The organism is Klebsiella sp. WP3-W18-ESBL-02 (assembly GCF_014168815.1).
In the GTDB taxonomy this organism is placed as follows: Bacteria; Pseudomonadota; Gammaproteobacteria; order Enterobacterales; family Enterobacteriaceae; genus Kluyvera; species Kluyvera ascorbata_B.
This window is the reverse complement of sequence record NZ_AP021972.1, coordinates 2,010,392-2,238,054: the sequence shown is the minus strand read 5'-3', so window position 1 is coordinate 2,238,054 and position 227,663 is coordinate 2,010,392. Positions and strand designations below refer to the sequence as shown.

Sequence of the window (227,663 nt, the reverse complement as noted above, 5' to 3'; positions counted from 1 at the left end):
AACTGGATGGAGGCGACCAGCAGGCCCCCAGCGCTTTCCGCTTCATCCGGAACGGTGGTGGCAAGCCAGGTCGACCAGCCCACCGGGACCAGGCCAAACGCAAACCCCCACAGCGTCACCAGCAGGCCATCCAGCAGCGCCAGATGCCCGAAGGCCACCATCAGCAGCGCCAGCACCCCCATTGCAAACGGCACCAGCGCAAGCGTCAGGCGCAGGTTACGCGCCAGCAGGTGCCCGGCAATCGAGGTGCCAATCACGTTCGCCACGCCAAAACCGAGCAAGATCAGCGAAATGGTTTCTACGCTCACCCGGCCAACCGTTTCGAGGAACGGGCGCAGATAGGTGAAGAAAGCAAAATGGCCGCTGAAAATAAAGATGGTCGCCAGCAGCCCGCCGATCATCCCCGGTCGGCGCAGCACGGTAAACAGCGTGCCGAGGCTACCGCCGCTTTCCGGGCGCATGGACGGCAACACCCACAGCTGCCACAGCAGCGCCAGCACGCCGGGCACTACGCTGAGGATAAAGACATTACGCCAGCCAATCAGACTGCCGAGGTAGCTGCCGAGCGGAGCCGCTACGACGGTGGCAATCGACACGCCGGCGAAGATAATCGACAGCGCTTTCGGCACGTCGCTGGACGGGACCAGACGCAGGGTTGTGGCGGTCGACATCGCCCAGAAGCCGCCTATCGCTACCCCCAGCAGCAGCCGTCCGGCCAGCAGCACGTGCAGCGAAGGGGCAAACGCCACCAGCAGACTGGAGATAATTTGTAGCAACGTGAAGAACATCAGTACCCAGCGGCGATCGATACTTTTTGTGGCACTGGTAATCAGCAGCCCGGTCACCAGCGCGACCAGCGCGGTAGCGGTCACCGTTTGCCCGGCAATGCCTTCACTTACGCCGAGGCCCGCCGCCATTGGCGTGAGCAGGCTCGCCGGTAAAAACTCCGCGGTAATCAAACCAAATACCCCCAGGGCGAGTGACCACACGGCACGCCAGGCGGGTTTTGCGGGGGCCAGGGTCCCGCTTTCTGCGACGCACGAATTCATCGGTTAATCTCCCGTTATAAAAATGTGATGGCTGTCGCAAAGCATAGAAAGTTCCGCCGGGACGATCTATGATGGATAATCTTCATTTTTTGATAATTCGTCCGGAGTTGCGACAATGTCACTGAATACCCCTGATATGATTAGCGAACTGCTGCGCGGCATGCGTCTCTCCGGCGTCAACTATCGTCGTTTTGAGGCCAGCGCGCCGTTTGGCGTCTCTTTCGGCGACGTTGCCGGCAAAGCCCAGTTCCATTTTGTCAGTCGGGGGCCCGCGATTCTGCAAATGCAGAGCGGTTCACGCTTTACCTTAAACAGCGGCGATGCGGTGTTTATTCCCAACGGCGAAGGCCATGCCCTGCTTTCTGACGATGCCGCCACCGTTACGCCCATCACCGATTACCCCAGTGAGCCGATCTGCAGCCAGGTCCACGATATCCACTGTCCGCATTGCCCTGAGGGTGAGAATGTCGTCATTTTTACCGGGTGTATGAATTTCGAACTCGGCGGCATGCAGCCGCTGGTGAAAGCCATGCCGGAAGTGATGATGGTCAGCAGCCTGATGTCTTCCCGGCCGGAAATACAGGCGCTGTTGTCCGCGATGGAGCGGGAATCGTTGAGTCGCCAGGTTGGGTTTGCCGGGATACTCGCCCGGCTAGCCGACGTCGTGGCCGCATTGATTGTGCGTGGGTGGGTCGAAGCCGGGTGCGGTAAAGCCAGCGGCTGGGTGCAGGTGCTGCGCGATCCGCGCCTGAGTCGGGCTATCTATGCCATGCATCAACGGCCCGGCCTCAACTGGAGCGTAGCCGATCTGGCGAAAGAGGCAGGCACTTCGCGTTCGGTATTCGCCGAGCGCTTTCTGTCCGCCACCGGCACGACGCCGGCAAAGTACCTTGGCGAACTGCGAATGCGACTGGCCGTTCAGTATATTGGCCAGGAACAGCAGGCGATCGAAACCGTCGCCCTGAAGCTCGGCTACGGCTCGGTGGCCGCGTTCAGCCGGGCATTTAAACGGGTGGTCGGCCATTCGCCGGGCGCGCTGCGCGAAGCTGAGCACGCGCCGCCGCAATAGCCATTATAAAGAGCGCTTACAGATACTGAATAACCACTTCTTGTAACTGCGGGTCACCCGGCAGCGTGCGATGGCTAACGGTACCGACGCTGCGCATCAACGGTGTATCTGCCGAGGCGGTCAGCGCCACCTGCTGCACCCGATGTTCGCCGCTGCGATAACAAGCGATCTCCAGCCCCTCGCGTGCGGCCGTCACGCCGCAGCCGCCTTCAACAATCTGGCCGACAAAGTGAATTCTTCCCGACGATGCGCCCTTTTCCGCCTGCGCGATCCCCGCAAACGTCAGGCCTGCCAGCGCCAGGCAAAGCATACGTGCTGTTTTCATCTTCTAACCCCACATCCTGTGAGAAATCTTCGATATCGCGCGGTCACTCACGTCGATACCGCCGTCACCGCTTCCCCTCACCGTCCGCGGCGTTCAGGGGAATGATGTTCTCGACTATATCGCTGATAAATAGCGTCCGATATCCGTCATTCCTCGTATTCACCGCTCTATAGCGCACGCTTTCAGCCTTTATTTTCAGATTATCCTTAGCTCCAGAATAAGCGTATCCGCACTATTACGGCTTGCCTACCCGACGCATTATGTTAGTGTTAAATAATTGTTATAAATATCAGAAGGACGTATTCGTCAGACCTCTCTTTATTTCCGTTGTCGTGCTCGCGGAAATAATCTGCCGCCTCTGGCTTAACACACCAAAATAACAAGGTCACTATGATGCAAACACCCACGTTGCGCGCGCTGACGCTGGCCGCGCTGTTCACCTCACCGACGCTTTTTGCCGCCAGCCTTCCGGGTACCGGCATCACCGTTCACCCCGTGCAAAGCACCCTACCGGAAGAAACGTTTCAGACTGCGCTTATCAACCGCGCGCTGAAGCAGCTTGGCTATGACGTTGCCCCGACGGAAGAAGTGGAATATAACGTCGCCTATACGGCAGTTGCCGCCGGAGATGCCACTTATATGGCCGTTAGCTGGCTGCCGATGCAGCAGAATATGTATGACGCCCGCGGCGGTGATGCCACGTTCTACCGTCAAGGCACGTATATCAGCAATGCTGCCCAGGGATATTTAATTGACAAAAAAACTGCCGATAAATACCACATTAGCGATATTTCCCAGCTCAAGGACCCGCAGCTGGCGAAATTATTTGATGCGGACGGTGACGGTAAAGCAGATTTAGCCGGCTGTAATCCAGGATGGGTGTGCGGTTCCGTGATTGATACGCAAATAAAGGCCTATGGTCTGAGCAATACGGTGACCCAGAATCAGGGAAACTACTCCGCGATTATTGCCGATACCCTTACGCGCTATAAAGCCGGTAAACCCGTACTGTATTATACCTGGACGCCCTATTGGGTAAGCGATGAGCTGAAGCCCGGGACCGACGTAGTGTGGTTAACCGTTCCGCACTCCGCCAACCCGGGGCAATTCAAAGAACAAAATACCGCATTAGCCAACGGCAAGAATTATGGCTTCGCGGTTAACAATGAATACATCGTTGCCAACAAAGCGTGGGCGGCCAAAAACCCGGCGGCGGCAAAACTGTTCGCCGTCGCGAAGCTGCCGCTGGCCGACGTCAACGCGCAAAATCAGCGGATGCACCAGGGCGAATCTAGCGCGGCCGATATTCAGCGCCACGTCGACGGCTGGATTCACGCCCATCAGGCCACCTACGACGGCTGGATCGCGCAGGCTCTCGCCGCGCAGTAGCGAGCAAGCAACGTCCCGGCGCGCGCAGCCCGCGCGCCGTCCTCGTTTACTCCATCACGCGCGCGCGTTTACCGCGCTGTTCTTCATCGCGCTGCGTGGCGGCCACCAGCACGAAGTCGAAGCTGACCTCGGTGTGCGGCACAGGAATATCGCGCGCCTGCGCCAGCAGGCCGTCGGTGATTTTCAGCGGATCGGCGATCAGCTCTTCGCGCGTGGCAAAGGCAAAATCATCCCACAGGTAGGCGTCGCCGTTGAGGTTAATCTGCGTGGTCAGGTGCTTGTATCCCGGCGCGGAAACAAAGAAGTGCACGTGCGCCGGGCGATTCCCATGACGGCCCAACTGGTTGAGCAGCTTCTGCGTTGGGCCATCCGGCGGGCAGCCGTAGCCGCACGGTACGATGCTGCGAACGGCATAGCGCCCCTCGGCGTCGGTTTCAACCCGCCGACGCAGGTGATATTCACTTTGTGATTGATCGAAGAACGAATAGCCGCCGAGCGTATTGGCGTGCCAGATGTCCACGATCGCCCCCGCCACCGGCTGGCCGTCGTGACGGGTCACCCGCCCGTGCAGCCACATCGGCTCCCCCGCCTCGCTGCCGTCGTCCATTCGCGCAAATCCTTTGCTGAGCGGCGCGCCGGCCACGTACAGCGGCCCTTCAATCGTGCGCGGCGTGCCCACATAAAGACCCTCGGCCGCCTCTTTTTCGTCCGCGCGCATATCGAGGTAATGCTCCAGTCCCAACCCGGCGGCCAGCAGCGCGGCCTCTTTACGCTCGCCCAGCGCGTTGAGATAGTTCACCGCCAGCCAGAACTCTTCATCACTGATATCAAATTTCTTAATGGTCTGGCACAGGTCGCTCAGTACCTGATGCATAATGGCTTTAAAACGGTCGTTGCCGAGTTCGGCATTCAGGCCGCTGCTGATCGCCAGCAGAGACTCCAGTTCGCTCTGTTTTGCAGGATTAACGGACATTGCGTGTTCCTCTTTTTTTGTAGGGTAAGGTGTGTTGTTAGTGAATTGACGAGGGATGACGGCACAGCGGCTGCACGCCGATCGTCATAAACGGATACAGCGGTAGCGCCGTTAACAGATCGTGCAGTTCCTGGTTATCCGCCACGTCAAAAATGCTGACGTTGGCGTACAGCCCGGCGACCCGCCAGATATGCAGCCACTTCCCCTCACGCTGCAGGCGCTGGGAGTATGCCTTTTCTTGCGCTTTGATCTCATCGACCTGCTCAGCGGGTAGCGACGGCGGAATATTGACGGTCATTTCAACTTTAAACAGCATGCGAATATCCTTTAATGTCGGGCGTAATAACGCAGTTTTTCTTCATCAATCTCGACGCCCAGGCCAGGCCCTTGCGGCAGGGTGACCTGCCCGTCGCTGAACGACAGCGGCTGCGTCACGACGTCGTCTTTCAGCAGCAGCGGGCCAAACATCTCGGTCCCCCACTGCAGGTTGACGGTCGACCAGGCGTGTAGCGACGCAACCGTGCCGAGCGTGCCTTCCAGCATGGTGCCGCCGTACAGCGCCACACCGGCGGCCTGCGCGATGTGCGCAAGCTTAAGCGCCTGCGCCGGGCCGCCGGCTTTGGCGATTTTTAAGGCGTAGGCACCGGTGAAGCCGCCGCTGGCCAACGCATAGCCATCGTGACCGGTCGCGACCGCCTCATCGGCAAGGACAGGCAGCGTAAAGCGCTGGCTCAGGGCAATCAGTCCGGCGCGGTCCCATAGCGGAATCGGCTGCTCGACCAGATCGATACCGCCGTCCTGAAGCTGACGCATTCCGTTAACGGCGGTAGTAAAATCCCACGCCTGATTGACGTCCACGCGAACGCTTACCGCATCGCCCAACGCCGCCTTAATCGCCAGCGCATGGGCGATATCGGTTTTCAGCGATCGGGCACCAATTTTCAGTTTGAAGGTATCGTGCCGCCCTTCCGCCAGCAGGCGTTTGCCCTCTTCGATATCTTTACCGGTATCGCCGCTGGCCAGCGTCCACAGCACCGGAAGACGTTCGCACAGCGCGCCGCCGAGCAGCGCACTCACCGGCAGACCCAGCAGCTTCCCTTGCGCATCAAGAAACGCCGTTTCCAGTGCCGATTTGGCGAACGTATTGCCCTTTACGCTGGCGTTCATCTTCTCGGCCAGCGACGCCACGCCGCTAAACCGCTGCCCGCAGAGCAGCGGCGCCAGGTAAGTTTCCATCGCCGAGCGAATAGCCTCCGGGCTTTCCGCACCGTAGCTCAGGCCGCCAATGGTGGTGGCTTCGCCCCAGCCGACTACGCCCTCAGCGCACTGCATCCGCACCAGGGTTAGCGTCTGGCAGCCCATCGTCGCCATCGACAGCTTGTGCGGGCGAACGGTGGGAATGTCCACCAGCCAGCAGGTCAGTGATTCAATCGTTAACATCCGTGACTCCAGCATGAACAGGTTGTGATTTCGCCGCAGGCAGGCCGATCAGCGCCACCCACGCCAACAGCGCATAGCCCACCAGCAGCAGAGAGACCGGCCACGACGCATCGAAGGCCATCAGCAGCGCGACCGCCAGCATCGGGCCCAGCCCGCCTGAAAAGATCGACCCCACCTCATGGCCCAGCGCCAGTCCGGAATAGCGCACGCGCACCGGAAAAAGATCGCTCATGATGCACGGCTGGGTGCCAATCATCGCGCCGTGACAGACCGGCAGACCGAGGAACATGGCCAGCATAATTGCCGGGTAGCTGCCGGTGGAAAGCAGCCAGAAGAAGGGGAACGCCATCACCAGCAGACCGATAACACCGATGTAATAAACCGGCTTCAGGCCAATGCGATCCGATAGCGCGCCCCAGAATAAAATCGAGAAGAACTCTACCAGCATCGCCAGCGTCACGGCGCTGATGATCTCACCGGTGCCGATGCCGATGTGTTTGGCGTACACCACTGAAAAGGTAAAGAAAATATAGGAGGCTCCGTTTTCCGGCAGCCGCAGCGCAATGGCCTGCAGCAGCGCTTTAGGGTGCTCGCGCACGATAACCAGCAGCGGGATTTTTTCATGCCCATCTTCCGGTTTTGCCTGCACAAAAGCCCGGCTCTCACGGATGTTCTTGCGGATATAGATCCCCACCAGGAAGATGACGATGCTGAGTACAAACGGCACGCGCCAGCCCCAGCGCATAAAATCACTCTCCGGAAGCTGCTGCACCAGATAGAAGGCAAAGGCCGACAGCACGAAGCCGCCAGAGACGCCCATCTGGCTCCACGCGGTGTAAAAGCCACGGCGCGAGGCGGGCGCGTTCTCGCTCAGCATCAGCACTCCGCCGCCCCATTCGCCGCCGGAGGCCACACCCTGTAAGAAACGCAGAATAATCAGTGCCAGCGGCGCCCAGATCCCCACCTGCGCGTAGGTCGGCAGCAGGCCAATCACAAAGGTGGTAGCCCCCATCAGCGTCAGGGTCATAATCAGGGTCATTTTGCGACTATAGCGATCGCCAATGTGACCAAAGACGATGCCGCCCAGCGGACGCGCCAGAAAGCCTACCGCAAACCCGGAAAACGCCAGCAACGTGCCCTGTAGCGGATCGCCGCCGACCGGGAAAAAGAGCGGGCCGAACACCAGCGCTGCCGCGGTTCCATAGAGAAAGAAGTCATACCATTCCAGCGCGTTGCCCAATACGGATGCCATCACCAGTTTGCGCATTTGCTGGGCATCGCGCCGCGCATCAGCGGTCGTGAGCGCAGTTGCAGAAACGACATTACTCATCCGGCGTTCCCCCTCTTGACGTTATGCCTCGTGTCCGACCGCGTGATAGCGACGGTTAAAATAGACCAGCCCGCGCGGCTGCTCGCTGCAGCGAATCGCCTGGACCCGACAGTAAAAGACCGAATGGCTGCCGACTTCATGGCAGTCATCAATCAGGCAGTCGAAGCTGGCGACCGCCGAACGGAGCACCGGTGCGCCGCTGGCTAACACCTGCCAGCTGTCATGGCAGAAACGCTCCTCGGAACGCAGGCTGGCGTTGGCAAAAATGCCGGACAGCGTCTGGTGTTCGCTGGAGAGCACGTTGACGCACAGCGCGCCGTTGCGCTTAAAGTGCGCGTGAGCAAACGAGTGACGATTCATACAGACCAGCAAAGTCGGCGGCTGGTCGGTGACGCTGCACACAGCAGAGGCGGTAAAGCCAAACTTGCCCGCCGGGCCATCGGTGGTAATCACCGATACCGCGCTGCCGAGCTGCGCCATGGCGTTACGAAATTCGATTTGCAGAGACATAGCGAGATCCTCAAAGATCGATAATCAGACGGGCGCTTTTAGCGCGGGAACAGCACAGTAAAATCTGGTCGCCGTCGGCCTTTTCGTCGTCGGTCAGATAGTGGTCACGGTGGTCCGGTTCGCCTTCCAGCACGTCCGTCAGGCAGCTGCCGCAAATCCCCTGCTTACAGGAAACGCACACCTTCAGCCCCGCCAACGCCAGCGCCTCGACGATGGTTTGATGGCTCGCCACCTGCACGGTCATACCGCTGGCGGCGGCCACGACCTCAAACGGCTGGCCGCCGCTGTTGACCTCAGCGCTGAAGCACTCCTGATGAACCCGATCCGGTGCATAGCCCAGCGCCGCCGCCCGTTCGCTCACGGCATCCATCAGCCGCGCGGGGCCGCAGACGTAAACGTGCGTCCCCTCAGGCACGTCGCACAAAACCGCATCGAGGTGAATTCGCTGCTCGTCGCTGAAATGCATGTGAACCTGCGGCGCATAGGCCGCTGCCTCCAGATGTGCGGCAAACGCCGCCTCTGCGCGCGATTTGGCGCAGTAGTGCAGGCTGAATGAGCGCCCGGCGGCACGTAACTCCTCCGCCATTGCCAGCATCGGCGTAATACCGATACCGCCACCAATCAACAGGCTATGTGTGGCCTGCGCATCCAGGGCGAACAGATTACGCGGCTCGCTCACCCGGATGTCATCCCCTTCGCGCAAGGCGTGCGCCGCCAGCGACCCACCCTGCGATTGGCGGTCTTTCAATATGCCAAGCTGGTAGCAATTGCGCTGCTGCGGATCGCCGCACAGCGAATAGGGGCGCACCAGTTCGTCACTCAAATGCACATCGATATGCGCCCCGGCACTGAACGCCGGTAACGTCCGGCCATCCGGGTGAGCCAGCGTCAAGAGCACAACCTCGCCGTGCAGCTCACGGTGAACAATCTGTAATGTCAGCATGACGTTCCCCCTTAACGCATAAACAGCCCGCCGTTAATGTCCCAGGTTGCCCCGGTGACAAACGACGCCTGTTGGTCTGCCAATAGCGCAACCGCGCGGGCGACAAACTCCGCCTCGCCGAGCGCACCGACCGGGATCATTTGCAGCAGCCCTGCCAGCTTTTCTTCCGGTACCAGCGCGTGAACTGCCGGTGAATCAATCGGCCCTGGCGCGATGGCGTTAACGGTGACGCCAGATTTGGCCAGCTCACGGGCGAAAATTTTGGTCAGCGTCAGGATGCCGCCTTTCGACGCCGCGTAGTGCGCCCCGGAAGCGGTGCCGCCGTTCTGCCCGGCCAGCGACGCCAGGTTGATAATCCGGCCATAGCCACGACGGGCAAAGTAGCGCCCCATCGTCTGACAGCCGACGAAAGTCCCGCGCAGGTTGGTGGTCATCACCCGGTCAAATTCGTCTACCGTGATGTCCATGACCGGGGTTGCCAGCGTCAGTGCAGCATTGTTCACCAGCACCTGAAGGCTGCCGAACCGCGCCTCGGTAGCGCTCAGCGCACGAGTAAAATCATCCGGTCGACAAATATCCAACCCCATCGCCAGCACACGGTCGCTGTCGAGCGTTTCTGCCGCCGCCTGCGCACGGGCCGCGTCGACGTCAGTCAATACCACCTGGAACCCCTGCTCCAGCAGGTGGCCAGCAATCACATTGCCCAGACCGGCGGCTGCGCCGGTGACTAATACGGTTTGCATCATGGACGGTTCCTCACAGGATGTAGCCGATGCTGTGCAGCACATCGTCGCTGTTGACCAGGCGAATCACCTTCTGCTGAATGCGCCATCCCTGCGCCTGCGGCACCAGATGCCAGGTGATATCGGCCGCATAGTGGCGGCTGTGCCCTTTACGGTGCTCCCACAGCGACTGCGCGCCGCGTACCACCACCTGATGTTCTCCCGCCTCCAGCAGACGGAAACGCGATAGCGTGCGCAGCGTGCGCGCACGTGGGGTCGTTGAAATCGACTCGCCGCTGTACAAGCGCTTCACTCGCCGGGCGCGCATATCATGGTCATCGCAGGCGTAATTGAGCGTGTTTTTAAAATCAGTCTCCTGCGGATCGATCGGCACCACGTAAAGGCCTTCCGGTAGCCAGAGATCCAGCCAGCCGTCGAATTCCCCCTGATCGAGAAGATCGCCTTCCAGATTGATCAGTGCGATGGCGTTAAACAGTACGGACTCCTCGGTTGTCATCTACGCGTTCTCCGTCATTAATTTTTTCCACTGCTGATAGGCCGCACGCATGCCGGTTTCGGCGCTGACGTCGCTACGCAGGCCGTCGTCAGTGCGGTACTCACCGGCCAGGCCACGGTTCAGCATGATCCACAGATCGTCACCGGCGGTGGCCCCGCGCTGCACGCGCTCCCAGGCCTCAGAGTCATCCGGTGTGCCGAAGCCCATCGGCCCCTGGAAGTGCTCGTGCAGGCGCAGCCGCGCCTGGTTGGCCATTTCCGGTCCACCGTCCATGGTGATCACCGCGTGGTGAATTTCGGTTTCGTTCACCGATACCGGCTGCAGGACGCGGAAAAAGGCCATTGAACAGGCAATGTTAGGGAAAATATTGAGGTTGAAACCGGAGCCACCGACCGCGCGTACGATGCGCCTGACCTGCGTCTCGTCATATTCAGCTCGCAGCGCATCGGCTAACTCAACAAAGCGCTCCGGAATCGGCGCATCCAGATTGGCCTCCAGATCCACCAGCTCCGGGATCATCACCATCACGCTGTGGCCGTTACCGAGATCTTCGACGTAGCCGCTGCCATCAACAAAGTTGAGCATCTCTTCGGTCTGCTTATCGACCGAGCTTAAAAATGAGCGATGAACCACCGGGAAGTGATAGCCGTCGGTGGTATTTTCCAGCTGAATTTTCCAGTTACCGGGAAAGCGGAAACGGTGCGCGGGGCCGGTTTTGATCGGGAAGCCCGCGCCCTGCTTCATAAACAGGTCCATCCACTTTTTCGCCGCGCCGAGGAAATCGTCCAGCGGTTCGATATGCTCGTTAAAAGTGGCGAAAATCATGCCGGCATACTGTTCGGTGCGCAGCGAAACCAGCCCTAGCGCGCCTTTTTCTAGCTGGTCGGCATAGCTTTCCGGATGCGGTACGCCGCGCAGGCTGCCATCGAGCGCGTAGCCCCAACCGTGGTAGGGGCAAACGAAGCTGTTCGTTTTACCGCTGCGATGCTCGCAGACGGTGGCCGCACGATGGCGGCAGCGGTTAAGCAACGTGTGCACGTTGCCTTTGCGGTCGCGAACCACGATCACCGGCTGCGTGCCGATTTCAGTGGTCTTAAAGCTGCCCGTCTCCGGGATTTCGCTGGCATGCGCGACCCAGACCCAGGTTTTGCTGAAAATGCGGTCCAGCTCCAGGCCGAACAGCGTTTCCGAGTTATACAGCGAGGTATGCACGCGGTCATGCTGGACCAGCGCGGCAATCTGTTCACGACTCGGCGCGGCGGGTGCGGCGGCATCGATATTTTTTACCTTAATGAGGTGGTCACACTGCATGTCCATTCTCCTGCACGTCTGCGACGGTCTGATGTTGATCCGGCACGGGGAGTAAATCTTCGGCGTGCCAGTGCGTTACGGGGCGGCTAAACAGGTTGCGGGTGGTAAAATGACGCATCACCATCTCCCCCGCCTCGCGCCGAAAGGTGACGTTCAGCTCGGCGGCGTTAAGGTGCGCCCCGCCGGCGTTAAAGGCTGAGGTCTGCAGCATCAGCCAGCGGCCGTGCAAATCGCCGCTGGCCGTGATGCTGAGCGCCTCGGAGCACAGGAAATGTGCATTCATGGCGAAATGTGCTGGCTGACGGACATAGCCCGCCATCATGCCGACGATGGCTTCGCGCCCCTGATGACGCCCCAGGCGGGCGGCGTAAGGTTCGCCAACGCCTTCCCAGCAGGCGTCAACGCTGAACAGTGCGCCAATAGCGTGAACGGTGTCGGCATCATCCAGCCGATCGCAAAGATGCATATACTGGCTAATGCACACCCGCGCGGCCTGCTGATCTTCGAGCTGCTGTAGGCGCAGCGCATCCTGAGAAGTCATCACGCGCTCCGTTAACCCTGAATGATCAGTTCGCGCCCGACGCGGGCTTCAATTTTGCAGTACTTCCACAGCTTGCTGCCGCTGTCGCCCACCGGCGTCGTGCGGAACAAATTGCAGACCGCAGCGACGTTCTCCAGCGCCTGCGCATCGGCCAGCACATAGGTTGTCCACGGGGCGGTCGTTGACGGGCCAACCATCAGTTGGTCGTCATCCATATTGCCGATAACCGAAATTCCCGGCGTCTCTTCCATCCCTTTCATCATCACGCCGAAGGCGGCCCATACCTGCTTGGCTTCTGCCGCGCTGGCGTCAAAGAAGTTCTGGTTTACGCCGATACAAAACAGCACGCGTAATTTGTTGGATTGGCTCATTTGTTGCTCCTTAATTAACAATCACAGGTAACCCGGCAGCGGTTTACCGCCGAAAAAGACCGTGCCCGCATTGAGATACGAGAGGTCGCCCATAAAGGCATGTTGGGTAATCACCATCGTGTCGCGGACGTAGCGCTGTAGCGGGCTGGTCATGGCGACCCCGCCCATTCCGTTGAGTGCCAGCGCCTGGCGCGCCACGTCGGCCGCAACGCGCGTCACGTGGGTGGAAGAAAGCCGTAGCGCGTTGACCTGTTCGCAGCTGGGATCGTCCCCGGCGAGCAGGCGTTGCCAGACATCATCAATGGCGTCATAAAACCAGGCGCGAGCAGCGCGCAGATCGGCTTCACAGCGGGCAATCTGCATCTGCGCCTGCGGGCGGTCGGCCAGACGCGGCGCACCGGTCACCGACTGCTGGCGATGGGCGATGGCATAAATTTCATTAAGCGCGGCGCGGGCCACGCCGAGCGACACAACGGAGAGCACCTGCGTCGCCAGCGACAGCACCGGGTAGCGGTACAGCGGCCCTTCCAGATTCAGCGTGCCGCCGCGAATAAAGGTCCACGCGTCCGGAACAAACGCGTCGTCAACCAGCAGGTCGTGACTGCCGGTTCCGGCGAGGCCGACGGTATCCCACACCGGGTCTATCTGGACGCTGGCGCGCGGCAGCACCGCCATGCGCGGCAGAGGCTGTTCGCCGTCCGGCAGAATCCCCACTCCCAGCACCGACGCCCCCATACTGCCGCTGGCAAAACTCCAGCGTCCGCTGACCCGGTAACCGCCGTCGGCCTGACGCGCTTTCTGCGTCGGAAAAATGCCGCCCGCGAAGACCACGTCCGGGCCATCGCGATAGAGTTCCTGCAACGTTTCCACCGGCAGTGCGCCAAGGTAGAACGGGCTCATACCGAAACTGGCTACCCAGCCCGCCGAGCCGTCGGCGGTGGCTATCTGTTCAATCAATTCACAAAACTGCGCGGGCGTGCATTCGTCGCCGCCGTAGATTTTCGGCACCAGCGCCCGGTAAACGCCCACCTGTTTGAAGCGGGCAATGATGTCGTCAGAAATATGACGTTGATGCTCAAAATCGGCGCTGCGGGAAGCAACTTCGCTCAGCAGCGGGGCCAGCGTTTCATGGACGTGGACGGCAGACATAGCGTTCTCCGGATAGTAGTCGCGGCCGTTCGCAGGACGAACGCAGCCGCAATGAGTCGAACTCACTGAGTCATCAGGGATAGCAAAACAGGGTAGTGATTAGTGACGTCGTCGGGCCATCAGCCACTCGGCGGCCTGTACCAGCAGCCCCTCGTCGCCTTTACGAGCGACCAGCTGTAGGGCGATTGGACGGTCGCGCAACGCGCCCATAGGCAGCGTCAACGCCGGGTGACCGCTGAGATTAAACGGACGAACTAAGCGGGTAAGATTCACCACGCTCAGCGGATCGTGGGCTTCGGCAAGCGTGGGCGGCAGTTCTGGCAGCGTCGCCAGCGCCAGCAGCGGCGTTTCGGCCAACCGCGCATCCACTTCCGCGCGAAAGCGCTGGCGGACAGTTTCCGCATCCTGCAACGCCTGTGCGCTGACCGATTCCCCCGCGCGGATCCGGCTGGCAACATCGGCAGAAACCTGACCGCTTGCCAGCAGCGGGCCGAGCGCGCGCCAGTTCTCGTGGTTAATCAGGGTCAGCCCGGCGCGATGAGCATCGTCGAGCAGCGTCAGTTCGGCGCTGCGCGGGTGGACCGCCAGCCGGCAAAGACCGGCAAGCAGTTCGCCGTCAATGTCCGGCTGCGCGGCGGCGATAAAGGCGATGTCGGGTAACGCGGTCAGCGGCGCGCCAACGGTGACGTTAAGACGATTCAGCGCCTGGCGCAGCACGTCCGCTTCACGGGCAAAAAGGCCCACGCAGTCCAGCGAGCTCTCGGCGGGCATCCCCCCCTGACGGCTCAACACGCCGTAACCGGGCTTCAGCCCGAGCACCCCGCAGCAGGCGGCGGGCATCCGTACCGATCCGCCGGTGTCGGTACCGAGGGCAAAATCCACCTCACCGGCGGCGACAACCGCCGCCGAGCCGCTGGACGAACCGCCGGGAATCAGCGCGGGGAAATGGGGATTCAGCGGCGTACCGCCCCAGGGGTTAATGCCGGTCACGCCGAACGCCAGCTCGTGTAGCGCGGTTTTTCCATCTAACACGCAGCCGCTGCGCAACAGCATGTCCACCACTCTGGCGTGCTGCCGGGCGACGGGCGCGTGGGCCAACGCCGGGCAACCGGCCTGGGTGCGGTGCCCCGCAACGTCCAGCGTATCTTTCACGGCAAAGCGCAGATCGCCTTTACCGAGGGTAAAACGTTCGACAAAACCCTTGCTCTCACAAACTGGCTGCATCATTGACACCTTGACCAGAAAAAATGAATCATATTCAGGCACGCCGTCATTGCGGTTTTTTTATCCTGATAAGCGTGTTTTCACTATGGAACATTTAGATGAATATTCAAGTAATATTTCACGTTATTTTTACTATGAAATAACAATGCATTAACCTTTTAATAATAAGGGTTACTTATGCAGTTTGATGAAATATAAAGCAATATTGGGCATTAGGGCGGGCGCTGCCGTCACGAAGCGATCGCGACGGCAGTGTGTAAATATTGTTTATTTACAGTTGGTTATAGATATTTTCTACGCAAGTCACAGTTTTGCGATCGCGAGGAGGAAGGGTCAGAGTTCGTTAAGATTATCCAGCACTTTCGCCAGTGACTGGTTCATTTTCTCCACCTGTCCAGGGCTCATGCCCTTAAAACCTTTATCGAATATTTTACCCACCAGCGGCATAGCTTCCGCCACTTTCTGCTGACCGGCTTCGGTTAGCATCACCATCGTTACCCGCGCATCGCTGGGGCTGCTGGCGGTAACCACCAGGCCGTCATCGCGCAGGCGGCCGACAATTTTGGTCACCGTGGGCATTTTAGCCAGCGCGTATTCGGCGATTTGCGAGATGCTCGCCTGGCCGTACTGGTGCGTGATCATCAGCACACGAAAGCGCGAGACGTCCAGCGCAACCTTCTTCAGGGCCAGTTCCACGGTTTGGGTGTAACGGGCGTACACGTTAACAATCCAGTAGAACGGAAACTCTTCACGATGAAACGCGGCGCCCGTCGCGCCCTCGCCCGCTGTTTTTTTTAGATTACTCATGCGTTTCCTTACCCCAACATGTCGCAGATTTTTCGATTATACCCTGTGTCTTTCCGCCCGTCCCAGCGCGGTTGCGCCGTGGGCCTCCCCTTGATGAATATTGACGCGACAGAGATCGCATTATGATTCACAAATGCCACACACATAACAATTACGTATCATTTATCACACACAAAATTGACACTTCCGGCGCGCGTTCTCTATACGTTAGCCAGCCTGTACGACCCATAATCATAATCACAATGTGGAGCTTTTCATGAACGATAGCCCTTCTCTGGAACCGACACCGTCTTCTGCGTCATCGCCGTTCAACGCGCGGCAGCAGGCGGTTATCAATAAGTTGTTCCGCCGCCTGATCGTGTTTTTGTTCGTGCTGTTTGTCTTTTCCTATCTCGACCGTATTAACATCGGTTTTGCCGGGCTGACCATGGGCAAAGACCTGGGGTTAACCAGCACAATGTTCGGGCTGGCCACCACGCTGTTTTATGTGATGTACGTGGTATGCGGAATCCCGAGTAACGTCATGCTGACGATCGTCGGCGCGCGCCGCTGGATAGCCATCCTGATGATTATCTGGGGGATTGCCTCCACCGCCACGCTGTTCGCGACCGGGCCTAACAGCCTGTACGCGCTACGAATGCTGGTGGGGATCGCCGAAGCCGGGTTTTTGCCCGGCCTGCTGTATTACCTGACCTATTGGTTCCCTGCCCATTATCGTGCCCGCGCCAATGCGCTGTTTATGATTGCCATGCCGGTCACCATGGCACTCGGTTCGCTGGCGTCCGGGTACATTCTCAATATGGACGGCCTGCTCAATCTGAAAGGCTGGCAGTGGTTGTTTCTGCTTGAGGGCTTCCCGTCCGTTCTGCTTGGTCTGGTGGTCTGGTTCTGGCTTGACGACAGCCCGGCGAAGGCGAAATGGCTGACCGACGACGATAAGGCCTGCCTGCACGAGATGCTTGAAGCCGACCGGCTTAACGCGCTGCAAACCCAAAGCGCCATCCAGGCGGCCTCTGTCGGGCAAAAAAGTGTGCTGCGCGAGCTGCTAACGCCAACCATTATTCTCTACACGCTGGCCTACTTCTGCCTGACCAATACACTCAGCGCCCTCAGCGTCTGGACGCCGCTGATTCTGCGCAGCTTTAACGCAGAGAGCAGCAACGTCACCATCGGCCTGCTGAGCGCCATTCCTCAGGTCTGCACCATTGTCGGCATGATCTGGTGGAGCAAACGTTCCGATCGCCGCAACGAACGGAAGCTGCATACGCTGCTGCCGTATCTGTTTGCTGCGGCCGGCTGGGTGCTTACCGCCACCAGCGTCCATCCGTACTGGCAGTTTACCGGGATCGTCATGGCCTCGATGGGAGCCTTTGCGGCAATGGTTATCTTCTGGACGACGCCGGACCGCGCGCTGTCGCTGCGCGCCAGGGCACTCGGCATCGCAGTGATTAACGGCACCGGCATGACCGGCGCTGCGCTGGGGCCGCTGCTGATGGGCATAATGAAAGACGTGACCGGCAGCTTTAATGCCGGAATCTACATGGTTGCCGCCTTCCTGGTACTGGGCGCCGTCATTGTCGCCTTTATCCCGATGAAGGCGGCCCCACGCCAGACGGCGGGCGTCGGCGTAACCGCAGCATAAAAAGTAGGCCGGATAAGGCGTTTACGCCGCCATCCGGCAAAAGCGCGCAGGCTGCCGGATGGCGCTGCGCTTATCCGGCCTACAACGTTCACGATCAGAAGGCGTAGCTTGCGCCCACCTGCACCGTACGATCGCGGCCAATCCAGCAGTTAGTGCTGTCATAGCAGGTCAGCGTTTCTTTGTTGGTGAGGTTCTGCGCGCTGGCTTTCAGCATCAGGCCTGCCAGGCTGCTGTCCACCGCAGACATATCGTATGACAGCGACATATCGTACTGCGTTGTTCCGCCCAATTTACCGGCCTTGTTATCCGGAGAGATTTCCATCGGCCCGGTATAACGCGCCCCTGCGCCGATCGTCAGCCCACGAACCAGGCTCTGGTCGAAGGTATAGTCCCCCCACAGGTTGAAGGCATTTTCCGGCACCTGCGTCGGACGTTTGCCTGGGTAGGTCTCATCCTCGGTGTTGATGGCGTGGGTGTAAGCGTAGTTGGCGATCAGGTTAATATTGTCGGATGGACGACTGATAACCGACAGTTCGGCCCCTTTGGATTCAATTTCTCCGGTCTGGCGGTACACCCAGCTCGGGTCTGCGCTCAGTACATTTTTCTGCCGGATGTTAAACACCGACGCGGTAAAGGTTGTGGCATAGTCTGCCAGCAGGTATTTCACGCCGCCCTCCACCTGCTTGCTGGTGGTCGGTTTCACCTGTTCAGCCGTCAGACCGTTGGCCGGTGATACCGGTTTGAAGCCCTCTGAGTAGCTGATAAAGGGCGACAGCCCGTTGTCAAACGCATACAGCATCCCCAGACGCTTGGTGACCCGATCCTGGGAGATCCACGCTTTCCCATCGTTATTCAGATAGTCGGTAGTCGCAGACTGGTAGTCGTCATAGCGCAGGCTGGCGAGAATATTCAGACCGCCCCAGGCCATCTGATCCTGCAGGTAGTAGCCCTTTTGGTTGTACGAAAGGCGATTTTTCTGCGCGGTATAAAGCCCCAGCGCCGATTCATTCACCTGACCAAAATCCGGGGTACGCATATCGATACCCGGAGTGGTCGATGCATAGCGATAGTGATAATGCGAATTCAGCTTCTGATAATCAAATCCGGCCAGCAGGTGGTGCTGCCAGTCGCCAAGCGTCAGCGTCCGCGTCACCTGGTTATCGATATTGAAGCTGTGCAGATCTTCGTCCGTGGTATAGGCAAAGCGGTTCAGCTCATAAACCGGATTCCCGGTATTCCCGGTGGAATAGACGCTCTGCTGATGACTGTCGATATCAAAGTAACGCGCCTTCTGCGCGATTCCCCAGCCGCTATCAAACTGGTGTTCAAAGCTGTAGCCCACCATCCACTGGCGCTGTTTGAAGCCGTTCCAATCGTCGCCGGCAAAATCGCGTTTATTGGCGTAGCTGGAGCGTAAATAGGACAGCGGCATCGGGTTAGATGGCGTCAGGCTCGGCGTATTTTGCGCCAGCGCATCCAGCGTCAGGCGGGTTTTATCGCTCGGTTGCCAGGTCACGCTGGGGGCCAGCAGATAATCTTCATAGCGAGTGGTGTGCGCCTGGTCGTCACCCTCGGTCGCTTTGCCCAGCAGGCGATAGCTCCAGTCGCTGTCAGCAAGACGGCCGGTCGAGTCCAGATAACCCTCTTTAAGGTTGCGAGTACCGGTATTGAAACCCACTTCCGTGCGCGGCGTGGTCTGCGGCTTTTTCCCCTGTATGTTCACCAGCCCGCCTGGCGAACCGCTGCCGTAAAGCACAGAGGATGGCCCTTTAAGGATGTCGACGCTGTCAACCAACAGCGGGTCAATCCGTGCTTTGGTATTCCCCGTGACGTTATAGGGCAACTGGAGTCCGTTATAGAATTCGTTATCGACGTTGAAGCCGCGAATCTTGTATTCGCTCATATAGGTCGTGCTGCCGCGTGACTCGGTCGCGACGCCGGGAGCATAACGCAAAATCTCATTCAGCGAAGTGGCGTGGCGCAGGCTTATTTCATGCTGGCTGAGGGTGTTGATCACCTGCGGCGTTTTACTTTCCGCAACCGCCGATTTGGTGGCGCTGTTGGTCCAGCCAGGCAGGTCGCTCCCCTCGCCGGAAGCGGTGACCACCATCGTGGTTTCATTTTTATCAGCATAGGCCTGCGGCGCAAGGGCGAGCGCGATCATTCCAGAAAGCGCGCAGAGACGAAAAACGGCGTGATTCATTATCGTTATGTCCAAACAAAACAAATAACGATAATTATTATCATCCGCATTTGATATTCAACACTAAAATAAGAAGGGATTTATACCCAATAAACCTCAAGATGCAGGTTTGAGCACCTGAAAATGATCGTTAATTCGGGACGTCAGAAAACCCGCTATCCCCGGTAACGTATGGCTGAAAAATTCAGATATTGCATCCCTGAACTCCCTGCTGTTGCTGAAGTAGCGGTTATTCCGGGCATGTTCGTTCATTAACTTCCACATTCGTTCTATCGGATTCAGGTTCGGGCTGTACGGCGGGAGGTAATGAAGTTTTATATTTACCACCTCCGCCCAGTCTTTCACTAACTGTGAACGGTGATAACCAGCACCATCCAGAATAACATGAACTTTCTGCTGATAATCTGGATAAATTTTACGTATCTCATTGAAAAAACGAGATACGTTGTATTCATTAACCGTTTTATATTCGCAGATTAGCGGATGTTCCGGGGCCTTCAGATTCAGCGCCCCCATGATATTCAGCCGTGTACGACTACCTGTTGTTTTTACCGCTTTTCTCTGGCCTTTACGTATCCAGCCATAACCTATTTTGGTGGCCTGAGTCGGATGGACAGCATCAATAAAAAGAACCGGTTCATCACCTGCGGTGGCTTTGAGTTCCTCATAATATTCAATGAATTGCTTTTGTTTCTCTTCACTGAATTTATGCGGGACGCCTGACGGTTTTTTATAGGTGAAGCCGTTCCGGTGCAGCCACTTATTCATTCCCGGAATGCTGAAAACGATGTTCCATGTCCGCGCGACAAACGCGACAATATCACGGGTATGGTAAAATAAATTGTCGGATAAGTGGCTGATTAAAAAAGCCGTTTGTTCAGCGCTGAGTTTGCTGTCTGAGCCGCCATTTTCGGGCTTCAGCTTGCCTTTGTTCAGAAACTCGCTGATATGGTGGTCAACAGTAGTCTGATGCAGGCGTAAAGCCTGAGCGATCATGGCCGAACTCCAGCCCTCGGAGGCCAGAAGAATGGCTTTAATGCGATCGCAAACGCGCTTATCACGACTGGAGTCATGAAGACGCTCAAGTTCAGCTTTTTGTTGGTCAGTGATAAAGATTTTCATGGGGACAGCATGATCTCCTGTTGCTGAAAAATCAAGCGTCTTCAATGATCACGGGTATAGAAATGTGATTTGGATTGGATTTTTACGCCAGCAAGAAACGGCCCCTTGCGGGGCCGTCGGGGACATTATTCGCGGCGAATCAGGCGGAATACCGCCAGCACAACGATGGCGCCAACCACGGCAACCAGGAAGCTGTGCAGGTTAAAGCCAGTCACGCTACCACCGATACCGAATGTGGTCGCCAACCAGCCGCCCACAACCGCACCAACGATCCCAAGGATACAGGTGAGGATAAAGCCACCCCCATCACGCCCCGGCATAATCAGTTTGGCAATAACACCGGCAATCAGACCAAAAATAATCCAGGTAATAATACCCATTTTCCCACCTCTCCTGTTTCCATTAACAGCCATAAAAGCGCCGACATTCTGCGCCGCTAATGTTTCAAGTATAGGTAATTGTTCTTAAAAAACCTGGCCGGGCGATGATATTTTATGCGTACGGATACGAAAATTGACGTAGTCACTGTCTTCGGCCCGCGGTACCGCGCAAATCTGTTGAGATGTTAAATATTTTCATTTAGAGGCTGAAGTTCTGTTTACCGCCGCCGATACCCCTTTAAGAGCCTGCCCTTCAGGAGCCATTTCAGGTGAGTGAGCATAACGCACAGTTTCTTAAACAAAATCCATTAGCCGTATTAAATATTCTGCGCGATCTTCAGCAAGCTAATGCCGCGCTGCGCGTGAGCTGGTCTTCGCGCCAGTTTATCAGCCGTATTCTTGATGCCAGCCAGAACCGGCTGGTGATTGATTTTGGCAGCAGTGAAGAAGACAACGATGCCGCCAGAACGGCAAGAAATCTCAGCATGGTGGCCGAAACCAACGGTGCGAAAATAGAATTCACCGTCGCGCAAATGCAGGTGGAAAACTATCAGGGGCTGCCGGCCTTCAGCATGCCGACACCGCCCGCGCTGTGGTTTATTCAGCGGCGCGAGTTTTTCCGCATCCCTGCGCCGCTGTATCCCGCCTACTACGGCGTCGCAAAGCTGCCGGACAAAAGTCCGCTGCGTTTTCGTTTGTTCGATTTATCGCTTGGTGGCATGGGCGCGCTGCTGGATGCACCGCCGCCGGAAAGCCTGATGCCCGGGATGACGCTGAAAGAAGTCGAGCTGGATATGGGACCCTGGGGACGTTTTCGCTGCGATGCGCAGCTGCTGGCGATCAGTGAACGCAAGCTGGTGGACAGTAAAAATGAAACCATCGTGACGCCGCGTCTGAGCTTCCGTTTTCTGCATATGAACCCGGTGCTCGAACGCTCGCTCCAGCGGATTATTTTCTCACTGGAGCGAGAGGCCCGCGAACGGGCCAACAACGTCCGTTAACTACATGGCGTCCATCGCTTTCTGTACCTTCCAGATATAACGCGGTGCCTGCGGTGCCGGGTGGTTTTTCACGACGTGGTCAAAGAATTCATCCTTGTCCAGTTCGTTAATTTCGGCAATCGCCTTTTTCCTGTCCGATGAGAAGGTGCGCAGCAGCGCACCTGCGCCGTTGGCGTAAGACACCACCAGCGCATATTGCATCACTTCCGGGTCGTTAATTCCCGCCAGCGAACCGTGTTCCAGTATGCTCAAGTAGGCCGCGCCCATGGAAATATTGCGCTCCGGATTTTTCAGCTCGCTGGTCGACGGTTGGCCGCTCCAGCCCATATGACGATAAACATCCAGCCCGGAGGTGGACGCTTTAAGCTGCATCAGCCCTACCGCATTGGATTTACTGACCAACGTTGGGTTGCCGCCGGATTCCACGGCGATAATCGCGGTGATCAGACGCGGGCTGACGCCCCATGCCGCACCGGCTTTCTCGCTAATTGGCATCCACTGCATCGCTCGCTTCACCGGCACCTCGGGGTTCCAGGGTGGATTACGGTAATCCGATTTAGAGCTACATCCGGCGAGTAATACAATTAAAAAAGCAAACCATCTCAATTTCACGCATCTATCCTTTTAGCTGAACTTTGCTGCCGTTAATGACAACCATGGGCTCAGGCGGCATGATACTCGTTTCATACTCTGCAAGGAAATGCCATGTCTCAGTTTCATCTTATCGCCCCTTCCGGCTACTGTATTAACCAATCCGCCGCGCAGCGCGGGGTATCGCGATTAGAAGACGCTGGACATCAGGTGGTTCATCAGCAGGTCATCGCGCGGCGCGATCGTCGCTTCGCCGGTGATGAAAATGCGCGGCTGGCCGATATCAACAGCCTCGTTACGCTGGCGGGTAAAAACCGCATTGTGATGCCGGTACGCGGCGGCTACGGCGCCAGCCGTCTGCTGGACAACATCGACTGGCAGGGCTTAGCCAACCGCCAGAAACACGATCCGCTGCTGATCTGCGGGCACAGCGATTTTACGGCCATCCAGATGGGGCTGCTGGCCCACGGCAATGTGATCACCTTCAGCGGGCCGATGCTGGCAGGCAATTTCGGCGCAGAATCGCCAGAACCCTTCACCGAGACACACTTCTGGCAGGCGTTAACCCACCCGGAGTATTGCATCGAGTGGGCGGGCGATGGCCCGAACTGCGATACTCAGGGCACCCTGTGGGGCGGCAACCTGGCAATGATGACCTCACTTATCGGCACCCCGTGGCTGCCGGACATCCGTGACGGTATTCTGGTGCTGGAAGATATTAACGAACATCCGTTCCGCGTCGAGCGCATGCTGTTACAGCTACTCTATGCCGGGATCCTGCCGCGCCAGCGAGCGCTGGTGTTGGGCAGTTTTAGCGGCGCGACGCCGAATGATTACGATGCCGGCTACGATCTTAACGCGATGTACGACTATCTGCGTTCCAGGCTGTCGATCCCGGTCATTACCGGCCTCGATTTTGGCCACGAACCGTGCACGGTGACGCTGGCGCTGGGTGCCCATGCGCAGTTGACGCATTCACTCGGGCGTTCCACGCTCACCGTCAGCGGACACCCGGTATTAACTGAATAAAAAACAATAATCACCGCTTATTAATCCAATGTTTGCGCCCTAAATATGGTAACGTTTTGTGACTAGCAAGCACGTTTAGGGGAGTACGTGAACATTGGACGCCACGGCAGTTATTAGTCTCTTTATTTTGGGTTCTGTCTTAGTAACCTGCAGTATTCTCTTAAGCTCATTTTCTTCCCGCCTCGGCATCCCGATTCTGGTTATCTTTTTAGCCATCGGCATGCTTGCCGGCGTTGACGGTATTGGCGGTATCCCGTTCGATAACTACCCTTTCGCGTATATGGTCAGCAACCTGGCGCTGGCGGTGATCCTGCTGGACGGCGGGATGCGCACCCAGGCCAGCTCGTTTCGCGTGGCGCTGGGTCCGGCGCTGTCGCTGGCGACCGTAGGGGTGCTGATCACTTCAGGCCTGACCGGCATGATGGCGGCCTGGCTGTTTAATCTGGATTTGATGGAAGGGCTGCTGATTGGCGCCATCGTCGGTTCAACCGATGCAGCGGCTGTGTTCTCGCTACTCGGTGGCAAAGGATTGAACGAGCGCGTGGGTTCGACGCTGGAAATTGAGTCCGGCAGCAATGACCCGATGGCGGTATTCCTGACCATCACCCTGATTGCCATGATCCAACAGCATGAAAGCGGCCTGAGCTGGATGTTCCTTGTGCATATTATCCAGCAGTTCGGCCTGGGAATTGTGATTGGTCTGGGCGGCGGCTACCTGCTGCTGCAAATGATCAACCGTATTGCCCTGCCCGCCGGGCTGTATCCGCTGCTCGCACTCAGCGGCGGGATCATGATTTTTGCCGTCACCACCTCACTCGACGGCAGCGGTATTCTGGCGGTGTACCTGTGCGGCTTCCTGCTGGGCAACCGGCCGATTCGTAACCGCTTCGGCATTCTGCAAAACTTTGATGGTCTGGCATGGTTGGCGCAAATCGGCATGTTCCTGGTTCTGGGGCTGCTGGTGACGCCGTCGGACCTGCTGCCCATTGCCGTTCCGGCGCTGCTGTTGTCTATCTGGATGATTTTTGTTGCCCGCCCGCTGTCGGTATTTGCCGGGCTGCTACCGTTTCGCGGTTTTAACCTTCGCGAACGCACGTTCATCAGTTGGGTTGGCCTGCGCGGCGCGGTACCGATTATTCTCGCCGTGTTTCCGATGATGGCCGGGCTGGAAAACGCGCGGCTGTTCTTTAACGTTGCCTTCTTCGTGGTGCTGGTCTCGCTGCTGCTGCAGGGCACATCGCTGTCGTGGGCGGCGAAAAAAGCCAAAGTGGTGGTCCCGCCGGTCGGCTGGCCTATTTCACGCGTTGGGCTGGATATTCATCCGGAAAATCCGTGGGAACAGTTTGTGTATCAGCTCAGCGCCGAAAAATGGTGCGTCGGCGCGGCGTTGCGCGACCTGCATATGCCGCCAGAAACGCGCATTGCCGCCCTGTTTCGCGATAACGTCCTGTTGCATCCGACCGGCAGCACCCGGCTGCGGGAAAATGACATTCTCTGCGTGATTGGCCGCGAACGCGATCTGCCGTCGCTGGGTAAAATGTTCAGCCAGTCGCCGCCGGTCGCGCTCGATCAAAGCTTCTTTGGCGACTTTATTCTCGAAGCCCAGGCGAAATTTGCCGACGTGGCGCTGATTTATGGCCTCGACGGCGGCGAAGCGTTTCGCGACAACCAGCAGTCGCTGGGCGAAATTGTCGAGCATCTGCTGGGGGCTGCACCGGTCGTCGGTGACCAGGTTGAGTTTGCCGGAATGGTGTGGACCGTGGCAGAGAAGGAAGAAAATCAGGTGCTGAAGGTGGGCGTGCGGGTAGCCGAGGAAGAATCCGAGTAGTGTGTTGTGCCGGAGGGCGCTGCGCTTATCCGGCCTGTCGTAAATCTGTAGACCCGGTGAGCAAAGCGCCACCGGGCTACGCGGCAAATGGTTACACTGTCACAACAGGTACACGCGGTGCCAGCGCGCACATGAGCTCGTAACCAACGGTGCCTGCGCTGGCGGCCACGTCATCAATCTTAATCTCCTGCCCCCACAGTTCTACCGCAGTACCAATTCCCGCCTGCGGGCACGGGGTTAAATCCACCGCCAGCATATCCATTGAAATCGCGCCAACTGTTCCCGTGCGAATACCGTCCACCAGCACCGGTGTGCCGTTCGCCGCGATACGCGGGTAGCCGTCGGCATAGCCGCAGGCAACAATCCCGATACGCTGCTCGCGGCTCGCCCGATAGCGGCTGCCGTAGCCCACCGCATCGCCCGCCCTCAGGTTCTGCACGCCGATAATCTGGCTGCTCAACGTCATCACTGGCTTCAGGCCGGTGTTGGCAATATCCTGCCACTGGCCGGAAGGTGATGCTCCGTACAGTACGATGCCCGGCCGCACCCAGTCGAAATGGGTTTCCGGGTGCCACATTGTCGCCGCAGAGTTGGCAAGCGAGCGCGGGCAGTCCAGCCCTTCTGCCGCCTGTTCAATGAGACGCATCGGTGCGGCGACGCCGTCGGTATTCTCCGCTTGCGCAAAGTGCGACATCAGCGTTATCGCCCCGACGTTGCTCATGCCACGCAGCTGCTGCCAGAGGCTGTTCACCCGCTCAGGCGCGAAGCCAAGGCGATTCATCCCACTGTTGATCTTCAGATAAACATCAATCGGCGCGTGCAGGCGCGCGTTTTGCAACGCTTTAATTTGCCAGTTGCTGTGCACGCTGGTGGTCAGCCGGTATTTATCAAACAACGGCAGTTCGTCGGCGTGGAAAAATCCTTCCAGCAACAGAATCGGCCCTTTCCAGCCGCGCTCGCGCAGCAAAATGGCTTCTTCAAGGTTGAGCATGGCAAAGCCGTCGGTTTCCCGTAGGGCGTTCCACACCCGGTCCAGGCCGTGGCCGTAGGCGTTGGCCTTGACCACCGACCAGACGCGAGCGCCGGCAGCGGCACGACGGGCAATGGCTAAGTTCTCTTTCAGCGCCTGCAGATCGATGCTGGCGAGCACGGGACGTGACATGCGTTCTCCTTAATGGTGCGCACCATGCAAGTGCTGTGGGCGAGCGGGTGTAAAGCCCGGCGAGTAGCGCGCAACGCTGAGATCATCATAGGGTATCGCTGGCATTCTGCCAGACATCAAATCGCTCAGCAGCTGCCCCGAGCCACAGGACATGGTCCAGCCCAGCGTGCCGTGTCCGGTATTCAGCCACAGGTTTTTAAACGCCGTTTTGCCCACAATCGGCGTACCGTCCGGGGTCATCGGGCGCAGCCCGGTCCAGAAGATGGCGTCTTCCACGCGTCCGCCGCGCGGGAACAGGTCGCCGACCACCATCTCCAGCGTCTCGCGACGTGGTGCCAGGAGTTCGGTGTTAAAACCAACGATCTCCGCCATGCCGCCCACGCGGATGCGGTTATCAAAACGGGTAATGGCAATTTTGTAGGTTTCATCGAGGATGGTTGACACCGGCGCCCCGCGCTCTTCGACGATGGGAATAGTCAACGAGTAGCCTTTGAGCGGGTAAACCGGAATATCCACCAGCCCTTTCAGCATGGCGGTTGAATAAGAACCAAAGGCCATCACGTAGGCATCGGCTTTGACCAGTTCATCGCCGCACTTCACGCCGACAATACGCTCGCCGTCTTTAATCAGGCTATCAACCGGGGTATTAAAGCGGAAGGTCACGCCCGCCTGTTCAGCCATTTTTGCCAGCCGTTGTGTAAACAGCTGGCAGTCGCCGGTTTCATCGTTTGGCAGACGCAGGCCGCCGGTGAGTTTATGCGCCACGTCGGCCAGCGCCGGTTCGACCTCAGCCAGACGAGATGCTTCCAGCAGCTGATACGGGACGCCAGCCTCTTCCAGCACGGCGATATCGCGGGTGGCGTTCTCATACTGTTGGGCGGTGCGGAACAGCTGCAGGGTGCCGCCCTGGCGACCTTCATAGGCAATACCGGTGGTTTCACGCAGGGTCTTCAGGCAGTCGCGGCTGTATTCCGCCAGCCGCACCATGCGACCTTTGTTTTCCATGTAGTGGCGCGTGTCGCAGTTACGCAGCATTTGCCACATCCACTTTAACTGAAAACCGGTGCCGTCGAGGCGAATGGCCAGCGGCGCATGGCGCTGGAACATCCATTTAATCGCCTTTAGCGGTACGCCCGGCGCAGCCCACGGTGCCGCATAGCCCGGCGAGATCTGCCCGGCGTTTGCCGCGCTGGTTTCCAGCGCTGGACCCGCTTCGCGGTCAATCACCGTCACCTGATGCCCCGCCTGACTTAAATACCAGGCGCTGGTCACGCCCACCACGCCACTTCCCAGTATGACAATGTGCATAGCCACTCCAGTCCAGAATGAGCAAAAGAACAATCTTCTAATTACAAATTGATAACCCAGATGAAAATATTATTCAACATATGCTTTTTTTATGGTGACTTACCTCACAGAGCGCCCATACAGCGGGCCAGCGGAGAAATTGACATCTCATGCTGCCCGCTATTTTTTGTCAGCATAAAATCCTGCAAAGAGGCAAAATTATCGCCAGTAAAATGAATAAATCATGAAGTTTAGAAAGGACGGTTGTTACAGAATTTCTGCGGTGTTCTATTCTTGAAGTGAGGCTCTCCGCACAGAGAGAGTCGCCAACAATGAGGGCGCGCTAATGGCTACAATTGACTCGATGAATAAGGATACCACTCGTCTGAGCGATGGACCCGACTGGACGTTTTCGCTGCTGGAAACCTACCTGGCGGAAATTGACCGGGTGGCCAAACTATACCGGCTGGACACCTATCCGCATCAGATTGAAGTCATTACCTCTGAGCAGATGATGGACGCCTACTCGAGCGTCGGCATGCCGATTAACTACCCGCACTGGTCGTTTGGCAAAAAATTTATTGAAACCGAGCGCCAGTATAAGCACGGGCAGCAGGGGCTGGCCTACGAAATCGTCATTAACTCTAACCCGTGTATCGCCTATCTGATGGAAGAGAACACCATCACCATGCAGGCGTTGGTTATGGCGCATGCCTGCTATGGCCACAACTCCTTCTTCAAAAACAACTATCTGTTCCGCAGCTGGACCGACGCCAGTTCGATAGTTGACTACCTGCTGTTTGCGCGCAAATACATCACCGAGTGCGAAGAGCGCTACGGGGTGGACGAGGTTGAGCGGCTGCTCGACTCGTGCCACGCGCTGATGAACTACGGCGTTGACCGCTACAAACGACCGTCAAAAATTTCGTTGCAGGAAGAAAAAGCACGGCAGAAAAGCCGCGAAGAGTATCTGCAAAGCCAGGTGAACACCCTGTGGCGTACGCTGCCAAAACGCGATGAGGAAAAAGCCGTTGAGTCCGCGCGCCGCTACCCCTCGGAGCCGCAGGAAAACCTGCTGTACTTTATGGAGAAAAATGCCCCGCTGCTGGAGCCGTGGCAGCGCGAGATCCTGCGCATTGTGCGCAAGGTCAGCCAGTATTTTTACCCGCAGAAACAAACGCAGGTGATGAACGAAGGCTGGGCGACGTTCTGGCACTACACCATCCTTAACCACCTGTACGATGAAGGTAAGGTGACCGAGCGCTTTATGCTGGAGTTCCTGCACAGCCATACCAACGTAGTCTTCCAGCCGCCTTACAATAGCCCGTGGTACAGCGGCATTAACCCCTACGCGCTCGGCTTTGCGATGTTCCAGGACATCAAGCGCATTTGCCAGAACCCGACCGAAGAGGATAAATACTGGTTCCCGGATATCGCCGGTTCCGACTGGCTGACGACCCTGCACTTTGCGATGCGGGATTTCAAGGATGAGAGCTTTATCAGCCAATTCCTGTCACCGAAAATCATGCGCGACTTCCGCCTGTTTACCGTGCTGGATGACGATCGTAATAACTATCTGGAAATTTCGGCCATTCACAATGAGGAAGGGTATCGGGAAATTCGCAACCAGCTGTCCTCCCAGTACAACCTCAGCAACCTGGAGCCCAACATTCAGGTATGGAACGTCGACCTGCGCGGTGACCGTTCGCTGACGCTGCGCTACGTGCCGCACAACCGCGCGCCGCTCGATAAAGGCCGTAAAGAGGTGCTGAAGCACGTGCATCGTCTGTGGGGGTTTGATGTGCATCTGGAGCAGCAGAACGCGGATGGTAGCGTGGAGCTGCTGGAGCGTTGCCCGCCGCGGCCAAACGCATTGTAGCCTCTATCGTAGCCCGGACGAGGCGCGAAGCGCTGACTCCGGGAAGGCTTTCCCTTTCTGTTGTAGGCCGGATAAGCAAAGCGCCATCCGGCCTACAGGGAACAAAATCAGCGCACTGACTAGCGACTATGGATAGCTAAATCGCCCGGCAGCGTTTTCTGCATGCGGTGCCAGATCTCGCCGCTCTCGTGCCCATAGCGGCGCACCGTTTCGTACACCTTCTCATGCTCGCCCTTCTCGCACAGCTCAATCAGCTTATGGTAGAAGCCCAGCCCCAGCGCGCGCGCTTCCGGGCTGGAGAAATAGTGGCGACCCAGACGGGTATACAGCCCTTTCATCCCGTTAAGGATAAGCCCATAAATAGGGTTGCCGGAGGCAAAAGCCAGGCCGCGAAACACGCTATAGTCGAGCTCGGCAAAGGCGTCGGCGTAATCTTCCACTTCACGCGTTTTTGCCAGCACTTCCAGCGCCTTATCAGGATGCTGACGGAAAGCGGTACGAATGTAGATGGTTGCAATATTGGTGCGAACGGACAGCAGATTATCAATCAGCTGCGGCACGCTGTCATGATCGAGGCGCGCCAGCGTCTCCAGAATATTGAGCCCGGACGTTTCCCAGAAGTTATTCACCTTCGTGGGCTTACCGTGCTGAATTGTTAACCAGCCGTCTCGCGCCAGGCGTTGCAACACTTCACGTAAGGTGGTGCGGGTTACCCCAATTAATTCAGAGAGTTCGCGTTCAGCCGGAAGAATTGATCCTGGAGGAAAACGGTTATTCCAGATACTTTCGACGATGTATTCTTCAGCGAAACCCGCCGGGCTTTGCGCCTTAATGACCATAGTAAAAATTCCATTACACAGCGTTGCAATTACACTCATCATACCAGAGCCAACATAGCGCAGATAGCGGGACAACCTAATTAAAAAGGGATCGCCGTTTCATTTTTCACATTTCTTTTTAAGGACGGAAACGGCCCTTCCTGGGGGAATTCTGGCAGTTGCGCGCATTTAGTGGTAAAAAATGTCATCTTTTCAGGAGGAAGACGATTGTCATGGACATCTCTTACGGTCGCGCCCTGTGGCGCAACTTTTTAGGCCAGTCGCCTGACTGGTACAAGCTGTTATTGCTGATTTTCCTGGTCATTAACCCACTGGTCTTTTTAATCAATCCGTTTGTCGCCGGATGGCTGCTGGTTGGTGAGTTTATTTTCACGCTGGCGATGGCGCTGAAGTGCTATCCGTTAATACCCGGCGGCCTGCTGGCCATTGAAGCGGTGTTTGTCGGCATGACCTCGGCCGAGCATGTGCGAAATGAAGTCGCGGCCAACCTGGAAGTACTGCTGCTGCTGATCTTTATGGTTGCCGGCATCTACTTTATGAAGCAGCTGCTGCTGTTTATCTTTACCCGCCTGCTGCTGAGCATCCGCAGCAAGCGGCTGCTGTCGCTCGCGTTCTGCATGGCGGCTGCATTTCTGTCGGCTTTCCTCGATGCGTTGACCGTTGTGGCGGTGATCATCAGCGTGGCGGTCGGTTTTTACAGTATCTACCATCGGGTCGCCTCTTCTCGCCCGGACGATGACGATCTGCTCGACGACAGCCATATCGATAAACACAACCGCGAAGTGCTGGAGCAGTTCCGCGCTTTCCTGCGCAGCCTGATGATGCATGCGGGTGTGGGTACTGCACTCGGCGGTGTCATGACCATGGTCGGCGAGCCGCAAAACCTGATTATCGCTAAGGTGGCCGGCTGGCACTTTGGCGAATTCTTCCTGCGCATGTCACCGGTCACCGTTCCGGTATTTATCTGCGGGCTGATTACCTGCCTGCTGCTGGAGAAATTTAAAGCCTTTGGCTACGGCGCGGAGCTGCCAGAGCCGGTACGGAAAATCCTCCATGATTTTGACGTGCGCAGCAGCCAGCAGCGCAGCCGTCAGGAAACCCTGCGCCTGGTCGTGCAGGGGATTATCGGCGTCTGGCTGGTGCTGGCGCTGGCGCTGCACCTGGCGGAAGTCGGCCTGATTGGTCTGTCGGTGATTATCTTTGCCACCTCGTTTACCGGCATTACCGACGAGCACGCCATCGGCAAAGCCTTCACCGAAGCGCTGCCGTTCACCGCGCTGTTGACGGTATTTTTCGCGGTCGTGGCGGTCATCATTGACCAGCATTTGTTTGCACCTATTATCGACTTTGTGCTGCAAGCCTCACCTCACGCTCAGCGGTCGCTGTTCTATCTGTTTAACGGCCTGCTATCGTCGATTTCGGATAACGTATTCGTGGGCACCGTTTATATTAATGAAGCCAAAACGGCACTGGATAACGGCGCAATCGACCTGCGCCAGTTTGAGCTGCTGGCTGTGGCAATTAATACCGGGACAAACCTGCCGTCGGTGGCGACGCCAAACGGCCAGGCCGCGTTCCTGTTCCTGTTGACGTCAGCGCTGGCGCCGCTCATTCGCCTGTCCTATGGTCGAATGGTGTGGATGGCGCTGCCTTATACGCTGGTCCTGACGCTCGTGGGCCTGCTGTGCGTCGAGTTTACTCTCCAGCCCGTTATCGACTGGATGATGAATAAAGGAATGTTGGTGCTTCCCGCAATAACCCACTAATATAGCTGCGCTTCTCAATGCCCACGGTTTTCCGTGGGCATTGAACTGCCATTTACGAATAATTGCGTATAGCCAGATGGCAGGGCTAACGTTTTCGTTTACACTGCTTTTTCAAAGCACGTTCCAGGGAAATGATTATGTTGCGATATTTAAACCAGAGCTCACGTGGCCGCAGTGCCTGGTTATTGCTGGCGTTAACCGCTTTTGCGCTTGAGTTGGTGGCATTATGGTTTCAGCATGTGATGCTATTAAAACCATGCGTACTGTGCATTTATGAGCGCTGTGCGCTGTTCGGCGTCATGGGTGCCGGTCTGGTAGGGGCGATTGCGCCGAAAAGCCCGCTGCGCTACGTCGCGCTGCTGATTTGGCTGTATAGCGCCTTCCGCGGTCTGCAGTTGGCCTGGGAACACACCATGATTCAGCTGCACCCGTCGCCGTTTATGACCTGCGATTTTATGGCCCGCTTCCCAAGCTGGCTGCCGCTGGATAAATGGCTACCGCAGGTGTTTGTGGCATCCGGCGACTGCGCCGTGCGCCAGTGGGAGTTCTTATCGCTGGAGATGCCTCAGTGGCTGGTCGGTATTTTCGCCGCTTACCTGATCGTGGCGCTGCTGGTGCTGATTGCCCAGCCGTTTAAACCCAAAAGACGCGATCTTTTCGGCCGTTAATCCTGAACGCTGCCAGCAGCATCGCCTTTGCGGTTGGCAGCGTGTTTACCACATCCCCGTCATCGTTCCGATCCCATAGCCTGTAACAAGCAGCAGCCCCCAGCCAGCAAGATTTATCACCACCGCAAGCAACAGCACTTTTACTGAATTGCGCATTTCTCACCTCATCATTTGGTCTGTACTGTCGCTATCGGCACGGGAGGGAAATGGCGTAGCGTTTTTTTACCACCAGCGCTAAAAAAGATGAAATACCAGCCAATATCGCTTAAGTCAGCCCTTTAAAAAGGTCGCTAGCGGAGAGGCGTCTGACCCTGCTCACCCCGATACGGCGAAATGACATAAGCAGGCGCTTTAATATGGGGAAATAAACCGGCAATAACTAAACATTATCCAAAATTAATATTTAATTATATTTAAAACATCTTACAAATAAAATCACGCATTTTATTATGATATCAGAGAAATTTCAGATTTCATCAAGATTAATCATCATCAATTCGCATGAAAATAGCGCACTATCCCAGCAATATATATCACAGCTATATTATTTAAGAACAACTAATGATGTTCGCAAACTGTAAAATAAATCTAACGTGTGTAACTAAATACCTGGTGATAGATTTAGCGCCGTTGTGACTAATTAATATTAACTCACGATGACCTTGTTAAAAATTAACACTATAAAGGATTATATTTCATGTTTAAGAAAACACTGTTTGCTATGGTAACAACCGCTCTGTTCTCTGGTGCTGCTTTTAACGCCAGCGCTGAAGACCAGGGTCACGGCACCGTTACGTTCACCGGCACCGTAATTACCGCACCGTGCTCCGTTGCACCGGAAAGCAGCAAGATCGAAGTATGGTTAGGTCAGGTTGCAGATACCGTACTGAATGGTGACAGTGATGCGACCCCAACACCGTTCTCCATCCACCTGGTTGACTGTACTCTGAGCGTGACTGACGGTGAGGGTGCTACGACTGTTACTGATAAAGTGAAGGTTACCTTCACCTCTGCAAACGTCGACACCACGGATACTAGCCTGATGGCTAACACCAAAGAAAACAGCTACGGCGGTGCCAAAGGTGTTGGCGTTCGTATCCTGGATGCGGGCTACAAAACCGTCACTCTGGGCCAGCCGTTCAACTTCGCCTTTGCCGATCTGAATAACCCGACTCAGAACCTGGACTTCAACGCCCGCATGGAGTCAAAAGGGCATAACGCAACTGAAGGTGATGTTTACGCACAGGCTAACTACGTTCTGAGCTACAAATAATTATCCTTAGCAACGTTTAATTCAGGCCGGTGATGGATTCACCGGCTTTCTTAGTATTCTTTATTAAAAGAAACGGATTTTATGCGGACTTCTATTGCTGTCAGGTTAACGCCCAAAAAACTTTCCCTTTTAATAAAGCAGTCTCTTTATTCTGCTTGCCTTTTTGCATCGCTATCATCACCGCTTTATGCCGTCGAATTTAATACCGAGATGATTGATGCAGAAGACAAACAAAATATCGATCTCTCGCAGTTTGAAAAAAAAGGATATATTTCCCCGGGCAGCTATCTGGTGAGCGTACAGATCAACAAAAATACCCTGCCACGCAGCTACAGCCTCACCTGGATTAAAGCTGATAATGAAAGTGGATCGCAGCTCTGTTTGAACAAAGACCAACTGGCCGAATTTGGTTTCGCAGAGGCCTTTATCGAAACGCTACAGCCTATTGCACAAAGCGCCTGCGCCGATCTTAGCCATACGCCAGAGCTGGTCACGCGGCTGGACAAGGCCAGCATGGTGCTGACGCTTATCGTGCCTCAGGCGTGGATGAAATACCAGGCTAAAAACTGGACGCCACCGGAATACTGGGACGACGGTATTGCCGGGCTCCTGCTCGACTATAACCTTTATGCCAGCCAGTACGCGCCAAACCACGGAGACAGTAGCCAAAACATCAGCTCTTACGGCACGCTGGGCTTCAACCTCGGTGCGTGGCGCTTGCGCAGCGACTATCAGTACGATCAATCATTTATTGAACACAAGGCAACGACTAACACCAGCAGTCTGCCGCGAACGTATCTCTTCAGACCGCTTCCTTCCCTGGCGTCAAAATTGACGCTGGGGCAGTACGATCTCAGTTCCGATTTGTATGATACGTTCCACTTCACCGGCCTCTCGCTGGAAAGCGACGAGCAGATGCTGCCGCCCGATCTTCGCGGCTATGCGCCGCAAATCAGCGGCATCGCGCAGACCAATGCCAAAGTCACCGTCTCTCAAAATGGCCGTACGCTATATCAGACAACGGTGTCACCGGGCCCCTTTACAATTAGCGATTTGGGTAATGCGCTTCAGGGTCAGCTTGACGTCACCGTCGAAGAAGAAGACGGCCGTAAGAGCACCTTCCAGGTGGGGTCGGCATCCATCCCCTTTCTGACGCGCAAAGGACAGTTACGCTATAAAGTGTCGACGGGGAAACCCACTTCGACCACACATAACGATATCAACAACCCAATGTTCCTGACCGGTGAAGCGTCATGGGGCTGGTTAAGCAATGTGTCACTGTACGGCGGCGCCATCTTCACCGCGGATGATTATCAGGCGTTGACCAGCGGCCTCGGTTTTAACCTCAATCAGTTTGGTTCTCTCTCTTTCGACATCACCGGCGCGGAGGCCAATCTGCGCAATAACGACCTGGGAAAACAGAAAGGCTTTAGCTATCGCGCCAACTACTCTAAGCGTTTTGAAGAAACCAACAGCCAGATAACCTTCGCGGGATACCGCTTCTCGGACCGGGAGTATGTCACCATGAGTGAATATATTGACTCACGCGACGGCAATGACAACAACGGTAATGAGAAAGAGAGCTATGTGCTCTCATTTAACCAGTATATTGCGCCGTTGGCGCTCAATACCTATCTCAATATCACGCGCAACACCTACTGGGACAGTGTGACCAACACGAACTACTCGTTATCCGTTAACCACAGCTTTGATATCGGCGATTTCAAGAGTATTTCTGCCTCGCTGGCGGTCAGCCGCGTCCGGTGGGATAACAACGAAGAAAATCAGTATTACTTCTCGCTGACGGTGCCGCTGGCGAGCAGCCGTAACGTCTCCTACAGTCTGCAACGCTATGGCGATGATGCGACCTCGCAAACTGCCACCTGGTACGATGGTTCCAGCCGGAATAACCCGTGGAATCTGTCGGTTTCAGGTACTGACCACGAATTCAGCGATGGCAAATCTGCAATGCGCGGCAACTATCAGCACTATTCGCCTTACGGTCGCTTCAACCTTAACGGCAGCATTCAGCCGAGCAGCTACCGCTCGTTCAGCACCAGCTGGAACGGTTCCTTCACCGCTACCCGGTTCGGTGCAGCGCTGCATGACTACAGCCCCGGCAACAGTTCTCGCGTGATGGTTGACGCAGACGGCATCGCTGACGTTGAAGTCAACAATAACCTTAGCGTGACCAACTTATTTGGTATCGCCGTCGTGCCGTCGGTCGGCAACTACACTACCGCAACCGTAATGGTAAACAGCAATAAGCTGCCGGAAGGCGTCGATGTGAATAATTCGGTTATCCGCACCACGCTGACCGAAGGCGCAATCGGCTATATGCCCCTTCGCGCGATTAAAGGTTATCAAATTGTCGGCGTCATCCGCCTGGAGGATGGCCATTACCCGCCTCTTGGCGTCACCGTCTCTGACAAAGACAGCGGCCGCGACGCTGGACTGGTGGCTGACGACGGTTACGTCTATCTCAGCGGCGTGCAGGAAAACAGCACGCTGACGCTGAAATGGGCAGATAAAACCTGTGAAATCACGCCGCCGAACAGCAGTAACACCGACGGTCAGGCTGTTATCTTGCCGTGTAAACTCCCCCATTAATTCAGGATGAATATAATGAATATGAATGTACTTACAAAAGGACTCATCTGCCTGCTTGGGATCAGCGCTGTCGCCAATGCGGCCGTTTCCCCCGATAGAACACGCATTATTTTCAACCAATCAGATAAAAGCGTTTCACTGCGCCTGAGCAACCAGAGCACCACCGATCCCTACCTGGCTCAGTCATGGATCGAGGATAAAGCGGGTAATAAATCACGTGAGTACATCTCAGCGATTCCCCCCATGCTGCGCCTTGAGGCCGGCGAGCAGGCGCAGGTACGCTTAATGGCACAGCCGACGATCTCAACGCTACCGGCCGACCGGGAATCGCTGTTTTACTACAATATCCGCGAAATTCCGCCGCGTTCCGAGCAAAAGAACGTTATGCAAATCGCCATGCAAAGCCGTCTGAAGGTGTTCTGGCGGCCGAAAGCGATAGAAGTCGCCGACGGTCAGCTGAATCTTACCGGTAAAATTGACGTCAGCCGTACCTCAGCGGGGATATCGCTGAAAAACAAATCCGCCTACTACGTGACCGTGGGCTATATCGGCACCAACGGTAAAACGCTGCAACCCGATGCGGAATCGATGATGGTTGAGCCCTTCGGTCAGGCCTCACAGTCCATTAAAAATCTACCCACCCGTTTTCTGATAGGCTACGTCAGCGATTATGGCGGGCTGAATATGTTCAAGGTGAACTGTAATAGCGTTGAGCTGATCTGCCAGAGCGAACCGGTGAGAAAGGGATAATAATGAAAACAGTCTGCGCTTTTTTCACCCTGATCGTCGCGCTCTTTTCGAGCTCATCCTGGGCCGTCGACTGCTATCAGAACGCAAAGGATGGGCCGGTCAATTACTCCATCCCGCTGCCCCCGTTTACCGTGCCAAACGATGCCGTGCTCGGCACGAAAATATGGGAAAGCCCGGATATTAACATCACTGTTTACTGCGATAACGCGCCAGGGTGGAAAAAAAACGACCAAACTGAAGATATCTTTGCGTGGATAAAACTGCCGGATTTTAACAGTACCGAGGTATTGAATAACCCCTATTTTACCTTCGGCGTTACCTACAACGGTACCGACCATGAAATGATCAATGAAGGCATTGACACCGGTGTCTGTCTGGATAAATTTGAGCAATATTATCAGGGCTTTTACTACGATCCGGTGTGCAACGGCGTATCGCTACAAAAGGGAATGTCCTTTAATGCCCGTTTCCGTCTCTATGTAAAACTCAAGGCCATCCCGCCAAGCGGCAGCCCGGATAGCTATAATTTTGGCGATATTAACGTGTTGCAGTTCGATGGTGAGGGTGGAGCGAATACGACCCCAAATGCTAAAAACCTGCGCTTCTATATTACGGGGCTGGATAACATCCACTTCCTCGACTGTAGCGTGGATATTAAGATCTCTCCGGAAAGCCAGGTCGTCGATTTTGAACAGATCTATGCAAACTCCATCGCCAAGGGCCCTACACAAAGGGCTTTCAGTATATCAAGCGTAAAGGATGAAACGGCAGGATGCAGCGAGCAGTTTGACGTCACCACCAGCTTCTATACCAATGATACGCTTTATGATACCACCCATCTGGATATGGGGAACGGCTTGTTACTGCGGATTACCGATACCTCGGATAATAATAGAGACGTGGAGTATAACCAGTATCGTCTTTTTGCAACCTACGTTCCTGGCGATCCGGCTGCCGTGACCCATAACTATATTGCCGAGCTTACGAAACATCCGTCCAAATCGTTGGTTGACGGCCCCTTTAGCAAAGATTTGATCATCAAGATCAACTACCAGTAATTGAAATAAACGGGCGAGCGGGTGTATTTACCCTGCCGCCCGTTTATTCAACATCATCACATCAGCAGAAGAAGACGTTCGCAAATATCCTGCGTTAATCTTTAGTCAGCCCATTCCGGCTTATTTAAAATATGATCCTGCCAGTCGCGTACTTCCGATTCTTTGACCGCAATATGGCGCACCGAAATACGCTCGCCGTGCATCGCTGCTTTTGAACCGGTCAGCAGCGGGTGCCACGCTGGCAGCCCCTTTCCTTCTGCCAGCAAACGATAGGCACAGGTCATCGGGAGCCATTCAAAGGTGGGCAGATTGTCACGCGTGAGCTTAATACAGTCAGGCTCATACTCGAAACGACGTTCGTAGTTACGGCACTGGCAGGTTTTGATATTCAGCTGTTTGCAGGCGACGTTGGTGAAATAGATTTCATCGGTGTCTTCATCCATCAGCTTGTGCAGGCAGCACTGCCCGCAGCCATCGCACAGCGACTCCCATTCGGCGTCGGTCATTTCATCAAGGGTTTTGCTCTGCCAGAAAGGTAATTCGCTCATCGGGATGTCCACATCAAAAATCAGGTTGCACCTTATAACCAGTCTGGCACAGGGATGCAAGTTTTGCCGCCTAAAACAGGCGGCAAGCAGCCGTTACAATACGCGGGTGGCCAGCGACAGGCCGTTAAACAGCACCTCGAGCTCATCGCCCGCGTGCAGCGGGCCAACGCCTTCCGGCGTACCGGTGAGCACCACATCGCCCGGTTTCAGGGTAAAGAAACGGCTCATATAGGCAATCAGCGGCACGATTTTGTGAATCATATCGGCCGTGCTGCCCTGCTGACGCACTTCGCCGTTAATCTTCAGGCCCAGCGATGTATTCTGCGGATCGCCGGCGAAGTCAGCGACAGGAATGAAACCCGAGATCGGGCACGCGTTATCAAACCCTTTGGCCTTTTCCCACGGCTGCCCCGCTTTTTTCATTTTACCCTGAAGATCACGCAGCGTAAGGTCCAGCGCGACGCCGTAGCCCGCAATGGCCTGCTGGACGTGCTCCGGCGTAGCCTGGCGTAAGGTTGCGCCAATCAGCACCGCGAGCTCAACCTCATGGTGTACCGACCCAAGGCCCTGCGGCAAAATCAGCGGCTGGCGCAAATCGCACAGCGATGTTTCCGGTTTAATAAAGAGAACCGGCTCTTCCGGCGTCGCGCTGCCCATTTCCTGAATGTGTTTGGCGTAGTTACTGCCCACGCAAACAACTTTGCTCACCGGGTAATCCAGCAGAGCACCCTGCCAGTTATGATGCTGATACATGCTTTTCCCTTACTTGTTCGTCAACCAAGGACACACATCGGCCGCAGGCGCAGATTATTCGCCCTTATTTTGTGACTCAGCCAGATGCTGCTTTAACAGATTTTCAGGCGGCGGCGGGATCTGTAAATAATACCCCTGCTCTTTTAACGCCTGTTTTACCTTTTCCAGATCGGCATTGATCAGTTTCTTACGCCCATCCAGCGGCAGCAGCATTGCCAGCTGCGGCTGGCCGAAGCCCTGCATCAGTTCTTCAGGCACGCGAGAGAAATCGTCTTTTTTTTCGACATACAAATAGGTTTGATCACGTTTAGAACTACGATAAATCACACAAAACATACTTTATACTCGGAATTAGGACTGTGGTTACTTGCTTGAATATATTAGTGACTATAACATGACTGATAGTCTTCGGAATATCGCTGCGCATGACGCGGCGGTAAATAGCAAATTGAGTAAGGCCAGGATGTCAAACACGCCCATCGAACTTAAAGGCAGTAGCTTCACCTTATCTGTGGTCCATTTGCATGATGCAAGACCCGAGGTTATTCGTCAGGCGTTAGAAGACAAAGTCGCCCAGGCTCCGGCTTTTTTCCGTCACGCCCCGGTCGTGGTCAACGTCAGCAACCTTGAAGAGTTTACCCAATGGCGCGCGATCCAACAGGCAATCATGTCCGTTGGCCTGCGTATCGTGGGCGTCAGCGGCTGCAAGAACCCGCAGTTTAAAGCGGCCATTGACCAATCGGGTCTCCCTTTATTGACTGAAGGTAAAGAAAAAATCGCCCGCGCGATGCCCGTGGAGCAGCCTAAACCGGCAGAACCCGAGCCAATTGTTAGTCCGATCACAAAAACGCGAATGATTGATACCCCGGTACGTTCCGGTCAGCGCATTTATGCACCAAACTGTGATTTGATTGTGACAAGCCACGTCAGCGCGGGCGCAGAGCTTATCGCCGACGGGAACATTCACGTATATGGCATGATGCGTGGACGCGTTCTGGCAGGCGCCGGCGGAGACCGGGAAGCACAAGTATTTTGTACCCACCTGGCGGCGGAGCTGGTCTCCATTGCCGGGGAATATTGGCTGAGCGATCAGATCCCAGCCGAATTTTATGGCAAAGCGGCGCGCATGCGCTTAGGCGACGGCGCTTTGACTATTCAACCGTTAAATTAATCCCTTTTTAACAAGGAATTTCTATGGCACGCATTATTGTTGTGACTTCAGGTAAAGGGGGCGTGGGTAAGACCACCTCCAGCGCGGCCATCGCGACTGGTTTGGCGCAGAAGGGAAAGAAAACGGTCGTTATCGATTTTGATATCGGTCTGCGTAACCTTGACCTGATTATGGGCTGCGAACGTCGCGTAGTTTATGATTTCGTTAACGTTATTCAGGGTGATGCCACGCTGAATCAGGCATTAATCAAAGATAAACGTACCGATAATCTTTATATCCTGCCGGCGTCCCAGACGCGCGATAAAGATGCGTTGACCCGCGAAGGCGTCGAGAAAGTGCTCGACGAGCTGAAAAAGATGGAGTTCGACTTCGTGGTCTGCGACTCCCCTGCCGGTATCGAAACCGGCGCGCTGATGGCGCTGTACTTCGCTGACGAAGCCATCATTACCACCAACCCGGAAGTGTCCTCGGTACGTGACTCCGACCGCATTCTGGGTATTCTGGCGTCGAAATCCCGCCGCGCCGAAAATGGTGAAGAACCGATTAAAGAACACCTGCTACTGACGCGCTACAATCCAGGCCGCGTAAGCAAAGGCGATATGCTGAGCATGGAAGATGTGCTGGAAATTCTGCGCATCAAACTGGTTGGCGTCATTCCGGAAGATCAGTCCGTACTGCGTGCATCAAACCAGGGCGAACCGGTTATCCTGGATACCGTGTCTGATGCAGGCAAAGCCTACGCCGACACCGTGGATCGTCTGTTGGGAGAAGAACGTCCTTTCCGCTTCATTGAAGAAGAGAAGAAAGGTTTCCTCAAACGCCTGTTCGGAGGATAACTCATGGCATTACTCGACTTTTTTCTCTCACGGAAAAAGAATACCGCCAACATTGCTAAAGAACGTCTGCAAATCATTGTCGCGGAACGCCGCCGCAGCGATGCAGAACCGCACTATCTGCCGCAGTTAAGGAAGGATATTCTGGAAGTGATTTGCAGGTACGTGCAGATTGACCCAGAAATGGTCACGGTGCAGTTAGAGCAAAAAGACGGGGATATTTCGATTCTGGAACTCAACGTCACGCTACCGGAAGCAGAAGAGTCAAAATCCTGACTTTCGGCGGTGTAAAAAAAGGCGCTAGTGATAGCGCTTTTTTTGTGTCTGCCATTTGAGGATAAGACGTCGTGGAGACCTGATAAGCGCAGCGCCATCAGGCATGCCCCGAGCAGGTTGCCGGATGGCGGTCGTTAGCGCGGGTATTCCGCCAGCAGTTTATCTAACGCGCCAGAAAGCAGCTCACCTCGCCAGCCGGAAATCATTTCCGGGGCGGTAGTGCGCGGCTTCAGCTGCCAGTGCCAGTTAAGCAACTGGTTAATCTGCCGACGTGAGGCCAGCATCTCCGCGCTGACGTCGTTCGCCTGCCCGACTTCCTGCACCAGCGCTTTGATCTCTTTAAACGCTTTACGGTAGCCCGGCATATCCATCAGGTTGAGCAACGGCTCCGGCAGCGCATCATCAGGCAGCGCCTGTGCCTTAGCAACCATGCTAATCAGCGCCTTACCGTGGAAGCGAATTTCGCTCCCCGATAGCCCAAGGCTGTCGAGCTCGCCGAGGCTGCCCGGCATATAGCGCGCCACGCTCCACAAATGCTCTTCACGAACCACAAAGTTCACCGCCATGTCACGATCGCGAGCTTTGCGCAAACGCCATTCGGCCAGCAGCTGCAGGCAGGCAAGCTGGCGGGTACGCAGCTGCCAGGCGTTGGTGATATCACGCCATGCGTCGCACGGGTCGGTCACTTCCTGGCGGCGCTGCTGCATCAGTTGGCACTCATCAAGCGCCCAGGCCAGACGCCCCGCCTGTTCGGTTTCCGCCATCAGCTTATGGGCGATAGGCAGCAAATACCAGACGTCCGCCGCCGCGTAGTCACACTGACGCGACGTCAGCGGACGTGCCAGCCAGTCGGTACGCGATTCGCTTTTATCGAGCTCAACGCCGGAGTACTCCGCCACCATTGCCGCAAAGCCCCAGGACATCGGGCGACCGCAGAACGCGGCAAGCACCTGGGTATCAATCAGCGGCTGCGGCATCGCACCGAAGACATTCATAAAGACTTCTAAATCTTCACTACCGGCATGCAGGAACTTAGTAATGTTGCGATCCTGCATAATCGCCTGCAGCGGCGACCAGTCGGTGATATCCAGAGGATCAATCAGCGCCGTGCGCTCACCGTCGAAAAGCTGAATCAGGCCCAGCTGCGGATAATAGGTGCGGGTGCGGACAAACTCGGTATCCAGCGCGACGGAGGAGGTCTGACGCACCGCATCGCACAGAGTGCGGAGCGCGTCGTTGGTGGTGATCATCTGATAGTTCAAATCTTACTCTCTTAGATTGCGCCAAAAAAAACGCCAGCGGAGCTGGCGTCTGGCATCGTAACGCGTAACTTATGCCTTATTGTCTACTTTGGCACGCGCTTCGTCACGTAATTCTCGTCGCAAAATTTTTCCGACGTTCGATTTTGGCAATTCCTCGCGGAATTCCACCAGCTTCGGTACTTTGTAGCCGGTCAGCTGGCGGCGGCAGAAGGTGATCAGCGCTTCTTCGGTCAGACTCGGGTCCTTTTTCACCACGAAAATCTTCACCGCTTCCCCACTGTTGCCTGACGGCACGCCGACCGCAGCCACCTCAAGAACGCCGGAGTGCTGCATCACCACGTCCTCAATTTCATTCGGGTAGACGTTAAAGCCCGACACCAGAATCATATCTTTTTTACGGTCAACGATACGCAGGAAGCCTTCGTCATCCATCACCGCAATATCACCGGTATGCAGCCAGCCGTCTTTGATGATTTCAGCGGTCGCATCAGGACGCTGCCAGTAGCCTTCCATCACCTGCGGCCCCTTCACGCACAGTTCCCCCGGCTGGCCGGCGGGCACTTCGTTATCGTCATCATCCACCAGCTTCACGTCGGTAGACGGCACCGGCAGACCGATGCTGCCGCTGTGGTAATCGATATCGTGCGGGTTAACGCTCACCAGCGGCGCGCATTCGGTCAGGCCGTAGCCTTCCAGCAGATACTGGCCGGTCAGCTTCACCCAACGCTCGGCGACCGCGTGGTTTACCGGCATTCCGCCGCCGGCGGACAGATGCAGCGTGGAGAAGTCAAGCTGCTGGAACTCTTTGTTATTCAGCAGCGCATTGAACAGGGTGTTAACCCCGGTCATCGCGGTAAACGGATATTTCGCCAGCTCTTTCACCAGCCCGGGAATGTCGCGCGGGTTGGTGATGAGGATATTCTTGCCACCCAGTTCGATAAACAGCAGGCAGTTCATGGTCAGCGCGAAGATGTGATACAGCGGCAGCGCGGTGATCACCACCTCTTTGCCTTCATGCAGCAGCGGCCCGTAAGTGGCCTTTACCTGCTCAAGGTTAGCCAGCATGTTACGGTGCGTCAGCATCGCGCCCTTCGCCACGCCGGTGGTGCCGCCGGTATATTGCAGGAAAGCAATATCATCGGCCGTCACTTCGGGCTTAACATACTGCAGCCGGTAGCCCGCGTGCAGCGCGCGGCGAAACGAAATCGCGTCCGGCAGATGGTACTTCGGCACCAGGCGCTTAATGTACTTGACCACGAAGTTCACCAGCGTGCCCTTGGCGGTCGACAGCTGATCGCCCATTCGGGTCAGGATCACATGCTTCACCAGGGTATTCTCAACCACTTTTTCCAGCGTATGGGCAAAGTTGGAGACAATCACGATGGCCTGTGCGCCGCTGTCGTTCAGCTGATGCTCCAGCTCGCGCGGGGTATACAGCGGGTTAACGTTTACGACAATCATCCCGGCGCGCAGAATGCCAAACAGCGCCACCGGATATTGCAGCAGGTTCGGCATCATCAGCGCGACGCGATCGCCCTGTTTGAGGCCCAGCCCCTGCTGGAGGTAAGCGGCAAAGGCGCGGCTGCGCTCTTCGAGCTTACGGAAGGTCATGACTTCGCCCATATTCACGAAGCCAGGCTGATCGGCGAAGCGCGTCGCCGAATGTTCAAACAGTTCCACCAGGGATTGATAACGGTCAGGATTGATCTCTGCCGGGACATCGGCAGGATAACGGTTGAGCCAAACCTTTTTCAAAGCATCACCTCTAAAATACGTATTCGTCGTCATCGCAACCCCAAACGGTAAACTTTCGTTAACATAATATTAACTCAGCGTACCAGTTTAAGAATTAATCGGAATTAAGGTTGCGAAGCGCGTCACTCTTTATTTTTTTTATATCCATTACAACGAAGAAACAGCGGACTAGCCGCTGTTTCTTTTTTGACGGTTTGACCGCAAAAATTATTCCGTTACGACGTTACGTACTTCAGCCGGGCCGGGGTTATACCAGCCCCAACCGCCGTAGCCGTAGTTCCAGGGGTGCGGGCCAAAGACCCACGGGTCGATAGGCTGCGGCGGCATCACCACCTGCTGGGTCACGCGCCAGCGTTTATAGCCGGTGACCTGAACGTGAAGGAAATTGTACTTCGTGGTGCCCACTTTGCCCTCAACGGTGCCGACAATCGGCCCGACGACCGTCACCAGCTGGCTGCGGAAATCCACCGGGTCGAGGAAACCGTTAACGTCGGCGTAAATACGCCCACGCGAGGCTTCGCCCAGAATAGGCCGCGCGCCGCTATCCAGCGGTACCGTGGCGATTTCCAGGCGGGTATGGCCCTGCTGATTTTCAATTCCCACCACCGTACCGCCAAAGCGGGACTCCTGCCCGACGTACAGCTGTGGTGCCGCCATCACCCGAACCAGATCCTGCTGCGGCGTAGGGCTGCTGCCCTGTATGGCATCCGGCACGCTGACGCAGCCGCTTAACGCAACGGCGATAAGCCCGGCAATGGCGCCACGAACGATGAATTTTTTACCTGCCATGATGCTGCTCCCGATCTCAATATTCACTTACTAAGATTCATTCGCGGCCAGGAAGTTTCTTCCACGCAACTTCATTACGCAAATAAACGGGTTCCGCTTTGTCTACGGCGACCGTTTTGCCCTGAGCCAGTAGCTGACAGGCAATCGGCAGCATATCTTCGGCCTCAGGCAGGTTAACTCCGCCGTCGCGCAGCGTCACGCTTGTTCCCTGCGCCATCTCAGGCCATGCGGCCCAGCCGGTGCCAACGGTGGCCCATTCGCCGCTCAGGGCGCTCAGGCGCTGCTGTACCGCTTCCGGCTTAAGCACCGCTTCGCTTGCTTCGCCGTGCCATACGCCCTGCTCATCACGCTGGTACTCAGCCCAGTACACTTCGCCCATGCGCGCATCGATAGCAGCCAGTACGCGGGTTGCGCCCTGTTTGCGCCACGCCCCCTGCGCCATTGTCGCCAGCGTGGATACGCCGATCATCGGCAGCTCGGCGCCCAGCGCCAGCCCCTGCGCAATACCAATGCCAATACGCACGCCGGTAAAGCTACCCGGCCCGCGGCCGAACGCCAGCGCGTCGAGGTCGGTAAGGCTCACGCCGCCTTCAGTGAGAATATCCTGCACGATCGGCAGAATACGTTGAGTGTGTTCACGAGGACAAAGCTCGAAGTGAGCACAGGTTTTACCATCATCCCACAGGGCAGCCGAACAGGCTTCCGTGGCAGTATCGATAGCCAGAATTCGCATGGTTAGTCGCGCTCTCGCAGTTACGGATCAACAAAATGGCGCGCATCTTATCACACTTTGCCACGCATTACCGCGTCGATGACAGCGCCAGGAATCGCACCGCCCGGCGAATATCGCGGGTGCGCGGGGCCGGCGGCAGGCTGGCGAGGAACGTTGCCCCATAAGGGCGCATCACCAGACGGTTATCACAAATCACCAGCACGCCGCGATCGTCAACGTCGCGGATCAAGCGGCCCACGCCCTGCTTGAGGGTAATGACCGCATCAGGGAGCTGCACCTCCTCAAACGGATCGCCGCCACGCAGACGACAGTCTTCCATTCGCGCCTTCAGCAGCGGATCGTCCGGCGAGGTAAACGGCAGCTTGTCGATAATCACCAGAGAAAGCGTATCGCCGCGCACATCAACCCCTTCCCAGAAGCTGCTGGTGGCAACCAGCAGGGCGTTCCCGGCGCTGACAAATTGTTGCAGAAGTTGGCCTTTACTGGTTTCACCTTGTAACAACACCGGCAGGGTCATGGTGGCGCGGAACTGCTCGGCGAGATCGCGCATCATGGCGTGCGAGGTGCACAGCATAAAGCAGCGCCCGTCGTTGGCCTCAATCAGCGGCTTAAGCATCGCGGCCAGATGGCGCGCGGCGCCGGGCTGATTGGGCAGCGGCAGATTGCGCGGCACGCAGAGCAGCGCCTGGCTGGCGTAGTCGAACGGGCTTGGCAACAGCAGCGAGTGCGCCGCTTCAATGCCCAGTCGTTCGGTAAAATGGTGCAGATCGTCGTTCACCGACAGGGTGGCAGAGGTGAAAATCCAGCTGCCCGGCTTGGCCGCCATCACTTCTTTGAATTTATCCGCGACGGTCAGCGGCGTCAGCGCAAGGGTGAAGTGGCGGGAATTACATTCATACCAGTAGCTATAGCCGGGTGTGTTGATCTCTTTTAACCGCTTAAGCCGCGCACGGTAGAGCGTGGCCCGTTCAAAGGCGGCGTCGAGCAGCGCGGAGCGGCCGAGCGACAGCTTTGCGACGTCGTAACACAGCTCAAGCGCATCGTCGAGCAGCAGCAGCGCGCGCTGAACGGCGCTGTCCGCCAGCAGATCGCGCAGGTTTCCGCGATAGCCCGGGTCGCCCACCTGCAGGCGGAAATCCTGCGTCGCCTGCGCCAGGCGGTCGGCACATTTCTGTAGCTGCTGGGTATCTTTGAGTTCAGTGCGGTAGGCAATAACCACGTCTTTCGCGAGATCCAGCAGCTGGCGGCTGGAAAGCGACTGGCCGAAATACTGGCTGGCGATATCCGGCAACTGGTGGGCTTCATCGAAGATCATCACATCGGCCTCGGGGATCAGCTCACCAAAGCCGCTCTCTTTGACCACCATGTCGGCAAGAAACAGGTGATGGTTAACCACCACCACGTCAGCGTCCATGGCTTTTTTACGCGCCTTCACGACAAAACAGTCCTGATACTGCGGGCAATCGCTGCCCAGGCAGTTGTCATTAGTACTGGTGACCAACGGCCAGGCCTGGGAGTCTTCAGGGACGCTCACGCAGGTGCTGATATCGCCATCAAGCGTCTGGTTAGCCCAGCTACGCAGCAGGATCACATCGCTCAAGGTGTTAACAGGCAGGTCGCCGCCCGCCAGCGCCTGCTGCTCCAGACGTTCGAGACACAGGTAGTTTGAGCGCCCTTTCAGCAGCGCCAGCTTACCGGTGAACGTCAGCGCCTTCGCCACGGTGGGCAGATCCCGACTGTAGAGCTGATCCTGTAACGCCTTGGAGCCAGTGGAAATAATGACTTTTTTACCCGCACGTAGCGCGGGCGCCAGGTAGGCGTAGGTTTTACCGGTACCCGTACCGGCTTCCACTACCAGCGGCTGACCTTCGTCAATCGCCTGAGCGACGGCGTGCGCCATCTGACGCTGCGGTTCACGCGGTTTAAACCCGGTTATCGCCTGCGCAAGCTGGCCGTCTGCTGCAAAATCGTCCGTCACGTTACCCCCTGGAAAAATTTCCAGTGATTATGTCAGGCCAATCGGGCTTACGCCAGCCGAAGTCGTGACGCGGCGGCGACAATGTGGCAGTCTTAGCGCGATGACGTGATGTGAAAAAGGAAATGGAAATGACAATTGTACGTATCGACGCCGAAGCGCGCTGGTCTGATGTTGTGATCCACAACCAGACCCTCTACTACACCGGCGTACCGACAAACCTGGACGCTGATGCGTTTGAGCAGACGGCAAATACGCTGGCGCAGATTGACGCGGTGCTGGAAAAACAGGGCAGCAATAAGTCGCGCATTCTCGACGCCACCCTCTTCCTGGCGGACGGCGATGATTTTGCCGCCATGAATAAAGCGTGGGATGCGTGGGTGGTTGCCGGTCACGCGCCGGTGCGTTGCACCGTGCAGGCGAAGCTGATGAACCCGAAATATAAGGTTGAGATTAAGATTATCGCCGCGGTGTAAATCGGTATACCGTGCCTCCCCGGATCGGTGAGGCACGGTATCTGCACGCCGCCATCCGGCAACGTGCGCCAAATGCCTGATGGCGCTACGCTTATCGGGCCTACAATCCCGGACACCACATCAGCTGCTCTTTCAACTGTAGCGTCTCCTGCGGCAAGCACTTCAGCACGTCACGATAGCTCGCCGACTGCTTCGGATACCCGCGCACCGTCTGCAACAGGACGCGCAGCGCGCTGTCCCAGACAATCCCCTGCAAATCGCTGTATGGCCAGAGATCCGGTTCGCGGATAAACGGTACCAGGTAGTCAATTCCCTGCTTCACCCCGCGCCCGTCACGAATGTGGTTCCAGCGATCGAACTCAACGTGCTCGGCATAGCGGTTGAGCAGCAGGTGCGCCTCAAGGTTAAACAGCGAGTAGTGGAACGGAATGGTGCGCTCCAGTTCCATCGTCTGCTTGCCGTCCTGGTCAATCTGCGCCGCCATACGCTGGGTGATCCCCTGCTCAATAATCCTCGCCACCAGCCCTTTGTCACCGTAGAACAACGCATTCACCGCGCGCTGGGCGTCGTACCAGGTGCCGTGGTTGTTGTGCCAGACGTATTCAGAATGGCCGATTTCGCTGTAGTACATCCAGTGGTTAAAGTCGCGGAACCACTGGTGTAAACCGATAATATCGTCGGTATCCAGTACGCTGGCGCCGTTAATCAGCCCGATGGTGTCCACCACCATCCACAGCAGGCGGGTATCGATAAGCCCGGTGCCGCGCCCGGAAACAATCCCCGGAATGGCCTGGCCATAGTTCAGATGCGGGTTCATACGCGTATCCGCGTCAAGGAACCAGCAGCGTATCTGCTGCGCCGCAGCCTGCGCGTACTGACGCTGACCGGTGAAATACCACGCTAAACCTAAAGTCAGGCAGCGTTCACACATGCGGATAATTCGCGACGTGTCGGTATCGTTATTTTCACACTGCGGGTTAATGTGCCCGTCGCGGCGAATATACGGCAGCCCGTTGGGCCGCCGGGGATTGGGCCACCAGTAGGTGCCCAGACTGTAATAATCATGCGCATCGCCGCTCGCCGGGCGCAGCTTCTTATGCACCACGCTTTCCGGCGGCTCGCGCCGAAGCTGGTCCGCCTCGGCCACCAGCTTGCTCAGCGCCAGCTGCAGCGGCGAAAACGGCTGTTTCAGCCCCGCGCGGGCGTTTTCAAGGCAATTTTCATCAAGGGTGTACAGCTTCATCGCCACCTTATTGTTCCTCCAGGCATGCTATGCGCTGGCCGCTTTGTGCGTCGAACAAATGCACGCCGGAGAGCTTCGGCTGCAGCCAGATATTATCGCCCTCTTTCACCGCCAGGCGCTGCTTAAAGACCGAAGTAAAAGCGCCGCCGCCGGTGTCGCAGAACAGCTGCATGTCTGAGCCGGTGTTTTCCACCGCCGTGACCTTTGCCGCCAGCGCATCATCGCGCGCCTCGTGCACCACGTTGACCTGTTCCGGGCGAATCGCATACACCACCTGCTGGCCATGTTTGACCTGCATGCCCGTCGGCAGCGCCAGCAGCGAACCATCCTTCAGACGCAGGCTGGTGACGCTGCCATTGAGCACCACTTCGCCCGGCAGTTGGTTGATTTCAGGCGATCCGATAAAACCAGCAACGAACAGATTGGCCGGCTGGTCATACAGCTCCAGCGGCGTCCCGGCCTGTTCGATACGACCATCGCGCAGCACCACAATCATCTGGCCCATAGTCATGGCTTCAATCTGATCGTGGGTCACGTATACCGAGGTGGTTTTCAGGCGTCGGTGCAGGTCGCGAATCTCGCCGCGCACCTGGGTACGCAGCTTGGCATCCAGGTTAGAGAGCGGTTCATCAAACAGGAACACCTGCGGTTTACGCACGATAGCGCGCCCCATCGCCACGCGCTGACGCTGGCCGCCGGAAAGGTCCTTCGGCAGACGCTCCAACAGCGGTCCCAGCCCCAGCAGCGACGCGGCTTCGTTCACTTTGTCGTTAATTTCGCCTTTCGGCAAACGCGCCATTTTCAGGGCAAATCCCATGTTTTCACGCACCGTCATCTGCGGATAGAGCGCGTAGCTCTGAAATACCATCGCAATATCGCGCAGTTTTGGCTCCACGTCAGTGACGTTCCGCTCGTTAATATGCACTTCGCCGCCGGAAATCTCTTCCAGACCGGCAATCATCCGCAGCAGCGTTGACTTGCCGCAGCCGCTCGGACCCACCAGAACGCAAAACTCGCCGTCAGGAATAGTCAACGACACATCTTTAATGACGTGTGCCTCGCCGTATGATTTACGCACGTTATTCAGTACAACGGATCCCATCGGTAGCTCCTTATCCTTTGACCGCGCCGGACATAATCCCGCGGTTGAAATGTTTTTGCAGGCCCAGGTAGACGATGATGCTCGGCAGCATCGCTAACAGCGTAATGGCGATAAAAATGTTTGGCGTGATGCTCTCATCGGTACGCAGCGTGCCGAGGATCACCGGAATGGTGTTCAGGCTGTCCTGGTTCACCACAATGAGCGGCAATAAATACTGGTCCCAAATCATGATGAAGCCGAAGGTGACCACCGTGCCCAGCGCCGGCTTCACCAGCGGCAGGATGACGTGGAAGAAAATCTGCCACTCGTTGGCACCGTCAATCCGCGCCGCCTCTTCCAGCTCTTTCGGAATCGCCGACATAAATTCGGTCAGCACGAAGATGGAGAACGCCCAGCCGACCACCGGCAAGATCATCCCGAGGTAGCTGTTGTACAGCGAGGCGTCAATAAACGGCAGCCGCCAGTTAATGATCATGTACAGCGGAATGGCGATGACCTCTTCCGGCAGCATCATGGTCGAGAGAATGACCAGGCTCACCAGCGCCACGCCGCGAAACTTTTTACGCGCCAGCGCATAGGCGGCCAGCGCGCTCACCGACACCTGCAGGATGGTGCCGAAGAACACCACCAGGATGGAGTTCAGCAGATACTGCCAGACGCCAATGTCCTGCCAGGCAAAGATAAAGTTTTCCAGCGAGAACTGGTTCGGCCACGCCAGCAGCTCCCCCGGCTTCACCGGCGCGCCGCTGAACGCGGTCGCGACGATGCCCCAGAATGGTCCAACAAAAACAATCAACAGCAGCGCATAGATGCACCAGCGACCTGCGGTATCCCAACGTTTACTTAACATCGCGGCTCCTTAGTAACGTGCGATACGTTTTTTCAGCGTCAGATGGCAGATGGTTAACACCACCGTGAAGGCGAACAGCAGGAATGACACCGCCGAGGCGTAGCCGTAGTCGAACTGTTCAAAGCCCAGCTTGTAGATATGGGTCATGATCATCTCCGTGGCGTTAGACGGCCCGCCGCCGGTGGTGGCATACACTTCGGCAAACACGCGGAAGCCACGAATGAACGAAAGCATCAGCACTACCGACAGCGCGGGGATCATGCCGGGCAGCGTGACGTAGCGCAGGCGGTTCCACCAGTTTGCGCCGTCGACGTTGGCGGCGTCGTACAGATCGCGGCTAATGCCTGCCAGCCCGGCGATGAAAATCACCATGTTGTAGGGCACCGCTTTCCAGATATGCAGCAACATAATCACCCCAAGCGCCTGATCGGAGCTGGCCAGAAACCCCTGGTCGGCCACGCCAAACCAGCTGAGAATATGGTTTACCACCCCATTCGGCGTTGGGTTGAACAAAATACGCCACATTTCGGCGACAATCGCCGCACTGGTTACCGCAGGCAGGAAGATGGCGGTACGGATGAAACGCAAATGGCGCGCCGGGCCTTCCAGCAGCATCGCGAGGAAGAACGCGAGAATTGCGGCCGCAAACATCGTCACTAATACGTACAGCAACGTGTTGACGACCGCCGCGTGCAGCTCCACGTCGGCAAAGGCACGGGTAAAGTTCGCGAACCCCACCCATTCGTCCGGCTGGTTAAAGTTGACCTTATAAAAGCTCATCACCAGACCCTGGATCATCGGGATAAACTTAAACCAGCTGAAGATCACCAGCGCCGGGGCGAGAAACAGCCAGGGTATCAGCGCCCGTTTGCGCTTTGCCGTCAGCCAGCCGGTCGCGTCAGGCGAAGCGGCTTGCTTTAGCGGCGAGGACTTCGTCTCATGCAGCGTCATCACTTACTCCTTTATTTAGCCAGCACATTTTGTTTCGCCAGCTCGGCATTGACCTTCTCGTCCGTCTTTTTCAGCTCTGCGGTAATATCGCTGTTACAGTCAGCAAAGATACGGTTGAAACCGTCGGCAGCGACCTGACGCACCGGCGTCCAGTTAGGGATTTGCGGTACGTAACGGCCCTGCTCGTTATACAGGCGGGCAAAAGTCTCCCAGCGGTCGTCCTGATAGACGTCCTTCACGTTGACATTCTGGTTCACCGGCAGGCGCACCACCGGAATATGCTGGCTGCCCTTGCCCATCCCGATCTCCTGCCCTTCCGGCGAGATCATGAATTCAATAAATTTGCGCGCCGCCTCTTTCTGCTGGCTGCTTTTCATCATAAAGACGGTGGTTCCTTCGGCGAGGGTCGCTTCGCCTTTCGGCCCGACAACCGGCACCACTTCGAATTTCTCCTTACCCGGGTCTTTATCAAACAGCGCAATATGGTACGGGCCGCTGAAGAACATCCCGCTCTGCCCGGAACGGAACGACGGGATCACGTCGGCAGTCGTCGCGTTAATCGCCCCCGGCTGAGTCACCTTCTCGCACATCATGGTGCGCATAAAGGTCATCGCCTGCGCGACCTCCGGCGTAGCCAGCGAGGCGCTGAACGTCCCGTTATGTTCTTTGACGAAATCACCGCCCGCCTGCCAGATAAAGCTGCTCATAAACCAGCTGGCGTAGCCGCGCGTGGTGGAGCCCGGCATGATAAAGCCGTAGGTATCGTTTTTACCGTTGCCGTCCGGATCCTGGGTGGTAAACGCTTTGGCCAGCGTCTGAATATCCTCCCAGCTTTTCGGCTGCGGCAGACCCAGCTTTTCACGCCAGTCCTTGCGCACAAACAGCGCGAAGGTTTGCGCCGAGGTCGGTACACCGTAGTACTTGCCATCGATATAACGGGTGCTGTTCCAGGCGGTAGGATAAAGCTGGTCGCCGCCGCTGATGGTTTTCGGGTCGATCTCATCAGCAATACCGAGCTGTATAAACTGGCCCAAAGAAGCCGCATCGTTGAAGATCAAATCAGGTAGGGCGTTGCCCGCCGCCGCACGCGCCAGGCGCTGCTCGAAGTCGGTCGTGGCATTGAAGTATTCAATTTTTATCCCGGTCTTCTTCTCGAACGTCTCGGCCTCCTGCTTATAGATATTCTTCGAATCGTTGCTGGCGCGGATCCAGACGTTAAGCGTCGTGGCGGCGTAGCTTTGGCTCACACCAAGACCCAGGGCGGAAAGCAGTAATAATGAACGTAATTTATTCGCAGACATGGTGGCATATCCTTTATTGTAGGGCACAACGGTAAATAAATTCGCACCGGCTGTTTATCATTTCCTGATAAGCAGCCGACATTAATACAACGGACGTAAACGTTATTTTCGAATATTAAATAGAAATGTATTTTCCAATACAACCACGCCAAAAAGAAATCCCATTTCAAAAACGCAAAAGTTGAATCAGATCACATGAAAAAGTGACAATAAAAGTGACTTAATTATTAAATCATTAAAAATCATAAAGATATAATTTTACGCATTTCATTGAAGGAATCAAAAAATGTAGAAAATGGCCAAAATATGTGATCCGCACTACATTAAATGCGCCATTTTTTATTCACACCGCTAAATATGATGAAAGTCACAAAAAAAATCACTTTGTCTTTTACACTGCACGCAATCCTATTTCAGAAATTATTTTGTTAATTAAAAAGCCTGCCTTTTGCGTTTTATTAAATACGCAATGGGGTAATTCTCTTGTTATCTTTTCTCATATTTGCAGAAGGGTTATCACTATGAGTTCAATACCACGTCAAGGACTATTAGGCATTGCCTTACTCTGTTCCGGGCTGAGCGCGTCGCTGTACGCCGCCGAACCGTACACGCTGGATGCTAAAGATCTGGCCTTCAGCCGTCAGCAGATCGCCGCCAAAGACCCGCTGTTCGTGCAGGCCGAAGGCGCGCTGTTGAAAAAGGCGGATCTGGCGCTAAAGCACCCGCTGTTTTCAGTTATGGATAAGTCGCTGGTCGCCGCCAGCGGCAACAAGCACGATTACTACAGCTTCCCGCCTTACTGGTGGCCGAACCCCGACACCCAAGACGGCTTGCCGTACATTCGCAAAGATGGGCAAACCAACCCCGATGCCAACAGCGACGCCACCGACAAAAACCGGCTGGTGAAGATGAGCAACGATGTCTCGACCCTGGCACTGGCCTGGTATTTCTCACATGACGACCGCTACGCACAAAAAGCGGCCGCGCAGATAAAATCCTGGTTCCTCGATCCTAAAACCTACATGACGCCCAATCTCCAGCATGCCCAGGCCATTCCCGGTATTAATACCGGGCGTGGCATTGGGATCATCGACAGCCGGGCGCTGGTTGAGGTGGTTGACGCCATCGCCATTCTGCAGCCGTCCGGTGTGCTCAGCGACAAAGAGATCGGCGAGCTGAAGACGTGGTTCGGTGATTTTTATCACTGGATGACCACCAGCCAGAACGGTTTTGAAGAAGAAAACTGGCACAACAACCACGGGACCTATTTCGATATGCAGGCCGCGACATTTGCGCTGTTCAGCGGCAACGCCGACGAAGCCAAAAAACGGCTGTACATCACCCAGCTACGCCGCATCGCCGGGCAGTTTGACATAGAAGGCCGCCAGATGGCCGAGCTGGAGCGCACGCGTCCCTGGCACTACAGCAACTTTAACCTTGACGCGTATAACCGTCTTGGTCGCCTGGGCGAAAAAGCGGGCGTCGATATCTGGAACTTTACCCTCGACGATCACAGCCTGCGCAAGGGCTACCAATACATCGCCGGCTTTATCAACAGCGACGCCGCCTGGCCGTGGAAAGATCTCGATAAAATGGATGACAAAAAAGCGCTGCGTAACCTTGCAAGCGCCGCTCACGCCTGGCCGGATGACGCACAGTTCCGTGAAAAAGCCCGGTGGCTGCGGGCAAAATATCCTGACGATATCACCACGCTGATTGCCCCGCTGCCAGCGTCGACAGAGGCCAGGGAAAACCAATAATGAAACAATTTTCTGGGCTATGGCCCGAGATTGCCAGACGTGCAGCCGGCAATAGCGGCCTGATTGAACGGCTCATTAAGGATGCACAACCGGCGCTCCACGCTGCGGTCTGTATTCCGCAAAGCGGGATCGCCACCTGGAATCTCTACTATTTTTGTCCGCACCACGGGGTGCGGCTGACCTGGCAGGCGGACTCACCGCACCATCATCGCTGCCCGGTGGACGGCGAAGTCTTCAGCGGCGAGCCGTGGGACGGCGCATGGTGGCGAGAAATGAACGGGCGCAACGCCAGCGCCTGTCAGCAGTTGGGGCTACTGTGGCAATTGACTGGCGAAACCGCCTACCGCGACAAAGTACGCACCCTTCTGATGGGCTACGCTGACGTTTATCCGGCCTATGAAGTGCATGGCGATATTCCGCACAACGGCCCGGGGAAAATGAACGCGCAAACTCTGTGCGAAGCCAACTGTATTCTCGATATGGCGCTGGGCTATGACTTTATTTGCCAGAGCCTTAGCGTGGCCGAACGCGAGCATATCAGCCGCCACCTCCTGCGCTGTGCGGCGACCTTTTTACAGGCGCATCGCAGTCCGCAAATCCATAATCATGAGGTGAAAATCAACGCCGCCCTCGGTGTACTGGGTTTTGTGCTGGAAGATGACAGCCTGCTGGAGTTTGCCGTTAACGCTCCCTACGGCCTTCGCTGGCAGCTCGAGCACGGCCTGCTGGCGGAAGGTCTGTGGTTTGAAGGTTCGGTACACTACCACTACTACGCGCTACAGGGCTTTTTTGCCTTTGAAAAACTGGCGCGCGGCAGCCGCTGGAGCCTGATTGACGGCCCGTGGTACCGGCAGATGCTCAGCTTCCCGCTGTCGCTGCTGCTCCCCGACAGTACCTTCCCACGCCTGAACGACTGCATTGCCGGTCAGGAGAAGCTGCACCACCGGGATCTGTACGAATTCGCGTGGTTTATCTGGCGCGATCCGCAGTACGCGGCGGTGCTGCAGTTTACCGATGTGCAGACGGATGAAATGGAAACGCTGCTCTGGCGCGCCCAACCGCTGCCAGAGGTCGCGGCCTCCCCCATCCCCGAGCATTCCCTGTTTGCCCCTGGTGCCGGTTTAACCCTCTGGCGTCGGCCGCAGCAACGGCAGGCGGTGCTGATAAAACACAGCCCGTGGGGCGGCGAACATGACCACTACGATCGCCTGAGCCTGCTGCTGTGGCACCGGGACGGCTGGCTACTACCGGATCTGGGCACCACCGGCTACGGGGCCCGAATGCACTATGACTACTACAAAAACAGCGCTACTCACAATACGCTAACGGTTAACCAGACCAATCAGCCGCCTGCCAACCCAACGGTACTGGGCCAGCATCAGGGTGACGACTATTTGTGGCTGGATTGCGAGGTGGACTGGGGGCAACCGCCGCCGACGCTTAACAGCCACACCCGCGTCGAGTGGGACGCCGAAGCCTGGCGCGAGGTACGCTTCCGCCGTCGTCTGCTGTGGCTGGACGATGTGCTGATCGACCTTTCGACGGTCGATAATCCGCATCGCCAGCAGCTTGACTGGACGCTGCATCTGGCGGCGCAGGCGCTTGACCAAAGCGGCACACCGCAGCCGTTCTCACTAGGCGGTCCGCTGCGAAACATGTCGTCGTCGACCGTCACGCCGCTGTATGGCTGCCAGCCGCGCCACTTTGCTCGCGAAGGCGATACCTTCGCCCTGTGGCTGGCCGGTGACGGAGAGCTGTGGCAAGGGCTGGCGCCGGATAACCCGGCGGTGAGCGACCTGAGCTATCTGGTTATGCGTAACCATCTGCCGCAGGCACAGTTTGTCTGTCTGTGGGATTTGGCTACCCGCTCACCGCTCACTGAAGTCAGCGTACACACCGCACGAGGCGCTACGCAGCTCACCTTCTGGCGAGGCGAGCGAGCGGCGCACGTCACGCTGCACGACGACCCTCAGCTGTTGCCGGATATCCAGCTTTAACCCGCCGCCTTCCGGCAACGGAAGGCGTATCTACCGCTTCTCAACGGTAATCAGGGTGACGAAAGGATGATACTGCCAGGGGATCGAGCCCCCCTGCTGGTACATTTTAGAAATGGTGCCGTCCAGATAGAGCATCTGCCGGACGTTGAGACGAGATTTTGCATAGCAGGCAAAATCGTAGAAATTGGTTTCGCGTTCGCTCAGCATAAATACCACCTTTCCCTGAGCGGTGATGCCGACGCCGTTGCGCAACTTGCGCGAACTGGCCGACGGCTTGAGTCGCCAGTTGATGATGCCATTTTCAATCAGCATCGGGCCGGACTGAACCGCGTAGTCCATGCCCTTCGTCGACTTTAGCTTATCGAGGCTGACAATCCCCGCCTGCTGACCACGCAGATAGAATACGCCCCCGGGCTTAATGAAAAAGTTGCCGCCGCCGGAAGCCCGGTTGAGGGCCGCTTTGCGCTCGCCGTTTTCAATGTACAACCCCAGCGGCGCATAGGCTTTATCGTAGATTCCGCCGTTCATCGCCATGTGCACCCGACCGTCGTCGTTAATCACATTAAGCAACCCACGCAGCGAACCGTAGGCCTTACCGTCGGGCTTAAGCCAGTACATCGCAATACGCTCGCGAGCAGCATCAACGGTATAGCTTTGCAGCGTCAGTTGAGGATCGGTTAGCGAGCAAGATTCTGCGGCCGCTGCTGTCAGCGGCGCTATCGCCAGCAACAGCGTTAAACGGGAAGCCATCGCTTACTCGTCTTCGTCCTCAAAGCGGGCGACGATGCGCTCACCGGTGTGGTTCGCACGCAGTTCATCGGCTACCAGCGCAATAGCCTGGCCGCTCGCCATACCTTGCGCCATCAGTTCCTGAATACGCTCGACGGCTTTCTGCTGCTGCTCATGGCTCAGTGAAGGTAATCCTGCAAACATTATTGACTCCTGCTACATTGTGGGCGCTTATTATTTCATGCTGCCCGATTCTTCGCCAGAGGCAGCGCAGACCTGGCTGGACAGAATAACCATGTTACACCCTTCTACGATGACGCTGCCGTGGCGACAGGACGCCGCGGAATTCTATTTTGCCCCGCTCAGCGCCTCTCCGTGGGCGATGATGCTGCACTCCGGCTACGCCGATCACCCGCACAGCCGCTATGACATCGTGGTCGCCGAACCCTGCGCCACGCTGGTAACCCACGGCGAAATAACCGTGGTAAACCACGATGGCAGCAGCCATACCTCAACGGCTGACCCGCTACATCTGTTGCAGCAGACGCTGGACGCGCGCGGTTTTGCTCGCGAGCCGTTAAGCGATTTACCCTTTACCGGCGGTGCCGTTGGGCTTTTCGGCTATGATTTGGGGCGACGGTTCGAAACGCTGCCGCAGCACGCCGAACGCGATATCACGCTGGCAGATATGGCGGTTGGCCTCTACGACTGGGCGCTGATTGTCGACCACCAGCGCGAGGTCGTCACCCTGCTCAGCTACGGCGATATCGATGCGCGTCTGGCATGGCTCCAACAGCAGGCAATGCCTGAGACCGAGCCCTTTGCTCTGACGTCGGCCTGGCACTCAAACATGAGCCGCCAGCAGTATGGCGAGAAGTTCCGCCAGGTGCAGGCCTATCTGCACAGCGGCGACTGCTACCAGGTCAACCTGGCGCAGCGCTTTCAGGCCCGCTATCGCGGCGACGAGTGGGCAGCATTTGTCCGCCTGAATCACGCCAACCGCGCGCCGTTCAGCGCATTTTTACGTTTTGCCGACAGCGCTATTTTAAGCCTGTCGCCGGAGCGTTTTATCCATCTGGAACAAGGGCAGATCCAGACCCGCCCGATTAAAGGCACCCTGCCGCGCCTCGACGATCCGCAGGCCGACGCCGCGCAGGCGCAGAAGCTGGCCGCATCGCCGAAGGACCGGGCAGAAAATCTGATGATTGTCGACCTGATGCGCAACGACATTGGCCGCGTGGCCACACCCGGTAGCGTACGCGTGCCGGAACTGTTTGTCGTCGAACCCTTCCCGGCGGTACACCACCTGGTGAGCACCATCACCGCCGAACTGCCCGCCGCGCTGCACGCCAGCGATCTGCTGCGCGCCGCTTTCCCCGGCGGCTCCATTACCGGTGCGCCGAAGGTGCGGGCAATGGAGATTATTGACGAGCTGGAGCCGCATCGTCGTAACGCCTGGTGCGGCAGCATCGGCTATCTCAGCGCCTGCGGCAATATGGACACCAGCATTACTATCCGTACCGTCACCGCTACCGGCGGCACGCTTTACTGCTCCGCTGGCGGCGGTCTGGTCGCCGACAGTAATGAAGATGCGGAATATCAGGAAACATTTGATAAAGTGAATCGTATCTTACATCAACTGGAGTCCTGAACATGGAAGAGCGTTCGCTGAATCTGGACGACTTTCTCTCCCGCTTTCAGCTGCTTCGCCCGCAGCCCAGCCGCGCGGCCTTAAACGCCCGCCAGGCGGCGGTGCTCGTGCCCATTGTGCGCCGTCCCGAGCCGGGTCTGCTGCTCACGCAGCGCTCAGCGCGTTTGCGCAAACACCCCGGACAGGTAGCGTTCCCCGGCGGCGCGGTAGACAGCAGCGACGCCTCGCTGATTGCCGCTGCCCTGCGTGAAGCACAGGAAGAAGTCGCCATTCCGCCAGAAAGCGTGGAAATTATCGGCATGCTGCCGCCGGTCGACAGCGTCACCGGTTTTCAGGTGACGCCGGTGCTTGGCGTGATCCCGCCGAATTTGCACTATCACGCCAGCGAAGATGAAGTGGCCTCCGTGTTCGAAATGCCGCTGGCCGAAGCGCTGCGTCTGGGCCGTTACCATCCGCTCGACATCCACCGTCGCGGCAATTCGCACCGCGTCTGGCTCTCCTGGTATCAGCACTATTTTGTCTGGGGCATGACCGCCGGCATCATTCGTGAGCTGGCGCTACAAGTGGGCCTGAAGCCCTGACTATACTTATCATAACCGCCGGTTTTCAGTATTAGTAAAATCACAGAGATTCATTAGTTAAATTCATGTGAATAGTTAAGCTGAACGCCGGGTTCCCTCATACACTATGCGCAGTTATTACATCGTTGCCGCAACAACGCGGCAACCCTGTCAGGAGTGTTAAAGTGATTAGTATATTCGACATGTTTAAGGTGGGGATTGGTCCCTCATCTTCCCATACTGTAGGGCCGATGAAGGCTGGCAAACAGTTCGTCGATGACCTGGTCGAAAAGGGACTGATTGATGACGTGACGCGCGTTGCCGTCGACGTCTACGGTTCACTGTCCCTCACCGGTAAGGGCCACCATACCGATATCGCGATTATTATGGGGCTGGCGGGTAACCAGCCGGACACCGTCGATATCGATGCGATCCCGGCGTTTATTCGTGACGTAGAAACCCGCGGCCGCCTGCTGCTGGCCAACGGGCGCGTGGAAGTTGATTTCCCGGCCGATGACAGCATGCGTTTTCGCAGCGAAAACCTCTCGCTGCATGAAAACGCCATGCGTATTCACGCCTGGGCCGGAGAAACTCTGGTTTACAGCAAAACCTACTACTCTATCGGCGGTGGCTTTATCGTCGATGAAGAACATTTCGGCAAAGAAGCCAGCGACGCGGTCAGCGTACCCTACCCGTTTGCTTCCGCCACGGAAATGCTCGGCTACTGCAAAGAAACCGGGCTGTCGCTCTCCGGTATGGTGATGCAAAACGAGCTGGCACTGCACAGCAAAAAAGAGATTGAAGACTATTTTGCCAACGTCTGGCAGACCATGCGCGCCTGTATCGACCGTGGCATGAACACCGAAGGCATCCTGCCTGGGCCGCTGCGCGTCCCGCGCCGTGCCTCTGCGCTGCGCCGCATGCTGGTGTCCAGCGATAAGCTCTCCCACGACCCGATGAACGTGGTTGACTGGGTGAATATGTTTGCGCTGGCGGTCAACGAAGAGAACGCCGCCGGTGGCCGCGTGGTTACCGCACCGACAAACGGGGCCTGCGGGATCGTACCGGCGGTACTGGCCTACTACGATCACTTTATCGAGTCGGTAAGTCCGGATATCTACATCCGCTATTTCCTTGCGGCGGGCGCTATTGGGGCGCTGTACAAGATGAACGCGTCTATTTCCGGTGCCGAAGTAGGCTGCCAGGGGGAAGTGGGCGTGGCCTGCTCAATGGCGGCGGCCGGCCTCGCGGAACTGCTGGGCGCGAGCCCGGAGCAGGTATGTATCGCGGCGGAAATCGGCATGGAGCACAACCTGGGGCTGACCTGTGACCCGGTGGCCGGTCAGGTGCAGGTGCCGTGCATTGAACGTAATGCGATCGCCTCGGTGAAAGCGATCAACGCCGCGCGGATGGCGATGCGTCGTACCAGCGAGCCGCGCGTGTCGCTCGATAAAGTCATTGAAACCATGTACGAGACCGGCAAAGACATGAATGCCAAATACCGCGAAACGTCGCGCGGCGGTCTGGCCATCAAAGTACAGTGTGACTAATCAGCCTTTTCACCCACCCCCTAATACGGGTGGGTGATTTATCTCCTTATTTTCCTCACAATTTTCGCTTCCCACTACACTTGCTGTGTCGGCACTGGTATTTTCATTATCAATACATCCGCACTGAGCATCGGAAATGCAGACAGCACAATGGATTATCAGGCAGTACCTCCGTAAGCGAATCGCGGTATGTATGGTGATCGCGGTCTGCGCCTTCGCGCTCACCCTGGGGACACGATTTATTTCGCAGCGTGGCGAAAATCAGAAACAGCTAGGGAAGGTGCGAATAAGCGGGGAAATTCTTCTCGGCTGACTCAGCCATTTCATTTCTTCATGTTTGAGCCGATTTTTTCTCCCGTAAATGCCTTGAATCAGCCTATTTAGACCGTTTCTTCGCCATTTAAGGCGTTATTCCCAGTTTTTAGTGAGATCTCTCCCACTGACGTATCATTTGGTCCGCCCGAAACAGGTTGGCCAGCGTGAATAACATCGCCAGTTGGTTATCGTTTTTCAGCAACCCCTTGTATCTGGCTTTCACGAAGCCGAACTGTCGCTTGATGATGCGAAATGGGTGCTCCACCTTGGCCCGGATGCTGGCTTTCATGTATTCGATGTTGATGGCCGTTTTGTTCTTGCGTGGATGCTGTTTCAAGGTTCTTACCTTGCCGGGGCGCTCGGCGATCAGCCAGTCCACATCCACCTCGGCCAGCTCCTCGCGCTGTGGCGCCCCTTGGTAGCCGGCATCGGCTGAGACAAATTGCTCCTCTCCATGAAGCAGATTACCCAGCTGATTGAGGTCATGCTCGTTGGCCGCGGTGGTGACCAGGCTGTGGGTCAGGCCACTCTTGGCATCGACACCAATGTGGGCCTTCATGCCAAAGTGCCACTGATTGCCTTTCTTGGTCTGATGCATCTCCGGATCGCGTTGCTGCTCTTTGTTCTTGGTCGAGCTGGGTGCCTCAATGATGGTGGCATCGACCAAGGTGCCTTGAGTCATCATGACGCCTGCTTCGGCCAGCCAGCGATTGATGGTCTTGAACAATTGGCGGGCCAGTTGATGCTGCTCCAGCAGGTGGCGGAAATTCATGATGGTGGTGCGGTCAGGCAAGGCGCTATCCAGGGATAACCGGGCAAACAGACGCATGGAGGCGATTTCGTACAGAGCATCTTCCATCGCGCCATCGCTCAGGTTGTACCAATGCTGCATGCAGTGAATGCGTAGCATGGTTTCCAGCGGATAAGGTCGCCGGCCATTACCAGCCTTGGGGTAAAACGGCTCGATGACTTCCACCATGTTTTGCCATGGCAGAATCTGCTCCATGCGGGACAAGAAAATCTCTTTTCTGGTCTGACGGCGCTTACTGCTGAATTCACTGTCGGCGAAGGTGAGTTGATGACTCATGATGAACCCTGTTCCATGGCTCCAGATGACAAACATGATCTCATATCAGGGACTTGTTCGCACCTTCCCTAGACCAGCTCACCGCACATTCCGTTGAGCGATTGAATAAAATATTACAGCCGCTGCAATCTCGGCGCAGCGACATGCTTGCGCTGGTGGGCCAGCCCTGTCAGGCCATCCATTTGCCGTTGCGCAAGCTGGCCGTTGCGCTGCAAACCGTGCGCTCTATTGCGCTGGTAAAAGCCGGTAAGCTGTACTGTTCCAGCGCGCTGGGCGCACGTGACGTTGCGCTACACAGCCTCCAGCCACAGTTGCCCAGCCGTCTGCCGCTGCTGGCGCTGACGCTCGATCACTCCCTGATCGTGGGAACACCAATTCTGATTCAGTGGTACCCGGCCTCCGACGACGGTCAGGACGGCGTCATGGTCTCGATTAATATTGATTTGATCAGCAATATCATTCTTGAACCCTCGCCGCCGTTAATTAACCGTATCAGCCTGAACGTGGGCGATCTGAATTATCAGCACGGTCCCGGCATTAATAACGCGCTGTCGCCGGGTGACGACAAAATCTATACCCGTACATCCACCGCCTTCCCCTTTAGCATCAGTGCCTTGAGTCCGGGCCCCGCGCGGCTTGCGCTACGCAATCTGATCACCGATCTGCCGCTGGCAATTATTATGAGCGTGCTGTTTACATGGATCGCCTGGCTGGCAACCGCTGGGCGGCTGAGCTTCTCACGCGAGATCAACATGGGCATCGCCGGTAAAGAGTTCAGCCTCTACTGTCAACCGCAGATGGACGCCCGTATGCAGCGCTGCATCGGCGTTGAGATTCTGCTCCGCTGGCACAATCCCCGAGTGGGCTGGGTTGAGCCGGACGTGTTTATCCCGATTGCGGAAACGCAAAACCTGATTATTCCCCTTACCCGCTATGTCATTAGCGAAACGGCGAAAAAACTGCATTTGTTTCCCAACGACCGCGCGTTTCAGATAGGTATTAACGTCGCGGCTGCGCACTTTAAACATGGTCGGCTGCTGAAGGATTTACAGCAGCACTGGTTTAGCTATCAGCCGGTACAGCAGTTGACCATCGAGTTAACGGAACGCGATGCTCCGCATGATGTGAGCTATCCGCTACGCAGTGAACTGGGAAATCATCAGGTTAAGCTGGCAATTGACGATTTCGGAACCGGCAATAGCTCCCTCTCCTGGCTGGAGATGCTGCATCCTGACGTGCTGAAGATTGATAAAGCATTCACCGCAGCAATTGGCACCGATGCGGTGAACTCCGCGGTGACGGACATTATCATCGCGCTGGGGCAGCGCCTGAATATTGAGCTGATTGCAGAAGGGGTTGAGACGCAGGAGCAGGCGCTTTACCTGCAGCGCCACGGCGTGCATTTACTGCAGGGATATTTGTTCTCACCGCCAATGCCGCTGGCGGATTTCCCCCGCTGGCTGGCTGAGAATGAAGCAGAAAAAGTCTAGCCGCAGGAGCAGGCAAAACCCCGGCGTCAGCGCTGATACGCCTCGGCCGGGTGAACACGGATTACGCGTCTTCGTCGTGCGGTGAAGACAGCTTCAGCACCCGCACCTGATCGATACGGTAGCCGTTGGCCTCGGTCACGGTGATTTGCAGCGGCGGCAGTTCAACCGTTTCGCCCACTGCCGGAATCTGCCCGTTGACGGCAATCACCAGCCCCGCCACGGTGGCGTAGTCGTGATCTTCGTCCACGAGGTTATCCAGGCCTAGCGTCTGCTGTAGCGCGTGCAAATCGGTAGTACCTTTCACCCGCCAGCCTTCGCCATCGGCCACGATTTCCGGCGTTTCATCGGCATCCGGGAATTCACCGGCAATCGCTTCCAGCACGTCCAGCGGCGTGACCAGCCCCTGCACGACGCCAAACTCGTTGGTCACCATCACAAAGCTACCGCGCGCCCGGCGCAGCACGCCCAGCAGGTTAATCGGGTCCAGCGTGTCCGGGACGATAATCGCCGGGTTGGCGGCAGCCAGCGCTAACACATCTTCACCGGCTTCCAGCGCCACCAGCAGCTCTTTGGCGCGCACAATACCGACAATTTCATCCAGTTCGCCCCGGCACACCGGGAACAAGCTGTGCGGCGACGACAGCAGCTGCTGACGGATTTCATCAGCGTTCAGATCGGCATCGACCCAGCTGATTTCGCCACGCGGCGTCATGATGCTGCGCAACGAACGCGAGGCCAGCGTCAGCACGCCGTTAATCATGTAGCGTTCTTCTTCCACGAAGGCCCCTTCCGGCACCGGCACGGTCGTCGTGTGGCCTTCTTCCTGCGCGGCGCTGACCGGTTTGCGGTTGCCCATCAGGCGCAGGATGGCGTCTGCCGTGCGCGCACGCAGCGGCAGCGTCGACTGATGACGGATAAAGTTACGGCGCGCAATCTGGTTAAACAGTTCAATGATGATCGAGAAGCCAATTGCCGCGTACAGGTAGCCTTTCGGAATATGGAAGCCAAAGCCTTCAGCCACCAGGCTCAAACCGATCATCAGCAGGAAGCTCAGACAGAGCACCACGACCGTAGGATGTTCGTTCACGAATCGCGTCAGCGGTTTAGACGCCAGCAGCATCACGCCCATGGCAATCACCACGGCGGCCATCATGACCGGAAGATCGTTCACCATGCCGACGGCGGTAATCACCGCATCCAGCGAGAACACGGCATCCAGCACCACAATCTGCAGCACCACCACCCAGAAGCTGGAGTAGCCCTTACCGTGGCCTGAGTCGTGCTGGCGGTTTTCCAGCCGCTCATGCAGCTCGGTGGTCGCTTTAAACAGCAGGAACAGGCCGCCGACCAGCATAATCAGGTCGCGTCCGGAGAAACTCTGCCCCCATACGCTAAACAGCGGCGCGGTCAGCGTGACCAGCCAGGAAATAACGGAAAGCAGCCCCAGACGCATCACCAACGCCAGCGACAGACCAATAAGGCGGGCTTTATCACGCTGCTTTGGCGGCAGTTTATCGGCCAGGATGGCGATAAACACCAGGTTATCAATACCGAGAACAATTTCCAGAACGACAAGCGTCAACAATCCGGCCCAAATTGACGGGTCCATCAACAGTTCCATAAACCACTCCAACGAGAGACGTGACGAGTCATCGCTATGTCATGTTTAAGCGAGACGATACCGGGCGATAAAAAAAGGTGGCGCAGAAGGCCGGGAGGTGTGCCGCAACGGCGGTCAATGGCGAAAAGACGTCGGTGACGATCCATACTACGGGCTGATGCCCTATACTCCTGTGTAATTAAACGGAAATACAACATAGCAAAAACAATGAGCATTTTGGCAAAGATTTACGCGTCTTTGCAAAATGTAAGACAATTTTTTGCACCACAAAATAATTGCTGTCCTTTAACTAAATTACGGATCTTCATCACATTAATTATTCTTTCACTGTCTAAAATAATTCTCGGTAGTTATTGGATTTTCTCTCTAACCCTTGTCTGAATCGATTCGGTTATGGCATCGGTTCAAAATGTATCAGCCCTACTGATACACACGATAATAAAGGAGGTAGCAAGTGACGATTGCTATTGTTATAGGCACACATGGTTGGGCAGCAGAACAACTGCTGAAAACGGCAGAGATGCTGTTGGGTGAGCAGGAGAATGTTGGCTGGATCGATTTCGTGCCTGGCGAGAATGCAGAAACGTTAATCGAAAAATACAACGCGCAGCTGGCAAAGCTTGATACCAGCAAAGGCGTGTTGTTCCTTGTTGATACCTGGGGCGGTAGCCCATTCAACGCGGCTAGCCGCATTGTTGTCGACAAAGAAAACTATGAAGTGATCGCCGGCGTCAACGTTCCGATGCTGGTTGAAACCTTTATGGCGCGTGACGATAACCCAAGTTTTGATGAGCTGGTTGCGCTGGCTGTTGAAACCGGTAGCGAAGGCGTGAAAGCGCTGAAAGCGAAACCGGTAGAAAAAGCCGCGCCCGTTGCCGCACCTGCTGCACCGAAAGCCGCTGCTCCAGCGAAACCGATGGGCCCGAACGATTACATGATTATCGGTCTGGCTCGTATTGATGACCGTCTGATTCACGGTCAGGTCGCCACCCGCTGGACCAAAGAGACTAACGTGAGCCGCATTATTGTCGTCAGCGATGAAGTCGCTGCCGATACCGTGCGCAAAACGCTGCTGACTCAAGTTGCTCCTCCTGGCGTAACGGCACACGTTGTCGATGTCGCCAAAATGATCCGCGTTTACAACAACCCGAAATACGCGGGTGAACGTGTGATGCTGCTGTTCACTAACCCGACTGACGTAGAACGTATTGTGGAAGGCGGCGTGAAGGTGACCTCCGTAAACGTCGGTGGTATGGCGTTCCGCCAGGGCAAAACCCAGGTGAATAACGCGGTATCCGTTGACGAGAAAGATATCGAGGCGTTTAACAAACTGAACGCACGCGGTATCGAGCTGGAAGTCCGTAAGGTTTCAACCGATCAGCGACTGAAAATGATGGATCTGATTGCTAAAGTGCCGAAATAAGCACTCTGGCAACTTTTTAGCTTTCACACTTAAGTTTGAATTAGCAATAGGAGAAGTACAATGGAGATTACCACTCTTCAGATTGTGCTGGTGTTCATCGTCGCATGTATTGCGGGTATGGAATCGATACTCGATGAATTTCAGTTCCACCGTCCGCTGGTCGCCTGTACGCTGATCGGTATCGTTCTCGGGGATATGAAAACCGGTATTATCATCGGTGGTACCCTGGAAATGATCGCACTAGGTTGGATGAACATCGGTGCGGCGGTTGCGCCAGATGCCGCTCTGGCATCTATTATTTCCACCATTCTGGTTATCGCCGGGCATCAAAGTATTGGTGCAGGTATCGCACTGGCGATTCCGCTGGCGGCAGCGGGCCAGGTACTGACCATCATCGTCCGTACCATCACCGTGGCATTCCAGCACGCAGCAGATAAAGCCGCTGAAAACGGTAACCTTACGGCGCTGTCATGGATCCACGTCTCTTCCCTGTTCCTGCAGGCGATGCGTATTGCTATCCCGGCCGTTATCGTTGCTATTTCCGTCGGTACCAGCGAAGTTCAGAGCATGCTGAACGCCATTCCGGAAGTTGTGACCAGCGGTCTGAACATCGCCGGTGGCATGATCGTGGTCGTCGGTTATGCGATGGTCATCAACATGATGCGCGCAGGCTACCTGATGCCGTTCTTCTACCTCGGCTTCGTCACTGCGGCGTTCACTGACTTCAACCTGGTTGCTTTGGGTGTGATTGGCGCCGTTATGGCCGTTCTCTACATCCAGCTTAGCCCGAAATATAACCGCGTCGCCGGTGCGCCAGCTCAGGCTGCAGGCAACAACGATCTTGATAACGAACTGGACTAACAGGTGAGCGACATGGTTGATATGACTAAAACTACCACTGAGAAAAAACTCACACCGAGTGACATTCGTGGCGTGTTCATTCGTTCTAACCTGTTTCAGGGTTCATGGAACTTCGAACGTATGCAGGCGCTGGGTTTCTGCTTCTCCATGGTTCCGGCAATTAAACGCCTGTACCCAGAGAACAACGATGCGCGCAAACAAGCCATCAAACGTCACCTGGAATTCTTCAACACCCATCCGTATGTCGCGGCGCCAGTGCTGGGCGTAACCCTGGCAATGGAAGAGCAGCGTGCGAACGGCGCAGAGATTGACGATGCGGCCATCAACGGCATCAAAGTTGGTCTGATGGGGCCGCTGGCGGGTGTCGGTGACCCGATCTTCTGGGGTACCGTTCGTCCGGTCTTCGCGGCGCTGGGTGCCGGTATCGCGATGAGCGGTAGCCTGCTTGGGCCACTGCTGTTCTTCATCCTGTTCAACCTGGTCCGTCTGGCAACCCGTTATTACGGCGTGGCTTACGGTTACCGTAAAGGTATCGATATCGTTAGCGATATGGGCGGTGGCTTCCTGCAGAAACTGACAGAGGGGGCGTCTATCCTCGGCCTGTTTGTCATGGGGGCATTGGTTAACAAATGGACGCACGTGAACATTCCGCTGGTGGTTTCAACCATCACCGGTCAGGATGGTCAAACCCGTGTGACTACCGTGCAGACTATCCTGGACCAGCTGATGCCGGGTCTGGTACCGCTGCTGCTGACCTTCGCCTGTATGTGGCTGCTGCGTAAGAAAGTCAATGCCCTGTGGATCATCGTTGGCTTCTTCGTCATCGGTATCGTGGGCTACGCTATCGGCCTGCTGGGTCTGTAATATCTGCTGTTCGCCGGGGGCCCTGTGCCCCCGGTTTTTTTATCTGGAGGCTTAATGACCGTAACGGACCTGATACTGGTACTTTTCATTCTTGCGCTGCTGGCATTCGCCATTTACGACCAGTTCATCATGCCTCGCCGTCATGGCGCTACCCTACTCTCCGTCCCGCTACTGCGCCCAGGCCGCGTAGACAGCGTGATATTCGTCGTGCTGATTGTCATTCTGGTTTATAACAACGTCACCCACCACGGCGCAATAATGACCACCTGGTTATTATGCGCGCTGGCGCTGATGGGGTTTTATCTGTTCTGGATCCGCAGCCCCAAAATTATTTTCAAAACGGAAGGCTTTTTCTTCGCCAATGCGTGGATTAAATACAGCCGCATCCAGAAAATGAATTTATCCGAGGATGGCGTACTGGTGATGCAATTAGAGCAGCGCCGTCTTCTTGTGCGGGTCAAAAATATTGATGACCTGGAAAAGATCTACAATCTTCTCATTAACAATCAATGAGTTAAAATATAGCCATCGCTATAACTGTGTTATATTCAAACAGTCGTAATATAGCGTTGGCTATGTTTATTCCGCCAAATGACTTCCTATTTTTTAACTTCTTGATTACGCAATAAATCTAAATGAAAATCGTTATCATTAAACGATGAAATATGCAATAGCAAGAGTTGTTTTATATTCTAAAAATATGTTAAGGTTGCGCCCGTCGTTGGGGAGTAGCTGATTTCCACTTGCTGGGAATGTACGTGTCAACATACTCGTTGCAAAACGTGGTGCGTACGGATTACGTCAGTAGTCAAGCGAGACCATAGACGCATTTACTGCTGATTACTGGGGGCAGGAATGTGTCGTATGGAAACTTCCCGGTCTGGACACGCTCATGAATTTAACCGCCACTATCCTCCTTGCCTTAGGCATGTCAATGGATGCATTCGCAGCATCAATTGGTAAAGGCGCAACCCTGCATAAACCTAAATTCTCTGAAGCCCTGCGCACCGGTCTTATTTTTGGTGTGATTGAAATGCTGACGCCGCTTATTGGCTGGGGGCTGGGCATGCTGGCCAGCCGCTTCGTCATGGAATGGAGCCACTGGGTCGCGTTTGTGCTGTTGGTATTCCTCGGTGGACGTATGATCGTCGAGGGCGTCCGTGGCGATGACGACGAAGAAGAAAAAGAAGCGCCGCGCCGTCACGGCTTCTGGCTACTGGTCACCACGGCCATCGCCACCAGCCTCGATGCAATGGCCGTCGGCGTAGGCCTGGCATTCCTTCAGGTCAACATCCTGGCGACCGCTTTCGCTATCGGCTGCGCCACCTTCCTGATGTCGACGCTGGGTATGATGGTAGGCCGTTTCATCGGCCCGCTGCTGGGTAAACGAGCCGAAATTCTTGGCGGGATTGTGCTGATCGCGATTGGCGCGCAGATCCTCTACGCCCACTTTATGGGTTAATCAGCCTCTCGCTGCCAGGCGTGGATGGCAAAATCCGTCTGGCAGTCAAACTGGCTGCGCTGCTTAAGTGCATCCCACACGACCGGCTTCGCCCGCCACGCAAACGGCGTCATCTGTAATAGCGTAACCGCTTCACTGCCGGTCAACGCCATCGGATAGGCCAGCGCTTCATGGCTGTGCAGCGTAAAACCCTCAATCACTTCCGAATGCGGCGCATGCAGCTGCACTTCGCTGTAGATTAATCCCTTCAGTTCGACCAGATGACGTGGGCCGGGCGTCACGGTAATGACCCACCCTCCAGGCTTCACCACGCGCTTCAGTTCCAGCGGATTACACGGGGCATAAATGCGGATCACCGCGTCCATGCAGCCGTCGGCAAACGGCAGACGCTGGCTGGAGGCGACGCAGAAATTCACCTGCGGATAACGCTTCGCGCCGTAGCGAACCGCCGTTTTCGACACATCGAGCCCCCACGTTTCCTGCGCTTCAGCGGCGAACGCGTGGGTGTAGTAGCCTTCACCACAGCCGATATCCAGTACCTGCCGCGGCGCAATCATGCGTAGCTTATCGCAAACGGCATCGCGCAGCGGCCGATAGTGCCCGGCATCGAGAAACGCGCGTCGCGCCTGCATCATCTCAGCGCTGTCGCCCGGGTCGCGGGAGCGCTTATGCTGGACCGGCAGGAGGTTGACGTAGCCCTCTTTCGCCCGGTCAAACTGGTGGTGCTGCGGGCAAAGGTAACTATTGCCGCTGCGCGTGAGCGGCGCGTGGCAGAGCGGACAACTGTAGGACATAGCAACTCCGGCTTGATAACAAAGGGCGAAGTGTACCGCTATTCTGGCAGCGGCGGAAGGTAAAGCGAGGGGGAAATCGCAGGGGGTATAAATGATAAAGCCCCGCAATTGCGAGGCTTTATGTCTGATAATGTTGCGCTTGCGCGCCGCAAGATCAGTGGTCGTCGAATCAGATAGCGGTTACGTTAACAGCCGCTGGGCCTTTCTGGCCGTCCTGAATTTCGAACTCAACGTTCTGACCTTCAGCCAGAGTTTTGAAGCCGTTACCCTGGATTGCAGAGAAGTGTACGAATACATCTTTGCTGCCGTCAGCCGGAGTAATGAAACCAAAACCTTTAGACTCGTTGAACCACTTAACTTGACCTTTAATCTTTGCCATTTGCAAAATTCCTTAGAGTGTTTTCTGCGCCCGCAGGCGTTTTCATAGATAAAACTGAGACATGACTGCATGAGGCACTAATATAAGGTTCGGCAGAGAAGCGGTATCAACGTCAACGTGTTTACTCAGAACTTCTTTACTGATAATGCCATACATAAACAGAACTGTACCTCGTTTAACCCAAAACGTGTTATCACATACAACGTAAATAATGGCAAGCCATTTTTAAACGCGAGTCGATCGGCCGCACAAATCCCAACAAATCATTTGCTCACCGGCGCTTTTCCACCGACAAGAATGCGCTGCAGGTCTTTGCCAGACAGCCTGATACGTGACCTAGCCTACGGTAACGTAAGACTTTTTTAACATAGACCAACTTTTATCCTGCGTCCAGATTTTGCCTACCGCTTCATAAAAAATTTATATCGTTAGATTATTTTCGCTATAACTTTCATGCCCGCCGGTTTACCGGCTAGTTATAAGGCGTTCTTCTGTTGCCGCCCCTTCTCAGGACGTACTGCTTAATTGCGCTAACTATATTGCACCAAAATAATGATCGTTTCGTGACATTGCTTCATGATTAGGCAATAAAAACGTTTCGCTATTATGATTTGCATTATGCAAGCCGGGATTGCCTGGTTATTAAGCGACGCTACAACATTAATACCATCGATAATAATGTTGAGTTAAATAGAAAACATCAATGAATGATAAATAACAACAACATAAGGTTAGATCTTCAGCAGGAGGAATATCGGTGAAGCGCGCTCAACCACGTTTGCGCAAAATCATGCCAACGGCGCGCAAAGGTGACGAACAGTGATGGGGGGATGGAGTACGCACCGCTTTGGTGCAGCGCGTTGCGGTCCGGCAGCCCATTGCAGGCTGCGCGGTGTCATCACGCAAAGTGTTTATCGCTCGGCAACCAGGCGAATAAAATCATCTTTGTCGTCTTCTTCTACTTCTTCAGCTTTTGGCGCGTCTTCTTCTTTCTTCTCGGGCTCGTTTGCTTCGCACAGACGACGCAGCAGCGCATTCTGGCGCTTTTGCTGATCGAGCAGCGATTCAAGGAGTTCGATTTGCTCGTTAGCGCGGGAGCTGGCGCGGTTCACAAAGAACCACAGAACCAGGCCGACTAACAGCAGCAGGAAGGATAACGCCAGAGATGCCAGATTTAATGCCCCAGAACTTACAAGATCACTCATTTTACCACCTCAAAAGGAACGATCTATTCTACCACTCACATTACGGAAGGAAATGCTGCCGGCAAAAATGTTTTACCAGGGTATAAACCGGTTAATGCTGCAAATTCCGCTGAAAAACTGAACGTCCTGATCGCACATCACGTTGATCATCTGTGTCCAGAGCAGCAGGCAGGCGGCAATCACGAGTATCAGTAATACCCACCGAAACTTTTTCACTCCACTCTCCGCATGAATTCTTATTCAGATGCAACCAAATTAGCATGCTAACCTTAAACCGCGGCTAACTGTAATGGCATCTCGTGCTTTTAGGAATCATAGACTTGTATCAATGCGTTATCACGTTACGGTAGTATTGATGATAGATATAATAGAAGAGGAATGTTTATGCGCTTGTTAATCAGAACCATCGTTTGCCTGGTCATTATCGCGATTGGGGTTCTTTTGAGCGGCTACGGCGTGCTGGCGGGAAGCCAGAAGACCGCCGGTGGGTTAGGACTACAGTGTAAATATCTGACCGCAGAGGGATTTAGCACCGCATTTTATCTGCACGGTGACAACGGCGTTGTCGGCCGTCCGAGCTGCCCGCTGCTGCGCAAAAGCGTTAGCGTCGTCGATCAAGGCTAACGCCAGACGTAAAAAAACCGGCTATTTGCCTGATACCTGTCAGTTAAGCTAAATTCGTAGGTCGGATAAGCAAAGCACCCTCCGGCACACTGCGCTGATTGCCGGATGGCAGCGTAAACGCCTTATCCGGCCGACCGTTCCAGCTTCTGAATTCAACGCCTTAACTGACCAGCATTAGGCTATTTGCCGGTTTTTTTTCATTTCACCATCAGAATGGGTAATCGTTATAACCCATTTGTTCGGAAATTTTACGCGCCGCAGTATGCAACATCTCGACATACTCATGCAGACGTTCTTCAGAGAAACGTAGCGTCGGGAACGAGATACTCAACCCGGCGATGACCACGCCAAAACGGTCGAATACCGGCACACCGATACAGCGCAGCCCTTCTTCCTGCTCTTCGTTATCTTCACCGTAGCCCTGCTTGCGCACCTGCTCGAGCACGGTAATCAGCTCGTCGGTATTCGCAATCGTACGCTCGGTACTGCACTTATACTCCACGCCTTCAAGAATCTGACGCACTTCAGCCGTATCGCGCCAGGCCAGCAGCACTTTCCCGATTGCCGTACTGTACAGCGGGTTACGACGACCGACGCGGGAATACATACGCAGGTTATACATGGAGTCGATTTTGTGAATGTAGACAATGCTGTCTTCATCCAGCGCGCCCAGGTGGATGGTCTCTTTCGTCAGACGAGAGAGTTCACGCATCTGGATGTCGGCACTGCGGATCAGGTCGACGTTTTGCAGCGCACGTGCGCCAAGCTCAAACAGCTTCAGGGTCAGCGAATACTTCTCGGACTCCCCTTCCTGGGCAACGTAGCCCAACGATTTCATGGTTTGCAAAAAGCGATAAACGGTGCTTTTCGACATCATGACGCGCTGCGAAAGTTCAGTAATGCCAATCTCGCGTTCTTCGCCAAGTGCCTGCAGGATACCAAATACCTTTAGTACCGAAGAGACAGAATCTGGCTGTTTGTCCAAATCTGCTGCTGACATTTATCACCTCATCGCAACTGTTTTATAAATATTAGAACCGGTTTTTATTATAATTTCGCAAGGCCGCCGTAGCAATGAAACTTCTGTGACCTGGTTACAAATCTTCGACATTCAATTGATTAATCAATGCTAGAATCATTCTCCGGTTAATAATTTCATCATAAACAAATTCCCACATGACTAAAAACATGATTGATGGCCTGCCGTTGCCTCAGCGCTACGGTGCCATTTTGACGATTGTCATCGGCATTACGATGGCCGTTCTCGACGGAGCCATCGCCAACGTTGCGCTGCCGACCATCGCCAGCGACCTGAACGCGTCGCCCGCAGCGTCCATCTGGATCGTGAATGCCTATCAAATTGCTATCGTCATCTCCCTGCTGTCTCTTTCTTTTCTTGGCGATATGATTGGCTATCACCGTATCTATAAAGCAGGGCTGGTCGTTTTCACCCTCACCTCGCTGCTGTGCGCGTTCTCGCATTCGCTGGAAATGCTGACCCTCGCGCGTATCGCCCAGGGCTTTGGCGGCGCAGCGCTGATGAGCGTCAACACGGCATTAATTCGTCTGATTTACCCGCAGCGCCAGCTTGGGCGCGGGATGGGGATCAACTCATTTGTCGTGGCGGTATCCTCGGCGGCAGGCCCGACGATTGCCGCCGCAATTCTATCGCTGGCCTCCTGGCAGTGGCTGTTTCTGATTAACGTACCGCTCGGCATTATTGCCTGGCTGTTAGCCGTACGCTTCCTGCCATCAAATGCCAGCCACAGCGATAAACCGCGTTTCGATCTGCCGAGCGCAGTCATGAATGCACTGACCTTCGGCCTGTTGATTACCGCACTCAGTAGCTTTGCCCAGGGGCAGTCGACCACGCTGGTGCTGGCCGAAGTGGTCGCGCTGCTGGTCATTGGCTTCTTCTTCGTTCGCCGCCAGCTGCGCCTCCCGGTGCCGCTGCTGCCGGTTGATCTGCTGCGTATTCCGCTGTTTTCGCTGTCAATCTGCACATCGATATGTTCGTTCTGTGCGCAAATGCTGGCGCTGGTCTCCCTGCCGTTCTTTTTACAGACCGTTGTCGGGCGTAGCGAAGTGGAAACCGGTCTGCTGTTAACGCCATGGCCGCTGGCTACCATGGTAATGGCCCCGCTGGCGGGCTATCTGATTGAGCGGGTTCACGCGGGGCTGCTTGGGGCGTTAGGGATGGGGGTGATGGCCTGTGGGCTGTTTGCGCTGGCGCTGCTGCCCGCATCGCCGAGCGACCTCGATATCATCTGGCGTATGCTGCTGTGTGGCGCAGGCTTTGGTCTGTTCCAGTCGCCCAACAACCACACGATTATCGCTTCCGCGCCGCGCAACCGCAGCGGCGGCGCCAGCGGCATGCTGGGCACTGCTCGGCTGCTTGGTCAGAGCACCGGCGCCGCGCTGGTTGCACTGATGTTTAACCTCTTTGGCAACGGCGGCACCCACGTCTCTTTGCTGCTGGCAGGCGCGCTCGCGGTCATTGCTACGCTGTTCAGCGGCCTGCGCGTAACGCAGCCGCGCGCCCAAAGCTAACCCGCATTATCCAGACGATACCCGCCGCCGACCTAACAGGCCGGTATCGTCCACCGCCTCCAGCAGATTATTTTTGAAGATAAACAGGCAGGCCTCATTAAAGTTCTCCACGCCAAGACGCTCAGACAGTTCTGTTCGCTGACGATAAAGTCCCCGTGCCGACGTATTTAACGCATCGGCCACCTCCTCCATGGTTCTCCCGGCCATTAAAAGACGCAGCATGCGCTTTTCGCAAGCGCTGAGCGCCAGGTTCTCTAACCAGACCGGCGTCAAACGACGGCTTTTCATATTTAACAGCAGCGTAAACAGCGCGGCCGTATCCGTCGGCGCGAGTAGGCTGTGTAAAAATACCTTCATATTTAGCATCTCGGCTTCACGATAGCGCATATCCAGCATGATACAGGAGATCGGTTTTTTCGAGCGCATGGCATCAAGGATCAGATAGTCATAGCAGTGGAGCGGCGACCGGCTATCAATCAATACTGAATACTCATCGGCACCACCATCAAATACCTTACGGTCGATCGAATCTAACTGGATAATATCAGGAAACAACAGTTCAATGCCTCTGACGAGGTAGCTGTCTTGCGTGACGAGCAGTATAGATGTTGCCACAAATCATCCCTTATACATTAAAGCAGGAACATCCTTTCAGGAGAAAAGACAACCTCCATTGCATGGCTTATTATAATGGTGACAAACGCGGTTAATTTGATTCCCTCTCTCCGTCATATCAAGCACACACCACCTGCAGCACAGTAATGACGAGTCGTAATTATAATTAAAAAACAACCACAGAAAAGATGCCGATTATAAGATTAAGATTTTTTGTCATAAAACGTCCTAAATATTAGCGGATAAAATGTCTTTTTCTTCGACGAGACGCGCATGACACAACGACAAAAATTAATACTTAAAAACCAACAAAATAGATCATTATCAATAGTTTAAAAATAAAAAACATGCTGAGATAAATCATAAGATTGCAGCCATCTACAGATAAATCCTAAAATATAGCAGCCATTTGTCGTATATTTATCGCCAAACATATCAGGTGTATATTAGCGTTCACACGGCCCGATCACGAGGAAAATTCATTATTACCTAAAGGTAAGTTAGACACTGCAAAAGAACAATCGCGTCATCACCATTATTACCTTTCCCTGAATCAGGATTGAAAGGCAGCCACGTTTTGTCATGGACTCTGGATACAGCTATGGTAAATAGATATGGATAGTTCGTTTCAACACAATAAAGCGCACGGTTATCTCAACTCGGCATTATCGCTTTCAGTTAGCCTGATATTACTCATTCCGAATCTGGTTCACGGCGCTGAATCCATATATGAACAAAAGATTCAGCAGGCAGGTAACGGTAATTATCGGCCATTTCTTATTTACGTTCAGCGCTATCAGCAGCATCGCGCCTTAAATGCCGAGCAGGTGGCCGACTGGTTACAGGTTGCATTATGGGCCGGAGACGACCGGGACGTCATTCACCTCTGGCAGCGCTATCAGGTGTATATGCCGCTGCCAGCGCGCGGGCTTGCGGCCGCGGCGCAGGCCGCCCGAAACCTTCAGCAGTGGCAAACGGCACTATTGCTATGGCAGCAGGCGCTGACGCTGGCACCCAATAAGGATGACTACCGTATTGGTTACATCAAAACGCTGGCCGACGCCCGTCAGGATACCCTGGCGCTGGAAGCCGCGCGCGGTTTGCTCGCCGAAAGCCCTACCCCAGCGCATCGGCAAACGCTCGCCTATGTGTACCAACAGCAGGGAAAAGAGTGGGATCGACTGTTAAACGATACCCTCGCGCTCACCCAGAACTCCCGTGATAGCGCGTTGCTTAGCGAGTGGGTAACGGCATTAAGCCGCAACCGCGTTGATACGCCCGCGCAAAGACATGCTTCTGAAGCGAAGCTTTCGCCTGCCCAACAACGGCAATTGGATCTCAACGCGGTGGCTGAAATCGTGCGTCTTGCCGTGCTCCCTACGCGTACTGAGCGCGAGCGCTACCATCTGGCACAGCAGGCGCTCAGCCGCTACGAGGCGCTGCTAACACGCTGGAAAAATAATCCTGACGCGCAGATGGACATTCTACGTGCCCGTATCGACCGGCTTGGCGCACTCTACGCCAATGCCGATTACCCGGGAGTTACCCATGAATATCTTGCGCTGGCCGCCGCACATCAGGCCATCCCCGACTGGGCCATCGGCTGGGTCATTTCGGCCTATCTGGAACAACAAGATGTCGCCGCCGCCCAGACGCTTCTCGCCCGGTACCCCGGTTATGTCCCGGATGCGGAGGATGAGCAAAACGAACTGTTCTTCTCTTTACTGGATACTGGTCAATACCCTGCTGCGCGGCAATACGTGGACCGCGTCATGCAACATGCCCCTTGGGCTCGCTATAACCCCGGCGATCCCAGCGCGCAGCCTAATGACCTCTGGCTTATCGGCCAATCGCTCAACGTCCAGTATCTGACGGCAAGCAACACGCTGGCGCAGGCACAAACCCTTGCCCGGCAGTTGGCCGATTCCGCACCGGGGAATCAGGGTTTGCAGATTGATTACGCCACCGTATTGCAGGCCCGCGGCCAACCCAGAAGCGCCGAACGCAGGCTCAAAATGGCTGAAGCGCTGGAGCCGACCAATATTGCGCTGGAAAGCCAGCAGGCCTACATCGCCATGGATCTGCATGAGTGGCGACAGATGGATTTACTGACGGATGATGTTATCGCCCGTACGCCAAAAGATCGCAGCGCACAAAAGCTGGCGAGGATGCGCGATATTCAGCATTTTTCCGAGCTACGCGTTAACGCCACTAAAGGGCTGTATTCCGACAACCCGATCAGCGGCTCCCGCGATCTGTCCTGGGATGCCACGCTCTACGGCCCGCCCATGGCGGACAGCTGGCGGCCTTTTGCGGGCACCCGCTTTGCGCAAGGCCATTTTGATGAAGGTAACGGTTCCGCCCATCACCTGTTTGGCGGCCTGGAGTGGCGGCCACGCGATTTTAGGGGAGAAATCGAGCTCTCCAGCAACCACTTTCACGGAGGCAGCAAGCCCGGCGGACGTATTATCGGCGAGTATCGCCCGGTCGATAGCTGGCAGTTTGGCGGCGAACTGGAGCGTATCTCGCGCTCCACGCCGCTGCGGGCGCTGCGCAATGGCATCAGCGCTAATCGGGCTGCCGCTTCGGTACACTGGTATCAGAACGAGCAGCGCAACTATCGCCTCAGCGCCGCCTACAGTGATTTCTCTGACGGTAACCGTCGACAGGAATACAACATAACCGGCGAAGAGCGGATATGGCAGCGGCCTTCAATGACGCTCACCCTCGGGCCAGAAATATCCACCAGCACCAACAGCCGTGCAGACACGCTGTATTACAACCCTTCCAGGGATCTCGCTACGGCGGCTTCGCTGACCCTTGACCACGAGATGTATCGACATTACGACACGCTCTGGAGCCAACAAATCCTCGCTGGCGGCGGCGTTTACTGGCAGAAGCAACAATCCCCTGGCGCTATCACTCTCCTCGGCTACGGGCAGCGTATCCAGTGGAATAACGTTCTCGATACCGGGCTGATGCTCAATTGGGATAAACGTCCTTACGATGGCAAACGGGAAAGCAATCTCGCCGTCACCTTTGATGCAACTTTACGGTTTTAAGGATGAATATGCTGAATATACGTCTCCGTATCAGCCTGGTAGCCCTCGGCTGGCTATGCCTGAGCGCAGCCGTCTGCGCTCAAGCGGTACCGTTTATCGCCCCACAGGATCGCTCCCCGCTGGCTGCCAGCCAGCCGTGGCCGAAAAATCATTTTCTGGTGCTGGGTTATCACGACGTTGAAGATGATGTTGCCGATCAGCGTTATCTGGCCGTTCGCACCAGCGCGCTCAATGAACAGATAAGCTGGCTGCTGCACAACGGTTATCACGCCGTCAGCGTGCAGGATATTATCGATGCGCACGCATCGCGCAAGACATTGCCGCCGAAGGCTTTCTTACTGAGCTTCGATGATGGATACAGCAGCTTTTACACCCGCGTCTGGCCTCTGCTGAAGGCATGGAACGTCCCCGCACTATGGGCACCTGTCGGTAGCTGGGTGGATACGCACGCCGGGCAGAAGGTCAATTTCGGCGGGTTGATGACGCCGCGCGATCGCTTCGCCACCTGGCAGATGGTGCAAGAAGTGAGCCGTTCATCATTGGTTGAAGTGGGGGCGCATACCTGGGCCTCACATTACGGTCTTCCGGCTAACCCGCAGGGAAGCCTGGAACCGGCGATTGCCAATCGGTTTTACGATCGGAAAAGCGGCCGCTATGAAACCGACCAACAATTTACCCAGCGCATTAGCGAGGACGTGCGCAAAGTGACCGAGAAAATCAGCTCGGTGACGGGAAAAGCGCCGCGTGCCTGGGTTTGGCCTTACGGCGAAGCCAACGGCGTCACGCTGGCAATAGCTAAAAAACAGGGGTATCAACTGGCCTTTACGCTGGCCGACGGCCTTGGCGATGCACGCAATATCGACAACATTCCGCGCATGCTGATTTCAGGAAACCCCTCGCTGAAAGCCTTTGCCAGCATGGTTACGCAGGCGCAGGAACCGGAGGTGGTGCGAGTGATGCACGTCGACCTCGACTATCTCTACGACCCGGATATTGCCCAGCAAACCCGGAATATCGACAGGCTGGTGCAGCGGGTCTACGACATGAAAATCAGCCACGTTTTTTTACAGGCGTTTTCCGATCCGCAGGGCGATGGCAACGTGAAAGCGCTCTATTTCCCGAATCGCTGGCTCCCCGTGCGGGCCGATCTGTTTAACTTCGTCTCCTGGCAGCTTCAGACTCGTGGCAGGGTTAAGGTGTTCGCCTGGATGCCGGTGCTGGCCTTCAACCTCGCGCCCCACCTTCCCCGCGTACAGCGCTGGGATCCGCAGAGCGGTCGCACGCTGACGGCCACTGAGCCTTATATCAGGCTGTCACCGTGGAACACGCAGGCGCGCCGCCAGATAACGGATCTCTACGAAGACCTGGCCCGCTACGCTCCGTTCAACGGCATTCTGTTCCACGATGATGCGGTGTTAAGTGATTTTGAGGATGCCGGACCGGAAGCCCTCAGCGCATGGCGACAAACCGGTTCAACCACCGCTATCGCGGAGATGGCGCACAGCCCCGCCGCACAAGAAGCGTGGACCCGTTTCAAAAGTCAGGCGCTCACCGCCTTCACGCTTCAGTTAAGCCAGGCCACGCAGCGCATTCGCGGTCCACAGATACAGACCGCGCGTAATATTTTTGCCCTACCGTTGCTTGAACCGAAAAGCGAAACCTGGTTTGCCCAGAATCTTGACGATTTTCTTGCCGCCTATGACTGGACGGTACCCATGGCCATGCCGCTGATGGAGTCAATTTCGCCCGCACAAAGCCATGCCTGGCTGTCGCAGTTGGTACGCACGGTGGCAGCACGCCCTGGCGCGCTGAACAAAACCATTTTCGAACTGCAGGCCAAAGACTGGAACCAACGACAGCAAAACGCCGTTCCTGACGCCCTACTGGTGAAGTGGATGCAGGTGCTTCAGCTCAACGGCGTGAAAAACTATGGCTATTACCCCGACGATTTCATTAATAACCAGCCCGATATTTCTCATATTCGGCCCGCGTTCTCTTCGTACTGGTACCCAAACAATGACTGATCGCCTTATTGCTTTTTGTATTTTAGGACTGGTATTGGGTCTGCCGCTGGGCGTCGCGGCCATTTTTACCGGTGAACTGATTCTCGATTTCGTCTTCTTCTGGCCGCTGTTTATGTCCGTACTGTGGGTGACCGGCGGCCTTTACTTCTGGTTCCAGCTCGAACGTCACTGGCCGTGGCGTGATGAAATGCCGCCGCCCGAACTCAGCGGCGAGCCGCTGATATCTATTCTGATTCCCTGTTTTAACGAAGGGAAAAATGCGCGAGAAACCATCGCCGCCGCGCTGGCGCAGCGGTATCGGCACCTTGAGGTGATCGCCATCAACGACGGTTCATCGGATAACACCGCCGAGGTGCTTGAGCAGCTTGCGCACGAGCAGCCGCACCTGCGGGTCATTCATCTGGCAGAAAATCAGGGTAAGGCCGTGGCGCTAAAAGCCGGTGCAGCGGCGGCCAGAGGCGATCTGCTGGTGTGTATCGACGGCGATGCGCTGCTCGACCGCGATACGGCGGCCTATCTGGTCGCCCCGCTGATTCAGTATCCGCACGTTGGCGCGGTCACCGGCAATCCGCGAATTCGCACGCGATCTACGCTGATTGGCCGCATTCAGGTTGGCGAGTTTTCCTCCATTATCGGTCTTATCAAGCGAACGCAGCGCATATATGGCCGGGTATTTACCGTATCCGGCGTCATTGCGGCTTTCCGCCGACAGGCGCTGGCCGACGTCGGCTACTGGAGCCCCGATATGATCACCGAGGACATCGATATCAGCTGGAAACTACAGCTACGCCATTGGGACATTTTTTTTGAACCACGCGCGTTGTGCTGGATCCTGATGCCCGAAACGCTAAAAGGACTTTGGAAGCAGCGGCTACGCTGGGCGCAGGGCGGCGCAGAGGTTTTCTGGGTCAACCTGCGCAAGTTATTTTGTTGGGAACACCACCGCATGTGGCCGCTATTTGCAGAATACACGCTCTCTACGCTGTGGGCTTTCGCCTACGCGGTGACGGTGCTGCTGTTTGTGCTCAGCTACCTCGCGCCGCTTCCGGAAAATCTGGCCGTCAAAAGCCTGTTTCCACCGGAGTTCACCGGACTGCTGCTGGGGGTGATGTGTCTGCTGCAGTTCGCCGTCAGCCTGTTTATCGAACGTCGCTATGAAAAACAGGTTGCAACCTCCCTGTTCTGGGTTATCTGGTTTCCGATGGTGTACTGGATGATAGGCATGCTCACCACTGTCGTCGCGTTCCCCAAAGTCATGCTGAAACGCCAGCGCGCCCGTGCACGCTGGGTGAGTCCCGATCGTGGAAAAGGAAGAATGTCATGAGCGAGCATTGCGTTATCTTAACCGAACACCGCCTGCTGCCCCGCTGCTTTGATGCAGTATTAACGTTGATCGCCTGGTGTGGCTTTCTGTTTTTCCTTTATGTCAATCTGGTGATGAAGCTGACGGAAAGCAGCGGTCAGCGCTGGGATACCGCCATCGAAGCATTCAATACGCTGCTGGTGTACCTGCTGATTGCCGTCGCCAACGGCTGGCTATTGATTATCTGGTATCAGTACAACCGCCGACGAACGCATGCCCGACGTCATGCTCGCCTGGCGTCGCTGGAGAATGACGAACTTGCCAGGAGCTTTAATATTGCGCCGCAGATGATTTCGGAGCTGAGCCAGTACAACCTGCTTACGGTCTATCACGATAACATCGGCCGGATTATTGATTTAAAGGCAGAGCCGCCGCAAAACCGCGGCTAAAAAAAAGCCAGCCCGTGACTGACGGGCTGGCTTCATTTTCGGCAACGCCGATTACTTCATGTATTCGCCGCTGCGCAGCGCTTCAATACGTTTATCCAGCGGCGGGTGAGTCATGAACATTTCGCTCAGCGACTTCGACTTACCGTTGATGCAGAATGCCATCATGCTGCTGGCCTCCTGCGGCTCATAGCTTGTTTTCAGGCGCTGCAGCGCCGCGATCATTTTCTCACGGCCAACCAGCTTCGCCGAACCGGCATCTGCGTGGAATTCACGATAGCGCGAGAACCACATGGTGATAATGCTTGCCAGAATACCGAACACCAGCTCCAGCACCGTTGCCACCGCGAAGTAAATCAGCGGGTTGCCGTTACTGCTCTCTTCGCCGTCGTCGCGGTTACCGCCGAGGAAACCGGCTGCAATCTGCGCAATCACGCGGGAGATAAAGATAACAAAGGTGTTCACGATACCCTGAATCAACGTCATGGTAACCATATCACCATTAGCGATGTGGCTGATTTCATGCGCGATAACCGCCTCAGCTTCGTCACGGCTCATGTTCTGCAACAGGCCGGTGCTCACGGCGACCAGCGATGCATCACGGCGCGCGCCGGTGGCAAAGGCGTTAATATCCGGCGCATGGTAAAGCGCAACCTGCGGCATAGCGATACCCACCTGCTGCGCCTGGCGGGCAACGGTTTCCATCAGCCAGCGTTCCTGCTCATTACGCGGCTGTTCAATGACCTCGCCGCCCACCGACTTCAGCGCCATCCACTTAGACATCATCAACGACACAATGGAACCGCCAAAACCAAATAGCAGCGCCATAATCAGCAGACCGGTCATGCTGCTCGACTGAATTCCCGTCAGGCTTAGCACCAGCCCAAATACGACCATCACCGCCAGGTTGGTCATCAGGAAGAGCGCGATTCGCATCATAATTTACTTTTAACCTCTTTTTAACAAAACGCACTATGCGATTACCCATATCGTATGGGTAATCCGGGAATTTTCAACGATTACGTGAGGCTAAGTCACGAGAAAGACACAACTTTACATTTTGTAGCATCGTTGTTTACGAGAAGCTGCGGGAGATAAAAAAACAGGCACAATTGCTTGTGCCTGTTGGGGGGTTACTTGCTTGCCGCCGGCTGTTCAGCGGAGGTCGCCTTCTCCAGCTTCGACAGGTCAATAGCGATATTGACTGTCTCATCCAGATACGGATCCGGCTCTTTATAATCCTTCGGCAGATCGTCAAGTTTCTTGATTGGCGGTTTGCCTTCACGCTTGTAGCGATCGTTTACGCGCGCCAGTCGCGTCGCATCATCTTCCTCGTTCTCTTTGTTACGCTGTGCGTAGTTGAGAGAAACGATGCTGCGCTTGTCCTTCAGCGCATTGAAATGTGCGATATCTTTCGCGATGTACTGGAACTCAGGATCTTTGGCAATACGATCGGCATGCAGCTTCAGCAGCTGCGGCTCGAACGGTGCCATATCGCCCGACTTCACGTAGGTGGCTGCGTTAATGCTGTCCCACGGCAGCGCGTTATCCTCGAACTTCTCGCCGGTTTCGGTCTCTTCGGTACCGGTCGGCATCATGATGTCCGGGGTGACGCCTTTACGCTGCGTACTGCCGCCGTTAATGCGGTAGAACTTCTGAATGGTGTACTGGACGGAGCCCAATGCCGGCCATTCAGGGCGCAGCATCTGATCGTAGATACGGTTCAGCGAACGATACTGCTGCACGGTGCCTTTACCGAAGGTCGGTTCGCCGACGATCAGCGCGCGGCCGTAGTCCTGCATCGCCGCAGCGAAGATTTCCGACGCCGAGGCGCTGAAGCGGTCAACCAGCACCACTAGCGGGCCTTTGTAGTAAACGACGCCGTCGTTGTCGCTATCTTCGCGCACCTTACCGTTATTATCGCGCACCTGCACCACGGGGCCGGACGGAATAAACAGACCGGAAAGCGAAACCGCTTCGGTCAGCGCACCGCCGCCGTTGCTACGCAGATCGATAATAATGCTGCTGACGTTCTGTTTTTCCAGCTTCTGCAGCTGTACCTTGACGTCTTCGGTCAGGCCAACGTAGAAGCCAGGAATATCCAGAACCCCCACTTTCTCGTTGCCGGTACCTTTGATCGTCATTTTCACCGCGCGGTCTTCCAGACGGATGCGCTCGCGGGTCAGCGTCACAATACGCGTTTTAGAGCCTTTACCGGCCGGCAGGATCTCCAGGCGCACCTTGCTGCCCTTCGGCCCTTTAATCAGCGCGACCACATCATCAAGACGCCAGCCGATGACATCTACCATCCCTTTACCCGACTGGCCCACGCCGACGATGCGATCGCCTACGCTAATGGCCTTGCTTTTCGCCGCCGGGCCGCCAGCCACCATGGAGTTAATCACGGTGTAATCGTCGTCCATTTGCAGCACCGCGCCAATCCCTTCAAGAGACAGGCTCATCTCGGTATTGAACTGTTCGGTGTTGCGCGGTGAAAGGTAGTTGGTGTGCGGGTCGATCTCGCGGGCGAACGACGTCATCGCCAATGAGAACACGTCTTCGCTGTTGGTTTGCGCCAGGCGACGGATCGCGAACTTATAGCGTCGCGCGAGGGTGTCGTGAATTTCTTTGTCGTCTTTACCGGCGAGCTTGAGGCTCAGCTGGTCGTACTTCACTTTACTGTCCCACAGGGCGTTCAGCTCAGCCTGATCCTTCGGCCACGGCGCTTTGCTGCGATCGAGGTTGAAGGTGTCATTACCGGTGAAGTCCATCGGACGATCGAGCACCTTCAGCGCATATTCATAGCGCTCAAAGCGGCGTTTTTGCGCCAGATTGTAAAGATCGTAGAAGACGTCAAGTTTGCCTGAACGAAGTTCGTCGCCAATCTGACCCTTTTTCGCCGCAAACTGCGCCACGTCGCTGGCCAGCAGCACGTTGTGGCTGTAGTCCAGCAGGTTCAGATAGCGGTCAAAAATTTTAGCCGAAAAGGCCTGGTCGAGATCGAACTGGCGGTAGTGGGAACGGGTAAAGCGCGATGTCACGCGCTCGCTTACCGTGGCGTGCTGAGTCTCTTCCTTAAGAACAGGAAGCTGATCAACACGGGTAATATCTTCTACCGCTACGGCCTGGCCTGTTATTAATAACAGGCCAGCAAGCGCGGAGAGCCTAAAAAATTTGTTCATGCCTGGCCCGGCCTCCGTTTCAGAACACCAGGTGTTCTGCGCGTACAATCATTGACATACCAGAAGTAAGCTGAACGCGAACGCCATCCTTGGTAATTTCCAGGATCGTTGCATCCATAGCGTTATTGCCCGCTTTAACTTTCAGGGATTGACCGACCGTCAGCGCAGACAGATCGGATACCGGCGTCAGTTTTTCTTCACGCACTTCGCGAGCCGGTTTAGCAGCCGGTTTTGCAGCAGCAGCGCGCGGCTTGCGCTCGGCCCCTTCTTTACGGCGTACCGGAGGACGCGGTTTACGCTCACGACGTGGCGCATCACCCTGCTCGCCCGCCGCAGCGGCTGCTTCGCGTTTTTTCGCCTGCTGTTCAGCGCGCTGCGCCTGAACGCGAGCTTTGGCTTCTTCAAGCTGTTGACGTGCGTGTGCAACGTGCTGCTCGTCCAGCTCACCGCATGGGTTGCCGTCGAGATCGACGCGAACGGCACCGGCTTTGATACCGTAAAGGTAGCGCCAGCTTGAAGTATAAAGACGTAATGCGGAACGCAGTTGGGTTTTGCTGAGGTTCATTTCCCCTTCAACACGCTCGACGAGATCCTGAAAAATACCGACTTTCAGAGGACGAGCTTCACCTTCCGCGCTAAAGCACTGCGGAAAACGTTCGGCTAAAAATGCGATAACTTCTTTACTGCTATTCAACTTAGGTTGATTTTCCATGAAATTTCCTGATTACAACGGACGTAGCCAACAAGCCGCAGGCATGAACAGGCGACATTATAATGACGCCATCCGTAAATGCTACGTTATCCGTTGATTATCCTGCGACGGGTGCAAAGAATTTTTGATAATCGGTGGCTTCAAGCACTTTTTGCAGGTGGCCGACCAGTTCACATAAGCCCTGTTCATCCTCTTCGCTAAAGCGCGAGAACGCGGTGCTATCAATATCCAGCACGCCAATCACCTGATTGTTTACCTGCAGCGGTAACACGATTTCGGCGTTGCTGGCCGCATCACAGGCAATGTGCCCATCAAAAGCATGAACATCTGCAATACGCTGAACGCGATTTTCCGCCACCGCGGTGCCGCAAACGCCGCGCCCAACCGGGATTCGCACGCAGGCAATTTTGCCCTGGAACGGCCCGAGAACCAGCGTATCGCCTTCCAGCAGATAGAAACCGGCCCAGTTTACGTCGGACAGACGCTCATACAGCAGCGCGCTGGTGTTAGAGATTACCGCTAAGAAACTTGTTTCACCTGCCATTAATGCCTGAAAATCACGGTTAAGGTCCGCGTAAAATTCTGTTTTGCTCATTATTCAATCACTGTTGTTTACGATGTTACTGGTTCGTTACCCATTCTCTGGCCTGATAAAATACGCATTAAGTGCGTTCGGGCTCAAGATGAATCCATACTTAGGTTAAGATAGAGTTATACATTCATTTATCAATGTAATAAATGGCACTGAAAATATCATCTATAACGCCGACAAAGAAAATACGCATTCACGCGGTGAGCGAACCACTACCGTGGGCACATTACCAACGTTGCCCGCAGTGCGATATGCTTTTTCGGTTACCGGTCGTAAAATCATCGCAATGTGCCTACTGCCCACGCTGTAACGCCAAAGTGCGCGACGGCCGCGATTGGTCGTTAACGCGCCTGGGCGCCATGGCGATTACCATGCTGCTGCTGATGCCCTTCGCCTGGAGCGAACCCCTGCTGCGTCTGCACCTGCTCGGGGTGCGCATTGACGCCAACCTGCTACACGGCATCTGGCAGATGACCGACAGCGGCGACCCGGTCACGGCGGCAATGGTCTTTTTCTGTACCGTCGCCGCCCCGGCGGTGCTGGTTGTCGCTATCGCCTATCTCTGGCTGGGTAATATTCTAGGGATGAATCTGCGTCCTGTCCTGTTGATGCTGGATAAACTCAAAGAGTGGGTGATGCTCGACATCTACCTGGTCGGCATCGCCGTCGCCTCAATTAAAGTTCAGGACTACGCTTTTTTACAACCGGGTGTTGGCCTGCTGGCCTATATTTCGCTGGTCATACTCAGCATCCTGACGCTCATTCACCTTAACGTCGAACAGCTGTGGGAACGCTTCTACCCGCAGCGCCCCGCCACCCGGCCGGACACGTCGCTTCAGGTATGTCTGAACTGCCACTACACGGGCTATCGCGACGCGCGCGGGCGTTGTAGCCGCTGCCACACCCCGCTTTATCATCGCGGTAAGCAGAGTTTACAAAAAAGCTGGGCGGCGCTGGTCGCGTCAATCGTGTTCCTGATTCCGGCGAACCTGCTGCCGATATCGATTATTTATGTCAACGGCGGCCGCCAGGAAGACACCATTCTCTCCGGGATTATGTCGCTGGCTAACAGCAACGTTGCCGTGGCCGCAGTGGTCTTTTTTGCCAGTATCCTGGTGCCGTTCACCAAAGTTATCGTGATGCTGACGCTACTGCTCAGTATCCGGTTTAAATGCGAACAGGGGCTGCGCACGCGTATCCTGCTGCTGCGCTTTGTGACCTGGATTGGCCGCTGGTCAATGCTCGATCTGTTTGTCATTTCATTAACCATGTCGCTCATCAATCGCGATCAGCTTCTCGCCTTCACGATGGGCCCCGCTGCGTTTTATTTTGGCGCTGCGGTAATATTAACTATCCTTGCTGTTGAATGGCTGGACAGCCGCTTACTTTGGGACGCACATGAGTCAGGAAACGCCCGCTTCACAGACTGAAGCGCGAATTAAAACAAAACGTCGCATTTCACCGTTCTGGTTACTGCCGGTTATCGCGCTGATAATTGCCGGCTGGCTTATCTGGAATAGCTACGAGGATCGCGGGACGACCATTACCATCGACTTTATGTCGGCGGATGGTATCGTCCCCGGGCGCACGCCTGTGCGCTTCCAGGGCGTAGAAGTGGGGACGGTACAGGACATCCGCCTGGCAAAAGACCGCAGCAAAATTGAAGTGCGCGCCAGCATCAAAAGCGACATGGAAGACGCGCTGCGCACGGATACGCAGTTCTGGCTGGTCACACCAAAAGCCTCTCTGGCCGGCGTTTCCGGCCTTGATGCTCTGGTTGGCGGTAACTATATCGGAATGATGCCCGGTAAAGGTGAGCCCAGCGATCGCTTTACCGCACTAGATACGCAGCCGAAATACCGTCTGAATAACGGCGAGCTGATGATTCACCTGCATGCGCCGGATCTCGGTTCGCTGAGCAGCGGGTCGCTGGTGTATTTCCGCAAGATTCCGGTTGGCCGCGTGTACGACTACACCATTAACCCAAATAACCAGGGCGTGACGATCGACGTGCTCATTGAGCGTCGCTTCACTAACCTAGTGAAAAAAGGCAGCCGCTTCTGGAACGTCTCCGGCGTGAAGGCCGACGTAGGCCTCAGCGGCGCGAAAGTGCAGCTGGAAAGCCTGGCGGCGCTGGTTAACGGCGCCATTGCCTTCGACTCGCCGGCAGACTCCCAGGCCGCTGCGCAAAACGACGAATTTGGTCTGTATGAAGACCTCGCCCATAGCCAGCGCGGGGTGCTGATTCAGCTCCAACTGCCAAACGGCGATGGGCTGAAAGCCGGTTCGACCCCGATGCTGTATCAAGGACTGGAGGTCGGCCAGCTCACCAAAATGACCTTAAATCCTGACAGCTCGGTGACCGGTGAAATGACCGTCGATCCAAGCGTGGTGTCGCTGCTGCGCGAAAGAACGCGCATCGAACTGCACCAGCCGAAGCTGTCGCTGGAAAACACCAACCTCAGCCAACTGCTGACCGGCAGTACCTTTGAGCTGGTACCGGGCGAAGGCGCGCCAAAAAACAGCTTTACCGTACTGGCGGCGGATAAAACCCTGTTGCAGCAGCCCGGGGTAATGACGCTAACCCTCACGGCACCGGAGAGCTACGGTATTGAAGCCGGGCAGCCGATTATGCTGCACGGCGTGCGTATAGGTCAGGTGATGGAGCGCACGCTAAGCGCAAAAGGGATCGCCTTCGCCATCGCTATTGACCCGCAGTACCGCGACCTGCTGCACGGCGACAGCAAATTCGTCGTCAACAGCAAGATGGACGTCAAGGTTGGGATTGATGGCGTTGAGTTCCTTGGTGCCAGCGCTAATGAATGGTTAAGCGGCGGCATTCGTATTCTGCCCGGAGAAAAAGGGCCGATGAAGGACAGCTATCCGCTGTACGCCAATCTGGAGAAAGCGCAGGAGAATAACCTGAGCGACTACCCGACCACGACCCTGATGCTTACCGCCGAGACGCTGCCGGATATTCAGACCGGATCGGTGGTGCTGTACCGTAAGTTTGAGGTCGGTGAAGTCACCTCGGTACAGCCGCGTGCCAACGCCTTTGATATCGCCGTGCACATCAAACCGGAATACCGTTCCTTGTTGACCCCAAGTAGCGTCTTCTGGGCAGAAGGCGGCGCGAAGGTACAGCTCAACGGCAGCGGGCTAACGGTACAAGCATCGCCGCTATCGCGTGCGCTGAAGGGGGCTGTGAGCTTTGACAACATCAGCGAAGCCAATAATGGCACCCGCAAAGGTGATAAACGCGTGCTGTTCCCGTCAGAAACGGCCGCCCGCGCCGTCGGTGGTCAAATTACGCTGCACGCTTTCGACGCGGACAAACTGTCCGCCGGTATGCCAATCCGCTACCTCGGTATCGATATCGGCCAGGTGCAGAGCCTGGCGCTTAACGCCTCTCGCAACGAGGTGCAGGCCAGCGCCGTGCTGTACCCAGAGTACGTCAACACCTTTGCTCGCCGCGGCACGCGCTTCTCGGTGATCACCCCCCAGATCTCCGCGGCAGGCGTCGAGCACCTGGACACGCTGCTACAGCCGTACGTCAACGTTGAACCGGGGCACGGCGAGCTGCGTCGTGACTTCGAGCTGCAGGAAGCCACCATCGCCGACTCCCGCTACCTGAACGGGCTGAACGTCGTGGTGGAGGCGCCAGAAGCCGGCTCGCTGAGCATCGGCACGCCGGTGTTGTTCCGCGGTATCGAAGTGGGCACGATTACCGGCCTGCACCTCGGCAGCCTGTCTGACCGGGTCATGGTCGAGCTGCGCATCGGCCAGCGCTACCAGCATCTGGTGCGCAACAACTCGGTGTTCTGGCTGGCATCAGGCTACAGCCTTGACTTTGGCCTGATTGGCGGCGTGGTGAAAACCGGCACCTTCAACCAGTTCATTCGCGGCGGTATCGCCTTCGCCACGCCGCCGGGGACGCCGCTGGCGCCGAAAGCGCAGAAAGGTAAACACTTCCTGCTGCTGGAATCTGAACCCAAAGAGTGGCGCGATTGGGGCACCGCCCTGCCGCGTTAACATCCAGCCTCACGCGCCGGTGTCCCGTCACCGGCGCGTTTTATGCTAGACTGCGCGCTCGTTATCTCCTTGTGGTATCCGCCAGTGGCTCAAAACTCTGTCTATTTTCCTGATGAATTCCTTGCGCAGATGCGCGAGGCCATGCCCGCACATCTCTCTTTTGAGGATTTTCTTGCTGCCTGCCAGCGCCCGCTGCGCCGTAGCATTCGCATCAACACGCTGAAAATCACGGTGGATGATTTTCTGGCGCTGGTCGCCCCCTATGGGTGGCAGCTGACGCCGGTGCCCTGGTGTGCGGAAGGTTTCTGGATTGAACGCGAAGAGGAAGACGCCCTGCCGTTGGGTAGCACCGCCGAACACTTAAGCGGGCTGTTTTACATTCAGGAAGCCAGCTCAATGCTGCCGGTGGCCGCGCTGTTTGCCGAAGGCGAGCGCCCCGAGCGGGTAATGGACGTTGCCGCGGCCCCAGGCTCTAAAACCACGCAAATTGCCGCGCGGATGGGCAATCGCGGTATGCTGCTGGCCAATGAGTTTTCCGCCAGCCGCGTGAAAGTGCTGCATGCCAACATCAGCCGCTGCGGCATCAGTAATACCGCCCTGACCCACTTCGACGGCCGCGTATTTGGCGCCGCGCTGCCGGAATGCTTCGACGCCATTCTGTTAGATGCCCCCTGTTCCGGCGAAGGCGTAGTGCGTAAAGATGCGGACGCACTGAAAAACTGGTCGCTGGCGAGCAATCAGGCGATAGCCGATACGCAGCGTGAACTGATCGACAGTGCCTTCCATGCACTGCGCCCCGGCGGCACGCTGGTCTATTCAACCTGTACGCTAAACCGCGACGAGAACGAATCGGTGGTAGCCTGGCTGCTGGCGCGCTATCCACAGGCGGTAGAGATAGCGCCACTGGGCACGCTATTCCCTGGCGCGGAACAGGCGCTGACGCCAGAAGGTTTTCTGCACGTCTTCCCGCAAATTTATGACTGTGAAGGCTTCTTCGTCGCCCGTTTGCGTAAAACCGCCGCCATCGATCCCCTACCGGCTCCGGGCTATAAAGTGGGTAAATTCCCGTTTGCGCCCATGAAAAGCCGCGAGTCCGCGGCGGTTGCCGACGCTGCGCGTAAGGTCGGTATTGAATGGGACGATACGCTGACGCTGTGGCAGCGCGACAAAGAGATATGGCTATTCCCGGGTGAGATTGCGCCTCTGCTGGGAAAAGTTCGTTTTTCCCGTATCGGGCTTAAGCTTGCCGAAACGCACAATAAAGGTTTCCGCTGGCAGCATGAAGCGGTTATCGCGCTGGCAAACACCCGAAAGTTAGGGCATGAGCTGACGCTGGAAGAAGCGGAAGAATGGTATCGTGGCCGCGATGTATACCCGCAGCAGTCGCCCGCCACGGACGATGTGATTGTCACTTTCCAGGGATTCCCGCTGGGCCTGGCCAAACGCATCGGCTCACGGCTGAAAAACAGTTATCCCCGTGAATTAGTTCGTGACGGCAAGCTTTTTGCCAACAGGTCGGAGTAGCGCACAAAAAAAGCGCACCTTTTGACTGGCAGAATTCTCCGCGTTGACTACGCTGAAAAGGTACGGCCTAACTGGTCGTACCACAACGGTCAGCAGATTAACGGAGAGCATTATGAGTAAAACCAGCGTACGCATCGGCGCATTCGAAATTGATGATGCCGTGATGCACGCCGATCAGCACGGCGAGCGAACGTTAAGCATTCCTTGCAAGTCCGATCCTGATTTATGCATGCAGTTAGATGCCTGGGACGCTGATATCAGCATCCCGGCCCTTCTTGATGGCGAACATTCCGTTCTCTATCGTCAACGCTACGATCGACCGTCCGACGCCTGGGTTATGCGGCTTGTCTAACCCAAAAGGAACCCGCCCAAAGGCGGGTTATTTATTTCGCGTGCGGTACGGCTTTGTACAGTGACGCCTCTCCGCGCGGCCGGGTTTTGAACCGGCGATGCACCCACAGATACTGCTCCGGCGCACGTAGGATTTCGCGTTCAATAATTTTGTTCATATAGCACGCAGCGGAGATCTCATCACCGCACGGATAATCCGTCATGGCTTCGCTAATATGCAGCGTGTAGCCACGCTGACACGGCTTGCGCACCATGGTCACGGTCAGCATCGCCGCGCCGGAAAGGCGCGACAGCACGTTGGTACCGTTGGTCGTCGCCGCTTCGTTTACCGAGAAAAACGGCGCAAAGACGCTGCCTTTCGGACCGTAGTCCTGATCCGGCGCAAACCAGACGGCCTCACCGGCCTTCAGCGCCTGCACCAGACCACGCAGGTTACGGCGATCGATCATCGCTTTGTTCGAACGCAGGCGACCGGTGGTTTGCACCCATTCCATCAGCGGGTCATTATGCGGACGGTAAGTTGCCATCATTGGACGGCACAGCCCCATCGCACGACCGCCGAGCTCCAGTGACATAAAGTGCACGCCCACCACCATAACGCCGCGCTGCTCTTTCAGCGCGTCCATCAGGTTGGCATAACCTTCAACGTCAAACCATTTCTTAACGCGGGCATCGCTCCAGAACCAGGCCATACCGGTTTCGATAAGCCCCATTCCCAGTGACATAAAGTTTTGTTCAATCAGCTTTTCCCGCTGTGCGGCATCCATATTCGGGAAGCAAAGCTCAATATTGCGCGCGGCAATTTGCTCACGGCGCTTTAAAAAACGTCGTGACGCTTTACCAAGAGAAGTGCCAAGCAGGTGTAAGAGTGGGTACGGCAACTGCACCACCAGCCATAAAGAGGCCAGAGCGAACCACTTCAACCCGTTACGGGGATGAAGTAAAGCGGTATCAAATTTTTTGGACATCATTGTTTCCAGCAACGTAATGCAAGGGTAACGCGTAAGGAAAAAAACGAGTCCGTTCATTTGTCTTTATGCGGTACGTATAATCGTTGGACAGTGCTACGTTCGACAAATTCACTGCCCAGACGTTTATTTACAAAACGGTGGTCAACAGAGGTATGGCGCGGTGTGGCAGGCTGTGGCTCAACTCGCCGCAAAGCATGCGCCTTTTTTAGCAAAAAAAATAGAGATTTTAATTCACAATAGAAAATAAACTTTTTAACGCGACAAATAATATTATTAGCGACATATCTATTTTTCGGAAAAATATGAGTTCTTAGCATTTTGTATTTCGTCTGCGACTATTGTCACTTTATAAAAAGAAAAAAAAGTCGCTAAATTGTACAAAAGTGCTTGGATGGGAGCGAGAATCTGTTTACATTGGGTTAACAAGCTAACGGATTCCCGCGGAGCTTGTCCTGCTGAGTGCATACGGCAGATAAAAAGAGACCGAATACGATTCCTGTTGTCTAGTCAATCCACAAAATTACACAAAAATCAAATGCTTACATCAAAACGAAGACTAAAAACACTTATCATTACAGCTTAATCCAACCTTTTCATATCAAACGGTTACTATGAAGTTCGGGATCGCGACGAGTGAAATTAGAGGGAGTTCGCCTCTAAAAATTAGCGCAAGACGAATCCCCATCCCCCCCGCCTTTCAGCACATATTCTGCTCACCCAAGTGCATTCCCCTGCGACAAAAAGCGAATTAACGCCGTCTGGCATGCCCCCTAATACAAAAGGTTCGTTTACATTCGCAGGGAATTTTTTATAGAGAGTAGATATCCCAGCATCGAAAATGAGCGCCACCTGCTTTCTGTCCATCCCCCCCTATCAACCTCCCCATCTGCGACCATTCATCCTTGCTGAACTTAGGCCGCCGACCACCAACTCGACCTTCTGCACTAGCAGTCGTCTGGGCAGGACTGCCCATAGCAGCGCTGCTGTTATTGCTGAGCGTAACTAATATCAGAATAAAATCTGCTGGCCGTTGGTTAGCAGATTTCTTAAGTCGCAATGTTCTCTTCTGGTACCAAGCGGACAGCCTCCTGGATCTGAAGGTCCCCTTTAAGCGAGGAGCGGACGTTCGCAGTTGTTCTCAAAATCGATGGAGAAATTGCTAACCTGACCGCGTGTTGACCAACGCGGAACAGGCCAGGTCTGCTACGAGCGAGGAGCAAAAGTTCGCTTTCGGGTAACCTAATCCGCATACCAGAGGAGCTCTAAAAGAGAATGGGGCGTTTAAGCGGGATACTTACAGTTCCATGGTGGCGTGTTCATACTCAAATCTCCTGCAATGTGGGAGATTTGAGTATGGTTGTCCCTCATAAAGGAAAAGTAGAAATCAACAACTACGAAATGGCTAGCTAAGATTTGATTATTCAGATGTTGCTAGTGTAGTAATATTTAATTAATCTGGATGGGTTGCGACATTCGCTCACAGCCTAACTTCCGCTGTAGTCCTCATGACATGCAACGGATAACTTTCATTTTTAAAATGGGTAAAGAAATGACAAATACGGACCAAGAAGCTTTAAAAAAACTATCTGAAGAATATCATTTAAAATATAAAAAACATCTAACTCCTGATCTCGACATGACGTCATTAGTATTAAAATCCCACCTTTTCATGGAAGAGATTTTGTACGAAATTGTCTTGCTTCACTGCAAGTCTCCAGAGGCTTTAAATGGTATTCAATTCTCATTTCATCATAAACTAAAATTGGCTGAAGCACTTTACGGAGTTCATATGTACAAGGTGGAATTTCCTAGGAAAATTTGGCCTGTACTTGATGCGCTAAACAAACTCAGAAATGAGTTAGCTCACAGAATAGACAGCCCTAAACTTGAAAGTAAAATTGTTAACTTCTTAAGGTTATCAGAAGAAAACCTGATGAAAGATAAATCATTACAGCCTTTGGATGAAATATTGCATAACTCCAAACTTTTAATTGAAAGGATGTTGACTGTATCATGGTACATACTTGGAAATCTTGGCTTCATGCATGGTGTGATATATCTAAACACACCTGAGAAGTTTTTAGAACAACTATGGCCAAAGTTAAATACAAAAAAATAATAAATTTTCACATCTATAATTTTGAATAAATATTCAAAAGGAAAATTTCAGAATCGAAATGTGTAGAAGAGTCGATTTATACATATAGATCACGCCACAATAATAATGATTAACTGATTGATTTGTAATGTTATATTTTTTGAATGTTTTTCGCTTACTTGTCGTTGTTAAGTCCGCCCCTGGCACTGAGCAGATATTATCGATGGTAAGCGTTCCCGTCATGGGGGGAGGGGTAAAACTTCTCGTACCGACCAAAGAAATTCGACAAGCCAGTCTGTTAAGACTGGTTTGTCTTCTTTATGTCGTAAGGAAACGATATTTCCTGATGAATATTCCCAATTCTATTGCTATTGCTATTGCTATTGCTATTGCTAATGCTATTGCTATTGCTATTGCTATTGCTATTGCTATTATTGAAATAGAAATACTGTGCATTTCACAGCGCTCACTGCCTGCTATATTAATGCTTTTTTATTCTATATCTTGAGCCATCAACCTTAAGCATTTTTCCATTTAATCCCTGGATTTTCTTATCGCTTGGGTAAGCATTAAACATATAAAATGAAATTAAAAAACAGATAGTTGAAAACAAAACCATTAACGGAACTGGTATCAGTCCAAATAAATAATCACGATGTAGTTTCATAGGTGCTAATCCATACAAAAAGTATACAAACCCTGCACACCTGGCTATTTTTCTTTTAATCTTATAGGCTTTATTTATTTCAAAATAAAAGTGATTTCCGTTATATTTTAACTGCCTAGATAAGACTGTTACCTTTCTATTTGATAGTTTTAAATCACATCTATTTTGAATGTAAATTAACTTATTTCGAATATCTTCATCTGAAACCACAACAAGCTGAGACATAATCCTTTTCCTCAGGAGTTTTGATATTAGATTTTTATCTTCTACATCCAAATGTTCGCCATATTCTTTATAAAATTCCCGAAGTTTAATTATCCTACCATTTTTTATTGCTTGATATAGATATTGGATAAACTTTAATACAACTGTGATAACGGGTATTGCGGAAAGAATAGTTTTCCATAAATCCTCCTTCAATATCATTTCTGTTAACATGTTTGATCCTTTGCCTAACCAGAAAATTCAAGAATAAAAGTGACTTAACGCACTTGCACGATATCAGAATAGCGTGTTGTATAACGTGGTGACAACATCTCCCTCTTCATTTTCCACTGCTGCTGAACCCCCTGCCCGGCAAAATACAGCGTTCCTCGACCATCCTTCGCATTGAGGTGATCCAGCACCTCCATCAGCTTATTGCTCCCAGCTCGTGGTGCGTTATCATCAAACAGATTTAACTGCGCTACCCCCTGACTGAAGAAGTCACCCAGCATCACTCCTGCTTTCTGGAAGCGGTGACCGTCGCGCCAGATTTTGTCTAAACAGCGAGTGGCCGCATTGATGATGTCCCTGCCGTCCTGTGTTGGCGTCAGTAATTTAACCGAGGCGCTATTGCCATAATACTGCTCGTTAAGGGCAAATGGTGACGTTTTCACGAAAGCGGATATGAACCGGCAGTACTGATGCTCGCTACGCAATTTCTCCGCAGCGCGCGCCGCATAGCTACAAATTGCCTGCCTCATCTGTTCGTACTCTGTGACGCGTTCACCAAACGAGCGGGAGCAGACGATCTCCTGTTTTGCTGGGGCAAATTCCTCAAGTTCGAGGCAAGGCTCACCTCGCAACTCGCGTACCGTTCTCTCCAATACCACGTTGAAATGTTTGCGGATTGTCCAGGTGCTTTGCTCTGAAAGCTCCAGGGCGTTTTTGATACCCATTGCATTGAGCTTTTTACTGATGCGCCTACCGACGCCCCAGACATCTTCAACGGGCACCAACGCAAGCAAACGGCGCTGCCGCTCGACGTTCGACAAGTCAACGACACCGCCAGTCTGTCTCTGCCACTTTTTGGCGGCGTGATTCGCCAGCTTGGCCAGCGTTTTTGTCTGCGCTATTCCGACCCCCACGGTCAGGTGCGTGCGTTGCAATACGGTCGCGCGGATCTCTTTGCCAAATGCCGTCAGATCACGGCAGTTACGCACGCCGGTAATATCGCAGAATGCCTCGTCGATACTGTAAATTTCGACGCGGGGACTCAGCTCCTCAAGCGTCGTCATCACCCGATGAGACATGTCAGCATAGAGCTCGTAGTTGCTGCTGAAGCAGACCACGCCAGCGCGCCGGAACAGGTCCTTTTGCTTGAAGTACGGTTCCCCCATGGTGATGCCGGCAGCCTTTGCCTCTGCTGACCTGGCGATCACACAGCCGTCGTTATTTGAGAGAACGACCACCGGCCGCCCTTTTAAATCTGGCCTGAATACCGTCTCACAAGAAGCGTAGAACGAATTCACATCACAGAGCGCGAACATATCAACTGGCCGCTTTCACGATAAAAGTCACCACCCCGAACACGTCCAGTGTCTCTTCGCTGCCAACGATGATCGGAGAGTAAGCGCTGTTCATCGGGTTTAGCTGTATCGTTGGCCGCATCTGCAGACGCTTAACTGTAAACTCGCCATCGACAGCAGCAATGACAATATCGCCGTGTTCGGCTTTTCTTGAACTGTCCACCACTAGCAAATCACCATCATTGATCCCTGCTTCTATCATTGAATCACCTGATGCTTTGACGAAATAGGTAGCGCTGGGGTGCTGGATAAGCAGCTCATTCAAATCAATACGTTGCTCCACGTAATCAGCTGCAGGCGAAGGAAAACCACAGGGCACCATATCACTAAACAATGGCAGCGCGACGATCTCTCTAAGTTCGGTTGGTGAATAAAACTGCATAATAAACTCACTCACATTGATACTGTTTACACATACAGTATATACTGTGATTATATCCAGTAAAGAGTGGCTAGAGCATGTTTGTGGAACTCGTTTATGACAAACGAAATTTTGATGGTTTGCCGGGCGCGAAAGACATCATTCTGGGGGAGTTGAGCAAGAGGGTACAGCGCATCTTCCCTGATGCCGATGTGAGGGTGAAACCAATGATGACGCTGCCGGCGATCAACACTGATGCCAGCAAACATGAGAAGGAGCAAATCAGCCGGGTCGTCACTGAAATGTTTGAGGAGGCTGAATTCTGGCTTGTTGCTGAATGAGTTATTTAACCTATACTTGCGCCAGCGCCACGGCATGAACACCTGGCCTACAGCAGCGGCCCGTGCTTACATGTCGCGGGCCGCTGTTTTCACACTGAGTATTTATTCTGTCAGAGCTTTCAATTTTGCCTCCAAGTCGGCCATCCGCTTGACCATGTCCTGAAGAACAGCCGTTAAAACTGCAACAGTCACCCCGCTATCGCCAGCCTGGACCGTTAATGCGTCTTTCAGCACCGTACCGTCGGCCATTTCCATGTCTCCGGCGTGAAGCGACGCTTCCGGGAACTGGTCATAAAGGCCGTTCGCCAGAACCCCGATACCGTACTTCCCTTTATTGGCTTTTGTGTTCAAACGCCAGGTACGAGCCTTGATGCCGGCCAGAGCGCCATATGGATCTGCCAACTCCTCGATCTCATATTTTGCGCGCTCGTCAGACACGCCATTAAGCCACGAGCCGTTATTTGCGGTTGCATTTCCGCTATTGCTGAACGTCCAATATACGCTTTGCCCTGATCCCTCAACGTTCTGCATTGATAGGACGCCAGTTGTATCAACCCCCACATTTGTGTAGTTGTACATCCCGAACTGCCAAAGCAGGGTGTCGTTCATTAATGTACGGCACCATACCTGTCCACCGAGCACGCCATTACCTGCCGGGTGGCCAGGATATCGAGTATCGACAAGTATTGAACCATTATTTTTATTTGCGCCATCCCCATTCACTGTAGGCATAAGAGGCGGTGACACAGCGATCGATGATTTAATACTGCCGCCGGTAAGCCCATCAACAGTGCCGAGCTTGATCACCTTAGTCGTGGTGGTAGATCCTGTTGAATCTGACACCAGCACCTCTGCAGTTACGGCTTTAGCGCCAGCGGCGTCACTTGTTACTACGGCGCGCAACCCTGCTTTGCCATAATCAGCGGTGCCGACTTTCAGCGTCGAGTTAACAATGCCGCCGTATGTTGTCGTGGAAACGCCTGGCGCTGCCGTAAGCGCGTTAACAACGTCCCATGATGTGTTTGCAGCAACGAACCCGCCAGATGCTCGAACAAGCCATACGCCATAGACTCGGTTAGGGGCGATCTCTGTGGCGTTATTTCGTCCATATACCGCGCTGGAATATGACCCCTTGAACTCCCAAAGGCCATACCCGCTATATTTATCGTAACCAGCCGTCGGATGGAAAAGGTTATTCGTCTGATACGATGTTACTTTGAACCCACCAGAAGCAGATGTCGCAGCAAGCCACGCCACGCCAGCCATATCAGAACCGAAAGACCCGCCGAAATCTGGAGCGGCGTTAAGCGCTAACAGCTTGTCGTTAGTGCCAGCGCCACCGCCAAAGAACACGCCAGGGATCGAGCCTGATTGAACGCCGTTCCAGTCCGGCAGGCGGAAAGTAGTTGAGCCGTCGCCGGTGGAATAAGAGCCGCGCTTCGTCACGTCGGCCAGCCATGCCGCATCTGTGATCGGCGATGTTTTTTGCGCCCACGCCCACAGCTCAGGCCAATCCGCGCGGTTGACGATCTGGCCGTCACGCGGCAAACAGTTTGGTGGATAGTATGCGCGGGTTTCCCACTGCACAGCTTCGCCGACGTGATAGTTCATTACACCGTTCATTGTCGGGCCGCCAGTGCCAGCACTCACAAGGTTTTGAACCTGCAACCATTGCGGAGCGTCACCATCGTTTACCGCTGCCGCAGCTAACGGCGTTGAGCCAACAGGACGAACGTTAAGCCATGCTGCCGCGCGGTCTGCCAGATCCTGAAGGTTTTGTGATATCTGGAGTGCCAGCAGCGGGTTAGATGCCCCCGCTTGCCGAGCCGACTCTGCGGCCTCATCGGCTGCGTTGCTTGCTGTTGATGCCGATTCTGCCGCGTTGCTCTCAGATGTCGCGGCGTTCCCTTCTGACGCGGCGGCAGCGGCGGCGGCTGCCTGGGCGTCATCTTTGGCCTGCACGATAATGGGCTTATCTTCTGCCACTTGCTGTGCATCCTCGCGAATCTGTTCGGCCAGGGGAATTAGCGCATCTATCTGCAACTCTTTCATAACGTCGATCAGCTTAAGCCATGACGGTCCGGTGTAGCTTGAGCCGTCGGCCATTTTAATGGTTACATCGCCGTTAACTTCCAGCAGCTGATACCAGTTGTCGATTTCAAGAACACGCTGACGAATGGCGTATGCGGTATCAGCGGCAATTTGCCCACTAATTCTATTCAATGTATCGCGCGGCATTGCAGTCCACGATATTTCAGATGCTGCGGGCCCGTTATAATTCCGTGACAATTTTAATGATACATCTGATTCAATAGATTTAACGGGCAACGTGTAGGTAACGCCGCCAGTGGTTACAACAATAAAATCACCCGCTGAAAGCTCAGCAGTGAAAAGGGTATCGGAACCGGCGACTATATCCGAATTATTCACCAGGGTTAAAGTACCTGCTGACATGGCAACTCCTGAATATTGGCAATAAAAAACCCCGCCGGAGCGGGGTTTTTATTTATCTTTATCTATTTACATGTTGATTCGGTAAAGTTGTTCTTACCTATCCAACGCCAGTTAAACGGATAACCCGCCTTATACTGTGTTTGTCCTGCTTCCTTTCACACACCATAAATATTAACGGCCACTTTTTGCCCTCCAATTAAGGTACTAGCCGTGCATAAAGGAGGTTTTTTTTTGGCGTAGCTGTACAAGCGGATATGAGTAAAATTGAAGCAATAACTATCAGGACTTTCATGCTAATCACCTATCAAAATTGATTAATACGAACGTATCAGACACATAAAAGAATAGATAATTGTTTAAATAGATCAATAAAATAAAATTGATCGATGATAACGATCAATTAGTCATATACATCTAATCTTGTAATAATCACATTAGCGTGGGAGTTGGTAAATGCAACGCTAGACACCCCAGAGGAAGCCCCCGCATCACTATATGCAATGATGCGGGTATTTCCTCCTTCCTGCCTGGCAATTGCCCGGATGTTAGACTGCCAAGGCCGCGGGTACGGGTCGTTAATAACACCGGTTGCAATACCCAGATATTCAGGAACACACCCCCACTTTCCAGACTTGAGAATGTTTGTGTTAATCCCATTATCACTCGCTGCACCACCGCCGCCGACCTTTTCCAGATCTGAAAGCGTCCGTGTTTCATTTGTTAATATACAGGTTCCTGAAGCGTCCCATATTGCTAAGCCATATTTAGGGAGTGGCTGAGGGAAAATAGAAAAGAAATATACATCCATCCTTGTCCCTATGGCCGCATTTCTTAAAGAAATGGTACACACGCCATTTGCTATATCAGACCATAACGCACCTTCACCAGTGGTATAAACGAATGGGATTATTGGTCTATTTACATCGTAATATTGTGTGATTGTCGTGGTTGTTGGTGATAGGGAAACAGTTACACTCTGTTTTGCATATAGTGATAATGGAATGCTTTCCGGGCTAACCCATACCTCACCAGATGATGCAGTTAACAATACCCCGTATGACATTCTATGTTTTCTCTATCGTAATTACTAAAAAAGCCCGCGCCGCTTGATAGGTATCAGCAGCATATTCCGTGTCACCGGCAGAAGATACAATTATTGAATTACCTGATACAGTTATTCTTCTCCTGCCATTGCCGAGGCCGACATTACTTGTTTCCGAGGTATTGGCAACGTGATAATAATTTAGCCTCAACCCAGCAGGAACGGTAATTGACCACGACCCTGTTTTTTGCCCGTCAGAAAGTAATATTGTACCGTAGACAGAAACAGGCTTTATTCCATAGTTATTAGGGACGCCGTTTGCATCCCATGTTTGAACACCCCAGGACATTAAAAGACCCCTGTAATCTTCCCAATCTGTACACGGAGTACGTTATTTTCATCCTTAACGCTCTGTGTCACATTAGTTATCTTCATTGCACCCTCACCAGCGACGCCGCCGTTTATCTCGAACGTGCCATCTGATTTCATAATTGTGCCCGTCTGCCCTGCTACGTAATTTGCAGACCTAAGTTCTCCAATTTTCGCTAATGTAATTTGTCCGTATTGGATAAAGGCATCACTGATAAACACCTGCCCGTTGATAACCGCAAACGGTGAATATTGCGCGTCACCCTCGCCGCTCATTAATACGAGCTGGTTGGCGTTAAACCCAATCCTGGTTATCACTGGCTGCCCGGCATCGGCAACAACGGCAACGGACATTCCCGCGCCATAGTAAACATCATCAATCCTCACACCGACTTTTAGCGTGTGAATAGCCGATGCGCCATCGACATCAACAACGGCCGTCAGCTTGTCCTCTAGCGTTGCTACGACGTCGTCTACCTGGGCCTGTACGGTTGTCGATAGCTCGGCCATTGAGTTGGCTACATCGGCAATCGTCGTTTTAACAACGAGAATGTCCGCGCGAACGGTGCCATACTGCGCCCACTGGTGATCGATAGTGGCATTGTTCGCCAGGGCGTTTTGCAGTATGCCTTCGACGTTCTGATCAATCTGGCTCGTCAACGCATCACCGTCTTTTGATGTCAGGAAATCGTTGGCGATATCGCCCAGGTAATCATCGGCCTCACCGTTTGACGTCCCTCTAATCCACCCCGTCCAATCGCTCTGGTTGCCGATTCGGTCAACTAATCGGGCCCGATACCAGAATTCAACGCCAGCCTTTAAACCCATCTGTGTATATGTCCGCTGTGGGTATGGAACATCGGCCAAAAGCTGCTGATTATCGCCGTTACCATTCACGGAATATTGCAGCTCTGTAAATAGCGTGTCGCCTGTGTCGGCCGGGAATGCCCAATCGATTTGAATACCCCAGTTTATCGACGTAGTGCGCAAACCTACGGGCTTAGGAACATCGCCTATTCGCCCTTTAAGGTGCGTTAATGCCGACGTGGCCCACAGACTTGACGCGCCGCCGGTATTGATGGCCCGAACGCGGACAAGGTAATCACCTTCAAAAATCCCGTTTACCTCGATGTTGCGTAACCCGGTTTCCGGCAAATTGATCCATTCATTTTCGCCGCGCTTCCACTGCACCTGGTAGGCGACAATATCAGCCTGTGGCTTTCCGTTCTTATCCTGTGGAGCATCCCAGGATGCAACCAACGTCGCCGAACGCTGGCCTTGCTGCACCGCGTCGTAACTTGTGACCAGGATGTTTCGCGGCTGGGCGACGATCCCTGTAGGAATAAGGCTGATTGGCGGCGTATCGAGGCGCGCGTTGTTATCAACGGCATCATATTTTGATGCGTTATACTCAACGGCCGTGATTGTAAAAGTGTTCTCCTCGTCATTGAATTTGAGGTTCGTCACTCTGAAATACTGCAAGCGCAGCTGGCCGGCATCAATCACGAAAACAGCATCGTTTGCTGGTGGAGAGCTAAAGCGGCTGGCAACGATCAGCTGTGTACCGTTAACAGCCTGAATCACCCGGCTTTCAACCGTCCCGCCAGTGGTGCGAATCATCAGAGTGTCGCCCGCGGTAGCGCTTGTCCCGCGGTCTGTCATGACTGCGTTGATTCGCTCGTCATAGCCTGTCACGCGGCCGCCGTACACGCGGCCGGCGAGACGTTCATCAGCAAAGGCAAACACAGTGCCAGGGATGAAAACATAACCGTCGAGGCCTGTTGTTACGCTGATCATTCGGTCCAGATAGTTGGAGTAAACGGCCCAACTGCCGCGCCGCTGCGCTTCGCTCTCTCGCGTACAACCAATTGCCGTAATCTGCGTTTGCTTAAATTTAAACTGCTTCACCAGGTCGGGAAACATCACCGCCGTGGTACGGTCCTGATAGTGGTTGTTTGGGTCGCTGTAGTTAATCAGGGCCGAGCTAAAGCGGTTTTTCTCGCTGCCGCTTGAATATGTTGGCTTGCCGATTACCGCGGCCCGGGTCAGGATCTGTAGCTTTGATGTATCTGCTGGCATATCAGAAACAACATTAAACATGTTGTTTCCCCAAAACGTCATGCCGCTGAAACCTGCTGCAATATCCCTTATAACCTGCCATGCGTCAGCCTGAGACTGAATATAAACGTCATACAGAAAACGGGGCTCGTAGCCGCTCCCGCCTTTGCCATCCGGCACAAGCTGATCGCAGCGCTGCGCAATACGGTACAACTCCCATTTGTCGAGCATATCAACGGTGACGCGACGGCCAAGGCCAAAGCGGGGCTCTGTCAGCACATCAAGCCAGATCCACGCCGGGTTATTTGTCCATCCCCATTTAAATGTTCCATCCCACGAACCGGTATAAGTTCGCGCTACCGGGTCATAGTTCGCCGGAATACGGATAATGCGACCTTTCGGCTTGCAGGAGATTTTCGGAATGTTGCTGAATGATTTCGCATTAAAGGAAACGTACAGTAACGCCGTGAGTGGATAGCGTAAGCGCGCGTCTATGACTTCTGTCAGCGCCTGGATCTGCGTTTTATTTTGCAGGAGCTGGCTAGTGCTGTCGGCGGTATCTCGGACAACACGGATTTGCCAGCCAAAAGTGGCCTTTGGCAAGTTGATGCGGTGCGTTATCTCGTAGAGCGTGCTCAGCTTCTCGGTGACCGTTTTATTCAGTACGGTTTGATATGCTCCACCATCGGTTGAAACGTCGATGTGGTAGGACACTGTGGCGCCCACAATGTCGCCGTCCGTTTCCTGCTGCTGGAGGCCGTTTATCCCCATGCGCACCAGCACAGCATCAAGCTGAGTATTGTTGATGGCGCGAACGAATGATTCCTCTGTGGTCAGCGATACGCCAACGCTAATTTCGTTCTCAACCGCCGGGAAGCCCGCAATATGATCCTGCGTCTGCGTGCCTGGGCGAAAATCCCACGTCACGTTTTCAAAGTTCATTGTGCCGTCGTCGTTCGCCAGCGGTGTGCCATCAAGATATACTTTTGTCGCATCGAGGCCACCAGCAAACTCGCCCTCACCCAGCGCCAGTAAAATTCGACAACGCGCTAAAGATTGCGCACTGTCTGGCTGCTCTACTGGCGTGTGTGTCTTTTGGCTTCCACCCTTTGAGCCTATGATTGTTGCCATATTGCACCCATAAAAAAACCCGCCGTAGCGGGTTAGTTCAAATTACTATTAATTAACAGCAGCAAGGGGCAATCAAATAGCCACCGGAGTGACTACATGAGTTTTGCGCCACCCATAACATACCGCTTGCCACCTAAATGATAAGCGTCAAAATTCAATGATGCACTAGAGTTAGTTCTAACCACTCTAACCTCGCCTCGCTCACCGTCAGCAGACGTCAATGAATAAGAGGTTGTTTCCTGGCCTGAGAAAGTATCGCTTTCAACGCTATCCTGAAAATAAGCCTTTCCATCAATATCCATATCGACTTTGCCGTTATTGTTTAAGTAAAGTTTGGTGTGATGCCACTTATCTGGATCAACAAGGTCTTTGGTAAGAAATTCGCAATTAAATGAAATAACTCCCGCTTTACACTCTGACGCCATTTCCTGCTGTCCTGACGATATCATTTCAGCTATTGACGGCTTATCTTTAGGCGGGAGTAATTTCGATAGTTGAAACTTATTATCGCACCCAGATAGAAGCAATAGAGATGTAACAAAGATAATTTTTTTCATTTTAGACTTCTCACAGATTGAATAGGATGAATCTTATCAATCGATTAGAGATTGGTCACGGTTAAATATCTTCCGCTGTAATACCTGCGCTCAAAATTGCACCACCAATCTCTCTTTCACCGTAGAGAATAGGGATCGGATTTCCCATAGCGGTCGTGTTAACCGCGCTGCCAAAAGCGTAAGATGGCTTGTTGTCTGCATCCTGCCTGCTCTGTAGGCCTTTCGCCTGCGGAGATAGCATCTGGTAAATACCCCCAGCCATCATCCCGGCTCCCGCAGATATCAGAGCACCACCAACCGGAGAAGCCCACCCATAAGATAGGCCCGTTACGACAACCCCAACGACCACCAGCACAGCCCCTAATATGGTCTGAAATACACCGCCTTTCTTAGAACCTTCCATGATCGGCGCTATGCGTATGTCACTATCGCCAGAAAGGTTTTTGTAATCGTCGACGCCAATATTTTTTTTCCCCCTGAACACCGCAAAAACCATCCCGTTTTTTTTAGCGTTTAACAGATAGCTTTCAAAGCCATCCAGATTCACGGAGAGCGCTTTTACTGCTTCAGCAGATGTTTTCACGGCAAGCCGATGAACACGCCCGAAAAGAGCGCCCAGCGCCCCATATAGCCGAATTGTGGTTAGACGCGCCACGGCTTGACCTCCTTAGGTAAATCACGGTGCCGAACACAGATCACGGTTCGTTCTTTGAAATAGCCGCGGGCGTACGGCGTAACCTCAGATAAGCGCCCGTAAAGGTGATGCAATAACTCCCCTTGCTCGGTTATGATCCCCGCGTGATTCCATTTATTCGACTGCACCTGCATGATGACCATACAGCCCGGCGCCGGGTCGCATTCAACAAACCCCTCTCGCTCCCAGTTATCAAAATAGAGATCGTCCGGGTACTGCGTTTCCCACCACGGGTAATCGACGCGAAAATCGTTAAGCATGACACCCTGGGCGCGATGCCAATCCATCACCAGCCCCCAGCAGTCATACGAACCGAGGATGAACGGGCGGCCAATCAACGGCGCTGACGCTGGCGTGATTTCGGCGTAGTCGTTGCAGTCCGGCGCGTAGATTCCCCACACAACGCCGGATTGATCGCATTGCTGCCGATCCCGGTCTGACGGAATAGCGCGGGCGCCGTCTCCGGGGTGAGAGTGGATGACCCTGATTATCTCGCCCAAATCCTCGGCAGTAACCCATTGGCCGGCGTCAATGCGGAAATGCTCTGCGGGGTTTTCATGGGTATTCGGTACGCGCATATAGATCAGACTCCGGCCAACACGGATGACAAAGCCGCAACACTCCCGCGGCGAGTCCTCCAGTGCATGAGCCCGGATTTCTGCCATTATTTTTTTGTTCATAAAGAGCCTTACTGCGATATTAAAACCGAGCTTGGATAGCCGCCAAAGTCGAGGATCGCCGCGTTTGGGTCAGCCATATTGGCGCCAAAACGCTTGCGGCAGTCACTGAGGCAGCCGCCACAGTCATCGAGCGCCGGATCTGCAACGGCGTTGCCTTTCGCGTCAAAATACGCGGTCCCGTTGTAAGTGCATCCGTCGCCGCTGCGGTATTGGCCGCGCAATGCCCATTCACAAAGCGATGTAATCTGCCTGGTTGGAATCAGCATGTTTTGAAGATCTGCCGGGCTGCTGAGCGTCCAGGTGACGGTTTCATCATCTTCAGCAGATTTGGTATCAAGCCAAAATGTTTGTGCGGTAAACATCGTCGGATCGGCTGTCGCGTTAACACCTCCGGGATAGTTATCAGCATCAAGATAGATCGCGTAAGTGTCGATAATGGTCACTTTCGCGTTAACCATGTCTTTAAACTGCAAGCACAGCGCAGAAATTGTGCCATCGAGATTTGATACTGTCAGACTTGGCTCTGCCGCCTGGTCTGTGGATAGCTCCAGATCCGCAACCTGAAACGGCCAAAAATCATAAGCATCGCCATTCCAGATTATTGGCTTTGGCCCCAGCTTGTCCTCTTCACCACCGGCCGCGTCGATTTCTTCCGGCGTATGCGGAAACGGGCTGTAATGGAATCGATGAATTCCGGCGCTAAACTCTGAACCATCAACTTCAACTAAACGAACACGGCCGCCGGGCGCGAGCGATGCAGCCAGATCAATAAGTGCCATTAGCTATACACTCCATATGCGCGCTTAATCGTGAATGTCAGTTGCGATACGACGCTGCTGAATTGCTGCTTATTGATTGAATCCGAAACAACCCGATAAAGCCCCTTTTCCTCGCCTGGCGGGGTGATGATGAACGCCTTTACTGTATGCGCCAGCAAAAACGCCCGCACCTCGTTGACGTCGTTATCAGCGCCAGTGAATACCATCGGGATCTCTATCGCTGTAGAGTTAATGCCGTTGTCGGCGACTTGCTCATATCCATCGCCAAACTGAGCCGTCCGCAAAGACTGACTATATTTGATGGCACCGGCGCCCAGCTGCATAGGCCACTTGTAAGTTTCTACAGCCATAAAACCCCCATAAAAAAAACCGCCGTAGCGGGTTATCTTCCTTTAACAAAGTTGTAAATGATGCCGCCATTTTTAACTTGCTTTTGAACCACCTGCAAAGCTGCATTCTGTAGTTCAGCAGCAAGAGCCCTGCCCATTGCGTCACCACCATCGCTGGACTTCGAGGACGCGCCGCCATCTGAATCAATATTTACCGTGGTGCTAAACACTGGGGCAAAGCCCGCGGCACCGCTCCCACCTTTTAAACCGGTCATTGGGGCACTGCCGACGTAACCGCCGTTAGCATATCCCTGCGCGCTTCTCATTAGGGAGTAAAGGTTATCGATACCTAATGCGCTGGTGGCCTCTTTGGTGAACACGAACTCACCGCCGTGCACCACGCCTTTTGGCTGATACTTACCGCCGTCCCCAGTATATCCGCCGCCGCTAAAAGTCAGATTCGCAGCTGCACCAGTGTAAGCGCCGGATGGCGTACTGCCGCCGCTTGAACTTCCCGTTATCCAACCCAAGGCCGATTGAATGGCGTAAGCGATAAGCAGCTGATCGATAACTTGAGCGATCATTTTGAGCATCGAGGCGGCAAAGCTCTTAAAACTGGTCTTGCCGGTTAAAACCAGATCGTCAAGCATACCGTTTAGCCCGCTGAATGCAGACGCCGCCACGTTATGCACTGACTGATAAACGTTGGTTGCAGTGTCGTAATATTCAGTCCATGCGCTTTTTGCGCCGGCCAACCAATTACTTTGCAGATCATCCTGCTTTTTATAGGTTTCCTCTGCGGCCCTTAACGCTCTGTCGCGGGCGTCTGGGTTATCGGCGTACTGCTCGCCGATTCTCGCCCTCTCGGCGTCGCGCTGAGCCTCTGTGCTCGATTTCCCGCTGGCCTGGGCATCTATCGCCGCTTGTTTGGCGCGCTGCTGCTCTTCAAACTTGCTAGCCTGTTTATCCAGCTCCTGCAAACGCTTTTTCTGCTCGTACTGGTCACCCAGCGCCGCCAGCGTCTCACGCTCCGAAAGCGTCCGTTTATCGGCCGCCAGCCTGATTTGCTCCTGCTGGTTAAGCCCCTCTTTTTGGGCTTTCTCAGTCAGTATCGAGATCTCAGACTCTGTAGTTAACAGGTCGCGCCGCTGCTGGCTAATTACCCCGCCCAGGGCTTGCTGCTTACCCATCACGTCAAGCTGAACCTGGAGTGCCAGCGTCTGCCGCTGTAGGTCCAGATCCTGCTTGTCCTGAGTAGCATTTGGATCGCGCGTTTTACTGCGTGGCGTTTGCGCCTTCATGGCGCTGGCTAACTCCTGCTGACGCAATACAACAATGCGCTCGGCTTGCGATATTGTCTCTTTGTCGCCGGTCTGCCGTATCTTGTTGAGGTTCTTCTGCGCATCAACAAGGTTCTTCTGTGCGCTGGCTACGCGATCAAGGGATAAGTAAAGAGACTCCGTTGACTCAGCGGTTTTCTTCACATCTTCCTGGTATGTCCGCTGGGCGCCGGTGATATCCGCCAGCAAAGACTTTGCCGATCCGGCGGCAACTATTCCGCCGTCAATCGCACCACCCAGCGCCACACCTTGCGGCCCTTTATCTGCGGCCGTGTAGTAATTTCTCACTTTTACAGCGGCGTCAGTCCACTGATCAGCAATTCCCGCGATTTTTAATTTATGCTGTTCAATCAGTGAATTAAGCGATGTGAAGTCGCCAGATTCTTTGTACTGCTCGACTCTGGTTTTTGCATCCTGATAACTCACACCAACCGCTATTAACTTGTCTACGGCCTGGCCCGCGCCGTCATTGGTTGAGATGAAGGCTTTAGAAACTGCGTCCGCCGTCTGGCCGGATGTATCAGCTATATTGCGTATGTTAACGGCCAATTTCTCGGCAAAATCGCCCGTCACGCCAATATTGTCCTGCACAGCTTTTGCAGACTCGGCCAGCTCTTTCCTGTTATCAGCAACTTTGAGCGCCAGCGCGCCGAATCCCAAGGCGACCAAGCCGATCGCCACATTCATGGGGTTAAGGAAGGACAGCAGCACTTTTGTAGCATTGCTGACGCCGCCAAATGAGTCTTTAATCTGGCCGCCTTGCTGGATAGCCACCAGCCACACTGGCGAGCCGCTGGCGAGAGAAGTCACCACATCGGTGATCTGAGCCGGTAGCAAGCGCATCGCCTGGCGATACTGCCCGGCGCTTATCTCGCCGCGCTTCCAGGCGTCGTCCTGCTCACGTAAACGAGCAATCAACGGCGCGCTTTGATCGCTAACGCCAAGCTCAGCCGCTTTAAGAGCCAATAGCTCGGTGCGGCTTTTCCCGATCGCGTTGACCTCGCGCTCTAGCGTTTCAACAAAGGACTCTCTGGCGCGCTGTGCGCGGCTTACCTCTGCCGCTTCTGCTCGTTCTGCCGCCTCCATTTCTACAATCGCTTGCTTTACGATCCGGCGCTGCTCGGCCTCAACCTTGAGAGCCGTCTCTTGCTGCCTCATTTGGGCAATAATTGGCGCTGCCTGCTCTGCAATGCCCATCTGGGCGGCGCGATACTCAGCAATATCCGCATTACTGCCCCTGAAAGTGGCGGCCTGGTCTGTAAGTGACTTTAAAAAACGGTCATTCGCAGCAGCAGCGCGCTCAGTCTCCCGGGCCAGCTCCTGCCGGGCCCGGCCTTCTGCCGTTTCAGACTCCAAGACCTGCGCCAGCTTTGAGCGAGTGGCCTCTAAAACGCCATTGTAACGGCCAAAATCTTCATCCCCTACCAGCCCTTTGTTGCGGAACTTTGAGAGGCTTTCCTGGATGCTATCCAGCTCGTTGAGCGCTCGGTTAACAGGGCTGATTTTATTCAGCAGATCCTGAAGCTCTCGCTTCTGCTCACGTAGGCCATCGGCGGCTTGCTTGGCGCCGCCGTTCCCACTTCTAAAGCTGGCGTTTAGGTCGTCTGATTTCTTAGCCGCGGTGCCGGCCGCTTTTTGAAAGTCATCAAGCGCCTGATTCCCTCGCTCAAGATCGGAGGTATTAACCCGTAGGGATATCGTTGCAATGTCAGACATTACGCCCCCTGTTCTTCATGGATCTTAGCCAGTGCGGCGCGCTCCATTATGCGGATATCGTTTAATGCGGCTGCCTCGTCCTTTACGCCGTTTATCTTCATCAGCCAGGGTAAGACGTTGTAATCAAGCCCGGTAACGCCACCAACACCGGATCGCCACTGCGTCCCCATACTCTGGAATATGAGAAAAGCGGGCCAGTTATCCGGCCACACATCAACGGTTTGCTCTTCCTCTGTGTAGTCGTCGGCGGTCAGGCCGAACGCGGCCAGCTCGTCGGCTGACGGCTCAGGCGTATAGTATGCCGAGGCAACCGCTATCAGTTTTTTTCGCGATTCCCCAGCAATTCGCGGTAGTACGTCGCTGTGATGGACTTCAGCGCGCCGGGGTAGTTGTTCATCAACACTTCGAGGTTTTCCCGCGTGAACTTCTCTGGCAAAGCCCAGGCCGCCGTGATATCTGTGATGAAGTCGAGCGCTGTTTTTCCGTCCAGCTTTTCCAGTTGAGAAAGCTGGTCTAGCGGCATGTGCTTGAATGTGAAAGTAAGCTCCCCATCTTCGGCGCCAGCGCGCGGGATCTTCACATCAGCTTTAAAAGTAGGGGCTGGTTGCAGTGTGAACTTGGTAGCCATGATTATTCCTTGTTGCCCCGTTTCCGGGGCGGTTAGCATGAGATTAAGCGGCGGCGTCTTTGTAGAAAGTCATATCAACGGACTTGATCGCCAGGGAGATTTGAACTGTTTCAACCGCGTTGATTGCGGTTGTCGGCTGAGGGTCGAAAGATGGAGTACCGGACCAATAGCGCGTTTCCGTCGCTTTCGGTACATACATTTTCAGCGGCTTGGTATCGCCGCGGCGATCAGCGAGCGTGAGGATCGGATAGATTGGCAAACTTGAATCATGCGCCATTGTGATGGTTTGAGTTTTCGCCGCCTTAAACGTCGCGAGGTTGCGCTGGCGGTCATCCTCTAAAAACTGAATCTGTACGTATTGCTGATCGCCACCAGACTGGGCCAGCTCGGTAATCTGTGGAATCAGCGTCCACGCGGTGATCTTGGTCAGGGTGCCGACACCGTTCCCCTTCGGGAAATAGTTGGTGTCCGTGGAGTCAATGACGCCAATCGTAACGGTGGTATCGTCAGCACCAGTGACGCGCGCCACAAGGTAGTTAATCAGCGGCCAGGTTGAAGAGATTAGAACCTCGTCACCCTCAACGAGTCCGTGACCAGTGCCACAGGAGAAAACGGCCCCCTTCTCGTTAGAGACGGCGGTTACTGCAATTGGTTCGCCAAACTCAGAACCCATCTGAATAGTAGCGCCAGTAGGCAAGGCAAAGGCCATGTAGCCCCCTTATTTAAAATGGAAATAAAAAACCGCCCTTCACGTAGGCGGCTTAGCTGGTGGTGTCTACCCGGTAGCGAATACTGACCGGGATCGAGTAATTGGTTTTTCTGCTGTTCAGTACCCCGGCGAAGATCGCTGGTGGGGCGCTTATCCAGCACCGAAAGCCGTCACCGGATATGCTCTGTCCTTCCAGGAAAATAGAAGCAACTTTGCGCGCCAGGTAACGCCCTTGCGCGGTGCCAGCACCGGCAGGAATGACGATGTTCACCTGATAAATGCCCGTGTAAACGTGGCACGTCATGCCAAGATCGAGAGTCTGAGGCGTCGCTGGTAGCTCGTATGCCTCCAGATACGTCTCTGCTGGTTTGTCGGCTGTAATGTTATCGAGGAATAGTGGTACACCATGCTGATCCGCCCAGCGGCCGAGGTAGGCATTAAGAGTGGCAGAAATGTCGGGGATCACGGCTTAACCTCCATTACAGCAGCGTCAAAGAACCGTTGAAAATCGGCGACAGTGATTCGAACCATACCGCCCGGCGCTTGCTGTGAATGCCCCATTTCAAGCGGATAGGCATAAGGAAGGTTGTTTGTAAAATAAACAGCCGTCGTACCAACCTTGAATTGATCTATCACCAGCGCACCGCGCGCGATGGTTTGCGCGCCGTCCCTGTCAACCTCCGCCAGTGTGCCGCCGGGCGGATTGTCGAACCCCACCAGCCAGTTACCACGAAAACGCCCGGTATCAACGGGCGACATTTGGACTAACTGCCCGAGAATCCGCAAGCCAGCAGCACGAACAACCTGATCCTGATTGGCTTTAGCCTTATTCACGAATGCCGTGATTTCAGCCATAAATGCGGCGTTATCCCCCATACTAAGCCCTCAGTTGCGCTTTATAGCAGAGCACCAGTGAGGCAGGTTTTGCCGGGTTCGGTTTGATTACACGGTGTTGCATACCGTCGATATCCACCAGGTCACCGATTTTAATTTCCTGCTCCGCCGTAAAGACGATCCGCGCATCGCCGTTAATGATGACCGTTCCATCAATTTCGCCCGGCGAGTATTCGGTCTTCACGCCCACCGCGAAGAACTGTACCGCATCAGTTTTATGCTCAATGCCCCCGACTACAGTTACTGAGCCCTTGCGAGTGACGTTGTACGTCGCGCCGTTCTTCCTGAGCATGCGGGTTGTTCTGGCCTGCATACGTTGGTAATCAATCGCCATATCAGGCCCTCTCTGCAAATGCATTGATGGCGTAACCACGACCACCAGCGAGGTCGCCTAGCAGCGCCATTACAGCAGGGTAAGATGGAGTAAAGACCTCTCCGTCAGCGACCGCGTATGTCGTGGTGACAGCGCCCTCCACACGCTCAGTTTTTACAGCGGCCTCACGCACACTGGTAAGCAAATCGCCATCAATAGCCTCAACCGCCAGCATGCACTGTGCAGTAATGACCTGACGCGGTAACTCACCCGGAGGAAAATCGTGGTCATCAATAACGACATTCATTCGCGGCCACGACAACGGCTGGCGCAAGTCGGTCTTTGAACCAACCCAGTCCAGCCCCTCTAGGTAATCCATTGCCTTTATCAACAAAGCTGCGAGCGATTCTGGCAATTCGATATCCCGTAACGCAGCGAACGCCATCAAATCTGCTTCGCTGGCGTAGCTGTTTGCATCAGGGGATGTGATATCGGTAATAATCATCGAAGCATCCGGGTTATGGGGCTTTCGCCCCATTTATTAATCGCCAGACGGCGCTGTGAAGGTGATTTGTTCGCTGGTTTTCGCTACCCCCTCAACCGTTCCGGTGACCGTAAAGGTTCCGGCCGTGTCTGAGGTCAGTTTCACCGTAGCGCCACCCGCAGAGCCGGTTTGCGAACTTGCCGTGCTCAGTGTGCCGCCGGTTGTCGTCCACGCGACCGTTTTGCCGGAGACTCCCGCGCCATTAAGCGTGTATTTCAAAGAGAGCGTAACCGCATCAGTACTGTCAGCAGTAGCGGAGGTTTTATCCGCTGACAGTGTTACTCCCCCGCTGCAGCCGCCAGCTTGATCAGCACGCCAGCTGTGGATTTGTTGCTGGTGAAGTGTTTCTTCCAGTTCGCGCCAGTACCGATTTTCGTCAGGTCAGGGTTGACTCCCTTCGTTTCATCCCAGCTATAACCCAGCAGTTCAACGTTGACCGTGCCTTCTGCACGATAGCCGATCGCGAGGTTCTCCTGGTCGTTGATGTCGTAGGAGCGGAACCCCGGAGCCTGTGACTCTGTTACGGAGACTGCACCGGCCACCAGCCCCAGAATTGCGTCAACGGGCATCGTATCGGTCACCATAACAGGCTTACCCAACGTACCAGGCTGTCCGCCGTACACTACCACGCCCGCTTCTTCGTAGATTTTGTTGTCGATGGCCTGATCAACAATGTCAAAGTAGGTAGTGGAGTGCATGACGAACAGCGAAACGCGGTTGAACTTATCGCCGTAGGTACGAAGGCCACGTGTCAGCGTTTTCTTGCCGTCAGTCGCAATGTCCGCAGTAACGGTCATTTCGGCGTTCGCGCCAATAGCGGCAATCAGCCCCTGAAGAGCATATTTGATGTAGCCTTCCAGCGTGGCATCAGCAACATCAACGCCGATCACTTCAGAGAATTCATCAACAGAACGCCCACGGCGTTTAAATGCCTCTTCAGTGGTTTCATACGGGCCGTATTTCCACGGCGCTTTGATGCTGACAGACTCACCGGCACCGATTTTTTTACCCGTGACCGGGTCAGTGGAGTTAACGTCACGCGATTCGATAGAGCCGCCAACTTTATAGAAAGCACGCTTGCGCAGATCACCTTCAATCAGTTCGTTATCGAGAATAATTGCGCCATTAGAGGCGGCATTAAATACCTCCAGATTATCCTGGCGGCGCTCAAGAAATGCAGTCTGCGCGAGATCGTCATAGATAATCAGGTCGGTGTTTACAGTAGTAGTCATTGATTAATCCTTACTTAGGCAATTTTAGATAGGCCTGCTGGCCGTGCTTACGGATGTACTCCGCTTTATTGCTGGCGCTCATTTCGGAACGTTTCAGGCTGCCGCCGCCGTTCCCCGGTTTATGTCCGCCCGCGCCAGTACCTTCAGCACGCGGGAACAGGTGCGGGGCTGTCTCCTTGAGAGACTCCGCCCATTCGAGGGGGCTTAGTGGGGTTTTGCCATCTTTGCCGAACAGAACATCGCCATTTGCATCAACCGCTACGGCCTCGCCTTCGTTGTTGAGCTGGAATGTGCCTTTGGCACGCAGGATCAGGTCGTCGGATGCCTCCGGCAGCGCGCCCGTCTTTGCAGCGGCGGCGCGGATTGCATCGCCCAGGACGCGATCGCGGAATTTGTTGGAGAATGCTTCAGCTTTATCCGCGCGTTCGTTTGCAGCTTTAATCTGCTTATCAACGTCAGCACGCATACGCTCGGTTCGTTTATCCAGTACCTCATCAATTTTTCCGGCGGCGATCAGCTTTGCCTCTTCATCGTCGGAAAAACGTTGCAGGATGCCGCGAACGGCGTCCGGGTCGATACCTTCAAAACGGGAAAGGTTTTCTTTTTGCTGCCTGATGGTGCCCAGCAGTTCGCTATTTTTCGTTTTCAGTCCCGTGACTTCGCTGGTCACCCGCTCATCAATCATCTTCTGAATTTCAGGAGTGATCTCGAGATTCCCATCACCGCCGCCAGCACCTTCACCATTGTTTTCTGGTGCGTAATACTTCAGAAGCATATTTCGGATTAACATAATTTCCCCTCGGGATTTGCCGGGCCTCGCCCATAAAAAAGCCCCGGCGGATGCCAGGGCTAGGTGTGTTTGTATAACTCTTAATCAGGGTTGTTTAGCCGGGTATAAACCGAGCCAATCAGGATGCCGATCATTCGGCCTTCCGGCGTGGTCTCACCCGCCTCTTTGCAGATAGTGTCCAGTTGTTCGATGATGTCATCTGGCAATGGCTCCATGTGAGCCAGCTCTGACGCTTTTTTCAGGAACGGGAGTGTTGTTTCAGCCACTGGAGGATCTCGGGGTTGATAGTGTCATTCTGGCCGCTCATAAACGCCGATACGACCTCAGCAAAAAGTTCTTTCGGCGCTTCTGCGGCATAGGCGCTGAGAGCACGCCACCAGCCATCATCATAAGCACTTTCAACCAGAGCACCAACTTCAGGCCGGGAATAATACAGATGGTGACCCAGTTCATGCCACACGGAGCCCTTAACCGACGCCACCGCAACATACGGCAATTCCGCAGGGGAAGCATCCAGCACCCCCTGAGACAGCGAGGATGACGCGACGGATGGCCTTACCATCATTGTCATGTCGATTCCTGCGCTGTTCTTCAGAATGTTTTCCCATTCACTGCTGTCCATCGCCCACCGGGAAAGGTGCACGGTTCGTGAGGATGATTCATATGCACCTGCCGCAGTTACCGGAACATCCAGTGTGTTACCGAATGCCGCAACGGGCTGGAGCCCGAACCGCTGGATAACATCGAATGCCGCCTGTGCTGCCTGTTTCGCTTCATCCAGAGATACACCATCCGGGAACTTCACATTCTGCGCCACGCGGCCGGTCATCCACTCCACCAGCTCATCCAGAGAACGTGAGGACTCAGCGGTTGATACCCCGCCGGAACGCTCCTGGAGCTGTTCGAGGCTTATCCACTCGCCTTTGTCCGTAAACATTTCCCCCAGGTCGATTTCTCCTGCGCGGAACATCCGGCCACGTTCAGAACCAAGAACCTGATCCTGCCGCTGCGGCGGCTGGCGTTTTAGCCATTCGAGATACGTCGTTTTCGCCGGAACCTGTCCGTCCATGCTGGCGCGCGTGCCTTCGTCCATCTCATCAATATCGATGCCCAGTTCCCGCCATGACTTCAGGATCAGCGTTTCGGTTGAGCGACAGCAGAAATGTATTTTCCCCGGCCCCTGTAAATACGGCACCTTGTGCCCTATCGGCTTATTCTCCAGCGTATAGCGCAGCAGGTCGCGAATAATGCAGTCGTGACTGGTTTTGTTGTCCAGCGTCGATAGCCATTGCTTGCCCTTCACAATATCGCTGTTGGCACTGGTGAAGCTGTTGTGCGCTGTAGCCGCCAGGTGACTCACTGCTGTTTTTGCAATACTGGCAGCGTTTGCCCTGCTCATTTGCAGCGCCCCGTCGCGATAGTCTTTGTTGGCATGGCCACACACATTTCGCGCAATGGCTTCCACCGTATCACCGGCCAGATACCCACGACGCACAGCATTAACTATGCGCGCCAGCCTGTCCGATTCCAGATTGCTCGCCCACTCGCCCAGCAGCCGCCCCTGAAAGGGTTGGGCCATCGCAGCGGCGTACACCATATCAGCGGTGATGCCCTGCATCGGATAGCGGGAAAGAACCTGTGACGGCAGGAGCGAATCGAACAGGCTCATCTGATAACTGGTTTCATTCTTAGCCAGCGTCACCAGTTCATCCTGTAGCCCGGTTTGCATAGCGGTGACGGCCTGATGATTGAGTTCCCGCACGCTGCCGAGCAAACTTTCCAGCCTGGAGACAGTGAAGCTTTCAGGCGGGAGTCTATCCAGCGCATCGAGCAGGCGCGCCGTCAGTTCAGCATCCGTTTCGTTAAGCAGCTTGACCATCCGGTTTGCAACACCTGTTGAATACCGGCTAATCCACACAGAATGCGCTATCGCCTCATCGCGCAGGAACTCATTGACGGTCGGCATACTAGCCTCCTGTCAGCGTTGGCGACGGATTCCGCAGAGCATCAATGACATCATCCGGGCTATCAGCCGGGTCGATAAGGTCAAGTTTCTGCAATGACCGGATCATATCGCTATCCCGCAGAGCGCCAGACTGCCATGCGCTCACGATGGCGGTGATCATGCCCGATTCAGCGACCTTCGCGATAAATTCCTGATTGATGTTGTAGGACGGCGAATTATCATTGATCCCCAGGTATTTCGCGCACCAGCCCAGCGCCAGCGTGTAGGCTTCAGAGACATTCGATACGCAGATACCGAGTACCGATGTGGAAGCTGACTGCTCACCGTTCGCCTGTGTCGCCGTTTTCGCCGTCGCATTCTGCTCAATCAGCCGGGCCCCCAGTTGCACCATATAATCGCGCTTGCTGTCCATGGCCTCTTTCGCCAGTGTGTTAGGCGAGGCCTGTGCATAACCAAATGAACCTTCTTTCGGAAGCAGCAACGGTGAGCGGGAACCGATTTTCACCCCCTTCTTCTCGAGGTGATCGCGCCAGTTGGTATCAAGCCCTGTAATATACGGCTGCACCTGGCCACAGAACCACACGCTGTCTTCGTAGTCGGCACTGTTACGGTAATGCCCGTGGTTTATCTCCACCAGCGCAGCCAGCGGTGAATCATCGATAGTGGGATCGTTATTCTGAGCGCCGACAAAGGTGAACGGGATTTCGTCCCAGTAATCCTTACCCTTCGGTTTGGGGCGATATTCACTATCTACGGTATAGCTTCCACTGGTTGTGCCACCAGCACGCCGCCAGACCCGGCAGATAAACTTCCCATCCTCCAGTGCCAGCTCACGATACTGAATTTCGTCCTTGTAAGAATATCCGTTCGGTTCCTCTACGCATTCTTTCAGCACCACCAGCACAAGCTGATCACGTCCATTAATACGCTTCGTTCGCCAGTTGGTGATGTTCTCTGCGGGATAACGCAGAATAATCGCCTCATCTGTTGCTTCCGCGTAATCGACGTAAAGCCCTTCACGCGCAACCTCCAGTATGTTCTCAGCCACCATTTGCGACTGCTGGTAGACGCTTGTACCTGCACCGTCAGCATTATTCATGAGATAGGCCAGTTTATCCGGTGCAGAGAGTGTCGGGTCTTTGCGGTAAGCCAGCCCCAGCAGACCAATCTTTGTGTTGCCGGTGATGGCATAAAAAACCGCCCGACTCAGATAGTCTTCGTTCCGCTTTCGGTTACGGACAGTTTTATCGGTGGGATCAAGATATGGCAGGTAGTCATTGCCCGCCGCTTTTACTGCCTCAACTCCTTTGCAAAAATCGCGGAATTTTTTCCAGGCAGCAGAAGCCGCCCGGTGTTCTGGTCGAACCCAGGTGATGTCGTCGTTTGCCATATCAGAATGTGGTATCCATAGTGATTGAGTATGCGGGTTTAGGAGGATTGTGCAGCACGGCGTAACGAGTACCATCCCAGTCATGGTCTTCCTGCTGGGTATCAACGTCATCAGGGTTCTTACTGTCGCGAACGAGAACCGGAACTCGGCTTATCCACCCCCGGCAGTAGTCGAACACGTAGAATGCTGGCTTCTCAGGGATGCCCGATTCCAGCTTTTTACCTTCAATGACGGCCTCTAGCATGTCAGCAAAAAGGGCCGCGCCGTTCACGCGCGAGCCCGGCTTCTTGTTGGATGGAACCCACTTAACGCCCTGTGATTCCATCTTCTGGGCAATGGAGAGTTCGTCATCGCCGGTGTTGTAGATCGCCCCGTCCGCAGGACCTGGAACAACCTTCTTGCAAATTCCGGGCATGATATTCAGTTGCCCATGCGTTACTCCGTTGAGTTTTATCTCTTCTGGTTCAGCCAGTTCTTCGCCCACCAGCCGCTTGTCCACCCAAGCTACGCCCTTAGCAACGTTGGTGGATGACATGTTCAGGCCTTTGTTGAGCTCATCAGGTGGGCAGCCATACCACTCTCCAATCAGGATCAACGACCCGGCAGGCGGGCAGAACTGACGACCATCAGAGAGCTCTGCAGCGGTGCCGTCAGTGCGCGCCCACCAGAGGTTTGAGAACGGTTTGGATTCCCCCCAGTCATGGGAGCGGTCAACAGTCCAACTATCCGGGATGCGGAAGGGTTTAATGACATGCAGTGAAGCATTCCAAATGTGGTCAAAGCGTCCGCCGCTGGTGACATCCCAGGAACCCTCTACCCACGCTTTGCGCCGATTGGGGTCTTTGATTGCCATTAGTGTTGCGATGTACTGCGGATCCAGATAAGGGTTCTCTTTGAACGAGCCGTGAATCGCCACACGGGTAAGTGTTACGTCCTCTTCCCGTTCGGTCTGCGGGTTAAACACCTTCTGCGTTTCGCGAATGATGGTGCCGCGGGGTGCTGGCTCAATGAAGCGCTTCTTCACCCAGGTATGGCCAATGCCAAACGGGTTGGTCGTGCTGAACGTCTCCAGGGGGATCGGCTTAAGTAGTGTGCCATCCTCCAGCGGGTAGTTCTCAGGTCTGAACGATGAGCGCCGGCAGGAGAACATCATCTCGTAGAACTCAGGGGACTGCTGCTTGGTCAGTTCGTTGAAGCCGATGAAGGGGAATTCCTGACCGTGATAGTCCCAGTAGTCACCCTCTTCTTTCCCGAATCGGAACAGTAGCTCTTCGCCAGTCGGCCATACCCAGCGCAGCTCAGATGCTGACGCCAGATAGCGCGCACCGTCGTTAAACAGGCGGTACATACGCTTCGACTGGGTGATGATGTCGGTAAGGTTCTTATACTCGGTATCGAAAATGACACCTCGCCAGAACGAACCATAGCCTAGGCCGACAAGGCGACGGAAGCGCGCTAACTGAGCGGCAGTTTTACCTGGCCCGCGCGTTCCTTCATACAGGATTTCGTTACACGGGCAGCTTAGGGAGAGCGACTGCGATCCGGGGAGTGGTTTCCATACAGCTTTGTAATTCATCCACCAAGGACCTCGCTCTGCTGCTTCTGCGCTGCGGCTTCCCATTCGTCCACGTTATCACAGGAGGGAACCGGCATAATGCTGTGGGTGGCAGTGACCTTCTGTTCAACCTGCTCTTTGAATGCCTGCACTTTGATATGCTTGCCGAGCAGCTCAAGGTTTTTGACCTTGTCAGGCCATTTAATCTTCTTGAAGATGGTCTCGGCACTGTCCTCGTCGAAGTTCTGAATGGTTGTGCTGATATCCAGTCCGGTTAGCGTAGTTCGCCATGATTTGGGCCAAAGGCTGATCGCTTTTAGGCTGCCATCATCATTAAGGATGTCCAGGACGTCCATCTGATCAATCTCAACCAAGCGTCTGAGCACATAATCTGCATCAATACCAACAACTTCGTTGCGCTTCGTTTTGAGTTCGGCGATTCTGTTTTGGATGTCAACTTTTGACAAGTTCTGGGCGGCGATGCGGTTTGCAGTCTTAACGCTGTACCCCGCCCGAATTGCCGCTTGTGTGGCGTTTAAATCGATGAGGTACTCGCGACAGAACATTTCTTGCTTGTCGGTGAGTGCCATGTTTTCTCTTTGAGGAATTTTATTAAAATGAGTGATTGGTTCGATGCATTAGTATGTGCGCATGTCGATTGTGATGCCGACAGAGACATCATTGAAACCCTTAGGGATTTAGGGGAGCATGGGCGATTAAATGGTTGGATTATTGCCCCATTAAACATCCCAGGCGCTCACCCTTGGTGCTTAACAAAAGGTGATATCCGAGTAGCTCTTTACCAAGCAAGGAGAAACGTTATGATGACATCTAATGTCCTTCCCATAGATGAAGAAGAAAACGCTGCTAAGTCAAATAGGTATATCGAGGAACTGCACACAATTTTCAACAATACTGGTGGCATCCTTAATAGTAATATTGGATAAGTATTGTTTGCTGGCTGCAAACTGACTATGCAACCAGCACTTACCCGTTACCCCACAGAACTAATGTTATAGCCATTAAAAAAGCCACCCGTAGGTGGCCTTTGTGATGGCAATAAAACGCTTCGGCGGTTGCGTACCTTATCCGTTATTCACGTCATCTCCGCCAGATAAATAGGCAGCAGGATCGATGCCTATTTTATTCGACATAATTTCTATTGCCACTCGCAACGCTTCACTTTGATAGCTGTTCTTTGTTGTCAGGCGCCATAACTGATGAACAATATCCGCTGGTGTCTTTACTCGTTTGAGGGCAACTATAATTTCATATTCATGCTCGTCAATGATAACCAAGTCACCTTCATCGTTCACATAAGCCAATGGTTTCTCACTCATAGTATTTCCTCTGCATGTGTGTAGCAAAATGAGTGTAGTTCACAAATCAGCTCCATTATCGAAGCCCCTCAGCGAAGAGCTTCTGTAATGCTATTGCCGGTCTTGTTCGATTTCCCGTATCCCCGCCAGTTGGTTATTCGCCTTCTCAATTGCAGCCAGTAACGGATTTATCCACAGAACAGCTTGGCAGTACGTTATTGAGTTGGCGGCAGCGGCGCTATCACCGGCTGCGTTAGTGACGGCGGTAACGAAACCATTTGTGCCGCTTGCTTTACATTCGCCGCAGCAACGAGAATGGTCCCTATACAACCAACAAAATTTAAAATAATTATTAAAAAAACGAAGGCCTTTAATCCTTTACTGCGAATACGCCTGCATATTATCTTTGCGTCTGACACTATATAAATTATCGACATTACAGTCAGCAGTGTAAACGAAATAGCAGAAATCAAATATATAATTGATGATGCCATGCTCATATACTCAGAGAAGTAGATAGCTGAAACGTAATACGACCCACCCACTAAAACCAGAACGGAAGCCAGAAAGGATACTGAATCTTTGAAATATTTTTTTATTAGTTCATATTGAGATGCATTGTCCATTTTCAAACCTTAATTAGAAAAAGATGTAACTCCAATATACGCTAGAGCTTTACTTAAGGCACTGTTGCCGTACGTAGTCCTGCAGATAGCTAACCTGCTTCGTCACTGTGACGATTCGCTCTCTGAGGGTGAAATAATCCCGTTCAGCGGAGTCAGTAAGTCGGGGGCTGGTAGCATCGCCCATGCCGTCGGTGCTGGTCGATCCTTTCGCGGTACATCTGGCGTTGAGCTGCAGCCGACGCTTGCCAGAAGCAACATCACGCTCAAGCTGATCGATAGTAGCTTTGGCATCTGCCAGTTCTCCGGTGTATTTAGCATCCAGCGCAGCGATATCACGCTGGCGCACCTGCATATCGGTGATGGTGGCGTTCGCCAGACTGAGGGATTCTTTCGCCGCGTCGCGCTGGCCTTTGTACTCGATCGCGTTGTCGCGGTAGTGGTTCGCCAGCAATCCGAGGCCGATCAGCATCGCCAGCACGACGGCGCTGATAGTCGCAGTTAACTTTCCCATCAGAAGACTCCCGGCGCTGTTGCTGGAGTTCCTGGGTTAAGCGGCCCAAAGCCATCACCCAGCTCTTGCGGCTTCTCGGCCCAAAGGCAAACTTCGCGCTCAATCTCGCGGCGTGTCATCAATCCCACCCACTTCTTCTTCCCGGCGTAAATCCAGACGCGCAGTTGATCGCATGCACCTTTCGTATCACCCTGGTTTATTTTGCGCAGCAGTGTGGATGTTTTGAAGTTGCCAGCGCCGACGTTGTAGACGAACGAGTAAAGCGCACCGCGAGTGGTTTCTGGGATGGGGACCTTAATGTACGGGTTTATCTGGCGGGCGACGGTGGCAAGGTCCTTATTCAGTAGAGCGTCGCACTCGGCCCTGGTATAGGTTTTCCCCAGCATAACGTCTTTGCCTGTATGCCCAAAACAAACCGTCCAGACGCCGACAACATCCTGATACGGCGTATAGCGCACGCCCTCCAGTCCATCATTCCCGGTTGGTCCGGTGATTAGCGCGGAAGCAATAGCGATAGCACCAAGCGGCACCGCTGCAATAACGCTATTCCTCAGCTTTGGTGACATAGCCATTAAGGCGGTCCTCCCGCTCTTTTCGTCGGTAATACCAGTTCACGCCACAGGTGATAACGGTGCATGCGATACCGACAATAATTGCCCAGTCACTTAAACCGAGTCCGGCCACTTTGTCGGCAAGCATCCACGATACCTCTTTAGTTGTTTCGGCATACGCCTTTGCAGAGACACCGCAGCCAGTCAACGCGGTTCCCGTCCCATATGAAAGTCTGCTGTAAATTGTGCTCATTCGGGTCATTGCCTCACCTCCGGATAAATCGGATGGTGCTGTGTGTTTTAAAAGGGGTTCAGGCTCTCGGGCTGATTTAACGACAACACGAAGTGAAGGTTTCCCGGAGCCTGAAAAAGAAAAAGGCCGCCAAACGGCAGCCTCTAAAAATTCTATGCCACTACCCGGAGTGGCCACGCTCATGCCCTTGAGGTGCTGTCGCTCTATCGCCGCTGATAACCGGTGCGCGTCTGGCGTTCGCGCTGCTTTACCGGCGCGTCTTTTTTCTAATAACCCTCACCAGCGCGTATTGCACCTTTGACGTGCATCTGGCTACCTATAAGCAAGGTATTCGGGGCAGCGTTACTGCCGCTGCATTGCCTCTCGGCTGCGGTCTATCCGTTTACTGATGCATTTTCACACCCTCCAGAAACGCTAAAGCCCCACGGTGTTAACCGCAGGGCTTGGATTCTTTTTGTCGACAATCGAACCTATGGTGACGATATCAGATTCACACGAAATATATGTCAATTAGTTCATTTTTGCAATACCTTGCTGATAATTTGTCGCCTTTTGTTGTGAACGTGATCGCGATACGTGGTGCAGAGCATGAAGGTCCAGCCCCTTATACAGCTCCACCATGGCGTCATAGTGCTCGACATAATTCTGAGACCAGTTTGTTTTGTTTACGCCCACCAGCCCAGCCAGTTCACCATATTGATACGGATCCCTCCCAGATAACTCGCCTTTCACATCCTGCGCCGCCAGCCAGATTAACTGGCGCAGCCGGTCTATGGTCTTCTTCGCTACCCGCTTCCCTTCCAATTGCAGGCTGAACTGCTCCCATGCCCATCGAGTAATCACTACCTGATGATCCCAACTGGTATTTTCGCTGTAGTTCCAAAGCAGCCAGGTCTTCTGGTGCTCTTCGAGCGATAACAGTGCGCGGCGCCATGATGCGGTCGCAAACTCTACCGGCTGCACCAGTGGTATATGAGAGCCTTTGGCGTGTGACTGCTTGCCGGGGATCGGTGGGTTGTCCAGCGTAATCATCTTCCCGGTAACCTCATCCAGCACCCGAGGTTTTTTCCGCTTAAAGGTATTCGTGTCGAACTGAGCGTTCTCCAGCCAGGCCATTAACTGCCCTTTTGTCGCCCCGCTAAGATCGGCGGTGGCCACCATCAGCTGCTGGCGCACATATTCGAGGTATTGAGTATTCATGCTGCACCGCCCATGGTTTTCACGTAATTTTTCAGTATCCGGTAGTCCGTCAGGATGGAGCCGGGAAAGTGGTATAAGCGCATCCGCTGCCAGCGAACGCGGAGGTGATCGGCAAAATAGGATTCGAATGTCACGCGGCCTCCTGCTTTTTCAGCGTGCGTAAATCCGCCAGGGCCGCGAGCCTGATTTCCTTCAGCTCTTCGACCGTCCAGCGGTGCGGGGTGTTGTTGTTCTCCAGTGCCAGCACCGGCTCTTCGCCGTAACGCTCCACCAGCGCGGCCCGGTATGCTTCGATGTTCCCGGATTTGTAGACGTTGCAGACGTCACACTGAAGATGGATGTTGAAGCGGGTGAAGCGCAGGTGTCCGGCGGCGGCCGTCGTGCGGTAGTGTCCTGCATGCCATGCGAACGCTGTTTTCGTTCCGCAAGAAATACAGCCCCGCCCTTCTGCCAGCTCAGTCTCGCGGCAAATGTCGTTCACGGCGCGCTGCGTCAGGTCAACCCAGTGCTTCAGCGGCTTAACCGCGGCTTTGCGCTGGCGCCAGGCCGCACGCTCTTTCTTCTCGACGGCGCGTTGATGCGATAGCTCCTTGCGCAGCGCGACTTCGCGGGCTTTTCTGGTCTGTTCTTTGGCAACGGCGCTGGCGCACTCGTAGCCGCATACGGTCTGCGTGTCGCGCGCAGGGTGGAACCACTGGCGGCATTCTTTGTTGGCGCACTTGCGGCGCGGTAGCTTGGCCATGCTTACCCCCACGCCTTGCTTTGCCATACCCGGCTCGGGCGCGGCGCTTTGTCGCCTTCCGGCAGCTGCGCGCTGACAGTCCAGGTGATGTTGTCACGGTTCAGTCTGCGTTCGACTTTAACGCCGCGGCGCCGGTAGTTGGCCAGCAGCTCGTCGGCCTGCTCGGTGGTGCACTCGTGATGATGGAACCAGCTAAATTTCATCGGCATCATCCCCCGAAGCTCATCAGCTGAGCCGCGGCGTTCTCGGCCTCCTGCTGCGTGCGGAACGTGCGGGACAATATCCAGCGCCAGAGAACATCGAGCGCGGCTTTGTACAGCTGCTGGAACTCGATTTCGTCCATATTTGCGAAGGAGATACTGCGAGGGTGTTTCCGGAGCGTGCCGTCCGGCAGCTGAATAGCGTCGTAATGCCCGGCCTCTACGATTACCCAGGCCCGGTATGCGTCGAAAGATTTACACAGGCTGATGCCGTTAGTGACGCGGCGGCTGGCGATTTGGTCCAGATACTGCTCAGCGGCATCCAGCAGCGCGCCTTCGTTGCCACCGTATGCAGCCAGGTATTTGGCATACCCGGTCACCAGCTTGCGTTCGTTCGATGAGATCGCGCCGCCGGTTGGTTCCCAGTATTCAAAGCCAAGATTGAGAAGTGCGAAGAAGCGCCGGTGAAATGCAGGGTTGCGGACCTGTTTAAACTCAGCCACCAGCACGGCGCCGAGCTTAATTTTTGATTGCAGGATATCGCTGGTCTCGGGCGTCGCCGGGATCAGGATTCCAGAGCTTTGCTTGATGAGTTGTAACTGCGCCATGGTGTTCCCCGTGGCGCATAAGGCTGTCAGTTGTTCAGGCTGACACTGATATTATGTACAGGTGATAATGGAAAATCAACGTGATCCGGTTTAGTTATTCATGAACAATGCAGCTTGTTTCCAGTTTTTGAATGCGACCTCTTTACTGCTGCCGGATTCTTGTATATTTCGACCCGCACAATTGCCTATAGCAACCCAACGAGTCTTGCTTCTTTGTCCACAGGTCACGAGGCATTCCTCTCCATCAATTGTGATAACTCTTTGGTTTTGCGTTAATTCATGCATTTATTGAACTCACTCACTTCAATAGTTATTTTGGAATGTATTCATTTTTCCAGGGGTCGTATTCAACCACCTTCGGCTTGCCACATGACACATTAGTGATTTCTGGGCCTTGCCCACCTTCAGCGTTACAACCGACCATAACAACATCTTTAAAATCTTCGTCATAGCGAGTAAATGTTACGCTAACGGTGTAATTTTGACCTCTCCAGTTCACGGTAAGTGTCAAGGTAGTTGGCACCCCCGGTTGATTTAGGCTGCCTGTTTTTCCCGTTCTGGATTCAGCATTACCTTGCCTACCGGATGCCAGTTTCGTGTTCTGCCAGACCAGCGTTCAGGCCGTTCCGCTTTTGCCTTTTTGTACACCTCATCCCGATTTTTCAGCAACACACCGTCTTCTCCACGATGTCGCTGACCCGGCGTCACATACCTGATGCCGCTATGTCTGTGCATTTCGTTATACCACTGAGCAAAAACCTCTATCCATTCACGCGCCTCCTCCAGCTTGCCGAACCCTGATGACGGCCACTGCGGGACATATTTCAGTGTCCGGAACAGCGACTCCACATACGCATTATCGTTACTCACTCCCGGCCGGCTGTGAGAGGGGGTTATCGCCAGCTCGTGTAGCTTCATTTGCAACGTCTGTGACTTCATCGCCGCGCCGTTGTCCGCATGCAGTACCGGCGGGTTTTGCCAGCATCCTTCCCGAAGGACCGTGCGTTGTATCAGGGCTGCCGCCTGCTCACCACTTTCAGTTTCATGCACTTCATATCCCACGATTTTTCGGCTGTAGAGGTCTTCCACCAGATACAGGTAAAACCAGCGCCCCTTTACGGTTGACGGAACCCATGTAATGTCCCATGTCCACACCTCATTCGGCCCGCTGGCCTGCCAACTCGTAGCCGGGGTGACTTTCTGCGCTGCCCGTTGCCGTCCCCGGCGATGCACCTCTCCATGACGACGCAGTACCCGGTAAAAGGTTGACTCGCTTGCCAGATAAATCCCCTTATCCGCCAACGCCGGTACGATTTGTGACGGGGGGAGGCTGGCGTAGTCTGGCTGATGGCACACTGCCAGTATCTGTTGCTCTTCTTGCTCACTTAACTGGTTCACCGGGGAGGGCCTGACCGTGCTGACACGCTTGTCTTCCCACGACGTTTGCCAGCGTCGCCACGTCCGTTCACTTAATCCCGCTTCCGTCAGCGCTATTGACAGCCGAGCTCCTGACGCCATCGCGTCCCGCACGTAACCGATAAGTGCCTGCCGCTCTGTTCCGGGCGTCAGTCGTCCTCGTCGGTTTCCCCGTAAAAATCCCGCAACTGCTTTCGCAGCACCAGTATCGCTGCCGCCTCCGCCAGCGCCTTTTCCTTACGAAGCAGTTCGCGTTTTAGTTGTTTAACTTCTTTCTGGCTTTGTTTGAGCGCCGCTTTGTCAGTGGGCGAAGACACCTGCAAAAAGCCTTGTTTCCACTGACTAATCTGTTCCAGGTAAAGCCCTTTTTTACGGCAGTATTGCGCGAGTTCTGTTTCGCTGAGTGTAGCTGTTTCGATAATCACAGCCAGCCGGGCTTCGGCTGACCATTGGTCTGTAGTTTTGTTTGCACCCGGCACCGGTATTCCCTCTGCTTTCGCCTTGTTACGCCAGTAATAAAGGGTAGCTTCCGATATCCCTTCCATCTGCGCAACTGCGGTGACGGTCATGTTGTAAGGCGGTAGTAATTTAGCCAGTGCAGCCGATTTACGTTCTGGTGAAATTCGTTTCACGATCTGTTCCCATCTTGTCATTAGTATTTTCGATGGGGGTGACAACTATCCTGACAGAGGGGGTTCACGTATGCCTTATCAAAACGCCATGTTGATTCAGTTTGCTCGGCAAACGACTTTTTCAACAAATCGCGAATGGCCTCATATGCTGTCCCATATTCGCACCAGAGATCATCCTCTTGATCCTCCCTATATATCTTCAAAGTGAATCCTCTTTAATAAAATTTATTGTAATTAAGGGGTTATAGGTCAGACCGCGATTTGTTTCGACTGGCTATGCAAGAACAAACTCAGGCAAATCCCTTAAAAATCCCAAAGCAAATTACCCCTGCTACACCCAAGATAGTCACCACCACCACTGAAACTCTGAAAATATTCCATAGTGCCTTCAAAACAGGAATAAAAGCCGCTACCTTTTCAGCAGGTGGTAAACGGGTCCCATGTTCTCTCTCCCACTCAGAGTGCCAAATGGTGTGCTCTCTCATCCATGATACTGTATACGGATAGACAGCAGATCCGACACCAAGACCAACAACCACTGATGCAAGATTGATACCGTAGTACAGGAGTTGAGAATCGGGGAAAAATGGATTGAAACTATCAGCTATCGCGCCAAACAAGATGCCGACGCACAGGACCAAGACTGCCCCATACTTCTCAAATGCGAGAGTGGTTGCGTAGCTAAAACGCATATATGCTCCAAAAAATTCAAAATACAAGGCATGCATTTCAACAATGCACCAATCAGACACAAAAATCCCCTCGGGTTATGGAGGGGATTATAGGTCAGGCTGCAATTTGTTTCGACTGGCGCTGCTCCGGCAAATTAGCCCGCACCAGCGCCTCATCGAACAAAAGCCAGCCGGAGAGGGTTGGTTTATTTCTTTGGGACCTTTTCTCGCCATCGCCGCCAAAATCCATACTCTTGCCTGATATTGCTCTCTTTGGTAACTATCCCATGTATAGTTGTCGGTGGGTTAGCAATAATGCTTTCCAGCGATTCTCCGACATCAAGGCGCGCATAAATTTTGTAATCCGCAGCATCCGGGTTGCTGGGCTCTGTTATTCCAACGCTCATAGATACTCCTGTGTTACTTCCTCTCGTTCTGCGATGTTCCACTCAGGCATCGTTATTTCCCTCACCGAGATATTTCTCACGTAACGCCCAATACCGCTCTCGTTGCTCCGGGGTGACCATGTCAGCCTTGATTGCAGAAAAAAGCTTCTCGTACTTACCGTTCAATTCGATCTGGTCACGAAGTCTGTAATAAGCGGCGGCAGAGAGACTATTGAAGTATAGATTTTCAGCAGTTATATAGGCTCTTCCTTCAGCCTCTTTAAGATTGCCCATCACCTCCCGGTAAGCATGATGGCTAGTATCCTGCGGGAGTGACTCATCCTCAATAAGCGCCAGGCGTACAATCATGTCGTGTGCCAGCTTTCGCTTTTCAGCTTCATAACGTTTCTTCATATAAAACTGTGTAGCCAGGAAGACCACCACAGCAACAACAATCATGCCAGTAGACATACATCCCCCAATAAAATGAGCCATGAAAATATCATGGCTCAGGTTTATCACTTTGCGTTAAATCACCCCGCAATAGCAGTTACGCTACTTTTTCACACTGCTGACAAAGCTCCGACAGGTTTACCCTCACCAGCGCCTCAGCAAACGTTGGCGCTACCAAAAAGAAAACCCGCCTAAGCGGGTTTTTTAATTTTACTTCTGATTACGCTGCTTTTTTAGAAGAGCAGTTACAAAGCGGAATAGGAAAAGGTCTTCCTTTTTTTGCGTGACGCACAACTCCATCTACACATGCAGTGTAGCGGAAGATGATCTCGCAAGAACTTCCACATTTGCGACAGGTACCCATAGCCATAGCAATGTTTTCCCTGCATACCTGTAAATCCATACAGATTGCACTTGGCCAAGAGAACAACTACACTTCGCTCGTCAAAGACAAGTATAGTTGCTGGATTATCTCCATAAACTACGGAATGTGTTAGCGCACTTTCCGCCCCGAAAGCCCTGTTAGCGCAGGGCTTTTTACATGTAAAAATCTAACGACATTTGGATTGTCCGAACACCTATTGTTTCAAGCACAATCTCTGCGAACGTATCAGCCTGCCACTCAGCATCTTCCGCACGCGTTGGTTCTTTATTTGAGAAATGCAGTACTGGCTTATGCCCAAGAAGCAAATGACCAAGCTCATGGAAAATTACGGCAAGAGCGTGCTCTTCACCTAAACAAGCATTCTCATATATTTTATTTGGTACTGTGATGGTCAACGAGGCCGGATCACAGTGACCAATGGTAAGATCGTAAGTTAATGATTCCCATTGTTTATCCTCTATTACGCTTAGCGTAATCCCGTAAGTTGAGAGGCTTTCAAAAAGAATGTCGTAGCGCTTTCGTTTGCGTTTAGTGGTTGATATCCCGAATGCATTACAAAAGTTTATAGCCTTAAAGGCTATCTCTTCTTCTTGCATAGGAGATACTCGGTTGCCTCTCATCTGATACATGTTTAAACCTCATTGTTGTTTATCTTATGCAACAGCTCCGCGAAACTCTTAAGTTGCTCCGGTGTAAATTGGGATTTTGCGAAACCGGCCACGAGCATTTGCTGCTGCTGAGACAGTCCATCAATTGGAACGATTTCATTAGCAACTGCCGCAAGTTCCTCTAAACCTTCAAGTTGAACGCCTTTTGAATTGAAAAAGGAATCAATTTTCTTTACCCACTTTTGTGGGATCTTCTTACTACCGGTCTCTAAACCACTCAAGAATGCAGGCGTGGTTTCTAACTCCTGTGACATAGTCAATAATGTGCTGCCAGTATCTATCCTCGCTTTTCTGACGGCCTTACCGAATTCAGTGAGTGCCATAGTTAATTCCTCAGTCTGTGGGGGATGGCAGGTTTGCAACCTGCAAGTTACCTAATTTCCATGGTATAAAGATACCTACTCAAGAAAAAAAATCAACCATTTTGGTTAAAAAATATAGTAAAAGATTGCGCACATCAACTATTGCCCTGTTTTTCGTACTGCTCGAGCTGATATCTGATAGTTCTCACCTACTTCGAAGTCACAACTTGCTGTCAAATCATAGAGATATGCATAAGAATTTATACATAGTGATCCATTTATCCATTAATATTGATGAACCAAAAAACATGAAGATTTTTAAGTGGATTCCGATATCTTGTGTAAATGCCTCTGTTTTTAGGAAGGAGGCCGAAAAGCGCTGCAGGTACTAAAAGGAAACGTAATGGAACATCATGATGTTTATATCTATACCGGTGACATACACCGAGATGGCTACCAAGATCTCACCAATGCAATAAAGAAACGAAAAGCTAAACATGGTCTGAGGAAAGATGTTATCTTGTGCCTTGCTACCTACGGTGGCGATCCAAACGCTGGATATCGCATAGGTAGAGCACTGCAACACAACTATGAAAAAGTTATCGTATTGGTAGTTGGACCATGTAAAAGTGCTGGAACATTGATCGCTATAGCCGCTAATACGATTGTTATCGGTGACATGGGAGAGTTAGGCCCATTAGACATACAGCTGAAAAAAAATGATGAAATTGGAGAGATGAGCTCAGGGCTAGCCATCATGACCGCTCTAGATGCGTTAAAAGATCGCTCTATTTCAGCGTTTAACTCTCATCTCGTTAAGATAAGATACGAGAATCAGATAAGTACCAAGATGTCTGCTGATATTGCGACTAGACTTACTGAAGCACTTGTTTCACCAATGGCGGCTCAGATTGATCCGATCAAACTAGGTGAACACCAAAGAGCAATGAGCATTGCCTTTACCTACGGCTAGCGACTTACTGCTAAGTCAAAAATTCTCAAAGAAGGCGCGCTAGGTAAATTGATTGCTTCTTATCCTTCACATGGTTTTGTGATCGACCGTAAAGAGGCAAAAGAGCTATTCAAATGCGTAGAAAGTCCGAGCAACTTAACCGAAATGCTTTACGACTTTTTTTGCGATAAAATTCATGACGGTGACATAGCTACTTATGGAAAACCCAAAGTAGTGGATTTCACACATGATTCTGATGATAAAGAGGAAGATACCGATGCCAAAGAGTCTGCAGCCGGAGATGGAAATACTCAACAGAATGTTGGAAAACCAGATCCAGGAAAGCCAAGATCTGGCAAGAAAAGCAGAACAAGATCTAAACGAGATCAAGCGCCAGCTGGAGCCATACCAGTTCAACAACCTGATGGACAGCAACCTGAAGCGTGAATTGTTCTCCCTTTAATGGTGTCTCAAAACCCGGTTTATAGCCGGGTTTTCTTTTCTACAAGATCTATCCGACATCACAATTTTAGTAATCGACTTTCACCCAATTGCTGGCTGCGGCATTCTCTCTAACCGCATAATTCTTATATGATGCGCCGGGAGTTCCCCGGCGACTTCAACCTGAGATAAGACCATGCTGACTTCAGCAGGCCAGACAGTTTCAGGCACTTCCACCAGCAGCAGACCTTCCAGCTCAATGACGCGCTTACAGGCGTACTCGAGTAATGGGTCCATTACTTCACCTTCACGCCTACACCGGCGATAATGCAATCTCGCTCAATCGCTTCCTTCACCCAGCGCTTATAGGTTTCAGGATGGAATACTTCATGCCCGGTAGTTCCGCTCCAGAATGCTTTCGAACTGACATCAGGCAGGGTGATGGTCAACCGTTTACCACTGGTGACATCGTTAACCAGCGCTGCATTCATGCCGCTGGGCGACTCGGCATTTTTCGGTGAAGAATCAAGCGCTGGCGCGGTCTGCATGCCGGGCGGCAACACCTGCACTTTTGCGCAGCTCCTGCGGTTTTGTGGTGCTCCTGCAGTTTTTCGCCACTCCCGCAGCTCTTTCAGCGCCGCCAGCGTGTGTTTTAGGTTTCCGTGTCGCTCCAGCCCCCAGATGAGATGGTCGAGTTCATCCTCTCCCACAGGCTCTGCCGCTTTACGACGCTCCTGAAGCTCAATCAATGCCGACAGCACCGCGTTATGCATAATTGCCTGCACCTTGTTTCCCTGGCTAATGTGATACTCAGTCGTTCCCCGGCGGAACTGGATAAGCTCATCCAGCGTTTCATCGTCCAGTATTTCAAGCGCTAACTGGTTGCTCAGATCTGTTAAGTTGGTTGTCATGCTGCACCGCCTTTAACGAAAATTATCCAATGGGTTTTGCCGTTCTTGCCTGTGCGCTGGCCAATGACTGGATTCTCGTCAGTGAGCGCCAGAATCTGGCTGACGGGGATCTGCGTTTCGTTCCATTTGAAAATGAGCACGCCGTGTGGCCGCAGCACGCGAAACGCCTCTTTGAACCCTGCGCGAATGTCAGCACGCCATGTTTTTTTGTTCAGGCGCCCATACTTTTTGCCCATCCAAGCGTTTTCACCAACTCGCTCAAGATGAGGCGGGTCAAACACGACAACCGGGAATGAATCGCCGGCGAACGGCAGCGCACGGAAATCTGCAATCAGGTCAGGGCTGATAACCAGGCGACGGCCATCGCACAGCTTGTGCTCTTCTGCTCGAATGTCAGCGAACACAGCGCGCGTATCGCGCTTGTTGAACCAGAACATGCGGGAACCGCAGCACACGTCCAGGATTGAAGCCTCGCTCATCATCCTTCTCCTTCGATAACCTGGATGCCAGCGGCGGCGAGGCACTTCTCAACCGCATCAAGGCAGCAGTTCCACGTGTGCGCTGTGAATGGCACGTTTGAGCTATCAACTCGCGGTGGCAACTTCACAGTGCGGGACTCCAGCTCGGCGATGCGCTGGCGCAATGCTTTGATATCGCGATCAGCATTAGCCAGCAGCCGATTTTCAAAGTTATGCTCTGTAATCTGCTTATCCTTGGCCTCCAGCGCCTCTACCAGCTCAGCGTTGCGCTGCTTTTCAGCCTGAAGTTGCTTGAATAACTCCTCCCAACTCACCGAATTATCCAGAACCAGTTTTGTTACTCGTTCCTCGCGCGACTTGTAGTGCGATACCGCCTCTAGCAGCCGATCGGTGTATTGCTCAACCTCAACTGCCATTTGCCGCAGCTCATCGTCAGAAGCGTAGGCAATGAGCCTGGATAGACGGTGCTGAGTTGCGATTTTTTCGACGCTAATCAGTGCGGTGATATCAGTCATTCCAGGCCTCCAGCTCGTTCTGAATCTCTTCATCGACTTCGTCGTTGGTGGCCTCTTCGTTGAGGTAGTCACGCGCCTCTTTGAGATACTTCTCACGGCGTTCGTCGTACCAGGCTGAGAACTCCGGCGACCAACCAATCGTCGTTCCGTCAAAGTCAAATTTGGCGTTGTCCTCTGCCATACGCTCAACCATGCAATAAGCGGTCGTTAAGGCGCATTCGCGTATATATCCGCGCAGGTCGCGCTTGTGCCAGTACGGGCTGTATTTAGAATCACAGCGGCCTTTAAATTCGACGGTCCAGCGGCGGATGCTGCGTGCGTTTAGTGATTTGCTCATTGGGCAGCCTCCAGTGCTACTGCGATTTCTTCGAAGAACTTCTCCCGACTGTGGCTGGTCATTGCTGGTACAAACGCAGACATCAGCATGCTCTGATCGCATTGCTCATCCTCGGAAAGCAGAACGATTTTCTTGTCGAGTCGAACTTTAGCTTCCTGAAGCTGCTCGTTCCGGCTGGCGTGCTGGAGGTACTCGGCGATGATTGCGATCGCCTTTTGCGTATGTTTTTTGGTGAATTCGGTCATGCTCACGCCCTCCCCGCGTCTTTGTTGCGTTTGTATGTCGCCATCAGGATTTCTGCTGGTGTCGGCCCGGTTGCCGCTTTCGGTGCGGCCAGCGCGCGGCGGATGGGAGGCACTGGTTTACCCGACTGCACCCGGCGCTCCCACGTGTCCAGAACGGCGACGGCTTCGCGCTCCAGCTCCTGACGGCTCAACTGGCCTTCGGTGCTACGGTGGCGAAGTTCCAGGCAGATGTGATACAGCACCGGCTTACTCCACGGATATTGCTCACTGCTGGTGTAACGGAAAACCAGCTTCTGCCACTTCCAGTACTCAGCCATGACGTCAGCAGCGCTAATGCCGAGCACGCTACGGCCTTCACGACACCAGGCAATGAATTGCCCCGGCGATGGTAAGAACGGGCGCTCCTGACGCCGTGCAACGCGCAGACCGGCGTTTACCTGTTCCATGGTGGTGATCCCGTTCTCGCGGAAAGCCAGCAGCCACTGGCGGCGCAGTTCGTTGAATGCGTCCTGGTCGTTGAAGCTGTGGACACTTGCCGGAAACGCAGCGCGAAGCGCGCTGAACAGTGCGTTGAAGATTTCCGCCGTCTGCTCTGCCTGCGGTGCCTGGGTGTCCTGCAACTCCGGCATCCCGTTGGCCACGCGCGCAAAGTTTTCACGGTCGAAGTTGACCATCTGCTCAGAGAGAGTTTTCATCGAGCACCCCGTTAATCCAGTCTGTGTTGTTGAAGTCGATAGCCTGGCGGCTGCCGGTGGTTGCACGAGTAGCGCCAGCATCACGCTGGAGGCTTAGCGTGTCCCATTTGGCACGCAGCTTTGCCGGAGAGAGGATGTTTGAATGCCAGAACGCATCTTTGCTGGCCCACAGGAACAGCTCGCAAATTTCACGGTGGCTGTGACCGTCAAGCTCGCGCATCAGACGCACATCGTTAGCCCAGGAGGCCATGATGGGTTTCTTCAGGAAGGGTTTAACTTTTTCTACCAGGACAACGAGCCATTCAGCGCATTGCTGGTCTGCCGCCGTTCCCCACTTGGTAAAGTTCGGGGTGTAAATCACGGCGTCAGGATGAGCAGATAAAAACTTACTCAGACGGTCGTCAGGGGATTCGTCAGAATTCTCGGACGAAGATCTTTTAATATTGTTATTGTTATAGTCTTGGGTGTCTACCGTTTCCGGGAAGGTTTTTCCCGATTTCGGGAAGGATATTCCTGTTTTCGGGAGGAGTTTTCCCGTTTTCGGTTTGTCTAAAATCCAGGCAGAAAGCTCAGTATTTATACCGACAGTCTTCATCACGCCTTGCTTGTGACTGAAGATAATTCCGCGCTCAGAAAGCGCCCGAATTGCATCAGAAACATGCGAATCGCTAAGGCCTGTGAGCCCGGCAATTACTGTGTTTGTAACCCGGTCCTGTTTTTTATTCCATCCGTAGGTTAACCAGATCACAGCCTCCAGACACTGCCACTCACGCCCAGACATGCGCAGACGTGGTTTAAGCTTCTGAATCTCGTTAGCGATTCGGGTATACCCGTTGGACAGGTCGGCCATAAGACCTCCTGCATTCTCGGCATTTGTGGGAAATTTGAATATTTCAGCGGTGTTTGACATACTTGCCCCGTAATTTCTGCCTGGAATTACACTCGAAAACTGGTTGTGTTGGCGCACTCCAGTTTTCACCCTTTCAGAACAGCCCTGGTTGCGGCTGATTGCGCTTAACGCGTTTCTTTTCGAACTTGTCAGCAGGAAGTGATTGCTTCTCTGCCCATAGCTTTGCGTGCCGTAAAACATCATCAAAAATCCTCCCTTTGCGACTGGCCTGACTCATGCGCTTGTACATGTCGATTGCCTGGAATGCCCCCCCTGAGCCACTGCAGGGCTGAACCCCTGTTTAATCAGTTCGTCGCGCACGTTCTTCTCAATGAATTCGATGTGGTTCATGGGAGCCTCACAGAATGCCCGGGGCAACAGCTGCTATACCGCTGAGAACCTGAGCCATAGCTTCAACCGGCAGCAGCCCTAGCAGATGCTCGATCCCCTCGCGAACCTCTTTCACCATCTGGTGCTGCGGCGCGCGAAGCATTAGCGCCTGTTTCGCTTCGCTGACCTCCTTCTCCATCGCCGCATAACGCGCCATGAAATCATCCTGCGGCGCCAGGCGGCCCCGGAACTCCAGAGGGAGAACCGCGGTGATCGCCGGGGTCAGCAGCTCGATATTGCGCTGCGCCGCCAGAGTAGTGCCATCCAGCCAACGAAACAGCTTCTGCCGACAACGGCTGAGGTCTTCCGGGAACGCCAGTGTGCCGCCGCCCTGCCGCTCGTACTCTTCGACGATCAGCCCGGCTACAACATCTTGGTTATTGATTGATGCCGCCCAAGCTCTTACGGCCTCACGAACCTTTTCAGGCGATACGCTTTGCGCTGGCTGATAACGGTTTATCAGTGACTTAGAGTCAAAGGTTGTACTCTGGTGGTACGTAAGTGATTGCATATTGCTTTCCCTTTCGTGGTTAAAACGGACCTTTAGGCCACTTTTGGTTTACTGATTTCAAGAATCTGGTTGGTGGTAAAACGACCTCCAGAGACTTCAGCAATTTTCGATGCATAAGCCGTCTCGCCGGTGTAATCAGTACGTGGCAAGCATCCGCTATTGATCCATTTGTAAATTGCTCGCGGAGTTCGCTCGCATGCTTTGGCCACCACTGGTACGCGAATCAGCTTGATGATTTCGCCAAGGCTTGTTGGTTGCATTTTTTAACCCTCAATATGAACTGTAAGTACATATTATGTCGGAACTGATAGTTCACGCAAGAGATATTATGATTGAACCTATGGTTCAGGAAGAAAAAGCGCGAAAAGACTTTTCCCATAGGCTAGCGCTGGCCTGCGATAAAGCTGGTTTACCGGTTCATGGTCGTCAGGCTGAGATAGCCAAAAAGATGAAGTTGACACCAAAGGCCGTAAGCAAATGGTTTAACGGGGAATCAATTCCAAGGCGCGGGAAGCTGCAAGAGCTTGCTGCGAGCATTGGCACAACTTCAACTTACCTGTTAGGTGACAGCGAGACTGATGGGATCTCGGAGGCGCGCTTGCAGAAATCGACAGAAACATTTCGTATAGATGTTCTCGATTTCTCTGTTAGTGCGGGGCCAGGAGTCATTAATAGTGAGTTCGTGGAGGTATTACGCTCCGTGGAATACTCCGTTGAAGATGCTCGCCAGATGTTTAACGGCCGTAAACAGGAGCAGATCCGCATCATCAACGTTCGCGGCGACAGTATGTCAGGCACGATTGAACCCGGTGATCTGCTTTTCGTCGATATCAGCGTTCAGCAGTTTGATGGCGACGGCATTTACGCCTTCATCTACGACGATACGTCGCATGTTAAGCGCCTGCAAAAGATGAAAGACAAACTTCTGGTTATCTCTGATAACCCTACTTATCGACCGTGGGAGCCGATTGAGAAGGAAGAGATGAACAAAATCTTCGTCTTCGGGAAGGTGATCGGCAGCATGCCGCAGACGTACAGGAAGCATGGGTAGATTTGTTAGGAGTGACGTACTTTTTTTGCTAAAAAAGTTTATGGGTACTGAAAGCATCATCAACAGACTTATTGTGGTATTTACCAATATAACTTGATTATCTGTTAAGTTTCAGACATAAATACCATCAATTATAACAGTGTTAGTTTAAACCTCACAATAGCAAAAATAATAACTTACTGCAGGGCTAGATATGATGAAAAGCATAAAGGGATGGATTACTGAACTTATCAAATTTATCGATAGGCATTTAATTTGGGCGCTACTGGCACTCGGAGTAATCAGTTATTTATTAGGGATAATAGCCTCTCATTACTCTCTAGCAGCGCCAATGGCGGATCCACTCAAAAGCCTGGCTAAAATAATCATTGGCGCAGGTTTTTTTACTGCACTAACCAAATCAAATTATTATACAAATTTTTTCCAAAATAGAGTATTCAATGTATTCTATAAGCCAGGAGAACACTTTTCGCCCGAGCAAATGAAGGAAAAGTGGCTGACTTTAACTGAGCACTTGTTATCTAAAAAAACAGGAAAATCAAGCAGTAGCATCGCCAGCATAATCTACAACAGATTTTTGAATCAGGATGTTGAATATTACTATAAGAATATGTCCATTACTTATGACATTATTCTTGATGAAAAGACTAGCATCCTTACAATTACTCAAAATATGGAATCGTTAATAGTAATAACTGATGGAGTTGACGAGATAACCATCCCTCACAAAATTCTAACTGATGGTGAGATGGAACTAAAACACTTGCTTATAGATGATGAACCTTATGATAACTCATCATGCTACCTACCTCACTCGGAAAATCCTAATATCAGAAAACTTGATGTTGTAATCAAAAACAATAATCGAGAAGCAAAAATAGAAAGATGCTATGTCTCCACACAAAACATTCATGATGAACCATTTATATTAAATGGTTACTCGAGATACGTTAACGGTCTCGTGGTTAAGTTTAAAACGACCAATTGTTATGCAACATTTCGGACAACGGGAGTGACATCGAATCCAGAGAATCCTTTAAGCTGCAATCTTGAAGGAAATGGTTACTCAAGAGTTGTTATCGCTAAGCACGAAGATTTGACGTTACCCGGACAAGGATTTATATTGATCTTGTCCAAACTGGATAAAGGAGTTTAAACCATGACACGTATCGTAGAAATCATCTAATCCTGAATTTCCCGCCCGGCCACCGCGCCGGGTTTTTACCGCCCTTTCCTCACGAACTCTGCAGCATCCCGCAGTAATCCCTTGTGAATCACATTACCCACAGCTTTCCGCTTCGCTTCCTGGCTATCCACAATCGCATCCCGACTAATCACTACCCCGCCAATAATCAACTCAACAACTGCCCCGCCAATCTCGCCAGCGATAAACGCAGCCCGGTCTTCCAGTAGTTCATCCCGTTCCATATCCATTCCTAAACCCATACCGATATCCTCTTTGGTGTTTTTTTGAGCATGCCAAGCGCCGAGGGAAAAATAAATCCCCTTAAAGTTCATATTGTTATGTCTTTATGAACTTGCCATATTATTTTAATGTACTTTTGGTACTTTACATTAATGAACTTATAGTACATCATCACCTCATTGCGAAACACAACGCGCATAAGGTTCAACAACGTTCCGCTAGCCGGCGACAAGGCAAGACACAAAGAGTGGGCTTCGCGGTGGTGAAGTGCAGAGTGAAAAAGCTCAACCGTGAAGATCAGCGCCACGGCGCCACCAGCGAAGTTCACTGAGTTAACAACGCCAAAGGAAAGACACAGGAGACTGGTAATGATTAAACAATATCAGGATGTGAAAGTTAGCGACCTGCAGTGCATCTATGACATCCAGGGTGACGAGACCACTTGTGATGCTGATAACCAGCAAGCAGTGATCGAATCTTCTACCTATGAATGGCTGATCGCCGATTCAGCTAAATATGGGTTCGGCGTATGACCGGGTCGCTGTTTGCTCTGGTGTTATCTGTCGGCATGACAAACGGCACCTATCAGGAAGTGGTTCTTGGCGTGTACGACAACCAGCAACAATGCGAAATCGCAGCAGTTGAGCAGCATGTTTTTGGTGAATGTTACCCGGTAGATGCGGTCATTCCAGCCGATGAAATCCCGACATCAAGGCAGTTTTAAGGAGTGGTTATGCAGGAGAAGAAATGCGCTTACCGCCTCTGCGGAAAGCCAATCGAACAAGGCAAAGAAGTGAAGAACATGCTGACGCTGATCCACGGCGCGCAACTGAAGCGCGAAGAGCGCGATTACTGCTGTGTACAGTGCGCTTCATACGACCAGATGGCCCACGAGTCATAACGTAAAAACCCGCGCAAGGCGGGCCTGAACGTCCGGTGACACCGACCAAAGTTACACCGGAAATTTTACCAAAACCAATGAACACCCAATGGGCGCTATCAATGGCCCGGGGATTCTAACACCCAAAAAGAGGATCTCACATGGAATTCTTCCACGTGGTAAAGGCTACTCAGAAGTCTGGAAAGAAAGACGCAGTGATTTGGTTCAGTGCCAAATCCGAAGCCCGCGCTAACCTGCAGCTCGACGTTGAACTGGAAGACGCGGGGATCGAAACGGGCCGCGGCAAAGACTACATGAAGCCTGTTCGCACTGACTTCCCAGTATTTAGCGACCTGCCGGAAGAAAGCACCGTCGATTTAACCTGGTGCGAACGTTACGAACTGGCCGACGACCAGCGCACATGGCAACTGAAAGAAGGCGCGGCGCCGCAGGACAGCGTCCACCAGGAAGGCGTCGCCGACAGCGCGCTGACTACGGAGCTGATGGCCGAAGAGAACGGCGATCGCAAAGTTGAATTCTCTGAAGATGAGAATGCAGCATTTCAGCTGGTCACAATGCCTTTCCGCATTCAGATCCTCGCGCAGCTGTGCGCAGAGGAAGGCCACGTTTACCACATCAGCATCCCACGCCGTAAAGAGCTTTCAGCGCTGGAGCTGGACACGGACAACACTTACGCTCAGAACCTGCTGCTGGCTGTCGAGAACTGCCCCGAAGTAAAAGCATTCGACATGCCGACACTGTGGAAGCTGACCGACGCGGTTAAAGCGGTGTTCCCTCAGGATAAGCGTAATGAAATGAGTCTGATTATGCGGTTCATCCGTATGTGGGTAGCCGTCGACACCGACCGCGAGATGCTGGTCAAAGAATGGCAGAAAGGTAACCGGGGCGCGCAGATTCAGCGCACCGACGTTAAAACCAACGCTGGCGGCGGTAATAAGACAGATCGCAATCCAACCCTTATCCACACGCTGGACACTCTGGACATTGAAATTGCGCTGGCCACTCTGCCAATGGATTTCAACATCCACGATGTCCCTGGCGGTGTATATCGTCGTGCAAAAGAGATTGCCAGCAAGAAAGAAAGCCCATTCAAAGAGTGGTCCGAGGCTCTGCGTAAAACGGCTGGCATCCTGGATTATTCACGCGCAGCTATCTTCGCGCTCATCCGTGGCGCCGCAGAGGGCGTTCACCATTTCCCGGTCAGTCTGCAGACGTACATCAACGCGAACCTGACGGAAACCGACCACGAACACCCAACCGAAGAAACCCTGGCGGCCGCCGGCCACGTTCCAGAAAAAAGCTGGGAAAACGAGATAAACGAGAAGGTCGCAGCAGAGCAGAAAGCAGCAGCCGAACAGCCAAAAATCGCCAGCATGGGTAACGGTATGTTTTCCATCGATGGCCTGATGAACGCCCCAGCAAAACAAACCGAGGAAACCACCAGCGATGTGCAGATGGAAGAGACTGAGCGCGCCGAAAACGAAGATAACGATGCGGTATCAGCAGGCGAAAGTGCTGTGGAGGATGATCCGCAGGCAGATACCGTAACTGACGCCAGCGCTGGGGAAATTCTGGCCGCCGCTGCGCCGAGCCTGGATGCCGACGTGCAATCCGTTCCGGGAGTAGACTCTGCGCCGGGTGAAATTGCAGCACCGGAGGAAGCCGCCAGTGCGCCGGAAGAACAGCAGGCCGAACCGGTAGCGGCCGAGTACCCTGCTTTCTTCGAGCCTGGCCGTTATGAAGGTCTGCCGAACAGCGTGTACCACGCAGCAAACGGCATCAGCTCTACTCAGGTGAAGGATGCCCGCGTCAGCCTGATGTTCTATCACGGTCGCCACGTCACTAAAACCATCCGCCGCGAAAGCAGCGACGCGCTGACATTCGGTAGTCTGGCACACACCCTGGCCCTGGAGCCCGAAAAGCTGCACGAAGAGTTTGCGGTATTCCCGGGCATTCCAGCCGGGGCATTTACCACAACCGACTCACTGAAAGCATTCATCCGCGATTACAACGCGGACAAGCCGAAGCCTGACCAGTTGAAGCTGACAGGCAAGAAAGAAGAGCTTCAGGAAGCGATCCGAGCAGTTAACCCTGATGCCATTTTCTCGGATGAGTTCGAGCAGCAGTGGCGCGATAGCGTTGCCGGAAAGACCATCCTTACCAGCGAGCAACTTAACCTGGCCACAGCCATTCAACAGGCGTTACTGAATCACGAATCAGCCGGAAAACTGCTTCGCCACCCTTCCCGCGCTGTTGAAACCAGCTACTTCGGCATGGATGAAGAGACCGGGCTGGAGGTCCGTGCGCGCCCGGACCTTGAAGTTGAAGTTAACGGTGTGCGCATCGGCGTAGACCTCAAGACGATCAGCATGGGGCGAGTTAAGCAGGAAGGCCTTCGTGCCAAACTGCACCGGGAAATCATCGACCGTGATTACCACATCAGCGCTGCCATGTACTGCAATGTCGCCGACTTTGACCAGTTCTTCTGGATCTTCGTCAACAAAGACGAAGGCTATCACTGGGTGGCAGTGATCGAAGCGTCGGAAGATTTACTCGACCTCGGCCTGCTGGAGTACCAGCGCACCATGCGAGCACTGGCCCAGGCATACGACACCGATTGCTGGCCGGCGCCGGTCACTGAAGATTATAGCGACGAACTGAACGACTTCGACCTGCGCCGCCTTGAAGCGCTGCGTCTGGCTTAATGGAGGATTTGACCATGCAAAATACCAACATCATCGCCGCGGAGCAGGCCCCGAACACCATTTCTGCCAGCAATGCCGTATTCAACGTGCAGGCATTGGGACAACTAACCGCATTCGCTGACCTGATGGCACAGTCTGCCGTCACTGTTCCAAAACATCTGGCAGGTAAACCTGCCGACTGCATGGCGATCGTCATGCAGGCCATGCAATGGGGTATGAACCCTTACGCAGTGGCGCAGAAAACACACCTGGTCAACGGCGTGCTGGGTTACGAAGCACAATTAGTTAACGCGGTGATTTCCAGCTCAAGCGCCATTCAGGGGCGCTTCCATTACGAATACGGCGGTGACTGGGAAAAGATTGCCGGCCAGAAAGACGGGCGCGATGAGTTAGGCCTGTTTATCCGCGTCGGTGCAGTACTGAGAGGTGAAGCAGAGATCACCTGGGGTGAGCCAATCTACCTTGCGGACATCACCACCCGGAACTCACCGCTTTGGAAAACGGCACCGAAGCAGCAGATCGCTTACCTCGCGGTGAAGTACTGGGCGCGCCTGTACTGCCCGGAAGTCATCCTCGGTGTTTACAGCCCAGATGAAGTCGAGCCGCGCGCAGAGAAAGAGATTAACCCGGCGCCGCAGCGCGTAAACCTGAAAGAAATCTCAGGTGACACCGTCACAACCACCAGCAGCGCGCGCGAATCCTCGGTGAATGTTGACGCGATCGCTGACGAATTCCGGGATCGGATTGATGCTGCCGAGGACATCGACGCCGCTAAGGCCGTTGGTGAAGACATCAATCAGGCCAAGGCAACCCTGGGTTCAGCATTATTCACCGAACTTAAGAACAAAGCCACGCAGCGTTATCACCGGGTGAATGCTCGCAACAAAATCGAGGCGACGATTAACTCCCTGCCGTCTGCCGGCGAACCGGACGCAGCCGATTTGTTCACGAAGGCACAAGCAACGCTCACCGCTGCGCGCCGTCACCTCGGCGATGAACTGTATGAGCAGTTCCGCGTAACGCTCGACGACATGAAACCGGAATACGTTGGCTAACGGAGGTCGGCCCTGGCAGGGGCCGAATTATCAGCATGGTAGATAAATTTGAACGTCAGAAAGCGGTCGCTCATTACCTGCTCGAAAATCCGCAGGCCAGCGCCCCACAAATCAGTGAAGCGCTCTGCCTCACCGACCGGGCAACACGTTACATCATTGGCGTAATGACGGAGAGCGGAATGATTATCCGCACCCGGAATACTGTCGATGGCCGGATTCATAACTTCGTTGTGAGTGATTGGTATGCAGACGAGCTCGTCAATGGACCAACACAGGCCCCTACCGAGCACGGTCAATTACGACAGCTACAGTCAACGGCTACGCAACTGGAAAAACGCGGACTGTGGCGCCGGGCGGCTACGGTATGGGCGGAGCTATCCCGCCTCCAGAAAACGGTCACCGGCGTCGCCTTGATCGCCTCTCAACGTAACCGCTGCATTCGGAGGACCAAAGCATGAAGTTGATCAACCGAGGCTGTAAACAATCCCCACTCGCGTACCAGGCATGCGCCATCGCCCTGGCTACGCATCAGGAGCGCTACGGCGACTACGGGCGCAGCAAGATGAAAGAAACGTACACGGTGCGGGTTGAAGGCGTGAAGGTCTGGGTGGAAGTGGTCAACCGTAGCCGAAGCTATGTGGCCACAGCGATGACCGGGATGCGCCGGCTGCGTGCGCTGCCGGGCCAGGTATCTTGATTCTGGATTATCAATAACAATTGGCTGGCAGCTATATAATGGGTTGCCAGCAGGAGGCAAGATGGCAAAGCTTTTAAACCTGCAGGAATGGGCAAACTCCGTTTACGCCACTCCACCTTCTTTATCTACTCTTCGCCGCTGGGTTCGCGAGGGAAGAATTTACCCCGCCCCTGAGCGCCACGGTAAAGAGTATCGTCTGCATCCGGACTCAATTTACGTAGATCCGAGCAAAAAAAACTTACGCCACAAGGCACCGCGGCAGGAATTGCCGACGAAAGGCACTCTACTGGAGAGACTGAAATATGGCGAACAGGCCGGTACGTTACGACGCTAATCTGCCCCGTAATCTGACCTTTCGCAAAAGAGATAAGCTTTACTCATGGCGCAACCCGATCACCGGACAGGAAATATCACTGGGTCGGGTTGCCCGAAAAGATGCAGTTGCCCAGGCTATTGAGGCCAACAGCTACATCGATCAGAACTACCTACCATCTACGCTTCTTGAAAAAATAAAAGATGTGCCCACCTTTACGGTGTCGGCATGGCTGGAGCGCTATGCGGTAATTCTTGAGCGAAGGGAATTAAAACCAAACACAATGAAGGTACGGAAAAACCAGATAGCCACGATTAACGAAGAGTTCGGCAGGATCCCTCTGACTTCGGTGACAACAAAAGATATCGCTGAGTTTCTGGAGTACTACATCATCAGTGACAAGAAAAGTATGGCCTCCGGGCTGAGATCTGTATTGCTCGATATATTCAGGGAGGCAATTGTTGAGGGACGAATTGACAAGAATCCGGCGGAACCGACCAGAACCCCAACGCCAAAGGTCAAGCGTGAACGTCTTTTACTTGAACAGTTCATGGTGATCAGGGCGGCGGCTAACACTAACTCAGAGTGGGCGGCAAGCGCCTGCGACCTAGCACTGGTTACTGGGCAGCGAAGAGAGGATGTCTCGATGTTCAGATTCAGCGACGTGATTGATGGTAGGTTATTCGTGACACAGGAAAAAACGGGGCATAAGCTGGCTATCCCACTCGATTTACGACTAGACGCGGCAAACCTTGTATTGAAGGATGTTATCGAACAGTGCAGAGAGAATAACCCATCCGATTTTATGCTTTATTCATCGGTGAGGCGCGGCGGAAGGAAGCCAGGGCCATTAACTCCAGATGGGCTGACACAGGCATTTTCAGACACGAGGGATTCAACTGGGTTAAAGTTTGGCCCCAACCCTCCTACCTACCATGAGATCAGGAGCTTGGCTGGTAGACTTTATGAAAAGGAACGTGGTGCAGATTTTGCGCAGCGCCTGTTAGGACACAAAAATTTAACAATGACGCAAAAATACCTAGACGCACGCGGTGCAGAGTATGATATGGTTTAAACAGGATATAATTATTTCGGGTGATTTTCGGGGAATTTCGGGTAACACCTAAAAATATCCAGCAAAAACAGGAAGATAAAAAGAGACCGAATACGATTCCTGTATTCGGTCCAGGGAAATGGCTCTTGGGAGAGAGCCGTGCGCTAAAAGTTGGCATTAATGCAGGCTAAGTCGCCATGCTTTATAAGAATAGATGACCGTGACAGGTTTTCCAGTCCGCAGCCCTTGCGAGCGGAAAATTTTCGTCAATGAAACGGCATAATGAAAAAAAACCGCAGCCATTTCTCGAGAATGATTGCGGTTTTTTATTGATTATTAAACAGATAGACGATCAGCAGAGCTTCTCAGCACGTTCAATAAATGGTGCCAGGCTCATCTTCACTCCCGGTTGGGCAGGATCGTCAATCTGAATAATGCTCAGCGGCTGTGCCTGGGTTTTACCCGCCTTAACCTGCTGCTCGGCCACATCATTGAGCGGATACTGCACCAGCGTACTGGGGTTAATCACGTATAGCGCGTGCCCAGGGCGGCAGGTCAGCATCACCTCCTCACGGTTGAAAGCCCACTTCTCCTTCCCCACCTCAAATCGACTCACGGTGATGACCTGAGCGGCCAGCGCGCTGCCGGAAGCGGTTAATAACAACAAAGACAGAATAATTTTTTTCATAGTTCGCCAGTTTGATTAAAAAGGTTCCCAGGTCGCGAAGAGACTGACGCACGCCAGCACCAGTGCCCCCAATACAATTTCCGCCTGCGTGGTGCGGAGGAACAGACGCTGTGCCAGCCCCTGCGGCGTCGATGCCATGCGTGGCACTAACAGATAGCGGTTTAGTAGCGCCAGCGCGACCATCAACGCAACGAGCCCCATCTTCACCCAAAGTGCGATACCGTACGGCGTGGCGACGGTCAGCCCCCCTTGAATGAGCCAACTATTGATCAACCCCGTCACCAGCGCTCCGGCAACGGCCAGATGGCCGTAGCGGGAATAGCGCATCATCGTACCGATAGCCGCCTTACGCCAGCGTCCTTTCGCCAGTCGCAGGCAGTAGAGAAACGGCACCAGCCCGCCAACCCACGCCGCCGCACACAGCAAATGCAGCGCATGATTAACACGCTGCAGCGCGCCCGCCGCGCCGTCATACATGGCCGCATGGCCCACGCCAGCCAGCAGGATAAACTGCGCGACACAGAGAAGCAAAAGCCGTCGCATCATCTGCCGCGGCCGCACCCAGGCGATGCCCAATGCAACCCAGGACAGCACGATTTCCCACAGCCAGACGCCGCCAAACTGCGTATGCAGCACCGCTTGCCAGACGTCGGGACGCCAGGTGTCAGACCAGCCCTCCCCCATCAACCCGCCCTGCACCACCAGCATCAGCATCGCCGAAAGCGCGCTAACGGCCAATGCGCTACGCAGTAGCTGGGCAAAGCGCTGAATCAACAGGCGACGCAGCGCGGAGGGTGCCCACCAGCCCGCGTAAAGCGTGCAGCCAAAAGCGACCATCAAGGCCGCAAAGTGAACAAAACGCAGCGCAATATACAGTGCCGTTAGCATCGTTACTTCACGCTAAACTGATATTGGCCTTTGGTCTTATGCCCGTCGACCGACACCACATGCCACGCGACGGTATAGAGACCAGGCATGAGCGTCTGGGTCAGCGGCACAACCAGCTGCATTTTATTGCTCTCGCTGCGAACCGGTTTGCCAGTAGCGACCGTCTGATGATCCGGTCCGGTTAGCGTCACGCCGCTAAAATGGGGCTCAATGCCTTCGGAGAAATTCAGCGTCAGCGCCTGCGGTGCAGGGCTTACCTCAGTGTTTGCTGCGGGCGTTTGCTGTTGCAGATGGGCGTGCGCCCAGACGGATGAGGCGCTCAAAAGGCCAAGAGTAAAAAGCATGGTGCAGAGCGCGCGGGGTGCGGTGAAGTTCATTTCCATCATTCCCTTTTGTTATCAATATAAGTCAAAGAATAACGCTGTATAATGTTCACGTCGAGATGGGTGCCCTGCGGACTTGCCATTTTGCGAGACTCTTAGTAACTTTTGCGCGATATTCCAAGGAGAAAAGCATGCAAACCAACCTGGCAGCCCTGCCTCAGCAGGAGATGGACAAAGTTAACGTTGACCTGGCCGCAGCGGGCGTTGCGTTCAAAGAGCGCTATAACATGCCGGTCGTTGCCGAAGTCGTCGAACGCGAGCAGCCTGCGCACCTGCGCGACTGGTTCCGCGAGCGTCTCATTGCACACCGTCTGGCTTCCGTAAATCTCTCACGCCTGCCGTATGAACCGAAAACCAAATAATGCTTACTGTTAGTGACAGTTCCTTACGTCAGATTTGATACCTTGTTAGAATAAAAGCCCACAGACGACGTGTTGAAGGATGCAACTATGCTGACATGGACTATTGCTGCAGCGCAATATACGCCCAGAACGGGAGATGTTGCTGAAAACATTACCCGCCATCTGCGTTTTATTGATGCCGCCGCCGAGCAGGCCTGTAAGGTGCTTATTTTTCCGGAACTCTCCCTTACGGGCTCAGCTGACGAGCACGCCCTGCCTGCCCCGCCGCCCGACAGCCAGCTTCGCCCGCTTCGCGATGCTGCACAGCGCCACCGGATGACGATCATCGCCGGGCTGCCGATGGAAAAGGAAGGGCAACGGATTAAGGGGATCGTTATTTTTACCCCCGATGACGCGGCGCCGTCCAAACATCAGCAGGGCCATGGCACCTGTCTGGCACCGGGATCTGATCAGATAAGCGTTTTTGAACTTAACACCGAAGGCTGTGAGCTGTCTCACCAGGCCTCGTTGCTGGCAACCGTCAGCTGTATGGCCGAACTTCAGCAGCAGCGTACGACCCAGCGTTTACAGCGCTTTGCCCACAAATATGCCATCGCGGTATTAAAATCCAACTACGGCTGCGGCACGTTCTCCGGCGGCAGCGCGCTGTGGGATGAAAACGGCCAGCTGATCGTCCGCGCCGACGCCGGCGAACTGCTGGTAACCGGCAGAAAAAGCGCCCAGGGTTGGCAAGGCGAGATCATTCCTTTACGCTAGACGCTTTGGCCGGGAGTTCGCCATGCTGCGCGTTATCGATACCGAAACCTGCGACCTGCAAGGAGGCGTCGTTGAGATTGCCTCCGTCGATGTTATTGACGGAAAAATCGTCAACCCCATGAGTCATCTGGTTCGCCCCGACCGCCCCATCAGCGCACAGGCCATGGCGATTCACCATATCAGCGAAGAGATGGTAGCCGATAAGCCATGGATTGAAGAGGTAGTGCCGTTTTATCAGGGCAGTCCCTGGTATGTTGCTCACAACGCCAGCTTTGACCGCCGCGTGCTGCCTGAGATGAACGGCGAGTGGATCTGCACCATGAAAATGGCGCGCCGCCTGTGGCCAGGTATCAAGTACAGCAACATGGCGCTGTATAAATCCCGTAAGCTGAGCGTCGCAACCCCGCCGGGGCTGCATCACCACCGCGCGCTTTACGACTGCTACATTACCGCCGCACTGCTGATTGATATTATTCAAGCCTCCGGGTGGACGCCGGAACAAATGGTCGACGTCACCGGGCGCCCGGCGCTGCTGCGTACGTTTACCTTCGGTAAATATCGCGGGCAGGAAGTCGCCGAAGTGGCTAAAAACGATCCGGGCTACCTGCGCTGGCTGTTTAACAACCTCGACCGCATGAGCCCGGAACTGCGTTTGACGCTAAAACACTATCTCGAGGGCTAGCTAGCGCTCCGCACGCCCTGGCAGCGTCCCCTGCGCCAGGGCAATCAGGAACGCGAACTCCAGCGCCACACCCTCATAGCTTTTATAGCGCCCCGACTTACCGCCGTGGCCGGCATCCATTTCGGTACACAGCAGCAGCAGATTGTCATCAACCTTCAGCTCGCGTAGCTTCGCCACCCACTTTGTCGGCTCCCAGTACTGAACCTGCGAGTCGTGCAGCCCGCTGGTGACCAGCAGATGCGGGTAAGCCTGCGCCCGCACGTTGTCATACGGGCTATACGATTTCATATAGCGATAGTAGGTTTCATCCTGCGGATTGCCCCACTCCTCAAACTCGCCGGTGGTCAGCGGGATAGACTCATCCAGCATGGTTGTCACCACATCGACAAACGGCACCTGCGCCACTACGCCGTGGAACAGCTCGGGGCGTTCGTTGATCGCCGTTCCCATCAGCATCCCGCCCGCGCTGCCGCCCATGCCATAACACAGCGACGGAGCACCGAATCCCTTCGCCAGCAGGGCATCGCAGACGTCGAGATAGTCATTAAAGGTATTTTTCTTCTTCAGGAATTTGCCGTCTTCATACCACTGCTGCCCCAGCTCGCCGCCGCCGCGAACATGGGCAATGGCGAAGACAAAACCACGGTCGAGCAGGCTAAGACGGCTGCTGCTGAAATCAGCATCCATGCTCGCACCGTAAGAACCGTAGCCATAGACCAGCAACGGATTCTTGCCGGAACGGAAATGCTCATGCCGATACACCAGCGAAACCGGGACTTCCACCCCGTCGCGCGCGGTGATCCACAGGCGTTCACTGCGGTAGCGGCTGGCGTCGAAGCCTTTAACCTCCTGCTGTTTCAGCACGCGGCGTTCACCGCTGTCCATATCCAGCTCAAACAGGGTATCCGGCGTGGTCATCGACGAGTAGCCATAGCGCAGGCAGGCCGTTTCTGGCTCCGGGTTATAGGCAATCCAGGTCACATAGGCCGGATCGTCAAAGGCGATGGCCGTTTCTTTGTGAGTCTGCCGATGGATCTGCCGCAGGCTTGTCAGGCCACGCTGGCGCTCTTCAACCACCAGCCAGTCACGAAACAGGGTGAAATCTTCCAGCATGACGGCATCACGCGCGGCAATCAGCGTCTGCCAGTTGGCCTCTTCCCCACTGACGCCACGATAAAGGCCAAAGTTCTTACCGTCGCGGTTAGAACGCATGTAGAAATGCCCCTGGTAATGGTCGAGACTGTATTCATGATCTTTGCGGCGGGCCAGGAACGTTTGCGGACGAGCGTCGGGATTATCGGCGTCGAGCAGCTGCATTTCACTGGTGGTGGCGCTGGAGAGCGCAATCACCACAAACTGGCGTGATGACGTTTTATGCAGGCTGACGTAAAAGGTGTCGTCCTGTTCTTCATAGATCAGGCAATCCTGCTCAGGCGCCGTACCAACCTGATGACGCCAGACCTGCCACGGCAGCAGCGTTGTCGGATGCTGGCGAACGTAATAGAGTGAGCGCGAGTCGTTGGCCCACACCACGCCCGGTGAGACGTCTTCAATCACCTCAGGCAGCCAGGTTTCGTTAGCCAGATGGCGAAGGCGTAGGCTGTACTGGCGGCGGGAGAGAAAGTCTTCCGTGACCGCCAGCAGGTTGTTATCAGGCGCGACGTTCAGCCCGCCGAGGGCATAGAACTCACTGCGCGCAGCGCGCTTATTTTCATCAAGCAGCAGCGACCAGTTTTCTTCGCCTGGAGCCTGTCGCTGATAGATAGCGTACTCCTGGCCTGGCTCAAAAATCTGCCGGTAGCGGTAGCCGTTTTTACAATACGGGGCCGACACTTCCCGCGGCGGAATGCGATCGACAATCTCCTTAAGCACGCGATCCTGCAAACTGCGCTGGCTCGACATCACCTCGCGACCGTAGGCGTTCTCCTGCTGTAAATACTCCATCACGGCGGGCTTCGTGCGAGTGTCGTCACGCAGCCAGTAGTAATGATCAACGCGCGTATCGCCATGTAAGGTCATGGCGTGGGATATCCGTTTTGCTTTTGGCGGCATCTCGTTATTCTTCTGTTTTAGTCACACCCTCTAAGGGTGGACAAATTCAACGTTGATGCAAGCAAAACCTGCAAGATTGCACTTAAAGCTGCTGTTTTTGCTGTTGTAAATCGCGCTCGATGCTTTCGCGCACTTCTGACGGCAGCTTCAGCGCCTCGCCCAGCTCATCCAGATAGCGACGTTCCATAAAGTGATCGATGTCGATTGCCGCGCAGCTCACATAGTACAGCTCAAGCGCCTCTTCTTCGTTATGCACGTCGCGCGCCAGCCGCTGCGGATCGAGCGGTTGTTCAATTGCCTGCGCAATCAGCGCACGGCCCTGCGCTTCCACGCCGGCATCGCGCAGCTGTTGTTCAATCGAAGCCTGCTCTTTAGCATCAATATGGCCATCGCTTTTTGCGGCAAACACCAGCGCCAGAATCAAACGCTCGGTACGCACATCCAGCGGCGCGGCCGGTTGGCCATACTTCGCTTCTGCCGGCGTCGAACCGCGTAGCTGATCTTTGTATTTGTTCCACAGCACGCTCCCGGCGACCGCACCGCCGCCCACCAGCAGCGCGCCAGTACCATACTTCGCCAGCATTTTCCGCGATGATTTACTGGCAAGGAGCAGCCCTGCCAGACCACCTAACGCTCCCGGCACCAGCATTTCGCCAAGAGCGCCTTTCCCATTACCCGATGATTTGCCCAACAGTGATTGCAGTTGATTAAGCCAGCCAGACATATGACCCCCAGTATAAATTCATGAGAAGCTTAGCCTATGCGAGCAGACGTCAGAATATGTCTGGTACAGATAAAGATGTGCAAATTTAACGCGATAGCCGCGCTGCCGCGTCGACAACAAGACAGACGCAAACGTTTTCGTTTATAATGCGACAAATTTTTGTCAGACGGTGGAATAGGTAAATGACGTTATTAGGCACAGCTCTGCGTCCGGCGGCGACGCGCGTAATGCTTTTGGGTTCCGGTGAGTTAGGTAAAGAAGTCGCCATTGAATGCCAGCGATTAGGGATTGAAACCATCGCCGTCGATCGCTACGCCGATGCGCCAGCGATGCACGTAGCACACCGCTCATACGTTATCAATATGCTTGACGGAGCGGCGCTGAAGGCGCTGGTCGAGCAAGAGAAACCGGATTTTATCGTACCGGAAATCGAAGCGATCGCGACCGACATGCTGATTGCGCTGGAACAGGACGGGCAGCGCGTTGTGCCCTGCGCACGCGCCACTCAGTTGACCATGAATCGCGAAGGCATTCGTCGTCTGGCTGCCGAACAGCTTAAGCTGCCGACCTCAGCCTACTATTTTGCCGATAGCGAAGCACAGTTTCGCCAGGCGGTAGCCACCATCGGCCTGCCGTGTATCATCAAGCCAGTGATGAGCTCCTCCGGCAAGGGGCAGACGTTTATTCGCCGTGAAGATCAGCTGACGCAGGCATGGCAGTATGCGCAGGAAGGTGGCCGCGCAGGGGCTGGCCGGGTGATCGTCGAAGGCGTCGTGAATTTTGACTTTGAAATTACGCTGCTGACGGTGAATGCCGTCGACGGCGTGCACTTCTGCGCACCGGTAGGCCATCGTCAGGAAGACGGCGATTATCGCGAATCCTGGCAACCGCAGCAGATGAGCGAGCTGGCGCTGGAACGCGCGCAGGCAATCGCTCGCGACGTGGTACTGGCACTGGGCGGTTATGGTCTGTTTGGCGTTGAGCTGTTTGTCTGCGGCGACGACGTGGTGTTCAGTGAAGTTTCTCCTCGCCCGCACGATACCGGTATGGTTACGCTCATTTCACAGGATGTGTCTGAGTTCGCGCTGCACGTCCGCGCATTTCTGGGCCTGCCTATCGGCGCCATTCGTCAGTACGGCCCTTCTGCCTCTGCCGTGCTGCTGCCAAAACTGACCAGCCGTAACGTGACCTTTGATAAGGTCCATCATGCGCTTGGCGCGGGGATACAGCTACGTCTGTTTGGCAAACCGGATATTGACGGTTCGCGGCGGATGGGCGTCGCACTGGCTACCGGCGACAGCGTAGAACAGGCGGTGGAACGGGCAAAAATCGCCGCCGCCGCCGTGATTATCCAGGGATAAAAAAAGCGGGCCGCTAACGCGTGCCCGCTCTTTTTTTGTCCTACCCGGTCAGTTAACCGGGTAAGGCAAACACCTTACAGTTTCGCGCCTTCAACCGCTTCGCGAGCCAGTTTGGTGATGCGATCGTAGTCGCCAGCTTCCAGCGCGTCGGCCGGAACCAGCCAGGAACCGCCGATGCACAGTACGCTTTTCAGCGCCAGATAGTCACGGTAGTTCGCCGGAGAGATGCCGCCAGTCGGGCAGAAACGGATATGAGAGAACGGACCTGCGATAGCCTGCAGCGCTTTCACACCGCCGTTCGCTTCAGCCGGGAAGAATTTGAATTCTTTCAGGCCGTGCTGCATACCCAGCATCAGTTCAGAAACGGAGCTAATACCCGGGATCAGCGGAATAGTACCCGCGGTTGCCGCTTTCAGCAGCTCATCGGTCAGGCCCGGGCTGATAGCAAACTGCGCGCCCGCATCGGTCACTTCTTTCAGCTGCTGTGCGTTGGTCACGGTACCCGCGCCCACGATAGCATCCGGCACTTCTTTCGCAATCGCGCGGATAGCGTCCATTGCGCACTCTGTACGCAGCGTCACTTCCAGTACGCGTACGCCGCCAGCAACCAGTGCTTTCGCCATCGGTACGGCGTGCTCAAGCTTTTTCACCACGATGACCGGCACTACCGGGCCAGTGGTCAGGATTGCTTCTGCAGTTGTTTTCCAGTTTTTCATCAGAATTATTCTCTCGCCAGATCTACAAAACGTGTCAACTTAAAAGGTAATACAGGTTGCGCCCTGCTCTGCGCCGGACAGTTTTTCCCGTAATGCGCCAAACAGTTCACGGCCTGTCCCCACGCGCGAGGCGCTCAGATCGGGAATATGCGGCTGACGCGCGGCCAGCTCAGCGTCATCAACCAGCAGCGTCAGCTCGCCGGTCTGACCGTTCACGCGAATCATGTCACCGTCGCGGACTTTCGCCAGCAGGCCACCATCATAGGCTTCAGGGGTGACGTGAATCGCTGACGGCACTTTACCGGATGCACCGGACAGTCGTCCATCGGTGACCAACGCAATTTTGAAACAGCGGTCCAATAATACACCAAGTGGCGGCATAAGTTTATGTAATTCTGGCATGCCGTTCGCTTTTGGTCCTTGATGACGCACAACCACCACGCAATCTTTATCCAGCAGACCCGCCTCAAAGGCCGGCAGAACATCGTGCTGACTTTCAAAGACCACGGCCGGTGCCTCAATAATCTGGTTTTCCACCGGCACTGCAGAGGTTTTCATCACCGCGCGGCCAAGGTTACCGCTCAGCACTTTGGTGCCGCCGTGTTTAGAGAACGGCTTGTCGAAGCTGGCGATGATGCTGTCGTCCAGCGAGGCGTTTGCGCCTTCACGCCAGTCCAGTTTGCCATTATTGAGCCACGGTTCCATGGTGTAGTGGGACAGACCAAAACCGGCGACGGTATTCACGTCTTCGTGCAGCAGGCCGCCTTTCAACAGTTCACGTACCATCACCGGTACGCCGCCAGCCGCCTGGAAGTGGTTGATATCTGCCGGGCCGTTCGGATACAGACGCGCCATCAGTGGTACAACGTCAGACAGTTCAGAGAAGTCGTCCCAGTTGATGATAATGCCCGCCGCGCGTGCCATCGCCACCAGATGCATGGTGTGGTTCGTTGAGCCGCCGGTCGCCAGCAGAGCAACGATACCGTTGACCACCACTTTTTCGTCAATCATTTTACCCAGCGGCATCCATTCGTTGCCGTTGCCGGTCATACGCGTGACCTGGCGTGCCGCCGCAGCGGTCAATTCGGCGCGCAGCGGGGCGTCCGGGTGGACAAACGAAGAACCCGGCAGCTGCATGCCCATGAACTCAATCACCATCTGGTTGGTGTTGGCGGTACCATAGAAAGTACAGGTACCCGGTGCGTGGTAGGACGCGGCTTCTGATTCAAGCAGCGCATTGCGATCCACCTTGCCTTCCGCATAAAGCTGGCGGATACGGACTTTTTCTTTGTTTGGCAGACCGCTGGCCATCGGGCCTGATGGGATGAAGATAGACGGCAGGTGGCCAAAGGAGAGCGCAGCCATCGCCAGCCCCGGGACGATTTTATCGCACACGCCGAGGTATAGCGCGCCGTCAAACATATTGTGAGACAGGCCAACGGCGGCGGACATGGCGATCACTTCACGGCTAAGCAGCGAAAGTTCCATCCCGTCCTGACCCTGAGTGACGCCGTCGCACATTGCCGGAACGCCGCCAGCAACCTGCCCGACCGCGTTCACGCTGTGCAGCGCTTTACGGATGATATCCGGGTAATGCTCGTACGGCTGGTGGGCCGACAGCATGTCGTTATAGGAGGTAATGATCGCGATATTGTTACGCAACATGCTTTTCAGCGACGCTTTATCGTCTGCCTGACAGGCAGCAAAACCGTGTGCCAGGTTGCCACAGGCAAGCTGGGAGCGGTGAACCGTTTCAGTTTTTGCCTGCTCGATACGTGCGAGATAAGCCGCGCGCGTGTCGCGAGAGCGTTCGATAATGCGATTTGTTACCCGTAACATTACAGAGTTCATAAAGGCTCCTTAAAATTTTTCTGTCCAGGCTACGACCTACTGCGGTTTATTTATTGATCTGATTAAGAGATAAATGCCCGAATAGCGCAGCTCAGAGGCAAAGGTCTGCCCGCAGTGTAATAAAAAAAGCCCCGGGGGTGAATCCTCCCGGGGCTTAAATGGGTAAAAAAAGCACGACTTGCTGTGTTAGATCATGTTACCGGTAAAATAACTCTTCCGGATTACAGCGACGCCTTACTCAAACTCGTTCCAGGAACGGCCGTCGCGGGTGATCATCGCCACAGAGGCAACCGGCCCCCAGGTCCCTGCCTGGTAAGGTTTCGGCGCGTCGTTGTCGCTTGCCCACGCTTCAGTAATGGAGTCAACCCACTTCCAGGCTTCTTCCACTTCGTCGCGGCGTACGAACAGCGCCTGGATACCGCGCATCGTCTCCAGCAGCAGGCGTTCGTAAGCATCGGCAAGGTGCGTTTGGTTAAAGGTTTCCGAGTAGCTCAGATCCAGCTTAGTCACCTGCAGGTTATGCTTGTGCTCAAGCCCCGGCACCTTGTTAAGGATCTGAATATCCACGCCTTCGTCCGGCTGCAGACGAATGGTCAGCTTGTTCTGCGGCAGTTCAGGCCAGGTCTCTTTGAACAGATTCAGTTCAGGGTTTTTGAAGTAAACGACGACTTCAGAGCATTTGGTCGGCAGACGTTTACCGGTACGCAGGTAGAACGGCACGCCCGCCCAGCGCCAGTTGTCGATATCTACGCGGATAGAGACGAAGGTTTCCGTGCTGCTGGACTTGTTCGCGCCCTCTTCCTCGAGGTAGCCCGGCACTTTCTGGCCCTGGGCAAATCCGGCGGTGTACTGACCGCGAACGGTTTTATCACGCACGTTGCTGCGGTCGATACGGCGGAGCGACTTCAGGACTTTCACCTTCTCATCACGAATGCTGTCGGCGGTCAGATCGGACGGCGGCGCCATCGCAATCATGCACAGAATTTGCAGCAGGTGGTTCTGGATCATGTCGCGCATTTGACCGGCCTGGTCGAAGTAACCCCAGCGGCCTTCAATGCCAACTTCCTCGGCGACGGTGATTTCCACGTGATCGATGGTGCGGTTATCCCAGTTATTCACAAACAGGGAGTTAGCAAAGCGCAGCGCCAGCAGGTTCAGTACCGTTTCTTTACCCAGATAGTGGTCAATACGGTAAACCTGGCACTCTTCAAAGTATTCACCGACCTGGTCGTTGATCTCACGTGAAGTTTCCAGTGAAGTACCCAGCGGTTTTTCCATGACCACGCGCGCCGGTTTGGCGTTCAGCTTCGCTTCGCCCAGGCCGCGGCAGATGGCGCCAAACGTGCTTGGCGGCATCGCGAAATAGTTGATGGTGGTGCGATTTTTTTGATCGAGCATCTCGCCAAGACGCGCAAATGCCGGGGCATCATTGACATCGAGGTTGCAGAAATCAAGACGTGCGCTGAGGGTGTCCCACAAACCTTCATCGATTTTTTCTTTCATAAAGGTTTCGAGCGCTTCACGGACAACTTTGGTGTATGCCGCTTTATCCCAGTCGGCGCGGCCTACGCCGATAATCCGCGTCTGCGGATTAATCTGGCCGGCTTTTTCAAGCTGGTACAGGGAAGGCAGCAGTTTCCGGCGGGCAAGATCGCCCTTCGCGCCGAAAATGACCAGATCGCATGCCTGGGCCGTTTGCGTTACCGCCATGTCATTCTCCTCAGTTTATATTCCCGGTTCTATGCCAGGCTATCTCCCCGTTATCGCCCGGGTTTCCCCGGAAAATCACGGATATCGTTGTAATTTTCTTACGGTGCACTGTACTGTGTTTACGAAATTGCCGAAACCCTTTAACGCCTTTCAGCGCCGCCGATCGCACAATTCGGAACCAGCAGGGCAACGACGCTTAGGCAATGCGACAGTTTTGTTCGTTCTTTCGCCTGAAGGGCGTCGGTTAAAATACGACACCGATCATGTAATGAAAAAAAACAACATCTTTTGCTGTTACTCTTCACTTTTCATTCCGCTTCAAGCGTATATTCTTGCTAAAACGCCTGCAGATTTCACCCATTAATGGAATCGTTTCAATCTATGAGCACCTTGTCACGATGAACATGCTGGAAAGAATCCAGTCCCAGCTGGAAAACCTTAGCAAATCCGAGCGAAAAGTCGCGGAAGTTATTCTGGCGGCCCCCGAACAGGCAATCCACTCAAGCATTGCCGCCCTCGCTCTGGAAGCTGAGGTAAGCGAACCGACCGTTAACCGCTTCTGCCGCAGCCTGGAAACCAAAGGCTTTCCTGATTTTAAACTGCATCTTGCCCAAAGTCTGGCCAACGGTACACCGTATGTTAATCGTAATGTAGATGAGGATGACAGCGTCGAGGCGTATACGGCAAAAATTTTTGAGTCAGCGATGGCCAGCCTCGCCCACGTGCGTCAGTCGCTCGACATGTCGGCGGTGAATCGCGCCGTCGACCTGCTGACTCAGGCAAAGAAAATCGCCTTTTTCGGGCTGGGTTCCTCCGCCGCCGTGGCGCATGACGCCATGAACAAGTTTTTCCGCTTTAACGTGCCGGTTATCTATTCCGATGACATTGTTTTGCAACGAATGAGCTGTATGAATTGCAGCGATGACGACGTTGTGGTGCTGATTTCCCATACCGGCAGGACCAAGAGTCTGGTTGAGGTTGCGCAGGTGGCGCGTGAAAACGATGCTATGGTCATTGCCATCACCTCCTCAGGGACGCCGCTGGCCAGAGAGGCCACCCTCGCTATCACGCTGGACGTTCCTGAAGATACCGATATTTATATGCCCATGGTGTCGAGGCTGGCCCAGCTCACCGTCATTGATGTGCTGGCAACCGGCTTTACCCTGCGCCGTGGAGCAAAATTCAGGGATAACTTGAAGCGAGTCAAAGAAGCGTTAAAGGAATCGCGGTTTGATAAAGAACTATCGACACACAGCGATAATCACTAAAAGCGATAAAAAAGCGTCATTTATTTAAGCATTCGGTAACGCATTATTGGCATATTGCCGAATTCCTGTTCACGCAACACCTGAGTTGTACTAGTCAACGGAGTATTACATGTCCAGAAGGCTTCGCAGAACCAAGATCGTCACCACGTTAGGCCCAGCAACCGATCGCGACAACAACCTTGAGAAAGTCATTTCCGCCGGCGCTAACGTCGTCCGTATGAACTTCTCTCACGGTACGCCTGAAGATCATCAGCTACGTGCCGACAAAGTCCGCGAAATTGCAGCAAAACTGGGGCGCCATGTAGCCATCCTTGGCGATCTGCAAGGACCAAAAATTCGCGTATCAACCTTCAAAGAAGGCAAAGTTTTCCTCAACATCGGCGATAAATTCCTGCTCGACGCCAACCTAAGCAAAGGTGAAGGCGATAAAGAGAAAGTGGGCATCGACTACAAAGGTCTGCCTGCCGACGTGGTACCGGGCGATATCCTGCTGCTCGATGATGGCCGCGTACAGCTGAAAGTACTGGAAATCCAGGGCATGAAGGTGTTCACCGAAGTGACCGTGGGCGGCCCGCTTTCCAACAACAAAGGCATCAACAAGTTAGGCGGTGGCCTCTCGGCAGAAGCTCTGACCGACAAAGATAAAGCGGACATCCACACGGCCGCCAAAATTGGCGTTGATTACCTGGCCGTCTCCTTCCCGCGCTGCGGCGAAGACCTGAACTACGCTCGCCGCCTGGCCCGTGAAGCGGGTTGCGATGCGAAAATCGTTGCCAAAGTGGAACGTGCGGAAGCCGTCTGCAGCCAGGACGCGATGGACGACATCATCCTGGCGTCCGACGTGGTGATGGTTGCCCGTGGTGACCTCGGCGTTGAAATCGGCGACCCGGAGCTGGTAGGCATCCAGAAAGCATTGATTCGTCGCGCTCGTCAATTGAACCGTTCCGTGATTACCGCGACCCAGATGATGGAGTCAATGATCACCAACCCAATGCCTACCCGTGCGGAAGTTATGGACGTGGCCAACGCCGTGCTGGACGGTACCGATGCGGTCATGCTGTCAGCAGAAACTGCAGCAGGCCAGTACCCATCTGAAACCGTAGCGGCCATGGCGCGCGTTTGCCTGGGCGCAGAGAAGATCCCCAGCATCAACGTTTCTAAACACCGTCTGGACGTGCAGTTCGACAACGTGGAAGAAGCGATTGCCATGTCAGCAATGTATGCGGCTAACCACCTGAAAGGCGTGACCGCCATCATCACCATGACCGAGTCCGGCCGTACCGCGCTGATGACCTCACGTATCACCTCCGGGCTGCCTATCTTCGCGATGTCCCGCCATGAGCGTACGTTGAACCTGACAGCGCTGTACCGCGGCGTGACGCCAGTCTTCTTCGACAGCGAATGTGACGGCGTTGCGGCGGCACACGACGCGGTAAATCTGCTGCGTGATAAAGGCTATCTGATGTCTGGCGACCTGGTTATCGTGACCCAGGGCGACGTGATGAGCACCGTGGGTTCAACCAACACCACGCGTATTCTGACCGTTGAGTAAGTTATTCTCGCGATAAAAAAACCGGACGATGTCCGGTTTTTTTATCTGCGTAGCCCGGCCAAGCGTAGCGCCGCTGGAAAGGCTCGGTGCCGCCCCGTCGTCGCATTGCTCGGACGGGCTACGGGGCTATTTCTTTTTCTTTGGATAGAGTTCTTTACGCTGATACGGCTCGGTTTCACCCGGCTTGCGCGTTTTCAGCAGCTTCAGGATCCACGTGTACTGCTCAGTATGTGGCCCAACGAAAATCTCCACCTCTTCGTTCATTCGACGCGCAATGGTGTTGTCATCCGCTTCCAGCAGGTCATCCATCGGTGGTCGAACCAGAATGGTCAGACGATGCGTTTTGCCATCATAAACCGGGAACAGCGGCACCACGCGCGCGCGGCACACCTTCATCAGACGGCCAATCGCCGGCAGCGTGGCTTTATAGGTAGCAAAGAAATCCACGAACTCGCTGTGCTCCGGGCCGTGATCCTGGTCCGGCAGATAGTAGCCCCAGTAGCCCTGACGGACGGACTGAATAAACGGCTTGATGCCGTCGTTACGGGCGTGCAGACGACCGCCAAAACGACGACGAACGGTGTTCCAGACGTAGTCGAAGACTTTGTTGCCCTGATTATGGAACATCGCCGCCATTTTTTGCCCCTGCGAGGCCATCACCATTGCCGGGATATCCACACCCCAGCCGTGCGGTACCAGGAAAATGACGTTTTCGCCATTGGCGCGGAGTTCATCGATAATCTCCTGCCCCTGCCAGTCGAGGCGCGGCAGAATTTTTTCAGGCCCTTTCAACGCCAGTTCGGCCATCATGACCATTGCCTGCGGCGCGGTGGCAAACATCTCATCAATAATGGCTTCGCGCTCGGCTTCGCTTTTATCCGGGAAGCAATACAGCAGATTGATCTGAGCACGACGGCGAGCGCTGCGGCCAAATTTACCCGCCAGGCGACCGAGCTTACCCAGAATAGGGTCACGAATTTTTGCCGGTACGTAAGCGATCCCCGCAAATGCCAGCACGCCTAACCAGGCACCCCAGTATTGAGGATGGCGGAAAGATTTCTCAAACTCGGGAATATATTCACTGGTATTTTTTTTCGTTTCCATGCCTGTTCCAGGTTCGAATTATCGGGTCGGTGCGAATAATCAAATAGTGTAGCGAGGCAGAATGCTTCGCACAAAAGAAAAAGCCGACGCCATAGTGACGTCGGCTCTGAACGCATACTTCTTAGTCGAAACTAGTCAAAACGCAGCTGCGGCAGAACCTGTTTCACCTGCGCCAGATAGTCGGTACGGTCTGAGCCGGTCAGCCCTTCGGTACGCGGTAATTTCGCCGTCAGCGGGTTAACCGCCTGTTGGTTAATCCACACTTCATAATGCAGGTGCGGGCCGGTTGAACGACCGGTATTACCGGAAAGCGCAATACGATCGCCGCGTTTGACTTTCTGTCCCGGTTTCACCAGCAGCTTACGCAGGTGCATATAGCGCGTGGTGTAGGTACGACCGTGACGCAGCGCCACATAGTAGCCGGCTGCACCGCTACGCTTCGCCACCACCACTTCTCCGTCACCGACGGCCAGCACTGGCGTCCCCTGCGGCATCGCAAAGTCAACGCCGCGGTGTGGCGCAACGCGGCCGGTCACCGGGTTCAGGCGGCGCGGGTTAAAGTTAGACGACACGCGGAACTGACGCGCGGTCGGGAAGCGCAGGAAGCCTTTCGCCAACCCGGTGCCGCTACGATCGTAGAATTTACCGTCCTCAGCGCGAATAGCGTAATAGTCTTTACCGTCGGAGCGCAGACGCACGCCAAGAAGCTGGCTCTGTTCACGCTTGCCGTCGAGCATTTCGCGCGACATCAGCACCGAGAACTGATCGCCTTTTTTCAGCTTACGGAAGTCCATCTGCCACTGCATGGCTTTGATCACCGCGCTCACTTCCGCGCTGGTTAACCCGGCGCTGGTCGCGCTGGAGACAAAGCTGCCGCCGACGGTGCCGTTGATCAAGCTATTAACCCAGTCGCCCTGCTGCATCTCGCTGCTCATTTTGAAACCGTTTGCAACGCGATCGTAGGTGCGGGTTTCACGACGCGACATTTCCCAGGTTAAACGCTGGAGATCGCCATCATCGTTCAAGGTCCAGGAGAGCTGCTGGCCCACCTTCATATTTTTCAGGTCTTTATCAGCCGCAGCAAGCTGGCTGATGTTGCCCATATCAATGCCGTACTGGTTCAGGATGCTGCTTAGGGTATCGCCCGTGGATACCACATATTCATGCACGCCCGTTTCGTTATCGGCTTTGTCGTCCAGTTCATCCTGAGGAATCGCTTCGTCTTCCTGCGCGGATTGGTCAATCGGTTCGCTGGCCTCCGGTAGCAGAGAGCGAATCTCTTTTTTCTCCAGCTCGATGGTGCGAACAACCGGTGAAGAATTGGGGTGGTAAACATACGGCCGCCAAACGGCGACGGCCAGTGTGAGAACGGTGAGTGACCCCAGCATAACGCGGTGGGGTCGCGGCAAATTGTTAAATGCCAGGGCGACAGAGCGGGCTATCTGCTGCACGTATTCACTTCCTTACTTATCTCCTTTCAGGCAGCTCGCATACTGGGTCGCCAGCTGAGTCAGAAATGCTGGATAGCTCTCTTTGCTCAACTGAATGTTCGTGCCTAGAGGATCTAACGTTCCCATGCGAACGTTGGTTCCCCGCGCGACAGATTCAACGACAGCGGGCCTGAATTGTGGCTCAGCAAAAACGCAGGTTGCTTTTTGCTCAACCAACTGTGTTCTTATTTGATGTAAACGCTGCGCACCAGGTTGAATTTCAGGGTTAACGGTGAAGTGCCCAAGCGGCGTCAAACCGTAGTGTTTTTCGAAGTAGCCATAGGCATCATGAAAAACGAAATAGCCCTTTCCTTTTACCGGCGTCAGCTCATTTGCCACCTGCTTATCGACCGTGGCCAGATTAGCCTCAAAATTCTTCAGGTTGGCGTCAAGCCGGGCTCGACTCTGGGGCATAAGGTCCACTAATTTGTCATGGATTGCAACCGCCGAAAGCCGCGCTATCTCTGGGGATAACCACAGGTGCATGTTGTATTCACCATGATGGTGATGTGCGTCACCTTTTTCGCCGTGGGCGTGTTCACCGTCACCCGCTTCAGCAGCATCATGATCGTCATCATCACTCCCTTTCATGAGCAACGGTTTCACACCATCAAGCTGGGCAATGGTGACTTTTTTGCCGTCGGCAATGCTTTGCGTTGACTTGTCCATGAACGCTTCCATCTCTGGACCAATCCACACCACTAAGTCCGCGTTCTGTAAGCGTTTTGCATCAGATGGGCGCAATGAATAATCATGTTCAGACGCACCGTCAGGCAGTAAAACCTGGGTCTCGGTAACGCCATCGGCAATCGCGGAAGCGATAAATCCTAATGGTTTAAGTGAGGCGACAACGGCAGCATCCGCACGCGGTACGGCGGTACCCAAAAGCGCGGCTGATAAGGCTGCGCAAAGAAGCGTATTTTTCTGTAACATAATGCGTCTGATAATCGAAATGAATAAGTGATGTGTGATATTATAACATTCACTATCTTGTGCAACCCCTAATTGCTATGACGAATCTTGTATCGCTGCAAAATGTCTCCGTCAGCTTCGGCCAGCGCCGGGTGCTCTCCGACATCTCACTGAATCTCAAGCCAGGGCGCATTCTGACGCTGCTTGGCCCGAACGGCGCGGGTAAGTCGACGCTGGTGCGCGTGGTGTTGGGCCTCGTGCCGCCCAGCGAAGGCGTGGTCGTGCGTGAAAAACAGCTGCGCGTAGGCTACGTACCGCAAAAGGTCCACCTTGACGCGACATTACCGCTTACCGTCAAGCGTTTTTTACGCTTGCACCCGGCAACGCGCAAAGAAGATATTCTGCCCGCGCTGATGCGCGTACAGGCCGGGCACCTGCAGGATGCACCGATGCAGAAGCTCTCCGGTGGTGAAACCCAGCGTGTTCTGCTGGCGCGTGCGCTGTTAAACAAGCCTCAGCTGCTGGTGCTGGATGAACCCACCCAGGGCGTTGACGTCAACGGCCAGGTGGCGCTATACGATCTGATTAATCAGCTTCGCCAGGAGCTTAACTGCGCGGTGCTGATGGTGTCGCACGATCTGCATCTGGTGATGGCGAAAACCGACGATGTGCTGTGTCTCAATCATCATATTTGCTGCTCCGGCACGCCGGACGTGGTCTCCATGCATCCGGAATTTATCTCCATGTTTGGCCCGCGCGGCGCCGAACAGCTGGGGATTTACCGTCATCAGCATAACCACCGCCATGATTTACAGGGCCGTATCGTTCTTCGTCGGGGAAATGGGCAGTCATGATTGAAATTTTACTTCCCGGCTGGCTGGCCGGAATGATGCTGGCATGCGCGGCGGGCCCTCTGGGCTCGTTTGTCGTCTGGCGCCGGATGTCCTACTTTGGCGATACCCTCGCCCATGCCTCGCTGCTGGGAGTGGCGTTCGGCCTGCTGCTGGACGTTAACCCTTTCTATGCGGTCATCGCCGTCACGCTGCTGCTGGCCGGTGGTCTGGTGTGGCTAGAGAAGCGCCCTCACCTCGCGGTGGATACGCTTCTCGGCATTATGGCGCACAGCGCGCTGTCGCTCGGCCTGGTGGTCGTCAGCCTGATGTCGAATATCCGCGTCGACCTGATGGCCTACCTGTTCGGCGATCTGCTAGCGGTTACGCCGCAGGATCTGATCTCGATTGCGCTCGGCGTCATCGTGGTGCTGGGTATTTTGTTCTGGCAGTGGCGCAGCCTGCTGTCGATGACCATCAGCCCGGATTTAGCGTTTGTCGACGGCGTGAAGCTCCAGCGGGTTAAACTACTGCTGATGCTGGTGACGGCGCTGACCATCGGCGTGGCGATGAAGTTTGTCGGCGCGTTGATTATTACGTCACTGCTGATTATCCCCGCGGCGACGGCGCGACGTTTTGCGCGTACGCCGGAACAAATGGCGGGTATTGCCGTCGTGGTAGGGATGATTGCGGTAACGGGTGGGCTGACCTTCTCGGCGTTTTACGATACGCCGGCCGGGCCTTCCGTCGTGCTGTGCGCGGCGCTGCTGTTTATCCTGAGCATGACCCGCAAAGCGGCCGCCTGATTTGCTCTGTGGCGCTTCGCCGACCGGGCCTACAGAATGGTAGGCCTGATAAGCGAAGCGCCATCAGGTGTTGCATTGCTAAGGCATTTCCGGCGGCGTGATGCCAAAGTGGCTCCACGCGCGCGTCGTTGCGATGCGCCCACGCGGGGTACGCTGCAAAAAACCCTGCTGAATCAGATACGGCTCCAGCACGTCCTCAATGGTTTCGCGCTCTTCACCGATTGCCGCCGCCAGGTTGTCCAACCCAACCGGCCCACCAAAGAACTTATCAATCACCGCCAGCAGCAGCTTGCGGTCCATATAGTCAAAGCCTTCGGCGTCGACGTTCAGCATATCCAGCGCCTGCGCGGCGATGTCGGCCGAGATAGTGCCGTCATGCTTGACTTCAGCGTAGTCGCGCACGCGCCGGAGCAGGCGGTTAGCGATACGCGGCGTACCGCGCGCGCGACGGGCAACCTCCAGAGCACCTTCGTCGCTCATTTCCAGCCCCATATGGCGGGCGCTACGCCCGACGATGTGCTGCAAATCAGGCACCTGGTAGAACTCCAGACGCTGGACGATACCGAAACGATCGCGCAGCGGTGAGGTCAGCGAACCCGCGCGGGTGGTAGCACCAATCAAGGTGAACGGTGGCAGATCGATTTTAATTGAGCGCGCAGCCGGGCCCTCGCCAATCATGATATCCAGCTGGTAGTCTTCCATTGCCGGATAGAGCACTTCTTCCACAACCGGCGACAGGCGGTGAATCTCGTCGATAAACAGCACATCGTGCGGTTCAAGGTTGGTGAGCATTGCCGCCAGGTCGCCCGCTTTCTCCAGCACCGGGCCAGAGGTGGTGCGCAGGTTAACGCCCATTTCATTGGCAACAATGTTTGCCAGCGTCGTTTTCCCAAGGCCCGGCGGGCCGAAGATCAGCAGATGATCCAGCGCGTCGCCGCGCAGCTTCGCCGCCTGGATGAAGATTTCCATCTGCGAACGCACCTGCGGCTGGCCGATATACTCTTCCAGTAATTTTGGCCGAATCGCACGGTCTGCCACATCTTCTGGCAACGTGCTTTCAGCGGAAATCAGACGGTCTGCTTCAATCATCCTTTACCTCATAGCGCCGCGCGGAGCGCTTCGCGGATCAATGTTTCACTGCTGGCGTCCGGACGGGCGATTTTGCTCACCATCCGACTGGCTTCCTGAGGTTTATAGCCCAGCGCCACCAGCGCGGCAACCGCTTCCTGCTCGGCGTCGTCGCTCTCCGGCCCCGCAGGAGAAGTCAGCACCAGATCGGCGGCAGGGGTAAACAGATCGCCATGCAGCCCTTTGAAGCGGTCTTTCATTTCGACAATCAGGCGCTCGGCGGTTTTCTTGCCAATCCCCGGCAGCTTGACCAGCGCGCCAAGCTCTTCACGTTCCACCGCGTTGACAAACTGCTGCGCCGACATGCCCGACAGGATGGCCAGCGCCAGCTTCGGGCCGACGCCGTTGGTTTTAATCAGCTCTTTAAACAGGGTCCGTTCCTGTTTGTTGTTAAAGCCGTACAGCAGTTGGGCATCTTCACGCACCACAAAGTGGGTGAAGACGATCGCCTCCTGCCCGGCCTCCGGCAGCTCGTAAAAACAGGTCATGGGCATATGCACTTCATAGCCGACGCCGCCGGTCTCCAGAAGGACCAACGGGGGTTGTTTTTCGAGAATGATGCCTCTGAGTCTGCCTATCACATGACGCTCCTGCGTTAAGGGCTGGAAAGATAATGTACTATCATAAAAAAAGGCTGGATATTTATCCAGCCTCATTTGTGATTATCGCAGCCGTCCACGCGCTAAATTCAGCCTTGCATCGCTCACCTGCATGGCATTCTGGCTGACATGGCAATGGGTAATGGCAATCGCCAGCGCATCCGCGGCATCCGCCTGCGGGTTGGCGGGCAGCTTGAGCAGCGTTCGCACCATATGCTGTACCTGGCTTTTTTCCGCGCTACCGATACCCACCACCGTCTGTTTGACCTGGCGAGCCGCATACTCAAAAACCGGCAGTTCCTGGTTGGTGGCGGCTACAATCGCCACGCCGCGCGCCTGCCCTAGTTTGAGCGCCGAATCGGCGTTTTTCGCCATAAAGACCTGCTCGATAGCGAAGTAGTCCGGCTGGAACTGCGTGATGATCTCCGTCACGCCTGCGTAAATCAGCTTCAGACGCGACGGCAGATCGTCAACTTTAGTGCGGATGCATCCGCTGCCAAGATAGGTCAACTGGCGACCCACCTGGCGAATGACACCATAACCGGTGATGCGTGACCCCGGGTCAATGCCGAGAATAATAGACATCACGCCTCTCCTGTTATGTCAGCGTTAAACCACCTCATTCTAAGGTAGCAGCAACCTCGTCAGAGATTTCGCCGTTGTGATAGACTTCCTGAACGTCGTCACAGTCTTCCAGCATGTCGATCAGACGCATCAGCTTCGGCGCTGTTTCCGCATCCATATCGGCTTTGGTCGATGGAATCATGGACACTTCCGCCGCGTCGGCTTTCAGACCAGCCGCTTCCAGCGCATCACGCACTTTACCCATCTCTTCCCACGCGGTATAGACGTCAATCGCGCCGTCGTCGAAGGTCACCACATCTTCAGCACCGGCTTCCAGCGCCGCTTCCATGATGACGTCTTCGTCGCCCTGTTCAAAGGAGATCACGCCTTTTTTGCTGAACAGATACGCGACAGAACCGTCGGTACCCAGGTTGCCGCCGGTTTTGCTGAACGCATGACGTACTTCCGCAACGGTACGGTTACGGTTGTCAGACAGGCACTCAATCATCACCGCGGTGCCGCCAGGACCGTAGCCTTCATAGATGATGGTTTCCATGTTGGAATCTTCATCACCGCCCACACCGCGCGCGATAGCGCGGTTCAGGGTATCGCGCGTCATGTTGTTGGCCAGGGCTTTATCTACCGCTGCACGCAGACGTGGGTTCGCATCCGGATCGCCGCCGCCCAGTTTGGCCGCCGTCACCAGCTCACGAATGATCTTGGTGAAGATTTTGCCGCGCTTCGCATCCTGCGCGGCTTTACGATGTCTGGTGTTGGCCCATTTACTATGACCTGCCATAAAAATATCTCCAAAAAACTATGCCCTTTCAGGCAGCGTTAATGACAAATTCTTCAATCGCCTGCCGGTTGCTCCACGACTTGGTGAGCGCCGCCGCAGCGGGCGCATCGAGCCATTGGTAAGCCAGGTGTTCGGTGAACACCACTTCCCGTTCGTGAGGAAGCGCAAGACAGAACCACGATTCCGTATTGCGTTCGACGCCAGGGGCATAGCGATGACGTAAATGTTGAAAAATTTCAAACTCCACCGTGCGTTGACAGTCCATCAAGGTCAGTTGCTCAGACACAACATCAATGGTGACCTCTTCCTTTACTTCACGCATGGCGGCCTGCGACGCGGTTTCCCCTTCCTCTATACTGCCGGTGACCGACTGCCAGAAGTCAGGGTCATCGCGTCGCTGCAACATCAGCACCCGTTTACTGTCCTGGGCGTAAATGACCACCAGAATAGAAACGGGTCGCTTGAATGACATGTTACTTATTCTCCGCCGACTCTTTCGGCTCTTTCGCAATAACCTGAATACCCAGTTCACCCAGCGAAGCCGGGTTCGCGAAGCTTGGTGCTTCGGTCATCAGACAGGCAGCCGCGGTCGTTTTCGGGAAAGCGATAACGTCGCGGATGTTGTCGGTGCCGGTCAGCAGCATGGTCAGACGGTCCAGACCAAACGCCAGGCCCGCGTGCGGCGGCGTGCCGTATTTCAGGGCGTCGAGCAGGAAGCCGAATTTCTCACGCTGTTCCTGTTCGTTAATGCCCAGAATACCGAACACGGTCTGTTGCATATCGCCACGGTGGATACGCACGGAACCGCCGCCCACTTCATAGCCGTTGATGACCATGTCGTAAGCATTCGCCACGGCATCTTCCGGCGCTGCTTTCAGCTCATCGGCGGTCATGTCTTTCGGCGAGGTGAACGGGTGGTGCATCGCGGTCAGGCCGCCTTCACCGTCGTCTTCAAACATCGGGAAGTCGATAACCCACAGCGGCGCCCACATGGACTCGTCAGTCAGGTTAAGATCTTTGCCCAGCTTGAGGCGCAGCGCGCCCATCGCATCGGCCACCACTTTTTTATTGTCGGCGCCGAAGAACACCATGTCGCCATCCTGCGCGCCAGTACGTTCAAGAATCGCTTCCACGATGTCCGCAGTCAGGAATTTGGCCACTGGGCTGTTGATGCCTTCCATGCCTTTAGCACGTTCGGTCACTTTGATGTAGGCCAGGCCTTTCGCGCCATAGATCTTCACAAAGTTGCCGTATTCGTCAATCAGCTTACGGGTCAGAGACGCCCCGCCCGGTACGCGCAGTGCGGCAACGCGGCCTTTCGGATCGTTCGCCGGGCCGGAGAAGACCGCAAACTCAACGTCTTTCACCAGATCGGCAACGTCAACCAGTTCCATCGGGTTACGCAGGTCCGGTTTATCGGAACCATAGCGACGCTCGGCTTCAGCAAAGGTCATGATCGGGAAATCGCCCAGATCGACACCTTTGATTTCCAGCCACAGCTGACGCACCAGCGCTTCCATCACTTCACGCACCTGCGGTGCGGTCATGAAGGAGGTTTCCACGTCGATCTGGGTGAATTCCGGCTGACGGTCGGCGCGCAGGTCTTCGTCACGGAAGCATTTTACGATCTGATAGTAGCGGTCGAAGCCGGACATCATCAGCAGCTGTTTAAACAGCTGAGGAGACTGCGGCAGCGCGTAGAATTTACCTTTATGTACGCGGGACGGTACCAGGTAGTCGCGCGCACCTTCCGGGGTCGCTTTGGTCAGCATCGGGGTTTCGATATCGAGGAAACCGTGATCGTCCATGAAACGGCGCACGAAGCTGGTGATTTTCGCGCGGGTTTTCAGGCGCTGAGCCATTTCCGGACGACGCAGGTCGAGGTAGCGGTACTTCAGACGCGCTTCTTCGGTGTTGACATGGTTTGAGTCCAGCGGCAGCGATTCTGAACGGTTAATGATCGTCAGGTCAGAAGCAAGCACTTCGATAGCGCCGGTCGCCATGTCCGCGTTGATGTTCTTTTCATCACGCGCGCGAACGGTGCCGGTAACCTGAATGCAGAACTCATTACGCAGTTCAGAGGCTAACTTCAACGCATCCGCACGATCCGGATCGAAGAACACCTGAACGATGCCTTCACGGTCGCGCATATCGATAAAAATGAGGCTACCGAGATCACGACGGCGGTTGACCCAACCACACAGAGTCACCTGCTGCCCAACGTGGGACTGTCGAAGCTGTCCGCAATATTCTGTACGCATGAGATATCCCTTAACTTAGCCGTCGGCGGATTGTCGCCTGCCGTGCAGGCGTTACTGTCGCAGCTTTAGCTGAATGTCACTACTGGATGAAAAAAGGGGGCTATTATACTGGAAATTCTCGCCCACGATAAGTCCGCAGCTGTTTATACGCCTGTTTGCTGAACGCTTATTGCCCCCGCTCACAAAAATTAACAATATTTATCCGTTCAATAACCTGGCGACGATTGTAAGGTATGCTCCCCATAGCCCGTATACCGAGGAACTCCATGCTGAATTTAGACGCCAAAAAAACCGCCCTTGTGGTGATTGACCTGCAGGAAGGCATTCTGCCCTTTGCCGGCGGCCCGCATACCGCTGACGACGTGGTCGCACGCGCGGCGCGTCTGGCCGAGAAATGCCGCGCCGTCGCCGCGCCGGTGGTGTTAGTTCGCGTGGGCTGGTCCGCCGATTTTGGCGAAGCGTTAAAGCAGCCGGTTGACGCCCCGGCCCCGGCAAAAGCGCTGCCGGATAACTGGTGGACCTACCCGGCCGCGCTGGGTAAACAGGGCAGCGATATCGAAGTGACTAAACGCCAGTGGGGCGCATTTTACGGTACCGACCTTGAAATGCAGCTGCGTCGTCGCGGTATTGAGAACATCATCCTGTGCGGGATCTCAACCAATATCGGCGTGGAGTCGACCGCGCGTAACGCCTGGGAGCTGGGCTTTAACCTGGTCATAGCCGAAGACGCGTGCAGCGCGTTTAACAACGATCAGCATCAGAGCAGCCTGTCCTATATTTTCCCGCGCATTGCGCGCGTTCGCAGCACCGAAGCGATCCTGGCCGCGCTATGATTTATGTCGGGCTTCCCCAATGGTCGCATCCGAAATGGGTGCGCCTGGGTATCACCAGCCTTGAACAGTATGCCCGTCATTTTAACTGTGTGGAGGGCAATACGACCCTCTACGCCCTGCCTAAAGCCGAGATCGTCGCCCGCTGGCAGGCGCAAACGGACGATCATTTTCGCTTCTGCTTTAAATTTCCGGCAACCATTTCACACCAGGCCGCGCTTCGCCAGTGTGACGATCTCACGCAGGAATTTTTCCAACGCCTGTCGCCGCTCGCCGGGCGTATCGGCCAGTACTGGTTGCAGCTTCCCGCAACCTTCGGCCCGCGCGATCTTCCCGCGCTATGGGCTTTTCTCGATGGTCTGCCGAAAGATTTTCATTACGGTGTGGAAGTGCGCCATCCCGGCTTTTTCAGTAAAGGCGAGGAAGAACGGTTGCTGAACCGCGGCCTGCACGAACGTGGCGTTAACCGCGTTATCCTCGATAGCCGCCCGGTGCATGCCGCAGTGGCACATAACGCAGCCGTGATAGAAGCTCAGCGCAAAAAGCCCAAAGTGCCGGTACACGCCGTCGTCACCGCCAGCCAGCCGATGGTGCGCTTTATCGGCAGCGACAACATGGCGCAAAATCTGGCGATGTTTACGCCATGGCTGGAAAAGTTGCCGCTGTGGCAGCAGACCACCACGCCCTACCTGTTCCTGCACACGCCGGATATTGCTCAGGCGCCGGAGCTGGTCGATACCCTGTGGAATACGCTTCGCGCCGCCCTCCCCGACCTCGGCGATGCGCCGGCAATTCCACAACAATCTTCTCTTTTCTGACGTTCCTACCTATGATAATGGGTGCCATCTGCCAACAGAAAGGGAGTTTGTATGGTTAGCGCGCTGTATGCCGTCCTGGCGGCATTGTTGCTGATAAAGTTTTCCTTTGATGTCGTTCGTCTGCGTATGCTTTACCGCGTTGCCTACGGCGACGGAGGGTTTAGCGAGCTTCAGAGCGCAATCCGCATTCACGGCAATGCGGTGGAATATATTCCGATTGGCGTTGTTCTGCTGCTGTTTATGGAAATGAACGGTGCTGAAACCTGGATGGTACACCTTTGCGGCCTGCTGCTGCTCGCCGGGCGCCTGATGCACTACTACGGCTTCCATCATCGGCTGTTCCGCTGGCGCCGTTCGGGAATGAGTGCAACCTACATTTCACTGTTGCTAATGGTGCTGGCGAACCTTTGGTATATGCCGTGGGAGTTGGTTTTCTCCCTTCGTTAGCGCACAATACGCCGTTTTTATTTTTCCGGATGTCACCTTATGTCTGACCGCGACACGCTATTTTCTGCCCCGATCGCCCATCTTGGCGACTGGACTTTCGACGAACGGGTAGCCGAAGTCTTCCCGGATATGATCCAACGTTCCGTACCGGGCTACTCAAATATTATCTCCATGATTGGCATGCTGGCCGAGCGCTTCGTACAGCCGGGTTCGCAGGTCTATGACCTGGGATGCTCGCTGGGCGCGGCCACGCTTTCTATTCGTCGCAACATCGCCCACGGCGACTGCCGCATCGTTGCCGTTGATAACTCCCCGGCGATGATCGAACGCTGCCGCCGCCATATCGATGCCTACAAAGCGCCGACGCCGGTCGACGTCATCGAAGGCGATATTCGCGATATCGACATTCAAAATGCCTCCATGGTGGTGCTGAACTTCACCGTTCAGTTCCTCGAGCCCGCAGAACGTCAGACGTTGCTCAATAAAATTTATCAGGGGCTGAATCCGGGCGGCGCGTTGGTGCTGTCGGAAAAATTCAGCTTCGAAGACGCCACCGTCGGCGAACTGCTGTTCAACATGCATCATGACTTTAAACGGGCTAACGGCTACAGCGAGCTGGAAATCAGCCAGAAGCGCAGCATGCTGGAAAACGTCATGTTAACTGACTCCGTTGAAGTGCATAAAGCGCGTCTGCGCCAGGCCGGTTTCGAACACAGCGAACTGTGGTTCCAGTGCTTTAATTTCGGCTCTCTCGTAGCGCTTAAGGCGGGTAGCCCGGCATGATCGAGTTCGGTAATTTCTATCAGCAAATCGCCAAAAGCCCCCTTTCTCACTGGCTGGAAACGCTGCCCGCACAGATTGGCGCCTGGCAGCGCGATCAGCACGGGCTGTTTAAACAGTGGTCCAACGCGGTCGAGTTCCTGCCGGAAATCCAGCCGTGGAAGCTGGATCTGCTGCACAGCGTCACCGCCGAGAGCGAAACGCCGCTCAGCGAAGGTCAGATCAAACGGATTGACACCTTGATGCGCAACCTGATGCCGTGGCGCAAAGGGCCGTTTTCGCTGTACGGCGTCAATATCGATACCGAATGGCGCTCCGACTGGAAATGGGATCGCGTCCTGCCGCACCTGTCTGATCTGAGCGGTCGAACCATTCTTGACGTGGGCTGTGGCAGCGGTTACCACATGTGGCGGATGATCGGCGCGGGTGCCCATCTGGCGGTTGGCATCGATCCCACCCAGCTATTCCTGTGCCAGTTTGAAGCCGTGCGTAAACTGCTCGGCAACGATCAGCGTGCGCATCTGCTGCCGCTCGGCATTGAGCAGCTTCCGGCGCTGAAAGCGTTTGATACCGTCTTCTCCATGGGCGTGCTCTACCATCGCCGCTCGCCGCTGGAGCATCTCTGGCAGCTTAAAGATCAGCTGGTGAACGACGGTGAACTGGTGCTGGAAACGCTGGTGGTTGACGGTGATGAAAACACGGTGCTGGTGCCGGGCGACCGCTACGCGCAGATGCGTAACGTTTACTTTATTCCCTCTGCCCCTGCGCTGAAAAACTGGCTGGAAAAATGTGGGTTTGTCGATGTGCGTATCGTCGATATGAACGTTACCTCAACCGAAGAACAGCGTCGTACCGAATGGATGGTCACCGAATCGCTGGCCGATTTCCTCAACCCGAACGATCCGACCAAAACCATCGAAGGCTATCCTGCGCCGCTGCGCGCGGTGTTGATTGCGCGTAAGCCGTAATCGTTTTGCCTGACTACAAATCGTAGGCCGGATAAGGCAAAGCTGCCATCCGGCAATCAGCGCGACGCTGACCCTGCCAATAAAATACGATGGCGAAAAAAAGGCCCCTGTTTAATGGGCAGGGGCCTGGTACAAGCAAGCATCATATTGGGCGATATGACGCGCGGTAAAAAACGGTTAACTACTCATGACGCGCGACGATCGCACTCATTGCGGCTACGGCCGCACCGTCGACGGCATAACGTGAATACTCATCAGCGTCAGGATCCGTTGACATTGACAGTCCGGGATTGCGATAACGCATTTCGGAGGGCAACCATTGCCCGGCTGAACTGTGCACTTCTTTGACGCCTGCTTCCAGGAAGAGCGAAAGGTTGCTCGCCCTCACACCTGCACCCGCCATAATGGTTGGAGTACCCTCTCGGGCAATAAGTTCCCGAATTAATGAAATACCTTTTTCGGCCGACGGCTGCTGACCAGAAGTCAACACCCGGGCAACGCCTAAATCTGCCAATACATCAGCGGCTTGCAAAGGATTGGCACACATATCAAACGCGCGGTGGAACGTCACCGCCAGCGGCCCTGCCGCTACCATAATTTGCCGCATACGCGGCACGTCAACCTGCCCTTCGGGGTTGAGCACGCCAATCACAAAACCGGGGTAGCCCAGCGAGCGAATCTGACGAACGTCTTCCAGCATGGCGGCAAACTCACCGTCGGTGTAGCAAAAATCGCCGCCGCGCGGGCGGATAATGGGATGCACGGGAATCGTCACCCGCTGGCGCGTCGCTCTCAGGACACCGTACGACGGCGTCAGCCCGCCCTCCAGCGGCGCGGCGCACAGTTCAATGCGATCGGCCCCGTTCTGCTGCGCGATCACCGCGCATTCCGTGCTGTAACAGCAGATCTCCAGCAATGCCATGTTTCTCTCCGTTTTTCTCCAGCGTCCGATGATGCCATCGTTACGCGCGCCAGACCCCGCGTTAGCTCACATTGTTACACTGCTTGTTCGCTGGCAACGATTTCTTCGAGGGTCCATGGATGAAATTTCACCGTTACGTGGCCATCGGTGATCGCCATAGTGGGGTTTGGCAGGCGTTCGCGTTCGCCTTTCGGCGAGCTGGTTTTGACCGATATTCCCGGCTGACTCAAACCCTCGTCGGACAGCAGCGCCAGCGCCCGCGCGTTGAGCTGCTCAGGCTCGCCCGGCAGAACAATCTCAATATGCTCCCAGCCTTCGTGCGGGTAGCGCTTTTCACCCGGCCACGGCAGCTCAACCACCGTAAAGCGCCAGTGCGCAACGCAAACCGGCTCATCGAGTTTAAACAAGCAGATAGGACGCCCGTTGATGAGGTTTTCCGACAGTAACGTACCGCACTGCTCGAAACCGGCACGCCAGCGCTCGGCGGTGGCGTTTTGATGACAACGCAGGGAAATGTGGTCGGCATTGAGCGGCGCGATATCGAGCCCCAACCGTTGCGAAAGCGCAGTGAACGCCTCGGTAAAGCGCGGAAGGTCCGCGGAAATATCCTGTAGCTGCGCGATAGTCTGCCAGTTTGCCATTTCAGCCCTACTCTTATCTGATGAAAAGGCTAATCTACCCTGTTGTGGGCGCTGAACCAACCGACGAGGCGGACAAGCGGTCAATCCCTGCTCAGGCGGCGTTGGGCCAATGCTGACGGCATCGGGCAAATGCAGTATACTCCCGCCTTAATTTATCCACACCCGGCGCTGCACCCCGCGGGCAGCAGCGTCTAAAACGTAAGGTATTCCGGTGAATATTCAGGCTCTTCTCTCAGAAAAAGTCAGTCAGGCCATGATTGCGGCAGGCGCGCCTGCCGATTGCGAACCGCAGGTTCGTCAGTCAGCAAAAGTACAGTTCGGCGACTATCAGGCCAACGGCGTGATGGCGGTTGCGAAGAAACTGGGCATGGCGCCGCGACAACTGGCAGAGCAGGTACTGTCTCATCTCCAGCTTGATGGCATCGCCAATAAAGTGGAAATCGCCGGGCCGGGCTTTATCAACATTTTCCTCGATCCGGCGTTCCTCGCCGAGCACGTTACGCAGGCGCTGAAAAGCGAGCGTCTGGGTATCGCGCAGCCGGAGCCGCAGACGATTGTCGTTGACTACTCCGCGCCAAACGTGGCGAAAGAAATGCACGTGGGCCATCTGCGTTCAACCATTATCGGCGACGCGTCGGTCCGTACCCTGGAGCTGATGGGTCACAAGGTTATCCGCGCCAACCACGTCGGCGACTGGGGCACCCAGTTCGGGATGCTGATTGCCTACCTGGAAAAACAGCAGCAGGAAAACGCCGGTGAAATGGCGCTGGCTGACCTCGAAGGTTTCTATCGTGAAGCCAAAAAGCACTACGATGAAGACGAAGCCTTTGCCGAGCGCGCTCGCAGCTACGTGGTTAAACTGCAGGGCGGCGATGAATACTTCCGTAAAATGTGGCGCCAGCTGGTCGACATTACCATGTCCCAGAACCAGCTGACCTACAACCGTCTGAACGTGACCCTGACCCGCGACGACGTCATGGGTGAAAGCCTGTATAACCCCATGCTGCCGGGTATCGTTGCCGATCTGAAGGCCAAAGGGATGGCGGTCGAGAGCGAAGGCGCAACCGTGGTGTTCCTCGACGAATTTAAGAACAAAGAAGGCGAGCCTATGGGCGTCATCATCCAGAAAAAGGATGGCGGCTACCTGTACACCACCACCGATATTGCCTGTGCGAAATACCGTTATGAAACGCTGCACGCCGATCGCGTGCTGTACTACATCGACTCCCGTCAGCACCAGCACCTGATGCAGGCATGGACCATCGTGCGTAAAGCAGGCTACGTGCCAGACAGCGTTCCGCTGGAACACCACATGTTCGGCATGATGCTGGGTAAAGATGGCAAGCCGTTCAAAACCCGCGCCGGCGGTACCGTGAAGCTGGCGGATCTGCTGGACGAAGCGCTGGAGCGCGCGCGTCGCCTGGTGGCGGAGAAGAACCCGGATATGCCGGCAGACGAGCTGGAAAAACTGGCCAATGCCGTCGGCATCGGTGCGGTAAAATACGCCGATCTGTCCAAAAACCGCACCACCGACTACGTGTTCGACTGGGACAACATGCTGGCCTTTGAAGGCAACACCGCGCCGTATATGCAGTATGCCTATACCCGCGTACTGTCTGTGTTCCGTAAGGCCGAGCTGGAAGAAAGCGCCATCGTTAACGCCGCCGTGAACATTACCGAAGAACGTGAAGCGCAGCTGGCCGCGCGCCTGCTGCAGTTCGAAGAAACGCTGAATGTGGTTGCTCGCGACGGTACGCCGCACGTCATGTGCGCATACCTGTACGATCTGGCGGGTCTGTTCTCTGGCTTCTACGAACATTGCCCGATCCTCTCCGCAGAGAGCGAGGCAGTGCGCAACAGCCGCCTGAAGTTAGCGCTGCTGACGGCGAAAACCCTGAAGCTGGGCCTCGATACCCTGGGGATCGAAACCGTCGAACGTATGTAATTTCCGTTCCCCCAAAAAGCCCGCGCCGTGTCGCGGGCTTTTTTATTTTCCCCTCCCCGCCGCGTTTGTTACAAAACACAAGAAATGACACATTTTCCCGGAGGGATGGAACACTTTTTGTCTGTCATGACGCAGGCCGCTCCGTATGATTAGGCGGCTTAAACACCGGGTACTGTCATGACATTTAGAGACTATGAAGCGGAGCGAAAGCTCTTCCTGCGTCGCGCGCTGGTGGCCTTTGGCCTGGTGATCGTCTGCTTTTGCATTCTTATCTTCAACCTTTATCATTTGCAGGTTGATGAGCACGATTACTACACCACGCGATCCGACGCCAACGATATAAAAATGCTGCCTGTCGCCCCCACGCGCGGCATCATCTACGATCGCAACGGTATTCCGCTGGTCAAAAACGTGACCTGGTACGATATTTCCGTCACGCCTTATAAAATCAGCGATATGGACGCGCTGTTGCGCCAGCTAACGCCCATCGTCGACCTTACTGCCGACGATATCGACCAGTTCCGTAAAGCCCTCAAATCAAGCAGCCGCTACCGCCCGGTGGTGCTGAAAAATGCGCTGACCGATATCGAAATCGCACGCTTCTCCGTTAACCAGTTTCGCTTCAGCGGCGTCACCGTCAACAGCTATGAGGACCGACAATATCCCTACGGTGCCGCGCTGGCCCACGTGCTTGGCTACGTATCAAAAATTAACGACAGCGATCTCAAAGCGCTCGATAAACAGGGTATCGCAGAAAACTATGCCGCCGACCACAACATCGGTAAACAGGGGATTGAACGCTACTACGAAAGCGAACTGCACGGTAAGACCGGCTATCAGGAAGTGGAAGTTGATAACCACGGGCGTATCGTTCGTCTGCTAAAAGACGTGCCGCCAGTGGCCGGAAAAGATATTCATCTGACGCTGGATCTGCACCTGCAGGAGTACATTGAGAGCCTGCTGGTCGGCCAGCGCGCGGCGGTACTGGTGGAAGATCCGCACGACGGCTCGGTGCTGGCGATGGTGTCCAACCCGAGCTACGACCCGAATCCATTCGTCAAAGGTATTAGCTACCAGGATTACAATGCGCTGTTACAGGATAAAAACCTGCCGCTGATTAACCGCGTCACTCAAGGGCTGTATCCGCCAGCCTCCACCGTGAAACCCTATATGGCGATGTCGGCGCTGCTCGATGGCGTCATTACGCCGCAAACCCACTTCTTCGGCGCGCCGACATGGACGCTGCCCGGCACGCAGCGCCACTACCGCGACTGGAAAAAAACCGGTCACGGCATGCTCGACGTCACCAAAGCCATCGAAGAGTCCGCCGACACCTTCTTCTACCAGGTCGCCTATATGATGGGCATTGACCGGATTCATAGCATGCTGATCCAGTTCGGCTACGGTAAACCAACCGGCATTGACCTTGATGAAGAGTACACCGGTCTGCTGCCCAGCCGCGACTGGAAAGAGCGGGTGCACAAAAAAACGTGGTATCAGGGTGATACCATCTCAGTGGGTATCGGCCAGGGTTACTGGATTGCGACACCGATTCAGATGGTGAAGGCGATGGTGGCGCTGCTGAACAACGGCCGCGTGATCCCTCCGCACCTGTTAAAGGATGAGGCGTCTGGCAAAACGCTGATTCCCTACCAGCAGCCGAAAAATGAAACGCAGATTGCCAGCGCCGCCTCTCCGTACTGGAGCCTGGTGCGTCAGGCTATGTTCGGCATGGCCAATGCGCCCAACGGTACCGGCTACAAGTTCTTCCATACCGCACCGTACGGCATTGCGGCAAAAAGCGGCACCTCGCAGGTGTTCAGCCTCAAAGAAAATCAGACCTACAATGCGAAGATGATCCCGACCCGCCTGCGCGATCATATTTTTTATACCGCCTTTGCGCCGTATAAAAATCCGCAGGTTGCCGTTGCGCTGGTGCTGGAGAATGGGGGGAGCGATGGCGTGGTCGCGGCACCGGTCATGCGTCAGATACTCGACCATCTGTTTGCCCCCCAGGACAGTCAGCCGCAGCCGCCGTCCCAGGGGTAAGAGGGAAAATCGTCGGGTGTCTTAGCGCCCGGCGGAGACCGCTTCAACCACAACCGGCGCGTCGTCTTTTTTGAACAGTGGACTGTTGCCCCAGCACTCTTCATAGCGGTGACCAACCAGATCTTCCACCACCGCTCGCACGTCCGGCGCAATGTCTTCCAGCTTGCCGCCGGCCTTGATTCGCGCCACTTCCTGCAGCACGATGAGATGGGTTTTGCGATCCAGCTTCATCTGCTTACTGAAGACCACCGCCGCCAGCGCCAGCAGCGCAACGCCACCGCAGAAGACCACCGCAATGGCGTTCACCGCGCTTTCCGGCTGTACATGCGCTTTCGACTGGAAGCCGTAGTAGCTAAGAACAGCGCCCATCACAAAGACAATAACGGAGCGTAAGATTTTACCGGAGAAGGTCATCGCCCCCGCATAGATCCCTTCACGGCGACGACCGGTGTAGATTTCATCAACGTCCGCGAGGAAGGTATAAACCGTCCACGGAATGTAATACACGCCGCCGGTCCCCAGCCCAAAGATGATTGTGATGCCGAACATCAGAATCGTCGCCAGATGCGCAGGCAGATGGAAGAACCACAGGGAGGTGTACAGCAGCACCGCGAAAATAACGATACTCAGCGCCATAATGTACGGCTTACTGAAGCCTTTTTTCACGCACAGGCCGATAAACAGCGCCGTGGAAATCAGCTGCAGGATGGAGTTCAGGCTATTCAGCCCCGCGACCATTGCCGGATCGTGCTGGAGAACAAAAATGACGAAGTAGGTAAAGATAGAGGCGAACAGCCACTCGGCGCCAAAGCCACACAGGTACATCCCCAGGTGCTTACGGAATACGCGCAGATAGAACGTCGAACGCATATCTTTGGCCAGCGACAGCAGCGTGTTGAGCAACCCGGTTTTCACCTGTTCCTGCGGCTCTTCTTCACGCGGGCGCTCCCAGCTGTTGTACCACAGGCAGGCTACAGCGGCGATCAGAATAGCACCGTAGGTCAGGCCGGTCAGGAAGAACGGCGTCGCCGACTCTTTGCCGTACAGCAGGATAAACTGCCCCGGAATAAACGCCGCCAGGAAGTTTGCCAGTTTACCAAAAATCGCTTTATAGCCGGTGAGCCTGGAGCGCAACGCGAAATCGTCGGTCATTTCGGTCGCCAATGTTTCGTAAGGCACCATGACTGAGGTATAAATGATCTCGAACATCACGTAGGTACCCAGGTAGTACCAGAAGCCCAGCCCTTCCACCCACAGCAGCGGGTAGAACATCATCAGTGGAATGCCGATCAGCAGGAAGAAGCGGCGGCGGCCGAAGCGTTTGCCAAGGCGGGTTTTACCGAAGTTATCGGTGAGGTAACCCATCAGTGGGTTACTGATCGCGTCAATGACGCTGGCAACGGAAAAAATAAACGCAGCCTCGATTAACGTCAGGCCGCAGAAGGTGGTGTAGAAGTAAAGAAGCCACGCACCGCTGATTGCCAGCGCGCCGCTGCCCAAGAGGTTTCCGCCTCCGTATGCCAGTTGATGGCGCAGATTGACAGGTCTTCCCTGCAGCCCGTGGGGGGCTGAAGCCGCATTTCTTGCCATAAAAATAAACCTCATGTTTTATAATTTTGAAACACTGTTTTTATATTCTTATCATGAGGTTTGAAATGTGAGCAAAATCACTATTGTCATTACGGCTAATACGCATCATGCAGGAATGCGATCCACTTAAAGTTTTTTTATAACCAAAACTGAAAATTTCAAAAAAAATTGATGGTTCAGATAATAAAAAACCCGACAGCGGTTGCTGCCGGGTTGGCGGGAAGTGTGAGAACTTAGAAGAACTTACGCAGATATTCCGTCAGGCACAGTATCGCCATCGCCTGCCCGTACGGCATGGAGGTCAACGGAATTTCACGGTAGAAATCGAGGTTTGACCCCATGCCGGTACCAAAGGAAGTTTGCAGCAGCTCACCTTCCGGGGAAACGTGCTTCACGATGCCTTTCATCGCTTTTTCCGCGACTTCGGCATACTCCTGGCCCACATAGCGCTTACGCACCGCCTTCAGAATGCCGTAGGCAAAGCCTGCGGTGGCCGACGCTTCCAGGTAGGAATGAGGATCGTCGAGCAGCGTGTGCCACAGACCGCTTTCGTGCTGGCATTTCGCCAGCGCGGCAATCTGCGCGTTCAGCACCTGCACCAGATAACGCCGCGTCGCATTGTTCTCCGGCAGATCCACCAGCTCCAGGAAGTCAGGGATCACGATGGTCAGCCAGCTGTTGCCGCGGGCCCAGCGGGCGTGAGCAAAATTATGGTGGCCGTCATAGTTCCAGCCGTGGAACCACAGACCGGTCTCGCGATCCATCAGATTCTGCACGTGCAGCAGGAACTGATACACCGCTTCTTCGACGTACTCAGGGCGATTCAGCAGCTTGCCGATTTTCGCCAACGGCAGCACGGTCATCATCAACGTATCGTCCCACATCTGCTGATGGTTTTCTTCCGCCAGCGTGATGTGCTGCATGCCGCCGTAGTCGGTGCGCGGCATCTCGTGCATTGCCCACTCAGCCCAGCTGTCCAGCCAGGGTAAATAGGCCGGGTTACCGGTCTCTTCGTAGCGATAGGCCAGCGTCAGGAACGGCGCCATGGTATTCACGTTCTTGGTGGTCGCGCCTTCCGCAAAGCGATCGGCGAACCAGCTATCGATGATGTCGCGCATCGCGACATCGCCGGTCTGCTGGTAGTACTGATAGATACCGTACAGCCCTACGCCGTGCGTCCATTCCCAGCCTGCCCATCCTTTGGTATCGATCACGCGACCATCGTCAAGACGCAGCAGAAATTGACCAGTCTCATCCTTGATATTCACCAGATTGTTCGTCACCGTCTGAATCAAGGCTTTCAGCTCTTCCCGGGAGATAAAATGCTCCGGTTGACGTAATAATGGGCTATGTTTGACGGGCCAAACTTTCATATTCTTAACCTCTGTTGTAAGTCGAATTCAATGTTGCAGCCTGCTTCAGCGAAGGTGCCGCAGGTTTATTACGATTCAGGTAACCAATGTTGTTGTTGCCCCACAGGGATTCGTACGGCATTCCCGCCAGCATTTCGACGGTGGCGCGCGCCTGTGGCGTGACGGTTTCCGGTACCACGTGGCCGGACTGGCGCATTTTTGCGGTTTCTTCACGCAGCACGCTGTGGGTTTTCAGGTTCAGCTTAAAGCGTAGTGAGACCAGGAAGCCCAATGCCAGTACCACGATGGTGCCCATACTGAGGATCATCAGGATGGTATGGCTCACTTCCGGCGGCTGGGTTTTCTGCCCGGAGACGAAGCCGGACATCTGCATGATGATGCCCACCAGCATGACCGCCCCCGCCTGAGAGGCTTTACGCGTCAGGGTCATGATGCCGGCGAAGATACCCTCGCGGCGCTGGCCGGTGATCACTTCATCAACGTCAGAGATATAGGTGTAGGTGTTCCACGGCACATAGTTGATGCCGCCGCGTCCCAGACCGGCAATCGCGGAAATCAGCAACAGTAATGCATAGATATCACTCATACCCGCATAGTACAGCGCAGCATACGAGAACGACCCCAGGCCAAACAGCACCACCACCATGCGATAGGACGGTGCCGGCCCGAAGCGGATGCACAGCGGAATCATGGCGATGACGGCAATGAACTGGAAGATAGCCATGGTGCCGAGCAGGTTGGAGGCGACGGACGCTTCCTGCATCAGTACGAACACCACGTAGTAGGTAAAGACGGCGTTAAACACATCCTGCGCGATATAGCCGCCGAGGTACATTCCCAGGTGCTGGCGGAAAATCTTGATGCGCAGCGTTGAGCTGAGTTCGACAAACAGGCGATTCATGCTCTGCGCAAACGTCAGGTGTTTTTTCTCCTCTTCCGCCTTCAGCGCCGCCACAGTCCACTCTTCACGCGGGCGCTCCCAGGTAAAGAACCAGACAAAGGTCAGCATGATGGCGCACAGCACCGAGAACACCAGGCTGGCATAGAAGAAGGAAATGGCGTTGTCTTTACCGAAGTGGGTCAGCAGAATGCCCGGCAGGAAGGAAGCCAGAATCGCCGACATCTGCGCCATACCGATACGCGCGCCGGAGAATTTGGTTTTCTGTTTGAAGTCGTCGGTCATTTCCGGGACCAGCGTTTCATACGGCACCAGAATCATGGTGTAGACCACGTCAAAGATCAGATAGGTGACGAGGTAATACCAGAAGCTCATCTCCCCTATCCACATGAAGGAATAGCTGAACACGCAGGGAATGCCGAGCAGAATAAAGAATTTGCGCCGACCAAAGCGTTTACCAAACCAGGTGGAGCCGAAGTTATCGGTCAGGAAGCCCATCAGCGGGCTGACCACCGCATCCAGTACGCGAGCGGTGGCGAAGATAAAAGTGGCTTCAATGGGGGTTAAGCCGCAAAACGTGGTGTAGAAATACAGCAGCCAGGCGGCGGTCAGCGCGGTGGTACCGGCGCCGAGAAAATCTCCCGATCCGTAGGCAAAATAGTTAACGAGTCCTATTTTTCGTGTTCTGTTCATTGACGTTATCCTGTGCCTTTTATTATGGAACTCCTTCAGCCTGCCAAAGCTGATAACAAAGGAGTACTGACACGGCTACAGTAAAAGTATGCGTTAAGGGATACCTTCCTATTTCTGCCAGCGCGAACGCCGGATTGGCAAAAATGCAAAGAGTCGTGGCATATGCATCACTGATTTATAAAACAACGTTTCTTTACAATCAAAAGCGAGGGTCAGAAATGCGAGGTCGCCACCAGAATCCGGTGGCGAAAAGAGGAATGCAGGGCTTTCAGCGGTAGTTAACGATAATTTGTATGCTTTGTACCCGTAACGCCGGAATTAATCTCCCACCGCCCGGCACTTCCCAGATAAACCGAAACGGTTCTGCCGCCGAAACCTGGCTAAAAGCCAGCGTGCTGCCGCTCTGCCCATCCAGCTCCGTACAGCGCGAAAGCGAGCACAGCCGGACCCGCAGCCCGGCCGGTACGGGGCCGTTCAGCGCATAGCGCCAGACCACCCGCGTGGTCATGCCCTGCACCGGCAGTGAGGCGGTCAGCGGCCGCGACGATACGGCAACTCCGCGGTGATTCAGGGTGATGCCAATATTGCTGTCCTGCCAGGCCCCCTCGCCCGCCGCCTGCGCCAGGCCAGGCAGAACGAACAGCAACGCAAACCACCGACGCATTATTTACCTCCAATGGTCGCAGTCATGCGAATGTTGCGGTTATCGGACAGCTCCATGTTTGACAGCACCACCAGCTGTGGCAGGCTGCGACGCAGGAAGCGCGACAGCAGAGGACGCAGCGCGTGGTTCACCAGCAGCACCGGCGGCGCGCCGAGCATTTCCTGACGCGCCAGAGCCTCCTGCGCCTGCGCCAGCAGACGGTCAGCCAGGCCCGGTTCCAGGCCTCCGCCGCCCTGTAGGGCTTGCAGCAGCAGTCGCTCCAGCGGCGTATCCAGCCCGATAACCTGCACCTCGTCGTTACCCGGGAACCAGCGTTGGGTGATCGCCCGGCCGAGGGCCACGCGCACCACCGACGTCAGCTCGCCCGCATCGGTCTGGATCGGCGCATGTTCAGCCAGCGTTTCCAGAATGGTACGCATATCGCGAATCGGTACTTTTTCATCCAGCAGATTTTGCAGCACTTTATGCAAGGTGGTCAGCGTCACCACCCCCGGCACCAGATCTTCAGTCAGCTTCGGCATCTCCTGGGTTACGCGCTCCAGCAGCTGCTGCGCTTCCTGACGACCAAACAGTTCCGAAGCGTGCAGGCTAATCAGATGATTCAGGTGCGTCGCCACCACGGTACTGGCTTCCACCACCGTGAAGCCCTGAATCTGCGCCTGCTCTTTCAGCGCGCTTTCAATCCAGATAGCCGCCAGGCCAAACGCCGGATCGGTGGTGACTTCGCCGGGCAGTGAACCCGCTGCGGTACCGGGATTGATCGCCAGCCAGCGGCCAGGGTAGGCCTCGCCGCTGCCAATCTCGACCCCTTTGAGTAAAATACGGTACAGCGCCGGCGACAGGTCCATATTGTCGCGAATATGCACCACTGGCGGCAGGAAGCCCATTTCTTGCGCAAATTTCTTGCGAATACTGCGGATGCGCCCGAGCAGCTCACCATCCTGCTGGAAATCAACCATCGGAATCAGCCGGTAGCCCACTTCCATGCCCAGCGTATCTTCCAGCTGCACATCGCTCCAGGTGGCCTCTACCGCCTGCGACGTATTTTCCGGCGCTTTCACCGGCTGCGGCTGATCCGGAGCCTTTATCTCACGCCCACGGATCCACCACGCCAGCCCCAGCAGCGCGGCGGTAAACAGCAGGAACACCAGGTTCGGCATACCCGGGACCAGGCCCAGCAGGCCGAGCACCCCGGCGCTCAACAGCATGACGCGCGGGTTGCTAAACAGCTGGCCGACCATCTGTTCGCCAACGTCCTGCTCGGTACTTACGCGGGTCACAATGACGCCCGCCGCGGTCGAGATCACCAGCGCTGGAATCTGCGCCACCAGGCCGTCACCAATGGTCAGCAGGGTGTAAGATTCCGCCGCTTTGCCCAGATCCAGACCGTGCTGTAACACCCCTACCAGCAGTCCGCCGATGACGTTGATCACCATAATCAGAATCCCGGCGATGGCATCGCCGCGCACAAACTTACTGGCACCGTCCATCGAACCGTAGAAGTCCGCCTCCTGGGTCACCTCTGAACGGCGCTTTTTCGCTTCCTCTTCGCCGATGATCCCGGCGTTGAGATCGGCGTCGATCGCCATCTGCTTACCCGGCATCCCGTCCAGCACAAAGCGCGCACCCACTTCGGCAATACGCCCGGCACCTTTGGTGATAACCATAAAGTTGATGATAACGAGGATGATAAACACCACGATGCCGATAGCGAAGTTACCGCCGACGAGGAAGTGGCCAAACGCTTCAACCACCTTCCCCGCCGCCGCCGCGCCGGTGTGTCCGTCCATCAAAATAATACGCGTCGAGGCCACGTTCAGCGCCAGACGCAGCAGCGTGGTAAACAGCAGAATGGTCGGGAAGGCGGCAAACTCCAGCGTGCGCTGGGTGAACATGGCCACCAGCAGCACCATAATGGACAGCGCAATGTTAAAGGTAAACAGCAGGTCGAGGACGAACGCCGGCAGCGGCAGTACCATCATCGACAAAATCAGCAGGATCAGCACCGGCCCGGCAAGCACCTGCCACTGGGTGGATTTCAGGTTGCTGGGGAGGCGCAGCATTGCGACAAGATTAGCCATCAGAGTCCTTCTCGTTCAAAAAATCCAGTGCCTCAGGCACCGCTATGTTATCCGGTTTTTTCGGCGCGGCGCCGCCCGCCAGTCGCCAGCGCTTAAGCTGCCAGACCCACGCCAGCACCTCTGCCACCGCGGCGTACAGCTGGCCGGGGATCTGCTGACCGATATCGGCATGGCGATACAGCGCGCGCGCCAGCGGCGGCGCTTCCAGCATCGGAATGCGGTTCTCCTCGCCAATTTCACGAATGCGCAGCGCCACCAGCCCCGCGCCTTTCGCCACGACTTTCGGCGCGCTCATTTTGTTTTCGTCGTACTGCAGGGCGACGGAATAGTGTGTCGGGTTATTGACGATCACGTCAGCCTTCGGTACGTCGGCCATCATCCGACGGCGTGCCGCCGCACGCTGCATCTGGCGAATACGCCCTTTAACGTGCGGGTCGCCTTCACTCTGCTTAAATTCATCGCGAATATCCTGCCGCGACATACGCAGCTTTTTCAGATGGCTGTGGATCTGCCAGAAAACGTCGAAGCCGACCATCGGGATGATGCCCATCGCCACCAGTAGCGCGCACAGGCCTACCATATTCAGGGCGTTACCTATTGCCGACAGCGGTGATTCGCTGACCAGACGCATCATCTGCGGCCAGTGCATCCACAGGAAAAAGCCCGCCACGGTCCCCATCAGCACCGCTTTCATAATCGCCTTACTCAGCTCCGCCGCCGTCTGCGCCGAAAACATGCGCTTAATGCCGGGCAGCGGGTTGAGCTTATCGAGCTTGAAGGCCAGCGATTTGGTGCTGAACACCAGGCCGCCGAGCATCATTGGCGCAACCAGCGCCACCGTCACCACTCCGACGATCAGCGGAAACAGCGCCAGCATGGCTTCTTTGAGCAGCAGGATAATCTGGCCGAGGATCAGGTTGGGGTCATTGACGATGCTGTGATCAAAGCGCAGCCCGCCCGAAAGCAGGTTCGCCAGCCGTCGAGCCAGCGACTCGCCGCCCAGCCAGAGCACACAAACGCCCACCAGCAGCATCAGCAGCGACGTCAGCTCGCGGGAACGCGGGATCTGCCCCTCCTCACGCGCCTTTTCAAGCCGTTGGGGTGTGGGGTCTTCTGTTTTGTCGTCGTCGTCGCTTTCTTCTGCCACGGCATCACTCTCGAAAATACGGTCGCGAGTATTATCTCGATGCGGCGCGTTGCCAATAGGACGAATAGCGGAATGAAAGTGAAGGAATTCGGGCGTTTATTGATGGGTATCCGCGTATATTGCCGGATAGCGGCGTAAACGCCTTATCCGGCCTACAGATATGTGTGTTTTTTGGCGTCTGCCGGGCCTACAGCGATATGCTTATCGGTAGGCCCGGACAGCGCGATTAGAAGCCCAGGCTATCGAGCAGATCGTCCACCTGATCCTGGCTGGCAACGACGCCGGCTTTTGAGGTGTCAACCTGCGGCCCGTTGAGCAGACTGTCGTTTTCGCGTTTTGGCCGCGCGCCCTGCTCCGGAATGTTCTCCAGCAGCACCATCAACAACTGGCGCTCAATTTCCTGGATAACGTCCATCATGCGCTTGATAACCTGACCGGTCAGGTCCTGGAAATCCTGCGCCATCATGATTTCGAGCAGTTGGGCGTTCGTAAAGCTGGTATGCTCCGGCACCTCGCCAAGATACTGGCGGGTATCGCTCACCAGTTCACGCGCGTCGGACAATTCAATCGGATTTTCAAACCACGCGTCCCAGCGCTTGGTCAAGGCTTTGGCGCCTTTTTCCATTTCATCCTGATGCGGCTGCGAGGCTTCGACGCTGTTCAGCGCGCGCTCCGCAGCCTGCGCGGTCATCTGCACAACATAGTCCAGACGGTCACGCGCGTCGGGTATCGCTTCGGCCGCTTCCGCAATCGCCTGATCCAACCCCAGCTCGCGCAGGCTATCGCGCAGCATGCGGGTCAGATTGCCGATACGGCTGATAATATCCGCGGCGGAGTGGTCATCGCCGGGCTTGATGGAAGAATGCATCATGTTCGTCACCTCACATGCCCAGTTTCTCGAAGATCTTGTTCAGCTTCTCTTCCAGCGTCGCCGCAGTGAACGGCTTCACCACGTATCCGCTGGCCCCGGCCTGCGCGGCGGCAATGATGTTCTCTTTCTTCGCTTCTGCCGTGACCATCAGCACCGGCATTGCCGCCATCCCACCGTCGGCGCGGATCGTTTTCAGCAGCTCCAGGCCATCCATGTTCGGCATGTTCCAGTCAGAGATGACAAAACCAAAGCCGCCCGCCTGCAGTTTATTCAGCGCATCCACGCCGTCTTCTGCCTCTTCAACGTTGTTAAATCCCAGTTCCTTTAACAGGTTGCGCACGATACGACGCATGGTGGAAAAGTCATCCACAACCAAAAACTTAAGCTCTTTATCCGCCATAAAATAATACTCCTGATTCAAATACGTATTGCCTGTCCGGCACTGATTTTCGCCAGCATCTGCTGGCTTACCTGGCTAAGATCGACCACTTCGCTGACGCCACCGGTATTGATGGCCTCGCGCGGCATGCCGAACACCACACAACTGGCTTCATTCTGCGCGATGGTCCAGGCTCCGGCCTGGTACATCGCGTGCATCCCGGCCGCACCGTCGTTGCCCATGCCGGTGAGGATCACCCCTACGGCGTTGCGCCCCGCGTGCTTCGCGACCGAATGAAACAGCACATCAACCGACGGGCGATGGCGATTAACCGGCGGCCCGTCGTGAATTTTGATTTGATAGTTCGCCCCGCTGCGCGCCAGCTCCATATGCTTATCGCCCGGCGCAATATAGGCATGACCCGGCAGGACGCGCTCGCCGTCTTCCGCCTCTTTAACCGTGATTTGGCACAGCTTATTGAGACGCTCGGCAAATGAACGGGTAAAGCCCGGCGGCATATGCTGCGTGATCAGCAGCGCCGGGCTGGAGAGCGGCAGCGGCTGGAGTACATGACGAATAGCTTCAGTACCGCCGGTTGACGCACCGATCGCAATCAGCTTTTCGGAGCTCAGCAGCGGGCCAGACTTGATCGCCACCGGCGCGGCCAGCGGTTTGTGGGCGCTAATGCGCGCACGCGAGGCGGCGCGCACCTTCTCAGCAATGGTTTCGCTGTAGGCCAGCATCCCCTCACGAATGCCCAGCTGCGGTTTGGTGACAAAGTCCACCGCCCCCAGCTCAAGCGCGCGCAGCGTTACCTCCGAGCCTTTACCGGTCAACGAAGACACCATGACCACCGGCATCGGCCGCAGACGCATCAGCTTCTCGAGAAAGTCCAGGCCGTCCATGCGCGGCATTTCGACGTCCAGCGTCAGCACATCCGGATTGAATTTTTTAATCAGATCGCGCGCCACCAGCGGATCCGGCGCGGTAGCGACCATTTCCATATCGTCGTGGCTGTTAATGATTTCCGTCATGATCTGGCGCATCAGCGCCGAGTCATCAACGGATAACACCCTGATTTTACTCATGCTCTTCCCTTACTTAGCGCATAGAACGTCTGTCCACGCAGGCTGAACTCACGGGAGAGATGGCTAAAGTTCTCTGAATGACCGGCAAACAATAATCCGTCCGGTTTCAGCAGGGACACAAAACGCTTGAGGATCTCCTGCTGCGTAGTTTTATCAAAATAGATCATCACATTACGGCAGAAGATCGCATCGAACGGACCGGGAACGTTATAGTGGGTATTGAGCAAGTTCAGCGTGCTGAAATCCACGTAGTTCGCCAGCTCGTTACGCACCCGGACCAGTCCGGAGTGCGGCCCGGTCCCGCGCATGAAATAACGCTGCAGCTGCTGCTGAGAGAGCGTTTTCAGCTCGTCCATGCGATAAATGCCGCTCTGCGCTTTTTCCAGCACTTCGGTATCGATATCGCTGGCATACACTTTCCAGCGGCCCGGCGCGGTACCCAGGGTATCGGCCAGGGTAATGGCGATGGAGTACGGCTCTTCCCCGGTCGACGCCGCAGCGCTCCACACCCGGTACTCCCCCTGCCGACGCGCGGCATGTTCGGCGAGCGTCGGGAAGTGGTGCGCCTCGCGGAAGAACGCCGTCAGGTTGGTGGTCAGCGAGTTAATAAACGCCTGCCATTCCGCGCTGTCGCCGTTGGCCTCCAGTTGCCCCAGGTAATGACCAAAATCATCCAGGTTCAGCGTCCGCAGACGCCGCACCAGACGGTTGTAAACCATGTCACGCTTGTGATCGGCCAGCACGATCCCGGCGCGCTGGTAGATCAGTTGACATATCCGACGAAACTGCGCGTCGGTGAGCGTCAGGCGCTGCGTCAGCTGGCTCAGTAATTGCGATTGCCCATTTGGCAGAGATACAGTCATAGCGCCTTCTTACATCACATCATTCAGGAAACAGCGGGTATCGCGGCCGGCGTAACGTTTTCACGCGCCACCGCCGCCTTCACTTCTTCAAGTTCAAATACGGAAACCACGGTCGTTAAGCGATCGGCCTGCCCGGCCAGCTGTTCGGTGGCCGCGGCCCCCTCTTCCACCAGCGCGGCGTTTTGCTGCGTCACCTGATCCATCTGGCTGACCGCCTGCGCCACCTGTTCAATGCCGCGGCGTTGTTCATCCGAGGCGGAAGCAATTTCGCCCATGATGTCGTTCACTCGGGTCACCGACTGCACGATCTCACTCATCGTACTGGCCGAGGTTTCCACCAGCGTGGAACCTTCCTGTACGCGGGCAACCGACTCTTCGATCAGCACTTTAATTTCTTTCGCCGCCTGGGCGCTGCGGCTAGCGAGGTTGCGCACCTCCCCGGCTACCACGGCAAAACCGCGACCCTGCTCACCGGCACGCGCAGCCTCCACGGCGGCGTTCAGCGCCAGAATATTGGTCTGGAAGGCAATACCGTCAATAACGCTAATAATGTCGCTGATTTTCTTCGAGCTGGTGGCAATGTTATGCATCGTCTGCGCCACATGATTTGCCTGTTCTCCGCCGCGCCTGGCGGTATCTGCCGCGCCGTGCGCGAGGTGAGACGCCTGGCGGGCGTTGTCGGCGTTCTGGCTTACCGTTGCGGTCAGCTGTTCCATGCTGGCCGCCGTTTCCGCCAGCGAGGCCGCCTGCTGTTCAGTCCGCGCAGACAGATCGTTGTTGCCTGCGGCAATTTCCGAGATCCCGGTGTGCATGGCGTAGCTGCCCTGACGCACTTCCCTGACGGTGTCACGCAGCGAGTGCTGCATGGCCTTCAGCCCGGCAAAGATGGCGCTGATTTCGTTCTTGCCGTAGACCGCAATCGGACGCGCCAGGTTGCCTTTCGCAATGCTTTCAAAGTGGTGGCTGATAATCGCCAGCGGTCGCACCACCATATGGCGAACCCACCACAGCGCACCCACGGTAATGAGCACTGAAATGACGACCATCGCAATAAACATCATCGTCGAGCGCGTGTAATCGTTCTGGCTTTCACGTTCGGCGGCAGCAACGTAGCCGTCAATGTTCTTACGCCAGTTCTGGTACTCACCGTCAAACTGATCCTGGGTTTTTTGCACCGGTGCGGCGACAAACTCCGCCAGCTGGTTGTTCTCAAGCCAGGCGACCTGATGCGCCAGCATCTCGTGCCAGTTGGTAAACGCCGTTGCGGTTGCCGCCTGCAGCGTTTTGTCGTGCTCACTCATCAACGGCAGCGCCATAAACCCCTTAAACAGCGCATCGCCCTGCGAGAGATTCTGTTTGACGTCGTCGATCATGCTGCGCACTTCACCAGGCGGATAGCTCAGCGCCGTCAGGGTGCCCGCTTTGTTCAGCATGGTGCTGGCCTGCAGCATCGCAGCGCGCGATTCCGTCAGTGTGTTCAGCTGCTGGCTGCTTTGTTCAACCTGATAAATGTTGTTTTGTCCGTCGCGAAAGGCCCAGAAAGAGAGTCCGTTACTGCCAATCTGCAAAATGCCGCAGATAATTAAAATCAGAAACAACGTGGTAGAGATTCGAATACGATAAAGCATCACCACACTCCTAAAGGCGGCCTGGACCGCGGATAAAATTAAAAGGTTTCCCAGTTGCTTTCGGCGACCGACGCCTGGCGTTTGTTCGCGACCAACGCGCGCGCCGCCGGTGACGAGGCTGGCGCGCTGCTGTGTGCGGCAGCGTTTAAACGAAAGGCGGCGACGGCCTGATTCAGGCGCTCAGCCTGCTCTTCCAGCGCCGCGGCGGCCGAGGCGGACTCTTCCACCAACGAGGCGTTTTGCTGCGTGACGCTGTCCATCTCGGCAACCGCGATCGCCACCTGGTCGATACCGCGGCTCTGCTCGTCAGAGGCCGAGGCGATTTCGCCCATGATGTCGGTCACGCGCGTCACCGCGTTAACGATATCGGTCATCGTTTCCCCAGCGGTTTCCACCTGCGCGGAGCCGGTTTCGACGCGGGAGACCGAGTCTTCAATCAGCGCTTTGATCTCTTTTGCCGCCTGTGCGCTGCGGCTGGCGAGGTTACGTACCTCACCGGCCACCACCGCAAAACCGCGTCCCTGTTCGCCCGCACGCGCCGCTTCGACGGCAGCGTTCAGCGCCAGAATGTTGGTCTGGAAAGCAATGCCGTCAATGACGCCGGTAATGTCGGAAATTTTTTGCGAGCTGGCGGCAATCTCGTGCATGGTGTTGACCACGCCGTTGACGACGCTGCCGCCGTGCAGAGCGGTCTCGGAAGCGCTCTGTGCCAGATGGGATGCCTGACGGGCATTTTCGGCGTTCTGTTTCACCGTAGCCGTCAGCTGTTCCATGCTGGCCGCCGTTTCTTCCAGCGCAGCCGACTGTTGCTCGGTGCGAGAAGACAGGTCGTTATTGCCCGCCGCAATTTCGCTGGTGCCGTGATAGATAGCCACCGCCCCTTCACGCACATGGGTCACCGTATCAATCAGCGAGCTCTGCATATGCGTCACGGTGTCAGCCAGTTCGGTAATTTCGTTGCGCCCGCGCAGGCTCAGACGCGGCGTCAGATCCCCGGCGGCAATCTGCCGGATGTGCCCCATTACCGCAGCCAGCGGCTTAAGTAAAATGGCGCGAATACCAAACCAGGCGCCAACCACCACAATCACCAGCACCACGGCCAGAATCGCCAGCTGCCAGCGAGCTATCTGGTAGTCGCTGCTGCTGGTGGTAAAGGCGCGCTGGTAGAGCGCTTCGCTTTGCGAAGCGTACTGGTTCATGGCTTCGCCCATCGCGTTCTGCATCCCCTGCGTCGGCTGGGCAAAATAGGCGTCCATATTGCCGGCCTCCAGGAAGCCCACCAGCTCCTGTAACGCAGCAAAATAACGTTGATACGCGGCGCTCACCTGGGCGCTGGCATCGTGCATTTCTGCCTGCGCCGGCAGCGCGCTGAAGCGGGCAAAATGGCTGTCCGCCTGCGCAAGCGTGGTGCGCGCATTCTTCAGCAGTTCAGTTTTGGCGCTGCTCTGCTGATTAGTGGCGTCCATCATCATCCGCGCCGAGGACCGGCTCAGGTTGATGCGGGTTTGCAGCAGCAGATCCCACGCTTTGGTGAGTTCAGCCTGTTGCGTACGAAGAGTGTTAGATTGCGCAAAGCTTTGTTGGTTTTGCTGGAGCGAGGAGAACAGAAATCCTCCGGAGACCAACTGCAAAAGTGCGAAGACGACCAGCACCAACATCAGCAGCGTGACAACGCGGATACGGTTTAACATACAACACCTTCTCTATGACTTGTTATTCGGTGTTATCGGCATCCCAAATAGAAACTTTATGCGCGCGCGGGGTAAAAATCGTCCGCCCTCACGGGCACGAAAGCGCAGCGCCGGCGAGTCACTGAATCACAACGCTTTTTATAAAATATAAAAAAAAGTTGTAAATCCCCCCGCTTTCATACAATTTATGTAGTGAATGAATTGATGACATTACATAACTAAAAAATCATTTTTCATCGCAGGGCATATTCGTAATCTGACGGGGTATTTTTTGTGGCAAACGCAAACAAACTCACGGTTTTTATCGTGATTTTTATGCTGGCGGGGATTCTCACCGGCGCAATGATCCATTCTTATGCATCAACTCAGACTATCGAAGTCTGGTCCAGCAACATCACTCTCCTGACTGACATTTTCCTCCGACTCATTAAAATGGTGATTGCACCGCTGGTGTTCAGCACCCTGACGGTCGGCATCATGAAGCTTGGCGAAACGTCTACCATTGGCCGCGTCGGCGGTAAGGCCATGGTCTGGTTTATCAGCTCATCGGTGCTGTCGATTCTGGTGGGGCTGTTTATCGTCACCCTACAGCATCCGGGCGCGGGCCTGAATCTGGCGATACCGAAAGATACGGTCGACACCGGTCTGGCCGTCAGCGGTATGAGCCTGAAAGGCTTCTTGTCGCATACCATCCCGACCAGCATCGTCGGCGCGATGGCCGATAACGAGATTTTGCAGATCGTGGTGTTCTCGATGTTCTTCGGCATCGGCGGCGCGTCGCTCGGTCAGAAGTTCAACGCACCGTTGGTTGCCGCGCTGGACGTGGTCTCCCACATTATGCTGAAGGTGACCGGTTACGTGATGTACGTTGCGCCGCTGGCCATTTTTGCCGCCATCTCGTCGGTCATTGCAACCGAAGGGCTGGGCATTTTGCTTAACTATGCCTCGTTTATCGGCGGCTACTATGTGGCTATCGTGCTGACCTGCTGCGTACTGGTGGCTATCGGCTATATGGTGTTGAAAAAAGAAGTCTTCCGCCTGCTCAGCATGCTCAAAGATCCGGTACTGGTGGCCTTTACCACCAGCAGCTCAGAAGCCGCCTACCCGAAAACGCTCGAACAGCTGACCAAATTTGGCTGCTCACGCAATATCGTGTCCTTCGTGCTGCCGATCGGCTATTCCTTTAACCTGGTGGGCTCGATGGTCTACTGTTCCTTCGCCTCAATGTTTATTGCTCAGGCGTATAACATCCACCTCAGCTTCTCTGAGATTGCGGTACTGATGTTGACGCTGATGCTGGCATCGAAAGGAATTGCCGGGGTACCGCGCTCGGCGCTGGTCGTGCTGGCAGCCACCATCCCAAGCTTCAATATTCCGGTCGCGGGCATCCTGCTGCTGATGGGGATTGACCATTTCCTCGATATGGGACGTTCGGCGATTAACGTGCTTGGCAACGGCGTCGCGACGGCCATGCTGTCGCAGAATGAAGGCCTGCTGGCGCAGGAAGAGCCGCAAGTGGTACAGCAGAACGGGTAAATAAAAGCCAGACCTCTGGGTCTGGCTGGACAATCGCCGTGTAGCAAGCAACGGGCCTGTCGTCACAATACGACGGGCCCGTCTCTCATCAGGCGGCGTGAATCGTTGCGCTGTCCAGCAGCGCCATCTCTTCACTGTTGAGCAGTTTCTCAATATTGACCAGAATCAGCATGCGATCGCCCAGCGCGCCCAGCCCGGTGAGATATTCGGTAGAGAGGGTCACGGCAAACTCCGGCGCCGGACGAATCTGCTCCGCCGCCAGCGACAGCACGTCAGAAACGCCGTCGACCACAATACCCACCACGCGCTGGCCGAGATTCAGCACGATCACGACCGTGTTATCGTTATATTCCACGTCTTCCTGGCTGAACTTCACCCGCAGGTCAACAATCGGCACAATCACGCCGCGCAGGTTGGTGACCCCTTTTATAAACGCGGGCGTGTTAGCAATGCGCGTGACCTGATCGTAACCGCGAATCTCCTGCACCTTCAGAATATCGATGCCGTACTCTTCGTTACCCAGCGTAAATACCAGGAATTCCTGCCCTGTCGGTTCACCCGCCAGCTTTGTTACATTCGTCATACCGGTCATGTTTTCTACCTTTTCTCTGCGTTTCAGGCGGCTGTGTTCGCCAGACGTTTATCACGATTCAGTCCCTGCAGTGCCGAGACGTCAACAATCAGCGCGACGCTACCGTCGCCAAGAATGGTCGCCGCCGAAATGCCCGGCACTTTGCGATAGTTGCTTTCCAGGTTTTTCACCACCACCTGATGCTGACCAATCAGCTGATCGACCAGCAGCGCATAGCGGCGGCCCGCGCTTTGCAGGATGACCACAATCCCCTGCGTGGCTTCGGTTTTCGCCCCCTGCACATCGAAGGCTTTCCACAGTTCAACCAGCGGCAGGTATTCACCGCGCACTTCCAGCACTCGCTCACCGCCCGCCAGCGGGTGCAGATCCTCTTCGCGCGGCTGCAGCGACTCCATCACCGCATTGAGCGGCAGGATAAACACCTCTTCGTTGACCTTCACCGACATGCCATCGAGGATCGCCAGCGTCAGCGGCAGCAAAATGCGGATGGTGGTGCCTGCGCCCTGTTTAGACTTAATTTCAACGTGGCCGCCCATCTCCTGGATATTTCGCTTCACCACGTCCATGCCAACGCCGCGCCCGGAGACGTCGGTTACCTGCTCAGCGGTTGAGAAGCCCGGCGCGAAAATCAGCATGCCGACTTCTTCATCGGTCATGCTCTCGCTGACCGCCATCCCCTGCGACAGCGCTTTGGCCAGAATACGTTCGCGGTTCAGCCCCGCGCCGTCGTCGGTGACTTCGATGCAAATATTACCGCCCTGATGTTCGGCGGAAAGAATCAGGTTGCCCACGGCGGATTTTCCCGCCGCCAGCCGCGTTTCCGGCAGTTCAATACCGTGGTCGAGGCTGTTACGAACCAGGTGGGTTAACGGATCGATAATGCGTTCAATCAGACTCTTATCGAGTTCGGTAGAGCTGCCCATCAGCGTCAGCTCTACCTGCTTGCCGAGTTTGCCGGCCAGATCGCGCACCAGGCGCGGGAAGCGGCTGAACACATACTCCATCGGCATCATGCGGATAGACATCACCGACTCTTGCAGATCGCGCGCGTTGCGCTGAAGCTGCCCCATGCTGGTGATCAGATCACCGTGTGAAACCGGATCGAGCGCGTTGGAACGCTGGGCCAGCATCGACTGGGTAATGACCAGCTCACCCACCAGGTTAATCAGCTGATCAACCTTTTCAACCGCCACGCGAATGCTGGTTGACTCGCTGCTGCGCGCAGCCGGTTTTTCACGCTCAACCCGCGGTGCGGCGGCGGATACCAGCGCCACGGGCGCAGCGGCCACTCGCGCAGGCGCCACCGCGTCTACCGCCGGCGGCGTCGCGGGCACGACCGCTTCGGGCGTCGAGACGGTGCTGAAGGCTATTTGATCGGCTTCAATGACGAAGCACAGCACCGCGACGATATCGTCCGGATCTACGCTGCTATCGAGCACCGCGGTCAGAGAGTCGGCCGTTTTTTGCACCTGGCTTAGGGTCGCCAGGTTCCCCAACTCCTCTTCCAGCATATCCGGCTCACCGGCCTTCAGACGGGAAAGCGTAATCTGCGTTTTCCCCGCGGCATCGGCGGCCTCAATCACGGCCTCTTCTTCCTGCACGTGATTGTCGACCACGCTCAAATGGGCGCTGCCGGCCACCGGCGGAACGCTTTCGCCTTTTGCCTCAAGCGCCAGCTGACGCAGCGCATTGCAGATGTATTCGAAGCTGGCTGCATCCGGATCGGTGGAGCTTTTATAGGCGTCGAGCTGTTCCTGCATAATATCTTTGGTTTCCAAAAACAGGTTGATAATATCGGTGCTGAGCTTCATTTCCCCGCGACGGGCGTCATCCAGCAGGTTCTCCATCAGGTGAGTGGTTTCCTGAAGAACGGAAAAGCCAAAGGTCCCCGCGCCACCCTTGATGGAGTGCGCTGCGCGGAAAATGGCATTCAGCTGTTCAGCGTCAGGGTCATCCACCACCAGATCCAGCAGATGCTGTTCCATGTCGGCCAACAGCTCGTCGGCCTCATCAAAAAATGTTTGATAAAAATCGCTGATATCCATGCTCACGCTATCACCTCGAGTCGGGTTGTGGCGTCGTCGTACCGGCCGCCGGTGACGAGTTTGTCGGCGGCTGTAAAACGCTTAAGGGTTCATTCTGGCTCTCGGCATTCTCATGGAGAATGGCCTGCTCAGCCTGGTTATTGAGCACCAGCAGGCTGATGCGACGGTTAATCGCATCGTTGCCGCCGTGCTCTGATAGGCGCATCGAGTTAGACATCCCGATGACGCGTAAGACTTTGCCGTCATCCAGCCCGCCGGCAACCAGCTCGCGACGCGACGCGTTGGCGCGATCCGCCGACAGCTCCCAGTTGCTGTAGCCCCGTTCGCCGGTGGCATACGGATAATCATCCGTATGCCCGGAGAGGCTGACTTTATTGGGAATTTCATTCAGTACTGGCGCAATCGCCCGCAGGATATCGCGCATATACGGTTCTACCTCTGCGCTGCCGGTTTTAAACATCGGCCGGTTCTGGCTGTCGATAATCTGAATTCGCAGCCCCTCCTGCACGAGATCGATCTTCAGATGCGGGCGCAGCGCGCGCAGCTTCGGATCGGCTTCAATAAGCTGGTCCAGCTCGCCGCGTATGCGCTTCAGCCGGTTGGTTTCCATGCGTTTTTTCAGATCATCAATCGTTGGCTGCTTGTGCACCTCGCCCTGCTGCTGGGTGACATCATCACCGCCGCCGGGAATCGGGCTGTCGCTGCTGGCCATCCGCTGACCGCCGGTGATGGCGGTTGCCAGCGGCGTACGGAAGTATTCGGCTATCTGAATCAGCTCTTTCGGGCTGGAGATGGAAATCAGCCACATCACCAGAAAAAACGCCATCATCGCCGTCATAAAATCGGCATAGGCAATTTTCCACGAGCCGTGGGCGCTGCCGTGAGATTTATGTTTGCGCCGTTTGACGACGACAATCGGATGCGATTGGTTCTTCATGCGTCCTCGGTGGTCGTTTGCTGTTGCCCCGCCGGGTTGCGCACCGCGCGGACGTGTTCTTCAAGCTCAATAAACGACGGACGTTCGCTGGTGTAGAGCGTTTTACGACCGAACTCAACGGCGATCGGCGGTGCATAGCCGTTCAGATTCGACAGCAGCGTAATTTTCACGCACTGCATCATTTTGGTGGTTTCCGCGCTCTTCTGGCGCAGCACGCTGGCCAGCGGCGAGACAAAACCGTAGGCCAACAGGATCCCGAGGAAGGTACCGACCATCGCGTGGGCAATCAGCGCCCCCAGCTCCGCCGCCGGACGGTCGGCAGAACCTAATGCGTGCACTACCCCCATAACCGCCGCCACGATGCCGAATGCCGGCAGTGAGTCGCCCACCAGCGCCAGGCTGTTGGCCGGCACTTCGCTTTCGCTTTCATGGGTTTCAATCTCTTCATCCATCAGCGCTTCAATTTCGAAGGTGTTCATGTTGCCGCTGATGATCAGGCGCAGATAATCGACGATAAATTCCAGCATCACCGTGTCGGCGAGAATGCGCGGATAGCTGGCAAAAATTTCGCTCTCTTTCGGGTTCTCAATATCACGCTCGAGCGAGAACATCCCCTGCTGACGCGACTTCGCCATCAGGCGATACAGCAGCGCCAGCAAATCCATATACATCGTTTTGGTGTATTTCGAGCGACGGAACAGCAAAGGCAGCGCTTTCAACGTGCCTTTGATAGCCTTGCCGTTGTTGCCCACGATAAAAGCGCCAACCCCTGCCCCGCCGATAATAACCAGCTCGGCCGGTTGATACAGTGCTCCAAGGTGTCCGCCGGTCATCATGTAGCCGCCGAAAACTGTCCCCAAAACAACCAGGTAACCTATTAAGATAAGCACGCTATCATCCTTCCACTGTTGACTAAGAGAGGAGACAGATGAGCAATGTCACCCACGCACGGGTAAAAAAAAGCAGCGGCCCTAAGGCCGCTGCTGGAGTGTTTTGTCCACACCGTGTGAGGTTAAACAGCTTGCCCTATCTGTTCATCCAGCAGTTGTGGATTACTATCGGCAAGATCCTCGGAAAGTTTACGTCTTTTTACGGCACGAGATGGCGGCTGGCACAAGCTGCATACAAAGCTGCCAACGGGCTGATGAGCGTGGGTAATGAAGTTACCGCCGCAGGAATGGCAGCTGGAGAGTTCGAGCATGCCGCTTTCCACGAAGCGAACTAACGTCCACGCGCGCGTCAGGGCCAGCAGCGGCCCGGCATCCTGTTGCGGGCACTGCTCAAGATACAGACGGTAGGCTTTGATCACGGCGTCAACGCCAGAACATTGCCCACTTTTGAGTAAGAACTGCCAGGCATTGCAGAACATGGAAGAGTGGATATTTTGCTCCCATGTCATAAACCAGTCCGTGGAAAACGGTAGCATTCCCTTCGGCGGCGGGCTGCCGCGAAGTTCTTTATAGAGCTTAATCAGCCGACCACGGCTGAGCTGAGTTTCGCTTTCCAGCATCTGCAAACGAGCGCCCAGAGTAATCAGCTCCATCGCAAGCTGAATATCGCGGGCTTCCTGAACAATGCTTTTTTCGCTCATCGTCAGGCCCTTTTCTTACGGGCAGGTTCGCCTGAGTTACTGGCCTGATTCAGCAGTCGGGTGGACAGCAGAATACCGGTATGGATTTGCTGTAAATCGTCAACGCGTGATTCTTGCGTCAGGCGGGTGATGGTCTGGGAATCATCAAAACGGAACTGGCAGACCAATTGATTTGTTTCGGCCAGCTTCACCATCTGGGGGAGCGTCAGTTCCCCGAGGACTTTCGCCATATCCTCGTTAATACCGAGGCGGAACATGGCTGAAGCCTTATCCTGACCGATCAAACGCTGTGCAAGGAGCAAATAAGACAAGTTGATGTCATAGATGTGCTTTAGCAACTCGGATGTATGCATTTTCCCCATCCCGAATAACCAATTAGTACTTTATGCGGACAATCCGCATACCCCGTGATGTCGTCGGGCAAGGCCCGATAAAAAAAAATCGGTCGAAATGCATAGCCGATTAGGTGAATCTTCTGTCTCGTTGCCGGGTAACGTTCTGACCGCATGGCCCGACACATCTAAACATTTCTTACAATTTACTAAGATTTTTCCTAATTCGACGCAACTTTACTCGCCAGATGTGACACATACAATGTTACTTCACTGTTAATGTGAAATTTATGTGATCCGCATCACAAAATCAAAGCCTATTTTTATTCTCTATCCATCAGTCATTGTTGTATTTTGAACAATAATTAACCAATTAAAACGCTGTTTTATTCCTGATTGATGGATATTCATTCACCCCAACTATTAAACAACCGCAGGGGACGGGCAACTTTACGCGAGCCAATGACGAAAGAATTATCACAGATCATAGTTTCATTCGATATACAAAATTCATCGTAAATTCAATAAATTGAAACAATAAATCATTTGCAGCATATTCATTTGCATGTAATTTACCTTTAGTTAACATTGTTTCAGCAAAAATAAAATATTAAATAACCATATTGATTACATAAAACATCACGTGACGCGGATAGAAACTGCGTAGCTTTTAATCAATAATTAGCATAAAGAATGCTAATGTATTTGGTTAATATATCGTCATAAGTATTCGCTATATCACTTGCGAGGGTCAGGCAAAAAGAGTAAGAGATTAAGAAGAGAGTGCGTATTATTCGAGCAAGGAGGTCTGATGGCTTACTCACATCTTTTGGTTGCCGTGGCGCCAACCCCGGAAAGCCACGCCCTGCTTCGCAAAGCGGTGGATATCGCCCGGCCGACCCAGGCCCGCGTGAGTCTGATAACCCTGGCCACCGACCCGGAAATGTATAATCAGCTAGCTGCGCCGATGCTGGAAAGCCTGCGCGAGCTGATGCAGGAAGAGACCCAGCATTTTTTGCGCAGTCTTGCCGAGGCCGTTGATTACCCTATCTGGAAAGCGCAAATTGCATCGGGTGAGCTTGGTGAGCACATTAGCGCATTCAGCAAAAAGCACCAGGTTGACCTGGTTATCTGCGGGAACCATAACCAAAGTTTCTTTTCACGCGCCACCTGCGCGGCAAAAAGCATCGTGGGTAACAGCGGCGTAGATGTCTTATTGGTGACACTGTAACAAATCAAACTTCTCGCCGCCGACGGGGTACAACAGCGCCGCATGCAGGGACATCACCGGCATCTGTCATACCCCATCGTGACGGGAGTGAACGCTATACGGTCCGCTTAGCCTTCTGCTTGTAACGGTCGAAAATCACCGCTGCCAGCAGAATCAGACCACGCACCACGTACTGTGAGAACGGCGAAATGTTCAGCAGGTTCATCGCATTCTCCACGGTGCCCAGAATTAAAATCCCGGCCACCACGTAAGAGATTTTACCAATCCCCCCTTTCAGCGATACGCCGCCCAGCACGCAGGCGGAAATGACGATCAGCTCATAGCCTATTGAGGTCATCGGCTGGCCGCTGGTCATGCGTGAGGCCAGAATAATCCCCGCCGCCGCCGACACCAGCCCGGAGAGCACAAAGATAATAATCTTGGTGCGTACCACCGGAACCCCGGCCAGCCGCGCCGCTTCTTCGTTACCGCCGATGGCCAGCGTGTTGCGACCAAAGGTGGTTTTATTAAGCAGCAGACCAAAAATCACCAGACAGCCCACCGTCAGCCAGATAGGTGCCGGTAGCCCGAGCCAGTTGGCGTAGCCGAGCGTGAAGAAACGTTCGTCTTCAATCCCCACCGCTTTGCCGTCGGAAATAATATAGGCCAGCCCACGCACAATTTGCATCGTCGCGAGCGTGGTGATCAGCGCGTTAATTTTCAGCTTCGCAATCACGAAACCGTTCACCAATCCACTCACGGCCCCCAGCAGCAGCCCGGCAAAGACGCCGACCCACAGGCTTTCGGTCATGTTAATGACCACCGCTGTCGTCACCCCGGCGCAGGCAATCACCGACGCGACCGACAAATCAAAATCCCCCGAAGCAAGGCAGAACAGCATGCCGCAGGCCACCATCCCGGACATGGAAATCGCCAGCCCCAGGCCCTTCATGTTGATAAAGGTGGCAAAATTCGGCACAAAAATCGCACAGCAGACGAAAAGTGCCGCAAAGACCACCAGCATGCCGTACTGATCCCAGATGCGGCTAAAGCTTAGCGACGCGCGTTGGGCGCCCGGCGTTGTAACAGATGACATCATAATCTCCTTACTCAGGCGACCGCCTGACTGACTTTAGGCATAGCCAGGCTTAACGCCTGTTGTTCATTGGCGCTCTCATGCAACAGTTCGCCGGCGATCTCCCCTTCGCGCATCACCACGATCCGATCGGCAACGCCCAGCACTTCCGGCAGATCGCTGGAAGCAAACAGCACCGCCACGCCAGAAGCCGCCAGTGCGTAAATCACGTTGTAGATTTCGTGTTTCGCACCAACATCAATGCCGCGCGTCGGCTCGTCGAGCAGGATCACTTTCATCTCCTCCGACAGCCAGCGCCCGAGGATAGCCTTCTGCTGATTGCCCCCGGAAAGGTTCATAATCAGCTGCTCGGCCCCAGGCGTTTTGATATTGAGCGACTGGATGTGGTGGTCGGCGTTGGTGGCCTCCCAGTCATTGTTGATAAGGCACCCAGCGTGGATGTGCTTGCGGCGGGCGCTGATGTTGATATTGTCGCGCACCGAATGCACCGGGATGATCCCTTCCGCTTTGCGGTCTTCCGGGCACAGCATCATACCCGCACGAATCGCCTGCGCCGGTTTATCAATGGTTATCCGCTGGCCGTCGATGTAAATCTCGCCGCCGGTGATCCTGGAACCGCCGAATATCCCCTTCATCAACTCGCTGCGCCCGGCCCCCACCAGCCCAAACAGGCCAACGATCTCGCCGCTGCGGACCGTAAGCGAAATCGGCATACGCACGCCCGGCGCTTTCACCTGTTCAAGACGCAGCCGCTCTGCCCCGTGCGGGCGAGGCTGCCAACCGTAGATGTCGCCAATATTGCGCCCGACCATCGCTTGTACCAGCCGGTCATGGCTGACCGCCATCATGTCGTCAAACGTGCAGACATAGCGGCCGTCCTTAAACACCGTAATAGCGTCGCTCAGCGCAAAGATCTCTTCCATGCGGTGCGAGACATAGATGATGACTCGCCCCTCTTTACGCAGTTCGCGGATCACCCGAAACAGGTTGTCTATTTCGCGGGCGGAAAGCGAACTGGTCGGTTCGTCAAAGGCAATCACCTTGGCGTTACGCGCCAGCGCCTTAGCAATTTCCACCATCTGCCACTGGCCGATAGACAGATACTTAAGCGGGGTGTCCGGGTCAATATCCAGCCCCAGATGTTCGAGCTGGAGACGCGCTTCATAGTTCAGCAGCTTGCGGTTAACCATCCCGCCGCGGCTCGGCAACTGACCCAGATAAATATTTTCCGCCACGGTCATTTCCGGGACGAGATGCAGTTCCTGGTAAATAATCGCGATACCCGCGTTCAACGCCGCGGTAGTATCGACAAATGAAATCTCTTCGCCGCGCAGCGCCAGCGTGCCCGCCGTCGGGGCATAGTTACCGCTGAGTATTTTCAACAGCGTCGACTTTCCGGCGCCGTTCTCCCCCATCAGCGCGTGCACCTGCCCGCTATAGCAGTCGAAACTGATATCGGACAGGGCCTTAACGCCGGGGAACGTTTTGCTGATACCGCGAAAGGAGAGATAAGGGGTAGACTGTTGCATCGCAACCTCCACATTGACACGATCCCTCTCCCCCCGCGCACGCGGGAGGAGAACCATCAGGACTTAGAGGCCTTTTTTCGCCAGCTCTTCTTTGAAGTTATCGCGAGTAATCAGCACCACGTCGGTCACCGCCGTGAATTTCGGCGGCTCAGCACCTTTCTGTACCCAGTTATACAGCAGCTCACTGGTTTTATAGCCGTGGATATCCGGGCTTGGCAGCAGGGAGCCGAAGAAACCGGTAGCCTGCGCTTTCGACAGTTCGTTGACGGCATCTACGCCGTTAATCCCGATACCGATAACGTTAGCCGCTTTAAAGCCCTGACCTTCCGTGGCGCGAACGCCGCCCAGCACGGTGTTATCGTTCATGCCGATAACCAGCCACTGTTTCACTTCCGGGTGCTGTACCAGCAGCGAGTTACCGGCGTCGAACGCACCGGGGATATCGTTAGATTTGGTCGGGACCTGATAGATCTGTTTTTCCGGGAAACCGGCGGCCTTCAGCGCATCCATTGAGCCCGTCGTGCGGCGACGTGCGGTATCCAGTTCGTTGGCCGTAATGGCCATCACGCCGGTGGTTTTGATATCCCAACCGCGCTTTTGCATCTCTTTATACAGCTCCTGGCCCTGACGAGCACCGATTTCACTCGCCGCCATCATGACCAGCGGGACCTCTTCCATCGGCTTGCCTTTGGCGTTGACGAACTGATCGTCGACGGTGATCACTTTCATATCATAGCCGCGCGCTTTGGCAACAATAGCGGGCCCCAGCTTCGGGTCTGGTGTACAAATAACAAAGCCTTTCGCGCCGCTGGCCGCCAGGCTGTCAATCGCATTAAGGGTTTTCTCACCGTCAGGTACGGCAATTTTAATGACGTCAAAACCGAGGTCTTTGCCCGCTTTATCGGCAAATTTCCATTCCGTCTGGAACCACGGTTCTTCCGGCTGTTTGACGAGAAAGCCGAGCTTAAGATTCTCGGCCATAGCTGATTGTGACATAACGGCTGCCAGCCCGATGGCCGCCAGCGCGTGGGTAAATTTGTGCATGGTTAACTCCAGCCTTAATGTTCTTTTATGTAGGGAAAAATCAGACCAACGATTTAAATCGGACATAAAACAAAGTATTAGCTGTGTCATTAACAGCATTAACGTTGTTGAAACATTAATAGCCAGGAATTAATCTTCCATAAGAGAGCGCCATCACACCGCTGAATTACAGTGATGTGATGCATAGATTCAGCAGATAAATACATATCTGCTGCGCGAATTGTCTGACAATTCGCGCAGGGAAATAGCTATTTTATCTATATTGATAGCGTGAAAATCCCTTCCGCCACAGGGCAGGATGAATTACCAGCGATAATAGATGTGATCGGCGTGATCGCGTACCGGCGCTTCATCGCCCAGCAGGCGCGCCGCTACGGTAAAGGCGAAATCAAACACATGGCCAAAGCCTTTACCGCTGATTAGGTTGCCATCTTCAACAACCGGTGCATCAACGTATTCACCGTTTTTGACGTCCTGCCACAGGTCGCCAGAGCACACGTAGCGGCGGCCTTTCAGCAAATCGTTTCCGGCGAGTACGCGCGCGGCGGCTGAGCAGATCGGGCAAATGAATTTGCCTGCGGCATCGTGGTTCGCCACAAACCGGACAACGTCTTTGCTTGCTGCCAGATTCACGCTTCCCTGCGGCCCCCCCGGTAGCACAACCGCGTCGTACAGCGTATCAAGACGCTCTGCCAGCGTGGCGTCAGCCACCATCGGAATATCGTGATAGCTCACCACAGCCCGCGACTCTGCGCACGACACCAGCTCAACGCCAATATGTAAGCGACGCAGAATATCGATAGTGACAATCGCTTCCCCTTCCTCAAACCCTGGGGCCAGCAGTACGGCAACCTGTTTCATTATAACTCCTGTGAATTTAAATTAACGCATCCCCCCGAACGAGAAATAAAGAGGGATTATGCACATATGTCATGCCGGCGAACATAATCCCCTCGTCGGTAATTATCAAAAATGATCTAAAACAAATTTACCCACATTCTAATATCTGAGGTCCAGGTACATATCATGATATATAAATGGGGAATATTACTTGCCATACACCATTCATAACAAATATTGCGTATCGCGCCTATGTGTACGTTCGGCACGGGCGGATAAATGAGATATTCATCACACTTTTATTCATTATCAATGCAACAAACATCTTCGCGTTCAACCCCGTCTTAACGACTCAAGAGAGAAGCCTTATACTTCATATTATTCATGGTGTTACGACGGAATTTCTTGATAGTCATCCTCCACTTTAATATAGGTTGTAACGAAACGTAAAAAGCGAGTCATAAGAGTTTTCTTATACGCAAACTCAGAGTATTATTTTTGTGAACTAAAGAAGGTTTATATCTTGCGTTCATGATTGAAGACGACAGGTAATATGTCGTCACATTCAAACGCGTAAATAGCGCATGGTTAGCGGCTATTTAGAACTATGCGATGTCACGCGTATCGTTCCTACCAGTAATAAGGATATTTATATGGCAGCTCCAGGAATGGTTAAAAAGCTTAATGCTCAGATGAATCTCGAATTCCATGCATCTAATCATTATTTGCGTTTGAGCGAGTGGTGTTCAGAACATCGACTAAATGGCACTGCGACGTTCTTACGTTCGCGCGCGCAGTCCAGCGTCACGCAAATGATGCGCGTGTTTGATTTTATCAAGAAAGCCGGCGCTTACCCGGTGGTGAAAGCCTTCGAAATTCGCCAGGCTAAATGTGCAACCCTCGAAGATCTTTTCCTGACAACAATTGAAGACCACGATCAGCGTAGCTCAACGCTGTCGGAACTTACTGAACAGGCAAAAGTGCTTCAAGACGATAACACCCTGAGCTTCCTCAATACGCTGGAAGAAGAACAGCAACAGGATGGTATCTTGCTGAAGACCATTCTGGATGAGGTGCGCAGCGCGCGTGAAGCGGGCCTGTGCATCCAGCAAACCGACCGCCACCTGCTGAACATCGTGAATAAACGGCAGCCATCATAATGCAACAAGGGCGGCTATGGCCGCCCTTGTTGTTTCTGTTTTCAGGACGCGTGCCTGAACCCATCAGACAGGCATTAATGCGTCGCATCCTGCGGCGTAAACTTCAGCTCAATCAGCGCGATCGCTTTTTGAATCGCCCGTAGCGTCACGGGGTCAGCCCCTGCCGGATGCGTCGTGAAATCAATGGCCTTCAGCTGAGTCGCCATTTTCTCGCGCACTTCTACCGGGGCAATCACATCAATCACGTCGAGGATCTGTTTGATGACCAGCTGGCAGGCGACGACGTCGGAAACCAGCTCATCGTTAGGGGTCAGGTTCTGAGACATTTTTTGCTCCTTTTTTGCGGAGCGTAATAGTACCCTACTTTTGCGAAAGATAAAAAAACCTGCCGCAGCAGGTTTTTTTATCAGAACATAGCGCCTGGCGGTACGTCTTTGAAAGTCTTGCAATAGTTTTCAAACATGCTTTTGAGGATTTTACGCATACGCTGTTTCATGTGAATGCTCCGGTTTTTGTTATGCAGATGTTATTGTCTTTACGTACATAATATGACCGCCGTCACAAAAATCAACCATTTTGCGATTTATATCACATAAAATTGGTGCATCGCGTTAAATTTATATAAATTTTGTTATTAAAATCTGTCACTTACAACGTCTACAAAATTTGTAAATTTTACGCATTTTTTTGATAGGGTAACACAACAATGAATGAGCCTCTCCAGGCCCAGGCAACACGCGGGGTATCCCCTGCCGCGCTGCTGGTGGCCGGTGCGTTCTTTATGGAGTTTCTTGATGGGACGGTGATTGCCACTGCCCTGCCGGATATGGCGAAAACCTTTGGCGTTGAAGCCGTCGATTTGAATATCGGTATCAGCGCCTATCTGATCACCCTTGCGGTACTGATTCCCGCCAGCGGCTGGATAGCCGACCGCTTCGGGGCCCGTACTATCTTCAGCCTGGCGCTGGCTATTTTCACCGTCTCCTCGGTATTTTGCGGCCTCGCCACCAGCGCCCACAGTTTCGTGGCAATGCGTATTCTACAAGGCGTTGGCGGCGCGTTAATGGTCCCCGTTGGCCGACTGGCGGTACTGCGCACCACGCCAAAGCATCTGCTGATCTCGGCGATTGCCACGCTCACCTGGCCCGCGCTGATTGCGCCCATTATCGGGCCGCCGCTGGGCGGATTTATTACCCAGGTCGCCGACTGGCGCTGGATCTTCTTTATTAACGTTCCGCTCGGCATTATTGCGATTATTCTGGCGCTGCGCATTATTCCCAACGTTCGCGACGATGAGCGTCGTCCATTCGATCTGCCGGGCTTCCTGGCCACCTCGGTATCGATGGTGAGCCTGGTGTATGCGATGGAGATGCTTGGCGCCGAAAAAATGCAGGGCTGGACGGTCATCGCGCTGCTTATCGTCGGTGGGGCCACCTTCTGCTATGCGCTGCGCCATTTTCGCCGTAGCCCGGCGCCGATGATCCGCATGGATGCGCTGCAGGTCCCCACCTTTCGCGTCACGATGTACGGCGGTTCGCTGTTCCGCGCATCCATTAGCGCCGTACCGTTTCTGCTGCCGCTACTCTTCCAGGTTGGGTTCGGTATGGACCCGTTCCACTCCGGCCTGCTGGTGCTGGCGGTGTTTGTGGGTAACCTGACGATCAAACCCGCCACTACGCCGCTGATACGCTGGCTGGGCTTTCGCCGCCTGCTGCTGCTCAACGGTTCGCTGAACGTGCTGGCGCTGCTTGCCTGTGCTTTCCTGACGCCGCAGACGCCGGTCTGGGTCATTATGCTGGTGCTCTATCTCGGCGGCGTGTTCCGCTCGATCCAGTTTACCGGCGTCAGCACGCTGGCATTTGCCGACGTCCCGTCCTCCCAGATGAGCTACGCCAATACGTTGTTCAGCACCGCCAGTCAGTTAGCCATTGGCCTTGGTATTACGCTCGGGGCGATTGGCATCCGCATCGGCGAGAAGTTAAGCGCGACGCTGGCGCTGAGCGAGGTGCCGGGCATCAGCTTCCGCCTCGCCTTTGTCTTTATTGCGCTGATTTGCCTGGTTGGCATGTTCGATACATTGCACCTGACGCGGGACGCCGGCAGCGCGGTATCGCAGAAAAGGAAGCCCTCTTAAGCGAAAAAACCCACGCCTTGGCGTGGGTTTTGGTCAAACAGAAAGATTCAGGCTTACGCCAGGATCTCACGAACAAAGGCTTCAATTTCTTTGTTCTGGCAGTTTTCGAAGAAGCATTCCTGGAAACGCTGACCGGAAACGGCGGTTTTCACCAGCGCCGGGTCGATAGCGCGCAGGGTGTCGAGGTAGTTTTCTTTAACGACCGCTGCTTTCACCTGGTTCAGGATGCCTGCGTTACGAACCTGCGGCTCTTTACGCTCCGGCGGGTAGCCTTCGCCGTTACGGCCGGTGAACGCTTTTTCAAACATGTAGCGTACGTTCAGCTCTGCGCCCCAGCCAAAGCCTTTCGCGAAGGCCAGAGACAGCGCGTTACCGTTGTTGATCTGGGCAAACAGGAAGGCATCTGCCGGATCCAGGCAGTAGCCGCAGACAACGCCCGGGTGAATGTTCAGGGACATCAGCGCGCCCTGGCCGGTGCCACAACCGGTTACTACGAAATCTACCGCTTTCGAGTTCAGCAGGATGCTGGCCATGATACCCAGGTGAATGTAGGTCAGGTGGTGATCGTTTTCATCACACATGCCCACGTTGTATACCGGGAAGCCTTTTTCATCGGCAACGGCTTTTAACTCATGATGAATGGTCGCGTTTTTGCTGGCCTGGCTGTTTTCCATCATCAGTGCAATTTTCATTCTTTCCTCTCCTGAAAGCTACGCGGGAGCGCCCGCAGTCGTTCGATTACGTTGGGGTAACCTTACTACCAGACAAACACACTTTCAAATTTTATGAAAAATGGTTTTATTTTTTATTGAGACGGTCACACTTTTGCGCGTTCAGGCGGATAAAAATCATTACATAACCCCGATTTTATTTACTGTCATCAGGCCATTTGGTCGACTAAACTGGGGGTGGGGTTATGAGAACCCCGGTGCTAGATCAGCTATTAAATGGATAGAATAGTCACTGCAAAGGAACTGACTTGTGACACAGAACTGCCGAATTTTTCGACACGGGCTGGGTCTCCTTGTTCTACTGACCCTGTTACTCGTTTGCACACTGCGGGCGTTTGCCGTCCCGCCGCAGAAGGTCAAACCCGCGGCGCCCGTTCCCGTGTGGGTGCTGGATGCCGACAGCTTTGAATTCTGGCGCGATAGCCACGGGCAGTACCGCGGTTTTTACCCCGAACTGCTGCATGCCATCAATGCGCGCTATGGCTACAATCTCACCCTGCGCCCTGTCGATGGCCAAACGTTCGAAAAGCGTTTTGCACACCATGACTATGGCCTCTATGCCAGCGTGCTGCAAACCAAACCGAACGCTGAAAATAAGACGCTCTCCGTGCCGCTGTTTGATACTGAAGTCGTCGCGGTGAGCATCACCCGTCAGGCTAAGAACCCTAACGATCTCAATAACACACGCGTTATCTTCCGCCGCCACGATCGCACCCAGGCGCTGGTGAAAAAAGCCTACCCCACGCTTGAACTACAGCAAATCATAGAGGTTGATACCAGCAAAGAGGCGCTGCAGATCCTGCGCAGCGGCGGCGCCGACTTCTATATCAACGAAGACCGGGAAATGGGCGGCCCGCACTACTACTTCACCCTTTCCCGCCCCTTCCCTGCACTGCGATTGAGCGCCGCTTTCGGCATCAGCCCGGAACAAAGCTACATGCGCGGCAACGTGAATCAGTTGCTCAATGAATGGCGACAAAACGGCAGGCTACAGGCATTGGAAGAGCAAAGCCAACTGATGTTTTTGCGACAGCACCTTACGCTGACGCCTGCCGAGCAAAGCTGGCTTAGAGAGAACCGGCTGACGATTCCCCTGCCGAAAAATGAAAATTTTGCGCCAATTATCTGGAAAGACGAGCGGGGCTATCACGGCAGTGCCATTAACATGGTGAATGATCTACGCGACCTGTTAAACATTGACGTCGACGTGCAGTTTCTCGATAACTATATGGTTCGCATGCAGAATGAAGACTGGCCAATTCACCTTGCCGATATTTTTGATATTCGCAACGGCAGTCAGATGGAGGGGCTGATTGGTCCGTTGGTCAACTGGTACAACGCGTACTACAACAAGGTCGGGATGCCGTTTATCCTCGATGAGGAGCAGGTACGCCATCAGCGGGTTGGTGTCATCCGTGGTTCCTTCGCCGCCTATTACCTGCGCCAGCGTTTTGGTACCGACGTGACGCTTGTCGCCCGCGCTAGCATCGACGAGCTGCTGGATACCATTGATAATCATCAAATCGATTTTATCCTCGGCGACTTGAGTTCGCTGGAGCAGGCGCTACGCGGCAGCGATCTGTTCCGCGGTGCGCTGAAGGTGGCCGGACTCACCCACTCCGGCTATCAAATCGGGACCTGGGTCAACATCGAACATCCGCTGAACGCGCTGCTGTCGCAGGTACACCTGATTTCCAGCTATCGCCATCAGCTGACGCCATCGTCCACGCCCCCGGCCACCCCGGGTGCGCTAAGCAAAAATGCATTACAAATCGTGAGCGCTGGCCTGCTGGTGCTGGTGGTGTTTATTCTCAGCCTGATGCTGATGATGTGGCGTCATATGAACAAACATCGCGCCGTCAACCGCAGCATTGTCGAAGCAATGGAGAAAATTAACCACGTTCATGATGATGAAACCGGCTGCCATATTCGCCGCGTTGCCGCTTACTGCAGCCTGCTGGCTCGTGGGCTTAAGCTCCCGTATAAACGGGTTCGCGATATCGAAAATTTCGCGTCGCTGCACGATATCGGCAAAATCGCCGTTCCCGAACATATTTTGCATAAGCAGGGTAAACTGACGGAGGACGAGTTCAGAGAAATCCAGCAGCATTCGGTTAAGGGCTGGCGCATCGTTCAGGGCCTGGCGCTGGGCTCGGTGGCGGAAAATCTGATCCGCCACCATCACGAAAAGTGGGACGGCAGCGGTTATCCGGACGGGCTGGCCGGTGAGGCCATTCCGATTGAAGCCCGAATTCTGGCCATTGCTGACGTTTACGATGCGCTGCGGCAAAAGCGGGTTTATAAGCCGAGCTTTTCCCACGAGCGGGCCTACGAAATTATCGTCAGCAGCGCCGGAAGTCATTTTGCCCCTTCGCTGGTCAAGCTGTTTTGCCAGCTGCATCTGCAGTTCCAGGCTATTTATGAGTCACAAACGGATTAACACCTGGATCTGGCGACTATTCAAAGGATTGGCTGCCGTCTCGACGGCTACAATCAGGCTACGACAGATTGCGCAGAGCGAAATGATGAAAAGCCTCATTCTTATCCCCGCCCTGCTGACACTTTCCGCGTGCACGGTTCCCCGCGCGGCAAGCGTCAGCGAAGTTGATGCCACCAGCGGTATCGTTCGTCTGACCTACGGGCAGGCAGTACTGCAAAATGCCCGTACCGACGGCTATCTGGCACAGTCCGAGGCGAACAAAGCCTGTCAACAAATGGGCTATGCAACCGCCTTTTCCTACGGCCAGCCGATTACCACCTGTTCAACCATCAGCGGCTCGCTGTGCCTTAACGAGCATATCACCTTGCAGTACCAGTGCCGGGGGATTGCCAATATCCCCGCCGCAACGGCCTATTATTAATTGCCCAGCGCCGGTCCTGCCGGCGTCATTATATTCCCCGGTGAACACCCATTATATTTATGCCAATGAGTTTTATTCCCATTCGTATTATTAAATAAATGTTTTTATATTTACTTTTTGCAAATAACTTAATAACAACTTATAGTTCCGCTGTAATTAACTATTAACGAATTTGGGGGAGCGACACGATGCTGAAAGCACCAATGATCGAGAAATTAAATGAACAGATGAATCTCGAACTTTATTCTTCGCTGCTGTATCAGCAGATGAGCGCCTGGTGCAGTTTTAACAGTTTTGAAGGTGCCGCCGCCTTTTTGCGCCGCCACGCCCAGGAAGAGATGACGCACATGCAGCGCCTGTTCGACTACCTGACCGATACCGGCAGCCTGCCACGCATCAACACCGTCTCCTCGCCGTTTGCTGAATATGCCTCACTGGACGAACTGTTCCGCGTCACCTACGAGCACGAGCAGCTTATCACCAGCAAAATCAACGAACTGGCACATGCCGCAATGACCAACCAGGATTATCCGACCTTTAATTTCCTGCAGTGGTATGTGGCTGAGCAGCACGAAGAAGAGAAGCTGTTCAAATCCGTTATTGATAAGCTGACGCTGGCGGGTAAAAGCGGTGAAGGGCTGTACTTTATCGATAAAGAGCTGGCAACGCTCGATACCCAGAATTAATTACCGCGCAGCGGCGTATAAACGCCGCTGCCCATTAATGGCGGCAAATTTTACTTTCTGCGGTAGTAAAACCAGATTCCAGTGGAATAAACTTGCCCTTCTTATGCAGAAAAGCCACCAGTTCCCCCGCGCTCATATTTTCCGCCGAGCAGGTATGAAATCGTGCCTGAGTACCAAAGCGCTCATGAATAGCCGCTTCCAGACTTTCCAGACTGTATTGTTCGCCTGATGCCATCATCATATTCAGGACTTCGTGACCGTGAATAGAATTCATTTTTCCTCCCAATAAAAACACCAGGATAAACTGCATTTGTATTGCATGTTTTGCGCTAGCGCAGCTTTCCCGCGCCTTCATTTTTCGTAAACTTAAATGTACAGTGGTTGTATTTGATATTTGACGAAACTGCGGGTTTAACATACTCTGCGCGGCATCTTTGGTTATGAATACGTTGTAAAGCAGAGGAAAGCGTGAAGAACCGTACCCTGGGGAGTATTTTAATCGTAGCCGGCACCACGATCGGCGCGGGCATGCTAGCCATGCCGCTGGCATCGGCGGGCGTCGGTTTTAGCGTCACGATGGTGCTGCTGCTGGGGCTGTGGGCGTTGATGTGCTATACCGCCCTGCTGCTGCTGGAAGTGTATCAGCATGTCCCGGCCGACACCGGGCTGGGTACGCTGGCACTGCGCTACCTGGGGCGATACGGGCAATGGATAACCGGCTTTAGCATGATGTTCCTGATGTACGCGCTGACGGCAGCGTATATCAGCGGCGCGGGCGAACTGCTGGCCTCCAGCCTCAGTCAGTGGTTCAACGTTGAGATACCGCCGGCCATCGGCGTGCTACTGTTCACCGCCATTGGTGGCATGGTTATCTGCGTCGGCACTTCATTGGTCGATCTGTTTAACCGCTTCCTGTTCAGCGCCAAAATTATCTTCCTGATCGTCATGCTGGCGCTGCTGCTACCGCATATTCACCAGATTAACCTGATGACGCTGCCGCTGGCTCAAGGGCTGGCGCTGTCGGCGATCCCGGTTATCTTTACCTCGTTTGGCTTCCACGGCAGCGTACCCAGTATTGTCAGCTACATGAACGGTGATGTACGTAAACTGCGCGGCATCTTTATCGTCGGCAGCGCGATCCCGCTGGTGGCCTATGTGTTCTGGCAGCTTGCCACGCTTGGCAGCATCGACTCACCGGTATTCAGCGCGCTGATGTCGCAGCATAGCGGGTTGAACGGGTTGCTGCTGGCCATTCGTGAAGTGGTGGCTTCACCGCACGTTGAGCTGGCGGTACATCTGTTTGCCGATCTGGCGCTGGCAACCTCATTCCTCGGCGTCGCGCTGGGTCTGTTTGATTATCTGGCGGATCTGTTCCAGCGTAAAAATACCGTCCGTGGACGCCTGCAAACCGGCGGCATTACCTTCCTGCCGCCGCTGGCCTTTGCGCTGTTCTACCCGCGCGGTTTCGTGATGGCGTTGGGCTATGCGGGCGTCGCGCTGGCGGTACTGGCGCTGATTATCCCCTCGCTGCTGACGCTGAAAAGCCGCCAGCAGCACCCGCAGGGAGGCTACCGCGTAGCGGGCGGCAAGCCGATGCTGTGGCTGGTATTTGCCTGCGGAATTGCGGTGATATTGATTCAGGCGGGGATTGCCACCGGCCTGCTGCCGTCGGTGGGTTAACTCCCGACAAGCCGGTCTTCATGCCAGAAAAAGGGGCCAATTGGCCCCTTTCCTTATTTTGCTAAACAGCACTGCTTGTATTTCTTACCGCTGCCGCACGGGCACGGGTCGTTGCGACCCACCTTGTTTTCATTTTTGATCGGCTGCTTTACCGGCGCTTCCTTTGGGTTGTCCATCCAGTAATCGAACAGCGCCAGCGCCGCCGGGCGGATTTTATCGACGCTTTCCAGATACTGGTCAGCGCTAAAGCCCTCCAGCGCGGTGCTTTTTTCTTCGTCGCCGTGCAGCGCGATGCAGTCCAGCGCCGCCTGCTGTTCCTGCGGTAATCCGCTCCAGTCGCTCAGACGCACGCCACGCAGGTAGCCATAGCACCACTCTTCAACGATGGTCAGCTCCTGGCCTTCTTCGTCACGGGTGCCGAACAGCGGTTCAAACTGATCGGGATAGTCGTTTAAGCGATCGGCAATATCGCTCATGTGCTGCAACGTAAGATTGACGAAACGGTCGCGCTCGCGGTCGGTTGCCCAGTGCGGTACATGATCGGCCCCGCCCCAGACGGCGAACATCCACTCGGCGGGTTCAATCTCCAGCGGTGAGGAGAGGATGGCGGTCAGCATACCATCCAGTTCAGACACGTCGATAATTGACGCGTCGGAGGCATACTTCGCAATGGTCTCGTCCAGCCATTCCAGTTCGCTTTCGGTTAAAGGTCCCGTTTTCATACTCAATCTCTATCGTGGTTAATGAGGAAGCTCAGTTCAGGCGCAATGATGCAGCAGTTTAGCGTTGAACTCCAGCCCGGCGTTGCTACACGCCGCCCAGATAGGCCTTGCGCACCTCCTGATTTCCCAGCAGTTCCTCACCGCTGCCGCTCAGGCGGATCTGCCCGTTCACCATCACATAGCCGCGATCGGACAGCTTCAGCGCATGATGGGCATTCTGCTCCACCAGGAAAATCGTCATGCCATTGCGCGCCAGTTCACGCAGCGTCTGGAAAATCTGCTTCACCACGATCGGTGCCAGTCCCAGGCTCGGCTCATCGAGCAGCAGCAGCTTGGGGCGGCTCATCAGCGCGCGGGCAATCGCCAGCATCTGCTGTTCGCCGCCGGACATGGTCATCGCCCGCTGTTTGCGCCGCTCTTTAAGACGTGGAAACAGATCGAACATGCTTTGCAGATCCTGCGCCGCATACTGATTGCCGATCGGGATGGTGCCCATCAGCAGGTTTTCCTCAACGCTCATATCCGGGAAAATACGCCTGCCCTCCGGTGCCTGGGCAATGCCCGCCGACGCCACATAATGGGTGGTGCGATGGCTGATATCATCGCCGCAAAACAGAATCTGCCCGCTGCGCACGCGTGGCTGGCCGAATATCGACATCAGCAGCGTCGATTTCCCCGCGCCATTGGCGCCGATCAGCGATACGGTTTCGCCTTTATTCACCTGGAGCGAAACCTGCTTTAACGCCTGGATAACGCCGTAGAACACATCAACATCACGAAATTCCAGCATTGGCTCGCTCATAGGCTCACCTCGTCTTCGCTGGCACCAAGATAAGCGGCAATGACTTTTTCATCATGCTGAATTTGCTCCGGCTTGCCCTGAGCAATGACGTCTCCGTGGTCCAGTACGATAATATTGTCGGAAATCTCCATCACCATCCCCATATCGTGTTCAATCAATAGCACGGTGATTGCATGGTGCTCGCGCAGGAAGCGGATAATTTTACTCAGCGCCCGCGTTTCTACCGGATTCAGCCCGGCGGCGGGTTCATCCAGGCAGATCATCTCCGGGCCGGTGCACATAGCGCGAGCAATTTCCAGACGCCGCTGTTGGCCGTAGGACATCTCCCCCGCCAGGCGGTTGGCGCACTCTACCAAATCCACCACCTCCAGCCAGTAAAAGGCGCGGTCCAGCGCGTCACTTTCCGCCCGGCGGTAGGCTGGCGTATTCAGAATGCCGCTCAACAGATTACGGTTAACCTGCATATGCTGCGCCACCAGCAGGTTCTCCACCACCGACATTTCGCGGAACAAGCGGATGTTCTGGAAGGTTCGCGCCAGCCCTGCCCGGTTAACCAGGTGGGTGCCGCCAAACATTTTATAGAACAGCCGCTGACCAAACTGCGCCGGATTCACCCAATCACCCGGCTGGAATTTCTGCCCGAGAATCTGAATCACATTGGTCGTTTTGTCGCGCGTATTGAACAGAATATTGCCACCAGAGGCCTTGTAGAAACCGGTCAGGCAGTTGAATACCGTGGTCTTTCCCGCACCGTTAGGGCCGATTAGCGCGGTTATCGACCCCCGCTGTACCTCCAGATTGACATCATTAAGGGCCTTAATGCCGCCAAAATGCATCATCAGATGCTCAACGCTTAAAATCATATCCTGGCTCATGGCGCCACCCCTTTGCGCACCGCAAAACCGCTGCGGTTGATACGAATCAGGCCGCGCGGCCGCCAGATCATCATCACCACCATCAGCACGCCAAACAGCAGCACGCGGTACTCGGCGAAGCTGCGCAGCAGTTCCGGCGTGACGGTCAAGACAAAGGCCGCCAGCACCACGCCGATGGTTGAGCCCATCCCGCCCAGCACCACGATGGCGAGTATCAGCGCCGACTCAAAGAAGGTGAAGGAGGTCGGGTTCACAAACCCCTGATAGGTTGCAAAAAACACCCCGGCAATCCCGGCGGTGGATGCGCCGAGCGTAAAGGCTGACAGCTTCACCAGGACGTGGTTGAGCCCCATTGAGCGGCAGGCGATTTCGTCCTCACGCAGCGCTTCCCATGCGCGGCCTATCGGCATCCGCGTCAGTCGATGCTTAATGTAGAGCACCAGCAGAACCACCAGCACCAGCACCGCGTAGATGAAAATAAACTTCAGATTTGGGTTGTAGGTTAAATGGAAGAACTCGTGGAACGGTATGCCCCCTTCTTTCGCCCGCCGACCAAATTCAAGGCCGAAGAAGGTGGGCGGCGGCGCGGAAATACCGTTGGGCCCGCCGGTAAAACTCAGCCAGTTATTGAGGATCAGACGAATAATTTCACCGAAGCCCAACGTGACGATCGCCAGGTAGTCGCCGTGCATTCGCAGCACCGGAAAGCCGAGCAGCGCCCCGGCGGCCGCAGCCATCAACGCCGCCAGCGGCAGCATCGACCAGAAACCGAGGCCCAGATACTGATCCCCTAGCGCCAGGCCGTACGCGCCGATGGCGTAAAACGCCACGTAGCCCAGGTCCAGCAGCCCGGCAAGGCCCACCACGATATTCAGCCCCAATCCCAGCAGCACATAGATCAAGCCGAGGATCGCCACCGTCAGCACATATTTGGTGGCCACAAACGGGAAGCAGACCGCCAGCGCCAGCACCAGCGGAATCACCCACCGCAGCTGGCTTTTATAGCCCGGAGCGCGGACATAGACGCCCGCGCTATCGCCTTCAAACCGCGAGGCAAACCGTCTGCCGACGCGGGTGGTCGCCAATGCGCTCAGCGCAAAGCGGCCGACCATTACGGCAGCAACAATCCAGACCAACCGCTGGCCTTCAAAGTTAAAGCTGTAGCCATCGAGCACAACGCCGACGATGGGACCAAAAATAATCAGCGCCACCAGCCCTGAAAATATCGCATCCAGAATGCAGCGCTTGAGTGAAAACGCATCGTGTGAAGCCGTTGAATGGGTCATCGTCCGCTCCTACACCTTGGCCACAATCGGGCGGCCAAGCAGCCCCTGCGGACGGAAAATCAGGATAACCACCAGCAGCCCGAACGAGAACACGTCTTTATAGTCTGAGTTGACCATCCCCGAGAACTGCGCTTCAGCCACGCCCAGCAACAGCCCGCCGAGCATCGCGCCTGGCAATGAACCAATACCGCCCAGCACCGCCGCGGTGAAGGCTTTGATGCCGATAATAAACCCGGCATAGAAATCAAACGTACCGTAGTTCATGGTAATTAATACCCCGGCAAGCCCTGCCATCGCCGCGCCAATAACGAACACCAGCGAGATGATGCGATCGGTATTGATCCCCAGAATGGAGGCCATTTTACGATCCTGCTGTACCGCACGGCACATTCGCCCAAGACGGGTGTGGCCGATTATCCAGGTCAGCAGCAGCATCCCGGCAAACGAGGCCAGCAGGATAAAGATTTTGGTGTAGGTTATCTGCACAAATCCTTCACCCAGATGCAGGCGCAGTACGCCGTCCAGCATCGTCGGCACGCCCTGCTGACGCGGCCCCTGGCTGATTTGCGCGTAGTTCTGCAAAATGAGCGACATGCCGATCGCCGAAATCAGCGGCGCCAGGCGTGTGGAGTTACGCAGGGGCTTATAGGCGATACGCTCAATCGTCCAGCCGTATACCCCCGTCACCACGAT

Annotated in this window: 230 protein-coding genes and 8 pseudogenes (2 of these 238 running past the window's edge); 79 read left to right on the top strand and 159 right to left on the bottom strand. The window is 54.7% G+C overall.

Going from position 1 to position 227,663, the window contains the following annotated elements:
- Positions 1-1,049 carry the 5' portion of an MFS transporter gene (locus H7R56_RS10605; protein ID WP_106930269.1) on the bottom strand. Its footprint begins 148 nt before the window's first position, so the window shows 1,049 of its 1,197 coding nt (coding positions 1-1,049); it begins with the start codon at positions 1,047-1,049; its stop codon lies beyond the left edge, outside the window.
- A gap of 115 nt (positions 1,050-1,164) precedes the next feature.
- Here H7R56_RS10605 and H7R56_RS10600 point away from each other — a divergent pair, with 115 nt between their 5' ends.
- Positions 1,165-2,118: an AraC family transcriptional regulator gene (locus H7R56_RS10600; RefSeq protein WP_106930271.1), complete on the top strand. Its 954-nt coding sequence runs from the start codon at positions 1,165-1,167 to the stop codon at positions 2,116-2,118.
- Between the two features lie 16 nt (positions 2,119-2,134).
- Here H7R56_RS10600 and H7R56_RS10595 read toward each other — a convergent pair whose 3' ends face one another.
- Complete coding sequence (locus tag H7R56_RS10595) at positions 2,135-2,443, bottom strand: hypothetical protein (protein ID WP_106930274.1); 309 nt, start codon at positions 2,441-2,443, stop codon at positions 2,135-2,137.
- A gap of 393 nt (positions 2,444-2,836) precedes the next feature.
- Here H7R56_RS10595 and proX point away from each other — a divergent pair, with 393 nt between their 5' ends.
- On the top strand, positions 2,837-3,832 hold the full coding sequence (proX, locus tag H7R56_RS10590; protein WP_106930276.1) for a glycine betaine/L-proline ABC transporter substrate-binding protein ProX: 996 nt from the start codon (positions 2,837-2,839) through the stop codon (positions 3,830-3,832).
- Between the two features lie 46 nt (positions 3,833-3,878).
- Here proX and catA read toward each other — a convergent pair whose 3' ends face one another.
- The 14 genes from catA to H7R56_RS10520 all read right to left on the bottom strand — a co-directional run bounded on the left by catA (position 3,879) and on the right by H7R56_RS10520 (position 15,670).
- A complete protein-coding gene (gene catA, locus H7R56_RS10585; protein ID WP_106930278.1) occupies positions 3,879-4,805 on the bottom strand; it encodes a catechol 1,2-dioxygenase in 927 nt (308 codons plus the stop codon).
- A gap of 37 nt (positions 4,806-4,842) precedes the next feature.
- Positions 4,843-5,121, bottom strand: coding sequence for a muconolactone Delta-isomerase (gene catC, locus H7R56_RS10580; protein WP_106930280.1), 279 nt, complete (start codon positions 5,119-5,121; stop codon positions 4,843-4,845).
- Positions 5,122-5,132: 11 nt separating this feature from the next.
- Entirely contained in the window at positions 5,133-6,245 is a 1,113-nt protein-coding gene (locus tag H7R56_RS10575) for a muconate/chloromuconate family cycloisomerase (protein ID WP_106930282.1), read from the bottom strand.
- Positions 6,232-7,512: an MFS transporter gene (locus H7R56_RS10570; RefSeq protein WP_181358046.1), complete on the bottom strand. Its 1,281-nt coding sequence runs from the start codon at positions 7,510-7,512 to the stop codon at positions 6,232-6,234. The genes H7R56_RS10575 and H7R56_RS10570 overlap by 14 nt, the downstream gene beginning before the upstream one ends.
- Positions 7,513-7,596: 84 nt before the next feature.
- Positions 7,597-8,085 carry a flavin reductase gene (locus H7R56_RS10565; RefSeq protein ID WP_106930286.1) on the bottom strand — a complete coding sequence of 163 codons (489 nt, stop codon included), beginning with the start codon at positions 8,083-8,085 and terminating at the stop codon, positions 7,597-7,599.
- A gap of 10 nt (positions 8,086-8,095) precedes the next feature.
- Positions 8,096-9,028 carry a PDR/VanB family oxidoreductase gene (locus H7R56_RS10560; protein ID WP_106930288.1) on the bottom strand — a complete coding sequence of 311 codons (933 nt, stop codon included), beginning with the start codon at positions 9,026-9,028 and terminating at the stop codon, positions 8,096-8,098.
- A gap of 11 nt (positions 9,029-9,039) precedes the next feature.
- The gene (locus H7R56_RS10555; RefSeq protein ID WP_106930290.1) at positions 9,040-9,774 is read right to left on the bottom strand and encodes an SDR family NAD(P)-dependent oxidoreductase; all 735 of its coding nucleotides are present in this window, start codon (positions 9,772-9,774) and stop codon (positions 9,040-9,042) included.
- A 10-nt stretch (positions 9,775-9,784) separates the two neighbouring features.
- The gene (locus H7R56_RS10550) at positions 9,785-10,267 is read right to left on the bottom strand and encodes an aromatic-ring-hydroxylating dioxygenase subunit beta (RefSeq protein WP_106930292.1); all 483 of its coding nucleotides are present in this window, start codon (positions 10,265-10,267) and stop codon (positions 9,785-9,787) included.
- Positions 10,268-11,578, bottom strand: coding sequence for an aromatic ring-hydroxylating oxygenase subunit alpha (locus tag H7R56_RS10545; RefSeq protein ID WP_106930294.1), 1,311 nt, complete (start codon positions 11,576-11,578; stop codon positions 10,268-10,270).
- Positions 11,568-12,119 carry a nuclear transport factor 2 family protein gene (locus H7R56_RS10540; RefSeq protein ID WP_106930296.1) on the bottom strand — a complete coding sequence of 184 codons (552 nt, stop codon included), beginning with the start codon at positions 12,117-12,119 and terminating at the stop codon, positions 11,568-11,570. Before H7R56_RS10540 ends, H7R56_RS10545 begins: the two co-directional genes overlap by 11 nt.
- Before the next feature lie 11 nt (positions 12,120-12,130).
- Complete coding sequence (locus H7R56_RS10535; protein ID WP_106930298.1) at positions 12,131-12,490, bottom strand: IacB protein; 360 nt, start codon at positions 12,488-12,490, stop codon at positions 12,131-12,133.
- Positions 12,491-12,511: 21 nt separating this feature from the next.
- The gene (locus H7R56_RS10530; RefSeq protein WP_106930300.1) at positions 12,512-13,639 is read right to left on the bottom strand and encodes an acyl-CoA dehydrogenase family protein; all 1,128 of its coding nucleotides are present in this window, start codon (positions 13,637-13,639) and stop codon (positions 12,512-12,514) included.
- Positions 13,640-13,738: 99 nt separating this feature from the next.
- Positions 13,739-14,863: an amidase gene (locus tag H7R56_RS10525; RefSeq protein ID WP_106930302.1), complete on the bottom strand. Its 1,125-nt coding sequence runs from the start codon at positions 14,861-14,863 to the stop codon at positions 13,739-13,741.
- A 333-nt stretch (positions 14,864-15,196) separates the two neighbouring features.
- The gene (locus H7R56_RS10520; RefSeq protein WP_106930304.1) at positions 15,197-15,670 is read right to left on the bottom strand and encodes a MarR family winged helix-turn-helix transcriptional regulator; all 474 of its coding nucleotides are present in this window, start codon (positions 15,668-15,670) and stop codon (positions 15,197-15,199) included.
- A 256-nt stretch (positions 15,671-15,926) separates the two neighbouring features.
- Between H7R56_RS10520 and hpaX the strand changes: the two genes are divergently transcribed.
- Entirely contained in the window at positions 15,927-17,312 is a 1,386-nt protein-coding gene (gene hpaX, locus H7R56_RS10515; protein WP_106930306.1) for a 4-hydroxyphenylacetate permease, read from the top strand.
- Between the two features lie 94 nt (positions 17,313-17,406).
- On the opposite strand, the gene H7R56_RS10510 is transcribed toward hpaX, so the two are convergent.
- The 3 genes from H7R56_RS10510 to H7R56_RS10500 form a co-directional block, all read right to left on the bottom strand.
- The gene (locus H7R56_RS10510; RefSeq protein WP_106930308.1) at positions 17,407-19,515 is read right to left on the bottom strand and encodes a TonB-dependent siderophore receptor; all 2,109 of its coding nucleotides are present in this window, start codon (positions 19,513-19,515) and stop codon (positions 17,407-17,409) included.
- A gap of 96 nt (positions 19,516-19,611) precedes the next feature.
- A complete protein-coding gene (locus H7R56_RS10505; RefSeq protein ID WP_040118421.1) occupies positions 19,612-20,637 on the bottom strand; it encodes an IS630 family transposase in 1,026 nt (341 codons plus the stop codon).
- A 125-nt stretch (positions 20,638-20,762) separates the two neighbouring features.
- Positions 20,763-21,017, bottom strand: coding sequence for a GlsB/YeaQ/YmgE family stress response membrane protein (locus H7R56_RS10500; RefSeq protein WP_106927628.1), 255 nt, complete (start codon positions 21,015-21,017; stop codon positions 20,763-20,765).
- Between the two features lie 269 nt (positions 21,018-21,286).
- Here H7R56_RS10500 and ycgR point away from each other — a divergent pair, with 269 nt between their 5' ends.
- Complete coding sequence (gene ycgR, locus H7R56_RS10495) at positions 21,287-22,018, top strand: flagellar brake protein YcgR (protein WP_106927630.1); 732 nt, start codon at positions 21,287-21,289, stop codon at positions 22,016-22,018.
- On the opposite strand, the gene emtA is transcribed toward ycgR, so the two are convergent.
- On the bottom strand, positions 22,019-22,630 hold the full coding sequence (gene emtA, locus H7R56_RS10490; protein WP_106927632.1) for a membrane-bound lytic murein transglycosylase EmtA: 612 nt from the start codon (positions 22,628-22,630) through the stop codon (positions 22,019-22,021).
- Positions 22,631-22,723: 93 nt separating this feature from the next.
- On the opposite strand from emtA, the gene ldcA reads away from it, so the two are divergent.
- Positions 22,724-23,638 (top strand): muramoyltetrapeptide carboxypeptidase, encoded by a 915-nt coding sequence (gene ldcA / locus H7R56_RS10485; RefSeq protein WP_106927634.1) that lies wholly within the window; start codon positions 22,724-22,726, stop codon positions 23,636-23,638.
- A 94-nt stretch (positions 23,639-23,732) separates the two neighbouring features.
- Positions 23,733-25,466: a potassium/proton antiporter gene (locus H7R56_RS10480; protein WP_106927636.1), complete on the top strand. Its 1,734-nt coding sequence runs from the start codon at positions 23,733-23,735 to the stop codon at positions 25,464-25,466.
- A 91-nt stretch (positions 25,467-25,557) separates the two neighbouring features.
- Here the strand turns inward: H7R56_RS10480 and dadX are convergent, their stop codons facing one another.
- Complete coding sequence (gene dadX, locus H7R56_RS10475; protein WP_106927638.1) at positions 25,558-26,628, bottom strand: catabolic alanine racemase DadX; 1,071 nt, start codon at positions 26,626-26,628, stop codon at positions 25,558-25,560.
- A gap of 9 nt (positions 26,629-26,637) precedes the next feature.
- Positions 26,638-27,936 (bottom strand): D-amino acid dehydrogenase, encoded by a 1,299-nt coding sequence (locus tag H7R56_RS10470; RefSeq protein WP_106927640.1) that lies wholly within the window; start codon positions 27,934-27,936, stop codon positions 26,638-26,640.
- 325 nt (positions 27,937-28,261) lie between these two features.
- Here H7R56_RS10470 and H7R56_RS10465 point away from each other — a divergent pair, with 325 nt between their 5' ends.
- Positions 28,262-29,794, top strand: a complete 1,533-nt coding sequence (locus tag H7R56_RS10465; RefSeq protein ID WP_106927642.1) for a SpoVR family protein — start codon at positions 28,262-28,264, stop codon at positions 29,792-29,794.
- A 119-nt stretch (positions 29,795-29,913) separates the two neighbouring features.
- Here H7R56_RS10465 and fadR read toward each other — a convergent pair whose 3' ends face one another.
- Positions 29,914-30,633, bottom strand: coding sequence for a fatty acid metabolism transcriptional regulator FadR (fadR, locus tag H7R56_RS10460; RefSeq protein WP_106927644.1), 720 nt, complete (start codon positions 30,631-30,633; stop codon positions 29,914-29,916).
- A gap of 212 nt (positions 30,634-30,845) precedes the next feature.
- Here fadR and nhaB point away from each other — a divergent pair, with 212 nt between their 5' ends.
- The 6 genes from nhaB (at position 30,846) to H7R56_RS10430 (ending at position 38,758) form a co-directional block, all read left to right on the top strand.
- Positions 30,846-32,399, top strand: coding sequence for a Na(+)/H(+) antiporter NhaB (nhaB, locus tag H7R56_RS10455; RefSeq protein WP_106927646.1), 1,554 nt, complete (start codon positions 30,846-30,848; stop codon positions 32,397-32,399).
- Between the two features lie 137 nt (positions 32,400-32,536).
- A complete protein-coding gene (dsbB, locus tag H7R56_RS10450) occupies positions 32,537-33,067 on the top strand; it encodes a disulfide bond formation protein DsbB (RefSeq protein WP_106927649.1) in 531 nt (176 codons plus the stop codon).
- A 697-nt stretch (positions 33,068-33,764) separates the two neighbouring features.
- Positions 33,765-34,340, top strand: coding sequence for a fimbrial-like protein (locus H7R56_RS10445; RefSeq protein ID WP_106927651.1), 576 nt, complete (start codon positions 33,765-33,767; stop codon positions 34,338-34,340).
- Between the two features lie 81 nt (positions 34,341-34,421).
- Complete coding sequence (locus tag H7R56_RS10440; RefSeq protein ID WP_106927653.1) at positions 34,422-36,950, top strand: fimbria/pilus outer membrane usher protein; 2,529 nt, start codon at positions 34,422-34,424, stop codon at positions 36,948-36,950.
- A 6-nt stretch (positions 36,951-36,956) separates the two neighbouring features.
- A complete protein-coding gene (locus H7R56_RS10435) occupies positions 36,957-37,700 on the top strand; it encodes a fimbrial biogenesis chaperone (RefSeq protein WP_181358013.1) in 744 nt (247 codons plus the stop codon).
- Between the two features lie 2 nt (positions 37,701-37,702).
- A complete protein-coding gene (locus tag H7R56_RS10430; RefSeq protein ID WP_106927657.1) occupies positions 37,703-38,758 on the top strand; it encodes a fimbrial protein in 1,056 nt (351 codons plus the stop codon).
- A gap of 101 nt (positions 38,759-38,859) precedes the next feature.
- On the opposite strand, the gene H7R56_RS10425 is transcribed toward H7R56_RS10430, so the two are convergent.
- From H7R56_RS10425 to H7R56_RS10415, 3 genes are all read right to left on the bottom strand, one after another.
- A complete protein-coding gene (locus tag H7R56_RS10425; protein WP_106927658.1) occupies positions 38,860-39,306 on the bottom strand; it encodes a YcgN family cysteine cluster protein in 447 nt (148 codons plus the stop codon).
- A 93-nt stretch (positions 39,307-39,399) separates the two neighbouring features.
- A complete protein-coding gene (locus tag H7R56_RS10420) occupies positions 39,400-40,059 on the bottom strand; it encodes a fumarylacetoacetate hydrolase family protein (RefSeq protein WP_182928654.1) in 660 nt (219 codons plus the stop codon).
- A gap of 54 nt (positions 40,060-40,113) precedes the next feature.
- The gene (locus H7R56_RS10415; RefSeq protein WP_106927662.1) at positions 40,114-40,395 is read right to left on the bottom strand and encodes a YcgL domain-containing protein; all 282 of its coding nucleotides are present in this window, start codon (positions 40,393-40,395) and stop codon (positions 40,114-40,116) included.
- Positions 40,396-40,522: 127 nt separating this feature from the next.
- Between H7R56_RS10415 and minC the strand changes: the two genes are divergently transcribed.
- From minC to minE, 3 genes are read left to right on the top strand one after another with little or no spacing between them, the layout of a single operon-like run.
- Positions 40,523-41,230: a septum site-determining protein MinC gene (gene minC / locus H7R56_RS10410; RefSeq protein ID WP_106927664.1), complete on the top strand. Its 708-nt coding sequence runs from the start codon at positions 40,523-40,525 to the stop codon at positions 41,228-41,230.
- A 23-nt stretch (positions 41,231-41,253) separates the two neighbouring features.
- Complete coding sequence (gene minD, locus H7R56_RS10405; RefSeq protein WP_106927666.1) at positions 41,254-42,066, top strand: septum site-determining protein MinD; 813 nt, start codon at positions 41,254-41,256, stop codon at positions 42,064-42,066.
- Positions 42,067-42,069: 3 nt separating this feature from the next.
- Positions 42,070-42,339 (top strand): cell division topological specificity factor MinE, encoded by a 270-nt coding sequence (gene minE, locus H7R56_RS10400; protein WP_035894584.1) that lies wholly within the window; start codon positions 42,070-42,072, stop codon positions 42,337-42,339.
- Between the two features lie 134 nt (positions 42,340-42,473).
- Here minE and rnd read toward each other — a convergent pair whose 3' ends face one another.
- The 5 genes from rnd to H7R56_RS10375 form a co-directional block, all read right to left on the bottom strand.
- Positions 42,474-43,589 (bottom strand): ribonuclease D, encoded by a 1,116-nt coding sequence (gene rnd, locus H7R56_RS10395; RefSeq protein ID WP_181358016.1) that lies wholly within the window; start codon positions 43,587-43,589, stop codon positions 42,474-42,476.
- Positions 43,590-43,670: 81 nt separating this feature from the next.
- Positions 43,671-45,356, bottom strand: coding sequence for a long-chain-fatty-acid--CoA ligase FadD (gene fadD, locus H7R56_RS10390; protein ID WP_146145719.1), 1,686 nt, complete (start codon positions 45,354-45,356; stop codon positions 43,671-43,673).
- Between the two features lie 207 nt (positions 45,357-45,563).
- Positions 45,564-46,145: a Slp family lipoprotein gene (locus H7R56_RS10385; protein ID WP_106927905.1), complete on the bottom strand. Its 582-nt coding sequence runs from the start codon at positions 46,143-46,145 to the stop codon at positions 45,564-45,566.
- Positions 46,146-46,182: 37 nt separating this feature from the next.
- The gene (gene tsaB, locus H7R56_RS10380; protein WP_106927670.1) at positions 46,183-46,878 is read right to left on the bottom strand and encodes a tRNA (adenosine(37)-N6)-threonylcarbamoyltransferase complex dimerization subunit type 1 TsaB; all 696 of its coding nucleotides are present in this window, start codon (positions 46,876-46,878) and stop codon (positions 46,183-46,185) included.
- A gap of 67 nt (positions 46,879-46,945) precedes the next feature.
- The gene (locus H7R56_RS10375) at positions 46,946-48,856 is read right to left on the bottom strand and encodes an ATP-dependent DNA helicase (protein ID WP_106927672.1); all 1,911 of its coding nucleotides are present in this window, start codon (positions 48,854-48,856) and stop codon (positions 46,946-46,948) included.
- A gap of 128 nt (positions 48,857-48,984) precedes the next feature.
- Between H7R56_RS10375 and H7R56_RS10370 the strand changes: the two genes are divergently transcribed.
- The gene (locus H7R56_RS10370; RefSeq protein ID WP_106927673.1) at positions 48,985-49,329 is read left to right on the top strand and encodes a RidA family protein; all 345 of its coding nucleotides are present in this window, start codon (positions 48,985-48,987) and stop codon (positions 49,327-49,329) included.
- Between the two features lie 100 nt (positions 49,330-49,429).
- On the opposite strand, the gene H7R56_RS10365 is transcribed toward H7R56_RS10370, so the two are convergent.
- Genes H7R56_RS10365 through H7R56_RS10345 form a run of 5 tightly spaced genes read right to left on the bottom strand, consistent with a single transcriptional unit; the run spans position 49,430 to position 54,776 of the window.
- On the bottom strand, positions 49,430-50,572 hold the full coding sequence (locus H7R56_RS10365) for an alginate lyase family protein (protein WP_106927907.1): 1,143 nt from the start codon (positions 50,570-50,572) through the stop codon (positions 49,430-49,432).
- 7 nt (positions 50,573-50,579) lie between these two features.
- On the bottom strand, positions 50,580-51,674 hold the full coding sequence (locus H7R56_RS10360) for an ABC transporter ATP-binding protein (RefSeq protein ID WP_106927675.1): 1,095 nt from the start codon (positions 51,672-51,674) through the stop codon (positions 50,580-50,582).
- A gap of 10 nt (positions 51,675-51,684) precedes the next feature.
- Positions 51,685-52,524, bottom strand: coding sequence for a carbohydrate ABC transporter permease (locus tag H7R56_RS10355; RefSeq protein WP_064544808.1), 840 nt, complete (start codon positions 52,522-52,524; stop codon positions 51,685-51,687).
- Positions 52,525-52,533: 9 nt separating this feature from the next.
- Entirely contained in the window at positions 52,534-53,475 is a 942-nt protein-coding gene (locus H7R56_RS10350) for a carbohydrate ABC transporter permease (protein ID WP_223878943.1), read from the bottom strand.
- An 11-nt stretch (positions 53,476-53,486) separates the two neighbouring features.
- Positions 53,487-54,776 carry an ABC transporter substrate-binding protein gene (locus H7R56_RS10345; protein WP_106927677.1) on the bottom strand — a complete coding sequence of 430 codons (1,290 nt, stop codon included), beginning with the start codon at positions 54,774-54,776 and terminating at the stop codon, positions 53,487-53,489.
- A 521-nt stretch (positions 54,777-55,297) separates the two neighbouring features.
- On the opposite strand from H7R56_RS10345, the gene H7R56_RS10340 reads away from it, so the two are divergent.
- Positions 55,298-56,536: an alginate lyase family protein gene (locus H7R56_RS10340; RefSeq protein WP_106927679.1), complete on the top strand. Its 1,239-nt coding sequence runs from the start codon at positions 55,298-55,300 to the stop codon at positions 56,534-56,536.
- Positions 56,536-58,533, top strand: coding sequence for a heparinase II/III domain-containing protein (locus tag H7R56_RS10335; protein ID WP_182928653.1), 1,998 nt, complete (start codon positions 56,536-56,538; stop codon positions 58,531-58,533). The genes H7R56_RS10340 and H7R56_RS10335 overlap by 1 nt, the downstream gene beginning before the upstream one ends.
- A gap of 30 nt (positions 58,534-58,563) precedes the next feature.
- Here the strand turns inward: H7R56_RS10335 and H7R56_RS10330 are convergent, their stop codons facing one another.
- Entirely contained in the window at positions 58,564-59,283 is a 720-nt protein-coding gene (locus tag H7R56_RS10330) for a phosphodiester glycosidase family protein (protein WP_106927683.1), read from the bottom strand.
- Positions 59,284-59,286: 3 nt separating this feature from the next.
- Positions 59,287-59,466: a YoaH family protein gene (locus tag H7R56_RS10325; protein WP_106927685.1), complete on the bottom strand. Its 180-nt coding sequence runs from the start codon at positions 59,464-59,466 to the stop codon at positions 59,287-59,289.
- Positions 59,467-59,557: 91 nt separating this feature from the next.
- Between H7R56_RS10325 and pabB the strand changes: the two genes are divergently transcribed.
- The 3 genes from pabB (at position 59,558) to sdaA (ending at position 63,023) form a co-directional block, all read left to right on the top strand.
- Positions 59,558-60,913 (top strand): aminodeoxychorismate synthase component 1, encoded by a 1,356-nt coding sequence (gene pabB, locus H7R56_RS10320; protein ID WP_106927909.1) that lies wholly within the window; start codon positions 59,558-59,560, stop codon positions 60,911-60,913.
- A gap of 2 nt (positions 60,914-60,915) precedes the next feature.
- The gene (locus tag H7R56_RS10315) at positions 60,916-61,494 is read left to right on the top strand and encodes a CoA pyrophosphatase (RefSeq protein ID WP_106927687.1); all 579 of its coding nucleotides are present in this window, start codon (positions 60,916-60,918) and stop codon (positions 61,492-61,494) included.
- A gap of 164 nt (positions 61,495-61,658) precedes the next feature.
- Positions 61,659-63,023 carry an L-serine ammonia-lyase gene (gene sdaA / locus H7R56_RS10310; RefSeq protein WP_106927689.1) on the top strand — a complete coding sequence of 455 codons (1,365 nt, stop codon included), beginning with the start codon at positions 61,659-61,661 and terminating at the stop codon, positions 63,021-63,023.
- Between the two features lie 421 nt (positions 63,024-63,444).
- Here the strand turns inward: sdaA and H7R56_RS10305 are convergent, their stop codons facing one another.
- Complete coding sequence (locus H7R56_RS10305) at positions 63,445-64,425, bottom strand: IS5-like element IS5 family transposase (protein WP_000019402.1); 981 nt, start codon at positions 64,423-64,425, stop codon at positions 63,445-63,447.
- A gap of 86 nt (positions 64,426-64,511) precedes the next feature.
- Here H7R56_RS10305 and H7R56_RS10300 point away from each other — a divergent pair.
- Positions 64,512-65,915 (top strand): annotated as a pseudogene (locus H7R56_RS10300) (EAL domain-containing protein); the annotation flags it as partial.
- Positions 65,916-65,976: 61 nt separating this feature from the next.
- Here H7R56_RS10300 and yoaE read toward each other — a convergent pair.
- On the bottom strand, positions 65,977-67,536 hold the full coding sequence (yoaE, locus tag H7R56_RS10295; protein WP_106927693.1) for a CNNM family cation transport protein YoaE: 1,560 nt from the start codon (positions 67,534-67,536) through the stop codon (positions 65,977-65,979).
- 454 nt (positions 67,537-67,990) lie between these two features.
- Between yoaE and manX the strand changes: the two genes are divergently transcribed.
- From manX to mntP, 5 genes are all read left to right on the top strand, one after another.
- Positions 67,991-68,959 (top strand): PTS mannose transporter subunit IIAB, encoded by a 969-nt coding sequence (manX, locus tag H7R56_RS10290; RefSeq protein ID WP_106927695.1) that lies wholly within the window; start codon positions 67,991-67,993, stop codon positions 68,957-68,959.
- 60 nt (positions 68,960-69,019) lie between these two features.
- Positions 69,020-69,820 carry a PTS mannose transporter subunit IIC gene (gene manY / locus H7R56_RS10285; RefSeq protein ID WP_106927697.1) on the top strand — a complete coding sequence of 267 codons (801 nt, stop codon included), beginning with the start codon at positions 69,020-69,022 and terminating at the stop codon, positions 69,818-69,820.
- Between the two features lie 12 nt (positions 69,821-69,832).
- A complete protein-coding gene (locus tag H7R56_RS10280; protein ID WP_181358014.1) occupies positions 69,833-70,684 on the top strand; it encodes a PTS mannose transporter subunit IID in 852 nt (283 codons plus the stop codon).
- Between the two features lie 54 nt (positions 70,685-70,738).
- Positions 70,739-71,197: a DUF986 family protein gene (locus tag H7R56_RS10275; protein ID WP_106927701.1), complete on the top strand. Its 459-nt coding sequence runs from the start codon at positions 70,739-70,741 to the stop codon at positions 71,195-71,197.
- A gap of 379 nt (positions 71,198-71,576) precedes the next feature.
- The gene (gene mntP, locus H7R56_RS10270; protein ID WP_106927703.1) at positions 71,577-72,146 is read left to right on the top strand and encodes a manganese efflux pump MntP; all 570 of its coding nucleotides are present in this window, start codon (positions 71,577-71,579) and stop codon (positions 72,144-72,146) included.
- On the opposite strand, the gene rlmA is transcribed toward mntP, so the two are convergent.
- From rlmA to mgrB, 5 genes and pseudogenes are all read right to left on the bottom strand, one after another.
- The gene (gene rlmA / locus H7R56_RS10265; RefSeq protein WP_106927705.1) at positions 72,143-72,940 is read right to left on the bottom strand and encodes a 23S rRNA (guanine(745)-N(1))-methyltransferase; all 798 of its coding nucleotides are present in this window, start codon (positions 72,938-72,940) and stop codon (positions 72,143-72,145) included. The genes mntP and rlmA overlap by 4 nt on opposite strands.
- Before the next feature lie 169 nt (positions 72,941-73,109).
- Positions 73,110-73,319 carry a transcription antiterminator/RNA stability regulator CspE gene (cspE, locus tag H7R56_RS10260; protein WP_001062678.1) on the bottom strand — a complete coding sequence of 70 codons (210 nt, stop codon included), beginning with the start codon at positions 73,317-73,319 and terminating at the stop codon, positions 73,110-73,112.
- A 12-nt stretch (positions 73,320-73,331) separates the two neighbouring features.
- Positions 73,332-73,475 (bottom strand): annotated as a pseudogene (locus H7R56_RS10255) (DUF2627 domain-containing protein).
- Between the two features lie 755 nt (positions 73,476-74,230).
- Positions 74,231-74,524, bottom strand: coding sequence for a YebO family protein (locus H7R56_RS10250; RefSeq protein ID WP_106927709.1), 294 nt, complete (start codon positions 74,522-74,524; stop codon positions 74,231-74,233).
- 72 nt (positions 74,525-74,596) lie between these two features.
- Positions 74,597-74,740, bottom strand: a complete 144-nt coding sequence (gene mgrB, locus H7R56_RS10245) for a PhoP/PhoQ regulatory lipoprotein MgrB (protein ID WP_035891646.1) — start codon at positions 74,738-74,740, stop codon at positions 74,597-74,599.
- A gap of 168 nt (positions 74,741-74,908) precedes the next feature.
- Between mgrB and H7R56_RS10240 the strand changes: the two genes are divergently transcribed.
- Entirely contained in the window at positions 74,909-75,148 is a 240-nt protein-coding gene (locus tag H7R56_RS10240) for a YobH family protein (protein WP_106927711.1), read from the top strand.
- 208 nt (positions 75,149-75,356) lie between these two features.
- Here H7R56_RS10240 and kdgR read toward each other — a convergent pair whose 3' ends face one another.
- The gene (gene kdgR / locus H7R56_RS10235; protein ID WP_064544768.1) at positions 75,357-76,148 is read right to left on the bottom strand and encodes a DNA-binding transcriptional regulator KdgR; all 792 of its coding nucleotides are present in this window, start codon (positions 76,146-76,148) and stop codon (positions 75,357-75,359) included.
- A gap of 176 nt (positions 76,149-76,324) precedes the next feature.
- On the opposite strand from kdgR, the gene H7R56_RS10230 reads away from it, so the two are divergent.
- A complete protein-coding gene (locus H7R56_RS10230) occupies positions 76,325-77,698 on the top strand; it encodes an MFS transporter (protein WP_106927712.1) in 1,374 nt (457 codons plus the stop codon).
- A 6-nt stretch (positions 77,699-77,704) separates the two neighbouring features.
- Here the strand turns inward: H7R56_RS10230 and H7R56_RS10225 are convergent, their stop codons facing one another.
- Positions 77,705-78,313, bottom strand: a complete 609-nt coding sequence (locus H7R56_RS10225) for a helix-turn-helix transcriptional regulator (RefSeq protein WP_106927714.1) — start codon at positions 78,311-78,313, stop codon at positions 77,705-77,707.
- A 614-nt stretch (positions 78,314-78,927) separates the two neighbouring features.
- On the opposite strand from H7R56_RS10225, the gene pgaA reads away from it, so the two are divergent.
- The 4 genes from pgaA to pgaD are packed head-to-tail and all read left to right on the top strand — an operon-like array spanning position 78,928 to position 85,151.
- Positions 78,928-81,375: a poly-beta-1,6 N-acetyl-D-glucosamine export porin PgaA gene (gene pgaA / locus H7R56_RS10220; RefSeq protein WP_106927716.1), complete on the top strand. Its 2,448-nt coding sequence runs from the start codon at positions 78,928-78,930 to the stop codon at positions 81,373-81,375.
- A gap of 8 nt (positions 81,376-81,383) precedes the next feature.
- On the top strand, positions 81,384-83,399 hold the full coding sequence (gene pgaB, locus H7R56_RS10215) for a poly-beta-1,6-N-acetyl-D-glucosamine N-deacetylase PgaB (protein ID WP_181358015.1): 2,016 nt from the start codon (positions 81,384-81,386) through the stop codon (positions 83,397-83,399).
- Positions 83,392-84,723: a poly-beta-1,6-N-acetyl-D-glucosamine synthase gene (gene pgaC, locus H7R56_RS10210; protein WP_106927720.1), complete on the top strand. Its 1,332-nt coding sequence runs from the start codon at positions 83,392-83,394 to the stop codon at positions 84,721-84,723. Before pgaB ends, pgaC begins: the two co-directional genes overlap by 8 nt.
- Complete coding sequence (gene pgaD, locus H7R56_RS10205; protein ID WP_106927722.1) at positions 84,720-85,151, top strand: poly-beta-1,6-N-acetyl-D-glucosamine biosynthesis protein PgaD; 432 nt, start codon at positions 84,720-84,722, stop codon at positions 85,149-85,151. Before pgaC ends, pgaD begins: the two co-directional genes overlap by 4 nt.
- 51 nt (positions 85,152-85,202) lie before the next feature.
- Here the strand turns inward: pgaD and htpX are convergent, their stop codons facing one another.
- From htpX to H7R56_RS10185, 4 genes are all read right to left on the bottom strand, one after another.
- Positions 85,203-86,087 carry a protease HtpX gene (gene htpX / locus H7R56_RS10200; RefSeq protein WP_106927724.1) on the bottom strand — a complete coding sequence of 295 codons (885 nt, stop codon included), beginning with the start codon at positions 86,085-86,087 and terminating at the stop codon, positions 85,203-85,205.
- A gap of 194 nt (positions 86,088-86,281) precedes the next feature.
- On the bottom strand, positions 86,282-88,330 hold the full coding sequence (gene prc / locus H7R56_RS10195) for a carboxy terminal-processing peptidase (protein ID WP_106927726.1): 2,049 nt from the start codon (positions 88,328-88,330) through the stop codon (positions 86,282-86,284).
- 19 nt (positions 88,331-88,349) lie between these two features.
- A complete protein-coding gene (gene proQ, locus H7R56_RS10190) occupies positions 88,350-89,042 on the bottom strand; it encodes an RNA chaperone ProQ (RefSeq protein ID WP_106927728.1) in 693 nt (230 codons plus the stop codon).
- Between the two features lie 97 nt (positions 89,043-89,139).
- Positions 89,140-89,637: a GAF domain-containing protein gene (locus tag H7R56_RS10185; RefSeq protein WP_106927730.1), complete on the bottom strand. Its 498-nt coding sequence runs from the start codon at positions 89,635-89,637 to the stop codon at positions 89,140-89,142.
- A 143-nt stretch (positions 89,638-89,780) separates the two neighbouring features.
- Between H7R56_RS10185 and yebS the strand changes: the two genes are divergently transcribed.
- The 4 genes from yebS (at position 89,781) to H7R56_RS10165 (ending at position 95,542) form a co-directional block, all read left to right on the top strand.
- Complete coding sequence (yebS, locus tag H7R56_RS10180) at positions 89,781-91,064, top strand: membrane integrity lipid transport subunit YebS (protein WP_106927732.1); 1,284 nt, start codon at positions 89,781-89,783, stop codon at positions 91,062-91,064.
- Positions 91,033-93,666: a PqiB family protein gene (locus tag H7R56_RS10175; protein ID WP_182928652.1), complete on the top strand. Its 2,634-nt coding sequence runs from the start codon at positions 91,033-91,035 to the stop codon at positions 93,664-93,666. Before yebS ends, H7R56_RS10175 begins: the two co-directional genes overlap by 32 nt.
- An 84-nt stretch (positions 93,667-93,750) precedes the next feature.
- Entirely contained in the window at positions 93,751-95,190 is a 1,440-nt protein-coding gene (gene rsmF / locus H7R56_RS10170) for a 16S rRNA (cytosine(1407)-C(5))-methyltransferase RsmF (protein ID WP_106927911.1), read from the top strand.
- Positions 95,191-95,302: 112 nt separating this feature from the next.
- Positions 95,303-95,542 carry a DUF1480 family protein gene (locus tag H7R56_RS10165; RefSeq protein ID WP_106927736.1) on the top strand — a complete coding sequence of 80 codons (240 nt, stop codon included), beginning with the start codon at positions 95,303-95,305 and terminating at the stop codon, positions 95,540-95,542.
- A gap of 31 nt (positions 95,543-95,573) precedes the next feature.
- Here H7R56_RS10165 and lpxP read toward each other — a convergent pair whose 3' ends face one another.
- Positions 95,574-96,509, bottom strand: a complete 936-nt coding sequence (gene lpxP / locus H7R56_RS10160) for a kdo(2)-lipid IV(A) palmitoleoyltransferase (RefSeq protein ID WP_106927738.1) — start codon at positions 96,507-96,509, stop codon at positions 95,574-95,576.
- A 795-nt stretch (positions 96,510-97,304) separates the two neighbouring features.
- A pseudogene (locus H7R56_RS27665) lies at positions 97,305-97,461 on the bottom strand (helix-turn-helix domain-containing protein); the annotation flags it as partial.
- A gap of 600 nt (positions 97,462-98,061) precedes the next feature.
- Here H7R56_RS27665 and H7R56_RS10155 point away from each other — a divergent pair.
- Together H7R56_RS10155 and H7R56_RS10150 are read left to right on the top strand one after the other, a co-directional pair.
- Positions 98,062-98,631 (top strand): hypothetical protein, encoded by a 570-nt coding sequence (locus H7R56_RS10155; RefSeq protein ID WP_182928651.1) that lies wholly within the window; start codon positions 98,062-98,064, stop codon positions 98,629-98,631.
- 127 nt (positions 98,632-98,758) lie between these two features.
- Complete coding sequence (locus H7R56_RS10150; RefSeq protein ID WP_182928650.1) at positions 98,759-99,118, top strand: hypothetical protein; 360 nt, start codon at positions 98,759-98,761, stop codon at positions 99,116-99,118.
- Here H7R56_RS10150 and H7R56_RS10145 read toward each other — a convergent pair.
- From H7R56_RS10145 to H7R56_RS10135, 3 genes are read right to left on the bottom strand one after another with little or no spacing between them, the layout of a single operon-like run.
- On the bottom strand, positions 99,092-99,715 hold the full coding sequence (locus H7R56_RS10145; protein ID WP_182928649.1) for a hypothetical protein: 624 nt from the start codon (positions 99,713-99,715) through the stop codon (positions 99,092-99,094). The two genes, H7R56_RS10150 and H7R56_RS10145, sit on opposite strands and share 27 nt — an antisense overlap.
- A gap of 44 nt (positions 99,716-99,759) precedes the next feature.
- Positions 99,760-101,028, bottom strand: coding sequence for a Y-family DNA polymerase (locus tag H7R56_RS10140; RefSeq protein ID WP_182928648.1), 1,269 nt, complete (start codon positions 101,026-101,028; stop codon positions 99,760-99,762).
- A gap of 1 nt (position 101,029) precedes the next feature.
- Positions 101,030-101,449: a translesion error-prone DNA polymerase V autoproteolytic subunit gene (locus tag H7R56_RS10135; protein WP_182928647.1), complete on the bottom strand. Its 420-nt coding sequence runs from the start codon at positions 101,447-101,449 to the stop codon at positions 101,030-101,032.
- Between the two features lie 77 nt (positions 101,450-101,526).
- On the opposite strand from H7R56_RS10135, the gene H7R56_RS10130 reads away from it, so the two are divergent.
- The gene (locus H7R56_RS10130) at positions 101,527-101,769 is read left to right on the top strand and encodes a DinI-like family protein (RefSeq protein ID WP_182928646.1); all 243 of its coding nucleotides are present in this window, start codon (positions 101,527-101,529) and stop codon (positions 101,767-101,769) included.
- Positions 101,770-101,871: 102 nt separating this feature from the next.
- On the opposite strand, the gene H7R56_RS10125 is transcribed toward H7R56_RS10130, so the two are convergent.
- From H7R56_RS10125 to H7R56_RS10005, 26 genes and pseudogenes are all read right to left on the bottom strand, one after another.
- Entirely contained in the window at positions 101,872-104,223 is a 2,352-nt protein-coding gene (locus H7R56_RS10125) for a hypothetical protein (RefSeq protein ID WP_182928645.1), read from the bottom strand.
- 62 nt (positions 104,224-104,285) lie between these two features.
- Positions 104,286-104,339 (bottom strand): annotated as a pseudogene (locus H7R56_RS28040) (cor protein); the annotation flags it as partial.
- Positions 104,340-104,623: 284 nt separating this feature from the next.
- The gene (locus H7R56_RS10120) at positions 104,624-105,286 is read right to left on the bottom strand and encodes a hypothetical protein (protein ID WP_182928644.1); all 663 of its coding nucleotides are present in this window, start codon (positions 105,284-105,286) and stop codon (positions 104,624-104,626) included.
- 1 nt (position 105,287) lies between these two features.
- Entirely contained in the window at positions 105,288-105,614 is a 327-nt protein-coding gene (locus H7R56_RS10115; RefSeq protein WP_182928643.1) for a hypothetical protein, read from the bottom strand.
- On the bottom strand, positions 105,614-108,823 hold the full coding sequence (locus H7R56_RS10110; protein WP_182928642.1) for a TipJ family phage tail tip protein: 3,210 nt from the start codon (positions 108,821-108,823) through the stop codon (positions 105,614-105,616). The genes H7R56_RS10115 and H7R56_RS10110 overlap by 1 nt, the downstream gene beginning before the upstream one ends.
- A gap of 92 nt (positions 108,824-108,915) precedes the next feature.
- Positions 108,916-109,380 carry a hypothetical protein gene (locus tag H7R56_RS10105; protein ID WP_182928641.1) on the bottom strand — a complete coding sequence of 155 codons (465 nt, stop codon included), beginning with the start codon at positions 109,378-109,380 and terminating at the stop codon, positions 108,916-108,918.
- A 61-nt stretch (positions 109,381-109,441) separates the two neighbouring features.
- Positions 109,442-110,035, bottom strand: a complete 594-nt coding sequence (locus H7R56_RS10100; protein ID WP_182928640.1) for a tail assembly protein — start codon at positions 110,033-110,035, stop codon at positions 109,442-109,444.
- A complete protein-coding gene (locus H7R56_RS10095) occupies positions 110,023-110,739 on the bottom strand; it encodes a C40 family peptidase (protein ID WP_227674742.1) in 717 nt (238 codons plus the stop codon). The genes H7R56_RS10100 and H7R56_RS10095 overlap by 13 nt, the downstream gene beginning before the upstream one ends.
- 23 nt (positions 110,740-110,762) lie before the next feature.
- On the bottom strand, positions 110,763-111,533 hold the full coding sequence (locus tag H7R56_RS10090; protein ID WP_182928638.1) for a phage minor tail protein L: 771 nt from the start codon (positions 111,531-111,533) through the stop codon (positions 110,763-110,765).
- Positions 111,533-111,883 carry a phage tail protein gene (locus H7R56_RS10085; RefSeq protein WP_182928637.1) on the bottom strand — a complete coding sequence of 117 codons (351 nt, stop codon included), beginning with the start codon at positions 111,881-111,883 and terminating at the stop codon, positions 111,533-111,535. The genes H7R56_RS10090 and H7R56_RS10085 overlap by 1 nt, the downstream gene beginning before the upstream one ends.
- Before the next feature lie 32 nt (positions 111,884-111,915).
- The gene (locus tag H7R56_RS10080; RefSeq protein ID WP_182928636.1) at positions 111,916-114,918 is read right to left on the bottom strand and encodes a phage tail tape measure protein; all 3,003 of its coding nucleotides are present in this window, start codon (positions 114,916-114,918) and stop codon (positions 111,916-111,918) included.
- Positions 114,918-115,172 carry a DUF1799 domain-containing protein gene (locus tag H7R56_RS10075; protein WP_227674741.1) on the bottom strand — a complete coding sequence of 85 codons (255 nt, stop codon included), beginning with the start codon at positions 115,170-115,172 and terminating at the stop codon, positions 114,918-114,920. Before H7R56_RS10075 ends, H7R56_RS10080 begins: the two co-directional genes overlap by 1 nt.
- Positions 115,173-115,234: 62 nt before the next feature.
- The gene (locus H7R56_RS10070; protein WP_182928635.1) at positions 115,235-115,546 is read right to left on the bottom strand and encodes a phage tail assembly chaperone; all 312 of its coding nucleotides are present in this window, start codon (positions 115,544-115,546) and stop codon (positions 115,235-115,237) included.
- Between the two features lie 43 nt (positions 115,547-115,589).
- A complete protein-coding gene (locus tag H7R56_RS10065; RefSeq protein WP_182928634.1) occupies positions 115,590-116,255 on the bottom strand; it encodes a phage tail protein in 666 nt (221 codons plus the stop codon).
- Between the two features lie 52 nt (positions 116,256-116,307).
- Complete coding sequence (locus H7R56_RS10060) at positions 116,308-116,721, bottom strand: phage tail terminator-like protein (protein WP_182928633.1); 414 nt, start codon at positions 116,719-116,721, stop codon at positions 116,308-116,310.
- A complete protein-coding gene (locus H7R56_RS10055; RefSeq protein WP_182928632.1) occupies positions 116,718-117,131 on the bottom strand; it encodes an HK97 gp10 family phage protein in 414 nt (137 codons plus the stop codon). The genes H7R56_RS10060 and H7R56_RS10055 overlap by 4 nt, the downstream gene beginning before the upstream one ends.
- Before the next feature lies 1 nt (position 117,132).
- Positions 117,133-117,483 (bottom strand): hypothetical protein, encoded by a 351-nt coding sequence (locus H7R56_RS10050; protein WP_182928631.1) that lies wholly within the window; start codon positions 117,481-117,483, stop codon positions 117,133-117,135.
- Between the two features lies 1 nt (position 117,484).
- Positions 117,485-117,967 carry a DnaT-like ssDNA-binding protein gene (locus H7R56_RS10045; RefSeq protein ID WP_182928630.1) on the bottom strand — a complete coding sequence of 161 codons (483 nt, stop codon included), beginning with the start codon at positions 117,965-117,967 and terminating at the stop codon, positions 117,485-117,487.
- Positions 117,968-118,003: 36 nt separating this feature from the next.
- A complete protein-coding gene (locus H7R56_RS10040; protein WP_227674740.1) occupies positions 118,004-118,282 on the bottom strand; it encodes an Ig-like domain-containing protein in 279 nt (92 codons plus the stop codon).
- A gap of 2 nt (positions 118,283-118,284) precedes the next feature.
- Complete coding sequence (locus tag H7R56_RS10035; RefSeq protein WP_182928629.1) at positions 118,285-119,238, bottom strand: major capsid protein; 954 nt, start codon at positions 119,236-119,238, stop codon at positions 118,285-118,287.
- 10 nt (positions 119,239-119,248) lie between these two features.
- Entirely contained in the window at positions 119,249-120,028 is a 780-nt protein-coding gene (locus H7R56_RS10030; RefSeq protein WP_182928628.1) for a hypothetical protein, read from the bottom strand.
- Positions 120,029-120,108: 80 nt separating this feature from the next.
- A complete protein-coding gene (locus H7R56_RS10025; protein ID WP_182928627.1) occupies positions 120,109-120,294 on the bottom strand; it encodes a hypothetical protein in 186 nt (61 codons plus the stop codon).
- A gap of 614 nt (positions 120,295-120,908) precedes the next feature.
- A pseudogene (locus tag H7R56_RS10020) lies at positions 120,909-121,994 on the bottom strand (hypothetical protein); the annotation flags it as partial.
- A gap of 1 nt (position 121,995) precedes the next feature.
- A complete protein-coding gene (locus tag H7R56_RS10015; protein ID WP_182928626.1) occupies positions 121,996-123,384 on the bottom strand; it encodes a DUF4055 domain-containing protein in 1,389 nt (462 codons plus the stop codon).
- 1 nt (position 123,385) lies between these two features.
- On the bottom strand, positions 123,386-124,960 hold the full coding sequence (locus H7R56_RS10010) for a terminase (protein WP_182928625.1): 1,575 nt from the start codon (positions 124,958-124,960) through the stop codon (positions 123,386-123,388).
- A complete protein-coding gene (locus H7R56_RS10005; RefSeq protein WP_182928624.1) occupies positions 124,957-125,529 on the bottom strand; it encodes a terminase small subunit in 573 nt (190 codons plus the stop codon). Before H7R56_RS10005 ends, H7R56_RS10010 begins: the two co-directional genes overlap by 4 nt.
- 27 nt (positions 125,530-125,556) lie before the next feature.
- Between H7R56_RS10005 and H7R56_RS10000 the strand changes: the two genes are divergently transcribed.
- Entirely contained in the window at positions 125,557-125,886 is a 330-nt protein-coding gene (locus H7R56_RS10000; protein WP_182928623.1) for a hypothetical protein, read from the top strand.
- Positions 125,887-126,024: 138 nt separating this feature from the next.
- Here the strand turns inward: H7R56_RS10000 and H7R56_RS09995 are convergent, their stop codons facing one another.
- The 16 genes from H7R56_RS09995 to H7R56_RS09925 form a co-directional block, all read right to left on the bottom strand.
- Positions 126,025-126,279, bottom strand: coding sequence for a hypothetical protein (locus tag H7R56_RS09995; RefSeq protein ID WP_182928622.1), 255 nt, complete (start codon positions 126,277-126,279; stop codon positions 126,025-126,027).
- A gap of 194 nt (positions 126,280-126,473) precedes the next feature.
- Positions 126,474-126,884 carry a hypothetical protein gene (locus H7R56_RS09990; RefSeq protein ID WP_182928621.1) on the bottom strand — a complete coding sequence of 137 codons (411 nt, stop codon included), beginning with the start codon at positions 126,882-126,884 and terminating at the stop codon, positions 126,474-126,476.
- Positions 126,885-126,933: 49 nt separating this feature from the next.
- Positions 126,934-127,395 (bottom strand): lysis protein, encoded by a 462-nt coding sequence (locus tag H7R56_RS27860; protein ID WP_182928620.1) that lies wholly within the window; start codon positions 127,393-127,395, stop codon positions 126,934-126,936.
- A complete protein-coding gene (locus tag H7R56_RS09980) occupies positions 127,395-127,961 on the bottom strand; it encodes a lysozyme (RefSeq protein ID WP_182928687.1) in 567 nt (188 codons plus the stop codon). Before H7R56_RS09980 ends, H7R56_RS27860 begins: the two co-directional genes overlap by 1 nt.
- A complete protein-coding gene (locus H7R56_RS09975; protein WP_182928619.1) occupies positions 127,939-128,208 on the bottom strand; it encodes an HP1 family phage holin in 270 nt (89 codons plus the stop codon). Before H7R56_RS09975 ends, H7R56_RS09980 begins: the two co-directional genes overlap by 23 nt.
- Before the next feature lie 501 nt (positions 128,209-128,709).
- Positions 128,710-129,399 carry a bacteriophage antitermination protein Q gene (locus H7R56_RS09970; protein ID WP_182928618.1) on the bottom strand — a complete coding sequence of 230 codons (690 nt, stop codon included), beginning with the start codon at positions 129,397-129,399 and terminating at the stop codon, positions 128,710-128,712.
- Positions 129,396-129,533: a YlcG family protein gene (locus H7R56_RS09965; protein WP_182928617.1), complete on the bottom strand. Its 138-nt coding sequence runs from the start codon at positions 129,531-129,533 to the stop codon at positions 129,396-129,398. Before H7R56_RS09965 ends, H7R56_RS09970 begins: the two co-directional genes overlap by 4 nt.
- Positions 129,530-130,141 (bottom strand): recombination protein NinG, encoded by a 612-nt coding sequence (locus tag H7R56_RS09960; RefSeq protein WP_182928616.1) that lies wholly within the window; start codon positions 130,139-130,141, stop codon positions 129,530-129,532. The genes H7R56_RS09965 and H7R56_RS09960 overlap by 4 nt, the downstream gene beginning before the upstream one ends.
- A 2-nt stretch (positions 130,142-130,143) precedes the next feature.
- Positions 130,144-130,350 carry a hypothetical protein gene (locus tag H7R56_RS09955; protein WP_182928686.1) on the bottom strand — a complete coding sequence of 69 codons (207 nt, stop codon included), beginning with the start codon at positions 130,348-130,350 and terminating at the stop codon, positions 130,144-130,146.
- Positions 130,350-130,949 carry a DUF1367 family protein gene (locus tag H7R56_RS09950; RefSeq protein WP_182928615.1) on the bottom strand — a complete coding sequence of 200 codons (600 nt, stop codon included), beginning with the start codon at positions 130,947-130,949 and terminating at the stop codon, positions 130,350-130,352. Before H7R56_RS09950 ends, H7R56_RS09955 begins: the two co-directional genes overlap by 1 nt.
- A 534-nt stretch (positions 130,950-131,483) precedes the next feature.
- A protein-coding gene (locus H7R56_RS09945) for an IS3 family transposase (protein WP_370673415.1) occupies positions 131,484-132,997 on the bottom strand; the annotation gives its coding sequence in 2 pieces (ribosomal slippage) (positions 131,484-132,547 and positions 132,547-132,997; 1,515 coding nt in all).
- A 290-nt stretch (positions 132,998-133,287) separates the two neighbouring features.
- Positions 133,288-133,749 carry a hypothetical protein gene (locus H7R56_RS09940; RefSeq protein WP_182928614.1) on the bottom strand — a complete coding sequence of 154 codons (462 nt, stop codon included), beginning with the start codon at positions 133,747-133,749 and terminating at the stop codon, positions 133,288-133,290.
- A 34-nt stretch (positions 133,750-133,783) separates the two neighbouring features.
- Complete coding sequence (locus H7R56_RS27855; RefSeq protein WP_264991544.1) at positions 133,784-133,918, bottom strand: hypothetical protein; 135 nt, start codon at positions 133,916-133,918, stop codon at positions 133,784-133,786.
- A 199-nt stretch (positions 133,919-134,117) separates the two neighbouring features.
- Complete coding sequence (locus H7R56_RS09935; protein WP_182928613.1) at positions 134,118-134,549, bottom strand: hypothetical protein; 432 nt, start codon at positions 134,547-134,549, stop codon at positions 134,118-134,120.
- 495 nt (positions 134,550-135,044) lie between these two features.
- Complete coding sequence (locus H7R56_RS09930; RefSeq protein WP_227674734.1) at positions 135,045-135,488, bottom strand: ImmA/IrrE family metallo-endopeptidase; 444 nt, start codon at positions 135,486-135,488, stop codon at positions 135,045-135,047.
- Positions 135,489-135,523: 35 nt separating this feature from the next.
- Complete coding sequence (locus tag H7R56_RS09925; protein ID WP_182928611.1) at positions 135,524-135,883, bottom strand: helix-turn-helix domain-containing protein; 360 nt, start codon at positions 135,881-135,883, stop codon at positions 135,524-135,526.
- A gap of 382 nt (positions 135,884-136,265) precedes the next feature.
- Here H7R56_RS09925 and H7R56_RS27655 point away from each other — a divergent pair, with 382 nt between their 5' ends.
- The gene (locus H7R56_RS27655) at positions 136,266-136,835 is read left to right on the top strand and encodes an ATP-dependent Clp protease proteolytic subunit (protein WP_227674733.1); all 570 of its coding nucleotides are present in this window, start codon (positions 136,266-136,268) and stop codon (positions 136,833-136,835) included.
- Between the two features lie 48 nt (positions 136,836-136,883).
- Positions 136,884-137,261: a hypothetical protein gene (locus H7R56_RS27650; RefSeq protein WP_227674732.1), complete on the top strand. Its 378-nt coding sequence runs from the start codon at positions 136,884-136,886 to the stop codon at positions 137,259-137,261.
- 96 nt (positions 137,262-137,357) lie between these two features.
- On the opposite strand, the gene H7R56_RS09915 is transcribed toward H7R56_RS27650, so the two are convergent.
- The 10 genes and pseudogenes from H7R56_RS09915 to H7R56_RS09870 form a co-directional block, all read right to left on the bottom strand.
- Positions 137,358-137,552: a hypothetical protein gene (locus H7R56_RS09915; RefSeq protein WP_182928610.1), complete on the bottom strand. Its 195-nt coding sequence runs from the start codon at positions 137,550-137,552 to the stop codon at positions 137,358-137,360.
- Positions 137,552-137,749: pseudogene (locus H7R56_RS09910) on the bottom strand (ATPase); the annotation flags it as partial. The pseudogene H7R56_RS09910 and the gene H7R56_RS09915, both read right to left, overlap by 1 nt.
- 413 nt (positions 137,750-138,162) lie before the next feature.
- Positions 138,163-138,645 (bottom strand): class I SAM-dependent methyltransferase, encoded by a 483-nt coding sequence (locus H7R56_RS09905; protein WP_182928685.1) that lies wholly within the window; start codon positions 138,643-138,645, stop codon positions 138,163-138,165.
- Positions 138,645-139,160: a hypothetical protein gene (locus H7R56_RS09900; protein ID WP_182928708.1), complete on the bottom strand. Its 516-nt coding sequence runs from the start codon at positions 139,158-139,160 to the stop codon at positions 138,645-138,647. The genes H7R56_RS09905 and H7R56_RS09900 overlap by 1 nt, the downstream gene beginning before the upstream one ends.
- A complete protein-coding gene (locus H7R56_RS09895) occupies positions 139,153-139,497 on the bottom strand; it encodes a hypothetical protein (protein ID WP_182928609.1) in 345 nt (114 codons plus the stop codon). Before H7R56_RS09895 ends, H7R56_RS09900 begins: the two co-directional genes overlap by 8 nt.
- Entirely contained in the window at positions 139,494-139,742 is a 249-nt protein-coding gene (locus H7R56_RS09890) for a hypothetical protein (RefSeq protein WP_182928608.1), read from the bottom strand. Before H7R56_RS09890 ends, H7R56_RS09895 begins: the two co-directional genes overlap by 4 nt.
- A gap of 2 nt (positions 139,743-139,744) precedes the next feature.
- Positions 139,745-140,437, bottom strand: a complete 693-nt coding sequence (locus H7R56_RS09885) for a replication protein P (protein ID WP_182928607.1) — start codon at positions 140,435-140,437, stop codon at positions 139,745-139,747.
- Positions 140,421-141,347, bottom strand: coding sequence for a replication protein (locus tag H7R56_RS09880; RefSeq protein ID WP_182928684.1), 927 nt, complete (start codon positions 141,345-141,347; stop codon positions 140,421-140,423). Before H7R56_RS09880 ends, H7R56_RS09885 begins: the two co-directional genes overlap by 17 nt.
- A 337-nt stretch (positions 141,348-141,684) precedes the next feature.
- Positions 141,685-142,227, bottom strand: a complete 543-nt coding sequence (locus H7R56_RS09875) for a toxin YdaT domain-containing protein (protein WP_182928606.1) — start codon at positions 142,225-142,227, stop codon at positions 141,685-141,687.
- Positions 142,228-142,259: 32 nt separating this feature from the next.
- A complete protein-coding gene (locus H7R56_RS09870; RefSeq protein WP_182928605.1) occupies positions 142,260-142,487 on the bottom strand; it encodes a Cro/Cl family transcriptional regulator in 228 nt (75 codons plus the stop codon).
- A gap of 35 nt (positions 142,488-142,522) precedes the next feature.
- Between H7R56_RS09870 and H7R56_RS27645 the strand changes: the two are divergent.
- The 3 genes and pseudogenes from H7R56_RS27645 to H7R56_RS09860 form a co-directional block, all read left to right on the top strand.
- A pseudogene (locus H7R56_RS27645) lies at positions 142,523-142,774 on the top strand (helix-turn-helix domain-containing protein); the annotation flags it as partial.
- Positions 142,775-142,825: 51 nt separating this feature from the next.
- Positions 142,826-143,278, top strand: a complete 453-nt coding sequence (locus H7R56_RS27640) for a S24 family peptidase (protein ID WP_264991545.1) — start codon at positions 142,826-142,828, stop codon at positions 143,276-143,278.
- 193 nt (positions 143,279-143,471) lie between these two features.
- The gene (locus tag H7R56_RS09860) at positions 143,472-144,434 is read left to right on the top strand and encodes a hypothetical protein (RefSeq protein WP_182928603.1); all 963 of its coding nucleotides are present in this window, start codon (positions 143,472-143,474) and stop codon (positions 144,432-144,434) included.
- 65 nt (positions 144,435-144,499) lie between these two features.
- On the opposite strand, the gene H7R56_RS09855 is transcribed toward H7R56_RS09860, so the two are convergent.
- A complete protein-coding gene (locus H7R56_RS09855; RefSeq protein ID WP_182928683.1) occupies positions 144,500-144,706 on the bottom strand; it encodes a hypothetical protein in 207 nt (68 codons plus the stop codon).
- Between the two features lie 366 nt (positions 144,707-145,072).
- On the opposite strand from H7R56_RS09855, the gene H7R56_RS09850 reads away from it, so the two are divergent.
- From H7R56_RS09850 to H7R56_RS09810, 9 genes are all read left to right on the top strand, one after another.
- The gene (locus H7R56_RS09850; RefSeq protein ID WP_182928602.1) at positions 145,073-145,237 is read left to right on the top strand and encodes a hypothetical protein; all 165 of its coding nucleotides are present in this window, start codon (positions 145,073-145,075) and stop codon (positions 145,235-145,237) included.
- The gene (locus H7R56_RS09845) at positions 145,234-145,428 is read left to right on the top strand and encodes a DUF1482 family protein (protein ID WP_182928601.1); all 195 of its coding nucleotides are present in this window, start codon (positions 145,234-145,236) and stop codon (positions 145,426-145,428) included. Before H7R56_RS09850 ends, H7R56_RS09845 begins: the two co-directional genes overlap by 4 nt.
- Positions 145,429-145,437: 9 nt before the next feature.
- Complete coding sequence (locus H7R56_RS09840) at positions 145,438-145,605, top strand: YdaE family protein (RefSeq protein ID WP_182928600.1); 168 nt, start codon at positions 145,438-145,440, stop codon at positions 145,603-145,605.
- Positions 145,606-145,745: 140 nt separating this feature from the next.
- Positions 145,746-148,310, top strand: coding sequence for a RecE family exodeoxyribonuclease (locus tag H7R56_RS09835; RefSeq protein WP_182928599.1), 2,565 nt, complete (start codon positions 145,746-145,748; stop codon positions 148,308-148,310).
- Between the two features lie 14 nt (positions 148,311-148,324).
- Positions 148,325-149,365, top strand: a complete 1,041-nt coding sequence (locus tag H7R56_RS09830) for a RecT family recombinase (RefSeq protein WP_182928598.1) — start codon at positions 148,325-148,327, stop codon at positions 149,363-149,365.
- A 35-nt stretch (positions 149,366-149,400) separates the two neighbouring features.
- Positions 149,401-149,823: a PerC family transcriptional regulator gene (locus tag H7R56_RS09825; protein ID WP_182928597.1), complete on the top strand. Its 423-nt coding sequence runs from the start codon at positions 149,401-149,403 to the stop codon at positions 149,821-149,823.
- On the top strand, positions 149,820-150,062 hold the full coding sequence (locus H7R56_RS09820) for a DUF4060 family protein (protein WP_182928596.1): 243 nt from the start codon (positions 149,820-149,822) through the stop codon (positions 150,060-150,062). The genes H7R56_RS09825 and H7R56_RS09820 overlap by 4 nt, the downstream gene beginning before the upstream one ends.
- Before the next feature lie 61 nt (positions 150,063-150,123).
- Complete coding sequence (locus tag H7R56_RS09815; protein ID WP_182928595.1) at positions 150,124-150,396, top strand: excisionase; 273 nt, start codon at positions 150,124-150,126, stop codon at positions 150,394-150,396.
- The gene (locus H7R56_RS09810) at positions 150,365-151,450 is read left to right on the top strand and encodes a tyrosine-type recombinase/integrase (protein WP_182928594.1); all 1,086 of its coding nucleotides are present in this window, start codon (positions 150,365-150,367) and stop codon (positions 151,448-151,450) included. The genes H7R56_RS09815 and H7R56_RS09810 overlap by 32 nt, the downstream gene beginning before the upstream one ends.
- Before the next feature lie 331 nt (positions 151,451-151,781).
- Here the strand turns inward: H7R56_RS09810 and H7R56_RS09805 are convergent, their stop codons facing one another.
- Genes H7R56_RS09805 through yobA form a run of 3 tightly spaced genes read right to left on the bottom strand, consistent with a single transcriptional unit; the run spans position 151,782 to position 153,382 of the window.
- On the bottom strand, positions 151,782-152,117 hold the full coding sequence (locus H7R56_RS09805) for a YebY family protein (protein ID WP_106927742.1): 336 nt from the start codon (positions 152,115-152,117) through the stop codon (positions 151,782-151,784).
- A gap of 15 nt (positions 152,118-152,132) precedes the next feature.
- The gene (copD, locus tag H7R56_RS09800; RefSeq protein ID WP_106927744.1) at positions 152,133-153,005 is read right to left on the bottom strand and encodes a copper homeostasis membrane protein CopD; all 873 of its coding nucleotides are present in this window, start codon (positions 153,003-153,005) and stop codon (positions 152,133-152,135) included.
- Between the two features lie 2 nt (positions 153,006-153,007).
- Positions 153,008-153,382: a CopC domain-containing protein YobA gene (gene yobA / locus H7R56_RS09795; protein ID WP_106927913.1), complete on the bottom strand. Its 375-nt coding sequence runs from the start codon at positions 153,380-153,382 to the stop codon at positions 153,008-153,010.
- A gap of 137 nt (positions 153,383-153,519) precedes the next feature.
- Here yobA and H7R56_RS09790 point away from each other — a divergent pair, with 137 nt between their 5' ends.
- The 3 genes from H7R56_RS09790 to exoX all read left to right on the top strand — a co-directional run bounded on the left by H7R56_RS09790 (position 153,520) and on the right by exoX (position 155,188).
- Positions 153,520-153,750: a DNA polymerase III subunit theta gene (locus H7R56_RS09790; RefSeq protein WP_106927746.1), complete on the top strand. Its 231-nt coding sequence runs from the start codon at positions 153,520-153,522 to the stop codon at positions 153,748-153,750.
- An 87-nt stretch (positions 153,751-153,837) separates the two neighbouring features.
- Positions 153,838-154,506 carry a carbon-nitrogen hydrolase family protein gene (locus H7R56_RS09785; RefSeq protein WP_106927748.1) on the top strand — a complete coding sequence of 223 codons (669 nt, stop codon included), beginning with the start codon at positions 153,838-153,840 and terminating at the stop codon, positions 154,504-154,506.
- A gap of 22 nt (positions 154,507-154,528) precedes the next feature.
- The gene (gene exoX / locus H7R56_RS09780; RefSeq protein WP_106927750.1) at positions 154,529-155,188 is read left to right on the top strand and encodes an exodeoxyribonuclease X; all 660 of its coding nucleotides are present in this window, start codon (positions 154,529-154,531) and stop codon (positions 155,186-155,188) included.
- On the opposite strand, the gene ptrB is transcribed toward exoX, so the two are convergent.
- Positions 155,189-157,240 (bottom strand): oligopeptidase B, encoded by a 2,052-nt coding sequence (ptrB, locus tag H7R56_RS09775; protein WP_106927752.1) that lies wholly within the window; start codon positions 157,238-157,240, stop codon positions 155,189-155,191.
- Positions 157,241-157,322: 82 nt separating this feature from the next.
- Entirely contained in the window at positions 157,323-157,964 is a 642-nt protein-coding gene (locus tag H7R56_RS09770; protein ID WP_106927754.1) for a tellurite resistance TerB family protein, read from the bottom strand.
- A 182-nt stretch (positions 157,965-158,146) separates the two neighbouring features.
- Between H7R56_RS09770 and purT the strand changes: the two genes are divergently transcribed.
- Positions 158,147-159,325, top strand: a complete 1,179-nt coding sequence (purT, locus tag H7R56_RS09765; protein WP_106927756.1) for a formate-dependent phosphoribosylglycinamide formyltransferase — start codon at positions 158,147-158,149, stop codon at positions 159,323-159,325.
- Between the two features lie 74 nt (positions 159,326-159,399).
- Here the strand turns inward: purT and H7R56_RS09760 are convergent, their stop codons facing one another.
- The 3 genes from H7R56_RS09760 to zwf form a co-directional block, all read right to left on the bottom strand.
- Positions 159,400-160,041 carry a bifunctional 4-hydroxy-2-oxoglutarate aldolase/2-dehydro-3-deoxy-phosphogluconate aldolase gene (locus tag H7R56_RS09760; RefSeq protein WP_106927758.1) on the bottom strand — a complete coding sequence of 214 codons (642 nt, stop codon included), beginning with the start codon at positions 160,039-160,041 and terminating at the stop codon, positions 159,400-159,402.
- A gap of 39 nt (positions 160,042-160,080) precedes the next feature.
- Positions 160,081-161,892, bottom strand: a complete 1,812-nt coding sequence (gene edd, locus H7R56_RS09755) for a phosphogluconate dehydratase (protein WP_182928593.1) — start codon at positions 161,890-161,892, stop codon at positions 160,081-160,083.
- Between the two features lie 234 nt (positions 161,893-162,126).
- A complete protein-coding gene (zwf, locus tag H7R56_RS09750; RefSeq protein ID WP_106927762.1) occupies positions 162,127-163,602 on the bottom strand; it encodes a glucose-6-phosphate dehydrogenase in 1,476 nt (491 codons plus the stop codon).
- Positions 163,603-163,965: 363 nt separating this feature from the next.
- Between zwf and H7R56_RS09745 the strand changes: the two are divergent.
- A pseudogene (locus H7R56_RS09745) lies at positions 163,966-164,870 on the top strand (MurR/RpiR family transcriptional regulator).
- Between the two features lie 109 nt (positions 164,871-164,979).
- Positions 164,980-166,422, top strand: coding sequence for a pyruvate kinase (pyk, locus tag H7R56_RS09740; protein WP_106927766.1), 1,443 nt, complete (start codon positions 164,980-164,982; stop codon positions 166,420-166,422).
- 126 nt (positions 166,423-166,548) lie between these two features.
- On the opposite strand, the gene lpxM is transcribed toward pyk, so the two are convergent.
- The 3 genes from lpxM to znuA form a co-directional block, all read right to left on the bottom strand.
- Positions 166,549-167,526: a lauroyl-Kdo(2)-lipid IV(A) myristoyltransferase gene (lpxM, locus tag H7R56_RS09735; RefSeq protein WP_106927768.1), complete on the bottom strand. Its 978-nt coding sequence runs from the start codon at positions 167,524-167,526 to the stop codon at positions 166,549-166,551.
- A 131-nt stretch (positions 167,527-167,657) separates the two neighbouring features.
- Positions 167,658-168,977 carry a murein DD-endopeptidase MepM gene (mepM, locus tag H7R56_RS09730; RefSeq protein ID WP_106927770.1) on the bottom strand — a complete coding sequence of 440 codons (1,320 nt, stop codon included), beginning with the start codon at positions 168,975-168,977 and terminating at the stop codon, positions 167,658-167,660.
- 12 nt (positions 168,978-168,989) lie between these two features.
- Positions 168,990-169,949 carry a zinc ABC transporter substrate-binding protein ZnuA gene (gene znuA / locus H7R56_RS09725; RefSeq protein ID WP_106927772.1) on the bottom strand — a complete coding sequence of 320 codons (960 nt, stop codon included), beginning with the start codon at positions 169,947-169,949 and terminating at the stop codon, positions 168,990-168,992.
- 77 nt (positions 169,950-170,026) lie between these two features.
- Between znuA and znuC the strand changes: the two genes are divergently transcribed.
- Together znuC and znuB are read left to right on the top strand one after the other, a co-directional pair.
- Positions 170,027-170,782, top strand: coding sequence for a zinc ABC transporter ATP-binding protein ZnuC (gene znuC, locus H7R56_RS09720; protein ID WP_106927774.1), 756 nt, complete (start codon positions 170,027-170,029; stop codon positions 170,780-170,782).
- Entirely contained in the window at positions 170,779-171,564 is a 786-nt protein-coding gene (gene znuB / locus H7R56_RS09715) for a zinc ABC transporter permease subunit ZnuB (RefSeq protein WP_106927776.1), read from the top strand. Before znuC ends, znuB begins: the two co-directional genes overlap by 4 nt.
- A 78-nt stretch (positions 171,565-171,642) precedes the next feature.
- Here znuB and ruvB read toward each other — a convergent pair whose 3' ends face one another.
- The 6 genes from ruvB to aspS all read right to left on the bottom strand — a co-directional run bounded on the left by ruvB (position 171,643) and on the right by aspS (position 176,915).
- The gene (ruvB, locus tag H7R56_RS09710) at positions 171,643-172,653 is read right to left on the bottom strand and encodes a Holliday junction branch migration DNA helicase RuvB (RefSeq protein ID WP_106927779.1); all 1,011 of its coding nucleotides are present in this window, start codon (positions 172,651-172,653) and stop codon (positions 171,643-171,645) included.
- A gap of 8 nt (positions 172,654-172,661) precedes the next feature.
- Complete coding sequence (gene ruvA, locus H7R56_RS09705; RefSeq protein ID WP_064544698.1) at positions 172,662-173,273, bottom strand: Holliday junction branch migration protein RuvA; 612 nt, start codon at positions 173,271-173,273, stop codon at positions 172,662-172,664.
- 81 nt (positions 173,274-173,354) lie between these two features.
- Entirely contained in the window at positions 173,355-173,876 is a 522-nt protein-coding gene (gene ruvC / locus H7R56_RS09700; protein ID WP_106927781.1) for a crossover junction endodeoxyribonuclease RuvC, read from the bottom strand.
- A 34-nt stretch (positions 173,877-173,910) separates the two neighbouring features.
- Positions 173,911-174,654 (bottom strand): YebC/PmpR family DNA-binding transcriptional regulator, encoded by a 744-nt coding sequence (locus H7R56_RS09695; protein ID WP_106927783.1) that lies wholly within the window; start codon positions 174,652-174,654, stop codon positions 173,911-173,913.
- Between the two features lie 28 nt (positions 174,655-174,682).
- Positions 174,683-175,126 (bottom strand): dihydroneopterin triphosphate diphosphatase, encoded by a 444-nt coding sequence (gene nudB, locus H7R56_RS09690; protein WP_106927785.1) that lies wholly within the window; start codon positions 175,124-175,126, stop codon positions 174,683-174,685.
- A gap of 1 nt (position 175,127) precedes the next feature.
- Entirely contained in the window at positions 175,128-176,915 is a 1,788-nt protein-coding gene (gene aspS / locus H7R56_RS09685) for an aspartate--tRNA ligase (RefSeq protein WP_106927787.1), read from the bottom strand.
- Between the two features lie 266 nt (positions 176,916-177,181).
- Here aspS and H7R56_RS09680 point away from each other — a divergent pair, with 266 nt between their 5' ends.
- Genes H7R56_RS09680 through cmoB form a run of 5 tightly spaced genes read left to right on the top strand, consistent with a single transcriptional unit; the run spans position 177,182 to position 180,758 of the window.
- Positions 177,182-177,748 (top strand): hydrolase, encoded by a 567-nt coding sequence (locus tag H7R56_RS09680; protein ID WP_106927789.1) that lies wholly within the window; start codon positions 177,182-177,184, stop codon positions 177,746-177,748.
- The gene (locus H7R56_RS09675) at positions 177,745-178,563 is read left to right on the top strand and encodes a DUF72 domain-containing protein (protein WP_106927791.1); all 819 of its coding nucleotides are present in this window, start codon (positions 177,745-177,747) and stop codon (positions 178,561-178,563) included. Before H7R56_RS09680 ends, H7R56_RS09675 begins: the two co-directional genes overlap by 4 nt.
- Positions 178,564-178,614: 51 nt before the next feature.
- Entirely contained in the window at positions 178,615-179,010 is a 396-nt protein-coding gene (locus H7R56_RS09670) for an MAPEG family protein (protein WP_061279103.1), read from the top strand.
- A gap of 39 nt (positions 179,011-179,049) precedes the next feature.
- Positions 179,050-179,793 (top strand): carboxy-S-adenosyl-L-methionine synthase CmoA, encoded by a 744-nt coding sequence (cmoA, locus tag H7R56_RS09665; protein WP_106927793.1) that lies wholly within the window; start codon positions 179,050-179,052, stop codon positions 179,791-179,793.
- Positions 179,790-180,758: a tRNA 5-methoxyuridine(34)/uridine 5-oxyacetic acid(34) synthase CmoB gene (gene cmoB, locus H7R56_RS09660; RefSeq protein WP_106927795.1), complete on the top strand. Its 969-nt coding sequence runs from the start codon at positions 179,790-179,792 to the stop codon at positions 180,756-180,758. Before cmoA ends, cmoB begins: the two co-directional genes overlap by 4 nt.
- A 181-nt stretch (positions 180,759-180,939) precedes the next feature.
- On the opposite strand, the gene cutC is transcribed toward cmoB, so the two are convergent.
- A complete protein-coding gene (gene cutC / locus H7R56_RS09655; protein WP_106927797.1) occupies positions 180,940-181,680 on the bottom strand; it encodes a copper homeostasis protein CutC in 741 nt (246 codons plus the stop codon).
- Positions 181,681-181,754: 74 nt separating this feature from the next.
- The gene (locus H7R56_RS09650) at positions 181,755-182,321 is read right to left on the bottom strand and encodes a VOC family protein (protein WP_106927799.1); all 567 of its coding nucleotides are present in this window, start codon (positions 182,319-182,321) and stop codon (positions 181,755-181,757) included.
- A gap of 211 nt (positions 182,322-182,532) precedes the next feature.
- Here H7R56_RS09650 and argS point away from each other — a divergent pair, with 211 nt between their 5' ends.
- Positions 182,533-184,266: an arginine--tRNA ligase gene (gene argS, locus H7R56_RS09645; RefSeq protein ID WP_106927801.1), complete on the top strand. Its 1,734-nt coding sequence runs from the start codon at positions 182,533-182,535 to the stop codon at positions 184,264-184,266.
- Positions 184,267-184,443: 177 nt separating this feature from the next.
- Complete coding sequence (gene mrdA, locus H7R56_RS09640; RefSeq protein ID WP_182928592.1) at positions 184,444-186,315, top strand: penicillin-binding protein 2; 1,872 nt, start codon at positions 184,444-184,446, stop codon at positions 186,313-186,315.
- Positions 186,316-186,336: 21 nt separating this feature from the next.
- Here the strand turns inward: mrdA and H7R56_RS09635 are convergent, their stop codons facing one another.
- The 12 genes from H7R56_RS09635 to tar form a co-directional block, all read right to left on the bottom strand.
- Positions 186,337-187,905 carry an MFS transporter gene (locus H7R56_RS09635; protein ID WP_106927805.1) on the bottom strand — a complete coding sequence of 523 codons (1,569 nt, stop codon included), beginning with the start codon at positions 187,903-187,905 and terminating at the stop codon, positions 186,337-186,339.
- 233 nt (positions 187,906-188,138) lie between these two features.
- Positions 188,139-189,278 (bottom strand): beta-galactosidase BglB, encoded by a 1,140-nt coding sequence (locus H7R56_RS09630; RefSeq protein ID WP_106927807.1) that lies wholly within the window; start codon positions 189,276-189,278, stop codon positions 188,139-188,141.
- A gap of 4 nt (positions 189,279-189,282) precedes the next feature.
- Complete coding sequence (locus H7R56_RS09625) at positions 189,283-190,869, bottom strand: MFS transporter (RefSeq protein ID WP_106927809.1); 1,587 nt, start codon at positions 190,867-190,869, stop codon at positions 189,283-189,285.
- 268 nt (positions 190,870-191,137) lie between these two features.
- Positions 191,138-191,533 (bottom strand): flagellar protein FlhE, encoded by a 396-nt coding sequence (flhE, locus tag H7R56_RS09620; protein WP_106927811.1) that lies wholly within the window; start codon positions 191,531-191,533, stop codon positions 191,138-191,140.
- A complete protein-coding gene (flhA, locus tag H7R56_RS09615) occupies positions 191,533-193,614 on the bottom strand; it encodes a flagellar biosynthesis protein FlhA (protein ID WP_106927813.1) in 2,082 nt (693 codons plus the stop codon). The genes flhE and flhA overlap by 1 nt, the downstream gene beginning before the upstream one ends.
- Positions 193,607-194,761, bottom strand: coding sequence for a flagellar biosynthesis protein FlhB (gene flhB, locus H7R56_RS09610; RefSeq protein WP_182928591.1), 1,155 nt, complete (start codon positions 194,759-194,761; stop codon positions 193,607-193,609). Before flhB ends, flhA begins: the two co-directional genes overlap by 8 nt.
- 226 nt (positions 194,762-194,987) lie before the next feature.
- Entirely contained in the window at positions 194,988-195,632 is a 645-nt protein-coding gene (cheZ, locus tag H7R56_RS09605) for a protein phosphatase CheZ (RefSeq protein WP_106927817.1), read from the bottom strand.
- Between the two features lie 10 nt (positions 195,633-195,642).
- Positions 195,643-196,032, bottom strand: coding sequence for a chemotaxis response regulator CheY (gene cheY / locus H7R56_RS09600; protein WP_064544650.1), 390 nt, complete (start codon positions 196,030-196,032; stop codon positions 195,643-195,645).
- 17 nt (positions 196,033-196,049) lie between these two features.
- Positions 196,050-197,099: a protein-glutamate methylesterase/protein-glutamine glutaminase gene (locus H7R56_RS09595; RefSeq protein ID WP_106927819.1), complete on the bottom strand. Its 1,050-nt coding sequence runs from the start codon at positions 197,097-197,099 to the stop codon at positions 196,050-196,052.
- A complete protein-coding gene (cheR, locus tag H7R56_RS09590; protein WP_106927821.1) occupies positions 197,096-197,962 on the bottom strand; it encodes a protein-glutamate O-methyltransferase CheR in 867 nt (288 codons plus the stop codon). The genes H7R56_RS09595 and cheR overlap by 4 nt, the downstream gene beginning before the upstream one ends.
- 23 nt (positions 197,963-197,985) lie before the next feature.
- The gene (locus H7R56_RS09585; protein WP_106927823.1) at positions 197,986-199,590 is read right to left on the bottom strand and encodes a methyl-accepting chemotaxis protein; all 1,605 of its coding nucleotides are present in this window, start codon (positions 199,588-199,590) and stop codon (positions 197,986-197,988) included.
- 38 nt (positions 199,591-199,628) lie between these two features.
- Positions 199,629-201,281, bottom strand: coding sequence for a methyl-accepting chemotaxis protein II (gene tar / locus H7R56_RS09580; RefSeq protein WP_182928590.1), 1,653 nt, complete (start codon positions 201,279-201,281; stop codon positions 199,629-199,631).
- A 273-nt stretch (positions 201,282-201,554) separates the two neighbouring features.
- Between tar and H7R56_RS09575 the strand changes: the two genes are divergently transcribed.
- Positions 201,555-202,817, top strand: a complete 1,263-nt coding sequence (locus H7R56_RS09575) for a dicarboxylate/amino acid:cation symporter (RefSeq protein ID WP_106927827.1) — start codon at positions 201,555-201,557, stop codon at positions 202,815-202,817.
- 88 nt (positions 202,818-202,905) lie between these two features.
- On the opposite strand, the gene cheW is transcribed toward H7R56_RS09575, so the two are convergent.
- The 6 genes from cheW to flhD form a co-directional block, all read right to left on the bottom strand.
- Positions 202,906-203,409, bottom strand: coding sequence for a chemotaxis protein CheW (gene cheW / locus H7R56_RS09570; protein ID WP_106927829.1), 504 nt, complete (start codon positions 203,407-203,409; stop codon positions 202,906-202,908).
- A 23-nt stretch (positions 203,410-203,432) separates the two neighbouring features.
- A complete protein-coding gene (gene cheA, locus H7R56_RS09565; RefSeq protein ID WP_106927831.1) occupies positions 203,433-205,460 on the bottom strand; it encodes a chemotaxis protein CheA in 2,028 nt (675 codons plus the stop codon).
- A 4-nt stretch (positions 205,461-205,464) separates the two neighbouring features.
- Positions 205,465-206,391 (bottom strand): flagellar motor protein MotB, encoded by a 927-nt coding sequence (gene motB, locus H7R56_RS09560; RefSeq protein ID WP_106927833.1) that lies wholly within the window; start codon positions 206,389-206,391, stop codon positions 205,465-205,467.
- Positions 206,388-207,281 (bottom strand): flagellar motor stator protein MotA, encoded by an 894-nt coding sequence (gene motA / locus H7R56_RS09555; RefSeq protein ID WP_064544632.1) that lies wholly within the window; start codon positions 207,279-207,281, stop codon positions 206,388-206,390. Before motA ends, motB begins: the two co-directional genes overlap by 4 nt.
- A gap of 122 nt (positions 207,282-207,403) precedes the next feature.
- Complete coding sequence (gene flhC / locus H7R56_RS09550; RefSeq protein ID WP_106927835.1) at positions 207,404-207,988, bottom strand: flagellar transcriptional regulator FlhC; 585 nt, start codon at positions 207,986-207,988, stop codon at positions 207,404-207,406.
- Positions 207,985-208,335, bottom strand: coding sequence for a flagellar transcriptional regulator FlhD (flhD, locus tag H7R56_RS09545; RefSeq protein WP_197974856.1), 351 nt, complete (start codon positions 208,333-208,335; stop codon positions 207,985-207,987). Before flhD ends, flhC begins: the two co-directional genes overlap by 4 nt.
- 790 nt (positions 208,336-209,125) lie before the next feature.
- Between flhD and uspC the strand changes: the two genes are divergently transcribed.
- Positions 209,126-209,545 (top strand): universal stress protein UspC, encoded by a 420-nt coding sequence (uspC, locus tag H7R56_RS09540; protein ID WP_106927839.1) that lies wholly within the window; start codon positions 209,126-209,128, stop codon positions 209,543-209,545.
- Between the two features lie 94 nt (positions 209,546-209,639).
- Here the strand turns inward: uspC and araH are convergent, their stop codons facing one another.
- The 4 genes from araH to H7R56_RS09520 all read right to left on the bottom strand — a co-directional run bounded on the left by araH (position 209,640) and on the right by H7R56_RS09520 (position 214,054).
- On the bottom strand, positions 209,640-210,620 hold the full coding sequence (gene araH / locus H7R56_RS09535) for an L-arabinose ABC transporter permease AraH (RefSeq protein ID WP_106927841.1): 981 nt from the start codon (positions 210,618-210,620) through the stop codon (positions 209,640-209,642).
- A gap of 14 nt (positions 210,621-210,634) precedes the next feature.
- Positions 210,635-212,149, bottom strand: coding sequence for an L-arabinose ABC transporter ATP-binding protein AraG (araG, locus tag H7R56_RS09530; RefSeq protein ID WP_182928589.1), 1,515 nt, complete (start codon positions 212,147-212,149; stop codon positions 210,635-210,637).
- Between the two features lie 63 nt (positions 212,150-212,212).
- Positions 212,213-213,193, bottom strand: a complete 981-nt coding sequence (locus tag H7R56_RS09525; RefSeq protein ID WP_106927845.1) for an arabinose ABC transporter substrate-binding protein — start codon at positions 213,191-213,193, stop codon at positions 212,213-212,215.
- 303 nt (positions 213,194-213,496) lie between these two features.
- Complete coding sequence (locus tag H7R56_RS09520; RefSeq protein ID WP_106927847.1) at positions 213,497-214,054, bottom strand: DJ-1/PfpI family protein; 558 nt, start codon at positions 214,052-214,054, stop codon at positions 213,497-213,499.
- 632 nt (positions 214,055-214,686) lie between these two features.
- Here H7R56_RS09520 and H7R56_RS09515 point away from each other — a divergent pair.
- Positions 214,687-215,193: a non-heme ferritin-like protein gene (locus H7R56_RS09515; RefSeq protein WP_106927849.1), complete on the top strand. Its 507-nt coding sequence runs from the start codon at positions 214,687-214,689 to the stop codon at positions 215,191-215,193.
- Positions 215,194-215,267: 74 nt separating this feature from the next.
- Here H7R56_RS09515 and H7R56_RS09510 read toward each other — a convergent pair whose 3' ends face one another.
- Together H7R56_RS09510 and azuC are read right to left on the bottom strand one after the other, a co-directional pair.
- Positions 215,268-215,519, bottom strand: a complete 252-nt coding sequence (locus H7R56_RS09510) for a DUF2766 family protein (protein ID WP_064544613.1) — start codon at positions 215,517-215,519, stop codon at positions 215,268-215,270.
- An 80-nt stretch (positions 215,520-215,599) separates the two neighbouring features.
- Positions 215,600-215,689: a stress response protein AzuC gene (gene azuC / locus H7R56_RS09505; RefSeq protein ID WP_015963980.1), complete on the bottom strand. Its 90-nt coding sequence runs from the start codon at positions 215,687-215,689 to the stop codon at positions 215,600-215,602.
- A 210-nt stretch (positions 215,690-215,899) separates the two neighbouring features.
- On the opposite strand from azuC, the gene H7R56_RS09500 reads away from it, so the two are divergent.
- Positions 215,900-217,327, top strand: coding sequence for an MFS transporter (locus H7R56_RS09500; RefSeq protein WP_106927851.1), 1,428 nt, complete (start codon positions 215,900-215,902; stop codon positions 217,325-217,327).
- Positions 217,328-217,380: 53 nt separating this feature from the next.
- Here the strand turns inward: H7R56_RS09500 and H7R56_RS09495 are convergent, their stop codons facing one another.
- A complete protein-coding gene (locus tag H7R56_RS09495) occupies positions 217,381-218,019 on the bottom strand; it encodes an RpiB/LacA/LacB family sugar-phosphate isomerase (protein ID WP_106927853.1) in 639 nt (212 codons plus the stop codon).
- Positions 218,020-218,308: 289 nt separating this feature from the next.
- Between H7R56_RS09495 and H7R56_RS09490 the strand changes: the two genes are divergently transcribed.
- The 3 genes from H7R56_RS09490 to ftnA all read left to right on the top strand — a co-directional run bounded on the left by H7R56_RS09490 (position 218,309) and on the right by ftnA (position 221,605).
- Complete coding sequence (locus H7R56_RS09490; RefSeq protein ID WP_106927855.1) at positions 218,309-220,498, top strand: HD domain-containing phosphohydrolase; 2,190 nt, start codon at positions 218,309-218,311, stop codon at positions 220,496-220,498.
- An 85-nt stretch (positions 220,499-220,583) separates the two neighbouring features.
- Positions 220,584-220,919: a YecR family lipoprotein gene (gene yecR / locus H7R56_RS09485; RefSeq protein WP_106927915.1), complete on the top strand. Its 336-nt coding sequence runs from the start codon at positions 220,584-220,586 to the stop codon at positions 220,917-220,919.
- Positions 220,920-221,107: 188 nt separating this feature from the next.
- On the top strand, positions 221,108-221,605 hold the full coding sequence (gene ftnA / locus H7R56_RS09480) for a non-heme ferritin (protein WP_106927857.1): 498 nt from the start codon (positions 221,108-221,110) through the stop codon (positions 221,603-221,605).
- Positions 221,606-221,639: 34 nt separating this feature from the next.
- Here the strand turns inward: ftnA and H7R56_RS09475 are convergent, their stop codons facing one another.
- On the bottom strand, positions 221,640-221,879 hold the full coding sequence (locus tag H7R56_RS09475; RefSeq protein ID WP_106927917.1) for a YecH family metal-binding protein: 240 nt from the start codon (positions 221,877-221,879) through the stop codon (positions 221,640-221,642).
- 194 nt (positions 221,880-222,073) lie between these two features.
- Here H7R56_RS09475 and tyrP point away from each other — a divergent pair, with 194 nt between their 5' ends.
- Positions 222,074-223,285: a tyrosine transporter TyrP gene (gene tyrP, locus H7R56_RS09470; RefSeq protein ID WP_106927859.1), complete on the top strand. Its 1,212-nt coding sequence runs from the start codon at positions 222,074-222,076 to the stop codon at positions 223,283-223,285.
- Positions 223,286-223,338: 53 nt separating this feature from the next.
- Here tyrP and H7R56_RS09465 read toward each other — a convergent pair whose 3' ends face one another.
- The 5 genes from H7R56_RS09465 to H7R56_RS09445 all read right to left on the bottom strand — a co-directional run.
- Positions 223,339-224,007, bottom strand: coding sequence for a YecA/YgfB family protein (locus tag H7R56_RS09465; protein WP_106927861.1), 669 nt, complete (start codon positions 224,005-224,007; stop codon positions 223,339-223,341).
- A gap of 85 nt (positions 224,008-224,092) precedes the next feature.
- Positions 224,093-224,809 carry an ABC transporter ATP-binding protein gene (locus H7R56_RS09460; protein ID WP_106927863.1) on the bottom strand — a complete coding sequence of 239 codons (717 nt, stop codon included), beginning with the start codon at positions 224,807-224,809 and terminating at the stop codon, positions 224,093-224,095.
- The gene (locus H7R56_RS09455; RefSeq protein ID WP_106927865.1) at positions 224,806-225,684 is read right to left on the bottom strand and encodes an ABC transporter ATP-binding protein; all 879 of its coding nucleotides are present in this window, start codon (positions 225,682-225,684) and stop codon (positions 224,806-224,808) included. The genes H7R56_RS09460 and H7R56_RS09455 overlap by 4 nt, the downstream gene beginning before the upstream one ends.
- On the bottom strand, positions 225,681-226,970 hold the full coding sequence (gene livM, locus H7R56_RS09450) for a high-affinity branched-chain amino acid ABC transporter permease LivM (RefSeq protein WP_182928588.1): 1,290 nt from the start codon (positions 226,968-226,970) through the stop codon (positions 225,681-225,683). Before livM ends, H7R56_RS09455 begins: the two co-directional genes overlap by 4 nt.
- Positions 226,971-226,979: 9 nt before the next feature.
- Positions 226,980-227,663, bottom strand: the 3' portion of a protein-coding gene (locus tag H7R56_RS09445; protein ID WP_106927869.1) for an ABC transporter permease subunit. It continues 231 nt past the right edge of the window; the window shows 684 of its 915 coding nt (coding positions 232-915); the start codon falls outside the window, past its right edge; it ends in the stop codon at positions 226,980-226,982.

Bases quoted from the DNA above. Each gene is read 5' to 3' on its own strand.
- H7R56_RS10600 (WP_106930271.1), top strand. From the start codon at position 1,165: ATGTCACTGAATACCCCTGATATGATTAGCGAACTGCTGCGCGGCATG.
- H7R56_RS10595 (WP_106930274.1), bottom strand. From the start codon at position 2,443: ATGAAAACAGCACGTATGCTTTGCCTGGCGCTGGCAGGCCTGACGTTT.
- proX (WP_106930276.1), top strand. From the start codon at position 2,837: ATGCAAACACCCACGTTGCGCGCGCTGACGCTGGCCGCGCTGTTCACC.
- catA (WP_106930278.1), bottom strand. From the start codon at position 4,805: ATGTCCGTTAATCCTGCAAAACAGAGCGAACTGGAGTCTCTGCTGGCG.
- catC (WP_106930280.1), bottom strand. From the start codon at position 5,121: ATGCTGTTTAAAGTTGAAATGACCGTCAATATTCCGCCGTCGCTACCC.
- H7R56_RS10575 (WP_106930282.1), bottom strand. From the start codon at position 6,245: ATGTTAACGATTGAATCACTGACCTGCTGGCTGGTGGACATTCCCACC.
- H7R56_RS10570 (WP_181358046.1), bottom strand. From the start codon at position 7,512: ATGCGCAAACTGGTGATGGCATCCGTATTGGGCAACGCGCTGGAATGG.
- H7R56_RS10565 (WP_106930286.1), bottom strand. From the start codon at position 8,085: ATGTCTCTGCAAATCGAATTTCGTAACGCCATGGCGCAGCTCGGCAGC.
- H7R56_RS10560 (WP_106930288.1), bottom strand. From the start codon at position 9,028: ATGCTGACATTACAGATTGTTCACCGTGAGCTGCACGGCGAGGTTGTG.
- H7R56_RS10555 (WP_106930290.1), bottom strand. From the start codon at position 9,774: ATGATGCAAACCGTATTAGTCACCGGCGCAGCCGCCGGTCTGGGCAAT.
- H7R56_RS10550 (WP_106930292.1), bottom strand. From the start codon at position 10,267: ATGACAACCGAGGAGTCCGTACTGTTTAACGCCATCGCACTGATCAAT.
- H7R56_RS10545 (WP_106930294.1), bottom strand. From the start codon at position 11,578: ATGCAGTGTGACCACCTCATTAAGGTAAAAAATATCGATGCCGCCGCA.
- H7R56_RS10540 (WP_106930296.1), bottom strand. From the start codon at position 12,119: ATGACTTCTCAGGATGCGCTGCGCCTACAGCAGCTCGAAGATCAGCAG.
- H7R56_RS10535 (WP_106930298.1), bottom strand. From the start codon at position 12,490: ATGAGCCAATCCAACAAATTACGCGTGCTGTTTTGTATCGGCGTAAAC.
- H7R56_RS10530 (WP_106930300.1), bottom strand. From the start codon at position 13,639: ATGTCTGCCGTCCACGTCCATGAAACGCTGGCCCCGCTGCTGAGCGAA.
- H7R56_RS10525 (WP_106930302.1), bottom strand. From the start codon at position 14,863: ATGCAGCCAGTTTGTGAGAGCAAGGGTTTTGTCGAACGTTTTACCCTC.
- H7R56_RS10520 (WP_106930304.1), bottom strand. From the start codon at position 15,670: ATGAGTAATCTAAAAAAAACAGCGGGCGAGGGCGCGACGGGCGCCGCG.
- hpaX (WP_106930306.1), top strand. From the start codon at position 15,927: ATGAACGATAGCCCTTCTCTGGAACCGACACCGTCTTCTGCGTCATCG.
- H7R56_RS10510 (WP_106930308.1), bottom strand. From the start codon at position 19,515: ATGAATCACGCCGTTTTTCGTCTCTGCGCGCTTTCTGGAATGATCGCG.
- H7R56_RS10505 (WP_040118421.1), bottom strand. From the start codon at position 20,637: ATGAAAATCTTTATCACTGACCAACAAAAAGCTGAACTTGAGCGTCTT.
- H7R56_RS10500 (WP_106927628.1), bottom strand. From the start codon at position 21,017: ATGGGTATTATTACCTGGATTATTTTTGGTCTGATTGCCGGTGTTATT.
- ldcA (WP_106927634.1), top strand. From the start codon at position 22,724: ATGTCTCAGTTTCATCTTATCGCCCCTTCCGGCTACTGTATTAACCAA.
- dadX (WP_106927638.1), bottom strand. From the start codon at position 26,628: ATGTCACGTCCCGTGCTCGCCAGCATCGATCTGCAGGCGCTGAAAGAG.
- H7R56_RS10470 (WP_106927640.1), bottom strand. From the start codon at position 27,936: ATGCACATTGTCATACTGGGAAGTGGCGTGGTGGGCGTGACCAGCGCC.
- H7R56_RS10465 (WP_106927642.1), top strand. From the start codon at position 28,262: ATGGCTACAATTGACTCGATGAATAAGGATACCACTCGTCTGAGCGAT.
- fadR (WP_106927644.1), bottom strand. From the start codon at position 30,633: ATGGTCATTAAGGCGCAAAGCCCGGCGGGTTTCGCTGAAGAATACATC.
- nhaB (WP_106927646.1), top strand. From the start codon at position 30,846: ATGGACATCTCTTACGGTCGCGCCCTGTGGCGCAACTTTTTAGGCCAG.
- dsbB (WP_106927649.1), top strand. From the start codon at position 32,537: ATGTTGCGATATTTAAACCAGAGCTCACGTGGCCGCAGTGCCTGGTTA.
- H7R56_RS10445 (WP_106927651.1), top strand. From the start codon at position 33,765: ATGTTTAAGAAAACACTGTTTGCTATGGTAACAACCGCTCTGTTCTCT.
- H7R56_RS10440 (WP_106927653.1), top strand. From the start codon at position 34,422: ATGCGGACTTCTATTGCTGTCAGGTTAACGCCCAAAAAACTTTCCCTT.
- H7R56_RS10435 (WP_181358013.1), top strand. From the start codon at position 36,957: ATGAATATAATGAATATGAATGTACTTACAAAAGGACTCATCTGCCTG.
- H7R56_RS10430 (WP_106927657.1), top strand. From the start codon at position 37,703: ATGAAAACAGTCTGCGCTTTTTTCACCCTGATCGTCGCGCTCTTTTCG.
- H7R56_RS10425 (WP_106927658.1), bottom strand. From the start codon at position 39,306: ATGAGCGAATTACCTTTCTGGCAGAGCAAAACCCTTGATGAAATGACC.
- H7R56_RS10420 (WP_182928654.1), bottom strand. From the start codon at position 40,059: ATGTATCAGCATCATAACTGGCAGGGTGCTCTGCTGGATTACCCGGTG.
- H7R56_RS10415 (WP_106927662.1), bottom strand. From the start codon at position 40,395: ATGTTTTGTGTGATTTATCGTAGTTCTAAACGTGATCAAACCTATTTG.
- minC (WP_106927664.1), top strand. From the start codon at position 40,523: ATGTCAAACACGCCCATCGAACTTAAAGGCAGTAGCTTCACCTTATCT.
- minD (WP_106927666.1), top strand. From the start codon at position 41,254: ATGGCACGCATTATTGTTGTGACTTCAGGTAAAGGGGGCGTGGGTAAG.
- minE (WP_035894584.1), top strand. From the start codon at position 42,070: ATGGCATTACTCGACTTTTTTCTCTCACGGAAAAAGAATACCGCCAAC.
- rnd (WP_181358016.1), bottom strand. From the start codon at position 43,589: ATGATCACCACCAACGACGCGCTCCGCACTCTGTGCGATGCGGTGCGT.
- H7R56_RS10385 (WP_106927905.1), bottom strand. From the start codon at position 46,145: ATGGCAGGTAAAAAATTCATCGTTCGTGGCGCCATTGCCGGGCTTATC.
- tsaB (WP_106927670.1), bottom strand. From the start codon at position 46,878: ATGCGAATTCTGGCTATCGATACTGCCACGGAAGCCTGTTCGGCTGCC.
- H7R56_RS10370 (WP_106927673.1), top strand. From the start codon at position 48,985: ATGACAATTGTACGTATCGACGCCGAAGCGCGCTGGTCTGATGTTGTG.
- H7R56_RS10365 (WP_106927907.1), bottom strand. From the start codon at position 50,572: ATGAAGCTGTACACCCTTGATGAAAATTGCCTTGAAAACGCCCGCGCG.
- H7R56_RS10360 (WP_106927675.1), bottom strand. From the start codon at position 51,674: ATGGGATCCGTTGTACTGAATAACGTGCGTAAATCATACGGCGAGGCA.
- H7R56_RS10355 (WP_064544808.1), bottom strand. From the start codon at position 52,524: ATGTTAAGTAAACGTTGGGATACCGCAGGTCGCTGGTGCATCTATGCG.
- H7R56_RS10350 (WP_223878943.1), bottom strand. From the start codon at position 53,475: ATGACGCTGCATGAGACGAAGTCCTCGCCGCTAAAGCAAGCCGCTTCG.
- H7R56_RS10345 (WP_106927677.1), bottom strand. From the start codon at position 54,776: ATGTCTGCGAATAAATTACGTTCATTATTACTGCTTTCCGCCCTGGGT.
- H7R56_RS10340 (WP_106927679.1), top strand. From the start codon at position 55,298: ATGAGTTCAATACCACGTCAAGGACTATTAGGCATTGCCTTACTCTGT.
- H7R56_RS10335 (WP_182928653.1), top strand. From the start codon at position 56,536: ATGAAACAATTTTCTGGGCTATGGCCCGAGATTGCCAGACGTGCAGCC.
- H7R56_RS10330 (WP_106927683.1), bottom strand. From the start codon at position 59,283: ATGGCTTCCCGTTTAACGCTGTTGCTGGCGATAGCGCCGCTGACAGCA.
- H7R56_RS10325 (WP_106927685.1), bottom strand. From the start codon at position 59,466: ATGTTTGCAGGATTACCTTCACTGAGCCATGAGCAGCAGCAGAAAGCC.
- pabB (WP_106927909.1), top strand. From the start codon at position 59,558: ATGTTACACCCTTCTACGATGACGCTGCCGTGGCGACAGGACGCCGCG.
- H7R56_RS10315 (WP_106927687.1), top strand. From the start codon at position 60,916: ATGGAAGAGCGTTCGCTGAATCTGGACGACTTTCTCTCCCGCTTTCAG.
- H7R56_RS10305 (WP_000019402.1), bottom strand. From the start codon at position 64,425: ATGAGTCATCAACTCACCTTCGCCGACAGTGAATTCAGCAGTAAGCGC.
- yoaE (WP_106927693.1), bottom strand. From the start codon at position 67,536: ATGGAACTGTTGATGGACCCGTCAATTTGGGCCGGATTGTTGACGCTT.
- manY (WP_106927697.1), top strand. From the start codon at position 69,020: ATGGAGATTACCACTCTTCAGATTGTGCTGGTGTTCATCGTCGCATGT.
- H7R56_RS10280 (WP_181358014.1), top strand. From the start codon at position 69,833: ATGGTTGATATGACTAAAACTACCACTGAGAAAAAACTCACACCGAGT.
- H7R56_RS10275 (WP_106927701.1), top strand. From the start codon at position 70,739: ATGACCGTAACGGACCTGATACTGGTACTTTTCATTCTTGCGCTGCTG.
- mntP (WP_106927703.1), top strand. From the start codon at position 71,577: ATGAATTTAACCGCCACTATCCTCCTTGCCTTAGGCATGTCAATGGAT.
- rlmA (WP_106927705.1), bottom strand. From the start codon at position 72,940: ATGTCCTACAGTTGTCCGCTCTGCCACGCGCCGCTCACGCGCAGCGGC.
- cspE (WP_001062678.1), bottom strand. From the start codon at position 73,319: ATGGCAAAGATTAAAGGTCAAGTTAAGTGGTTCAACGAGTCTAAAGGT.
- H7R56_RS10250 (WP_106927709.1), bottom strand. From the start codon at position 74,524: ATGAGTGATCTTGTAAGTTCTGGGGCATTAAATCTGGCATCTCTGGCG.
- H7R56_RS10240 (WP_106927711.1), top strand. From the start codon at position 74,909: ATGCGCTTGTTAATCAGAACCATCGTTTGCCTGGTCATTATCGCGATT.
- kdgR (WP_064544768.1), bottom strand. From the start codon at position 76,148: ATGTCAGCAGCAGATTTGGACAAACAGCCAGATTCTGTCTCTTCGGTA.
- H7R56_RS10230 (WP_106927712.1), top strand. From the start codon at position 76,325: ATGACTAAAAACATGATTGATGGCCTGCCGTTGCCTCAGCGCTACGGT.
- pgaA (WP_106927716.1), top strand. From the start codon at position 78,928: ATGGATAGTTCGTTTCAACACAATAAAGCGCACGGTTATCTCAACTCG.
- pgaB (WP_181358015.1), top strand. From the start codon at position 81,384: ATGCTGAATATACGTCTCCGTATCAGCCTGGTAGCCCTCGGCTGGCTA.
- pgaC (WP_106927720.1), top strand. From the start codon at position 83,392: ATGACTGATCGCCTTATTGCTTTTTGTATTTTAGGACTGGTATTGGGT.
- pgaD (WP_106927722.1), top strand. From the start codon at position 84,720: ATGAGCGAGCATTGCGTTATCTTAACCGAACACCGCCTGCTGCCCCGC.
- htpX (WP_106927724.1), bottom strand. From the start codon at position 86,087: ATGATGCGAATCGCGCTCTTCCTGATGACCAACCTGGCGGTGATGGTC.
- prc (WP_106927726.1), bottom strand. From the start codon at position 88,330: ATGAACAAATTTTTTAGGCTCTCCGCGCTTGCTGGCCTGTTATTAATA.
- proQ (WP_106927728.1), bottom strand. From the start codon at position 89,042: ATGGAAAATCAACCTAAGTTGAATAGCAGTAAAGAAGTTATCGCATTT.
- H7R56_RS10185 (WP_106927730.1), bottom strand. From the start codon at position 89,637: ATGAGCAAAACAGAATTTTACGCGGACCTTAACCGTGATTTTCAGGCA.
- yebS (WP_106927732.1), top strand. From the start codon at position 89,781: ATGGCACTGAAAATATCATCTATAACGCCGACAAAGAAAATACGCATT.
- H7R56_RS10175 (WP_182928652.1), top strand. From the start codon at position 91,033: ATGAGTCAGGAAACGCCCGCTTCACAGACTGAAGCGCGAATTAAAACA.
- H7R56_RS10165 (WP_106927736.1), top strand. From the start codon at position 95,303: ATGAGTAAAACCAGCGTACGCATCGGCGCATTCGAAATTGATGATGCC.
- lpxP (WP_106927738.1), bottom strand. From the start codon at position 96,509: ATGTCCAAAAAATTTGATACCGCTTTACTTCATCCCCGTAACGGGTTG.
- H7R56_RS10155 (WP_182928651.1), top strand. From the start codon at position 98,062: ATGACAAATACGGACCAAGAAGCTTTAAAAAAACTATCTGAAGAATAT.
- H7R56_RS10150 (WP_182928650.1), top strand. From the start codon at position 98,759: ATGTTATATTTTTTGAATGTTTTTCGCTTACTTGTCGTTGTTAAGTCC.
- H7R56_RS10145 (WP_182928649.1), bottom strand. From the start codon at position 99,715: ATGTTAACAGAAATGATATTGAAGGAGGATTTATGGAAAACTATTCTT.
- H7R56_RS10140 (WP_182928648.1), bottom strand. From the start codon at position 101,028: ATGTTCGCGCTCTGTGATGTGAATTCGTTCTACGCTTCTTGTGAGACG.
- H7R56_RS10135 (WP_182928647.1), bottom strand. From the start codon at position 101,449: ATGCAGTTTTATTCACCAACCGAACTTAGAGAGATCGTCGCGCTGCCA.
- H7R56_RS10130 (WP_182928646.1), top strand. From the start codon at position 101,527: ATGTTTGTGGAACTCGTTTATGACAAACGAAATTTTGATGGTTTGCCG.
- H7R56_RS10125 (WP_182928645.1), bottom strand. From the start codon at position 104,223: ATGTCAGCAGGTACTTTAACCCTGGTGAATAATTCGGATATAGTCGCC.
- H7R56_RS10120 (WP_182928644.1), bottom strand. From the start codon at position 105,286: ATGTCATACGGGGTATTGTTAACTGCATCATCTGGTGAGGTATGGGTT.
- H7R56_RS10115 (WP_182928643.1), bottom strand. From the start codon at position 105,614: ATGTCCTGGGGTGTTCAAACATGGGATGCAAACGGCGTCCCTAATAAC.
- H7R56_RS10110 (WP_182928642.1), bottom strand. From the start codon at position 108,823: ATGGCAACAATCATAGGCTCAAAGGGTGGAAGCCAAAAGACACACACG.
- H7R56_RS10105 (WP_182928641.1), bottom strand. From the start codon at position 109,380: ATGAAAAAAATTATCTTTGTTACATCTCTATTGCTTCTATCTGGGTGC.
- H7R56_RS10095 (WP_227674742.1), bottom strand. From the start codon at position 110,739: ATGGCAGAAATCCGGGCTCATGCACTGGAGGACTCGCCGCGGGAGTGT.
- H7R56_RS10090 (WP_182928638.1), bottom strand. From the start codon at position 111,533: ATGGCACTTATTGATCTGGCTGCATCGCTCGCGCCCGGCGGCCGTGTT.
- H7R56_RS10085 (WP_182928637.1), bottom strand. From the start codon at position 111,883: ATGGCTGTAGAAACTTACAAGTGGCCTATGCAGCTGGGCGCCGGTGCC.
- H7R56_RS10080 (WP_182928636.1), bottom strand. From the start codon at position 114,918: ATGTCTGACATTGCAACGATATCCCTACGGGTTAATACCTCCGATCTT.
- H7R56_RS10070 (WP_182928635.1), bottom strand. From the start codon at position 115,546: ATGGCTACCAAGTTCACACTGCAACCAGCCCCTACTTTTAAAGCTGAT.
- H7R56_RS10065 (WP_182928634.1), bottom strand. From the start codon at position 116,255: ATGGCCTTTGCCTTGCCTACTGGCGCTACTATTCAGATGGGTTCTGAG.
- H7R56_RS10055 (WP_182928632.1), bottom strand. From the start codon at position 117,131: ATGGGGGATAACGCCGCATTTATGGCTGAAATCACGGCATTCGTGAAT.
- H7R56_RS10050 (WP_182928631.1), bottom strand. From the start codon at position 117,483: ATGGCGATTGATTACCAACGTATGCAGGCCAGAACAACCCGCATGCTC.
- H7R56_RS10045 (WP_182928630.1), bottom strand. From the start codon at position 117,967: ATGATTATTACCGATATCACATCCCCTGATGCAAACAGCTACGCCAGC.
- H7R56_RS10035 (WP_182928629.1), bottom strand. From the start codon at position 119,238: ATGACTACTACTGTAAACACCGACCTGATTATCTATGACGATCTCGCG.
- H7R56_RS10030 (WP_182928628.1), bottom strand. From the start codon at position 120,028: ATGTTAATCCGAAATATGCTTCTGAAGTATTACGCACCAGAAAACAAT.
- H7R56_RS10015 (WP_182928626.1), bottom strand. From the start codon at position 123,384: ATGGCAAACGACGACATCACCTGGGTTCGACCAGAACACCGGGCGGCT.
- H7R56_RS10010 (WP_182928625.1), bottom strand. From the start codon at position 124,960: ATGAATTACAAAGCTGTATGGAAACCACTCCCCGGATCGCAGTCGCTC.
- H7R56_RS10005 (WP_182928624.1), bottom strand. From the start codon at position 125,529: ATGGCACTCACCGACAAGCAAGAAATGTTCTGTCGCGAGTACCTCATC.
- H7R56_RS10000 (WP_182928623.1), top strand. From the start codon at position 125,557: ATGAGTGATTGGTTCGATGCATTAGTATGTGCGCATGTCGATTGTGAT.
- H7R56_RS09995 (WP_182928622.1), bottom strand. From the start codon at position 126,279: ATGAGTGAGAAACCATTGGCTTATGTGAACGATGAAGGTGACTTGGTT.
- H7R56_RS09990 (WP_182928621.1), bottom strand. From the start codon at position 126,884: ATGGACAATGCATCTCAATATGAACTAATAAAAAAATATTTCAAAGAT.
- H7R56_RS27860 (WP_182928620.1), bottom strand. From the start codon at position 127,395: ATGGGAAAGTTAACTGCGACTATCAGCGCCGTCGTGCTGGCGATGCTG.
- H7R56_RS09980 (WP_182928687.1), bottom strand. From the start codon at position 127,961: ATGTCACCAAAGCTGAGGAATAGCGTTATTGCAGCGGTGCCGCTTGGT.
- H7R56_RS09975 (WP_182928619.1), bottom strand. From the start codon at position 128,208: ATGACCCGAATGAGCACAATTTACAGCAGACTTTCATATGGGACGGGA.
- H7R56_RS09970 (WP_182928618.1), bottom strand. From the start codon at position 129,399: ATGAATACTCAATACCTCGAATATGTGCGCCAGCAGCTGATGGTGGCC.
- H7R56_RS09960 (WP_182928616.1), bottom strand. From the start codon at position 130,141: ATGGCCAAGCTACCGCGCCGCAAGTGCGCCAACAAAGAATGCCGCCAG.
- H7R56_RS09955 (WP_182928686.1), bottom strand. From the start codon at position 130,350: ATGCCGATGAAATTTAGCTGGTTCCATCATCACGAGTGCACCACCGAG.
- H7R56_RS09950 (WP_182928615.1), bottom strand. From the start codon at position 130,949: ATGGCGCAGTTACAACTCATCAAGCAAAGCTCTGGAATCCTGATCCCG.
- H7R56_RS27855 (WP_264991544.1), bottom strand. From the start codon at position 133,918: ATGGATTTTGGCGGCGATGGCGAGAAAAGGTCCCAAAGAAATAAACCA.
- H7R56_RS09935 (WP_182928613.1), bottom strand. From the start codon at position 134,549: ATGGCTCATTTTATTGGGGGATGTATGTCTACTGGCATGATTGTTGTT.
- H7R56_RS09930 (WP_227674734.1), bottom strand. From the start codon at position 135,488: ATGCAAGAAGAAGAGATAGCCTTTAAGGCTATAAACTTTTGTAATGCA.
- H7R56_RS09925 (WP_182928611.1), bottom strand. From the start codon at position 135,883: ATGGCACTCACTGAATTCGGTAAGGCCGTCAGAAAAGCGAGGATAGAT.
- H7R56_RS27655 (WP_227674733.1), top strand. From the start codon at position 136,266: ATGGAACATCATGATGTTTATATCTATACCGGTGACATACACCGAGAT.
- H7R56_RS09915 (WP_182928610.1), bottom strand. From the start codon at position 137,552: ATGGACCCATTACTCGAGTACGCCTGTAAGCGCGTCATTGAGCTGGAA.
- H7R56_RS09905 (WP_182928685.1), bottom strand. From the start codon at position 138,645: ATGAGCGAGGCTTCAATCCTGGACGTGTGCTGCGGTTCCCGCATGTTC.
- H7R56_RS09900 (WP_182928708.1), bottom strand. From the start codon at position 139,160: ATGACTGATATCACCGCACTGATTAGCGTCGAAAAAATCGCAACTCAG.
- H7R56_RS09895 (WP_182928609.1), bottom strand. From the start codon at position 139,497: ATGAGCAAATCACTAAACGCACGCAGCATCCGCCGCTGGACCGTCGAA.
- H7R56_RS09890 (WP_182928608.1), bottom strand. From the start codon at position 139,742: ATGACCGAATTCACCAAAAAACATACGCAAAAGGCGATCGCAATCATC.
- H7R56_RS09885 (WP_182928607.1), bottom strand. From the start codon at position 140,437: ATGAAAACTCTCTCTGAGCAGATGGTCAACTTCGACCGTGAAAACTTT.
- H7R56_RS09880 (WP_182928684.1), bottom strand. From the start codon at position 141,347: ATGTCAAACACCGCTGAAATATTCAAATTTCCCACAAATGCCGAGAAT.
- H7R56_RS09875 (WP_182928606.1), bottom strand. From the start codon at position 142,227: ATGCAATCACTTACGTACCACCAGAGTACAACCTTTGACTCTAAGTCA.
- H7R56_RS09870 (WP_182928605.1), bottom strand. From the start codon at position 142,487: ATGCAACCAACAAGCCTTGGCGAAATCATCAAGCTGATTCGCGTACCA.
- H7R56_RS09860 (WP_182928603.1), top strand. From the start codon at position 143,472: ATGATGAAAAGCATAAAGGGATGGATTACTGAACTTATCAAATTTATC.
- H7R56_RS09855 (WP_182928683.1), bottom strand. From the start codon at position 144,706: ATGGAACGGGATGAACTACTGGAAGACCGGGCTGCGTTTATCGCTGGC.
- H7R56_RS09850 (WP_182928602.1), top strand. From the start codon at position 145,073: ATGATTAAACAATATCAGGATGTGAAAGTTAGCGACCTGCAGTGCATC.
- H7R56_RS09845 (WP_182928601.1), top strand. From the start codon at position 145,234: ATGACCGGGTCGCTGTTTGCTCTGGTGTTATCTGTCGGCATGACAAAC.
- H7R56_RS09840 (WP_182928600.1), top strand. From the start codon at position 145,438: ATGCAGGAGAAGAAATGCGCTTACCGCCTCTGCGGAAAGCCAATCGAA.
- H7R56_RS09835 (WP_182928599.1), top strand. From the start codon at position 145,746: ATGGAATTCTTCCACGTGGTAAAGGCTACTCAGAAGTCTGGAAAGAAA.
- H7R56_RS09830 (WP_182928598.1), top strand. From the start codon at position 148,325: ATGCAAAATACCAACATCATCGCCGCGGAGCAGGCCCCGAACACCATT.
- H7R56_RS09825 (WP_182928597.1), top strand. From the start codon at position 149,401: ATGGTAGATAAATTTGAACGTCAGAAAGCGGTCGCTCATTACCTGCTC.
- H7R56_RS09820 (WP_182928596.1), top strand. From the start codon at position 149,820: ATGAAGTTGATCAACCGAGGCTGTAAACAATCCCCACTCGCGTACCAG.
- H7R56_RS09815 (WP_182928595.1), top strand. From the start codon at position 150,124: ATGGCAAAGCTTTTAAACCTGCAGGAATGGGCAAACTCCGTTTACGCC.
- H7R56_RS09810 (WP_182928594.1), top strand. From the start codon at position 150,365: ATGGCGAACAGGCCGGTACGTTACGACGCTAATCTGCCCCGTAATCTG.
- H7R56_RS09805 (WP_106927742.1), bottom strand. From the start codon at position 152,117: ATGAAAAAAATTATTCTGTCTTTGTTGTTATTAACCGCTTCCGGCAGC.
- copD (WP_106927744.1), bottom strand. From the start codon at position 153,005: ATGCTAACGGCACTGTATATTGCGCTGCGTTTTGTTCACTTTGCGGCC.
- yobA (WP_106927913.1), bottom strand. From the start codon at position 153,382: ATGAACTTCACCGCACCCCGCGCGCTCTGCACCATGCTTTTTACTCTT.
- H7R56_RS09790 (WP_106927746.1), top strand. From the start codon at position 153,520: ATGCAAACCAACCTGGCAGCCCTGCCTCAGCAGGAGATGGACAAAGTT.
- H7R56_RS09785 (WP_106927748.1), top strand. From the start codon at position 153,838: ATGCTGACATGGACTATTGCTGCAGCGCAATATACGCCCAGAACGGGA.
- exoX (WP_106927750.1), top strand. From the start codon at position 154,529: ATGCTGCGCGTTATCGATACCGAAACCTGCGACCTGCAAGGAGGCGTC.
- ptrB (WP_106927752.1), bottom strand. From the start codon at position 157,240: ATGCCGCCAAAAGCAAAACGGATATCCCACGCCATGACCTTACATGGC.
- H7R56_RS09770 (WP_106927754.1), bottom strand. From the start codon at position 157,964: ATGTCTGGCTGGCTTAATCAACTGCAATCACTGTTGGGCAAATCATCG.
- purT (WP_106927756.1), top strand. From the start codon at position 158,147: ATGACGTTATTAGGCACAGCTCTGCGTCCGGCGGCGACGCGCGTAATG.
- H7R56_RS09760 (WP_106927758.1), bottom strand. From the start codon at position 160,041: ATGAAAAACTGGAAAACAACTGCAGAAGCAATCCTGACCACTGGCCCG.
- edd (WP_182928593.1), bottom strand. From the start codon at position 161,892: ATGAACTCTGTAATGTTACGGGTAACAAATCGCATTATCGAACGCTCT.
- zwf (WP_106927762.1), bottom strand. From the start codon at position 163,602: ATGGCGGTAACGCAAACGGCCCAGGCATGCGATCTGGTCATTTTCGGC.
- pyk (WP_106927766.1), top strand. From the start codon at position 164,980: ATGTCCAGAAGGCTTCGCAGAACCAAGATCGTCACCACGTTAGGCCCA.
- lpxM (WP_106927768.1), bottom strand. From the start codon at position 167,526: ATGGAAACGAAAAAAAATACCAGTGAATATATTCCCGAGTTTGAGAAA.
- znuA (WP_106927772.1), bottom strand. From the start codon at position 169,949: ATGTTACAGAAAAATACGCTTCTTTGCGCAGCCTTATCAGCCGCGCTT.
- znuC (WP_106927774.1), top strand. From the start codon at position 170,027: ATGACGAATCTTGTATCGCTGCAAAATGTCTCCGTCAGCTTCGGCCAG.
- znuB (WP_106927776.1), top strand. From the start codon at position 170,779: ATGATTGAAATTTTACTTCCCGGCTGGCTGGCCGGAATGATGCTGGCA.
- ruvB (WP_106927779.1), bottom strand. From the start codon at position 172,653: ATGATTGAAGCAGACCGTCTGATTTCCGCTGAAAGCACGTTGCCAGAA.
- ruvC (WP_106927781.1), bottom strand. From the start codon at position 173,876: ATGTCTATTATTCTCGGCATTGACCCGGGGTCACGCATCACCGGTTAT.
- H7R56_RS09695 (WP_106927783.1), bottom strand. From the start codon at position 174,654: ATGGCAGGTCATAGTAAATGGGCCAACACCAGACATCGTAAAGCCGCG.
- nudB (WP_106927785.1), bottom strand. From the start codon at position 175,126: ATGTCATTCAAGCGACCCGTTTCTATTCTGGTGGTCATTTACGCCCAG.
- aspS (WP_106927787.1), bottom strand. From the start codon at position 176,915: ATGCGTACAGAATATTGCGGACAGCTTCGACAGTCCCACGTTGGGCAG.
- H7R56_RS09680 (WP_106927789.1), top strand. From the start codon at position 177,182: ATGCTGAATTTAGACGCCAAAAAAACCGCCCTTGTGGTGATTGACCTG.
- H7R56_RS09675 (WP_106927791.1), top strand. From the start codon at position 177,745: ATGATTTATGTCGGGCTTCCCCAATGGTCGCATCCGAAATGGGTGCGC.
- H7R56_RS09670 (WP_061279103.1), top strand. From the start codon at position 178,615: ATGGTTAGCGCGCTGTATGCCGTCCTGGCGGCATTGTTGCTGATAAAG.
- cmoA (WP_106927793.1), top strand. From the start codon at position 179,050: ATGTCTGACCGCGACACGCTATTTTCTGCCCCGATCGCCCATCTTGGC.
- cmoB (WP_106927795.1), top strand. From the start codon at position 179,790: ATGATCGAGTTCGGTAATTTCTATCAGCAAATCGCCAAAAGCCCCCTT.
- cutC (WP_106927797.1), bottom strand. From the start codon at position 181,680: ATGGCATTGCTGGAGATCTGCTGTTACAGCACGGAATGCGCGGTGATC.
- H7R56_RS09650 (WP_106927799.1), bottom strand. From the start codon at position 182,321: ATGGCAAACTGGCAGACTATCGCGCAGCTACAGGATATTTCCGCGGAC.
- mrdA (WP_182928592.1), top strand. From the start codon at position 184,444: ATGACATTTAGAGACTATGAAGCGGAGCGAAAGCTCTTCCTGCGTCGC.
- H7R56_RS09635 (WP_106927805.1), bottom strand. From the start codon at position 187,905: ATGGCAAGAAATGCGGCTTCAGCCCCCCACGGGCTGCAGGGAAGACCT.
- H7R56_RS09630 (WP_106927807.1), bottom strand. From the start codon at position 189,278: ATGAAAGTTTGGCCCGTCAAACATAGCCCATTATTACGTCAACCGGAG.
- H7R56_RS09625 (WP_106927809.1), bottom strand. From the start codon at position 190,869: ATGAACAGAACACGAAAAATAGGACTCGTTAACTATTTTGCCTACGGA.
- flhE (WP_106927811.1), bottom strand. From the start codon at position 191,533: ATGCGTCGGTGGTTTGCGTTGCTGTTCGTTCTGCCTGGCCTGGCGCAG.
- flhA (WP_106927813.1), bottom strand. From the start codon at position 193,614: ATGGCTAATCTTGTCGCAATGCTGCGCCTCCCCAGCAACCTGAAATCC.
- cheZ (WP_106927817.1), bottom strand. From the start codon at position 195,632: ATGATGCATTCTTCCATCAAGCCCGGCGATGACCACTCCGCCGCGGAT.
- cheY (WP_064544650.1), bottom strand. From the start codon at position 196,032: ATGGCGGATAAAGAGCTTAAGTTTTTGGTTGTGGATGACTTTTCCACC.
- H7R56_RS09595 (WP_106927819.1), bottom strand. From the start codon at position 197,099: ATGAGTAAAATCAGGGTGTTATCCGTTGATGACTCGGCGCTGATGCGC.
- cheR (WP_106927821.1), bottom strand. From the start codon at position 197,962: ATGACTGTATCTCTGCCAAATGGGCAATCGCAATTACTGAGCCAGCTG.
- H7R56_RS09585 (WP_106927823.1), bottom strand. From the start codon at position 199,590: ATGCTTTATCGTATTCGAATCTCTACCACGTTGTTTCTGATTTTAATT.
- tar (WP_182928590.1), bottom strand. From the start codon at position 201,281: ATGTTAAACCGTATCCGCGTTGTCACGCTGCTGATGTTGGTGCTGGTC.
- cheW (WP_106927829.1), bottom strand. From the start codon at position 203,409: ATGACCGGTATGACGAATGTAACAAAGCTGGCGGGTGAACCGACAGGG.
- motB (WP_106927833.1), bottom strand. From the start codon at position 206,391: ATGAAGAACCAATCGCATCCGATTGTCGTCGTCAAACGGCGCAAACAT.
- flhD (WP_197974856.1), bottom strand. From the start codon at position 208,335: ATGCATACATCCGAGTTGCTAAAGCACATCTATGACATCAACTTGTCT.
- uspC (WP_106927839.1), top strand. From the start codon at position 209,126: ATGGCTTACTCACATCTTTTGGTTGCCGTGGCGCCAACCCCGGAAAGC.
- araH (WP_106927841.1), bottom strand. From the start codon at position 210,620: ATGTCATCTGTTACAACGCCGGGCGCCCAACGCGCGTCGCTAAGCTTT.
- araG (WP_182928589.1), bottom strand. From the start codon at position 212,149: ATGCAACAGTCTACCCCTTATCTCTCCTTTCGCGGTATCAGCAAAACG.
- H7R56_RS09525 (WP_106927845.1), bottom strand. From the start codon at position 213,193: ATGCACAAATTTACCCACGCGCTGGCGGCCATCGGGCTGGCAGCCGTT.
- H7R56_RS09520 (WP_106927847.1), bottom strand. From the start codon at position 214,054: ATGAAACAGGTTGCCGTACTGCTGGCCCCAGGGTTTGAGGAAGGGGAA.
- H7R56_RS09515 (WP_106927849.1), top strand. From the start codon at position 214,687: ATGGCAGCTCCAGGAATGGTTAAAAAGCTTAATGCTCAGATGAATCTC.
- H7R56_RS09510 (WP_064544613.1), bottom strand. From the start codon at position 215,519: ATGTCTCAGAACCTGACCCCTAACGATGAGCTGGTTTCCGACGTCGTC.
- azuC (WP_015963980.1), bottom strand. From the start codon at position 215,689: ATGAAACAGCGTATGCGTAAAATCCTCAAAAGCATGTTTGAAAACTAT.
- H7R56_RS09500 (WP_106927851.1), top strand. From the start codon at position 215,900: ATGAATGAGCCTCTCCAGGCCCAGGCAACACGCGGGGTATCCCCTGCC.
- H7R56_RS09495 (WP_106927853.1), bottom strand. From the start codon at position 218,019: ATGAAAATTGCACTGATGATGGAAAACAGCCAGGCCAGCAAAAACGCG.
- yecR (WP_106927915.1), top strand. From the start codon at position 220,584: ATGAAAAGCCTCATTCTTATCCCCGCCCTGCTGACACTTTCCGCGTGC.
- ftnA (WP_106927857.1), top strand. From the start codon at position 221,108: ATGCTGAAAGCACCAATGATCGAGAAATTAAATGAACAGATGAATCTC.
- H7R56_RS09475 (WP_106927917.1), bottom strand. From the start codon at position 221,879: ATGAATTCTATTCACGGTCACGAAGTCCTGAATATGATGATGGCATCA.
- H7R56_RS09465 (WP_106927861.1), bottom strand. From the start codon at position 224,007: ATGAAAACGGGACCTTTAACCGAAAGCGAACTGGAATGGCTGGACGAG.
- H7R56_RS09460 (WP_106927863.1), bottom strand. From the start codon at position 224,809: ATGAGCGAGCCAATGCTGGAATTTCGTGATGTTGATGTGTTCTACGGC.
- H7R56_RS09455 (WP_106927865.1), bottom strand. From the start codon at position 225,684: ATGAGCCAGGATATGATTTTAAGCGTTGAGCATCTGATGATGCATTTT.
- livM (WP_182928588.1), bottom strand. From the start codon at position 226,970: ATGACCCATTCAACGGCTTCACACGATGCGTTTTCACTCAAGCGCTGC.